The organism is Paraburkholderia nodosa (assembly GCF_001718195.1).
Classification (GTDB): Bacteria; Pseudomonadota; Gammaproteobacteria; order Burkholderiales; family Burkholderiaceae; genus Paraburkholderia; species Paraburkholderia nodosa_A.
This window is the reverse complement of the sequence record NZ_MCNV01000005.1, coordinates 112,660-341,790: the sequence shown is the minus strand read 5'-3', so window position 1 is coordinate 341,790 and position 229,131 is coordinate 112,660. Positions and strand designations below refer to the sequence as shown.

Here is a 229,131-nt window from a genome sequence, read left to right as displayed (position 1 = left end):
CTGGTACATGGCATCGGCCCCCATTTCTCGGCGGGCCACGACATCGTTGCGTTCGGCACGCTGTGGCCGCAAGCCGAGGACGGTGCGGTCAGGCGGTGCATTGTTGCGTTCGCGGAGCAACCGAAGCCGTTGGTGGCCGCAGTCACCGGCGCGGCAGTGGGATTCGGCGCCACGATGCTGCTGCACGCCGACTGGGTTGTCGCAGGCGAGAGCACGATATTCAAATTTCCGTTCGCCGATCTGGGCATTGTTCCCGAAGCCGGCGCAACGGCGTTGCTGGCACGCAGGGTGGGCGATCTTGCTGCGCGGGACTGGCTGATGAGCGGCCGCCCGATACCGGCAGCAGAGGCATTGCGGCACGGCTTTGTTTCGTGCGTGTTGCCGGACGCGGAAGTGCTCGCTGCGGCAAACGACTACGCGGCGCGCCTTGCGGCCAAACCGCCGGAAGCCTTGCACGCCACGCGGCACCTGTTGCAGGAGGCAAGTACGTTGCCGGGCCGCGAAGCAATCGAGAGGGAAGTTGCCCAACTCAATATCTTCATTCCCGCTGCCGCGAAGGCATCGAAGACTCATGGCTAAAGTTCATATCGTCCACGCCCACCCGGAGCCGCGCTCCTTCTGCACGGCGATGGCCCACGAAGCCCGACGCGTGCTAGAGTTGCGCGGCGACGACGTGAGCTTTTCGGACCTCTACGCGCTCAACTTCGATCCCGTTGTTCGCGGCAGCGAATTCGCGGAACGTGCCAACAGCGACTACCTCGTCTACGCACTGGAGCAGCGTCGCGCGCTCGAGTGCAACACGCTTGCGCCCGAGGTCCGGCGGGAGGTCGATGCGCTGCTCGCAAGCGACACGCTGATGCTGGTTTTTCCGCTCTACTGGTTCTCGGTGCCCGCCCTGATCAAAGGCTGGATTGACCGATGCTTCCTGTCGGGTGCGCTATATGGCGGAAAGCGCATCTATGGCCGCGGCGGCATGGTCGGCAAGCGCGCTGTGATCGGCGTGAGCCTCGGGGGTCGGCAGCACATGTTCGGCCCGCAGGCCATTCATGGTGAACTGGCGGGGGGCATGCTGCGCCACCTGCTGCAGGGCACGTTGGGATATGTCGGCTATGACGTGGTCGAGCCGTTCTTTGCCTGGCACATCCCGTATTGCCCGGACGCACAGCGGGCCGACACGCTGGCACGCTGGTGCGAATTCGTCGCCAGTCTCGATAAACAACCCGTTATTCCGATGCCGAGACTCGAGGAATATGATGAGATCTTTCAGCCGCTAGCACGGTCCATCGCATCATGAGAGCCGATACACCGAGTCGTTCAATCAAACTCTGGCGCGCGCCGGACGTCATGGACGCCGTCATGCTCAAGGGCCAGTTCGTCGGCCACCGGTATCCGCCTCACGCACACGAGACACTTTGTCTCGCTGTGATTACGGGCGGAGCGTTCGCAGTCGAGGTTCGGGACCAGCGGCGCATATGCCGCCGCGGCGACGTCATCGTGATCGATGCCGATGTCGTGCATTCCGGTGCAGCGTCCGGCGAAGGTCGGTGGAAAATGCGCGTCGAATACGTGCAGCCCGCTGCCCTGGCTGCCTATTGCGACCAGCTCGGCATTGCCCGGCGTGAGCGATTCGAACCGAAGAGCCCGTTTATCGTCGACGCAGAACTCTCGCAGCACCTCTACGGCGTGAACTGGTGTTCCGAAAAGGACGACGACCGTTTCAAGCGCAGCGAAGCACTGGCGAGCGCTATCGCGGGTCTGTGCGCCCGGCATGCGGGCCATGCCCGCGACCTGCCCGTCGTGCGTAATGAACCAGCACTAGTGAAGGCAGTGAAAAACCGCTTGCGCGACGACCTGCATGCGAAAGTGACGCTGCTCACGCTTGCCGCCGAGTTTCACGTCACCCCGTTTGTACTGCTGCGCGCTTTCGTACGCGAGGCTGGACTGAGTCCACATGCCTTTCAGCAGCAGGAGCGCGTACGGAACGCGATGCTGATGTTGCGTGAAGGCCGGCCCATTGCCGAGGCCAGTGCGCTAACGGGCTTTGCGGACCAGTCGCACTTCACGCGCGTGTTCAAGCAACAAACCGGTGTTACACCGAAGATCTATCAGGCTGCGTTTTTTTGAAGTATCGGACGAACGTTTGATGACTGCGGTCAGGCGTCAAGTGAGAAACTGGCTGACGCCGTATTGCAGCACGTCCCACGATTTGCATCTCGAGAGAAAGGTCGGGATTTGAAGCTTTGAACCCGTAATGGGTTAATCGTTCGAATCGTGCAAGATCTGGCGGTGAGCTGCGAGACCACTAACAGAAAGCCCGCGCAATCTCGCTGTTCTTGTGCAATCGCCGGATTCGTAAACCGTTGACCAATCGGCTCTTTTTTCGAAAGAATGCCACGTTTCGCGCGAGTCGAACGATTACCCCTATGGACCCGCAATGATCAATGCAGGGTGTGGACACTGTTCATCGCATCAACAGCGGCCTCGTCGGACAAGGCTTGATCAAGGATTGCGCACCGGAAGTCGAACTTAACGCGAAGGATCGCTGATTCGATCCGTGCGTTGCCCCGATGCCCCCTCAAGCGAGTATTGATCGCCTCCTCGACGGCAAGAATCGCCTGCTCAACGCTCTCCTGATCATCGCTATCGAATCCGACCTCAACCTCGATGCTCTCCAGCAGGTTCAACGCTGTTGCTGTAGAGCTCACCAATTAATGTCGCTGTTTTCCAACCAATTCTTGTCGTTTTGAGCCGCGAAATCCGCCTCCCACACCCCGTAATGACAGCAAAGACAGGCAACTGCTGTCGCTTTGACACATGACCGCTTAAAAAAGTGTTGATCCAGCCCTTTATTCGCCAACAGCGCTCGCAAATTTAACACTCACGACCACTGCTTTCATAAGCGTAATCGGCCTTGAGGCCAGATCGCCTCGCGACGTCATCTCCGCTTCGATCCAAAATATAGGACTACAAAGCAAAAAGCGATCATTATATTTATGTCTACATGAACGCCCCCGTTTGCCCCAGGTGTTCGAGGTTTTGACGAATGGGATGGGCTGCACGTCTACATCCGGCCTCTCTGTGCAGCTTCAGCTTCGCTGCGGGCCACTATGAAATCCGCGGACTCACGCCTCATTCAAATCGCGAGCTTAAGAAGCTCAAACCTAAATTCAGGCTTTGTGAGTCCCGGGTCCAACCCGATCTGTCATCACACTCGAATGCCGCCGCAACTTTTGACGTTCCACCCCTTTAAAGAGAAGGCAGTAGACACCGTGATCGAATCATGACGGTCTCTTGCACGCGTGATCTGCACGGTATGGCTGTTGATGCGCCAGGACCGCCCAGATTATTCGTGCGAGTTTGTTGGCCATGGCAACGATTACTACATTCAACGGACGCCGTTGCTTCATCTGCGTGACCCATTGCCCGGGCTCTTTGGCCTTATAGATAATGCTGCGCGCTCCATGTACCAGCAAAGTCCTGAGATACGTGTCACCGCGCTTACTGATTCCTCGTAGCCTGACGGTTCCGCCGGAGCCAGTCTGTCCCGGCACGAGACCCAACCATGCGGCAAACTCGCGGCCGGATTTAAATGCTTCAGCGTGCCCCATTGTTGCTACTGCCGCCGTCGAGGTGAGCAACCCCACACCTGGGATTGCCGCGATTGCCTTGTCTGCTTGATCGTTCTTCATCCATTCCCGAAGCCGCCGCTCGATCTGACCAATCTGCTTGTCGATCGCGTCCAGACCTCTCCATTGCTCTGCCAGCGTATCGATCAACATTGCGGGGAGGCGTCCTGACAACCTTTCCCGAATCTCGATTATTGCCTTGTCGAGCGCTGCCCTACCGCATCCCATCACTTCACCATACTCGCTCAACAGCCCGCGAAGACTGTTGATCTGCATCGTGCGGAATTTAACGAGTTGCTGACGCATACGATGCAGGGCAAGCACGGCCTGCTGGGCTTCGGTTTTCACGGCAACTGCCTTGCAGTCCACCTGGGCAGCCATCCAGATCGCACGCGCGTCGGCAGCATCGTTCTTATTGCGGATGTTGAAAGCCTTGACGAACTTCCCCGGCATCAACTTGACCTGATGCCCCATTTCAATCAACCGCCGAGCCCAGTGCTGTGATCCGCCGCAGGATTCCATCCCGACGAGGCACGGCCGCCGATTCGCAAAGTACTGAAGAAACGCCGCCCTCTTGACCGACCGGTTCACGACCTCACCGGTGTCTGGGTCCACCCAGTGGACCTGCATCACGTTTTTTGCAATGTCCACGCCCACAATCGTATGCGCCATGACAGATCCCCTTCGGTTCGCTGAGTGAACCAGTATGATCAGCCTGAATCCCAGATCGACGGCTTTTTGCCGCCAACATCGAGCCGATCACGCGAAGCTTGCGACTAGGTGGGGGCGTTCATATCATTCAAATTGCCAGGCTGTACCACGCCATCAAGTGTCCGCGACATTGACCGACTCTGGCACGTTCTGCGAAGGTTCTTCCTGACGGCCGCACTCGCCGTGGAACCGGACAGGCCAGGACTCGTCGAAGAGCTGCGACAGGTGATATTGCAATTGTCTTCCTAAAGTCAGTTCCAACGCTCGTCGGGACATGCACACCACTCAATCACAATGATTGTGGTTTGCGTTTGGTGAAGATCGCCGAAATTTCTTCCAATTTCTGCGATCTGCGCGTCCAGCGTCAGAAATCGCTTGACACAACCCTACAAATAATAATAATTCTCATTTTCCTGTGCACGCATAAAGCGACGCAGACGACTACGGCCGAGGACCGGACGCGGCGTAGTCACATCGAGCGTCATGAGGTCAGCCATAACAATGATGAGAACAAGGAAGCAACAAAATGGTTAGCAGTGCGTACTGTACTCACGCCGAATTGGTCCGGCATCCCACGCAGCCTCAACCCAGAATCCTCGCGACCGCGGCACGGCTTGTTCTTACGGGGGTGCTCGCTGCGCCTTTCTCGCCGGCTTCCTATGCGGAAGAACTCCCACAGGCTGCGCCCGAGGCGCGGGATTCGCAGCAGACACTCCCCGCAGTTGTCGTGAAGGCTGCCGCGCAACCCGATGAACTCCCGGCACCCTACGCCGGCGGCCAGGTGGCAAAGGGAGCTCGTGTCGGGCTCCTCGGCAACAAGAACGTCATGGACACGCCCTTCAGCGTGACCAGCTATACCTCGAAGCGAATACAGAATCAGGAAGCCGCGACGATTGCCGACGTGCTGAACAAGGATCCGTCGATCCGCTTCACGGGCCAGACGGGCGGCGTGACCGACTCGTTCTTTATTCGCGGATTCCCGATTAACGAAGGCAACATCAGCGAATTCGCGTTCGATGGCGTCTACGGCGTCGTACCGAACTATCACGTCTTTCCCGAATACGTCGAGCGCGTCGAGGTGATCAAGGGACCGGCCGCCCTGCTCTACGGCATGTCGCCGAACAGCGGAGTAGGCGGCGTGGTCAATATCGTGCCGAAGCGGCCGCTCGATCAGGACCTCGCGCGCGCGGGCCTCGACTACACCTCGGATTCGCAGGTCGGCGGACACGTCGACATCAGCCGCCGGTTCGGCAACGAGCGCCAGTTCGGCATCCGTTTCAACGGATTGCACCGTCAAGGCGGCACGCCGCTCGACAACCAGAAATCGCGCGCGGAAGTCGGTGCGCTTTCGCTTGACTATCAGGGGGAACGCTTTCGCGCGACGCTCGATTTCATCGAGCAGTATCAGTGGATCGATGCGCCGACTCGTCCGTTCCTGCTCGCTTCGGGCATCGCGGTGCCGTCTGCGCCCGATGGTGCGCGCAATGTCACGCAGTCTTGGGGATGGTGGAAGTCGCTCGATCAGTCCGTGCTGCTGCATACCGAATACGACGCAACCCGGAGCGTCACGGTATTCGCGGATGCCGGCACCGCAAAAACCGACGTTTCGCGCCTCTCCGACCAGACACCGACCATCCTGAACGCGGCAGGCGACACGCGCTCGACGCCGCAGAACTGGAAATTCCAGGTCAATCGCTGGAGCGCGGACACCGGCGCGCGTGCACATTTCGACACCGGCCCGGTCTCGCACTCGCTCACGCTGATGGCGAGCATATACGGCGATCGCATCGCCAACGGCAGCAATTCAGGCACGGCGATCCTGTCGAACCTCTACTCGCCGATCGCCAGTCCGGAACAGGACATCGCCTCGCCCTCGCGCGTGCCCAAGGTATCGTCCTCGCAGCTCTACGGCGTGGCGCTCGCCGATACGCTGAGCGTCCTCAATGATCGTGTGCAGCTTACGGCGGGCGTGCGGCAGCAGCAGGTCCAGTCCGACAACTTCAACACGACCACCGGCGCGAAGTCGTCTTCGTACGACAAGGGCGCGGTGACGCCGCTCGTGGGCATCGTGTTCAAGCCGGTCGAGCATGTCTCGCTCTACGCGAACTACGTCGAAGGTCTGAGCCGCGGCGACATCGCCCCGACCACGGCCTCGAACGCGGGCCAGGTATTCGCACCGTACAAGGCAAAGCAGGAAGAAGTTGGCGTGAAGCTCGACTATCACAGCCTCATGGCAACGCTCGCGGCTTTCCGTATCACCAAGCCGAGCGGCCAGCTCTATGGCACGGTTTACGCGGTGGACAGCGAGCAACGCAACCAGGGGCTCGAATTGACGTTTGCAGGCGAGCCGGTGAAGGGTATCCGGTTGCTCGGCGGCGTCACCTACATCAATGCTGAACTCACGAAGACCAACAGTGCTTCGACGGTCGGGAACCGCCCCGTCGGCGTGCCCCAATGGATGGCCAACGTGGGTACCGAATGGGATCTTCCGTGGGTAACTGGCCTCACGCTGACCGGCGGCGTCAATTTCACGGGACAGGAATACTTCGATCAGGCGAACACACAGTCGGTGCCGTCGTGGACGACCGTGGATCTCGGCGCGCGCTACACCACGTCGATCCATGGAAAGTCGACGACGTTCCGCGCCGGCCTGCTCAACGCGTTCAATCGCAAGTACTGGGCGGGTGTCGCCTCGTACGGCACGATCTCGCTCGGCGCGCCGCGCGCGGTGTTCGCGTCCGCCACGGTGGATTTTTGACGAAGATGGACGAACAACCGGCAGCCCTACTGGCCCGCCTGCGGTAACGTCGATGGGGCCGCCGCTGATCCGGTTGAGTAGACAAAAGCGGCTCCAGGCACCTCGACACCGCGTCGCGCCACATGTCCCGCAAGCTGACATGGGCGACCGGTTTGGCAGGCGGCTTCCATGGAGTCGCGCGTCCACGGCCCTCACGATGCGAAGGGCCCCGTCGTGGCACACGACCATGCCATAGAGATAAACTGCCTTATCCCGCTGTCCGATTTTGCGCGGCCACCTCTCGGATCGGCGGCTGCGTGTCCCGCGACGGCGGCCAGTTGCAGACGCACGTCGGCGACGCAGCGGCCCATCGGTCCGCTGATCCAGTTCGGCGCCCATCCCAGCAGCCGATGCGCCGACGGCACCAGGCCCAGCGACGCGCGGAAACGCACCACACCGCACAGCGCGGCGGGAATGCGCAGTGAACCGCCGAGGTCCGAACCCGTGGCGAGCGGCAACATGCCCGTCGCGAGCGCCACAGCCGAGCCGCCGGACGAGCCCGCGTTCAGGCGCGGATCGAACGGGTTGCCCGTCGCGCCCCACACCGCGTCGCGTGTGTTGGCGCCCGCGTCCATTTCAGGCGTGTTCGTTTTCGTGGCGACGATCGCGCCAGCAGCACGCAGACGTGCAACGAAAGCGTTGTCTGCGACGGGCACGTGGTCGCGATAGAGCGGCGAGCCGTAGGTGGTCAACAGGCCGGCCGTCTCTTCGAGATCCTTCACGCCGATGGGCAGGCCGTGCTACAGGCCGAGCGGTTCGCGGCGCGCGACGGCTTCCTGTGCACGCAGCGCCTCGTCGCGCGCACGCTCGAACGCGGTGGCGGCGAGCGCGTCGACGGACGGCTCGATGGCTTCGATGCGCGCGAGACACGCGTCGAGCAGATCGACGGGCGAAAGCTCGCCTGCGCCGATCAGGCGCCGTGCCTCGACGGCGGACAGTTCCAGCAGGGCTTCGGACATGCGGATCGTGATTGAGATGCCAGAGACCAGGCGGTCGGTTAGTGCAGCGGCTGGTGATGCAAGAAGCGACGCGAGTCGTGACGCTGCTAGTGGATCACACAGTGAATCACACTGGCAGCGGGCGCGCCGACTGATCGACGCACGCGACAATTGCATCGCGCGTATTGAGCAGATGCACGCGCGTCTGCTCGCGCACCGCGTCCGCGTCGCGCGCACGCCAGGCAGCCAGCAGATGCGCATGCTCTTCGTTATTGCTCGCCATGATATCGGGCTGCACATACATGGATAGCGAGACATAGGGTCTTGCGAGCAGCGACAGCCCGCGCACGACCTCGAACAGCCGCGCGCTGGCTTCGCTTTGCATCAGAGCCTGATGAAACTCCTCGTTGAGCAGTGTCCATTGCTCGGAAGTCGGTGCGACCGCACTCATCGCTTCGTGACACACGTTCGCGGTGTCGAGTTGCTCAGCGCTCGCGTTCAGACAGGCCCGTGCCGCGAGCATCGGTTCGAGCATCATGCGCAACTCGTATATTTCGCTGACGTCGTCCGCCGTCAGGCCGCGCACTTCGACTCCCTTGTTCGGATCGATCGCGACGAGCCCCTCCGCGCGCAGGTCCCGAAACGCCTCGCGAACAGGTGTCGTGCTCACGCCGAGACGCTTCGCGACTTCCTCCTGGCGCAGCCTTGTGCCAGCCGCATAGACGCCTTGCAGGATCTCCACGCGCAGCGTGCCCAGTACGTATTCCTGAATCGTGCGATATGGCTTGCCCATGGCGTCCCCTCTTTGTGGTCTGATCTGCCGGCGTCTGTTTGCGCCCGTCCATGCCCGTGTTTGCGCGTTGGCGCGAAAGGTCAGGCGGCAGATTCGTTGCGTGCATCGAGAGGGAGGTCACGCTTCGCACCGATCGCGGCTTCGACCCACGCTGCCGTGCGCAGTGTCGCCAGATCCTCGCCGAATGCGCCGACGATCTGAAAACCCAGCGGCAAGCTCTGCGCTGTCCAGCCCGACGGCACCGTCACGGCAGGCACGCCGAGCAGGCTCCACGGCGCGCAGAAGACAGGGTCGCCCGTATCGTCGAGACCTTCGGGGGCTGCGCCCGTCGCCGTTACGCTCACGAGCGCGTCGCAGCCCGCGAGCAGCGCCGCCGATTCCGCGCGCAGCGCGGACTGCAAAGCCAGTGCGTCTCGGTAGCGCGCTTCGGGCATCGCTGCGCCTTCGTCGATGAGCGCCTGCATGTGATCGCTGAGTTGCGCGCGGTGATACTCCGACACCGGGCCGATTGCGTGCCACGCCTCCACGCGCAGGATTACCTGCAGCACATCGACGATCCGCGCGAGATCCGCGCCGAATCCGATTTCGACCACCTCAGCGCCTGCTGAGCGCAACTGCGCAAGCGATGCTTCGAAATTGGCCTTTTGCTCGTCCTGCAGGCGCGCATCGAAAGGCGTGCGCACCACGCCGAGACGCGGCGGCACGGCGAGCGGCGCGAACCACGCCTGCCAGCTCTCCACGCTTTCGATCGCCTCCGGGCGTCCGGCCACGAAGAGCGCATGCGCGAGCGCGGCCGTTTCCACCGACTGCGCGAAAAATCCAATGTGATCGAGCGACGCGGCGAGCGGATGCACGCCATCGCGCGTGATGCTGCCATAGCTCGGCTTGTAGCCGACCACGCCGCAATACGCAGCCGGCCGGATCACCGAGCCGACCGTTTGCGTGCCGAGCGCGAGCGGCACGATGCCGGCGCCCACGGCCGCAGCAGAACCGCTCGACGAGCCGCCCGGCGTGTGCGTGTTGCTCCACGGGTTGACGGTCGGGCCGGGCTGCCGCCACGCGAATTCCGTGGTCACGGTCTTGCCGAATACCAGCGCGCCATACTGGCGCAGCTTCGTCACGATGGCGGCATCCGCCTGCGGGCGATGGTCGCGATAGATCGGCGAGCCGTACGCGGTCGGCATGTCGATGGTGTCGATCAGGTCCTTCACGCCAACGGGCAGACCCGCGAGCGGCGTGCACGCATCCGGCTCGACATACGCTTCGGGGCGGTACGCAAAGGCGTGCAGCGTGGGTTCGAGCGCGTCGGCGCGCGCGATGGCCGCGTCGAGGCGGGCGCGGCTCGACGCGGCATTGCCGCGTTGCGCGATCAGCTCCGTCACGAACGACGGGGTGGCTTCGGTCATGTTGTACTTCCATTCGAAGCGTTCGGGCACGGGGGCACGCGAACGCGTGGGTCGATTGCCGGCAATGACTGCGGATGCCTTATTTTGCCAGCGAAGCCGCAAACGAATTGTCGACCGACCCCGCATAGGTTGCGGCGCCCGGCTTGATATTGCCGATCGATTCCTGCAAATCCAGCGCGTTGCGGAACGCCTGTTCGGAAATATCGGGCGTCGGCGCGTAGATGTTCTGGTCGATCAGCCGCCCCACGGCCGCTTCCACGATCTTCGGGTCGAGCGACGGGAACTCGCTCTTCGCGACATCCTTGGCCGTCTGCGGCGACTGATGGATGAGCGCCTCGGCCTCGGCGATCGACTTGACGAACGCTGCCACCATCTTCGGCTTGTCCTTGATGGTCGAGGCGAGCGTGTCGATGGTCGAGAATGCGTAGCCACCCGGATAGGCCTTCGGAAAGCCGTACACGATCCTGTAGCCCTGTGCGATACCGGTGTCGGCCTGCGGTTCGTACACGGCCGCCGCCTGGCTGCGGCCCGCGCTGACGGGCGCGAGCTCCGTACCGAGTTGCACCGTATTGAGCGAGACCTTCTCGATCTTCTGGTCCTTGATGAGACGTTGCAGCAGATAGGTACTGGTCGATGGCGGCAGCGCGACGGCCACGCTCTTGCTCGACATGTCGCCGGGCTGATGCACGCCGGCATCGGGCGGCGCGATCACCCACACGGGCACGCCCGCTACCACGTTCGCCACGCTGATCACGCTCGCGCCCTTGAGATTCGCGAGCACCGCTGTCATCGGGTCCTGCAGCGAGAAGTCCGCATGGCCGCCGATCACGGCCGCCACGCCCGCCGCGCCGCTGCCCGCCGTAACCTTCTGCACGTCGAGGCCGTTCTTCGTGAAGATGCCCTTGTCGATCGCCACGTAGAGCGGCAGATACTGGATGGACTGGAATGCCTGATACACCGTCACCGGCTCTCCCGCCTGCGCGGGCAGTTGCGCTGCGAACCCCGTTACCGCGACAGCCGCCGCGATCGCGTCCATGCGTACGTTCATCCGTTTCATCGTTTTGCCTTCCATGAAATGACCTTTGCTTCCGTGAATTGAACGATCCAGCTCAAGAGCGTCGCCATCAGCGTGAGCACGATGATGCCGAGCCACACGGTGTTCAGATCGAACAGCGATCCCGCGACGAACACTTCGTGTCCCAACCCCGCCTGCGAAGCGATGTACTCGCCCACCACCGCGCCGATCAGCGCGAAGCCGATGTTCACGCGCAGCGTGGAAAACACCCACGGCATCGCGCCCGGCAAAATGAGCTTGGTGAAGATCATCGAAGGCTTCGCGTTGAACGAGCGGAACAGGTTGAGCAGGTCCTTGTCGACTTCGCGCGCGGCGGCACACGAAGAGATCATTGCTACCGCGAAGGTGGAAATGCCGGCGAGCCACACTTTCGACGTCGTGTCCGAGCCGAACCAGATGACGATGAGCGGTCCTAGCGCGATCTTCGGGATACTGTTCAGAATGACTGACAGGCCTTCGGCGACGCCCGAAACACGCGGCACGAACCACAGCAGCAAACCGAGCCCGATGCCGAGCCCGCTGCCCACCGCGAGACCGAGCACGGTTTCGTAGAGCGTGACGAGCGTGTCGCTGACCAACGTGCCGCCGTTGAGCCCCTGCCGCGCGGCCAGCCAGATGCCGGCAGGCGAGCCGAGCAGTTTGCCGTTGATCCAGCCTGCCGAAACGGCCACCTGCCACAGCGCGATGAGCGCGACGACGATCAGCGCAACGGCGCCCGTGGTGCCGAGCGTCGCCGCGTTGCGCTGCTTCTTGCGCTGGCGCACTGGCGTGTTGGATGACATTGCTACGTCGCTCATGCCGTGGCTCCCGAGTGCTGGATGGTATGGCTGCGCAGTCCGTTCCAGACGCGTGAATGGAAGGTGCGGAATTCGGGCGCCTCGCGCGCCGACACGGCAGTGCGCGGGCCGTGCGTGGTGAGGCGCACGTCGATGTCGTCTTCGATGCGCGCTGGGCGGCCGCCCAGCAGGATCACGCGGTCGCTTACAGCGATTGCCTCCTCGATATCGTGTGTGACGAGCACGACGCTCGTGCCGCTTTGATCACGCAGCGCCATCACATCGTCTTCGAGTGCGAGCCGTGTTTCATAGTCGAGCGCTGAAAACGGCTCGTCGAGCAGCACCAGTGTAGGATCGACGAGCAGCGTGCGCGTCAGCGCCACGCGCTGTCGCATGCCGCCGGAAAGTGAATGCGGATAGGCGTCGGCCACGGCTCCCAGGCCGTAACGCGACAGCATCTGGTGCGCGCGTTCGTAATCAGCCGCTTTGACCCTGCGATACAGCTCGATACCGAGCACCGCGTTCTGCAATACCGTGCGCCACGGCATCAGCAGATCCTTTTGCAGCATGTAGGCGATGCGGCCCGCGCTCCCATCTTCTCGCGCACCCACGCTGACATGGCCCGATTGCGGATGGATCAGCCCAGAAACGAGATTGAACAGCGTGCTCTTGCCGGCGCCGCTGCGACCGACGATCGACACGATCTCGCCGCCCTTCACGCTGAAGTCGAGGCGCTCGAAGATCGGCACGTCAACACCATCGGCAGTCCGAAATGCATGACTGAGTTGCTGGACCTTCAGGCGGTCCGTACCCGACGCGCGCGTCGTATCGATTGCACCCACTGCTGGCGCAGAGGCAAACGCAAAGAGACTCATGGACATCCCCATCGGTACGTGGTGTGCGTTTGTATTGTGCACAACGCATAATGCACAATCAAAAAAATGCGGCGCAACTGGAAAAAAATTCGACGCGCAATCGGGAATTTCCGCGCCCGAAGATGGTGCGGAGGATGGGATGAAGATCGAGAGGGTGCAAGCGGGGGGACGTAGATCGCGGCGTCACGGGAAAGTTCGCCGTTCGTCATACACGGGTGTTGCGGGATGAGGATTACATCAATTTGTCGGGACGAGACCTTGCTCCTTTCGATATAGCAGAGCGCGATAGTTTGTTTGCGGCCCGCGTTGTTCCATTCGCGTAGCACATTCGTGCGCCAGCTGTCGGGTAGCTTCGTTGCATGTGTCGGGCCACTGCACCCGTACACCGAGCTCGACCAGATAGTCGAGCTTGCGCAAGAGTTCGCTCATCTGTCGCGTCGAATTGCGCAGCGGCACCGACCACAGCCATTGCTGCAGGCTCGATGCCTCGCCATGGGGCTTCGGCAGCAGCTTGCCCCAACGATCCAGTGTGGCTCGCCAAGGGCCTGCGTAAGGCCGCCCGTGAGCGTGGTTTCGACGTCCCGGATGGCCTGCTCGATCAGTTCCCGCAAGGTGCGATCGCGCGGCAACAGGATCCGGTGTTCCTAGAGCCAGCATTTGAGTTCGTGCAGCAGACCATTACGATCTTGCCGGCCCGAGAGCGCGGCTTTGAGCCAGCGCATCATATAGCGGCGTTGGTGTTCGGTCATGAGGCCGAAGCCGAGCGCCTGGTATGCGCAGGCCTGATGTTCGACCAGCGTGTCGGTATGGCCGTCGTACAGCGACGTCATAGTTCCGAGATCGGGCGATTCAATGCTGAAGCTGTTGCTCCAGGTGCTGCCAGAGATTACGTGGCACGTACCGGCAAGGATCGAGCGTGCGACCGGTCATGCGCACGAAACCAATGTGCAGCGCCAGCGCGAAGCGGTAGACGTGTCGGCGACGGGCATTGATTAACGCGCATTCCTTCGCGGAAAACGTGAAGAACGTGGCGAACTCGAACTCGTTGAGCGTGTGCGGGATGGACCGCATCCCGAGATAGGTCTGCCGCCAGTGTTCCATCGCCGTCCGCTCCGCAGCCGAAAGGGGAACCACTCAGACTATGCCAACAATACCGCCTTGACAATTGGGGGCGAGGCACTGCGGGCCTCCGGGGAAGACAAACAGCAAGCTCTTGATTCTACGGAGACTTTATAAAGGGATAGACCGCAAAACCTTGTCAGGTCTGGAGCCCGCTAACCCGGTCAACGGCATGAAAATCACGGGGACCCCATTCTGGTGTTTGCCGACTGGTTCGAACAATTGCTGGCAAGCCACGTCCGGCCAGACGTTGCGCGCGCGAAGCGTGGAACGCCGCGCGCCGCCACGCGCAAGCGATGAGCGGCATCGGCTTGCGCGAACCGCTCAGAACTTGTGGCGAATGCCAACGGACACCGCGACCTGCGAAGGGCTCGACGAGGGGCCGCCCGAGGACTGGATGTAGGCGAACTTCTGGAGCGTGTTGCCCACAGCGATCGATGCTTCCCCCGCGGCGAGCTGATACTCGGCCGATGCATAGAACTCCGTGCGTTTGCTCATCGCATAGTCCACGCCGAGCGTCAACTGATGCCAGCGCGGCTTCAGATGCTCGCTCGAACCGGCCACGTGGTCGGCAGTGCCAAACGTGAACGTGTAGTCGGCGATCAGGGAAAGTGGCGCGCTCACGCGGTAGCGCAGGTTCGCGTCGAGATTGTTGAGCTTGCGCTGCGCGCCGTCGTTGTAGTCGAGTTGCACGTTGCTGTAGCCAAGGCCGAACTGCGCCGCGCCGACGACATAGCCCACCCCGGTCCCCACCACCTGCTGCCGCGCCACGCCGCCGTCCAGGCCATAGAAAAATGCGGTGCCGTAGTCGTCGCCGTTCGATGACGACGCGCCACCCAGCGCGCCGCTCGTGTTCGACGTCGAATTCGGATGATTCATCAGCATGTAGCCCGCGCCGAACGAGAGCGGCCCGTTTGCATAGCTCGCGGCCGCCGACCATTCGCGGTTGTTGGCGAACGCGCCGGCCTGGTTGCTGAAGCCGTAGATGCTGGAGAACTTGAAGCCGGAAATCGTCTCGGTCGTGAGCTTCACCGAGTTGTTGACGCGGAAGTACCAGTTCATGTCGTCGTTATCGCCGATATGCGTCGCCGGGGTCCAGTAGCCCGAGCCGAAGAACGGCGCGACGATATCCGCGAGCGAGTCGGTCTGGCGGCCGAACGTCACCGTGCCCATGCCCTTCTGGCTCAAGCCGACAATGGCGGTGCGCGCGAACATGCGTCCCGCGCTATTGGTGCCGTTGGTCGCGTTGAAGCCGTTTTCCAGATTGAAGATGGCGCTCAGCCCGTTGCCCAGCGCTTCCTCGCCCTTCAAACCCCAACGGCTTCCGCCCAGCTTGCCGGATTGAAGCTGAACCGCCGACGAGCCCTTCTGGTTGCTCGTGTACGTCAAGCCCTCGTCGATGATGCCGTACAGGATCATGGAGCCTTGTGCGTGCGCCGGCTGCGTGCCGAGTACCGACATGGCGACACCGCCTGCCAATGCGAACTTCTTCAACATCCTTTTACCCCTTCTTCAGTAGTGGTCTGATTAAAAATATTGGTAGTACTAATCAATGAATCTGTGTTTCAAACATGTTCCTGGTCGGCGAAGGCGACGTTGCGCGATGCAAGGGACGAGTGCCACCCGCGCGGTGGTTGTCACCCCGCGCATGGATCAGAACCGATGCTTTGGCCGTCCCTCAGGCGTGCCTTTTTCAGCGTGACCGATGCCGCCGGATTTTCAACGCCTGCAATGCACGTTCACAGAAGCTTCCTCGTTGTTTGGTTCCGTATTTTGGAACCGCGTTCCAGATTGAAATTTATTCTAAGCGCTAGTTGGCGTCGCAAAAAAACGTTTTGATGCAGCTGCCGGGGTCATGTGGTTTGGAGCACAAATTATTTTTGAAACGCTTTCCGGGCTGCCTTTCCTTCGTTACGATATTCGAGCAATTGGAACTCGGTTCCGCAAAATGGAACCATAGTAAAGAGGCAACGATAATGCAGCAGCAAGCGACGAACGAGTGAGGCACGGATGAGCATTCTCGAAACAGCAACGAGCGTTCTGCGCCTGATGGCGCGCGAGCAGCGCGAGATGTCGATGATCGACCTCGTCGATCAGTTAGGCATGCCAAAAAGTTCCGCCTCGCGGGTCCTCAAGCAAATGAGCGAAGCCGGGCTGCTGGAGCGCGACAAGAAATCGCTCGCCTACCGGCCCTCGATGCTCCTGCTCGAACTGAGCCATCTCGTGCGCTCGTCCAGCGCGCTGATCGACATGTGCGCGCTGGCGCTCGAAACGCTCGGCGAGCGTTTTGGGCATACGGGCTACGTTTCGGTGCTCGAAGGCAATGACGTGGTGGTGCTGCGCGTGCGACCGGGTTCCCTCGCCTTTCGCGCGATGACGAACCCCGGCCACCGCTCGGCCTCGTGGGCGACCTCCACGGGCCGCGCGCTGCTTGCCCGCGAAACGGACGAGCAGATCCGCGCGCGTTTCCCGCAAGGCTTGCGCCCGGAGGGCGCGCAGACCGTGAACGCCAACGCCGCGGATATCGGCGCCGATGCGCCTTTCAGCGACTCCCGCGCCCCGGCGCGCGGGCCCGCCACGCTCGACGCCCTGCTCGACGAAGTCGCGCTCACACGCTCGCGCGGCTATGCGCTGGCGCAGAACGAAGCGCTCTACGGCGTGTGCTCCGTGGGCTGCTCGATCGCCGACCCGTCGAGCGGCGAATGCCTGTCGTTTTGCCTGAGCTTCCCCGCGGGCGCGCAGGACGATGCGGCACTCGTGGCGCTCGGCGAAGCCGTTCGGGAGCAGGCGCGCACGATCGGCCGCTCGCTGGGCGACCCGTACTGGAGCGCCTTTCCCACGAATTCCACGCCGAAAAACCGGCGCTGAATGCAGTCAATCAAGGGGCGCCCCCCGCGCGCCCGCTCATTCCAATCCGCAGCATCCGCCACCCGCGTCGAGTCATCGGCGCGTTTTTGACGAGACCACTCATGCATGCTTCGCATTCGCCTGACCATCAGCCACCCGGCGCGGGAGCGCCCGCGAGCTGCGGCGCGCAGCGCGCGCCGCAGGCGCACCCCATGGCCCTCTCGCCCGCCAATTTGCTGCTGCTCGCCGTGCTGAGCGTGCTTGGCGCGATCATCGGCATCGAGCTGCTGGTCAAAGTGGGCGTGACGCCCAACACGGCGATCGTCGGCGCGCTGGCCGCGATGATCTGCGCGCGCGTGCCCTTGCGCTTTTTCGGCGCCTATCGTTCCGTGCACGTGCAGAACCTGGCGCAAAGCGCCATCTCCGCCGCAACGTTCGGCGCGGCCAACAGTCTTTTGCTGCCGATTGCCATTCCCTTCCTGTTCGGCCGCGAAGACCTCGTGCTGCCGATGTTCGCGGGCGTCGCGCTCGGCATGCTGCTCGACGGCTACATGCTGTACCGCATGTTCGGCACCAGCGTGTTCCCGGCAACGGGCACGTGGCCGCAAGGCGTCGCGGCGGCGGAGGCGATCAAGGCCGGCGACGAAGGCGGCAAGCAGGCGCGTCTGCTCGGCGTGGGCGTGGGCGTCGGTCTGATCGGCTCATCACTCGGCATCCCGATGTCGGCGTTCGGCACGGCCTTCATCGGCAATATCTGGGCGCTCGGCATGCTGGGCCTCGGCTTTTTGATTCGCGGCTATTCCGTGCCGCTCTTTCACTTCGCCATCGACAAGGCCTACATTCCGCACGGCATGATGATCGGCGCGGGACTCGTCGCGCTCATTCAGGTCGGCATCCTCGTGCTGCGCGACCAGAAGGGCAACAAGGCGGCGCGCCGCGGTTCGCGTGACGATTCGCAGCTTGCGGCCGTGCCCACCGTGGCGAGTTCGCTGCGCTTCGGGGCGATCGCCTACATCGGTCTTGCCGCGCTGGTCGCGTTCCTGAGCGGCATCTGGGGCGACATGTCGCCGGGCATGCTGGTGGGCTTCATCTTCTACGCGGCGCTCGCGGCCTTCGTGCACGAGCTGATCGTCGGCATCGCGGCCATGCACTCGGGCTGGTTCCCGGCCTTTGCGGTGGCCCTGATCACGCTGCTGATCGGCATGCTGATCGGCTTTCCGACCGTTTCGCTCGTCACGCTGTGCGGCTTTTCCGCCGCCACCGGCCCCGCTTTCGCCGACATGGGTTACGACCTGAAGGCGGGCTTCATTCTGCGCGGGCACGGTGAAGACCCCGAGTTCGAACTGGCCGGCCGCCGTCAGCAGTTGATCGCGGCGATGCTCGCGTTCGTCGTCGCCATTCCGGTCGTGATGCTCGCGCATCACGCATTCTTTGCGAACGGCCAGATTCCGCCCGTGGCGAAAGTCTATGTCTCGACGATTCAGGCGGGCGTGGCCCCCGGCATCCTGCATTCCCTGCTGATCTGGGCCGTGGTGGGCGCCGTGTTGCAGTTCGCGGGCGGCCCGAAGCGCCAGCTCGGCGTGCTGTTCGCCACCGGCCTGCTGATCGCGAGCCCGCTCGCCGGCTGGGCCGTGGTGACGGGTATCGCGATCCGGCTAGTGATCGAACGCCGCAACCCCGCCGCGAAAAGCAGCATGGAGGTGTTCGCCGCGGGCGTGATCGCCGCCGACGCACTCTACAGCTTCTTCGGTTCGCTAATCAAATCGCGCTGAACATTCCGCCCTCCTGCCCCTACGCGGCGCGCTGCGTTCACTCGCGGCGCATGCGCCTTCGGGCAGTGGGCTTCCTCACCCCGCATCATCTTTGCAATCCGAGTTCCATCCTATGAGTCTTGCACAAACCCTACAGGTCTTCGAAGCCTTCGACAGCCGCTACGCCAGCGGCCAAACCGTAGTCGATCTGCTCGCCCCGTTCGCCGACGAAGGCGTGAGCGTCGACGTGACCGAGATCGGGGGCCCGAAGGGTACGACGGATTTCGTCAAGATCGCCATTCCCGGCGACAACGGCAAGCGCCGCGGCGGCACGGCCAAAACGCTGGGCATCGTCGGGCGGCTCGGCGGCATTGGCGCGCGGCCTTCGCGCATCGGTCTCGTGTCAGATGCAGACGGCGCCATCGCCGCCGTGGCGGCCGCGCTCAAGCTCGCGCAAATGCGCCGCAACGGCGACCCGCTTCCCGGCGACGTGTTCCTCACCACGCACGTCTGCCCCACCGCGCCCACGCGCCCGCACGACCCCGTCGACTTCATGGACTCGCCCATCGACACGGAGGACGTCAACGCCCACGAAGTCTGGGACGAGATGGACGCCGTGCTCTCGATCGACACGACCAAGGGCAACCGCATCATCAACCACAGCGGCTACGCGATCTCCCCGACCGTGAAGGATGGCTATATCCTGCGCGTGTCCGAGGATCTCATCCGTATCATGGAGACGACGAGCGGCAAGCCCGCGGTCACCTTCCCCGTGACGACGCAGGACATCACGCCGTACGGCAACGGCGTGCATCACCTGAACAGCATCATGCAGCCGTCCATCGCGACGAGCGCACCCGTGGTGGGCGTGGCGATCACGACCCAAAGCGTGGTGCCGGGCTGCGGCACGGGCGCGAGCCACGAGGGCGACATCGCGCTCGCGGTCAAGTTCGCGGTGGAGGTCGCCAAGGAATTCGGGCGCGGCACCTGCGCGTTCCACGAAGAGAAGGACTATGCGCGCCTGCTCGAACTTTATGGCTCGCTCGCGCATCTGAAGGTGCGTCATCCCGGTCGATGAGGAGGCCCGCATGAGAACACGAAAGCTCGGCACGTTGACGATCGGCCAGGCGCCGCGCGCCGACATCACGCCCATTCTCGACGCCCACTTGCCCGCCGCGCTGCCGCGCGTGCACATGGGCGTGCTCGACGGCCTCACGCGCGAAGCCATTGAAGTGCACTACGCGCCGCAACCGGGCAACGCCACGCTCGTTTCGCGCCTGCTTGACGGCTCGTCCGTCGTCATCGACAAGCCGGTCGTGCGCGCGGTGTTGCAGGAGAAGATCGATGCGCTCGCTGCGCAAGGCTGCGACGTGGTGCTCGTGCTCTGCACCGGCGAGTTCCACGGTCTCGAAGGCCGCGCCGCGTGGCTCATCGAGCCCGACCGGATCGTGCCGCCCGCGGCCGCCGCGCTCGCGGGCGAGCGCCAGGTGGGCATTGTCGTGCCGCTCGTGAGCCAGATCGACAGCGAGTTCCGCAAGTGGGCGGGGCTGCACCGCGCGCCGATCTGCGCCGCCGCCTCGCCGTATCGGAACGCCGACGAGACCGGCGAGTTGATCGCCGCCGCGCGCCAGTTGCGCGACGAAGGCGCCGAACTGCTGATTCTCGATTGCATGGGTTTCGTCGAGCGCCATCGCCAGATCGTGCAGGAAGCGAGCGGCTTGCCCGTGATCCTTTCCAACGCGCTCATCGCGCGACTGACTGCGGAGGTCCTTCAATGAACGCCCTGCTTCTGAGCAACTCGCGCGGCCCCGACGGCGCTTATCTCGTTCACGCGCTCGACGCGATTCGCGAGCTCTCGCCCGGCGGCGGCCGGCAGACCACCGAAGCCCTCTTCGTGCCCTTCGCGGGCGTGACGATGACGTGGGACGAGTACGCGGCCAAGGTCGCCGCCGCGCTTGCGCCTGCGAACGTGTCGTTGCGCTCGGTGCATACGTTCGCGAGCGCTGCCGAAGCGCAGGCGGCGCTTGCGCAGACACAGCTCATCGTCGTGGGCGGCGGCAACACGTTCCAGTTGCTCGCGCAATGCCGCGCGCGCCGCCTGCTCGATCCGATGCGCGAAGCCGTGAAAGGCGGCGTGCGGTACCTCGGCTGGAGTGCGGGCGCGAATCTCGCCTGCCCGACCATCTGCACGACTAACGATATGCCGATCGTCGACCCGAACGGTTTCGCGGCGCTCGATCTGATCGGCTTTCAGATCAATCCGCATTACACGAACGCGCTGCCCTCCGGGCATCAGGGCGAAACGCGCAACCAGCGTATCGAGGAATATCTCGTGGCCAATCCGCATGCGAGCGTGATCGGGCTGCCCGAGGGCGACTGGCTGCGCGTGGAGCAGGACGCCGTCACGCTGCACGGCCCGCGCGACGCGGTGCGCTTCGTGCACGGCGCAGCGCCGCAACCGCTTGCGCCCGGTGCGAGCCTTTCGCGAGTGCAACGATGACGCTCGGCATCATTCGCGTGCTGACGACGCAGGACGACGCGGTGTTGCTGGAGCATGGCCACCTCATCAAGGCGCAGTACGGCATCGAGTCGTTCACGCGCTGTATCGCCGACCAGCCCACCGGCATCTTCGACGCGCACACGGAAGCGCTCGCCGTGCCGAAGATCGTCGCGCTCGGCCGGCAAATGGAAGCGGATGGCGCGCGTGCGCTCTTTCTGAGCTGCGCGGCCGACCCCGGGCTTGCGCTTTTGCGCGAGGCGGTCGGCGTTCCGGTGGTGAGCGCGGGTAGCGCGTCGGCGCGCGTCGCGGCGCTCACCGGGCTGCCGGTCGCGGTGCTGGGCATCGGCGCGCAGGCGCCGCTGCCCTTTCGACGGCTGCTCGGCGAGGATGTCGCGTACGCGCGGCCCGAGGGCGTCACGAAAACCAACGACCTGCTCACGCCCGAGGGCCAGACGGCGGCGCTGAACACCGTGCGCCGGTTGCACGAAGCGGGCGCGCGGGTGATCGCGTTCTCCTGCACGGGCCTTTCGACGATCGGCTTCGCCGCGACAATCCGCGAGCACATCGGCTGCTTCGCCGTGGACGCCGTGTCGGCGGCGGGCATGTTCGCCGCGGAATTGCTCGCGCCCGTCAGGCTCACCGCTTAGCTTCGCGGGTGGTCGAGGTAGCGCCATTCGAAGCCGTGCGCGCCCTTGCGCATCGTACCGGCCGACGTTTCGGGAAAATGCGCGGGAAACACGATCGCACCGGTGTTCGCTGCATGGTCGAGCAACCACTGCCGCGAAGCGCGCTGTCACGTTGCCCATAGCGAGACAAAGTTTCGGCAGGCGGGACCACGACTCAGAAAACAGCGAACGGATTTTGGGTGACTTCCGTGAATTCGCGCCAAGCCGTGAATCGAGCTGCGAGATGTTTGCGAAATAGCGAAGCGCGGAGCAGATGCCGCTTCAGCGCGACGTGCTGCCGGATCGGGCCGAAGCTCGCGAGGAAAGCTTGTTTACGAGCACGGTCGCGAAAGCCCCGCATGCGCCGCTCGCGTTCTCGTGTGGGCTGGTGGCTGTTCTCGGCCCGGTTGTTCACGCCAGCGCTGGCTTTGACGAACACGTGCTTGACGTTCGCCAGTTCCGGGATGTCTGCTTTCGCGGCCGGGTAGCTGCGTAGCTGGTCCGTGACGATCTTGCGCGGCACTGGATTGGAGCGCAGCACGCGCTGGAAAAGGCGTTTGGCCGCTGCCTTGTCGCGCCGCTTCTGCAGCAGGATGTCCATTTCGGCCCCAAGTTCATCGACTGCCCGCCACAGCAGATAGGGTTCACCGCGCAACGTCACAAACATCTCGTCGAGATGCCAGGTGCGGCTTGGCTTGCGCCGCACCGCTTTGACACGACGGGCAAAGCTCGCGCCAAATTTGTCGCACCAGCGACGGACAGTCTAGTAGCTCACGACCACACCGCGCTCGAACAGCAACCCTCGACGTCGCGCAGGCTAAGGTGGAACCGGAAATACCAGCGAACCGCGTGGCCGATGACCGCCGCCGGAAACCGGTGGCCTTGATAAAGCGATTTGGTCTTCTTCATTAACACATCTTGCCCGGCCACTTCGTCAACGTGACAGCGCCCCGTTACCCGGCGCTACGAGGCTCCCAGTAGTCATCGCATTGAGAGATCAGCCTGCCTGCACACCGAGCGCGGCCAATTCTTGTTTCATCGTCTTGTCGACCAGTTGCAGAAACGTCTCGACCACAGGATTGGCTTGCTGAAACTGCGGATTGAGAATAAAGCCACGAAAAAAGATCGACGGTTCGAATGGCCGGAACACAATGCGCTGCACATTGGCTTCCAGTGCGGCCAGTGGATTGACGATACCAATGCCCAATCCGCGCGACACCATCGCGCATATCGTCGCGCCATACGGCGTTTCGATGGCCGGCACCTGGTCCACGCCCGCCGGCCGCAACGCGCGATCCAGAGGCGTGCGCGTATCGTCCGCATACGAAGGCAAGATCAGCCGCTCTCCGCGCAAGTCAGCCGCCTGAATGTGCTCGCGTCCCGCGAGCGGGTGGTGTGCCGGTAACGCGCACAAACCCGGCAGCCTGTATAGTTCGACGCTCGTCACGCCGAATGCGTCAGGTGTCGTCGTCGCGAAGCCCGCGTCGCAGTGGCCCGACGACACCCAACGCTGGATCGTGCTCTCGCTGCGCATTTCCAGCGACACAGGCACGCGCGGATAAGCATCGACGAAGCGCTCGATCACCGCAGGCAGAAACGACAGCGCCAGCACTGGCGCCGCAACGATCCGCAAACGCCCGCTGCCAAGCTGGCGAATTTCGTTCGCCGAATGCTCGAGTTTTTCGAGCCCGACGAAACTGCGATCCACCTCGCGATAGAACGCACTGCCAGCGTCTGTCGCATGGATCCGGCCGCCGTTGCGCACGAATAGCGTCAACCCCGTTGACGCTTCCAGCTCCGCGATCAACCGGCTGATGCTGGGCTGCGAAGAGCCGAGTTCCTCCGCCGCGGCCGTCATCGAGCCACGCAGCATCACGAGCCGAAACGCTTCAATTTGCCTGAGATTCACGCGCTCTCCGATGCAACGCAGCATGATCGAGACGATAGCTTGCCATATCAATATTGAATAGAAGACTTTTTTGGCGCTATTTGACCGCATGATTTCCAGCGGCCTAGACTGACCTCACGTCGAGCTTACAGGTCCTGATACATGCGCCCTGATGCCCTGCTTTTTCATCAAGCATTTCGCTGTGCCCCGTACTGGTGGGACGCCGCGCCGCCCGAAGCGTCGAATGCGCCGTTGCCTGAGAGCGTGGATATCGCGATTGTCGGCAGCGGCTACTGCGGACTATCGGCAGCGGCCGAAGCGGCGCATCGTGGCGCGAGCGTCGCCGTGCTGGATGCGGCGGAGATCGGCGCCGGAGGCAGCACGCGCAGCGGCGGCATGGTGTCGAGCGGACAGAAGCTCGCGTTGACCAATGCTATTCGCGGCGTGCCGGCCGACCGCCTGAAACGGTTGATGCGCGAGTCGGCGGCCAGCTTCGACTATCTCAAACGACTCATTGCGCAAGAAGCGCTCGACGCCGACCTGTCCATCACCGGTCGCTTTTTCGGCGCCTATACGCCTGCGCATTTCAACGCGCTGCGCGACCAGGGACAAGTGCTGCGCGACAAGACCGGCGTGACCGTTCATGTGATCGAGCGGGACGCGCAACGCGCGATCATCGGCTCCGATTACTACTACGGCGGCATTCTCGTCGACGAATATGGAGGACTGCACACCGCGAAATATCATCGTGCACTGCGCGAACTCGCACGGCGGCGCGGCGCGACCTTGCACTCGCATGCGGCGGTGCAGCGGATCGTGCGCGATGGTCCGCAGTTTCGCTTGCACACGCCGCGTGGCACGCTCATGGCGCATCACGTGCTCGTCGCGACCAACGGCTACACGGGTGCGCTGCTGCCGTTCTTCGCGCGGCGGGTACTGCCTGTCGCGAGCTACCAGATTGCCACCGAGGCCTTGCCTCGTGGCCTGATGGACGTGCTGAACCCCGGCCGCCGCATGATTAGCGATTCGAAGCGCAACCTGTTCTATACGCGCCCGTCGCCGGACGGCACGCGCATGATTTTTGGCTCACGGCCTGCAATACGCGAACTGAGCGAGCGCGAAGCAGCGCGGCGGCTTTACTCGAAGCTGGTTCAGCTTTGGCCGGCCTTGCGCGATGTACGCATTACGCATGCGTGGAAAGGCTACGTCGCGATGACGCGCGACAAGCTCGCACACATCGGTACCCACGAAGGCATCCACTACGCACTCGGCTGCAATGGAAACGGCGTCGCGCTGATGAGCTATCTGGGACATCGCATCGCCAGGCATATGCTCGGCGTCGAGTGTGACATGGGTGCTTTTGGCGAAGGCACGTTCCCGCTGAACCGCGCAGGCATGGTGCGCCATGTCGCCGTGCCGCTCGGCACTGCGCTCTACAAGGCCGACGACCTCTTGCGCGGACGCACGCGCAACGCGCTGTCGTAAGCGCTCATGGTATATCGTTGCGTTAGCAACTTTTCATCGAGAGACATGACGATGATCGAAATGCATAAAGTTTCGAAGTGGTACGGCAAGAACCGCGTGCTGGCCGACTGCTCGGTGAGCATTGCGCGCGGTGAAGTCGCGGTGATCTGCGGTCCGTCGGGTTCCGGCAAGTCAACGCTGGTCAAATCCGTCAATGGGCTCGAACCCGTGCAAAGTGGCCAGATCGTCGTGAACGGCGTAGACGTCACTGCCAGATCCGCCAGCCTCACGCAATTGCGCGCGAAAGTCGGCATGGTGTTTCAGCACTTCGAACTGTTTCCGCATCTCACCGTGCGGCGCAACCTGACGCTCGCGCAAATGAACGTGCTCGGCCGCGACCGCGACGAAGCCGCCGACAAATCCCGTGCACTGCTGTGGCGCGTCGGGCTCGGTGAACACGAGGACAAGTTTCCCGCGCAGCTCTCGGGTGGCCAGCAACAGCGTGTCGCGATTGCGCGCGCCCTCTCGATGGATCCGGTTGCGATGCTGTTCGACGAGCCGACATCGGCACTCGACCCCGAAATGGTCAGCGAGGTGCTCGACGTGATGAGCACGCTCGCGCGCGATGGGATGACGATGATGTGCGTGACCCACGAAATGGGCTTTGCGAAGCGTGTGGCCGACCGCGTCGTGTTCATGGACCGCGGCGAGATCGTCGAAGAAGGCCCCCGAGACGCATTTTTTGAAAGACCGCGTTCGGCGCGCGCGAGGGAATTCCTGTCACGCATTCTTCACTAACCGGCGCTATTTCACCTTGCCTGTTTGCCATTCGCCGGTTCACGCCGTGCCTCGCGAGTTTCGTTTACCACCGTTTCCACATGGGGAGTTACAGATGCGATTCTTTCAGTTTGCACGCAACCTCGCCATCGCAACGGCGCTTTGCGTCGTCGCGGCAACGGCGGCCCGCGCAGAAGACGTCGGCACGCTGACGCAGGGCAAGATCGTCGCGGGCGTCGACGCGAACAACAAACCGTATTCGTACGTCGACAATGGCAAGATGACAGGCTTCGACGTCGAACTGATCCGCGCGATTGCCGCGAAGCTCGGGCTGACCGCCGACTTTCGCGCACAGGATTTCGCTGGCCTGCTCCCGAGCGTCGCAAACAGGCAGATCGATCTCGCGGCAGGCTCCATCTCGATCACGAACGAGCGTCTCAAGATGGTCGACTTCTCAGAGGGCTATTTGACGGGCCTGCTCAGTGTCGCAACGCTGCCCGGCAGCACGATCACCAGCGACGTTGCTTCCGTGAAGGACAAGCGCATTGGCGTGGTGCAAGGCACGATCGAAGACACTTACTCGGCCGGCTATCTCCCAGGCGCGCAGATCGTGCGCTTTCCCAACCTGAACGCGGGCTTCCTCGCGCTACGCAACAAATACATTGACGGCTATTTCGTCGACAAGACGCTGGTCGAAGGTCTTCAAGGCAAGTATCCGCAAGCGAATATCGCCGACAAGCTCGACATTTCGGCCGTCAATCTGCCTGCTGGGTTTCCCGTGCGCAAGGGCAACACGAAACTGGAGGCCGCGCTCAATAAAACGCTCGGCGAGCTCGTCGCCGACGGTACATGGATGAAGCTGTACCTGGAGTTCCATCCGGGTTATCCAAAGCCGGCCCAATTGCCGCCGTACGCAATGAAGTCCGGCACCTAAAGCTCGATTCACGCAGCGGGCGCACGTTTCGTCGAGTGCGGTCGTCTTTCATCGCCGGACACCGTTCAGGAAAGCCCATATGGACGCCTTCTTGCAGAACTTCTTCGACTGGCCGCTTCTTCTCGACTCGCTGCCCGGACTGCTAGGCACGGGCCTCGTGAACACGCTGATACTGTCGTTGTTTTCAACGGTGCTCGGCATCGTCGCGGGCATGATGCTGGCGCTGCTGGCCGTGTCCAACACGCGCTGGCTGACATGGCCGGCTCAAGTCTTCATCGACGTGTTTCGCGGACTGCCCGCCGCCCTCGTGATTCTCGTGGTGGGTCAGGGGCTCGCGCCCATCGGGCTCTCGCTGTTCGGGCCGAATCCGTATCCGCTCGCCATCGTCGCGCTCGCGCTCATCTCGTCGGCCTATATTGCGGAGATTTTCCGCTCCGGCATCCAGAGTGTCGGGCGCGGGCAGATGAACGCGTGCCAGGCGCTTGGCATGACGTACTGGAGCGGCATGCGCCACGTGATCGTACCGCAAGGCGTGCGGCGCATTCTGCCGGCGCTCGCGAACCAGTTCATCGCCATCGTCAAGGATTCGAGCCTAGTATATTTCCTTGGACTACTAACTTCGCAGCGCGATCTGTTCACCATTGGACAGAATGCCGCTGTCAACACCGCCAACCTGTCACCGCTGGTCGCGGCGGGCATTGTGTATCTGATGATCACCGTGCCGCTCACGCACGCGATCAATCACATCGACCGCTGGACCAACCGCTTCAGCAATCCCGGCGGCCGCCGCGACAAGCCGTTGGCGCGCGCGCTGCGCGGCGTTCGCCGCGAACAGGCCTTGCAGTCGCAAACGCACGCGGTAGCCGCCGAGCATCGCTCCTGAAACATCACACAGACCAATCAGAACATGGGACCGAAAATCGACATCGTAACCGACGACATCAAGCTGCCGCTACGCGCCGACGTCGTCGTGATAGGCGGCGGCATCATCGGCGTGTCCACTGCGCTTGCGTTGAGCGAAAAGGGGCTTAGTGTGGCGCTGTGCGAGAAAGGCCATATCGCGGGAGAGCAGTCCAGCCGCAACTGGGGCTGGGTCCGCGTGACGCGGCGTGATCCCCGCGAACTCCTGCTGAGCATCGAAAGCCTCAAGGTGTGGCGCACGCTCGATCAGAAGCTCGGCATCGAAACGGGCTTCAACCAGTGTGGCATTCTTTACGTCTCGAACGACGACGCGACGCTCGAACGTCATCGCGACTGGCTAAGACGCGCGCGAGAAGTTGCCGGCAATGCATTCGACACGCGCGAACTGGATTCACGTGAGATATCCGCGTTGCTGCCCGGCGCGACACGTACGTTCAAAGGCGGGATTTTCACGCCGGGCGACGCGCGTGCGGAACCTCAAAAGGCCGCGCCCGCGATAGCAAACGCGCTGCGCGAGCGCGGTGTCAGCATACTCACGCCGTGCGCGGTGCGCGGCGTCGAAACGAGCGGTGGCCGCGTGAGCGCCGTCGTCACCGAGCACGGTACGATACGCTGCGATGCGGCCGTGGTGGCGGGAGGAGCGTGGACGCGCTATTTCTGCGGCAATCTGGGCGTCGACCTGCCACAATTGCTCACGCGCGCGTCGGTGTTGCGTACCGAACCGATCGAGGGCGGCCCGACATGCAGCGCCAACAACGAGGAGTTCGCCTTTCGCAAACGCCTGGACGGCGGCTACACCGTCGCCTACGGGCTGCGCACGCATGCCGACCTCACGCCCGATTCGTTCCGCCTGTTCTTCAAGTACATCGAAGCGCTGAAGAGCCAGTTTGGTGCGTTGCAGATCAGCGTTGGCAAGCGTTTTCTCGACGAGCTGAAACGACCGCGCCGTTGGTCGCTGGATCAGCCGACCGTGTTCGAATCAGTGCGCACGCTCGACCCCGACCCTATCGTGCCTTATGTCGACAAGGGCTTACACGAGTTCGTCGCGGCCTTTCCACAGTTGTCTGCCGCGCGCGTCGCGCAACGCTGGGCTGGCTATATCGACGTTACGCCGGATGCCATCCCGATCATCTCGAACGTCGCGCAGACGCCGGGCCTGTTCATCGGCACGGGCTTCTCCGGGCACGGCTTCGGCATCGGGCCTGGCGCGGGCAAGCTGTTGGCGGATATCGTCCATAACGACGAGCCGCTGGTCGATACCCATGCGTTTCGCCTGAGCCGCTTTAGCGACGGCTCGAAAATCACGATCGATGCAGGGTTTTGACACGGGTGCGCCGGGGAGACCGGCAAGGAGTAGGTGGTGCAAGTCCACTGCGATGAAGGAATAGCGAACCACATCGGCCCCGAGCCGTGCGCAGGCATCCGCGAGGATGTCGGCGAAGCGTCGGTAGGGGTACGTGCAGGCCAGCCTATAAGGACCTCCCCGACCTAGCAAGGTCGGTTTAGTCGTGATCGAATAAGCGCCTTTGTCATAGATCGGGACTTGCGTAGCAGGAACGGCGGCGAGACAGACTGCATGCCTATAAACGGCCTTGCTGGGCGCGCTGGCTTTGCTGCGCCCGGGCCCGGATAGTAACCGCGCAGCAGGACTCCATTCATTGAGCGGAATTTGCGCAGAGTGCATCGCCTTGCTGGCCTTCGAGTTCGCCTGCTGCCGGTCTGACCTGTCGCTATCCTTGCGTGCTACGTCCTCGACCACGAAGTCAAAACAGTGTGGGCATGGGTGCATTCGGGTTCAAGGCTTACGCGCCCGCCGCCCCGCCATGGCGGGCGCAGTCGCGCCATGCGCTTTCGCTCGCGATCAGGTGTGCGCGAATCGTTCCAGAGACGAGAAGTCTCTCGCGAGAGTCATGGTGCTTGCACGCTGTTTATCGTTAAGTCCTGCGCGATCACCCTCCTTCATGGCGCCCTACGACGCGCGCTTTGCGAAGCCGCCGAGGAGTACGTACGACGCACACCGGCCACTGCGCGCCGACGAGGATTTGGACGCCCTGCTCACCTCGCGCGAAGCGCGACGAAGTCGCTGACGGTGCAGTACGACCGCGTGATGTACCTGCTCGACGACACGCCGCAGAACCGCAAGTTGATCGACCGGTATATCGAGGTGTGGGAGTATCCGGACGGCGCATCGAACTGCGGGCGGATGGGCGTATGCTGCCGTGCAGACAGTATGACCGGCTGGCCGAGATCGCTCAGGGTGCGGTTATCGAACACAAACACCTGAGTCATGTGCTGCAGGTGGCCCAGGCGCTGCAGGCGCAACGTGATAACAGTCCGATCGGCAAGGCGCCCCTCGCGGACGCACTGCGGCGACTCGCCCCGAACCCACCGCAACGAACATCAACCGGGCAGGAAGAACCAACGTGAATTTACGCAGGCGGATGTCGAGCAGGCGATCACGGATCTTGCCCAGTACAGACAGGCGCGGCAACAGCCCCCTATACCGGCAGGCGGTCTGCACGTGGCCGTGCAACTGACGCAGACGCCCTTCCCGTTCGGGATCCGTCCTTCGACACTGCGTAGTCTCTAGACGCATGAAAGACGAACCCTGACCCTTTAGCCCCGGACATTTGAACCGTAGAGCCGACCAGGCTACGCTCCGAGCTTAACTGAGACGAACGGCGATTCGCTCAACTGGGACACACCGCACCGAGACCTTTGCTTGTTGCTTTTAGTCGCCATGCATAATTTTTCAAAGACGTCGAGTTTTCAAAACGTAGCCCGTTCCTCAAGTCGTATCTGAAAGAAAGCGAAGCAACCGGTGAGCTTTTGGCGCCATCATCTCTTGAGCACCCCGCCGCACAGTTGCTTCATCATGTAGCTAACCTCTCACTTGGCGGTCACCGTCGCGCGTACCTTGCGAACCTCGCCCGGGTCAACGGCACCCGCGCGATTCGACCAGCCCCCGCGTACGAAGGTCGCGAGCGCGGCCACCTCATCGTCACTCAGGCGCACCGCGAAGCCCGGCATCGGCAGCACCGAAGGTGCCTTCGCAGTCGAAGGCGTCTTGGCGCCCGCCAGGATCACGTGGACCAGGCCATCGGCGTCCGCGGCGTTGACCACACTCGCGCCGTCGAGGCGCGGGAACACACGCGGCGCGCCCTGGCCCGTCACAACGTGGCACGCGCTGCAGTTGTCGAGGTATAGCCGCTCGCCTAAGGTGAGGTGCTGCGCCGCCGTCAAGCGCGCGGCAGTGTCGGTCGTTGCCGCCTTCTGCGCAGGCGCGCCCGGTGTTGTCCCGAGGCTCTGCAGATACGCGGCGATCGCGCCGAGATCGGCGTCGCTCAGATGCGAGGTGCTGTTGAAGACCACCGAGGTCATTTCGCCCGCCACCGATGCCTTAGCGTTGCGGCCCGTCTGCAGATAGTCGACGATGTCTTCGCGTGTCCACTTCGGAATGCCACGCAGCGCGGGCACGCTCCAGCCGTTCAGGGCGCCGCCCGAAAGGAAGCGCGCGTCGCTGCCGTCATAGGCCTTCTCGTTCATCGCGATGCCGCGCGGCGTGTGGCAACTGCCGCAATGGCCGAGTCCCTCGACGAGATACGCGCCGCGCTGCGCCTCGGCGCTCATGCCCGCCGGTATCGCGAACGGCTTGTCCGAGACGAACGCCCAGTTCCACAGCGCCATGCCCCAACGCTGGTTGAACGGGAAGCTCAACTGCGTGACGGGCGCCGCGTCGTCCACGGGCGCGACTCCCTTCATGAAGTACACATAGAGCGCGTGCACGTCGGCGTCGCTGATCTTCGCATACGACGGGTAAGGCATCGCGGGATAGAGGTGCGTGCCGTCGGCGCGCACGCCCTTGCGCAGCGCGTCGGCGAACTGTGCCTCGCTGTAGCCGCCGATACCGCTGCGCCTGCTCGGCGTGATGTTGGTCGACCAGATCGTGCCGAGATTGCTCTCGATCGCGAGGCCGCCCGAGAACGGCTTGCGGCCAGCGGCGCTGTGACAGGCCATGCAGTCGCCGGCGCGCGCCAGATACTCGCCGTGGCGGATCAGCGCCGCGTCCGGGCTGGGCTGCTGCGCGAACGCGCTGGCGCTCATTGCGGCCGCCGTCGCGACGAGCGCGGCGGTAAAGGTCTTGAGGATGTTCATCGTCGTCATGCCTGCACGAGCGGGCCCGGGTTCTTGAGGTAGTGATCCTTGATCGCGCGCGCGGCAAACAGCGTGAGCGCGCCGATCGTGGCGGTCGGATTGGCCTGGAAGTTCTGCGGGAACGCGTTGCCGCCCGGCACGAAGACGTTGTGCACATCCCAGCTCTGCAGGTAGCGGTTCAGCGCGCTCCTGTCCGGCGAGTCGCCCATCACCGCGCCACCCACGTTGTGCGTGGACACGTACTTCGTGATGTCCCAGTGCGAATCGAGCGACAGGAAGCCCTCCGTGTAGCTGTCCGGCTTCATCTCCTTCGTGATGTCGAGCACGATCTTGCGCAGGTATTGCTGCAGCTTCAGCTCGTTCTGCTTCCAGTCGAAGGTGATGCGCAGCAGCGGCTGGCCCCACGGATCCCGGTAGTTCGGGTCGAGATCGACGTAGTGATCGCGATACGACATGCAGCTCGTCGTGATGCTGATCTTCATCGAGTGGCCATACCAGTCCTGCATGCCCTCCTTCCAGCCCTGCCCCCACGCCGGCGTGCCGTGCGGCAGTGAGGTGCCGATCGGCGCGCCCGAGGACTGCGAGCTATGAATTTTCGCGCCGCCGAGAATGCCGAGCGACGGGCCGTCGAAGTTGCCTGGCGAGACGTCGTTGAACATCTGCCCGGTCGCGCCCGCCGTGGCGAACGGATTGAAGTTCTTGTCCTTGAAGAACAGTGTCGCGCCGCCATTGCTCAGGAATGCATAGTTCCTGCCGACGACACCCTTGCCGCTGACCGGATCGTAGGGCTTGCCGATGCCCGACAGGAGCATGAGGCGCACGTTGACGAACTGGAAGCCCGCGAGCACAACGATCTTCGCGGGCTGAAACACTTCATTGCCGTGCTCGTCGGCATAGGTCACGCCCTTTGCCGTCTTGCCGTCGGGGTGGAGATCGACGCGCAGCACGTTCGCTTTCACGCGATACGAGAAGTTCTCCATGCGCTTGAGCGCGTCGAGCACGGCAGTCTGCGGCGAAGCCTTCGAGAAGTTCAGGCACGGATACTTGCTGCAAAAGCCGCAGTAATTGCAGGGCGCGATCTGGCAGCCATACGGATTGGTCCACGCGCGCGAGACGTTCGCCGAGGGATTCGGGAACGGGTGATAGCCCATCTTGCGCGCGGTCGCCGCGAACATCGACGTGTTCAACGTGTCCTTGAGCGCGGGCAGCGGAAAGGGATTCGAGCGCGGACCCTCGAACGGATCGCCGCCTTCCATGACCTTGCCGCGAAGATTGCCGGTGTTACCCGACAGGCCGCAGACCTTTTCGAAGAAGTCGTAGTACGGCTCGATCTCGTCCCATGTGAACGGGAAATCCTGGACCTGCATGCCGGCCTCGAGCTGACCGGGCTTGTATGCCTTCTCGGCGTAGGTCTTGAGCTTGAGGTCGGTCGGGGTCGGGCGGATCAGCACGCCCGTCCAGTGCAGGCCCGATCCGCCCACGCCCGTGCCCGGCACGAAGGCGCCCCACTTGCGCGTGGGCAACGCGGTGTCGTTCGCCGAATGGCGCACCGTCAAGGCACCGTCGCGCGGCGTGACCATGACCTTGTTGCGCACCGCGTACGCGTATTGATCGGCCGGCTTGGGATAGGCGAAATCGCTGTTGCTGCGATCCTCGCCGCGTTCGAGCGCGCGGACCTTCAGGCCCGCCTGCGCAAGTTCCATGCTCATGAGCGACCCCGCCCAGCCGAGTCCGACGACGACGACGTCCACCGCGTCATGGGTGATTTTTGCCACGATATTCCTTGATCTGTTCTGTCCGTTTCGGAATCGATGCGCCCCGCGCTCAGGCGCGCATGCCGGTCAGGCTCACGGGACCGAGAGGATATTTGACGTTGTGCTGCGTAACCCATTCGAGGAAGCTTGCGCGCGCACCGGGAAAGCCGATGGCAATCCACGCTTTCATGCCCTTGTTGCCGCCGTAGATGGGATCGGACAAATAGCCGTTCTTCGAGTCAGAGAGCAGTTCGCCAAAGAATTGGCTCGCCTTGAGCGCGGGCTCGCCGAACTGTGCGAAGTCGATGCCGTTGCCTTGCAGCGCCTTGAGCGCGGCGTCCTGCTTTGCCGCATCGAGCTCGTGGAAACGCTTCGTATATTGACGCTCGCACGCGGCATCGGTGAGCGCGATGCCGCGCCGGTAGATCTGCTGCGGCGTGTACGGAAGCTGATAGCCGAGCGTGGGTGGCGCCTTCGTGTCGAAGGGCCCTTGCAGATAGATCTCGCTGCCGAATTCGCCGTGCATCTGCTGGTCGATGAATACCGGCACGTTGGTCTCCAACGCGCCGGGGCCGCGACCGCCGGCGGGAATCAGGCGATCGCAGGCCGCCAGAATGAAAGCCCATTCGGCGGCGGAAAAGAATCTCGGGCGATATTGATGGAGGTCCGGCGCCGCCATTTCGGCAGCCTGCGCGGCGCTCAGACTGTGCACCGAAATACCGAGCGCGGGCAGAGAAAGCAAGGCGGTGACGAGAAATTTCCGTCGTGTAACCTGGGTGGCCGACATGACAAAGTCGCTCCGTGATTGTGGGGGATAAGTGGAGACATCGAAGATCGCGCACGCGACGATGCCGCGGATGACGCGATCTGAGTACCTGCAGATGAGTGTCCAGACGGGCGGCGCAAGAGAAGCGATGACGCGCTTCGCCCGCCGCCCGACCCGAGTCAGCGCAAGCTGGCGCCGCGCGTGATCAGAACGTTTCCCAGTCGTCGTTGTCGTTTTGCGCGACAACGGGCTCGCGCGCGGGCGTACTGGGCTCGACCTTCTTCAGCTTCTGCGCGCTGGTCGATGCGGACACGCTCTTCGGTCGCGCCGGCAACACGGGACGGCGCAGTGGCTCGACGCGCGCCGCGACTGCGTTCGACACGCCAGTGAGCCGGAACACCGAAACCGCTTCGCGCAAACGCAGCGCCTGATCTTCGAGCGACTTCGCTGCGGCCGCGGCCTCTTCGACGAGCGCCGCATTCTGCTGGGTCACGTTGTCCATCTGGACCACGGCCTGGTTGACTTCGTCGATGCCGGTGCTTTGCTCCTCGGCCGCTGCTGCGATTTCGCCGACAATGCCCGAGACTTGCTGGATCGACTGCCTGATTTGTGACATCGACGCGCTGACCTGCGAAGCCTGTTGCGCGCCGCCTTCGATCGTGGCAACCGATGTGCCGATCAGTTCCTTGATCTCCTTCGCGGCCGCAGCCGAACGCTGTGCGAGGCTGCGCACCTCGCTCGCGACCACCGCGAAGCCGCGACCCTGCTCACCCGCGCGCGCGGCTTCCACGGCCGCGTTGAGCGCGAGAATATTGGTCTGGAAGGCGATGCCCTCGATGATCGTGGTGATCTCCGAGATCTTGCTGGAGCTGTCGCTGATCTGCGACATGGTCGCGACCATGTCCTCGACCGTGGATGCGCCACTTTCCACCACTTGCGTCGCCGTGGTCGTGAGCGCACTTGCCTGGCGTGCGTTGTCGGCGCTCTGGCGCACGGTGGTCGAGATCTGCGTCATGCTCGACGCCGTTTCTTCGAGAGAGGCGGCCTGCTGCTCCGTGCGAGCGGAAAGATCGGTGTTGCCCGCCGCGATTTCGCTCGACGCCGACTTCACGCTTTCGGTCGCGTCGAGAATGCCGCGCACCGTGCTTTCGAGCTGCTCGCGCATCTGCCCGAGCGCAAACACGAGGCTCGAACGATCGCGACCCTGAACCTCGATCGGCACATCGAGTCGGCCTTGCGCGATGTGGCGCGCGACGTCCTGCGCGTAGCCAGGCTCGCCGCCGAGCTGGTTGAGGATGCTGCGCGTGATGAAGACCGCGAGCAAGACCGAAATGACGAGACCCGCAAGCGCGAGGCCGAGCAATGTGCCAAGGCCCGCATTGTAGGTCTCATGAGCGGATGCGGCGTTCCGCTTGTTCTTGTCGACCTCATAGTCGCGGAAACGGCCGATCACGTCCGTCCACGCCTGCAGCGCGGGCGAAGTCTGCTGATTGAGCATATCGGGGGCCGAGGGATTGCCCTGCAGGCCGAGTTCCGCGTTCTTCGTGATGAGCGGCTCGGCCGCACGCCCGAGCTGGGTCGTCTGGTCGAGGAGTTCGCGTTCCTTGTCGTCGGTATCGGGACTTTGCTGCATCAGCGTCGTCAGTTGCGACACCGCGTCGTGATAGCTGGAAAGCTTTTCGTCGACGTTGCGCTTTTGCTCCTGCATGGCGGCGGGGTCGTGCGTCACGACGAGCCGCTGCATCGCAAGCGAGGCGCCCTGCGCCTTGCCGAGCGCGCGGCCAATGAGCCCGATCTCGGCGGTGCCGGTGTCCAGGCCCGAGGCAATCACGGTGTTAAGCGAGTGCAAGACGGTGACCGATGCGCCGACAACGATGGCGAACACCATCAGCAGGACGCCGAAACCGACAGTGAGGCGCGTCCCCACAGTGAATCGCGAAAGCTGCATAAGAGACAATTCCCGAAAAATAATAAGGTTGTCTCTTCCGTTTGCTGTCGCCCTTCTTATAGGTTGGCTTCGGCCGCCGTGTCGCGCATGCAGTTCGTCTTGACAACGACCCTGTGTCGCCAACTCGCGTCTCGCGAACCGGCGCTTCATTTCATGTTGCGATGCAGGTCGCACAAGCCGTCGCATTTCTGTCGAAGCCCATCTAGGGTGGGTTCTGTTGCCGCCTCGACCTGCGGTGTAACGGCACGCCTGAGTGAAACTTTAGACAAATGCAGCAATTCTTTCCATGAATGTGTCGAGGCACGCGGATTGGGCGAGGGTATGATCAGCCTGGATCTCAGAGCGATGGCTTTTTGCTGTCAGCATCGTGCCGATCGCGCGAAGCCTGCGACGAGGCGGGGGTGTTCATATCATTCAAATTTACTGGTCGTGGCGATGCGGCGTCTACGCCGCGACGTACCCGCCGCTTCGCGAACCGAAGCGGGCTGGCTTTGATCAGCATTTCCATTGAGCGCCAAGCTGATTCCTTATGTTCGAAATCGACTCGCCGCCGATCGAAGCGCTTGCGCCTGATCTGCAAGCGAAAGCGCTGCCGCGGTGGTCTCTTCAACCAACGCCGCATTTTGCTGTGTCGTTTCATCCAGTTGGGAAACGGCGTGGTTGACTTGCTCGATGCCGTCCCTTTGCTCTTTCGACGCCGCCGCAACCTCCTCCATGACGTAGCTCACTTTTTCGATCGACTGGACTATCTCCATCATCGTCCGGCCCGCCTGATCAATGAGCCCCGACCCCTCAATAACGCCCGTCACTGCTTCATCGATAAGCGCCTTGATTTCCTTTGCCGCGCTAGCCGAGCGCTGTGCAAGCGTACGCACTTCAGCCGCAACCACCTAGAGGCCGTGCTGGGCGAACTCGGCTTCAATATCCTGAGTACCTTAAAGCTTAACGGCTTTGAAAACCATACACGTATCAACGCTACGTGGTTGCGTGCCTACGGCTCACGTTTCGCTGCGCCCACCGACTGCATAGGCGCAGGCGGCTGGGCCAAAGGTTTCCCGATCGGGGCGCATCGTTTTGAAGTTCCTGATACTGCTGCACTCGAGGCGATCCGGTCGACGCCGGCCCTTGCAATTTGGGGTGACGCTGACCGGACGCTGGCCGCAGAACACTTTTTGCCGCTGTTCAGCGAATTGTTTCCTCTTGCGCCGATTCACCGGCTCACGGGAGTCGGCCACTATTGCCTTGAGGATGCGCCGCAAGAAATCGCCACCCTCATCGCAGCATTCCTGAAAGCCCACTGACTGTAAGCAATGGGAATGAGCCCACCCGTCTGCAACGACGTGGATGCGCCAGAGTGGAAATTCATAAACCACTCGAACTGTAGGAGCGCCGAACATGAAGATTGCAACGATCAGCATCAACCTGGCGGAGAACGTGTGAACCTGTTCCAGGCGCACGGAGCGAACAGGCGCGGCAAGGTTCTACGTCGTGAGCAGCTTGGTCTGCGCGCGCACCGCGACGTTCTTTGGAAACCCGCAGCCGTATGTCAACGGCACAAAGGCACGCTGATGTGCCCTATCGTTGGGCGCACAAAATACAGACGCTCGGACATACGGTTGAGTTGATCGCCCCACAGCTTTGACATGCCGGCAGCAATAGTGCAATAGTGTGCAGGCAAACGCATGGTCTGAGATGCGCCATGAAGGATTTTCCGTCTATCAACAAGGTCGCTTCCAGCACGAAGTTGAAGCCGATGCCTGCGTGCAGCAACGCTATGCGCCTGATCGAGCGCGAACCTTTACTCGGCAGGCAGCACAGTGCTATGACGGATGAATGGCCTGTGGACAGGTGCACCGGGCCTGAGCTTGCCGGACGGCACCTTTCCCGGACCGGGAAATCGCGTTACTGTCTGCCTCGACGGCGACAAGTCCTCGCGATCGATCGCTATACGGTCTGCGCAGCCGCGCCGCCCGCGATGGTCTGGTCGCGCCGCTGGGCTCACGACGACGCAGAATCGCGCAGTGCGATGGTTGCTTCGTGACTGAGCAGAAGATTGGAAATTTCGCGTGTCGGCACGCTGGTCATGAGCATGGCCACTTTTCCGGGAACAAAACTGGCGGCGGCGCAATGTTTCATTGCCCGGTCCGCTAACGCGGTCAGTTCGATGAGCCCTGCCGTGTGCTGCCTCGGCTGCCGACCGTTGGACTACGAATGCCGTGCCTGATTTGCCGGCCGGCATAGACGGCCAGAAAGGCGCCGACAAGCATTGCACCCATCGCGAGCGATTCGTCAAGGGAATCGCCGGGTTCTGATGACTTCACATAAATCCAGATGCCGATCCCGGCCATCATCAGCAACATCCCCAAAATCAACCCCCAAACCGGCCCGGCCAAATCGGACTGCAATCTGTGAGACATTTTCATAGCACTCCTCCGCGCCATACTGGCTGTCTGTTGCGCACTTCATGAGGCTCTCAACCAGATACACCACATCACGCATTCGACCGTTGGGATGTCGCGCCACTGCTGTAGGCTTCTCAATCATCCAGGGCCTCGCGCTCAAGCCGGTCGCGCGAAATATGGCGGACATCCTTGCCCTTGGCAACATAAATGACGAGCTCTGCGAGGTTCTTCGCATGGTCACCGATGCGTTCGATGGCCGACGCAATGGACACGTAGTCGAGCGCAGAAGAGATGATGCGCGGATTCTCCGCCATGAATGTCGGCAGCTTGCGAACAAATGCACGGTACTGCTCATCGATCGCCTCATCTTCACGCATGATCCGGGCTGCCTCAACCGTATCCAGCCGCGCGAATGCCGCGAGCGCGTTGTGGAAGATGGTTCCCGCCATCTGACCGGATAACCGGATCTCCGCGATATTCATGTTCCTGCCGGCAACGTCGTTCGCGATTCTGCGCGTGCGCTTCGCGATCTTGCGCGCTTCATCGCCTGCGCGCTCGAGATTGCTGATCCCCTTGGAGAAGGCCAACAGTCGACGCAGATCGGATGCGATAGGCTGGCGCCGCGCAATGATGTTGCTGCACTCGGCATCGATCTCGACTTCCATCGCATTGAGTCGATGCTCCTCCTCAATCACCTTTTCGACCAGACCCATGTCGAAGCGGCTGAGCGCCTCCATCGCATTGGTCAGTTGGGACTCAACCAGCCCCCCCATCTCAAAAAATCTCGACGAGAAGTGGTCCAGGTCGGCATCGAACTGGCTGGAAATATGTCTGTCTGGCATTGAAAGCTCCTTCTACCGGAAAGACGATAAACTGTTTGTACGGTTTGTCAAACGTGAAAAAACCCATGAAGCCACAGGCTACCAGGAACAAAAGCGCCAAGCGCGCGGATGTATGCCCGGACGACGGCGCCAACGAGGCAGTGGCCGGCAGAAAGTCAGTCCAGAGTGCCCAAACCCGACGTGTGGCGGCCAAGCCACAGACCCGGAAGGCAATGCCCGTTGAAGCGCCTCCTGGGCACGCTGCCCGGCACCGCAAGGAGCATGTCAAACAGGAAAAAGTCGTGCGCGACACCTTCACGATGCCCAGGGAGGACTACGAACAGCTCGCGGTACTGAAGCAGCGGTGCCTCGATGCTGGCCTCGCCGTAAAGAAGAGCGAGCTCGTCCGTGCGGGGCTGCTCCTACTGGCATCGGCGCCGACGGAACGTCTTCTTGGGGCCGTCAAGGCGGTCGAACCGGTCAAGACCGGCCGGCCACCGAAATCGAAGTAAGCCGCGCTCGCGGCAAAGCAGGAGGCCCTTCTGTGCTGGGTCGCGGCCTGCCTGCGAAGGAAGCCAGGCAACCGTCATACCTTGACGGGAGCTGCGCCTGCATTCGCCGTGCGCCCCCACTTGTTGGCGCGTGCGCCGTCAAACGTCGCACAGGCGTTTCAGCTAGCCAGCCGGTGCCCTGCATCCCGAGGCCGATCGCTTGGCGGTTTGATAGCCGCGCCGTGCCTTGGCGCCCGCGGGCGCCGGCGATTGTCCTGCCACAGTCTGCACACCGCGCGGTATGGCGCTTGCTCCGGCGCAGGTAGTCATGCGACCAGCTACCGGAGCCAGCCATGCAATTCATTTTTCAGTCTTGCCTGATCAGCACCAGCGCGAGCATCGAGGACGGACGTATCGTGGCCAATGCGAGAATCTTCGTTCCGGCGTCCGACGGTTCTTTCGAAGACGATGTCCACGACCTGTGCCTGGATGAGAATTTTATCGACGAAAACGAGGCTCTGAGTTTCGCGCGCGAAAGTGCAGTGGAGTGGGTTGAAGAGCATTGTGTCAGCTCAACATAGCCAGCGTGTCGTTGCCGCAGTGGTATCGCCGCGCCTTCGCGTTCACAGCCGTAGGCACGCCGCAGGTCTACCGCGCGGCCAAATGACAATAACACTACAACGAGGTCGCCGGCGTACGCTATCTTGCGGCCGAATCGCCAAACTTCCCGCCACGATCCCCGGAGAAGTTCAGTTGCTCTTCTCCCCGGATTTCCTTGGCGCAGGCTGTATGCATCGCCGGATTCTCCGGATGTCAAAATTTTCCCATGCGCAATCCATCAGCGCTGTGCGCGCCGCACCGGGCAAGGTATGCGGTTGAAACCACGCCAGGGGGTCTCTGGCTATCGATGGAAGTCACCGCGGCAGCGATCAATCCATTCAATTGCCTGCTTTTTCGCGAGCATAGCCATTTCATCGGCAGAACCTCGCACCCGAAGATCGCCGCTGGAGAAGGGAATCCCGAAGGCACCCGGAGAATCGTTGGGTGTGATCGTCCACTGCGCTCCGTACGCAAGACTATCGGTCGGAAATGGCGTGAAGTCGATCGTGAATCCGCCATAGATCAGTGAATAAGGCATCGGACTGCCCACCTGTAGCCCCTTCTACCCGGACGGTTATCTCAACAGCATTGGCAGAAGGTCAGATTACGCGCGCGTCGGATACGCCACGACCCGATGGTCGAGGGACAAAAAAGAAACCCGAACACCAACAACACATCGCGTTCGGCACGCCGACCATCACGCGGGCCTCGTCGATATCGATCAGATCAAGACGGCCATTCTGCAGCCCGACGCCGACTACTACATTTGCGGACCGATTCCGTTCATGCGCATGCAGCACGATGCGCTCAAGAATCTCGGCATTCACGAAACGCGCATTCACTACGAAGTGTTCGGCCCGGATCTGTTCGCGGAGTGAGATCGTCATTGGCAAACTGGCGCGGCCAACAGGCCGCGCCGGTTTCCTGACGAATGGAAAGTTTGCGCCAGGTCCCGATGTACGCTGAGCGATAGACAGTCCAGTCCTTGGACGGCCAACTTCGCCCGCAGGTGCCGTCGCGGCAAAAGACAGCCCTCCGTTCCGCGCCCGATACGCTGGTTTCGCCAAAATCGCATTGAGCGCCGTGTGCGTCTTGACTTCCGCGCCCTGCCCGGTATTGCTCCATGACTCTCTGGAGACTCTGCGAAGCGTGGCAATAACGCAGCGTCACCGCTCTCGCTCCGGTCGCAGGGTTCTGCTTCAACCGACGTCGACCGATCCACCAGGCGTTGGAAGCTCCTGGCCGAACCGCCTCGGGATTTTCAACTAGACGGTTTGCTAGGGATTTGACAAATCGTCCAGTAATTGCCAAACTGCCCAGCATGTCAAAGAAACTACTGGAGCCGACATGCCGAAGAAGACTCCCGAACAGCAGCTACTGCTGGGGCAGATCAAACAGGTCGCTGAAGGGCTGGCACAGACTTTCGCCCCATTTACCGAGGTCGTGGTCCATGATCTCCTTGACCCGGAGCACGCGGTGCTTGCGATCCACAACAATCTGTCAGGTCGAGAAGTCGGGCAGCCTGCGACCGAACTCGGGCTTGCGCGGATCATGGACCCTGCCTACGAGCAGATCATCGCCAACTATCCGAACCAGTTCTCGGATGGCCGCCAGGTGAAGAGCACTTCCATCGGCATCAAGGACTCCAACGGCGACTACATCGCCGCACTGTGCATGAACGTCGACCTCACGCTGTTCCGGGGTTTTCAGAACATGCTGAGCAGGTTCATGGCTGTCGAGGGCACCACACCTGCCAGGGAGTCGCTCGATCCTGCTAGCGCCGACCTCATTCGCGCCCGTATCGACGAATTCGCCGCACGCATGGCGTCGACCCCCCGCGCGCTCAAGGCAGAGGACCGCCGCTCGCTCCTGAAGGAACTCAAGGCGGCCGGGCTGCTCGAGGTCCGTCGCGCGATGGACACCATCGCAGTCCATCTGGGCGTGTCTCGCGCAACGGTGTACAGCGATGCCAAGTGACGCCACGCTCCTTCTCGTCGACAAGCATGTCGTCGAGCAACTGCTCATACCGGACGACGTGATCGCGGCGGTGCGCGAGGCTTTCGAACTGCACGGACAGCGCGCGGGCCGCGTGTTCCCGGTCGTGCGCGAAAAGCTGACTACAGGCGGCATCTTCGGTATCAAATCCGGGGACGTCGGTAGCCAGGACCTGCTGGGGTTCAAGGCGGCCGGCTTCTGGCCAATGAACCGGACACTCGGCGGCGAAGCGCATCAGGCCACCGTGCTGCTGTTCGATCCGGCCACCGGCCGGCCCATGTGCGTGATCGACGGCAACGCCATCACCACGGCGCGCACCGCCGCGGCTGGGGCCCTTGGGCTTTCCCTGCTGGCGCGCCAGGACAGCGCAGTGGCCACGGTCTTCGGCACAGGCATTCAGGCGAAGGCACAGCTCGCGTTTGCGCTCAGAACGCTACCTTCGCTGACGCATGTGAATTACGTCTCGTTGGATCGGGAACCGCAGGCGGAGTTTGAATCTTTGTTTGCGGGCCAATGCATGTTGAGCTGCGCCGCAAATGCGGATGAGGCGGTCGCCCAAAGTGACCTCATCATCACCGCGACGACCGGTAGCGGCCCACTCTTCGATGAAACGGCGCTCCGCGCCGGGACGCATCTGAACTGCGTCGGCGCGGACACCCGAGGCAAGCGCGAGCTTGCCGCGGGCGTGCTCGATCGAGCCCGGATCGTCGTCGACGACCTGGAGCAGGCCCGCGAGCTCGGAGAACTGCAATGGGCGCCGCACACGCCTTCCATCGAGATGGGAGACCTGGTCACGGGCCGTTCCCAATGGCGGCGCGAACCGACAGATATCAGCGTTTTCGACATGACCGGCCTGGCCTTGCAGGACTTGACCGTCGCTCGATTGATCCACCGCCGCGCCACTGACCTGGGCCTCGGAGTCACCGTGGCGTGGCCCTGGTGATCGCTGTCCTGGCCTGAACCCAGAATCCGGACGATCCGCGATGATGACCCGCACCGTGCACGGCGTCGCCTTCATCGCACGTCGCCGTGCGATCACCCCGCGCGCTGTCGATGGCGGGCCCGGTCAATCGCTGACGCCAAGGGCGCCTGACGTTTGGCTCCCCAAGGGCCACCTTTTCATCAACCAATGGCCTTCCCGTAACACCCAACAACGTCACAGCCATCATCGTCTTGCTCTTGCAGCGATCCGGTATGCGCCAAAGAGGAGTCGGAAACTTGAACCCGCACTATGTTGAGCCGCTCAGCGGCACCACTTATCGTTTAGACACGCCCCGGTGGTGTTCGGACGACCGCAGACCGCTCCTGATCTCGCCGCTGGCTGGAATTTCCCGGGATGACATCGACCGACACCTTCGCTCCCAATGGCGCTATCGCGCATCGCTTCCAGTCGAGATTGTCTCCCCCATCTCTATGGGAGAAGGGTGCACCCCGCTGATCCAGAAGATATGGGACGACCACCGGCCGTATTTCAAGCTGGAGTGGTTCAGCCCCACCAGCAGCTTCAAGGATCGCGGCACCACGGTGATGCTCTCGATGTTACGGCAACAAGGTATCGCGTCCGTTCTGGAGGACAGTTCAGGCAACGGCGGAGCTTCGGTGGCGGCTTATGGCGCTGCGGGCACCATGCGCGTGAAGATTCTGGCGCCCGCCTACGCGTCGCCCGCGAAGATCGCCCAGATGCGAGCCTACGGGGCGGAGGTACAACTGGTCGACGGGCCTCGACAGGCGTGCGAGGACGAGGCAGTCCGGCAGTCCGCGAGCATCTTCTACGCCAGTCACAACTGGCAGCCATTTTTCCTCGAAGGGACCAAGTCGGTCGGCTACGAAATCTGGGAGGACCTCAACTTCCAGGCGCCGGACAACATCGTCATGCCTGCAGGCGCGGGCAGCAATGTACTCGGCTGTTACCTGGCGTTCTCGCAATTGATGCGCGCGGGTCAGATTCACAAAATGCCCAGGCTCTTCGTTTGCCAGCCGTTGAACTGCTCTCCCATCGATGCCAGCTTCCAGGCCGGCGTCACGACTCCTGTTTCGCGCGAGATACGAAAGACAGTCTCCGAGGGGACGGCCATCGCCCATCCTCTACGGCTCACGCAGGTGGTCAACGCTGTCAGGGAGACGGGCGGCACGACTGTGGCTGTGGAAGAAGAGGCAATCGTCGAAGCGCTCAGGCGGATTGCGCGACTAGGTCTTCTGCCGGAGCTGACTTCGGCGACTGCGGTTGCAGGATTTGACCGGCTTACCCGGGTTGGGGCGATTCGGGCGCGGGAGGAGACGGTTGTCCTGTTAACAGGCACGGGTATCAAGAACGCCGGAGCCATCGCGGATATGTACTCGCAAACTCTCGACACTCTTGTCTAAAGGCCGACCCTAATGAAAATCGGACTCCTGAATTGTGGCGGAACCATCACGGAAAGCTACCAGGTTGACGGGACGATCAAGCGTCTATTGGCACGCGATCTGATCGCATTGAGCGGTCAGGCAGACTGGATCGGACATGACATCGATCCTGTCGATAGCTGCGATCTGACTTTCGCCTCACTTTGCCGTGCTCGGGATGTCATACGGCAGGATCGGGAGAGCGACGCGTTCGTCATGTGCTGCGGCACCGACGCAATGGAAGATGTCGCCTATGCCGCCGCTCTGCTTTTTGATCGTGACCGGCCTGTCGTTTTGACCGGTGCTGCGATCCCCGGTGGCAATGCCAATGCCGATGGTCCGCGCAATCTGGCGGATTCTGCAAATCTGGCAAGGGCCATGCCGCAGGGCGCGAGCGCCCTCGTTGCCTTTGCGGGACGGATTTTCGACCCGGTCTCGATCGTCAAGGTATGGCCGCAGGCCATTCAGCCCTTCGGACCAGATACGGCGGTCCGCGGCTCCATTGAAGCCGATATCGTCACGCTCGCAGGATCGGGAATCGTTGACGAGAGTTACGCGGAACTCGATGTATCCGATCTCGGCGCCCGCGTTGCGATCGTCACGGAGACCTTCGGGCTACTCGTTGGCTTCCCGGATATCTCCAGACTCGACGGTATCGTCGTGGCAGGCAAGGGCGCAGGTGGCTTCTCAGCGCAGTCAGAGAGACTTCTGAGGGAAGCCGCTGGACATATCCCTGTCGTGCTATCGACACGCTGCGCCCATGGTTTCCGGGTCAATCCAGCCGTCACCAAATATGCCTATGATCGCGCGCACAACCTCGGGCTGACCACGGCAGGTTATGACGGTCTGAACGCATCAAAGGCACGAATTCGGCTCATAGCCGAGCTTGGTCGTGCCAATCGCAGCGAAAAGGCTGGGCGCTGATTAGCGCCTCGTCCACCTGGGCGCTTGTTTGAGCGCTGTACTGCCCTAATGTTCTTGTATCCCAGGCTGACGGTCCATTCAATCAACCCGGTGGGCGGTGGGCGAGCAGTTGTCGTGGCGTATTGCCGCTTCGCTGCCTTGGGCGTCAATCTACAGTAGTCAGACTCCCGACATCTCTTTCAATCAAGGTCGCGACTCACCGCTTGCAGCGCCCTCCTGCTGAGCGCACAAGAGAAACGCCGCCGGGGACGGCGGCCATTCAAGGGTCTCAGCAAAGATCCACCCTGTGCGCTGCGGTGCGGGCGCGGGGGACCAGGAGGCTCCCGCGTCAGCCCTGCTTCGATTACATCTTCTCGACCTCCAGCAGGGTTCGCTTGCCTTTGACGTATTTGTAGAGTGAGATGGAGCTGTCCTTCAGGTCGCCGTGCTCGTCGAACCGGATATTGCCAATCAGGGTGTTGAGACTGGTCGAGGGCATGGCGGACAGGATATCGGCGCGCGTGATCGAGTTGGAGCGTTTCATGGCATCGACGATCACGTAGACGGCGCTGTACGCAACCGGCGAGTAGACCACTGGATCGTGGCCATACGCGGCCTTCAGTTCCTTGCCGAACGCGGCGCTGCCTGCCATCGCGGACAGATCGCCGCCCGCGACTGAGCAAACCAGGTTGTCGGCGGCGTCGCCGGCCAGCCTGGCCAGGTCGGTAGTGCAGACCCCGTCGCCCGCCAGGATCCGGGCGCGAATGGCCAACTGCATGGCCTGCTTGGCGAAGGGACCGCCGGTCGCGTCCTCGCCGCCATACATGATGGCGTCGGGGCGTTCGGCTTTAATCCTGGTCAGGATGGCCTTGAAGTCCGTGGCCTTATCGTTGGTGGCCTCGCGCGATAGCACCTGGATGCCTTCGGCCTTGGCGGTCTTCTCGAACTGGTCCGCAAGGCCCTGGCCGTAGGCCGTGGCGTCGTCGACGATGACGACCGACTTGACCTTCTGGTTTTGGGCGTACTTGGCGAGGGCGGGACCCTGCTGGGCGTCGGTGCCGATCATGCGGAAGGCGGTCTTGTAGCCTTGCAGCGTGTACTGCGGGTTGGTGGAGCCCGGGGTGATCTGCGTGACGCCGTTGTCGCGGTAGATTTTGGACGCGGGGATGGACACGCCGGAGTTCAGGTGGCCGATCACTGCCACGACACCGTCGTCGACCAGCTTCTGCGCGACATTCGTACCGGTCCGGGGATCGGCCTGGTCATCCAGCGAATCGACCTCCAGGACGACCTTCTGGCCGCCGATGACCAGATTGCCGGCCTTGTTGATTTGCTGGACGGCGAGCTTGACGCCATCGGCCGCATCCTGGCCCATGTGGGCGATGTTGCCGGTCAGCGGGGCAGCGCTGCCGATCTTCACGGTCACGTCGGCGAGAGCGGCTTGACCGTAGGCCATGACGATGCACGCGAGAGTCAGCGCAGCGTTGATGGGTTTGAGGTGAGATTTCATAGCTTGAGCCTCTTGTTGAACTGGGTTGCTGTTGAAAAATGCGTACGGCGTCTCCTATCGAAGTTGTCGGCACTGGCGACATTTTTCGAATGTCAGTATTCGGCAGCCCATCAACCGGGCAAGCTGATTAGCACTCCGTAGCGTGGCCATCCCCACACTGGCCGATCGTCAGCGGTCCGTCTGTTCCGCTCGGGCTATTTTCAGAAAGATTATCTAGAATTAAATAAAATGTATTGTAGGTGTAAACACCTAGTATCAGATCCGGCTTCCGCCGATGGGGTGAACTACTGATAGATGAAGAGTAAGCGGCTCGTGGCGGCCGTTATAGACGGTGGCTGAGGGAGACATCAAAGTGATCTCCCTCATTTCCGATCTGATGGGCATCACTTTGACACAGTCCCGCAGAGAAGAAGCCTGGTGTCGCAGCTCGCATTTTCTGGGAGCGGACGAGATCGGGGGAGTCGACCGCAACGGACGTTGGCGGCAACATGCGCCCCGCCAAGGCGCATGGGGTGCGCAGTAGCTGGCGAACGCATACCGCTATTTTGACAGACACGACTAGCTGCCCTGACAGGTGCCACTGGCGCGACGTGACCAGCAAGGTCAAACGCCATCCACGATCGGCGCGGCCGATGAGGTCACGCCGCACGGTGGCTTCCATGCGCTCGCGCTACGGGATTGATATGCCGGCAGCTTCAGAACTGGCACTGCACCGATGCAAAGCATATAGGACTACAAATCAAAACTGACCAAACTTCCATCATTATATTTATGTTAAATTAAATTGTCGCTAGACTGAGTGTGGGGGCCGTCCTCAGGCCCGGACTTCCGTTGGACCTGGCCTTATACAATCCACCTTGCTTCTTCCGCCGCGCCGGTATTGCGGCGCTTGAGAACGCAAGTATCTCCTGGAGATTGGCCTATACCACGGCCAGTCTTCAGAGCCTTTGGTCCGGGGTAGCGGCAGGTTTAGGCATCACATTGAGAACGTCGGCCGGCGTGTCATCGTCGCTGAGAAAACTCGGCGAAAAAGACGGTCTTCCACCGTTGCCGACCGTGGAGCTCTGTCTGCACGCCGGACGTCGCGACACTCCACCGGCCCTGGCGGAACTGAATCGGTCGTGATTGAGAATGCGACTGCAAACCTTAGTTCATGAGCCGCGAAATCTACTGGTTGCCCACAAGAAACGTGAATCGATTTCCGGTAGTATCGCGCGTGAACCCCTTATCTGCCGTGACTCGCTATCTAGTCGAGCGAAAACATCGAGAGCTGATGATCTCTGGAATTTCGCGCGCGAACGTCTCATCCCGACGCGGTGACGGACAGCCACAATTGATGCACGGCAGCGCTTGTGTGTCGTCCACGGTCACTGGCCGGTGCCAGAGATCGGCAAGTGAAGTTGGATAGCAATCGCTCTGCCACTTCGGGCTCTTGACGGGCAATACATCCGCCCGCGGCGGTCGGCAACAGCCGACCCACAAGGCACACAGGCATCGACCCAAAGCGGTTTTTCGTCGACGAGCATGGAACCATCAGGAAGGCTCTGGCCACCTATAGCCGAGCACCGAGGCAACCGGATAAGCTAGCTCGCGAACCTCATCCAACTGGTTTCCACCAAGGAGATAAATGAACGCTTCGTCGTGGCGAAGGTAGAAGCCTACATGTCCCTTCCAGCTTGTCGGATCGTCGCGCATCAACACAGTCACGCAGCCATAGACCGGGCCATCAAGGGCGACGCCCCAATCAAGCCAGGACCGAGCCAAGGCTGATCGCGTCCCCCGAACTCCTGCACCTGCCAGGCACCAGTTAATAAATGAGGAACACCAGGAGATCTTGTCGTCGTAGCCAGCGAGGTTTGTCAGGTTGTTATATTCGACTATCCGTGGATTGGTTTCGCCGACCGGAAAACGTCTGACGCCACATTCGGCAATCGCCAACGGCATCCAGACAGGTTCGGCGGCACTGTCTCTGATTTCCATAATCATTCGCGCTGGACGGATTTTTGCGTTGTCCAGGAGATTGTCACCGATTCGAGCCATTTGGTCGACCGTGCCTTCCAGGCCCGGTGAGCGCCTGCCCCGTGGCTTGTATCTGCGGCCAGGAGTCTCCCCAGCAAAAGCCTTGCTTAACCGCGACGCTCATATACGTGCCCATGACGAACCCGCGCTTTGCGTCGACGATCACTCTATTCAGCCGCGCGCGTCGCCGTCACTGCGTTCCCAGAACACCACGTGGCGCTGCACGGCGCGCACGCACTGCGCGCCGCTCACGCCTATCACGGCCAGCAGCACCACGCCCGCGAACATCGTCGCGACGCTCATGTTTACCGAAGCCGAGCTGATCAGATAGCCGAGCCCGCGCTGCGAAGAGAGAAACTCGCCCACCACCGCGCCAATCAGCGCGAGCGACACGCCGATCTGCAGGCCACTGAAAATCTCGGGCGCGGCGCAAGGCAGCTTCACATGAAAGAACAAAAAGGCGCGCGACGCCGAAAACGCGCGGCAGGCATCGAGCAGGTCGGGATCGGCGCGTTTCAGGCCGTTCACGGTATTCACGAACAGCGGAAAAAAGCAGACCAGCACGACGAGGACCACTTTCGAGGCACTGCCGTAACCGCACCAGACCAGTATGATCGGCCCGAGCGCAACCTTCGGCATGGCCTGCAAACCAGCCAGCAGCGGAAACACGAAGCGCTCGAACACGCGCGATTCCGCCAGCACCGCGCCGGTCACGACGGCGAGCACGCTGCCGATTGCATAGCCGAGCAGGGTCTCGCCCAGCGTCGCGCCGATGTGCGGCCAGAGCGTGCCGTCCGCGAAGCCCGTAGCGAGCGCCTTCCAGACTTCTGCTGGCGCGGGCAGTACATAGTCGGGGATCGACCAGCCCACCACGATGGCCTGCCAGCAGGCCACGGCCGCCGCAAGACTCGCGAGCGGGTAGAACACAGCGGGCAACCCGCCGCGGGTTCGTAGAGCCTTCATTGGAAATGCCTCCGCAAATACGCGCACGCCTCGACGAATGCCGCCGAACTGAGCGTATCCCCATCGCGCGGGCGCGCGAGCGGCACGGCCAGTTCGTCGACGATGCGGCCCGGCCGCGCCGACATGACGAGCACGCGGTCAGCCAGGAAAACCGCTTCGGGAATACTGTGCGTGATGAACAGCACCGACTTGCGCTGCGCGAGCCAGATGCGCTGCAACTCCAGCGTGAGCCGCTCGCGCGTGAGCGCGTCGAGCGCGGCAAACGGTTCATCCATCAGCAGGAGTTCGGGATCGTGTAGCAGCATGCGGGCGATGCCCACGCGCTGCTGCATGCCGCCCGAAAGCTCGGCGGGATAGTTGTGCGCGAAAGCATCGAGGCCGACGAGCTTCAACAGTTCGGCCGCCCTTCCCCGCGCACTCTCCATCGCCAAACCCAGTGTGTGCGCGGGCAACAGCACGTTGTCGAGCACGTTGCGCCACGGCAGCAGGTTCGGCTTCTGGAACGCCACGCCCACCTGGCGGCCCGGCTTCGCCAGCGGCGCGCCGCCCACGCTCGCACGCCCTGACGTCGGCGCGATCAGGGCGGCCGCCACTTTCAGCAGCGTGGACTTGCCACAGCCGGAAGGCCCCAGCAGCGCGACGAACTCGCCCTCCGCTATACGCAGGTCGACATCGAGCAGCGCGTCGATGGCGCCCGTGCGCGTGCGGTAGCGGACCGAGACGCCCTCGGCCTGAAAGGCGCTGGCCGTCATCGCGTGCGCCTCGCTTCGTCGAGAAACTGCAATACGCTCGACCACGATGCCTCGTTTGCGCGGGCATTCGCCGCCGGCGTGCCGCCCGCCGTGATCGGCACGCCCGCAACCGGGTGAACGCGCGCGATCTGCGTGGTCGGCGTATGCGGGAACAGGATCGAATGGCCCGCGCCTTCGTAGCGCAAATGCTCGACAGGGTGCGCGAAGCCGCGTGCGCGCAGGTCCGCGGTAATCGTGTCGGCGTAGCGCGACGATGGCCAGAAGCCGTCGTCGGTGCCCGAAATGAGCAGGATGGGCCCCGCAATGCGCTCCACGGGAATCCGCGCACGCGCCACGGCCGCGGCGTCGCGTAGCGTGGATTCGAAGGCCGGCGCCTGGCGCACCGGTGCGCCAGGCGCGGGAGGATGCCGGAATGCGGACCAGTCCGCCTGCGCGTTGTTTTCCCAGACATGCGCGAGCGGCCGCCCATCGAGCGTCCACGCCACCGCATCCGGCGGCTCGCCCGGCGCGCCCGCGCGCAGCGTGCCGTGCAGCACGGCGCTGGGCACATAGCCGATCACGGCCGAGACACGCTCAGGCCACGTTGCCGCCAGCAGCAAGGCCAGCTCGCCGCCGCGCGACTGCCCCGCCACGGCCACGAAGCGGTTCTCGGGCCGCACGCTTGCGCGCAGCCAGTCGAGCGCGGACGCGAAGTATTCGAGCGGCGTGCGCGAGATCGCGCTGGGCAAACCCGGCGCGTTGAAATAGCCGAGTGCGAGCGCGGCGTACCCGTGGGCGGCATAGAGCGCCGCACGCGGCTCGTTGATACCGCCGCCCGACCCGTTCAGCACGACCACTGCCGGATGCGGCCCAGGCGTTGCCGGCGTGAACAGCGTGCCGACCACGCCCGCCTCGCGAATTTCGCGGCGCGTGACGCCTTCGGCCAGATACTGCTGCACGAAGTCCGCCGTGGCGTTCGCGCCTGCCGTGTCACGCGCCTCGAGCCGGATCGTCAGGGGCTCGATGCTTTCGGGCCGCATCGGCTGGCTCACGCACTGCATCGACCAGACGATGCCCATCGGCTGCACGCCGCTGCCCGCGTAGTCGCCCGACACCGGCGCGGCCTGGCTCACGTCGACGCGGCCATTGCCGTCGGCCGCGAAGCGGTTCGTACTGACCCACTCGCTGCCATCGGGCATGGCGAGCCGCGCGGTCAACTCCACCTGCGCATGCGTGCCGAAGCCCGCGAGCACGATGCGCCGGGCCACGTCGATCCGCGCGACGCGCGGCGTCACCTCGATGCGCGCGCTCATGGCAGTTGCCGGGCGCGTTCGCGCAGTGCGGCCTCGTCGAAGTGGCTGAAGGCGGCCACGAACTGGTTCGTGAACAGTTGATCGAGCGGCACGTTGCCCTGCGCAAACTCGCCCACATGCTGCATCTGCGCGAGGTTCGCGCGCACGGCCGGCAGGTCGTACGCACCGGGCTGGCGCGGCTTGCCGTCGGCGGTGCGCAGCACGCGGTCGAGCCGGCGTTTGAGCAGTTCTTCGGCCACGCGCAGGTTCTGCGCTTCGTCGCCCTGCGGCTTCGATTCGGGATGCTCCTCCCAGAACGCCTTCACGCAGAACGCGGGATTCGCGTCGCAGACGATCTGCGCTTCTGTGTAGGCGCGGCCAAAACGCTCGATCAGGTCCGGCCGCTCGGCGAACGTATCGCGATGGGCGATGAAACCGTTGCCCGCCGTCGCGTCGAACACGGCCGGGTAGCGGATGCGCCGGATCGGCGTGCCCGAGAGTTCGAGCATGTCGTCCCAACTGCTGTTGAAGTTCAGCGCGTCCACAGCGCCCGTCTTCAGCGCGTGAAATCCCGCGCCGAGCGAACCGACGGCAACGTAGTCGACATTCTTGCCCGGCTCGAGCCCCGCCTCGCGCAGCGCCGCGCGGCCGCCCGGAATCGTGCCCCACGTGAGCGCGCCGACACCGATCTTCTTGTCCTTGAGGTCGGCGAGCATCTTTACCGGCGAACTGGCGAGCACCGCGAATTCCATCGTGTTCGCGGGCACGCCGTTGTAGAAGTAGCGCACCGGCGGGGGCGTGCCGCCGTTCAGGTAGCTCGACAGCAACGGCTCGGCAGTCGGGTAGCCGAACGTGACGCGCTTGCTTGCCACCTGCGGAATGAGCGCGCCCGCGCCCTGGAACACGACGAGCTTCACGTCGAGCCCTTCGTTCCTGAAGAGGCCGAGCTTGTCGGCGGCCGCGTAGGGCGCGCCATCGTGGACGGCGGCGGGAATCGCGAGTCCAACGGTGACGGTGTCGAGCGCGTGCGCGTCGCTCGCGGCGAGCGCGAGCAGCGACGTGCCGGCAACGGCAAGCCAGGCGGCAACAATACGTCGTGTTTTCATGAGGTCACTGTTCCGTGTGAGAGGCCGCTACGGCGGCGAGGCGGCGCGCCGCTTCGGCCTTGAGCGCGGCTCGGTCGATCTTGTTCGTCGAGGCAACCGGCACGGTTTCCACGAACCACACCCGGCGCGGATGCTGGAACGCCGGGGCCTGCTCCAGCGCGTGGCGCTTGAGCGTCTCCTCGTCCGCCTGCGCACCGGCCTTGAGCACGACGAACGCCACGGGCTTCTCGCCCTTGATCTCGTCAGGCACCGGCACTACGTAAGCCTGCGCAACGGCGGAATGACGCTCGAGCACACGCTCGACTTCGCCCGGATAGATGTTCTCGCCACCGCACACGAACATGTCGTCACGGCGGCCGACGAAGGTATAAAAGCCTTCGGCGTCGCGCTGGAAGACATCGCCCGTGCGATAGTAGCCGTCGGGCGTGAGCGGCGCGCGCAGCTCCGGGCGGTTGTGGTAGCCGTTCATCAGCGCGGGGCTGCGCAGAAACAATTCGCCGTGGTCAGACTCCGCACCGCTTTCGTCGATGAGCCGCAACGCCACCAGCGGGTGCGCCGCGCCGACCGAGAGCGACGGTGTGGGTAAGCCCTGCGGATGTGGTCCGAACACCACCGGGCCGCCTTCCGTCGTGCCATATGCGTTGATCACGCGCGCGTTCGGCAGCAACGCGCGGATCTGCTCCTGGAGCGCGGCACTCACGGGCGCCGAGCCCATCCGTACATAGCGCACCGAGGAAAGATCGCTTTGCGCCAGCAGTTCGCGCTCTCGCAGCATCATCGCGATCATGGGCGGCACCGCCGTGAGCCACGTGCAACGCCAGCCGGCAATCGCGCGGATGTAGTGCTTCGCGTCGAACTGCGGCAGCATTACCGTCGTCGCACGCGCGGACAGCGCGAGAAACGCCAGCGCGAGCGCGTTCATGTGAAAGAGCGGCGCAGCGATCAGCACGCGCTCGCCCGCGAGCGGCTGTGATTGCAGCCGCGTGCGCACGACCCACAGATGGCTTCGATGTGAAAGCACGACGCCCTTCGGCCGCCCTGTCGAGCCCGAGGTGTAGAGAATGAGTGCGGGCTCGTCCGCTTGCGGAACCACGGCTTCGAAAGGCGTTGTGCGCTCGTTCGCGACGAACGACGAAAACGGCGCGGCGTTGTCCGGCAGGCTTTCCGTCTGGTTCATTGCCCGCGCATCGAAAAAAATGGCAGCGAGCGCGGGCGGCACGTCCGCCACACGCTTCGCGTCGCAGAACACGAGCCGCGCGCCGCTGTCCGCGATCACATCGGCAATGAGCCCGCGCGGAAAACGAAAGTTGACGGGCACGGCGACAAGACCCGCCTGCATGATGCCAAGCACCGTCGCCACGTAATGCGCCGAGTTTGCGGCCAGCACCGCCACGCGTTCGCCGCGCGGGTAGCGGGCCGCGAGCGCAGCCGCCACGCGGTTGGCCAGTGTACCCAGCTCGCCGTAGGTGTAGTGCACTGGCGCCCCGGCCTCGTCGAGTTCGACGAGAGCAAGTTCGCCGGGATCGGCGGCGTGATCGATCAGGTCGCCCAGATTCAGCGGCTCGCTCATGGCACGAACTCCAGCAAGGTATCGAAGCCCGGTAGCGCCACGACGCTACGCGCCGCCTCCACGACGAACGGCAACTGTGCTTTCGTTGCAAGCTCACCTATTGCGCGCCATTGCGGCGAGCGGATCGTGATCGCGCCGTAACGCGACGCGCCCCGTGGCACGTGTGCGGCCAGCGCGTCGAAATACGCGTCGAACGCCGCCCGGCTGTGAAAGACGAGATCGAAACCGGGCGCCGGATCGCCAAGCCGCCCGTAGCCTTCCCTCTGCACGTCGATGAGATGGAGCGACGCAAGCGCGTAGCTGGCGTTCGCATGGCTGCGCCACGCCTCGCGGAACACGAACTCGGGCGTCAGGTGCTGGCAAAAATATATGCGGCCACCCGGCAACTGACCCGGCGCGAGGCGCACGGTCACGAAGCACGCGTCGCCCAGGCCTTCCACCGGCCGCGAGAAACGCTGCGGCGGCGTCGCCTTGAAACCGGCAGCGCACAGATCGTCGAGCGTGCGCTGCGGATCGTCGGTGCGATAGACGAGCCCGTCCGCACCGAGCGCGCTGGCCGCAATTTCCGGGCGCGTGGCCGAGCCGTCGGCGGGCAGGCCGATCAGCTCGAGATAGTGGCCGTCGAACACGATCGCGTGATTGATCGAGCCGAGCGTGTGGTAGCCGCGCGGCGTCAACGTGAAGCCCAGCGCGCGAAACAGCGCTTCGGCCGCATCGGTATCGAAGCGCGTGTTGATGACGAGGTGGTCGAGCGTCAGCATCACGGGCGTGCCGGCTGCGCGGCTGCTGTCGAGTAAGCGCCCCGGCCGCTCGCGACGAGCTTGCCGTCCGCGTCGAACACCTGCGCTTCAGCCGTTGCGACCTGCGAACCGAAGCGGATCACCTTGCCCTTCACGCGCAAATCGCCGGGCAGCGCCGCACGGTGATAATCGACGCGCAAGTCGATGGTCGGCACGCCGCGCCCCGTCTTCGAGACGAGCGCCCAGTCGGCGGCAAGATCGACCAGCGCCGCGAGAATACCGCCATGCGTGTAGCGCTTTTCAGGGTTCACGACCCATTCCTCGCGCCATTGCGCGGTCAGTTCGATCTCGCCTTCGGCAACGGCCACCACCTTCAGCCCGAGCCATTCGTGATAAGGACCGCGGCGCAGACGCGCCTCAACTTCCGCCGCAGCCCGCAAGGCGGACGTGCTTGCTTCCAGACTCATATTTGTTCTCCCATGCCTCGGTTACGGATTTACGACGACCTTGCCCAGCACCTCGCGATCGCGGATCAGCCGCAAGCCCCCGGCGGCCTGATCGAGCGGCAGCACGCGGTCGATGGCGGGCGTGAGTTCGCCGCGCGCAATCTGGTCGAGCAGCGCGCGCAGGTTGTCGTCGTAGAAGCTGTTCGAGCCAATCACCTTCAGCTCAAAGCTCCAGATGTAGCGCAGGTCTTCCTTCGGGTCGTGGCCCGCCGTCGCGCCGCACACGAGCACCGTACCGCCGCGCTTGACGCACTTGAGCGAGGGCACCCATGTGTCGCCGCCCGTGAAGTTCACGAGCACGTCCACGCCGCCTTCCTGGCTGCGCCGTTGCGGCTTGCCGTATTGCCCGATCGCCCACTTCGAGAAGTCGGTCGTGCGATAGTTGACGACATGGTCGGCCCCGAGCGCCTTCAGTTGCGCCGCTTTCTCGTCGCTGCCCGCGCAGGCTATTACCTCCGCGCCAAGCTGTTTCGCAAGCAGCAGTGAAGCCGTGCCCACGCCGCCGCTCGCGCCGAGAATCAGCACGCGGTCGCCCGCCTTCACCGTTTCGTGCGTGATGAGCATGCGGTGCGCCGTGCCGTAGGCAACCGGCAATGCCGAGGCCGCCTCGAAGCTCACGGATTCGGGCAGCGCAATGAGTTGCTCGGCGGCGACCGCGCAATACTGAGCCATGCCGCCGTCGAGCATCTCGCCCATCAGGCCTTTTTCGCGGTTCAGCGGATTGACGAGCACGCGGTCCCCCACCTTCCAGCCGTCGACGCCATCGCCCAGCGCGACGATCTCGCCCGCCATGTCGAGGCCAATCACAACGGGCAGCGGCACCTTGATACCCGGCATGCCCTTCACGGTGAACACGTCGTGATAGTTGAAGGACGAGGCGCGCACGCGAATCACCACGCCACCGGCCGCCGCCTGGGGCACCGGTTTGTTGCTCACCACTTCGAGCTGGTCCAGATCGCCGTGTTCGCGCAGCACGAGCGCTTTCATCGTGGATGGGAGGGAAACTGCCATGTATCGAACTCCGAATGAATTCAGGTAAAGGTGAAGGTTCAGTGAATGGATCGCGACGCGGCGTAAGGCGCGCTATCGAACAGGCCCGCGGGCAACTCGCCCTCGATCACGCCGCCATCCACGAAGATCTTGTGTTCGCGCTGCAAGGTCGCGATGTCCGAAGGCTCGAACGTCACGCGGTTGATCTCCGCCCAGCGCGCCGCGTAGGCGTCCGCGTCGGCGGCGGGCAGGTTGGCGCTCTTTTGCAGGATCGCCGAGACCTCGCTGTGATGCGTCGCGCCCCATTGCAGCGCGTCGCGCAAGCCCGCGATGAGCTTCGCCGCGTCGCCGGGATGCTGTGTGAGCCAGTCGGCGCGCACGGTACTCACGCCGATATACGGCACGGCGTCGCTCTTGGTGAGCTTCTTCCACTCGTCGCCGAACGAGCCGAGCTGGCGCACTTTCAGGTCCTTCAACTGTGCGACCGTGATCGTGCGCAGCGCGGCGGCATCGACCTGCTTCTGCACGAGAAACTGCGCGAGGCGCCCTTCGTTGCCCGGCACGATGGAGAAGTCCGCGCTGCGAATGCCGTAGTTCCCTTGCAGCACGGCCGTCGCGATCGAGGCCACCGAGCTGCCCGGCGGCGACATGCCGACCTTCCTGCCGCGCAGGTCCGCCAGCGCGTGGATCGGCGAGTCGTCGGGCGCAACGAACGCCACGTCGGCAGGCTGGGTCGCGAGCACGATGCGCAGCGGCGCGCCCTGGGCGGCCGAGCTGAACACGGCGGCGGCGGGCGCGGCGAATGCGAAGTCGATGGCGTTCGCGGCCAGCGCCCGGTTCGGCGCGTTCACGTCGGCGAAATGCACGAACTGCACGTCGAGTCCGCGCTGTTGCAGGAACGGCTTTGCTTCGAGCACTGCGCCGAAGCCGAGACTCACGCCGCTCGTCCAGTAGCCGATTCGCACCGGTTCGGCATGCGCTGTCTGCACCGCGCCCACCGTGGCCGCGGCAACCAGGGCCGCCCTGACGGCCCGATTAAGAGTCCTGATCGTTTGCATCATCTATCCCCGTTGGCTGTGGATTCAGGCCGCGCGTTTCCAGCGAAACAGGCGCCTTTCGAGTGGTTTCAGAATGCCCGCTTCGAGCAGCAGCATGAGCACGACGAGCGTGACGGTCCAGGCAAACACCTGATCGGTCTGCACGAGGTCCGCCGCCTGGCGCAGCCGGTAGCCGATCCCGTTGGATGAACCAATCGTCTCGGCCACGAGCGACACGCGCCAGCCGAAACCGAATGCGAGCCTCGCGCCGGCAAAGAAGTGCGGCAGGATGGTCGGCAGATAAATCTTGCGCATGATCTGCGCGGGCGAAAAATGGAAGCTGCGCGCGAGTTCGACGTGCTGCGCCTCGACCGTCAAGGCGCCTTGCCAGACGTTGGTGAGGATCAGCGGCATGGCGGTCATGAAGACCACGAACACGGTCGTCGCGTTCGAGATGCCGAACCAGATGATCGCGAACACGGCCCAGATGGCCGAAGAAACCGTGTTCACGATGGAGAGCAGCGGTTCGAAGAAGCGTGCCGCACGCGGGCTCGCGCCGAGCGCGACGCCAAGCGGCGCGCCAACGACGGCCGCGAGCGCGAAGCCTGCCAGCACGCGGTACAGCGTGGCGCCCAGATCGCTGAAGAACGAAGGCGAGCGCACCAGTGCGACGAGCGCCAGCGCAACCTTCTGCGGGCCCGGCATGACGAAGGCCGGCATGTGCCGCGCGGCCAGCGACCAGACGGCCAGTAGCAGGACCACGAGCGCCGCACGCTGTGCCACGACGGCAACTAAGGAGCGGGAAAGCACGGTGGACATCGTGAAACTGTTACGTTGTGTTCGAAGCATTTCCATAGGGCTCATACCAGCAGGCGCAAGCGGCGGATCGCCTCCGCCACATCGGCATCCGTCGCGCTGCGGGGGCGCGGCAGGCTTACGTTCACGATCTTGCGCACGCGGCCGGGTCGCGGCGCCAGCACGATCACGCGGTCGGCGAGCACGATCGCCTCTTCCACGTCGTGCGTGACGAACAGGATCGTGGTGGGGCGCAGCGTTTTCAGGCGCAGCACTTCGCTGTGCATCTGTGCGCGAGTCTGTGGGTCGAGCTTCGAGAAAGGCTCGTCCATGAGCAGGATGCCCGGTTGCCCGACGAGGCTGCGCGCCAGCGCCGCGCGGCTGCGCATGCCGCCCGAAAGCTGATGCGGATGGTGCTCCGCGAATGCGGCGAGCCCGACCGTTTCAAGCGTCGCGGCCGCGCGTTCGCGCCGCTCGCGCGCCGGCAGGCGTGGCCGCGTCGCTTCGAGCGCGAACTCGATGTTCGCCCGCACGGAGCGCCACGGCAGCAGGCGGTCCTCCTGGAACATGTAGGCGAGCGAGCGCCGCTTGTCGCGCCCTGCCGCGCGCTCGCCATGCAGCCAGAGCTCCCCCGCGTCGGGCGCCGCGAGCCCGGCGACGATATTGAGCAGCGTGCTCTTGCCGCAGCCGGACGCGCCGAGCAGCGCCACGACCTCGCTCTCCCCGACTTCGAAGCCGATGTCGTCCAGCACCTTTAGCATGCCGAAATGCTTGCCGATGCCGCGCACCGAAATGGCCGCCGCGCTCATCGCCGCAGCTCCGCCACCGTGAACACCGGCAGCGAAGCTCCGGAGCTGGAAAGACTCGCGTAGACCTTTTCCATGGTCATGTCGCGGAAGGTCTCGATATGGCGCCGCGCGATGGTTTCCGCACGCCGCTCGTCGTTCTTCTCGAACGCATCGATCATGGCATTGTGATCGTGGCGGATTTCCGGCTTGGTGCCCTGCACGCCAAAGCCAAGCGCAACGAGGCGCGACATCTCGTCCATCAGGTTGGCGAGCGTATGGTGCAGGCGCACGTTGCCGCTGGCCTGCGCAATCGCCAGATGGAATTCCCGGTTCGCGTCCAGAAAGACGTCGATCTGATCCGACAGCTCGCGCTCCGGATACGGCACGCGGCACGCGGCTTCCAGCCGCCGCAACAGCGCGACGTCGACGCGCCCGCACGCAAGGCGCGCGGCAAGCGGCTCCAGTTGCACGCGTAGGGCAAACACTTCCTCCACGTCGCGCAGCGTGATGGGCGCGACACGGTACCCCTGCCGCGGCATCGCGCGGATGAAGCCTTCGTGGACGAGCCGCACGAGCGCGACGCGGCAACTGCTCTTGCCGAGTCCGTAATGCTCCATCAACTGGCTTTCGGTAAGTGTCGCGCCGGGCATGAAGCGGCACGACAGCACATCGCGGCGTATACGCCCGTAGGCGTCCTCGCCGCGCAATGCGGGCGAGCCGCCCGCGTCCTGCTGTCTGCCTGCTTCGCCGGTTTCGTTCATCTCGCACGCGCCTTTCGTGAGCTGCTCACAGATCGTTCTTGAGACATGCATGTGAGCATCGTAGTCGCCACCTTACGCTTTGATAACGAATAAAACTAACGAATCTTGTATGCGATGCAGATATCGTGGGCGGCTCAGAAAGGGGTATCTGACCCGGCGACGAAGCGGATCGAGGCGGAACGGGCGTGATATCAGGCGCGGGGGCTGGGACAGGAAAGGGGCGCCTGGGCCGAAATGGGCAGCTTTCGCGGCCAGCCAAGGTGGCAAGGTGGCTTGCGTGTGACAGTCAGGCGAAAGCCGCGGCAGCAGTTTGTGCCGCGCCGCTTTCGCCTTCGGGACGTTATGCCGCCCGGCGTTGCGTCTGCAAGGTGGGCGCGGAACGCAGCAGCCGTTTCGTGTAGTCGGCCTGGGGCGCCGAAAACACCTCGGCTGTCGCGCCGGTCTCGACCGCGCGGCCGTCCTTGAGCACCAGCACGCGATCGCTCACGTGCTGAACGACGTCGAGGTCGTGCGAGATGAACAACAGCGCGGTACCAAGCCGCGCCTGCAACTCGCCGAGCAGGTCGAGCACCTGCGCCTGCACATAGACGTCGAGCGCGGAAACGGGCTCGTCGCAAACTATCAATGCGGGTTCCGAAGCAATCGCACGAGCGATGACAATGCGCTGACGCTGGCCACCCGAAAGCTCGTGCGCATACTGTGCGGCACGGCGCTCGGGTTCAGGAATGCCCACGTCGCGCATCACCGCATGCACGGCCGCCGCGCGTTGCGCGCGCGATTGCCGCTTCGCGTGGCGTGCGAGCGTCTCGCCGATCTCCCGGCCCACCGTGCGCAGCGGATCGAGCGAAACCAGCGCGTCCTGCATCACGAGCCCCGCGAAGCCGCCGCGCACCGCGCGCCAGTCGCGCTCGCGAAACTCGAGCGCCGCGCGGCCGTCGATCTCGAAGCGCTGCGCGTCGATGCGCGCATGCGTGCCCGCGAGGCCGATCAGGCTGCGCGCAGTGAGGCTCTTGCCCGACCCCGATTCGCCGACGAGCGCGACGCATTCGCCCGCGTGTATCGTCAGATCGACGCCACGCACGAGCGGGCCGCCGCCGTTGACATCCGCGAACCCGATCGACAGGCCCCTTACGTCTACGAGGGTGCGGCCTGTCAAACGCGCGGACGCGGGCGTGGCGGCGGAAGTCAAAATCTCGCTCATCGGGTACGAACTCCATAGATACGCGACAGGTGCTTGCCGATCGTCGTGAACGCGATCACCGTCAGCGTGATCGCCAGGCCCGGAAACACGCTCGGCCACCACGCGACGCGCAGAACGTCGCGCCCTTCGGCGAGCATCACGCCCCACTCCGGCGTCGGTGGCTGCGGGCCGAGCCCGAGAAAGCTGAGTCCCGAAACCGCGATGATGGCGCTGCCGATGTCGATCGTCGCGATCACGGGCACCACTGCCAGCACATTCGGCAGCACGTGGCGCCAGAACACCTCGCGGCGCGACAGGCCGAAGATCACGGCCTGCGTCACGTAGTCGGCGCGGCGCACGACGAGCGTCTGCGCGCGCAGCACGCGCCCAAATTTAGGAATGCTCGCGATACCGACCGCCACGGCGATATTGACGATGCCCTGGCCGAGAAACGAGACCACGAACAGCGAGAGCAGCACGAGAGGAAACGCCGAAAGCACGTCGAACACGCGCGACGCCGACTCGTCGACGAGCCGCCGTCCAAGACCCGCGCACAGGCCGATCACGAGTCCAATCACGAGGCTCACGAGCATGCTCGCGAGGCCGATGAGCAGCGAGTAGCGTGCGCCATAGACCACGCGCGCCAGCACGTCGCGGCCGATGCGGTCGGTGCCGAGCCAGTGCGCCGCGTCGGGCGGCTGCATGGCGTGCGCGACGTCGCTCAGCAACGGGTCATAAGGCGTGATCGCAGTGGGCAGCGTAATGGCGAACGCGAGCAGGGCCAGGAACGCCGCCGCGAGCAGCACGGAAGGCGGCACGCGCGTGAGCCGCGGCAGCCCTGCCTTCGCGCGCGGGCGGCTGGAAGCTTGCTCGGAAGAAACGGAAATATCGCTCATTGGCTGCGCAACCTCGGGTCGATGAACAGATAGGCGATGTCGAGCACGGTCGAGATCACCACATGCACGAAGGCGGCCAGCAGCACGACCGCCAGCACCATGGGCACATCCGGCGACGTCACAGCGTCGAGCGTGATGCTGCCGAGGCCCGGCCGGCCGAACAGCTTCTCGGTGATGACGGCGCCACCGATCAGCCATCCGCCGAGCGTCACGACCGGCAGCAACGCATGGCGCAGCAGATGGCCCACGCGCAGCCGGGCTTCGGAAACGCCGCGTGAACGCACAGTGGTCACGAATGGCCGCTCGAAGGCGGCATCGAGCGCTTCGCGCATGACCTGCGAGAGCATGCCTGCGGTGGGCAGCGCGAGCGTGATGGCCGGCAGCACGAGCGAGCGCCACCCTGCCGCGCCGGAGACCGGAAACAGCCGCCAGTGGAACGAGAACACGATGAGCAGCAACAACCCGCCCCAGAACACCGGCGTGGACGTGAACACGAGTTCTGCCGCCGAGGCGAAGCGCGTGGCCCATGCGCCGCGCGCGGCCGCGCCCGACGTGGCCGTGGCCACGCCGAGTGCGAGCAGGGGTAATCGTGCTTTCCATGCAGAATCTGGCGTTAGCAGGGCGCTGATGTGCCTGCACCCAAGGGTTTTCGGATCTGTGAATGTCGCACAATAAGGGTTTCGCAAACCATTGATTGATATTGTATTTTTTGTGCGAACCGCCAGATTTTGCACGATTCGAACGATTACCCCTTGTTGGCCATGGCAACGATTACGACATTCAATGGACGCCGCTGCTTCATCTGTTCAACCCATTGCCCCGGCTCTTTGGCCCGATAGACAATGCTGCGCGCCCCATGAACCAGTAAAGTCCTGAGATACGTGTCCCCTCTCTTACTGATTCCTCGTAGCCTGATGGTTCCGCCTGAGCCGGTCTGTCCCGGCACGAGACCCAGCCATGCGGCAAACTCGCGGCCGGATTTAAATGCCCCAGCGTGTCCCATCGTTGCCACTGCGGCCGTAGAGGTGAGCAATCCCAGGCCTGGGATTGCCGCGATTGCCGTGGCTGCGTTATCGTCCTTCATCCACTCCCGAAGCCGACGCTCGATCTGCCCGATCTGCCTGTCGATCGCCTCCAGACCTCGCCATTGCTCCCGCAGCGTATCGATCAACATTGCGGGAAGGCGTCCTGACAACCTTTCCAGAATCTCGATTATTGCCTTGTCGAGCGCTGCCCTACCTCCTCCCATCACCTCACCGTACTCGCTCAACAGCCTGCGAAGGCTATTGATCTGCATCGTGCGGATTTTCACGAGCGACCGCCGCATGCGATGCAGGGCAAGCACGGCCTGCTGGGCCTCGGTCTTCACGGCAACTGCCTTGCACTCTACCTGGGTGGCCATCCAGATCGCACGCGCGTCGGCAGCATCGTTCTTATTGCGGATGTTGAAAGCCTTGACGGACTTCGCCGGCTTCAGCTTCACCTGATGCCCCCAATCAACCGCCGGGCCCAATGCTGTGACCCACCGCATGATTCCATCCCAACGAGGCACGTCTGCCGATTCGCAAAGTACTCAAGAAACGCTGCCCTCTTGTTCGACCGGTTCACGACCTCACCGGTGTCCGCGTTCACCCAGTGGACCTGCATCAAGTTTTTTGCAATGTCTACGCCCATAATAGTATGTGCCATGACAGATCCCCTTCGGTTCGACGAGTGTCCAGTATGATCAGCCTGAACGCCAGATTGATGGTTTTGCTCACAGCATCGAGCCGATCGAGCGAAGCATGCGACTAGGTGGGGGCGTTCATTTCATTCAAATAGAATTCAGAAGTTCGCGTCTAACAAAAGCTGAGCGGGATGGAAGTTTGGTCGGTGGCCATTGCGACTGCCTCGATAGTCCCGACCTGACCACACGGCCGAGCTGTCACTGACCCGTTACGTCGCTGGCCGGAATCCGCCGCGCTCCTCGTCATCGAGCTGTGCAAGCAGCCCAAGCTCCCAGGCGAGATATGCTCTGGACGCTTCCTTGTTCCCCGCGTGCCGGTCATGGACGAAGTACAGAAAATCCAGCCGTTCTTCAGGCAAAAGCGTGGTTTCCTCGTTGCCGGCCCCGTTGCTCACCTGATCGCTGACAGCGCCGCCCCACTCGCGCCATGCCGCGAAGCCGCCGTCGAGCACACTGATGTCGTGATCCCCTGCCTCAGGAAGATCGGACACGGCCCACGCGGCGAGATGGGGTTCGTCGGCGACGATCGTCACGGCGCGTCCACAATGCGCAAGCGTGGCCGCAAGTCGAGGTCGGATCGACCAGCGACTGCCGGGCACATGCGCATGCAGCCACGCCGCGCTCGAGCGCAGGTCCACGACCGACACGCTGCGCTCCGCGATTCCGCGGGCGAGCGTAGCCGCGTCCACCAACGGTAGCGGGACGGAATCGGGCACGCCAGGCACAGCGAGCGCCAGCCCGCTGCGCAGCCCGCCCTCCAGCACAAGCGCCTCGTGCCCAAGCTGACGCAGCCAGCTCGCGGTCACGGGCGCGCGAATGCCGTCGCTGTCGAACAGCACGATGATGGCGTGACGCACGCCGATGTATTGATCCGTGGCCTGCTGTAGCTGTCCTCCCGGGGCATGCTGGGCGCCAACCAGGGAGCCGGCGGCGAATTCCTCTGGCGTGCGGACATCGCACAGATAAACGGTGCGCTCAGCCGCTTCGGCCCAGTTGCGCACAGTGTCCGCATCGACCCACTCAACGCCTGTGCGCTCGGCCAGCGCGCGGGCCGCCGCGACACGCGCCGGCGCGGGTGGCACGCCGTCGGCATAGCGACGCCGCTGGCCATGTTCCAACGGCAGATTCGCGAGAAACCACCCCTGTGTGCCATTTTCGAGCGCATAGACAGGATTGCGCAGGCCGAGATGGATCAGCGTCTGCGCACCAACGATGCTGCGCGTACGCCCTGCGCAGTTGATGACGACCGGCGTCTGCTCGTCGGGCACGAACGTACCGATGCGCAACGCGAGTTCGCCGTTCGGGCAGCACGACGCGCCCGGAATGCTCATCGCCGCGAACTCGCCGAGCGGCCGGCCGTCCAGCACGACGGGCGGTGTCGCCGACTGCTGCCACCGCAGCAACGTCCCGGCTGAAATATGCGGCGTCTTCGCAGTCTCTTCGACCAGCTCGCCAAACGCTTTTGACGGCACATTCACGCCCTTGAACAGCACGAAGCCCGCGTCACGCCACGCACGCGCGCCGCCTTCGAGCCGATGCACCGCGGTATAGCCAAGCGCCCCGAGCCGGGCGGCGGCCAAAGCCGCCGGCCCCGCCTGCGCGTCGTCGTCGTCGAACACCACGAGGCGCACACGCGGGTTTGGCGCGAGGCGACCCACGTCGCGTTCCAGCACGCTCCAGGGCAGCGGCACGGCGTAGAACGGATGGCCTTCGCCGTACTGTCCATGTTCGCGCACGTCGAACAGCGCAATTTCGTTGCCGTCATGCAGCCAACGTTTCAGGGTAGCCGCCTGGATTCTGTTGGACATCGCTCACTTCCATCGCTAAGGGCGTCGGCCCTTTTGGGTTATCAGCGTGATAGACACGCCGTGTTGCGCGGCGCAGGCTCACTTTTTCGATGCGACCGGCCAGACGGCCTTCTGCGCGGCGTTGAACTGCGGATCGTATTCCACGGCCACATTGACCTTCTTCCGGATCGCATGGCCGTCGTACAGGATGTCGGCGATCGTCTGCTCCTCGCCAATCAGACCCGCGTCGAATTTCACGAAGCCGCCGCTGCGCACTTCATATTCGAACGCGGCGCGCTCGTCGGAGACTTTCAGCGTGTCCTTGAGCACGCCAATCACGTCGGCACGATGCGCATCGTGCCACGCCCAGTAACCCGACATGCGCGAAAAGAAGTCCTGCAGCGCAGCGACTTTGGCTGGATCCTTCAGGTCGGCGGACGTCGTCGCCCACACGTTGAGCGCGGGAATCTGCGTGTTGTGGTCGGTCAGCAGGATGTGGCCCGCACCCGATCTGATCGTGGGCAAGATCGGCCCGAGCGCCCCGGCGTACACGTCCACTTCATCGGCGTTGAAACCGGCCGCGGAGGTCGCGCCGTCCGCGAACTTGATCGGCTCCACGTCCTTCTCGGTCAGCCCTGCCTTCACCAGCGTGGCGAGATACTGCGAATGGTTATAGCCGCCGTAGTTGTAGCCGACCTTGTGCCCCTTGATTTGCGCCACGCTACTGATTTGCGCGCTTGCGCGCACCGCGGTGACGACCGGAGGGTAGTCCTTCGAATGCGCATTGCGCCAGCCCGCGACGATGCGCAAGGGTGTGGCGTCTTTCGTCCATTGCGTGCGTGCATTCGACTGTTCGATGGTAAGCGAGGTATCGCCCATGTGCCCCAGGTCGATCCGGTTCGCGTAGAGCGCCGACAGGTTCGCCGCCGGCCCGGTCAGCAGCACCCATTCGATCTGGTACGGCGCTGAACTCACCACGCCGGATTTGCGGATCAGCGCGGGAAAAGCGGGGTCCTGATAGGCGATCACGAGCTTCGTCTGCTTCAGGTCGGGCTGACTCTGGGCACTCGCCGTGCCGGAAAGGGTGAGCGTGACAGCGGCGACCGCGAGCGCGACGCCTGCGAAGAGGGATTTAATCAATGACATGGATACCTTTACAGAATAGCCAAGTAATTCAGACAAACGGAACCTTCACGAGACGCTGAGCGAAAACTGCCGCAGCAGATCGCGCTTGAGCGCATTGAATTCCGGCGATGTGACGTCGCGTTCGCGCGCCAGGTCGACGCGTGTTTCGTGGCAGATCCTGCCGCGCGCGAGAATGACGATGCGATCGGCGAGCACGAGGGCTTCGTCGAGATCGTGTGTGACGATGACGAGGCCAAAAGCGTATTTGGCCCACAGCTTCAGCACGAGACTCTGCATGCTGCGACGCGTGAACGCGTCGAGCGCGCTGAACGGCTCGTCCAGCAGCATCAATTCCGGACTGCGATAGAGCGCCCGCGCAACCGCGACGCGTTGCGCCTGGCCGCCGGACAGACTGACGGGCCAGCTTTCCAGCTTGTCGTCGAGCCCCACGTCCTGCAGTGCGGCACGCGCGCGCTGCTGAGCGTCGGGCAAACCGGCGTCGTCAAGCAGCACGTTCTTCCCTACGCGCAGCGCCTGGATAAGCCGCGGCTCCTGAAACACGACCGACGTACTCTGCGACACGTCGGCCCTGCCGCCCGAGGCGGATTCGAGCCCGGCCAGCACGCGCAGCAGCGTGGTCTTTCCCGTGCCAGAAGGCCCGACCAGCGCGACGCACTCGCCCTTGCGCACCGTGAGATCGACATTGTCGAGCACCAGGTTCTCGCCGTAGCGCTTTCTGATGCCGGCCAGTCTCGCGACAACGGGCGACGTATCGATAGCCGGGGCAGCGATGACCTCAGACATGGTTCCCCCTCCAGGCGAGCGCCTTGCGTTCGACGAAACGCAGCAGCGCGTCGACACCAATCCCAAGCACCGCATAGACGAGAATGCCCGCGATGATGATGTCGGTGCGCTGGAACTGGTTCGCGTTGTTAAGGATATAGCCGATGCCCGCACTCGCATTGATCTGCTCCGCCGCGACGAGCGCGAGCAGCGCGATCGCGGCCGAATAGCGCACGCCGACGAGGATGCCTGGCAGCGCCATCGGCAGGATGATGAGGCGGATCTGGTGGCGACGCGACAGCCGGAACGTGCGGCCGAGTTCCAGCAGCTTCGGATCGATGCCGCGGATCGCGTGATAGGTGCTGAGATACATTGGCGAGAGCGCCGCGCCGACGATCAGCGCAATCTTCGACACCTCGCCAATGCCGAACCACACGACGAAAATCGGCACGAGCGCGATGAACGGAATCGTGCGCAGCATCTGCAGCACGCTATCGAGACCGCGCTCGGCGGCTTTGCCCAGACCTGCCGCGACGCCGAGCAGCAGCCCTGCTCCGCCGCCAATCAGAAGCCCCAGCGCTGCGCGCGCCAGCGAGATCTTCAGCGCTTCCTGCAGGTCGCCTGACTGCCACAACTCGCGGTAGGCGGCCAGCACCGATGCCGGCGAAGGCAGCACGAACTCGCTTGCCACGCCAAGCGACGACGCTGCTTGCCACAGCGCGATCAGCACCACCGGCACGATGGCGCGCCATGCCGGCTCCCGCAGGCTCGACAGCCGCGCGGAAAGCCTGCCGGGCGTCGTGGAAGGCACAGCGCTCAGGGTCGATTCTCTGGAAGACATAGGTGTCCTCATTCAAGTGAAACGGGGTGGCGCACGGCAATGAAACCGGGCCATGCATGGCAAAGCAGGATCTCAGCTCACGGCGCTGGCCGCGTCCGCCTCTTGCGCATAGCGGCTCGATGGCCGTGGCAGGCCGTAGTGCTCGCGCAGCGTGGCGCCTTCGTAGTCGCGGCGGAAAATGCCCTTGCGCTGCAGTAGCGGCACGACGTGATCGACGAAGTCCGCGAGGCCGACGGGAACACGTCGGCATTCAGGTTGAAGCCGTCCGCCGCGCGCCCGGTGAACCAGCGTTCGATGTCGTCCGCGATGGTCTCCGGCGTGCCGACGGCCATCCGGTGCGCGCCGGGATTGCGGTCGAGCAGATCGCGCACGGTCAGGTTTTCGCTCCGGGCCAACTGCACCGTGGCGCGGATGAAGCCGCGCGAGACATCCGTGCTGTTGCCCTTGTCGATCAGTTCGTAGGGCAGCGGCGCGTCGAGTTGCAGATCGCTCGCTGTAAGACCAAGCGCTCGCGCGAACTTGTTGAGTTCCGAGCTGCGGTCGAGCAGCGCATCCATCTCCGCCTTGCGTTCGCGTGCCTCGGCCAGCGTGCCGCCAATCACCGGATACAGGCCCGGCAGCACGAGCAGATGGTCCAGGTCACGGCCCTGCGTGACAGCGCGCGCCTTGATGTCCCGATAGAACGCCTGCGCGCCGTCGAACGTGGTCTGCGCGGTGAACACGGCATCCGCGTGACGCGCGGCCAGCGCGACACCGGCTTCTGAGCCGCCCGCCTGCACGAGCACCGGCCGCCCCTGCGGACTGCGCGGAAGATTCAGCGGCCCATCGACCTGGAAGTACGCACCGCGATGCGCGATGGCATGCACGCGCGCCGGGTCCGCATAGCGGCCGCTCGCCCGGTCGGCGATCAGCGCGTCGTCTTCCCAGCTATCCCACAGCTTCAGCACGACATCGACGAATTCCCCCGCGCGTGCATAGCGTGCGTCCTTGTCGAGCGGAAGGTTCATGCTGAAATTCGCGGCCGCGTCCGGGTCGTAGGTCGTCACGGCGTTCCACGCGACCCGCCCGGTGCTCAGGTGATCCACCGACGCGAACCGGCGAGCGAGATTGAACGGGTCGTTGAACGTGGTCGACGCAGTGGCGATCAGGCCGACCTGCTGCGTCACACCCGCGAGCGCAGTCAGCAGCACGGTCGGTTCGAGCGACTGCGCCGGCCCGTGCGCGTGGCCGCGCAGCGCCAGCGCGTCGGACAGAAACACGGCGTCGAGCTTGCCGCGCTCGGCGATCCGGGCAATCTCCGTGAAGAAACCCAGGTCGACGATCGACTTTGGATTGTCGAGCGTGCGCCATCCCGCGGGGTGACGGCCCGTGCCGGTCACGTTGGTGTTCAGATGCAGTCTGCGAGGCACACTCATGGTTGCGTTCCTGTGCAAGTGCAGTCGGGCGGGCTGCTCAGTGAGCGCGGCGCAGCGTCGCGAGCCGCGCTTCGCTGCGCGCCTGGGTTGGCGTGCCGAAGTCGATCACGTCGAACGACGCAATGCGGTCGCGTTCAAGCTGCCCAACGAGTTGCAGCTCCCATGCGAGGTACGCCCGCATCTGCTGCGCGGTCTCGCCTGGCGCGTAGTGATACGGGCTGTACCAGGCATCGTCGTCGCCAGTCAGGTTGCTTTCGTCGCCGCCGGCATGCGGCAGGCCAAGCGCGAGCCAGCGCTGCGTACCGCCCAGCAGCGCCGCAACGCCGTCACGACGGCCGCGCAGTTCGGTGGCGAGCAGCCCCGCGAGCACGCCGTCGCTCGACGTGAGGACGAGCTGGCGCGACGGATCGTCGATCTGCGTAAGCGCCGCTTCGAGCGCGCTCGCCGCCACGAAGCGCGCACCGGTGATATGGGCGCGACGAAACGCGAGGCTGCTATCCACGTCCACAACCTGTGCAGTGCGCGCTTCCAGCGCCGCCGCTAGACGGTCCGCCTCGATCCATTGCGTACGGCCCGGCGCGCGGAAGACGACCCGCGTTTCCGGCCCGCTTTCGAAGTCCGCCGAGGCATCGTCGCCAGTCAGGACGAACACCTGCAGATAGCCGAGTTGCACGAGCCATGACGCCGTCATGCGCGCCCGCACGCCGTCGTCGTCGGCGAGCACGACGCGCGAATGCAGGGTGCCTACGTATTCGTCGGTGGCCTGCACGAGCTGGCCGCCAGGCGCAGACCGCCAGCCGGCGCGGTGACCCGCTTCGTACTCCAGCGGACTGCGCACGTCGAAGCGGTAGAGTGCATGCGTCGCGGCTTCGCGCTCGAAGCCCGCGAGCGTCGTACGGTCGATCTCCACCACACCCGCCCGCTTTGCGGCGCGCTGCGCGAAACGTTGCGCGTCGGCCAGCGTGGCGTCGTCGGGACGCGGAGCGGTGCGGATCTGGCCGCGCTCGAGTTCCAGTCCTTCCAGCAGCCAGGACATCGAACCGCCGGTGAGCGCGGCGACCGGATTAGGGATGCCGGCATTGACGAGCGACTGCGCGCCCAGAATGCTGCGCGTGCGGCCGGCGCAGTTCACCACGATCAGCGTGTCGGGCGAAGGCGCCGCCGCCAGCGCGCGGTACACGAGTTCCGCTCCCGCGCATTCAACGCCGCCCGGAATGTTCATGTTCTGGTATTCGGGAAACGGACGGCTGTCGAGCACCACCAGATCCTCGCCCGCGTCGAGCAGGTGCCGCAGCGTTGCGGCATCGATGTTGGGCGTAGCGAGCCGGTGCTCGATCGCTTCGCCGAATGCCTTGCCAGGCACGTTGGTGCCGCTGAACACTTCGAAGCCAGCCGCTTCCCAGCCGCTCACGCCCCCTTCGAGGATAGCGACGTCCGTGTAGCCGAAGCGCGCGAGCTGTGCCGCGGCGCGCGCCGAATACTCGCCCGCTTCGTCGACGAGCACGATGGGCGTATCGCGGCGCGGCACGAGTTGCCCGACGAGGAGGCCGAGCCTGCCGACCGGCGCGATCGACGAATAGAACAGGCGGCGGCGCGCGGACACCCCCTCTTCGCGCACATCGAGAATGGCGAGTTCGCGTCGTGCGGCGAGCGCATCGCGCAGCGCGGACGGCGAGATCAGCGGAGAAGTCGTTTGAGTCATGGTCGGGCGCAATGATAGGTTGCTAAATAAGGATGGCGAATCAATCCGTCTGTTCAGAAGAACGCGGCCGTCGGCAGCGGCACCCCGTTAATCGCGTGATTGCCCAGCGCGCGCGCCTTGTAGAGTCCCGGGTTGTGCGATGCGATCGTGCGGATGTTGCGCCAGTGGCGGTCGAGCTGTGCGGCCTGCTTCGCGGCGGACGCGCCGCCCACGTCGAAGAGGCGCGTGGCGGCCTCAAGCGCGAGCTGATCCACCACCACCTTCGCTTTTGCACTGCGCAGCGCCGCTTCCACGAAACGCGCGTCGTCGGGCTGGCCGGCAATTGCGCTCTCGAACGCCTCGCCGAGCACGGTCGCCGCGTTGAGCACCGCGGCTTCGGCGACGAACGCCGCGCTCTGCAGTTCGCCCACCGTTTCCTGCAGCAGCGGATCATCGGCGGGACGCGGCGCGACCGCGTGGTAGTAGTTGCGTTCGCGCTGCTGGACGAGGCGCACTGCGTCTTTCGAGATCCGGCGCAGGATGCCGGCGACGATCGTCGTCAGATAGAGCTGCGCGAACGTTGCCTGATGCGCGAGCTTCACGTCGTCCGCGAGAATCAACACGTCTTCCGCCGCGACGTGCGCGTCCTCGAACACGGTTGTGCCGCTCGCGGTCTGGCGCTGCCCGATACCGTCCCAGTCGTCCCGCACGTCAACGCCCGGCTGGCGCACCGACACCCGCGCGCCGACGAACCGCCCGTCCAGCGTCTTCGCATTGACGATGATGTGATCGAAGTACAGATTGCCGGTGCTGTAGTACTTGGTCCCGCTCAGGCGGAACGCGCTGCCGTCCGGGTGAAGCCGCGTGTTGCCGTCGCCATCGCCGATATTCTGCGTGCCCAGTTCGCTCGCACCGAGCCCGAACAGTTCGTTATCCTGCACGAACTTGAGCCACCGCTGGTATTGCGGCAAATGCCGAGCCCGCAGCGCCTTTTCGACGAAGGCGAAGTGATTGCGCAGAATGTGCGGGATATTGGAATCCGCTTCCGCGAGATCGAGCACCAGTTCGTAGAGCTGGGGCAATGTGGCGCCCGCGCCGCCTTCGGCCTTTGGCACCCGGAACACGCCGAGCCGCGCGGCGCGCACCAGTGCGATCGCGTCGAAGGTATCGGCTTCGCCGCGGTCGCGCGCCTGTGCGCCCGCCGCGAGCGCGGCGACGAGTTCGCGCAGCGCCGCCGAACCGGGCTCCGCCGCGCCCGCCGTCAGGTTATCGGCCAGTGTCGAATCGATCGTTCCCATTCGTGCTGTTCCCTGTAGGTCCATTCCAATGCATTCGTGCGTCTGCGTAGCCGCGCTCACGCGCCAGCCGGCACACGCACCCTGAGGCCCGCCTGTTCCATGAGCGGCAGCACCGCCTCACCGAAGTAAGCGAGATCGTGTTCGAAGTCGAAGAAGGTAAGCTGCACGCCGTCGATCCCGGCGGCTTTCAGCCGCAGCAGATCGTCGACCACGCGCTCCGGCGAACCGACGATCTGAATGTTGCCGCCAAGCACGCGCTGTTCGCGCTGATGCCCCTTCCAGGCTTTCGCGTCGCTGCGGCGGCCAGTGAAACCGTCCACCGCGCCGTAATCGGCGTGCGAGAGGATCGCGTCGTAGTGCGCCAGCGCCTCTTTTTCGGTCGGCCGGCACACGATGGTCGGGTTGATCAGCGTGCGCACCGTGCGCCCCGCCGCCGCAGCCGCCGCGCGCACCTGAGCGGTGTGCGCGGGCAGCACGCCGAGCGCCGCATCGATCTGCGCGCCCGCGGAACTCGTGATGAAGATCAGGTCGGAATGCTTCGCCGCGTAATCGATGCCCGCGGGCGAACTCGTCGCGTTCACGAGCACCGGGCGCCCGAAGCGCGGCTTCGGCGAGACGAACGCATTGCGGGTGCGATACCACCTGCCGTCGTAGCTGAGGTTGTCATCGAGCGACCAGAGCTGCTGCATCACGTCGATGAATTCGCTCGCCATCTCGTAGCGCAGATCGTGTTCGAAATGGCCCTCGCGGCCGAACATCTCCGCTTCGTCGACCGAATGCCCGGTCACCATGTTGAGTCCCCAGCGGCCGCCGGAAATGTGGTCGAGCGTGGCGCCGAACTTCGCCAGATGCAGCGGATGCCAGTTGCCGTAGAGAATGTGCAGGGTCGACATGAGCAGGATGCGGCTCGTGATGGCCGCGAGCGAGGCAATCGTGATGAACGAGTCGAGCGATTCGCGCCGGTAGCGCGTCACGCCGCCATGCCCGTCCTTGCCGAGCCATTGCGCAAGTCCGAACACGAGATCGAAGCCGAGGTCTTCGGCCTTGCGCGTCAAGCGGGCGTTGTAGTCGAAGGTCCAGTCGGTCGTGCGCGGCAGCGTCGACATCGACCAGCCGCCGCTCTGGATCGGCAGAAACAGCCCGAGCATCAGCGGCTGCGAGAGTGCCCGTGACAGCGGGCTATCGGGAAATTCGGCGGGTGACAGCGTCGGCATAAGGCACCGTGAGAAGATGAGCGGAATGACGATCAGGCGTTGCGCACCGGCGCGAGCGAGGTATACGCGCCCATCGGCGTGTTGCTGAAACCGTCGAGGCTTGCCGCATGAATCGCGTAGAAGTGCAGTTCGAGCAGGTTGACCGAGGGCACCTGCTCCTGTGCGATCTGCTGAAGCCGATCGATGAAGGGCTTGCGCGCCACCGGATCGCTGACGCTCACGAGGCCTTCGATCGCGCGGTCCATTTCCGGCGTGGAATAGCCGGTCGCGTTGCTCGACGTGGACCCCGGCTTGATCGCTTTGGACCAGTAGCGGCGCGTCACGCCGAGCTGCGGGTCGGCGAAGGCCGCGTACCAGTTGATCGTGGTGTCGAAGTCGTAGTCGGCGTAGACGCGGCGGTTGAACGTCGGGACATCGGTGGGCACGAGTTCGAGTTCGACGCCGATATGCCGCAACTGCTGCTGGATGAACTGCGCCGTCAGCACGTACTGGTTGCCGAACGGCAGCGGCAGATTGTTCACGCGCAGTCGCACACCGCCCTCGCCGCGCCGGAATCCGGCCGCATCGAGCAGCGCCTCCGCCTGTGCCGGGTTGTATGCATACTGCGGCAGGCCGGGCTTGAAGAAGCGCGTCTGATAGCTCGGAATCGGCCCTTCGGCCGGCTTGGCGAGGCCATACCAGACCACTTTCGCTAGGGCGTCGCGGTTGATCGCGTGCGCGAACGCCTGGCGCACGCGCAGATCCTGGAACGGCTTGCGTCGAAGGTTGAAATCGAGAAACGAGATCGGGGCAATACCGTCGAATACGTGACTCGATACGACGAAGCGCGGGTCGCTGCGCAGCCTCGCGAGGTCGGGCAGCGAAACGGCATCGGTCGGCGCATAGCGCAGATCGCCCGATTGCAGCGCGGTCAGCCGCGTGCCTTCGTCCGGGATGATGCGGAACACGATGCGCGCGAAGTGCGGCTGGTTAGCCTTGTCCCAGTAGTCCGGATTGCGCTCGAGCACCACGTAGTTGCCGCGCGCCCACTCCTTGAACACATACGGTCCGTTGCCCACCGGGTGCGCGTTGAGCGGATTCGTGAGCGGCTGGCTGCCCGCATACAGATGCTTCGGCAGAATCTGCGTCTCGTAGCCGCCCAGTGCCGACCACACCGCCGGAACCGGCGACGAGAAGCGGAACACGGCGGTATGGTCGTCGGGGGTATCGACGGCGACGAGGGTCGCGAAGGTCGCGCCGCCGCGCGGGTGAACGCGCTTCGTCACCTCCATCAGCGAATACTGCACATCCGCCGAGGTGAACGGATGGCCGTCGTGCCATTTGACGTCCTTGCGAAGGTGGAACGTGATGGTGCGGTGATCCGCTGACTCTTCCCACGACTGTGCGAGTTGCGGCAGCGGCCGGAACGCATCGTCGTAGGTGATGAGACCGTCGAACAGATTCACGGACACGATCACGGCAGGATTCGAGATATTGAGCCCCGCCACCCAGCCCGCGGGTTCTGGGACGATCACCGCCTGCAGCACGTCCGCCTGCGAACCGGCCGCCGTACCCGGCGCCGCCCCCTGCGCGGCCAGCGACACGCCAGGCACGATCTGGCTGGCCGCAGCAGTCGCGGCAATCTGAAAGAACTGGCGACGCGTGATCAAATCAGGTACTCCTTCTTCGCTTCGGGTTGGCGCTGAGCGTCCGTCGTGACGGCAAGCGGCGCGCGATGAACGGGCAGCGCGACTGGCGCGCCGTCGCGATACAGGTGGCAGGCCACGACATGCGCGCGGCCGACCTCGACCCGCTCTGGCGGCACTTCGCGACAGACCGGCTGGACATGCGGACAACGCTGCTGGAACCGGCAGCCGACGGGCGGCGCATAAGGATTCGGCAGCTCGGCGGACGAAGGCGCCGGCAACGGCGCGCCACGCGTCGGAATCGATTCGATCAGCAGTTGCGTATAGGGATGCGCCGCGTCGCGCCACAGTCGTTCACGCGGCAGCATTTCGACGATCTGGCCGAGATACATGACCGCGATGCGGTCGGCTAGATAGCCCACGGCCGCGAGGTCGTGACTGATGAAGAGGCAGGCAGTCCCGCGCTCGCGCTGCAGATCGGCGAGCAGATTCAGCACCTGTGCCTGCAGCGATACATCGAGTGCGGAGACCGGTTCGTCGCAGATCAGCACGTCGGGATCGAGACTGAGCGCGCGCGCGATGTTCACGCGCTGCCGCTGCCCGCCCGACAGTTCGTGCGGCATACGCTCCGCCAGGGCGGGTGCGAGTCCTACACGATGCAGCAGCGCGTCGACCCGCTCGCGCCGTTGCGCCCGCGTGCCGATGCGATGCACGTCGAGCGGCAGCGTCAACGCGCGGCGCACGGTCTTGCGCGGGTCGAGCGCGCTCAATGGGTCCTGGAACACCATCTGCATGCGCCTGCGCCACGGCAGCCATTGCGCCTGGGTCAAGCCGCCAAGGTCCTCGCCGTCCAGACGCACGGTGCCCGACGCCGGCTCGATCAGTCGCACGATGGCCTTGCCGAGCGAACTCTTGCCGCAGCCGGACTCGCCGACGAGTCCCAGGGTTTCGCCGCGCTCCACGCCGAGCGACAACGCGTCGATCGCGGTCAGCGCGCCGCGCCGCGTGTGATAGCGCACGCTCAGGCCGTCGACCTCAAGCAGCATGGCTCCTCCTGTCGTTCACGTGGTCGCCAACAGCGCGTGTATCCCGCACACAGCGCATGCCGCCTTCGCCGAGCGGCCGCCAGGCAGGCACGGCGTCACGGCAGACGGCATGTGCGAATTCGCAGCGCGGCGCGAAGGCACAACCGCCTGCCACGGCGCCAGGCGCCGGCACCGCGCCCGGAATCTCGGTCAGCCGTTCCCGCGCCGCGCTACGGCGTGGTCTCGCAGCGAGCAGACGCTGCGTGTACGGGTGGCGCGGATCGTCGAAGAGTTCGTGCACCGGCCGCTCTTCGATCTTGCGGCCGGCGTACATCACCGCGACGCGATGCGCGAGTTGTCCGACGATGCCAAGATCATGGGTAATCAGCAGCAGCGCCATGCCCGTCTGCTGCTGCAAGCTGCCGAGGAGCGCGAGAATCTGCGCCTGAATCGTGACATCGAGCGCGGTGGTGGGCTCGTCGGCGATCAGAAGGCGCGGCTGTCCCGCGAGCGCCATCGCGATCAGGACGCGCTGGCGCATACCGCCCGAAAGCCGGTGCGGATAATCATCGATGCGGCGTGCGGGTTCCGGTATGCCGACCTGTCGCAGCAGTTCGAGCGTTTCGCTGCGCGCCGCGCGACCGGTCAGGCCACGATGCAGACTCAGCGCTTCGCCGATCTGACGGCCAACCGTGCGCACCGGATTCAGCGCCGCCAGCGGGTCCTGGAAGATCATGCCGATGCTGCCGCCACGCAGCCGGCGCCACGACGCTTCCGGCAGGCGCGAAAGATCGGTGCCGTCGAAGCTCAGGCGGTTGGCGCTGACCCGCGTACGGCGGGTGTCGAGCAGGCCCATCAGGGCGAGTGCGGTCGTCGATTTGCCGCAACCCGATTCGCCGACCAGCGCGAGCGTTTCGCCCGGACGGATCGTCAACGACAGTTCGTCGACCGCAGGCGCGCCGCCGCTTGCGGCATCGAATGCGATGCTCAGACCGTCGACGTCTAGCAAGGGCGCGCCGCTCATCGCGCCCTTCTGCGATGCGGATTGGCGAGATCGTTCAGTCCATTGCCGATCAGGTTCAGGCTCAGCACCGTCACCAGCACGGCAAAGCCGGGGAGCGCGGTCATGTACCACGCGGTCTGCAGCGCCTCACGGCCCGATCCGATCATGCTGCCCCACGTAATCACGTTAGGATCGCCGAGCCCGAGGAACGACAGCACGGCTTCGGTCAGGATCGCGTTGCCCGCGAGGATCGAGATCATCACGATGGCCGTGGTCGCGACGTTCGGCAGCACATGCGTGACCACGATGCGCGGCCGGCTCATGCCGATCACGATCGCGGCCTGGACGTATTCCGCGCGGCCCACCCGAAGCGCTTCCGCCCGCACGAGGCGCGCGACCTGCGGCCAGTTGGTGAGCGCCACACCAATCACGATGGTCGTGACGCTCGGGTGCAGCACGACCACCATAACGATGGTGAAGAGGAGCGCCGGCATGGTCTGGAACAGTTCGGTGACACGCATGAGCAGATCGTCCACGAGGCCGCCGTAGAAGCCCGCCACCGCGCCGATCACGAGCCCGGCTGCGGCGGCAAGCAGCCCGGCCGCGACGCCGATTTCGAGCGACACGCGCGCTCCGTAGGCGATGCCGCTGAACATGTCGCGTCCCATCATGTCGGTACCGAGCGGAAACGCCGGGTCGGCGCCGGGCCAGGTGAACGGCGTGCCCACCATGTCGAGCGGATCGTTGTGCGTGAAGTACGACGCGCCGGCCGCAAGGACGCAGACCGCGAGCAGCAGCAACGCACCGATCGTCAAGCTGGGCGAATGCGTGACGTGCTGCCAGAGCCGCTGGCTCGTTCGCTGATGGGTCATCGGAACATCGCTCATCGCTCTACCTCGATGCGCGGGTCGAACCATCCGTAGGCAAGATCGACACTCAGATTGACGAGCAGCACCAGGACAGAACTGATGAAGAGAATGCCCAGCAGCAGATTCAGATCGCGCGAAGCGACCGCGTCGAGCGCCAGTTGTCCGAGACCCGGCCAGCTGAACACGGTTTCGATCGCGACCGACCCGCTGAAGAGCGCGCCGAATTGCAGCGCGGTCATCGTGACAATCGGCAGCAGTGCGTTTGGGATCACGTGCGAAACGATGGTCGCGATTCGCGAGGCGCCCTTCGCCCGCGCGGTGCGCACGAAGTCCAGGTGGCTCACTTCGAGCACCGATGCGCGCATCAACCGGGCATAGATGGCGACGTAGTACGCGGCGAGGCAAAACACCGGCAGCACCATATGCGCGGCGAGATCGCGGATATGCGGCCAGCCGGTCGCGGTCACACCCGGCGTGGCGATGCCGCCCGCCGGCAACCAGTGCAGACGCGCGGAGAACAGCACCATCAGCATGAGCCCGAGCCAGAACAGCGGTGTGGCGAAACCGAGCGTGGCGAGCACGGAAACCGCAATGTCGATCCAGCGGCGCCGCGACACGGCCGCCACAGTGCCGGCCGCACAGCCGAACAGTAGCGCGATCACGAGTGCGCCGACCATCAGCAGCGCCGTGGCAGGCAGACGGTCGAGAATCAACCGGAGCACCGATTCGTTGTAGCGGAACGACCACCCCAGATCGAGGTGAGCAATCCGGTTCAGGTACGCGAAAAACTGCATCGCGAGCGGCTGGTCCGTGCCGAACTGGTGGCGCAGCGCGGCCAGGTATTCGGGCGTCGCCGCGCCTGCCTCGCCCGCCATCACGTCGGCGAGATCGCCCGGCGCGAGCCGCAGGCAGAAGAAGTTCAGCACGGCTATGAGTATGACGAGCGGTATCGCCTGAACGAGCCGCCGCAGCGGATACGGCAGCGCGCGGCGCGGCTTGCCGGTCTCGCGCTTCGCGGCGCAGGCGGACAGGTCAGCCATGGGTGGCTGCGCCGACGTTCACGTCGTCGAGCGACGCATACACGCCGATCGGCGTGGTGTTGACGTTTTGCAGGTTGCGCGAATAGATGCGGAAGAACTTGAGTTCGGCGAGCGAGATCGACGGCAGGTCGCGCTGTGCGATCACTTGCAACTGATGGATCGCCTGGGTCCGCCTTTCGGCATCCTGCTCGGTCTGAATCGATTCGATCGTTTTGTCCATCTCCTCGGATGCGTACCCGGAGCCATTGCTCCATGCCGCGCCGCTGATGATGTTCTTCGACCAGAAGCGGCGAATCACGCCGATCTGCGGATCGGCGAACGCCGCATAGAACACGTTCATCGTGTCGAAGTCGTGGTCGGTGTAGATCTTGCGCAGATAGGTCGGCAGATCGTAGTTGACCAGGGTGACTTCGACGCCGATGCGCTTGAGTTGCTGCTGGATGAACTGTCCCGCGCGCTGAAAGTCTTCGCCGTAGGTATGGTTCAGATGGTTAAAGCGCATCCGCACACCGTCCGCGCCTCTTGGAAAGCCGGCGGCGTCCAGCAGCGCTTCAGCTTTTTGCGGGTCGTACGGGTATTGCGGTGTGTCAGCGGTATAGAAGCGCGCCTGGTAACTGGGTACAGGGCCAGTCGCGGGCGTGGCGAAGTCGTAGAAGACGGTTTTCGTCAGCAGCTTCAGGTTGATTGCATGGGCGATCGCCTGGCGCACTCGCACGTCCTGAAAGCGCTTCTGCCGCAGGTTGAAGTCCATGAAAAACATCGGCGCGTTCGAGCGCCAGCCCTTCGTATCGACGACGAGCGACGGATTCTGCTCAAGCCGGCGCGCTTCCACGAGCGATACCGGCGTGAGCGGCGCGTACTGCACGCTGCCATTCTGCAGGGCGATGCTGCGTGCACTCGCATCGGGAATTATGCGGAAGATCAGTTCGTCGACGCGCGGTTTGCCCTTGTCCCAGTAGTCCGGGTTTTTCGCGAGACGGATGTAGTTGCCGCGATTCCATTCCTTGAAGACGAACGCACCCGTGCCGACCGGCTTCGCGTTGTATGGATTGGTCAGCGGATCGGTACCGGCGTACAGATGCTTCGGGAAAATGAACGCGGACGAGGTATCGAGATACGACCAGATCACCGGCGAAGGTTGCGCGAGCCGGAACACGGCTGTGTGAGGATCGGGCGTGTCCACCGCAATGATCTGCGCAAAAGTTGGCCTCGCGATCGGGTGGACTTTCTTCGAGACTTCCATGATCGAGTACTGCACGTCCGCCGACGTGAACGGTGTACCGTCGTGCCATTTGACGTCGTCGCGCAGCCTGAAAGTGATCGTGCGGCGATCCGCCGATTCAGTCCACGAGGTCGCGAGTTGCGGCACGGGCCGGAACTGCTCGTCGTAGGTGATGAGCCCGTCGAACAGGTTGCTCGACACGACATTGGTCGGATTGGCCGGCGTCGAACCCGCGGCAAGACCGGCCGGCTCGGGCAAGGTATTGGCTACCAGCGTCGTGCCCGACGGCGTTGCAGCGACAGCTCCTGAGGCGAAGTCGCCAAACAGGCTGCCACCGATCACCGCACTGGCTCCGATCAGGAATTCTCTGCGTGTGGACATGAAGTTGAGCTCTTATCAAATCGGCCTATTCCATAAATAGGTCAATTTGTGCAATATTTCGGAATTACGATTCCGTTTTATTCTAGGGGTTGCCCCCTGGCCGCTCAACGAAGCAATTCATATATGCAATTCAGGTCACCCAGATTCGCCGCCGCATCCGGTGCCACGCGATGTGCCAGTCTTTCCGTCGAGGTCAGCCTGCGATGACGACCATCGACACCAGCAAATTGAGCCCGGGTGCACTCGCTGCCGAGCGGCGCGAACCAGAATCGGGCGCGCTGGCGCGCGGGCTCACGGTACTTGCGAGGCTCAATGAAGCGGCACGGCCAATGAGCCTTCAGGAGATAGGGGACAGCGTGGGACTCCCGGCCAGCACCTGCCATCGCCTGCTGCAGTCGCTGGATGCGGCCGGCTACGTCTATCGGGAAGGCGCGCTTTACTGCCCCACGCCAAAGGCTGCGTGCCCGCTGCCGCTCGAACATCCGCTGAACCGCCTGCGGCGCGACACGAGTCCGCTCATGCGCGAGCTCCAGGAGCGGCACGGGCCATCGGTGCTGCTCATCGCGTTTTTTGGCGACCGACGGGTCACCGTGGAGTGCGTCGCGGGCAACTACAGCGTGGCGCCCTACTTCGACACGACCGTCTCCGCGCCGCTGCATGTGTCGGTATCGGGAAAGATCCTGCTGAGTGACCGCACGTCCGCACAGCGCGATGCGCTGCTTGGGGCGGCGCCCTATCCGGCGCGCACTGCGGCCAGCATTCGGGATCGGGAGGCGCTATTCGCCGAACTGGATCTGGTTCGGCAGCGGGGATGGGCCATCAACGAGAACGAGAACGTCACCGGCATCAGTGCGATCGGCACGAGACTCGCGGCACCGTCGGGCCGCGCGCTGGGTGCGATCGTCCTCACCGGCCCGAGCCGCTTTTTCGCCAACGGCAACGAGGCGATGCGCGACGATCTGATGCGGGCGTCCGAGCTTCTGAATTCGACATCGCATGCCGTGCGGGCAATGGCGCAGTTCTTGGGGATCTAGTGTCGTGAGTTACAAGTTCGTTGAACAATTTGCTGCCTGTAGCACCGTGTAGCGAATGCCACAACATGAAGAGGCTGCAATGAGCGGCATACCCAAGGCGGAACTCGTGCTGAGCGAAGCGGGACGCGAGCAGCTCATGGCTCTGACGATACGCCGCAACACGGCGCAAGCGTTGGCATCTCGCGCGCGGATCGTGCTGAGCCGCGCCGAGTGCATCGACAACAACACGGTCGCGGCGAAACCGCGGGTCACCCACAGCGGGGAAAACGTCCTTTTGGTTCAGAAAATGGCGCTAGGAGGACGTCGATCCACCTGAGACGAGGCTTTGCGGGCCATCACGTTTGCCGCGACCAAAGCATATTTCAAGTCATTGATTGGTCGAAAGTTTTCTGTTGGAAGCGCCAGTATTGGCACGAGAAGTACGATGACCCCGAGACGCGCTGCGACCGCTAGCCCGTTCGGCGCAACGCGCGAGCTTGCCGGTCGATACGGCATGAGGCTCAGTGAGCGCGAGGGCGTCGATAGCCGCGGCGCCCTCGCCCGCGTTCGCCCAATCAATACATAGGTAACCTGAACAAATGATCGAACGCATCGTTTGATGCATGCCTCGTTGGCACCCTTGCATTAAGTATTCGCAGAAACCGCTCATATTGATCGCACGAAACATTGGTTGTGTCGTGCCTTCAGCAAATCTAGCCTTTTTGTTTTTGGACCGTTTGCCGCGCGATCCGCCAGCGCCGCACGTGCCTTCGACAACCGAGCGATTTCTTCATCCGATGTCCAACCTTCCTCCCGATTCGCCCAGCAACCCGCGCCGCCGTGCGGTCCTCGCCGCCGGTGCCGCCGTTGGCGTCGGCGCCGTCACTTACGGTATCTGGCGTACCACGTCCTCGTCCGGCAAGCCCGCCACGGCGGGCGCGGACGGCGGCACGCTCGTGGTCGGCTCCTACCAGGAACCGACTGTCTACGATCCCAACCACCAGTATTCGTGGGAGACGTACCGGATCGACCGGCACATCTACGAATCGCTGGTCGCCGAGGATCTGTCGAAGCCTGCCTCGGCGGGTCCGCCTCCACTGATTCCGGCGCTCGCGCAAAGCTGGGAGGTCAGTGACGACGCAACGACTTTCACGTTCCACCTGCGCCCCAACGTCAAATTCCACGATGGCACCGATTTCGACGCTCACGCGGTGGAGTTCAACGTGCGCCGCTTCAGCGACCCGGGCTTCGAGTACTACGACGTCAAGGCGAACGCGTTCATGAAGGCGGTGTACGGCGACCTCAAGTCGTTCGAGGTGCTGGACGACCACACGGTGCGCTACACGTTCAAGCATCCGTTTCGCGACTTCCTGCGCATGCTGCCGCAAGGCAACTACGTGTCGGGCATCTTCAGCCCGCAGGCGCTAAAGCAGTACGGTCAGGACGGCCTCGCCGAACATGCGACGGGCACGGGACCGTTCCGGCTCGTAAAGCGCGTGCACGGCGAGAAAACGGAGCTGGCGCGCAACGACCAGTACTGGGGGGCACGCGCGCCGCTCGCGCGTATCGTGTTCCGGCCGATCACGGACGATGCAACGCGGCTCGCGGCATTACAGGCCGGCGAAATCGACATTCTCACGCGCACCCCGGCCGACGCCGTGGAGACGCTGACGCAAAGCGGCTACGCCGTGCCCGAAAGCGCGCAGGCGGGCTTGCTCTATCTGGGCTGGAACTTCCGCAACCGCTTTGCGCAGCAGTTGCCCGTGCGTCAGGCGATCATCCAGGCGATCGATCGTGAGGGGCTCGCGAACACGCTCTTCAAGGGGCACGCGCGTGCCGCCTACAGCATCCTCAATCCGGGCAACACGGCGTTCGACGCGAACCAGCGCGACTACGCCTACAACCCCGAGGCCGCGAGAAAGCTGCTCGCCGATGCGGGCTTCAAGGACGGCGATATCCGCTTCACCATCGCCACCGACGAGGCGAATCAGCCCAGCATCGAATGGATTCAGCGCGACCTTGCCAAGGTCGGCATTCACGTCGACATCCTCTCGCAGGAATGGCTCACGTACACGTCGAACCTGCCGAAGCTCGCGCCGGAAATCGCGCTGATCACCATGGAGTGGGGCTTCGTCACGCCGCTATGGGTGCGCATCGTGTACCAGGGGTACGTCGTCGGGCGCGGCGGCGGTGATCTGGTCGGACCTGAACTGAAAGCGGCCGTCGAAGCCGCCTCGCAGGAAGTGGACGAGGCGAAGGCGATCGTCGCGTGGCAGCACGCGAACGGTCTGCTCCAGCAGCAGGCGGCGACGGTCCCGCTCGTGTCCTTCACGCGCTACTTCGCGACGAGCCCGAAGGTGAAAGGATTCAACGTGCCCGCGCAGAACTGGTACGACCTTGCCCGCGTTTCACTGTCGACATGATCCGCACGATCCTCCTGCGCCTGCTGCTGGCCATTCCGCTCTTCCTCGCGATCTCGGTGCTCGTGTTCGTGTCGGCGCACCTGGCGCCCGGGGACCCCATCTCGAACGCGCTCTCGGGCCAGGTGCCGCAGGCGGCCATTGATGCGCTACGCCACGCCTACGGGCTGGATCGCCCGCTCGCCGAGCAGTACTTCGTGTGGCTGGGCCATTTCCTCTCGGGGCGATGGGGCGATTCGATCATCTTCAAGGTGCCCGTGGCGAGCCTCCTCGCGCCGGCGTTCTACAACACGGCGCTGCTCACGGCCGCCGCCGTCGTGCTGTGCGTGGTGTTCGGCGTGGCGATCGGCGTGTTCGCGGGCTTGAGGCGCGGCACCCGCGCCGACGCCGTTTCCATGTTCGTGATCCAGCTCGGCCATAACGTGCCGATCTTCTGGCTCGGCCTCGCGCTCGTCTGGCTGTTCTCGCTCAAGCTGCACTGGCTGCCTTCGTCGGGCATCGCCGATCTGCGCGGCGACGGCGGCGCGCTCGATACGCTGCGCCACCTGGTGCTGCCCGCATTCTCGGCGGCCGTCATCTCGATGCTGATCCTCGCGCGCCTCGTCCGCTCCAGCGTCATCGAGATCGAGCGGGCGGACTACGTTCGCACCTTCCGCTCGCTGGGCTTTCCGCGCGGCACGCTGCTGCGCCGCCACGTGGGCCGCAACCTGCTTGCGCCCGTCGTCAACATGACGGGTCTGCAAATCGGCTATCTGCTTTCGGGCGTGATTCTCGTCGAGAACGTGTTCGCCTGGCCAGGCCTCGGCTCGCAGCTCTATGTGGCCGCGGCCGGACGCGACTATCCGCTCGAACAGGCGGGCGTCATGCTCGTTGCGGCGTGCTTCGTCGCCTGCAACCTCGCCACCGATATCGCGCTCGACCTGTTGAATCCCCGCCTGCGGGCCTGATGGCCTGAGCCTGGGTGCAACGCGTTTCAAGGATCCTCCCCATGCCGCAAGCCGATCTCTCCGCCGCGCCAATCGACGACACCTACGGCGCCGCCCCGCACGACGCGCTCGCCGAGCCGCCGCGCTGGCGCGATGCGTTGGCGCGCCTCGCCGCCAACCGGCTGGCCCTGGCGGGCATTGTCATCATCGCGCTGGCGGTGCTCGCCTCGCTGGCCGCGCCCTGGCTCGCGCCCTACGACCCGAACTACGCCGAACCCGCCGCGCGCCTCGCCGGCGTCGGCACGCCCGGCCACTGGCTGGGGCTCGACGTACAGGGCCGCGACATGACGAGCCGCCTGCTGTGGGGCGGCCGCACGTCGCTCGCGATCGTCGTCGCGTCGGTGTTCGCGGCCTGCGTGGCGAGCCTCGCGCTCGGGCTCTACGCCGGCTACTCGCGCGGCCTCGCCGCGATCGTCGTGATGCGCGTGACGGACCTGCTGTTCGCGTTCCCGATGATCCTGCTCGCCATCAACCTCGCCACCGTGTTCGGCGCGGGTCCGTTCACGGCGGCCGTGACCGTACTGTTCAGCGCCCTGCCTTATCTGACCCGCGTCGTATTCGCGAACGTGCGCGCCGAGCGCGAGCGCGAGTATGTCGAAGCGGCGCGCGCGCTGGGCGCTTCGACATTCGACATCGTCACGCGCGACATTCTGCCGAACGTGCTGACGCCGCTCGTCGTCTACGGCACGACCCTGTGCGGCGGGATGATCGTGTTTCTCGCGGGGCTCAGCTATCTCGGACTCGGCGTGCAGCCGCCCATGCCCGACTGGGGGCGCATGGTGAGCGAAGGCGCGAAAGTGATGCTGACCGGCGGCGCGCACGTTGCCACGCTGCCCGCCCTCGCGATCGTTGCCGTGTCGGTCGCCTTCAACTGGCTCGGCGACGGCCTGCGCGACGCGCTCGACCCGCAAGGCTGACGACCCGCCCTCCTCTTCGCACATCATGCCTCTGCTCGACATCGAACAACTCGAAGTGGATTTCACCGGCCCGCGCGGCGCCGAACCGGCCGTGCGCGGCGTAAGCCTCTCGCTCGACGCGGGCGAGATCGTCGCGCTGGTCGGCGAATCCGGTTCCGGCAAAAGCGTCACAGCCGCGGCGATCAACGGACTGCTGCCGCGCGGTGTGACGCGCGTGCGCGGCCGCATCGCCTTCGATGGCCAGCCGCTCGTCGGCCTCCCCGAAGCGCAACTCGAACGCTTGCGCGGCACGGGCGTCGCCACGATCTTCCAGAACCCGCTGAGCGCGCTCGATCCCACGCTACGCATCGGCGATCAACTCGCCGTCACGGCGCGCTTGCGCCACCCGCTCTCCCGCGCGCAGGCGCTTGCGCGCGCAACAGAAGCGCTCGCGGACGTCGGCATCGACGACCCGGCGCGCACGCTGCGCGCCTGGCCACACCAGTTGAGCGGCGGCATGCGCCAGCGCGTGATGATCGCGCTCGCCACGCTCAACCACCCGCGCCTGTTGATCGCCGACGAGCCGACCACCGCGCTCGACGCGGTCCTGCAGAAAGAGATACTCGGCCTGCTCAAGCGCCTGAACCGGGAACACGGCGTAGCGATCCTGATCATCACGCATGACTTTGGCGTGGTCGCCGAACTGAGCCAGCGCGTCGCGGTGATGCGCGCGGGCCAGATCGTCGAACAGGGCCGCACCGCGGACGTGCTCGCGGCCCCGAAGCATGCCTACACACGCAGCCTGATCGACGCCGTGCCCGAGATCGGCCTGCGCGCGCGCGATCCGTCGCCTTCGCGGCGGCTCGGTGTTGCCGGCGCGAGGCGCGCTGCGCCGGCACCGAAGCCGGACGCTGCGCCCGTGCTGCTCGAAGCGCGCGGCGTGTGCCGCACGTTCGTCACCGCGAGATCATGGCTGCCCTCGCGCACGCGCCGCTTCGACGCCGTGAGCGATGCCGGCTTCGAGGTAAGGCGCGGCGAGATCTTCGGCCTGATCGGCGCGTCCGGCTCGGGCAAGTCGACGCTTGCGCGCGTGATCGCGCAACTGCTGCCCGCAAGCGAAGGCACCGTGCGTTTCGACGGCGCGGACCTCGCGAAGCTGGACGGCGCCGCGCTCAAGGCATTTCGCCGGCGCTTCCAGTTCGTGTTCCAGGACAGCGCGTCGTCGCTCAATGCGCGCCGCACCTTGCTGGACCAACTGACCGATCCCGCGCTGCGGCTCAGCGTGGCGCACGACCGCGCGCACGCCCGCGAACTCGCCCAGGAAGCCCTCGAACGCGTGGGCCTCGAAGCGCGGCATCTGAGCCGTTATCCGCACGCGTTCTCGGGCGGCCAGCGGCAGCGCATCGGCATTGCGCGCGCGCTGGTCGTCAAGCCGGAATTCATCGTGCTCGACGAGCCGACGTCCGCGCTCGACGTCTCGATCCAGGCGCAGGTTCTGAACCTGCTGCTGGAGCTGCGCGAATCGCTCGGCCTCACTTATCTCTTCATCGGTCACAGCCTGCCCGTGATCGAATTCCTGTGCGACCGCGTAGCCGTGATGGAGCGCGGACGCATCATCGAAACGCTCGACGCGGCCAACTTGCGCGCCAACGCAAGGCACCCGTCGACGCTACGCCTGCTCGACGCGGTGCTGCCCGTGCGAGCGGCCGCACCCGCAGGCCGCGCCCCGCTCACGGAACTGCTTTCATGACCCGCCGCCGACTGATCTTCAACGCCTTCACCCACGTCACGCCCAACCATCATAGCCACGGCTACTGGCGGCACCCGGAAGGACGCGGCCAGCTCGAATACAAGCGTCTGCAACCGTGGATCGAACTCGCGAAGACGGTCGAGCGAGGCCGCTTCGATACGGTTTTTCTCGCCGACGTGGTGGGCGTCTACGACCGCTTTCGCGGCAACGGCGACACCGCGATCCGCACGGCGATGCAGTTCCCGAGCCTCGACCCCGCGAGTCTCGTCTCCGCGCTCGCGGCGGCCACCGAGCATGTGGGCTTCGCGGTAACGAGTTCGGTGATCCAGGACTATCCGTTCGACTTCGCACGCCGTATGTCGACGCTCGATCATCTGTCCGACGGGCGCGTCGCGTGGAATATCGTCACCTCGTATCTCGACAACGCCGCGCGCAATTTCGGCCACGACAAGCTCGAGGAGCACGACGAGCGCTACCGCTGGGCCGAGGAATACGTCGAGGTCGTCTACAAGCTGTGGGAAGCGAGCTGGGACGACGACGCGCGCGTCGCCGACTTCGAGCGCGGCGTATTCGCGGAGCCTTCGAAGGTGCGCAAGATCCTGCATCGCGGCGCACGTTATAGCGTGGAGGGGCCGCACCTCGCCGAGCCCTCGCCGCAGCGCACGCCGCTGCTGTTCCAGGCGGGCGGCTCGGAAGCGGGACGCACCTTCGCGGCGCGCCACGCCGAAGCGACCTTCATTGCGGCGCGCACGCCGGAAAGCGCCGCGAAGCATGTGGCCGATCTGCGTGCGCGGGCGCGCGCGTTCGGCCGCGACGGGGACGAGCTGAAGATCATCGTGTCGCTCGCACCCGTTATCGGCTCGACGGAACAGGAAGCGCAGGCGCGCCGCCGCGAGCTGAAGGAATGGCTGAGCGTCGAAGCGCTCCAGGCGTTCTATAGCGGCAGCCTCGGCGTCGATCTATCCGACATCGATCCGAACCGGCCGCTCTCCGAACTGCTGCTGACCAACCACGTGCGCGGCAACGTGCGGGCCTTCATCGAAGCCGCGCCGGACCGCACGGTTACGTTCGGCGACCTCCTGAAGGAGACCGTGTCGGCACGCTTCGCCGGCACGCCGGAACAGATTGCCGACGAAGTGCAGCGCTACGCCGACGCGGGCGTCGACGGCTTCAACGTCGTGCCGGTCACGACGCTCGGCTGGTGGACCGAGTTTGTCGATCACGTGGTGCCCGTGCTGCAAAAGCGCGGCCTGATGCAAACCGAGTACGCCCCCGGCACGCTGCGCGAAAAGATTCACGGGCGCGGTCCGAACCTGCCCGACCACCATCCGGCGCGCATGCTGCGCGAGGTGGTGCGCGGCGCCCCGCAGACGCTGGTGCACTGAGGGCTCGCGGCTATCCCGGCGACCCGCCTGGGCGAACCGCCCGGCCGATCACCACCGAGCGCTCACGCCGCGCTCGCCGGATCGCGCCAGCGCACGATCAGATCGACGGCCAGCGTGCACACGACGAACACGAAGGCCGCGAAGATCGTCGTGCCGATCACCACCGGAAAGTCGCCGTCGAGCGCCGAAGTCACCGCCAGCCGGCCCACGCCATCGAGCCCGAACATCTGCTCGGTGACGATCGCGCCGCCCATGATCGCGGCGAACTCCAGCGCGCCTAGCGCAAGCACCGGATTGAGCGCCGCCGACCATGCATGGCGCAGCAGCACCTGCCACTCCGGCACGCCCTTGGCGCGTGCGGTCCGCACGTAGTCGGCGCTCAGCACGTTGAGCATCTGCGCGCGCACGACGCGCTGGAAAATCCCCACTTCCGCGATCGACAAGGTCAGCCAGGGCAGCACGAGATGGCGCGCCCACTCGCCGATGCTTTCGCTGGGCGATACGTAGCCGCCTCCGGGAAAGAGGTGGATGCCGCGCAACGAAAGCTGGAAGAACAGGAAATACGAGGCGAGCACGCCGCTCAGGAAGGTAGGCACCGATAGCGCGGTATAAGCAAACGCGGCGAGTGCACGATCGAGCCACGACCCGGCGAAGCGCGCGGCGATCACGCCGAGCGCCACGGAAAACAGCACCGAAATCACCAGCGCGCCAGCCGCGAGGCAGAGCGTGACCGGCACCTTGGCGAGGATCAGTTCGGTGACGGGCGCCTGATGCCGGAACGAGTAGCCCATCGCGGGCGGCCAGTGCGCGAGCCCCATCGGCGCGCCCTGAATGTGGGGCCCGCGATAGACGTAGTAGGCGAGTTGGCGGTACCACGGTTCGTCGAGGCGCAGCGCATGGGCCACCGCATCTATCGTCTGCTGGTTCGCGTTGCGCGGCGCGAGCATGACGGCCGGGTCGCGATAGGCGATGCGCGTGATGAGGAAGGTGGCCAGCAGCACGATCAGCAGCGTCGAGATCGTTCTGAGCACCCGGAGGGAAAGGCTGTGCATACGGCGTACTCCTAACTGCGATTCGGGTCCAGCACTTCGCGCAGTCCCGAGCCCAGCGAGTTGAAGCCCACCACGATCAGAAACAACGTGATGCCGGGCCCGAGCAGGAACCACGGCTGCACCTGATACATGGACGAGCGCTGCGCGTCGGCGATCATGTTGCCAAGACTCGGGCTGGGCGCCTGGACCCCCACGCCGAGAAACGACAGCGTGGCTTCCGCGATGATGTTGGTCGGCAACTGCACGGCCCAGTACACGATCACCGCAGGCGCGATATTCGGCAGGATTTCGCGCCACACCACGCGCAGGCGCCCGGCGCCGGACATCGCGGCCGCCTCGACGAACGGTTGCTGCCGCAACGCCAGCGTGAGGCCGCGCGCGAGTCGCGCGAACGCGGTCCACGAGAAAAGCGCGATCACGATGACGACGAGGAATGCCGGGTCCACCACGCTCTCGCCATCGGCGCCGCGCGCGAACGCCAGCAGGCTCAGCGACGTGACGACGAATGGAAACGACAGCGCCACGTCGATCGCCTGCGAAAGAATGCGGTCCGTCGCGCCGCCCAGAAAACCGGCGGCGAGCCCGATCGCAGTGCCGAACATCATGGCGAGCGTCGTGGCCGGCAGCGCGATCAGCAAGGACAGGCGCGCGCCATAGAGCGTGCGAACGAGCACATCGCGACCGTTGTCGTCGGCGCCAAACGGAAAGGCGCGGCTCGGTCCGACCGGCAAGCCCATGTCGGAGAGCGCGGTGTCGCGGAACTGCTGGGTGGGACCGTGGCCCAGCCACGCAGCCGCGAGCGGCGCGGCCAGCGCCGCGCCCACCACGCACGCCACGATCAGCAGCCCCACCACCACCGCGCGCTCGCGCAGCAGCCGGCGCACGAGCCGCCAGGCGCCGTTCGCGGGGCGCTCACCCTGCCCGGCCGGCGTGATCGCCGGTGAGCTTCTAGACATGATCGACCTCCTCGAGATGCGATGAAAGAATCCGGCCGCGGCCAGGAATCGAAGCGACGAGGCGCTGCGTGTACGGATGCTGCGGGCGCGCGAGCACCTCGGCGGCCGGACCCGTTTCGACGATGCGGCCGCCTTCCAGCACGATCACGCGATCGCACAGTTCGCCCACTACGGCCAGATCGTGCGAGATGAACAGGAACGACACGCGCAGTGTTTCGCGCAACGAGCGCAAAAGCGCGACGATATGGCGTTGCGTCGTGAGATCGAGCGCCGAAACGGGCTCGTCGGCGACCACCACGCGCGGCTGGAGGGCCACTGCCCGCGCGATTGCCACGCGCTGACGCTGCCCGCCCGAAAGCTGCGCCGGATAACGGTCCAGCAAGCCGGCGGCAAGCCCAACGCGTTGTGCGAGCGCAGCTACGGCGTCGCGGATACGCGGCGCGGGCAACTCGCCTTGATTAACAAACGGCTCGGCCAGGATCGTCGCCACGCGCTGGCGCGGATTGAGCGAGCCGTACGGATCCTGGAACACCATCTGGATCGCCCGGCGCGTAGCGGCGTCGAGCCGCGGTGCGCCTCGGCCCGGTTCGGCATAGGTGTGCCCCGCGAGCTGGACACGCCCGCCATCCGGACGGTCGAAGCCAGCCACGATACGTCCGATGGTCGACTTGCCCGAACCCGATTCGCCCACGAGGCCAAGAATTTCGCCATCCTGAAGATCGAACGAGACATCCTGAAGCACGGTGCGGACGTGAGAGCGCCAACCCGCCCGGCTCGTGCGGCGGCGCTCGAGCGCTTCCACGCATAGCAACGGCGTGCCGGAAGCCGCCGCGCCGGTCACTGCGGCAGGCGCACGCGCCGGCTCTGCAACCGGCAGCGCAGCGGCGAGCAATTCGCGCGTGTACGCATGAGCCGGCGCACGGTACACCTCGCGCGCGTCGCCGTGTTCCACCACCGCGCCATGCCGCATCACGACGATGCGGTCAGCAATCTCGGAGACAAGCGCGAGATCGTGGCTCACGAAGACGAGTGCCGTGCCGTGCCGCTCCTGCAACTGCCGCAAGAGACGCACGATCGACGCCTGCACGGTGGCGTCGAGCGCGGTCGTTGGCTCGTCGGCGATCACGAGCGCGGGATCGAGCGCGATCGCCATCGCGATCATCACGCGCTGGCGCATCCCGCCCGAAAGCTGCCACGGGTAGTCGTCCACGCGCCGCTCAGGGTCGCGAATGCCGACTTCCTCCAGCAGCCCGATCGCGCGCTCGCGCAACGCGCGGCCGCGCATGGGCCGATGAACGCGAATCGCCTCGGCGATCTGCTCGCCCACGCGCTTGAGCGGATGCAGGTTGCTGCCGGGGTCTTGGGACACGTAGCCGATGCGCGCCCCACGCAGCGCGCGCAGCTTCGCACCAGGCAGATTCAGGATCTCGCGGCCTTCGAAGCGCACGCTGCCCGTGACCTGGGCGCCCGCCGGCAACAGCCCCAGCGCCGCGAGCAGCGATACGCTCTTGCCCGAACCCGACTCGCCGACCACGGCCAGCGTGCGTCCCGCCTCCGCCGCGAACGAAACGCCGTTGACCACCTGCGCGTGCGCGCCATGCGTGCCCTGCGTGGCGAAACTCACGCGCAGGTCGCTGACTTCGAAGAGCGCCATCGTCGCCGTCCGCCGGGTTCGTTACGGGTGCAGCGCGATGTTGGTCACGTCCGCCTGCACGGCGAGCGAGGACCAGACCCAGTTGGCCACGCGGTCGGACGTGATGGCCACCTTGCGCTTTTCAAAGAGCGGAATCCAGGGCAGGTCCGCCGAAACGAGCCGGTCGGCCTCGGTCCAGATCGGGCCGGGGTTCTCCGAGGGGAATGCCTTCGCGGCCAGCGCGTTCAGTTGCGGGTTGCGATAGCAAATCGCGTAGTTGTTGCCCTTGCCGCACGGCGAGGCGTCAGAGTCGAGCCAACCGCCCAGCAGCATGCGCGTGCTCGGGCCTTGCCAGTCAGGCGCGAACTGGGCGAGCGCGAGATCGTAGCGGCTCTTCGGGTCCTGCAAGTAGGCGAGGAATTGCGTCGGCGGAACGGGCAGCAGATTGATCTTGATGCCCGAGGCGGCCAGGTCTTCCTTGAGCGTGACCGCGATGGCCGAGAACTGCGCGTTCGCACGATAGGCGAGATCGAAGCTGAGACCATCGGGGTAGCCAGCCTGTGCGAGCAGCGCCTTCGCCTTTTTCGGGTCACCGCGGTCCTGCGGCGTCGCATAGGGATCGAACTTCTGGTAGCCGAGCGTGGTGGACGTGATGATCTGTCCGAGCGGCTCGGCGGCAATCGCCCCGCCCTGGGTCTGGACGATGTGCGCCTTGTTCACGCCATACGCGATCGCCTGGCGCACCTCGAGCTTGCGCAGCGCCGTTGCGCCCGGCCCCGCGGCCTCGGGGCGCGCGTTGACGACGATGAAATCCGCCGCGCCGCTATTCGAGGTGTGCAGTTGCGGGCTTTGCTGCAACTGGTAGGTGCGCAGCGTCGCGAGCGGCGGCACGTCAAGATACAGCGAGAGATCGGCAGCGCCCGTCTGGATCTTCTGCACGACCGCGTCCTCGCTATTGGACGTGAAGTCGATCACGATGCGATCGGCGTAGGCGCGCCGCGCCGGGTCGCCCGCGTGGTTGTAGTTCGGTACGCGCGCGAGCACGAGCTGCTGGCCGCTCGTGTACGACTGCACGTAGTACGGCCCGCTCGAGGAGAAATTGCTGCGGAACCCCTGCGAATCGGGGAAATAGCGCGACGCGACCTCTTCGGGCAGCGGCGTCACGAAGTTCATCGCGAGGATATTGAGGAAGTCGTAGTTGCGCGTGTCCGAACGCAGCACCAAGGTCTTGTCGTCCGGCGCGGAAACGCCGTCGATCTCATGCGTGTCGATGAACTTGCGCACCGCCGCCAGATCGCCGGTCGGTACTTGCGAAAATGCTTTGCAGTACTTCTCGAATCCCGAGAACGCGAGATTGAAGTAGTTGACGGCGGCCACCTGGCGGTTCGGATCGCAGAAACGCTTGATGGTGTACACGAAATCCTTCGCCACGATCGGGCGCTGCGTGGGCCCCGCATACGTGATGCCGTCGCGCAGGTGGAACGTGTAGGTCTTGCCGTCGGCGCTTATGTCCCAGGACTTCGCGAGATCGGGCACGATCTTCGTGTCGTCCTTCAGGTTCCCAGCCGCGCCCGGGTAGGTCACGAGCTGGCGCGTGACGGCGCGCAGAATCTCCCACGAATCGATGCTGTAACCGGTTTGTGGATCGAACGCGTCGATGTCGGGTTGCAGCGACGCAATGCGCAGCGTGCCGCCCGACGCCAGGGTGCCCGACGCGGCGGCCTGCGCGGCAGCGGCGTTCAAGCCGAGCGCGGCGAGCGCCGCAATGCCGGTCGCGAGCCGCGCGTAAGTACGAAAGGTTGCTTTCATGGTCGATCGATGATTTTTATGGAAAGGAAAACGAAACATCCGGCGCGGCACGCTCAGAAGCGTGTGCCGCAGAAGGGAGCCGGTTCGCAGGCGAACAGTGCGTCGAGCACGTCGATCACATGCGCGTCGCGTACCTCGACGCGCCCCGCCCGCACCATCTGCCACCAGCGCACGCCGCCGAGGAAAAGCGCCGCGAGCGTATCGACGCCAAGCAGCGCCTGCGCGGGTTCGCTCGCCGGCTCCGCGCCGTGCGCCGATATCCGGAAGCGTCCGCGGTTGCCGTCGAGCAGCGGGTCGACGACTTCGATGACTGCTGCGCCCTCGCCTCCCGCACGGCCGTAACGGCGTGCCTGCAGCGCCGCGCGCGTGTCGAGAATACGCAGCCACGTTTCGTCACTCGTCGCGCACACGCTAGCGTCCCGGCAGTTTTCGAGCAGCCAGCCGAGCGGCTCGTCGACAGGCGCGGCCGGAAACACGATGCGTTGTGCGATGTCGAGCGAGAGCAGATAGCCCAACAGGTCCGCGGAAGTCTGTGCGGACTCCGCCACGAAATCTTCGACAATCAGCGTCCGCTGGCGATCGCTGAACCAGCCGTCGCTTTCTCCCGCCCGGTAGCGCACATAGCCGTCCGGGCCGTCCATGCCCGCATGGGCGGCCACATAAACCGGCGTGGCCGAGCCGCGCTGGCGCAGTTCCGCGTGGGTCCACCAGTAGTCGGGGCGGCTGATCGCCCCCGCGCGCGACGGCGGATGCCGCCGGTAAACGTGCTGCATGGTGTCCCATTCGGCGCCGGGCGGGACGAGTTCCACCGCATCCGGCTGCGCGCGGACTCGCAGGCGTGCCTGACGCGTGTCGATCTCTGTCGTGGCCGAGAATGTCGCGACGCCATAGCCGAAGCGTCCGTACAGCCCGCCCGTCGAGGCACGCAGCGACGCCAGCACGTCGCCGCCCGCACGCGCCTCGCGTAGTTGCCGTTCGAGCAGCGCCTTCGCGACGCCACGGCGGCTCCATGATGGCTTCACGCCGACATGAGTGACCGCCGCGTGCGGCACGCGCGCGCCGCCTGGCACCGTGAGCGTGCCCGCGTAGGACTCGGTGGTGCCGATCAACAGTCCTTCATGGAACGCGCCGTAAGCGCGCCCCGGCTCACCGGTGGCGACAAGCCGCATGGCGTCGTCATCACTGAGTGCAGGCAGGCCAACCATGGCCGAGCGGAACAGCCGCAGCGCCGCGAGCCGTTCTTCGGCCGTGTGCAGCGCGCGCACCTCGATGCTCATCGCACGGGCTCCGCGTGCGCGCCGATGGGCACGAACGCCGACGTGTCGACGCGCTTTGCCGGGTGATCGTCCGCCACGTACGCGCCGCCCTGCGGAAACAGACGCTCGCGCAGCGTCGCGCCGCTGCGCGAACGCAGGCGTCCGCGCTGCCGCAGCACCGGCACGACCCACTCGATGAAATCGGCGAAGCTACCCGGCGTGACCGTATAGATCAGGTTGATGCCGTCGGTGCCGGTTGCTTCGAGCCATTGCTCGAGTTCGTCGGCGACGCGTTGCGGTCCACCCACGAGCGTCTTTGCGCGCCCGAAGCCGCCGCGCGGCGCGAGCGCTTCGCGCAGCGTCCAGCGCCGCCCCGAAGCGGGATCGTCGAACATGCGCAGCAAGGAGCGGTTCGAATTCGTATCGCGATACGCGACGGGCTCGTCGAGCGACTGCGTCGAGAAGTCGACGCCCGTGCTGGCCGAATAGTGCCCAACAGCACCCTCGACATTGAAATACTGGCGATAGTCGTCGGCCTTGCTGCGGGCTTCCTCATCGGTCGCGGCCGTGATCACGTTGACGCCGCTGATGAACTTCAGGGCCGCGGGGTCGCGCCCGCTTGCGGCGGCAGCCGCGCGGATCTGCTCGACATTGCGGCGGATGCCCGCAGCGTCGGCACCTGCCACGAACACCACTTCCGCGTGCCGTCCCGCGAATGCCTGGCCCCGCGGCGAGCCGCCGGCCTGGAACAGCAACGGCACACGCTGGGGGCTCGGCGCGGACACATGCGCGTCGGGCACGTCGAACCAGCGGCCGTGGTGATGAATCGCACGCACCCTCGCCGGGTCGGTGTAGACGCCGCCTTCGAACGCGGGATGAGCGGGCTCGCGCCGCACCGCGTCGTCTGCCCACGAGTGCTGCCAGAGCTTGTAGACGACTTCGAGAAACTCGTCCGCGATCTCGTAGCGGTCGTCATGCGCGATCTGCTGCTTGAGGCCCAGATTGCGCGCGGCGCTTTCGAGCTGCGACGTCACGACATTCCATGCCACGCGCCCTTTCGTCAGATGGTCGAGCGTCGTGAACTTGCGTGCGAGCAGATAGGGGTGCTCGTAGGTGGTCGAGACCGTCACGCCGAAGCCAAGCTGGCGCGTGGCCCCGGCCATGGCCGACACGAGCAGGAGCGGGTCGTTGACCGGCGATTGCGCGCCCGTGCGCAGCGACGCCTCGGCGCTGCCGCCGTAGACGTCGAGCAGGCCCAGGGCATCCGCGATGAACAATGTGTCGAAGCCGCCTTCGTCGAGCAGCTTTGCGAGGTCGGTCCAGTAGTCGACGTCCGTGTAGCGCCAGGTCTGGTCGTCGGGATGTCGCCACAGGCCGTAATTCAGATGCGACACCGTGTTCATCGTGAACGCGTTCAGGATGATCGGCTCTGCCATGATACTTTCCAGTGCTGATGAATCGTGTTGGCGAGCGCCGCGGTCGGCAAGCCTCCGGGCGCGCGGGGAGCGGACTATGCCTGCGCGACGCTCTGCGCCGCTTCGTCCGGGACGGCTTGCGGCGCGTGCGGGAGGCTGAAGCGCTCCTCGGGCGGCGCCGCGTTCAGATGGAAGTTGCCGATTGCGGCTTCGCGCTGCCCCGCCGGATTGTGCGAGGCGATCGTGCGCGCATTGCGCCAATGGCGGTCGAAGCGCCGCGTTTCGCTGGTCGCCGATGCACCGCCGACCTCGAACATCAGCGTGGTCGCCTCGAGCGTCTGCTCGATGACGATCTGCTGCGCCTCATACGCTTCGATGTCGAGCGCGATGTATTCGTCAGCGGTTTTGCCACCTTGTGCCTCACCTTCTGCGCGCCGTTCGTGCAGGCGTTCGAGCCCATGCGCCACCGCATCGACGATGGCTCGCGTCGAGTAGCCGAGGCTGGCGAGCCTGCCGACCACACGATGCACCAGCGGGTTGTCGCGCGGGCTCGATTGTCCGGCCACGCCGAAGGTCCGCGTGCGTCCCTGCACGAACTCGACGCTGTCGCGCAAGACCGCCTGCACGATACCTGCCAGCGTGGCTAGATGCACGGTCTGATAGAACGCGGTGAGCGACGAGTTGCGGCGAGGCTCCGAAGCGCGATAGCGCGAAATGATCGCGTCCGGTGTAACCGGTACACTCTCGAAACGCGTGGTGCCGCTCGCGGTGAGGCGCTGGCCGAAGCCATCCCAGTCGTCAAGCCGGCTCACGCCCGGGCTGTTCGCCGCAATGACGAGCGTGAGATCCGACTCGTCGTCGTGTGCCGCGACGCTCAGCCAGTCGGCATAAAGCGCCCCCGTGCTGTAATACTTCTCGCCATCGAGGCGCAATGCTCCGGTCGAAGCGTCGCGCCGCAGCACCGCCGAGTTATGCGTCTTGTTCGTGCGCTCGGAAGTCGCCGCGCCCAGCGTCTCGCCGGCGGCGATGCGTTCGAACCAGCGCGCGCGCTGGGTTTCATCGCGATCTTCCAGGCGGTATTCGATGAAACCGAAATGCGCGCGCAGGATTTGCGGCAGATTCGAATCGGCGGCGCCCAGCTTGCTCAGCTGGCGAAAGAATTGCGGCAGGGTGACACCGCCTCCGCCATAGCGGCGCGGCACGCGTAGCGCCGTGAAGCCTGTGTCCTTCAACCATTGCACAGGTTCATGGGCGAGCGCGCGTTGCTGTTCACGTTCAATCGCGCCCTGCGCGATGCGTTCATAGATCGGCTCGAAGCGCTCGTCGAGTTGCTCGTCGGTCAGGGGTGGCAGCGTCATTGCATATTCGGTGATGAACGATCCTGACGAGGATACGGTCCCTATCGTTGAGCTAGCAACGAATGAAAGCTGCTTTCTTTATCGCGGCATACGCAATCGTGGTGCATCAGCATACGCTCGCACATTACAGCGTCGCTTCATGCGCAGTAACGATTCACAGAACGTACCGTCGCTAGTTCTCCTCGATCGGCACGACTTGGAGCGATCAGCTAGCGGGATCGTCGCCAGCATCAATACAGAATTGCTGATAAAGCACGGCCATGACAGCAAGCGCCTGCGCACTCGCTACCGTGTAAAAGATGTTCTTGCCATCGCGTCGCGCGCTCACGAGACCTTTCTCACGAAGCACCGCCAACTGCTGCGAAAGCGTTGGCTGACGGATGTTGAGTTGGGTCTCGAGTTCGCCAACGGATAGCTCGCCTTGCGTCAAACGGCACATGACCAGCAAACGGTCGGGATTGGCAAGCACCTTGAGCAGGTCACAGGCGTTCGCCGCAGCGGCTTGCATGCTCGAAAGATCGAGAGTGGGATGCACGGAACTCATTGGGAAGCAATAATTTATCTTTTTATAATCTATCTGAAGCTTATTTGAATAACTTGGTTTGAGACGAATGCCCCTCTGAATAGACTCTGCCCCCGTTACCTAATACAAACACGAAACGGGGGGAAGCACATGAGTCTACAACGGAGCGCTCGCGCATTGATCGTCATGACGGTTGCAGCGCCGTCTTTTGCCTGGGCCACCAACGGCTATTTTTCCAATGGTTATGGCGTTGCATCGCAGGGGATGGCCGGGGTAGGCATTGGCTTGCCGCAGGACGCCCTTGCGGCTGCCGCCAACCCTGCCGGTATCGCATTCGTCGGCAACCGGTTCGACGGTGACGTGAGTCTGTTCATGCCAAAGCGAGGCGCCGAAGTCACAGGTAACGGATACGGGGTAGACGGTAGCTACTCTGGCAACAATCGCTCGATTTTCGCGCTGCCGGAGTTCGGTGTGACGTACCAGTTCCTCCCGAACGCGTACGCCGGCCTCGCACTCTACGCGAACGGTGGCCTGGATACCGGCTATGCACATAATCCGTTTCAATCTTTCGGCGCCACGGGGTCCGCAGGTGTCGACCTGGAGCAGGTGTTTCTGTCGCCAACGATCGCCTACAAACTGTTCGATCGTCACGCGTTCGGTATCGGCCTGAATATCGCTTATCAGCGCTTCACGGCGAGCGGACTGCAACCGTTCACGAGTCTTTCGGCCGCGCCGGGCAACGTGACGAATCAGGGCGCCGACTCGACGGTTGGCGTGGGCGTGCACCTTGGCTACACCGGTCAGATCACGCCGACAGTGACGCTCGGTGTGACATGGGCCTCAAAAATACGCGGTCGTTTCGACAACTACAAAGGTCTCTTCGCCAATGGAGGCTCGTTCGACATTCCGGAGAACTACGGCATCGGGTTATCTTGGAAGGTGACACCGTCCTGGACCGTTGCCGCCGACTTTCAGCGCATTCTGTACGGCAACGTGAATTCGATCGCGAATCCGCTGGCCAACCTGTTTGCCGGTAACGCGCTGGGTTCCTCCGACGGTCCCGGTTTCGGCTGGCGCAATACCAATGTGATCAAGATCGGCACCAGCTACGCAGCGACCTCTCATCTGACACTGCGCGCGGGCTATAGCCACTCGAGCCAGCCGGTGGCCAGCACCGAAACGTTCCTGAATATTCTTGCACCGGGCGTCGTGCAAGATCAGGCGACCGTCGGCGCCACGTGGACGACCGATGCGAAAACGTCGTTCGGTTTCTTCTACGGGCATGGGTTCAAGAAAACCGTGAATGGCACCGATTCGATTCCGGCGGCTTTCGGTGGCGGCAACGCCAACGTGCATCTGTCCGAGGACGTGGTGGGTCTCTCGGTCGGCAAACAATTCTAGAGCGCGGAATGTGAACGCCGATTGGCGCGCCATCGGCTATTCCACGAACGCGCGTTCGATCACGTAGTGACCGGGCGCGTTGTTCTTGCCCTCCACGAGACCCGCCTGCTTCAGCAGTTCGGTCGTGTCCCTCAGCATGGCCGTACTACCGCACAACATCACACGATCACTTTCAGGCGCGAACCGCTTGACGCCAAGGTCGATGAAGAGCTTGCCTGTGGCAATCAGGTCAGTGATGCGACCTTCGTTTTCGAACTCTTCGCGCGTAACCGTGGGATAGTAGACAAGCTTTTCCTTGATCACGTCCCCGAGGTATTCGTGGCCTGGTAGATCGTGCTTGATGTAATCCATATAAGCGAGTTCGCCTTTCAGGCGGCAGGTGTGTGTGAGAACAATCCGCTCGAAACGATCGTAGATGTCCGGATCACGGATGATCGACATGAACGGCGCGAGACCGGTACCTGTCGAGAGCATCCAGAGTGTTTTGCCGGGCAGCAGGTTGTCGGCCACCAGCGTCCCCGTGGGCTTTTTCCCAATCAGGATGTGGTCGCCGACCCGCAAATGCTGTAGCCGGGAAGTGAGCGGGCCGTCCTGCACCTTGATGCTAAAGAACTCGAGATGCTCTTCGTAGTTCGGGCTAACGATGCTATAGGCACGCGCGAGCGGCCTGCCGTCAACTTCGAGGCCGACCATCGTGAATTCGCCGTTGTTGAAACGCAGGCCCGGTTCGCGTGAACATGTGAAGCTGAACAGGGTGTCGGTCCAGTGGTGAACCGATTGGACCGTTGCGATGTGGTATTTGCTCATGTTCTATTGGCCTCGGTATCTCGGGGTCCATGCCGGCCTCGCCAGGAATGGCAGAGCCGTAATCATTCAGTGCACGCGCGCGCCCGTGAACTTGACTATATAAGGTGCGAGCAGCGAATGAAGCGAGCCCTCATGCTTGCCGGACACCTCTCGCTCCACGCACGCAAGCGCAACCGCGACCACGAGCACGGCGGCGAAGGTTCCGCGGCGCGCTCGCGCCGCATCGTCGCCCTGCCCGCCCCACACGCTGCCGCCAGGCCGTCCACGTCTAGCAAGACGATGCATGTTCGCCGCTCCTTGTTGCATTCGATAGTACGCAAGCCGTCATGATTCAGACCAGGTAATAAAGGTCGGACGGCTGCCGTGCGTCGATACGATCCGCGCAGTGCGCGCAGGCATTGCGCGCGCCGAGTTCTGCGTAGGCATGGCGCACGGCCCGCACGGTCGCCGACCACGTCTCGTCTTCTTCCGGGAAAAACCGCTCGGCTGGATACCAGTCCGTAAAACGCAGGCGCTTCAGCACTTCCCGAAACTCCGGTCGCAGGCCGGCAAGCAGTACGACTAGCCCCTCGCGCTGGGCATCACGCAGGAAATGCTCGATCCGCTCGATGCACACCACGTCCGGATTGCGCACGCGCTTGAACCGCAGGACGAGATACTGAATGCCCAGTTTCCGCGCGCTCGCTTTCAGCCTGTCCAGATAGCGATCGAGTTCCGGCGCCGCGCCAAAGAAAAACTCGCCTTCAAAGTCCCACACCGCGACGGCCGAGCATGGCGCATCCGCGGGCAGTTTCTCGCGCACCACGCCTTCCGGGCTCACCACCAGTTCGGACACCTTCAGACGCGAGGCGCGCGGCACGAACAGCACGATCGACAGCGCGACGCCGATGAGGATCGAAAACTCCACGCCGATCAGCAGCGCCGCCAGCACCGTGATGACGACAAGGCCGGCGTCATAGCGCGACGCCCGCAGCGTATAGCGCAGGCGTGCGACATCAACGAGGCGCAACGCCGTCACGAAGAGCAGCCCCGCCAGCGCCGCCTTCGGGATGTAACGGGTGAGCGGCGCAAGGAGCAGCACGGCGACCGCCACCACCGCTGCCATCATGACGCCCGACGCCCGCGTGCGTGCGCCGGCCTGGTAGTTGATCGCCGAGCGCGACAGCGAACCCGAACCCGGCAGGCAGCGAAAGAAGCCGCCCACGAGGTTTGCAGCGCCTTCCGCGAGGCACTGGCGGTTGTAGTCGAGCGGCTGGCGCGTGTGGTGCGCGATGGATTTGGCAATCGACAACGCTTCGAGCAGCCCGAGAAAGGCAATGGCCACCGCGCTCGACGAGAGCTGGCCAATCCAGCCCCACTGGATCACGGGGATGTGCGGCGTCGGCAGCCCCGCCTTCAAGGCGCCGATCACCGCCACGGCGGTATGGCCATCGTCGCCTTGCCGCGACCAACCCAGCGCATAAGCCGCCGCCGAAACGAGTATCAGCGTCACGAACATGTCGAGCTGCGGCAGGCGATAGCGGCGGATGGCCCGCCTGAGCAGCAGCGCCAGCACCACCGCCCCGGCGCTCAGCGCCAACGCATTCAGATTGACCGGATCGCCGTGCACGAGCGTGAGCCAGAGCCTGTAGAGGACGTGCTGATGGCCGTTGCCCTTTTCGCGCACGCCCAGCGCATTGCCGATCTGCCCGATCGCAAGCAGCGCAGCGGCCCCCGCCATGAAGCCGATGATGACCGACTCGGAGATCGATGGCTTCATCGCATTGTCATTTGCCGCGTGATCGGGATGGAACGAATTTGTTCTGCTATCCAAAGGAGCGCCGGTGGCACCCTTTCGGACGATAGAAAACAAAGGGCCCACCAAAAGGTGGGCCCGGAGCGGCTCGGGGTGCGCCTGGCCTTGCTAACGGCGCGTGGCCAGCCGTCTGAGGACTGACATCATCGAGTCCACTTCGTCACAGGTGTTGTAGAACGCCAGCGAGGGCCGCACCGTGGCCTCCAGTCCGTACCGTCGCAGGATAGGCTGGGCGCAGTGATGTCCGGCGCGCACCGCGATGCCCTCTTCGTTGAGCGCCTGACCGACCTCTTCCGGGCTGTAGCCTTTCATCACGAACGACAGCACGCTCGCCTTTTCGGCCGCGGTGCCGATCGGTCTCACCCCGGGAATGCGCGAGAGCGCATGCGTGGCATAGGCGAGCAGATCGTGCTCGTAGCGCGCCACATTCTCGATGCCGAGCCGCGTCAGGTAGTTGAGCGCCGCGCCGAGGCCAACGGCATCCGCGATATTGCCGGTGCCCGCCTCGAAGCGGCCTGGCGGCGGCTGGAACAGCGTGCGTTCGAACGTGACGTCGGAGATCATGTTGCCGCCGCCCTGCCACGGCGGCATGTCCTCGAGAAGCGCGCGTTTGGCATACACGACGCCGATGCCCGTCGGCCCGTAGATCTTGTGGCCCGAGAACACGAAGAAGTCGGCGTCCATTGCCTGCACGTCCACGCGCATGTGCGAAACCGATTGCGCGCCGTCCACCAGCGCCTTCGCGCCCACGCCGTGCGCCATCTCGACGATCTCCTTGACCGGCACTACCGTTCCCAGCGCATTCGACACTTGCGTCACCGCCACGATCTTCGTGCGGTCGCTGAGCAGCTTGCGATATTCCTCCAGTAGCACCTGGCCGGAGTCGTCGACGGGAATCACGCGCAGCGTCGCGCCTTTGTCCGACGCCAGTTGCTGCCACGGCACGATATTCGCGTGATGCTCCAGATGGGACAGCACGATTTCGTCGCCGGCCCCGACGTTCTGCACGCCCCACGACTTCGCGACGAGATTGATGGCCTCGGTCGTGCCCCGCACAAAAATGATCTCCTCGGCCGATGACGCACCGATAAAGCGCCGCACGGTCTCGCGCGCCTCTTCATAGGCATCGGTCGCGCGGCCCGCCAGCGTATGCGCGGCCCGGTGGATATTGGAATTTTCGTGGGCGTAGAACCAGGCAAGCCGGTCGATCACGGCTTGTGGCTTGTGGGTCGTCGCCGCATTGTCGAACCAGATCAGCTGCTTGCCGTTCACGCGCTCCTGCAGGATCGGAAAATCGCGCCGTACCGCGTTCACCTCGAACGGCGGATGCGCGGACGGCGCGAGCGGCGTCGCACCGTACTGCGCGTCCGCCGGGGCGCGTTGCCGTGCGTTCTCGAACACGTAGTGCGTATGCTGCCCGGTGCCCGCTGGCTCGCCTTGCACTTCGGACCCGCATCGCTGCCACGACACGAGGTCGAGCAGATCGCTTTCGGCGGGCAAACCGAACGCACGAGGGTCGGCGAGATCGTGGGGCGGGGCAACGATGCCCGGCGCGTCGCCGTGCCTGGCAAAGGTTGCGGCATCGACGAAGTAGAACGGCGACGCCGCCTGTCCCGCGGCGGGTACGGCCGCAGCGGGCCGCGTGCCGAGCCCGTTCGCCTGCGGCACGCCGAGTACGGCGCCGCCCGCCCGTGGTTCGAGCGCTGGCGCGATAGCCTGCACGTTGTCGGGAATGCCGTCCTGCGCGGCCGCATGCGGCAGCAGGGCGGGCGCTCGGTTGCCGAGCGAGAGCACGTGCGTCGGTGCCCCAGGCAGCAGATTGGCGCCGGGAACATAGCCTTGCGGCGGAGCCAAACCGGGCACGCCCGTGCCGGTACCTCCCGGTCCCGCCAGCGGCGAACCAGCGGGTGCCGGATTGCTCACGGAAGAAAGCAGCGGAGCCGCCGCGGGCAACCCGGAAGCGAGTCCGCCCACCGCACCGCTGCCGGCGGAAACGTCGGGGGCTGCGGCGCTGCCCGGCAGTGCCGAGAAGAACTCGTTCGCGAGGCGCGCGAGCTGCGCCGGATCCGGCAAACCGGCGGGCACGACGGGCACCGGCACGTCGGGCAATGCGCCGGCGCCCGTTGAATCAGCGATAGGTGTCGGCATAGTCGTGGTACTTGCCGATTTCCACTTCATCGAGGACCGCCAGCGCATCCGGCGTATGGACGGCCAGCGAGCAATACAGCGAGATCAGGTAGGACGCGATCGCCTGGTTGTTGATGCCCATGAAGCGCACCGATAGCCCCGGGCCCTGCTCGCCCGCCACGCCCGGCTGGTACAGGCCCACCACGCCCTGGCGCTTGTCGCCCACGCGCAGCAGGAGGATCTTGGTCTTGCCGTCGTCCACCGGCACCTTGTTGGAAGGAATGAGCGGAATGCCACGCCACGTGACGAACTGCGAGCCGAACAGGCTCACGGTCGGCGGCGGCACGCCGCGCCGCGTGCATTCGCGGCCGAACGCGGCGATCGCGAGCGGATGCGAGAGGAAGAACGCCGGCTCCTTCCAGACCTTCGTGAGCAGTTCGTCGAGATCGTCGGGCGTGGGCGAGCCGGTCAACGGAAAGATGCGCTGCTCTTCGTCGACATTGGCCAGCAGGCCATAGTCGGGATTGTTGATGAGCTGGCCTTCCTGCATCTCCTTGATCGTCTCGATCGCGAGGCGCAGTTGCTCCTTGATCTGGTCGTGCGGGCTGCTGTACAGGTCGGAAATACGCGTATGCACGTCGACGATCGTACTCACCGCATTCAGGAAGTACTCCCGCGGCTGCTCCTCATACGGTACGAAGGTTGTCGGCAGAACGCCCTCATCCTCGCGCGCGGTGCACGCCGCATGAACGGCCTCCGGGTCCTTCACGCGGTTCAATCGGTAAATGCCCGCCTCGACCGGCACCCACTGGAGCAGATGAACGAGCCAGCGTGGCGTGATGGTGGACAGTTGGGGAACGGTTTTGGTCGCATTGGCAAGCTGTCTTGCTGCGTTGTCCCCTAGCGCTGTCGGCCCGCCCGTAATCGTCGACATAGATGACTCCCGGTTCTTTAGAACGAATAGAGAAATGCATATGACGAAGGGTCATTATGGGTAGCACATCTGACCAGCGCAACGTGCTATAGACGACAAGCCTCCGGCGTGACCTCTTCATCGCGCGAACCGGGCGCGGTTTGCGGGGCGGCATCGCGCGCAGCTTGTGGCCTTCGCGGCGCGAGCAGTGCCGCCGCCGTCAGGCCGAACGCGCACGCCAGTTTGTCGAGCGTGATAAGCGATGCGATCACGGTGCCCCGCTCGACTTCACTGACGTAAGAGCGGCTCAAGCCCGCGAACTCCGCGAGCTGCTCCTGTGACCATGCATGGGCTTCGCGCAGTTGCCGCACGTACAGGCCGAAGTCTTTGACCAGCGTCCTCATGGGGAAACTCCTGGTGTGGCGACCGCCTCGTTGCGGGACTCGGCCTGCATCACGCGGACACCGGCCGGGACATCCTGCGTGATCCAGACATTGCCGCCGATCACGGCGCCACGGCCTATCGTCACACGCCCGAGTATGGTTGCTCCGGCGTAGATCACCACGTCATCTTCGACGATCGGGTGGCGCGCGCCGCCTTTCTCCAGATGGCCATTCGCGTCTCGCGGGAAGCGCTTCGCGCCGAGCGTCACGGCCTGGTAAATACGCACGCGCTCGCCGATCACCGAGGTCTCGCCGATCACGACGCCCGTGCCGTGGTCGATGAAGAACGACCCGCCGATCTGTGCCCCCGGATGGATGTCGATGCCAGTTTGCGCGTGTGCCAGCTCGGCGATCACGCGCGCCAGGAGCGGCAGCTCGAGCCGGTAAAGCGCATGCGCGAGCCGGTGGTGAATCATGGCCTGGATGCCGGGATAGCAGAGCAGGACCTCATCGACGCTACCCGCCGCCGGATCGCCTTGCCACGCGGCGAGCACATCCGTGTCGAGCTGCGAGCGGATCTCCGGCAGTTGCGCCGCGAAATCCCGCATGACGGCAAGGGCGCGCGCTTCGATGGCGTCGTGATCGCGCGGCCCGTGCCGCGCCTTGTGATGAAATTCCAGCCTCGCCTGCGCAAGAAGCGCGTGGAGCGAGGCATCGAGTGCATGCCCGATGTAGAAGTTCTCGGTTTCCTGACGCAAATTGGGCGGCCCGAGGCGCATCGGGAAGAGCACGCCCTTGAGCGTGCCGACGATATCGGCGAGCGCCTCTCGATCAGGCAGTTCGCGTTCGCCCTGGTCCAGCGAGCGGTGCTGCCCTTCCCTCCAGCGCTGACGCACGGCTTGCAGCGCCTGAACGACGTCCTCGACTCCGAATGCGGTCACGGCGTCCCCCTTATGCGAAAAGCGAAACAGTCTGCGACGCGGTGCGACCCTCACGCCCGCGTCAGTACGGGCCGAAATGGCATCACTCGTCGCGCATGGGGCGACGTAAAAGGTTGGCGGATTTGCGCGTTGGGCGCGGACGAGGCAACGAGATTGCGCGGACTTCTTGCTACGGCTATGTTGCTGCAGTCTTTAGACGACAGAATCGACTATGCGAGAACCTTCGAGAATTCTCAAGCGCTGTCAAAAACATTGCGTCGCGCGGAGCCGACGATGCAGGTTCGCATACGTTCGCGCATCGTGAGTCACGGCGCAAGCTGGTACCGGCGCCGTGAGCCACGCCGCCGCAATACCGCCTGTCCGTGGCGCAGAAGCGTACCTATTTTGGCTGCGCCACCGTGCGCAGCCATGGCTTCAGTGTCTTGAAGCCCTCTGGATATTTTTTCTTTGCATCCTCATCCGAGACGGAAGTCGGAATGATCACATCATCGCCCGGCTTCCAGTTCACCGGGGTGGCGACCGTATGCTTCGCGTTGAGCTGGAGGGCGTCGAGCAGCCGCAAAACCTCGTCGAAGTTGCGCCCGGCGCTCATCGGGTAGGTGAACGTCGCCTTGACCTTCTTGTCCGGTCCAAGGATAAACACGGCGCGGATGGTCGCATTGTCGACCGCGGTGCGCGGGCCGCCGCTCGCGTTGGGATGGATCATGTCGTAGAGCTTTGCAACTGCGAGGTCCGCGTCGCCAATCATCGGATAGTTGACCGCGGTGCCCTGCGTCTCTTCGATATCCTTCGCCCATTTGTGGTGGTCGTCGACCGGATCGATACTGAGCCCGATCACCTTGGTCCCGCGCTTGTCGAACTCGGGCTTGAGCTTGGCCATATAGCCCAGTTCGGTTGTGCATACCGGCGTGAAATCCTTCGGATGAGAAAACAGGATCGCCCACTGGTCTCCGATCCACTCGTGGAAGCGGATCGGTCCTTCGGTCGTCTGTGCGGTGAAATCAGGGGCTTCGTCGCCAATGCGGATGGACATGCTCAATCTCCTGTGGGTGAATGCACACAGCATCCTTCAACGTAGTAGCGTTTCCATCACCGGATTACAAGCATCCGGCGCCAGGAGAACCATCAACCTACCCGTGTGCGGCTTCGGAAGCCGGGTGGCGCCGGCTTCAACCCGAAGCGGTCCGGTCTTAGAAGAAATTGGGAAATGCTTAGGAGAACATTGAATTAGCTTTGGAGTAAGCCACGCAAACAACCCGGCAGCCATTGTGCCGAAAGCTCGACGGCCTGGCTAAGCCGGAACCAGCCCTCTTTCCTTGAGCCAGTCGTGATTGAAAAGACGGGCGCGGTAAAGTTCGCCGCGATCGCACAGAAGGGTGACGATCGTATGGCCCGGGCCCATCTCGCGGGCAAGCGTGACGGCGGCCGCCACATTGATGCCCGTTGAACCGCCCACGTAGAGGCCTTCTTCCCGCAGCAACCGGTAGACCATCGTGACGCATGACTGGTCATCAATCCGGCAGGCGTCGTCGATCGGCGTGCCCTCGAGATTTGCGGTGACGCGGCTGGAGCCGATTCCCTCGGTAATCGAGTTGCCATCCACCCGAATTTCGCCGGTCTTCACGAAGCTGTACAAGCCGCTGCCGTGCGGGTCCGCCAGAACGATCCGCACGGCAGGGTTCTTTTCCTTCAGGAAGCGGGCCACTCCGGCAAGCGTGCCACCCGTACCTGTGGCACAGACGAACGCATCGACAGTGCCGGCGGTATCCCGCTATATTTCCGGCCCCATCGTCTCGTAGTGCGCCTTGCGGTTGGCAAGGTTGTCGAACTGGTTCGCCCAGATCGCGCCGTCGAGTTCCTCTGCGAGCCTTCCAGCGATCTTCTGGTAATTGTTCGGATCTTTGTACGGGGCAGCCGGCACGGCGCGAACCTCGGCTCCCAGCACACGCAAGAGCTCCATTTTCGCGGGGGGACTGCGTGTCGGGAATGATGATCACGCAGCGATAGCCGCGCGCCGCGCAGATATGGGCGAGGCCGATGCCGGTATTGCCCGCCGTGCCCTCCACGACCGTGCCCCCGGGCTGCAGTTCGCCCCGCTGCTCGGCGTCCTCGATGATTGACAGCGCGGGGCGGTCCTTGACCGACCCGCCCGGGTTCATGAACTCGGCCTTGCCGAGAATCTCGCAACCGGTCTTCTCGCTGAGCCGTGCGAGCCTGATGAGCGGCGTGTCGCCGACGCACCCGACAAAACCGTTCCGCACGCGCATGGCTTCTCTCCCTATTTACCGCCGGCCTGACGAGACACCCCTGCCACACAGGAAGGATAGGCGATGACCCCATGTCCTTCCCAAGGCGTTTCGCTTCGCCTGGGTGAGTGAATTCGGGCAGGGCTGTTAGATAGTTGCGGCTAAGGAACGCTCGCTGCTGGATACGGGTCAGCCCTGCACACCCGGCTATGCCTTGGTGAGCGCGCGCCGGCATGAACGCGCCACCTGCGGACTTGGTGGCCTCACTGATCTTCGGTCACCGGTGCTCAACCGGCGCAGCGCTCGTACGCGTGCGCAACCGCCCGCCGGGCAGCCTCAAGATCCACAACAAAACGCAATTGCTCGAGCGCCCGCCCAAACGCCACGACGTTCGAGCGGACCGAATCCGCGTTTGCGTTCATGCCGGTGTGATTGAGCCGCACGATGTGCCTGGCGACGTCGCCGACCCCGGGCCCGAGTTCGGCACCGTAACGCTGAGCTTGCGCGATCAGTTCCCGACCGTCGACGCCCCGCGGCACCGGGGCCGACGTGACAATCGCCGAAGCGGCGTCATCGTGCGCGATCCACGGCAATACGCCGAGCGCCCGCAGTGCCGACCGGGTCGCGCGCGAGGCCTGCTGATGACGCCCGATCACGCGCTCCATCCCCTCGGCTTCGATACGGTCAATCGCCGCTTCCAGAGCCCAGAATTCCATCGCCGAAGGCGTTCCCGGCAACGCGGGCCTTCCACAGTCCAGCCAGTCTCGCTTGAGCGCCGCCAGGGACAGGCTCGAAGGCGCAAAGTCGGGCAGCGCGGCGACGTGGTCCCAGGCGCGCTGACCGAGTACGACCGCCGACACACCAGCGGGACCCGCAAGCGCCTTTTGCGGACCAATTACCGCGATATCGATTCCGAGTCCATCCACGTCGATGACATGCCCACCGATTGACGCGACGGCGTCGACAGCGAAAAGCGCATTGCGCGATTTTGCGAGCGCAGCCAGCTCCGCGAGCGGATTCAATGCGCCGTTGGACGATTCCGCGTGAACAGCGGCTACGATATCGACATGTTCCAGCATCTCGAGACATCTCGCGACGGCGGATGAATCGACGGGTTGTCCCATTGCCGCCACCACATCGTGGACGGTCGCACCGCCCCGCCGCAACCAGTTGCCAAACCATCTGCCATAGGGACTCGTCACGACATTGACGGCTACGAGCCCGTGCCTCGCGATACTCACGGCAACGGCCTCGAGCGCGAGCACCGCCTCAGCCTGAACGAACACGACGTCGGCAGACGTCTCCAGCAAGCGTTTGATGCGGTCGGCCAGCAGCGCATAGCCGTGACCCGGATAACGGGGCACATCGACGAGCCCATGCCGTCGAACGTTCGCATTGCGTGAACTCCGCGCTAAAAGGAAGAAAGTGACCAGGCGGCTGCATGCGGGAAAGGCGAAAAGCTTGGTGCAGCCTTACCCCTTTTTCAAATCCGTTGGCGCCAAGGCTTGCCGACCCCCTGGCGCACGCTGAACAACGGTACGCCGCGCGTGATCAGAAGAACAGCAATGAACGCAGTTCAATACTGTTTGGTGGCCGCGCGTTCGCGGACAGCGTCGCGCTGTCGAACACCGTATGCGCGCTCAACCGGGCGATCCCGTCGCCGGCTGAATCGTAGCCCTTGATTAACAGGCACTCGTCGGGCCGCATCAGGTGAAAGTAGTACCAGCAATGCCGCGGGTTGTGAACGACGGCATACGCCTCGCCAACCGTGTCCGGATAAACGAGATCCGAAGGCACGAGATCGTGTAGATCAATGCTGCGCGAGTCGCATAACGCTAGCGGCGACGACGTGACCTCGCTACGTACCGGCCTCCACAGGTTCACGATCGCGAAGCGCTGCTTCAGCAATGCCGCAGCCTCGTGCATCGGCAGAAGATCGCGCGCGCGACGCGGGCCGGACACGAATGTCTGATCGTTATGAACGTACCTCGACGCCTCGCGCAGGCCCGATTCATGGGATTGCGCACCACCACCGCGCACTACATGGTTAAAAATCACAACGCGCTTCGCGCCAGTCCACTGCTTGAGGATCGCCTCGCACTCCGGGTAGTAGACGCCCCTGATCAGCGTATCGGACGAAAAGTCATTAAGTGAACTTACGTGCCGGCGCAGTTCGAACCCGCAGCGATCGAGGGACGCTCCCCCCGGCGGTGGTTCCAGTCTCGCGTTGTGAACCAGAACCTCGTGCGGGCGGTAGGCGCCCGTTGGCCCTGGTCCGCCTGCCGGCGGGTCATAGGCGTACGTAGTGGGCCGCTCACCATCGGCGACGAAATAATTGAGACTCGCCGGCACCCGTACGGGTTGATCGATGACGATATCGCCCATTCCCCTCTCCGCTTCGCCCAGGCGCTTACGCTGGACGACGGCTGCCTCGGCTCACTCAGGCGGGATTTCCCCTGTCATGTTCAACGTGTCGAGCGTACAGCCCATATGAAAATAGCCGGCCCGTGCATACATGGCGATACGTTCCAGCCGCTCAGCTTCGTTCGGCCTTTCGCGCTGCCCTTCGCTCCCGGACGGCGCCGCATCATCGGGCTGGCCGCTGGCTCGAACCTGCCAGAAAGCCGCGGGCGCTAGCAGCACCCGCACGCAGATTGCCGTAAAACGAGACATGACGCACTCCGCACACCGCGCGATTTATCCAATCTAGTCACCGCGCCTGTGCAAGCCAAACAATCAATTCTGCGTTGCATATCCAACCGTTGCTACGGCGCGGCAATCAACCTTTGCCCACCCGATGAAAACTCGGCGGTACGGTGCCGTTCACGGCAAACGCGCCGACTTGCCGCCCGCGATACACGTGCGGGTTATGTGACGAGATGGTGCGCGCGTTGCGCGAGTAACGGTCGAGCCCTTCGGTGCGAAGCGTGGCCGATGCGCCGAGCGCGTCGAAGAGTTCCGTGCCCGCGTCGAGCACGAGCCGCGTGATCACCGGGACGGACTGGTCCACTTCGACGTGCGCCAGGGTGCGCGCCTCCTGATGCTGCGCTTCGCTCGCTGCCGGATCCCAGCTAACGCCCGCCATGACGGGCGCCGAAGCGACGAACGCCTTGCACCTCATCGCTGACGGCGCCGGAACATTTCACGAGCCGTACAGGCCGATGGCATAGAGATTGCCGACTTTGCTCAATCGAAACCAGTGCTGCTATCCAAGGGTAACAGCCATTATCCGGCATCCTCTCGCTCACCAACTCTATCGGCACGACCATTCCTGGATGCGTCATCATCGACCGCGTGTCGTCGACCGGCGGCAATGTGTGGCTAGCTCACCGTGTTCCGCCAAGGAGCAACGTCACTCAGGCCAGGTTCCGCACTGAGTCATTAAACGACGGAGCAGGAATCTAGTCGCGACCGTGTGATACGGCGCCAGCAAGCTTGACGGTGTCGACTTGATCGCGCGTTTACCACGCGTCGATATGTGCTTTCGGCGCGCCTTGCCTCAAGAAATGCGCGAGCGTCGCTTCGATCTGCGCCTGATCCACCGCCTGAGTGATGAACACCAGCCTCGTGCGCCGATCGTCATCAGGCCAACGCTCGAGACGCACCGGTTCATGCAGCAATTGCTGGACACCGTGGATGACGACCGGCTTGGTCTCGCCGGCGAACGAGCAAATCCCCTTGACCCGCAGGATCTGCTCACCGTAATAGGCGAGCAGTACGGTCAGTGCCATTTCCATGGCCTGCATCGGCAGGGGCTCATCAAAGGTCATCGAAAACGTGTGGATATCGGCATGTGCGTGCTTCTGGGCAGCGTGGTTAGCCAGTGGCTCGAACTGCCCCACGTCCTGTGCTTTCGGCCCAGTTAGCCATCCGTGCGTGAGCTGCGTGGGCGCCGCCCGCAACCAGTCAAATAGCGTGCGCGGAGTCAAAACGTCGAGAAGCTGCTGCGCGTCCAGTTCACCGTGCCGCACATGAATACATGTCACACCCGGATTGAGTTCTTCCAGCCGCGCCTGCAACTCGTCCATTGCGCGGGCGTCCACAAGATCGGGTTTCGTGATCAGCAGCCGATCAGCGGCGGCCACCTGCTGTCGCGCTTCGCTAAGGCGTGCCAGTTGCGCTGTACCGCGTGCTGCATCGACTGTCGCAAGGATACCGTCGAGCCCGATACGCCCTGCCAGCGCCTCATCGCCGAGCAGCTCGGACACGACTGGCCCCGGTCGAGCGAGCCCCGTCGTCTCGATCCACAAACGCTCAAACGGCGGAATCTCTCCTCGCTGACGACGCGCGAGCAGACCATCGACCGTACCCGCCAACTCGCCTCGCACACCGCAGCATAGGCAGCCGTTTTCAAGCAACGCGATCGTCTCGTCCCCGGTCGATTCGATCAGCAGATGATCGAGCCCGATCTCGCCAATCTCGTTGACCACGACCGCACACCGGCTCATTGCCGACTGCCGCAGGAGGCGGTTCAGCAGCGTGGTCTTCCCCGATCCGAGAAAGCCGGTCAGGATTGTGACCGGAATGGGATCAATCGACATTGGCCGCCTCAAATGCGCATCAGATCCTTGCCGACCACGATCTCGCCGTCGAAGTGCTTGCGCACGTCAGCGGCCCAGATTTCGTCAGTGAGCGAAGGATCGCCGCCCGGTACGAAGTGACTCAGCACCAGCGTCTTCACGCCCGCGGCCGCCGCGACTTTGCCGACCTGCCCGGTCGTCGTGTGCGCTTTGAGCAGGTGATCGAGCAGCGTCGGCGCGTTGTCCACGGTCTTCATCAGCTTCTCGAGCGCGGGCAGATACATGACCTCGTGCACCAGCACATCCGCGCCCTTCGCGAAACGCGCGAGGTCTTCGTCGTAGCGCGTGTCGCCTGAAAACACGACGGTACGATTGCGCGTTTCGAACCGGTACGCAAACGCGGGCTTGATCGTGTAGTGATCGACGAGCGTCGCTGTTACGCGCACCTGGTCGTTCTCCAGCACAACGCGAGGTGTATCGAATTCGTGAGTGTGGATCAGCGGCCTGAATGGTGGTCGGCCTTCTTCACGCGCGCGCACCTCGAGGTCGACTGCGTTCATGTCGACGAAATCGTCGACCATCCTCTCGAGGCGCGGTGGACCATATAGGTGGACGGGTGTGTTGAGCCCGCTCGCCCAGGCGAGGAACACGAGGTTGACGAGGTCCGCGTTGTGATCGGAATGATGATGCGTGAGGAAAATGTCGCGAATCGCGGGCAGTTTGATGCCGGCCTTCGTCAACTGTAGCGCGACGCCGTTGCCGCAATCGACAACGTAGGGTTGCCCGTCCACAAGCAGGACGTTGGCGGGCGCGGCCCGCAATGCCGACGGCGTCGGACCGCCTTTGGTGCCGAGGAGGATCAGCTGGGTGCCGCCTGGCGCACTGACCGCCGCATCACCGGAGCTGGCACCAGGCCGGGTGGCGCCAGCGGCACCGTCTGGCGTCTGCGCTTGCCCCAGCCACGGCAGCGATGCCGCGCTCGCAGCCGTCACGGCAACCCGCATGAAATCGCGGCGCGAACGTCCAAAAGGCAGATCACTCATCCACGCGTCTCCTGTCCGAATCGTGTTCAAAGGGGCAACGTAATGCTTCGCGATTGGAACACGACCATCCTTCGGCGGTTGGTTACCGCACCGGCGACATGCTCGCGTCAAACCGTCGATTTGTACCTGAAAAATGCTTCGAAAGCAAAATTGCCGCGTGCCGACGGAACGCGTGACGAGCCGATGGCCTAGGTGGCGAGTCGCGCGCTCAGGTTACGAATACGTCCGGGAGATCTCCGGCAAGCCCGTCGGCCGTCACGGAATGGTCAAGCGTGGGGTAGCCAATTTCGCGTTTCGAATAGCGTGCGAAACGACGTATTCGCCGGCATGACGGCACCCCGCGGTCACTGCATGCCAAGGCAGTGCTTCCATCGCAATGACGTCGACGACCTCTGCATAAATGCACAAATCAGATAACGGTATGAAAAATGGTTGGTTCTGGATCATTTGGCGTTTCCAGAGAATAGCCGCTCGGGGTATCGCTGCCGGACGTACGCGCCACATGGCGCCTGCGCCTCGGCAGAAACTGCTCACCGTCTTTCTACGTTTGGTCATCCGCCATGTTCCATTGCTTTACCCCGAAAGATCGGGTCAGCGGCCTTCTGCGCGCTTTGCTCGGCTCAACTGTGCTCTCTGCACTCACGCTGTTGGGTGCCGGCGCGGCGCACGCCGACAGCACGCTCGACCGCATCCACGAGCGCCACAAGGTCGTAGTCGGCGTGATCCTGTCTGGACCGCCGTTTGGCTCGCTCGATCCTGCCACGCAAAATCCCGTCGGATTCAACATCGACCTGGCGCAGAGCCTCGCCAGCCATCTGGGCGTCGCAATCGAGATGGTGCCGGTGCAGCCTTCGAATCGCGTGCAGTTCCTGCAGCAAGGCAAGGTCGATGCGCTGATCGCCAATATGGAGGTGACAAAGGAACGCGCCGAGATCCTGTCGTATCCGCCCACCCCGTTCGAAGAAATCGGCGGCGCGCTGATCACCCGCAAGGACAGCGGAATCAACTCGTGGAACGACCTGCGCGGCAAACCGGTATGTGTATCCCAAGGGAGTAACTATGCCAGGCCGCTGGCCGACGAGTACGGTGCGCAGGTGAAGGCGTTCCGCGGCCAGCCCGAATCGCTGCTCGCGCTGCGCGGCAACAACTGCGTCGCGGCAGTGCACGTCGCGCCCACGCTGCGTCTGCTCGTGGCGAAGAATCCGGACTGGAAGGACTATACGATTCCGGTGTCCAATGACCTGATTCCGTCACCTTCGGTGATCTGGGTTCGCAAGGGTGAAACCGACGCGCAGAATGCCTTCGAGAAGGTCGTGGAGGACTGGCACCGCAGCGGCTGGCTGATTGAAACCGAACGCAAAAATGGCATGCAGCCGTCACAGTCGGTGCTCGACCTGCACGCCCGCTTCAAGGCGAAGCCTGCATGAGCCCTGCGCCGCTCGAGGCGGCGGTAGCCGCGCTGAACCGCATCGGGCTCCACTACGGCTTCGTGCTTGACCCCGACGATCGGGCATCCTTTCTCCGTGGCATGGTCGTCACAATCGAGCTGGCGGCCGTCACCGCGCTCTTCAGCCTCGTCGCCGGCATTCTGCTCGCCTCGATGCTGGCGTCGCCACGGACCACGCTTGCCCGAATTGCGCGTGCGTTCATCGAACTCACGCGCAATACACCCACCCTCGTGCAGCTTTTCTGCGCTTTCCTCGTGCTCAACATGCTGCTGAGCGAAGCGCTGCGCCAGCTTGGCGGCAATCCGCTTACGCCGTTCATCTGGAGTGTCGTCGTTATCGCCGTGCACAAAGGCGCGTTTCATGCTGATGCCCTGCGCGCCGGCATCGAGGCCGTGCCGCACACAACGCTCGAGGCCGCTCAGGCACTCGGATACAGCCGGCGGCAGCGGTTCTGGCATATACAGCTGCCGCTCGCAGTGCGCTTCGCGCTTCCCACGCTCGTCAACAACACGGTCGATCTTGTGAAGATGACGACGATCGCATCGGCAATTGCCGTCGGCGAAGTCACGTACGCGTCGATCATGATCTGGACGCAGCGCGACAACGTGCTCGAACTGATGATCCTGATCCTGCTGTTCTTTGGCGTGCTGACGTTTGCGGTCAACGCCGCCGGCCGCTGGATCGAGCGTCGTTTAAGGATGCCCGGCTATGGCCACTGATCCGCTTGCCACACCCGAGGGCCCGTCACGCCGTCGGCCAGGGACGCTCGCAGCCCTGATCGCGGTGGCAGCGCTTCTCGCACTGGCCGAACGCGAGCTGGCCGCACATACGCACAACACCGCGCTTGCAGCACTCGTTACCTGGGCGCCGGCGCTCGGCAAGGCGCTGCTCGTCAACATAGGCATCAGCGTGCTTGCCATCGCCATCGGCACACTCACAGGTCTCGTGCTCGGACCCTTGCTGCTTTCCGCCCTAGTGCCCGTTCGCATCGCCGCGCGCGCCTACTTGCAGGTGTTTCGTAACGCGCCGCTGCTCGTGCTCATTTACTTTTCGACCTATGTGTTTCCATTCGAAATTCCGCTCGGCGCACACACGCTTCCCTTTCCCGACTGGTTCAAGGTGACGCTAGGCCTCGCGCTCCCGGCGAGCGCGAATGTGGCGGAAATTTTTCGCGGCGCGATCCAGTCGATTCCGCACGCTCAGTGGGATGCCGCGCGTTCGCTGGCGTTCCGCCGCGCCCAGGTGTACCGCTGGATCATCCTGCCGCAGTGCGTGAAGCGCATGCTGCCGCCCTGGATGAACCTGTATGCCAGTATCACAATGGGTACCGCACTTTCATCGCTCGTAGGCGTTCACGATCTGCTCGACACCGCACAGGTCGCGAGCAATACCGTGGCACGGACGGACTTCACCGTGCTGGTCTACTTCGCCGTGCTGGGTTTGTTCTTCGTTTACTGCTATCCGATCGCACGCTTCACGCGATACCTCGAAAAACATTATGCGTTCAGTTGAGTCCATCACACCAGCCCCGGCGGATTTGTCACGCCCCTCAACGACCGCCGCGACGGTTGACGCCCGTCGGCCACTTGTCAAGCTGCGCAACGTGCATTTGTCGTTCGGCGGCAACGCGGTCCTGAACGGCATCGATCTCGATGTCTTCCAGGGTCAGGCCGTATCGATCATCGGTCCGTCCGGCTCCGGCAAATCGACGATCCTGCGTTGCATCACCGGCCTGCTCAAGCCGCAAAGCGGCACGATCGAGGTGGACGGCACAAGGGTCGACCTGTTGAAGTCGGAGCGGGACGAGATCGCGTTACGCAAGCGTGTCGGGTTCGTGTTCCAGCAGTACAACCTCTTCCCCCATCTGAGTGTGCTCGACAATCTCGTGGCCGCGCCCGTCCGTATCCTCGGCCGCGACAAGGCGAGCGCGGTCCGCGACGCCAATGCACTGCTCGAAAAGGTACGCCTTGCCCACAAGGCGCACGCGTATCCCGGCGAACTCTCTGGCGGCCAGCAGCAGCGTGTGGCGATCGCTCGCGCGCTAGCGATGCGGCCGGACCTGATCCTGTTCGACGAGGTGACCTCTGCGCTCGATCCGGAAATGGTGGGGGAAGTGCTGAACGTGATTCGGGATCTGGTGAAGGACGGCATGACCTGCGTATTGGTGACGCACGAAATGCGCTTTGCCGAAGAGGTCAGCGATGCGGTGTTCTTCACGGAGGCCGGCCTGATCGTCGAACATGGCCGGGCAGAACAACTGTTTCACGAGCCGGCTAGCCCACGCACGCGCGCGTTCCTCACACGTTCGCTGGGCAACGTGCAGGAACGCGTCAGCCGGAACGGCGAGCGCACCCCAGTGCAGTTCGATCTGCACAAGTTCGCGGTTTGATTGCGGGATCCCCCTGCAGCGCAACGATGCGGCGCATGACGCGCCGCTCGCCTCACGTCGCGACGTAGCGGCTCGCCGGACGTGACAGCCCGAGATGGTCACGCAGCGTGGTGCCCGTGTACTCGGTTCGAAACAGGCCACGCCTGCGCAACTCGGGCACGACGAGCTCCGCAAAGTCATCGAGGCCACCCGGAAAGTATGGCGGCATGATGTTGAAACCGTCCGCGCCTTCGCCGACAAACCACTCTTCGAGCGCGTCCGCCACCTGGGTGGGCGTGCCCCACACGATCCGATGACCGCGTGCCCCCGCGACGAGATGATAGAGCTCGCGCAGTGTGAGGTTCTCGCGACGCGCAAGGTCGGTCAGCAGTTTCGCACGACTTTTAAGCTGGTCCGATTCGGGCAGGTCGGGCAAAGGCCCGTCGAGCGGGTACTTCGACACGTCGTGGCCAAGGCGATCTGAAAGCAGTGTCAAGGCGCCGGACGTGTCGGTCCATGCCTGCAACCGCGCATATTTGTCCTTCGCCTCCTGCTCGGTCCGACCGATCACGGGGAACACACCAGGCATCACGTGAAGCTGGTCGCCGTCACGGCCATACTTCGCGAGCCGGCCCTTCAGGTCGCGATAGAACGTGCGTGCTTCCTCCAGCGTCTGCTGCGCCGTGAAGACCACCTCGGCCGTGCGAGCCGCCAGTTCCTGCCCCGGCCCCGACGAACCCGCCTGAATGACCACCGGATGGCCCTGCGGCGGACGCGATGCATTCAATGGTCCCTTCACCGAGAAGAAGCGTCCCTCGTGGGCGAGGGTGTGCACCTTCGCGGGATCGAAGTACACGCCGCTGGTCTTGTCGCGCACGACAGCATCATCGTCCCAGCTGTCCCACAGGCCCTTGACGACATCAACGAACTCACCCGCCATCTCGTAGCGCAGTGCATGATCCGGGTGATTGCCACGCGTAAAGTTGGCCGCTGTGCGATCGTAGGAGGTCGTGACGACGTTCCACGCGGCGCGGCCGTTGCTCAGATGATCGAGCGACGCAAAGGCACGCGCGATGTGATAAGGCTCGCTATAGGTCGTCGACGCCGTCGCGGCAAGCCCTATATGACGGGTGCCCATTGCGAGCGCCGACAACAGGCAGAGCGGCTCGAAGCGCATCGCCATCGAAGGATGCGCGTCTGGGCCGCTCGTCAGCCCATCGGCCAGAAAGACCATGTCGAACTTCGCGCGCTCGGCGGTTTGCGTGATTCGCTGCATCAGCGCGAAATTTTCGCTGCCGGACTCCGCGTCCGGGTGCCGCCAGCCCGCCACATGATGCCCTGCCCCCTGAATGAAGAGGCCGAGGCGCATCTGGCGACGAGGGGAAGTGTGTTGGCTCATGCGTTGATCCGGGAAAAGGCTTGAAAGACGAAGGCGAGATCGTCGGCGCTCTGCATGGCTTCGACCGCAGTGGGCAATGTAAGCAGCGTGCGATCGTGCCGTACGGCATCAGCGAACTTTGCATGCAGGTCGGCAGCACTGACGAGGCGCCTAGTCGTGTGGCTCACGGCCTTGCCGTCCATGAGCGTAATGTCGACCGTCGAAAAACGGGTCGCCGGGTCCGTCGATGCACGGGGTGCCGTTTCATCGTGCCGCCGCACCACGCGCGCCGCAAGCGCGATCACATCCTGGCGCACCGGCTCATCGGCGAATGTCTCGACACCGGCCGCGCCGTCGATCAGTGCGGCGGCCAGCGCGTATTCAACGCTGAAACGAGCCTCGAGGCCGGTCTCGGGCAAGACCGAGGCGAGCGGCGTGTCGCCGCCAGGTGGAAACGTGACGGTAATCCGCTCGATGTTCGCCGCGTTCAAGTTGTACGTGTCGCGCAGTCGGAACGCCGCATCGAGTGCGTGATGCGTTGCGGTACAGCATGGCCATGGCTTGAAATACAGGCCGGGCGAAACGATTTGCCAGGGCGTGCCCCAGGCCTCGAGCACACGCGCGGGCTGTGCAGCGCCACCGCCAAACACCGAAAAGAAGCCCGTGGGACCATCGAGGGCGCCGGGCGCGCCCTGTAGGCCCGCTGCCGCCAGCTGAGCCGCCAGCAGGCCCGCGCGCGCCGCCTGCCCTGCGTGGAGCGGCTTCGCTTCGCTACCGAACTGAAGACGCAGTCCGGATGACTGGGTGGCGGCAAGACCGAGGGCGTTCTCTACGCCCGCCTTGCTCAGGCCCAACATGTGGGCGGCCGCTGCCGCGGCGCCGAGCGTACCGAGCGTCGCCGTGTTATGAAAACCTTGTTCGTAGTGACGGCTGCCGAGCGCGAGACCGAGACGCGCCATTGTCTCGACACCGACCACATATGCGGCCAGCAGTTCACGAGCGCTGCTGCGCCGTGTCTGCGCGAGTGCAAACAGCGCCGGCAGAAGCACGGCGCTCGGGTGACCGCGAACACTGCTGTGAACGTCGTCGTAGTCGAGCGCGTGGCCCGCATAGCCATTGAGGAGCGCTGCATCGAGCGCGGAGACCTCCTGCGCCAGCCCGATCGCTGCCGCTTCGCCACGGCTCGCCGGGGCAATCACTTCAAAAAGTTTGTGATATCCCGTATCGGCCGCACCCGCGAATGCGGCCGCCAGGTAGTCGAGCACACCGCGGCGCGCAGCGGCGATCGCCTCTGCGTCGTCAAACGGCGTCGCGCTGGCCACCCGGTCAGCCAACCCACTCGTAACGGGGTTCGGCGATGAATCAATAGCGAATTCGGATGAGGATGACATGTCACACAATGAATTTCTGAGGGCACGCGTGTGACGGTTGCTGCGCCAGTGCCGCACCGGCGAACTGCTGGGAGCCCCGTGACGGCCAGGCAAGCGCCCTTGACCGGCCCCGCAGCACGCACAATGCGCCACGGATGCTAAAGGAGGCAATGGAACGCCACAAAGAAGATTTCCTGCTTTGAATATCGCACTTTTTCCGATGCAAATATTGCAGCTTTCATCAAGAATCGATACTCAATGGGTCTATACTTTGGCCGCGGGAGCGCGCGGAAGCAAACAGACGATCTATATGACCGAATACTGCATTGCCAACGATTTGGCAAACGCCTAACAAGCCTTCGCCAGCTCGGAATCGATCGCCGCCACCAGCGCGGCATCGTCGGCTGCTACATTGGGCGCGAAGCGCGCCACCACCTTGCCCTCGCGGCTCACCAAAAATTTCTCAAAATTCCATAGCACGTCGGGCGCGGAATTCGGCTCGATGCCGTAACCCTTCAGCCGCTCGCGGAATGGGCCGTCTCCGATGGCCTGCGGCTGTGCTTGCGTCAAGGCTCGATACAGCGGATGCTGGTCCTCACCGACGACTGAAATCTTCGAGAACAGCGGAAACTTCACACCATAGGACACGGAGCAGAAGGATTGAATTTCCTCGTCTGTACCCGGCTCCTGGCCCTTAAAGTTGTTCGCCGGAAATGCAAGCACTTCGAGACCACGCTCGCGCTTACCTTCGTAAAGCGTTTCGAGGCCTTCGTACTGCGGCGTCAGCCCGCACTTCGAAGCCACGTTCACGACCAGCAGCACTTTGCCCTCGAAAGGACGCAGGGTCGTGGCGGCTCCATTGATCGCATTGACAGAAATGTCGTACAGCGTCGTGCTCATGTCGATATCCTCCCCCATTGACGGGTCGATGAAAAGGTCAGCAGCGCGTACGCCGCAGTGTCATCAGGATCCTGGCAGTTCCGTGAGCATTGCGTAGTGCGCAGCCACCGGCCGTCTGGGCAGCCCCGAGAACGGGCTCAGTACGTGGCCATAGGCAACGGTCTTGCCGATCCCATTGACGAGCAGCATGAAGATGATTTGCGAATCCTGCCGCAACACTGCCTCCGTCTCGATCGCATCGGCTAGCAGCGGTACGAGCGCACTGTGGTGAGGCCGTACCAGGCGCTCAATCAAAACGGCGAAACGCGCTCTGATCGCAATAAATATGTCCATGTCGGCGTAATCGTTCGATCCGTGCGAAATCTGGCGGTATCTGCGGGAAAGCATCATTTATTCAATGACTTGAAAAACCGTCGATTTCACAAATACCACGATCTGGAAAGGCCTCGCTACGCGCGGCAATGCACACGGCCACCGCCAAATTCTCCCCGGATCGAACGATTATCCCTATGCGAACTTTTCTTCGTCTTGTTACGCGAAAAACCGGAAGATATCACTCATTCGGAACTCAGTGGAAGCAGTGTTTTTCAGGTCAAAAGCCCGGCGGCGATTTGGCGCACCGTCTGGCCTCGCGTAAGCAGACGGGCACCGCGTCAACACGCAGCCGGCTTGCCGCGCTGGTCGATCCAGAGTCGAGCCCAGCGAGATGCATATGCGATGGCGTGATCGGATTCGAAAAAATAGTCGAGTGCTTCGAAAGAAAACGACAACTCATGCGCGGGTGCCCCGCTCTCAATGGTCAGGTTTGCCGCGTATAACCCGCTTGGCAACGCCTGCGCAGCCGGTTCAACGTTGTATCCCTTGTATCGCACGAAGGTTCCCTTGAAGACGCCCACGGACACGAGCGTCCGCAGCACTTCATCCTAGCGCGCGAATCGCGCGACACCAAAGAATGCTTTGGCGTTAGCAAATTAGGATTGGCATCACTTCGTCATCACGACGCGCTTCGCGACGTGGATCAGATTGTTCACGTTCGAACACCTGATTCATGACGACCGCAAAAGTTTCTCGTCGCGCTGAACCTGCGCAACCACAAGCCAGGGATCGGTGCGCCGAATCAGCTGTTCAGTAAGGACTCCGTCACGTAGCCGCCACTCCGAAATCTTGCAGGATGCCGGCTTCGCCGTTTCCGGTCGACCTCATGCCGCCACATATTTTCGAGATTCGTGATACGGTACGTACCGTTCGCCAAAGAACGCGTTCTCGGGGCGGGGTGCAATTCCCCACCGGCGGTAATGGTGCATCCATGATGGCCTAGCCCGCAAGCGCTCCGCTTCTACAGGCAATATGGCGTGATAGCGGAGGTCAGCAGACCCGGTTAGATTCCGGGGCCGACGGTACAGTCCGGATAAAAGAGAACAGGATAGCCTGCATCTTTCGCTGCGTGCGATGGGCATGGCGCTCCTTCGCCCTGTTCACACAAACAGGTTTAATCCATGAACACCTCTACCTCCATCGAAGCACAAGCAGGCATTGCACCTTCCGGCAAACGTCCGCGCATTGCTTTTGTCCAGGCTTGCTGGCACCGCGATATCGTCGACCAATGCAAGACTGCATTTATTGAGTCGATTCAAAAATATGGATACGTCGCCGAAGACATTGTCCTGTACGAAGTTGCCGGGGCATTCGAAATTCCGTTGCACGCGAAACGGCTTGCGCAAAGCGGCCAGTATTCGGCTGTCGTCGCCGCCGGCCTGATTGTCGACGGCGGTATCTACCGCCACGATTTTGTCGCCACGGCCGTTATCAACGGCCTCATGCAGGTACAACTGGAAACCGGTACGCCTGTGTTTTCCGCCGTGCTCACACCGCATCACTTCCACAGCGGGCAAGAGCACGTTGCTTTCTTTCGCGAGCACTTCTTCGTGAAGGGCGCCGAATCGGCGCATGCCTGCGCCGATACGGTGAACAAGCTTGCAATGTTGCCTGTGAGCTGAATCCGTCTCGGACGTGTTCGTCCCCGGCAACTCGTGCGTCCGGGGGGCGGCAACTGCGTTGCACGCTTCGTCCACACGCACCAGTTTCTGTATAGGGCGCTTGCGCGGCGCCACGAATACCCGTTGGTCAGATAGCCTGATCGTGGTGAACGTACCTCGCCGCGTCACTTCCGGTAGATTCGTCGGATTGCGCGCTACCCCGCATTACGTGGTCGAAGATATGCAGGCAGTCTCCACGTTCAATATCGCAGCAGCGTCGTTGGCCACCACGACATCACAACGTGAACCCGCCTTCTGAGCTGACCCGCCCTGCCCGATGACCCGGCGCTGCCGCCACGTGCCGGGCATCGCACGACGACTGTCCGTCAGGCGCCCGGCACATCAATCGACGAACGCGCGCTCGATCACGTAGTGACCTGGCGCGCTATTCTTGCCTTCAACGAGACCGGCCGCACTCAACAGCGTGGTCGTGTCCTTTAGCATCGCGGTACTGCCGCACAGCATTATGCGGTCGTTCTCCGGCGTGAATGCCGGAACGCCCAGATCCTCGAACAGCTTGCCTGACGCGATCAGATCAGTAATCCGGCCCTCGTTGTCGAACGCTTCGCGCGTGACAGTCGGGTAATAGACAAGCTTTTCCTTGATGATGTCGCCGAGGTATTCGTGACCTGGCAGATCGTGCCTGATGAAGTCCATGTACGCGAGCTCGCCCTTCAGGCGGCATGTATGCGTGAGGATGACGCGCTCGAAGCGCTCGTAAATATCTGGATCTCGTATGATCGACAGGAAGGGCGCAAGCCCCGTACCGGTCGACAACAGCCACAGTGTCTTGCCGGGCAGCAGGTTATCAACGATCAGCGTCCCGGTCGGCTTCCTGCCGATCAGCACGGTGTCTCCCACCTTCAGATGCTGCAGCCGCGACGTCAACGGGCCGTCCTGCACCTTGATGCTGAAGAACTCGAGGTGCTCCTCGTAATTCGGGCTGACAATGCTGTAGGCGCGCGCAAGCGCTTTGCCTTCGACATCAAGGCCAACCATCGTGAACTCCCCGTTGTTGAAACGAAGGCCCGGTTCACGTGTGCAGGTGAAGCTGAAAAGCGTCTCCGTCCAATGGTGGACGGATTGGACAGTGGCAGTATCGTATTTGCTCATCAATCGACTGGATTTCCGTGATGCGTCGCCAAAAATAGGGCAAGGCGCGGGAACGGTAGCCGTCATGCGCGCTGCCGCCCCGCGTTTGCGTTACTGGCGCGGCGCCAGAGCGCGCACGACGGACACCAGCGCATCGACTTCCGCGCAGGTGTTGTAGAACGCAAGCGATGGCCGCACGGTCGCTTCGAGGCCGAAGCGCCGCAGGATCGGCTGGGCGCAGTGATGCCCGGCGCGCACCGCGATGCCTTCGCGGCTCAATGCCTGCCCTACCTCCTCGGTCGTATAGCCCTTCAGCACGAACGAGAGCACGCTCGCCTTGTCGCGCGCCGTACCAATGAGCCGTACGCCCGGCACCGGTGCGAGCACGCTCGTTGCATACGCAAGCAGATCGTGCTCGTACCGCGCGATATTCTCGATGCCGATGCGGTTCACATAGTTGAGCGCCGCACCAAGTCCCACGGCATCGGCAATATTGCCGGTGCCGGCTTCGAAGCGCGCGGGCGCCCCATGAAACACGGTTTTCTCGAACGTGACGTCCTGGATCATGTTGCCACCGCCCTGCCATGGCGGCATGGCTTCGAGCACTTCGCGCTTGCCGTAGACGACGCCGATACCGGTTGGCCCATAGATCTTGTGGCCAGAGAACACGAAGAAGTCGGCGTCGAGCGCCTGCACGTCCACGCGCATGTGCGAGATCGACTGGGCACCGTCGACGAGCGCTCGCGCGCCCGCGCGATGCGCGAGCTCCACGATCTCCCGCACCGGCACCACCGTGCCGAGAGCGTTCGATACCTGCGTGACCGAAACGATCTTCGTGCGGTCGTTGAGCAGCTTGCGATACTCGTCCAGCAGCACCTGGCCCGAGTCGTCGACGGGAATCACGCGCAGCTTTGCACCCTTGAGCGCAGCGAGTTGCTGCCACGGCACGATGTTCGCGTGGTGCTCGAGGTGTGAGACGACGATCTCGTCGCCTTCGCCGACGTTCTGCACGCCCCACGACTTCGCGATCAGATTGATTGCCTCTGTCGTGCCGCGCACGAAAACGATCTCTTCGGGCGACGAAGCGCCGATGAAGCGCTGCACGGTCTTGCGCGCATGCTCGTAGGCGTCGGTTGCGCGCGCGGCCAGTGCATGCGCGGCGCGATGGATGTTCGAGTTCTCATGCGCGTAAAAGTACGCGAGCCGGTCGATGACGGTCTGCGGCTTGTGCGTCGTGGCGGCGTTATCGAACCAGACGAGCGGCTTGCCGTTCACACGCTCCTGCAGGATCGGAAAGTCGCGGCGCACGGCATTGACGTCGAAAGGCGGATGGGCACCGCGCAACCCGTCGGCCGAGGGCGCTGCGTTTTCGCGCCCCGCCAGAAAATAGCGGGCGGCACCATCGTGCGCGCCGTACTCCGGGCGATTAAGCGTGAGCAGCCCGCGCAACGCGTCGTCGCCTGGCAATCCGAATGCCTCGGGCGTTGCGCGGCCCTGCGCAGGTACCACGATCTCCTGTGCCTCGCGCTGCCAGCCGTGCCCAGCCGAATCCGTGAAATAGAACGGCGAGCGCTCGCCCGCGCCGGCTTTGGCCTCGGCGGAAACCGGTTCGGCCGCTGCATACGCTTGCGGCACGCCAAGCAGCGTGCCGCCCACGCGCGGCTCCTGCGCGGGCGCGATCGATACCGCGTTGTCCGGGAGGCCGTTCGTGGCGGCCGCGTGCGGCGCGAGCGCAGGCGCGCGGTTGCCGAGCGCGAGGACGTGCGTAGGCGCGGAAGGCGCGAGATTGGCCCCCGGCACCTTGCCTTGCAGCAGTTCCAGGCCCGGCACGCCAGTGCCCGTGCCGCCGGGCCCCGCGAGCGGCGAGCCAGCTGGCGCGGGATTGCTGAGCGACGCGAGTATCGGCGCGGCAGCCGGCAACGCGGAAGGCACGCCACCCACCGCGCCACTGCCTGCCGCCACGTGAGGTGCGCCCGCGCTGCCCGGCAGCGTACTGAAGAACTCGTTGGCGAGCCGCGCGAGTGTAGCGGGGTCCGGCAGTCCGCCCGGCAGCGGAGCGTGTGCGCCCGCTTGCGGCAGCGACGCCGGATTAGCGGTAGGTGTCAGGGTAGTCATGGTACTTGCCGATTTCCACGTCATCGAGGACGGCCAGCGCATCCGGCGAATGGACCGCGAGCGAGCAATACAGTGAGATCAGATACGACGCGATCGCCTGATTGTTGATCCCCATGAAGCGCACCGAAAGACCCGGCCCCTGCTCGCCCGCCACGCCGGGCTGATAGAGGCCAACCACGCCCTGGCGCTTGTCGCCCACGCGTAGCAGCAGGATCTTGGTCTTGCCGTCGGCGACCGGCACCTTGTCGGACGGAATCAGCGGAATGCCGCGCCACGTGAGGAACTGTAAGCCGAACAGGCTGACCGTCGGCGGCGGCACGCCGCGGCGCGTGCATTCACGGCCGAACGCGGCAATCGCGAGCGGATGGGTAAGGAAGAACGCGGGCTCTTTCCAGACCTTCGTGAGCAGTTCGTCGAGGTCGTCGGGCGTGGGCGCGCCCGTCAGCGGGAAAATGCGCTGCTCTTCCTCGACATTCGCCAGCAGGCCATAGTCGGGATTGTTGATGAGCTGGCTTTCCTGCAACTCCTTGATCGTCTCGATCGTGAGGCGCAGCTGTTCCTTGATCTGGTCGTGCGGGCTGCTGTAGAGGTCGGAAATACGCGTATGAACGTCGAGCACCGTGCTCACCGCGTTGAGGAAATACTCGCGCGGCTGCTCTTCGTACGGCACGAAGGTCGTGGGCAGCGTGCCTTCGTCTTCGCGCGCCGTGCAGGTAGCGCGCACTGCTTCGGGATCCTTAACGCGATTCAGACGATAGATGCCCGCTTCGACCGGCACCCATTGCAGCAAGTGCGTGAGCCAGCGTGGCGTGATCGTGGAAAGCTGCGGGACGGTCTTGGTGGCATTCGCCAGTTGCCGCGCGGCGTTGTCGCCAAGCGCGGTCTGGCTGCTCAGAGTCGTAGACATATAGGAGGGCTCCGGGTCCTTATAACGAAAACTGCATTGCTTATCACGACAGCAGATTATGGGAAGCCCTTATGCGCGGCTCAACCGGCTATAGGCGTCAAAGAACAGCAAAAGGCGCCATCGAACGGCAGCAGGCGGCGGTTGTGCAACGTCGTCCGGCACACGAAAAAACGTATGGAAAGTGCTTACCGATTCAGTTGCCGGCCCGGCAGCGCCACGGCGCTCGCCACGCCTGCCACCCCGCCGACGAGTAGCTCGCCGATGCTCACACCCAGCGCGTGCGAGAGCTTTTCCACGGTGACGATCGAAGCGATGGCCGTGCCGCGTTCGATTTCGCCGACATAGGTGCGGTTGAGCCCGGCATGCTCGGCGAGGCGCTCCTGCGACCATGCGTGCGCCTCGCGCAAACGTCGCACGGTGGCGCCGAAGTCGTGGACGATGGCGCTCATCGCGGCGCGTCCGCTGCTATCGCAAACGATGCGGGAGCGCCGGCCTCGGCGGACACGCTCGCAAGCGGCGCGCGAGTTTCGTGGCGCGAGATCGCCTGGGTGACGTGTGCGCCAGGCGGCACGCTCTCAGTCAGCCAGACGTTGCCGCCAATGACAGCGCCGCGGCCGAGCGTGACGCGCCCGAGAATCGTGGCGCCCGCGTAGATCACGACATCATCCTCGACGATGGGGTGCCGCGCGAGGCCCTTCTCGAGATTGCCAGCCGCGTCACGCGGAAACCGCTTCGCGCCGAGCGTGACGGCCTGGTACACACGAACCCGCTCGCCGATGATCGCCGTTTCTCCGATCACGACGCCCGTGCCATGATCGATGAAGAACGCGCTGCCGATCTGCGCGCCCGGATGGATGTCAATGCCGGTGGCCGCGTGCGCCAGCTCCGAAATGATGCGCGCGAGCAGCGGCAGCCCGAGCAGATACAGTTCGTGCGCAAACCGGTGATGCGTGATGGCGAGCACACCGGGGTAGCAGAGGAGCACCTCGTCCACGCTGCCCGCTGCGGGGTCACCGTTGAACGCGGCAAGCACGTCGGTGTCGAGCAGCGCGCGGATGGCCGGCAAGCGCTGGGCAAATGCGCGCACGGCAGCCAGTGCGCGCGCGTCGATTTCACCGGGGTTGGCCTCGACATGCCGCGCCTTGTAGCGCAGCTCGAGCCGCGCCTGCGCGAGCAGGGCGTGCAGTGCCGCGTCGAGCGCGTGGCCAACGTAGAAGTTCTCACTCTCCTGGCGCAGATCCGGCGGTCCGAGCCGCATGGGAAACAGCACGCCCTTGAGCGTTTCGATGACCTCGGCCAGCGCTTCGCGCGCCGGCAGATCACGCCCGCCCGGCTCCAGCGCGCGCCGCTGCAATTCGCGCCATTGTTGTCGAACGCCCTGCAGCGCGTCGACGATCTCAGCCACATGAAATACTGTCACGCCAGTTCTCTCTTCGTTATCCGTGTGAATGATCCGGCGCGCGGGTGAGCATGCCGTTCTAGTCCTGCACCCACGGCAGGCCATGAAAACGCCAGCCGTTGCTCAGGCCGCGATGCCCCGCCGCGTCCAGCTCGCCTTCGAAGCCTTCGGTTACGTTGAACACATGAAAAAAGCCCGCCCTGGCGGCCGCCTCCGCGGCCTGCGCCGAGCGGTTGCCGCTGCGGCACAGCAGCACGATCGCAGCGCTCTTACCCGTCTTCGCCTCCAGCTCACGCACGAAGCGCGGATTGCGTGTGAGGCTCGTGCCCGTGGCCCAGGCGACATGCAAGGTGCCTGGCGCGTGGCCAACGAACTTGCGCTCCTCGGCGGTGCGCACATCCACGAGCACCACCTCGCCTGCCTGGTGGAGCGCCCATGCCTGCTGCGGCGTCACGCTTCCCGCATAGGGCAGCCCGGCCGCTTGCGCGTTGCCGCGCGCCGCTACGAGATCCGCGTGCAGCGGCTTTTCCTGCAGTTCCACTGTCATCAGTGCCTCCATGTCATGTTGGCGGCACTCATCCGAACCGTTCGTGGGTTGCCGCCTTTAGCCATCAGGATTCGACTATGCGGGCACGGCCGCGCGCTTCCAACCAATTAAAACTGCTATCCAAATGGGAGCGCTCATTGGATGCAATTGCACCACTCTGAAAACGATTGCAGATGAATTCGGATTCGAGAGCCTTCGACCGTCTGGCGGACGGCCGGCGAGGAAAACCGCTGCGCGGGGATTTCCCTGATCTTTGCCTTCGTCGGTCGACGGGTAGTTCTTCGTCTTCGAGAGGATTGTTCGCCCACCTGGCGTACCCTTGAGCGCCGATCCGTGAATTCCTCGCTGGTAGGGGTGCCGTAAAGATTGGGCTTTATCGTACGTTTAGCGGCGATCTCGCCAGGCCACGGTCGTAGTCGCTCAAGACAGAAATAGGGAGCGCTCACAACCCTGCGGCAGGCGGACGGAGTGGCCCGTACCAGCGGAGCTGGAACTGCCTGTCGGGAGGGGGCGGTCGAGTGGCGTGCCGTCCTCGCGACTTCCAGTTAGATTTCCGTGTACACATACCGTTCTCCAAGGGGATGCCCCCTGGAGAACCCTGCCGGCTCCGACCGGTGGAGGCAACGCCGCGCGAGGCGCGGCTTTGCCCGTGCGCGACCAGCGCAACTGCATATCACGTATCGCCAGCGACGGGACGCACAACACTGCTGCTTGGGCGGTTGCGCACGCAACAGGTCAACACGACAATCATTCAGCCGTCCTGTAGTGCCCAGCCAAGGGGGCACAGCGATGAGCGAAACACGGGTTCGGATTTTTCCAGACGTTTCTGCTGTTCAGTGATCTCGAAAACGACGGCGACGCATTTGGCGCGCTCGTGCCGGTTTCTCAAACCATCGGCGCCAGCTGGAGGTGGACGACCCGCTCTGTGCCCGAAGCCGAACGGCCGGCACTGCTGGCCAGACTGCAGGACCCGGCTCGCGCAACGGAAGACGACCGCGAGCGGGCTGAGGCCTTCTCGATCAGGCCGCTGGGCCTCTTCCTCGCGCACGAGGGATCCTTCGTAGTTCTCCAAAGCCGTCGCTCAAGTGTTACGTGCCAGGAACATGGTGTAGAAGTCCGTTCTGCTTCAGGTTCCATACCGCGAGGGGGCCATCTCAAACGCCCGCCCCTTCCACTCGAAATTGCCTTCGCGGAAACGTTGCGCATTGTCGTGTGCAATACGGCGGTAAAGCTTCAACGCTGAACGGTCGTCAATGTCAGTAGTGTCCTCACCGAGATGTTCGCGCAGGAGTTCGCGCCTCAACGCTCGCACCCAATCGTGATCCCAGATAGCGGCGTTAATCTCGGTGTGTCCGGTTAGGGAATTTGAATGAAGGTTGCACGATCCGATCGTTGCCCATTTATCATCGACCAGCATGAGCTTGGCATGAACGTACACTTGGCCGCGACCGCCCCTGGAAATCGGAGCTGTGAGCCCGACGAGAGTGAAATTGTCATATTCGCCCAAGGCCTCGATTCGACTGAAAAATTCTCTGCGCTCGGCGGTTTGACGCCACTGGCGCACGTAGTCTTCAGGTTCGCCTGGAGCGAGGAAAACAACGTGTACCCCGCGTTTTAGTGCCCGCTCGATTTCAAGGGCGAACGCTGGGACTGGCAGGGCCTGATTTTCGATATAAATCGAACTGCGAGCTGCCCGGATTGCATTCAGATATTGATTTGAGATGGACTGCTCGCCGGCGCCAATGTCATAGGAAGTTCCGCCGGGAGTCGCATGACTGTTGTGATACCGGCCAGCGTGAACGTTACGTTGAATCTGTACCACGCTGTTGCCGGCAGATTCGGACGCACGCACGGGGAAAGAAAGCGTGTCTTGGTCGTCATGTGGCCACCTCCCATCGATCAAGTCCCGCTCGCTGGCCTCGTTCCACCTTTGAACGAAGTTGTGATGTACGTCGGTCGCGGAAGGGCCCGTCACTTCCACGTATACATCGTGCCTGCCTCCATCGCCAGTATTGTCCAGGTCAACTATATTGAACGTTGGGTTGATCCCGCCGATAAAGGCTGTCTCGGATCGATGACCAGCATCGATCAACCAAGACTTTTGGTGCTGACAGAATCCCTTGGGCGCGCGGTCCCAGCGGGCGCGAAAACGCGAGCTTCGCGCGCGAAGCATTTGAAAGTCCGCCTCCGTTCCGGCGAATACTTGCCCATACCGAGAACTTTCCAGATTGGGCCGCCAGAAAATGACGCGAACATCTACGCCTCGCGCGACTGCGCGGTCCAAAACGTCCAAGAAGGTACCGTGGCCATCGGGCATGTTGAAGTCGGCCAGAACGAATGCGACAGTCAGCCATACGCTGAGCTGCGCGTTATGCACAGCTTCGCAAATCCTTCTGAACGCCGGGCCGCTTTCGACGAGTGGTCTCAAACGGTTTCCAGCGCGGGCAGGGTATGAGCCGGGATTTACGAGCGGGATGTAGCTGATAATGTTTTCGACGACTGTCGATTTCGACGCTTCCACAGACGCTCCGTCGGATCAATTCGGGCCTTTATTAGCGATTGTCGGCGATTTCGGTTCGTCTATGAGTGACCAAAATTGGCGTTACCTGCACTTGAGCCGCTGACAGGGCGACCGTCCGGATTGGATCCGTCTATCGCCGGTTGCTGCATCCGCAGTCTCGGCGTTCGAATACCGTTTGCATGAGGCACTGATCGGCCAGAACTTGTCATTCGACTTTCGCCCTCAGATCGTAGACAATCGAAGATGAAGTCGGACCGTACAGCGGTAAAGCGCTGTCCGCCAGATCCCGAACTCACAGTTCTCGGAACGAAGTCTCTGTCGTAGTGCCGGTTCTCTTCACGGAAAATTTGAGGTGTTGCTTTGACAACGAGCAGGATCGATCAGCTTGTCCAAAAAATTGCCTCTTTGCAGCAGGAGTTGAATGATGAGCAATTTACGGAGCTTCGGCTGTATCGTCGTGATACTGCGATCTACGAACTGTCGAGTGCCGTCAATCATACACTCGCCTGCTGGTTGAGCGAGAACTATCGACCAATTGACATTCTTGTCGAGCGCGGCAGGAACTTCATACGCGAAACGCCTACCGAGAATCCAATCGCATTGGTGCACTACGCCCTTGCGGAAGAGTTCTTCGAGACTGTGCAGGCGGCCTTGGAAATGATTCCACGCGCGAAGGCATGAACACACCTGTTGTGTGAGTCGCGGGCCGGGGACGAACAGACACGTCAGGTCGTGGGACGCCGTGCGGCTATGAAGAGACGGTCGAGACAATTGCCTAGATTATTGACAATCCTTGAAACCATGAAGAATAACGTCCAATCTGGATAAAATAAAAATCACGCGATTGAGGACAATGCATGAGAATCGAAGTTGCCCCTGCCTCGGGGTATCCAGGTGTCTCGCTTCGGCAGCTCGAACGCTTTGATGTGGACGCCTGGTACGCATATATGGCGCTGCCGCATGTCGTCGAGCATACGAGTTGGAACTTGCATTCGCGAGCGGATCTCTTGCCCATGTTTGACGCATTGGAGTCGACCTCACCTGAGTCCATACGACGGCTCGCCATCGTGAGCAATGTTGATGAGGCGTTGATCGGTACGATCGGGTTCCACACCGTTTCCGCTGTAAACCGCACCGCCGAAATTGCCTACGACCTTTCACCGGAATACTGGGGGAGAGGAATTGCTAGCGCGGTTTGCAATGCCCTCACTACATGGTCCTTTGACACGTACAGTTTTGTTCGCGTCCAAGGCACTGTGTTGAAAAGCAATTCGCGTTCGGCGCAAGTTCTCCAGCGCTGCCAATATCGATATGAAGGTCTTCTTCGCAGTTATCGGATGGTACGTGGGATACCAGGAGACTTCGCTCTTTACTCGAGGCTGGCGGCCGATTGACATGGGCCACTGGTCGACCGCTTTCGGCCAGTCGGCATTGAGCCTGGAAAGTTCGCGAGGCGTGCTGCCGCACGCTCCGTCGCGATCCTGCGACGTTCGACAAACGATGAGATTTTTACTCGGGTTGCTTCAATAAGGGCCGGTGGGGCCGTACGCGGCGAACCGGATTCAAAAGGAGGATGGGGGTCATATTCCATCTGGAGTTGTACCTCCTGCGCCACCTGGTCGCCCGAAAGGTGGGCTAGTAGGGTCAGGGCGAAGTCAATGCCGGATGTCACGCCTGCACCCGTAATACGGTTCCGGTCTCGCACTACGCGCTCGTGCACCGGTTCCGCTCCAAGCAGGCTCAACTGATCAATGGACGACCAATGGCAAGTGGCCCGGAAACCCGTGAGCAGCCCAGCCGCACCCAGCACAAGTGATCCCGTACAGACGGAGGTAATCAGGCTGCAGCCTAGAGCGATCCGCCGAAGGAATTGCAGGGTAACGTCGTCATCCATAAGTTCGACTTGACCAGGACCACCGGGAACGCAGATTACATCCAGCCTTGGGCAATCGTTGAACGTGGTCGTTGGTAAAATGCTGAGACCCCGGTCAGACGGTACAGGATCGAGTGTCTTCCACAGCAAGTGGACTTCGGCACCGGGCATTCGTCCAAACACTTCTGCCGGTCCAGTCAGATCAAGTTGCGTCAGCCTTGGAAAGAGAACAAGGCCGATCCGGGTGTTTTCACTATTCACGAGGGCTTCCAGAGATAAAGGAACGTCATACATCGTGAAGGATGCTAGCCTTCAGCGACATTCACCGCTTGACGTTACACGATATCGTCCCGCCCGCTTTATCAAAAAATCCGGATAGCATTTCGGCGCTGGATATATGAATGGTGCTTATTTTGTCGAGAGCTTCGTCCAGCTAGTCTGGAAGACGGCCAATGAACGGCCGTTGTCCGGAAAGTTGACCGACGGCTTCGGGTCGGTTATGCATGTTGCAAGAGACGTGCGCCGGGCGCGAGCGGCGTGCCCGGTCGTGGGACGCAGTGCGGTGCGGCCACAATGCGACGTTCGATGCACGCACATGGATCGTCGACAATGTTCCAAGACGCCTTGCCGGTATCCGCAAGTGCACAGATTCATTATCAAGGTTAGAGTTATTGCCTCGGCTAAACAACTGATCGAAGGCAAACATGAAGTGGCCATCTGCTTTTAGCGGGTCCAAGATTGCCCTTTTCAAGGGGCGTGAAATCCTTGTCTATCGCCGAGACGATAAGCCGGGGATTCCTTTTCCGGGATTGTGGGATTTGCCCGGGGGGGGCCGAGAAGGAGATGAGACCCCAGAGGAATGCGCCTTTCGTGAGGTCTTCGAAGAATTCGGAATAAGCATAAAAGCTAATCGGATTTACTGGTCGAAATCCTATCCCGCAGCTTCCCCGAATGGACTTCCACAATGTTTTTTTGCTGGATGGCTTACAAATACGGATGTCGCCGCGATACGTTTCGGCGATGAGGGGCAAGCGTGGTCACTCATGGACGTGGGAGCTTACTTGCGGCTCCCGGACGCAATTAGCACGCTCCAACAGCGCGTCTCAGAATACCTTGAGATTCAAGCCGTACGCGCGACGGAATGACCGCTCTGGACCGTTGTAATCGTCCCTTCAGGGTTGTGATGTGAGCCTGCCGCATCGCTCTGAAACGGCCATTGAGAGCCGCCGCTCACGCAAGTAAAGTTGTATCTACCGTTGTGCGGCGCGCAATTTCTCGCTGCGGGGCTCCTGGCAAGGCTGAAGCGGCAGTTTCCATTGCAAGTAAAGTTGTGTCTATCGTCGAGCCGGCCGTCAAGTAAAGTTGTATCGCGTTGCGCGAAATCAACTAATCTTGTGTCGTAAAGGTCGACGCGACGGCGGAGGCTCCGATGACACGGCGTTCGCGACTGGAAATACGGAGCAGCCTGTCCGCGGATGGTGGGGTGCCCTGCGACGGTGAACTCGCCAGTTGGCCGGCGGTTGATGTGCTCGCGCTCTCCCCTGAGCGACAGACGCTGTACCTGCGTCGCGAACGGGCCATCCGTCTCTATCTCGATGGTGCGTCGGATATCCAGATCCGGTCGATCTGCGGCATGGGGCGCGGCCAGGCCTACCGGCTGCTCAGGGAGCGCTGCCTGAGGCAACACCCGGATGGACGCGTCTTCGGCTGGCGCGGCCTGCTGCCCCACTCTCACACCAAGGCCTACGAACGTAAGACTCCCCTGAAACCCGACGTCTGGGGTAGTGGCGCCGTGGGCGCGTTGCAATGGGCCTTCGAGTGTCCTTCCGGCCGCGGACTTGAGGAGCGTCTGCGCGCGCGGATTCTTGGCAAGCGACCAGAGCTTGAGGCATCGCGCAGGCCTCGCATGGCCATCTTCCGGTGGTTCATCGCCGAAATGCGTGAGCGTGGCTTCGAGCGCCGCGGCGAATGGCCCTTCAATGTTGACCGGCGCGGCTACGTGACGATCGGCACCTACATTGATGCAGTCCTCGCAGAGAATCCCTCGCGCGCAAGGCAGGCCGCCGGCGGAGACGAAGCTGTCAGGAAGGCGCGAAGCGGAGACGGTACGCGACGCCCGGAGCTGCTACCGTTCGAACGTGTGGAGTGCGATGCCCACAAGCTTGATGCGCGTATGCTGGTGCTCGTCCCCTCACCGCATGGCGGGACCGAGCCGCGCATGATCCATCGTGTGTGGGTCATCGTGTTGATCGAAGTCGTCTCGCGCGCCGTGCTCGGCTATCACCTTTGTCTGCGTCGCGAATGTTCGGCCGAAGACGTACTGCGCGCGATCCGAACAGCACTTGTTCCCTGGATCCCCCGCGAACTGCAATTCGGTCAGGATGCCTATGTTTCTGGCGCCGGCCTACCCTCCTTCCACATTCCGCAGCTGACCGGTGCCTGCTGGGACGAGTTCAGTGTCGACGGCGCGCTCGCCAACGTCTGCCAACGCGTCGAGGATGTCTTACGCGAGGTCGTGGGTGCGCGGATCGTCAAGCCACAGGACCCCGCAAGTTACAGTTGCCGACGTACCAAGGACGATCGCCCCTACATCGAGTCGTTCTTCGGGCGTCTCGCCAGTGGTGGCTTTCACCAGCTATCGATTACCACCGGCAGTTCCCCTGCCGACAAGCGCGGCCACGACCCCGAGGCCGCAACGTTCGCCACACAGTTCCAGCTCGAATATGCGCAGGAACTGCTGGATACGCTGATCGCGAACTACAACGCGACGCCGCATTCGGGCCTCGGATACCGTAGCCCGCTCGAACAGCTGCAGTTGCTGGTCGCGAATGGTTCGATGGCGTTTCGCACGGCTGATCCAGGCGCGGTGCGACGCATGGTCTGCGCGCGCAGGCTCTGCACGCTGCAGGGAGGCCTCAGGAATGGCCGACGCCCCCACTTCAACTTTGCCAACGCCCGCTACTCCGCGGAGTGGCTAGCGATGCGAACTGATCTTCTCGGACAGTGTTTCTGGCTGCAGCTCGACAACGATGACGACGCGCGCTTTGCAACCGTCTCCAGCCGGCAGGGACACTTTCTCGGTGTCGTTCGCGCCGCGCCGCCGTGGCACCGCACCCCTCATTCCCTCTACGTGCGATCGGCAATCCGCGCTCTCGAGAAGCGGCGCCTTCTGCATCTTTCCGGCAACAGCGACGCCGTCGAGGCATTGATCCGATACGCCGAGGCCTCGCCGCAAGGGAAATTGCCGGTGCATCCCGCCTATCTGGAGGCACGACGCATCCTGCAGCAGCACGCCGAGGCGCTTGCCGGGCAGTCGATGGTCAGTATTCATGCCCGACATGACGATGTTCGCCCCGTGAACGCTCAGGACGCAGCAGTCCCAGCGGCTCCTGTTTCACCTCTCCCACCGATGCGCAAGGCACAGCAATGGTGACGTTCGACAGCACCCCGAAAGAGCCGCTTGTCGCGCCCGGGGTTCCCAAAGATCATCCGGTCGTGACGCGCGACTATTCCCTGTTCACCGTAGCGATTCACGACATGGTCGAACGAATCGGCACCTGGCTCGATGATCAGGTCGACGGCGCGACGATATTTGGCCCCTTCCGCTTCGGCAAGTCGAACGCCGTTGACCACTGGCTTCAAAGGCTGATGTCCGAGCGCCACGGCGGGTACGTGCCCATGGTGATCTGGAGTCACACCGACTCGGGTGGCAGCCAGGCGGTGGGCCGCTTCTATGCCCATCTGCTTGAAGCGAGTGGACACCGGCTGGCCATGGCGCGCCGCAATCCGCTTGAACGACAGGACATGCTCGTTGAGCGCTGGATCGAGCTCGCATCGCAAGGCGGGGGAAGATTTCTCGTGCTCGTGGTGGATGAGGCTCAGGGCATGACGCAGCGCGAGTGGCTATGGCTTGTCGAGCTGCATAGCCTGCTCGAGAAGCAACGCGTCCGCCTTTGCGTGTTCTCGATCGCCTCAATGCAGTTCTTTGATGAACCTGTCGGTATGGCGCTGGCCGGCGGCGCACACGTCGCTGCTCGTTTCATGCTGGCCGCCGAGCCCTTCCATGGCGTGAGAAACGTCGGCGAGCTTGCGTATGTGATGCGCGGCTATGACGAGGGCAGCGAATGGCCATCGGGATCGGGACACTCCTTCACGGCAGGCCTCGCCCCACGGCCGTGGGCCGGTGGCTTCCGCATGGCCGGCTGTGCAGATGAGCTCATGCAGGCGATGTGCGATGCGTTACCTGAGCGCTACGCGGGCCCCATCGACTTCCCGATGAAAACCGTTGCTCAGGCCTGCCGTCACGTTCTGCTGCGCATCGCCAGTGGGGCCGACGTCGAGGCCTCGACCTCGAGCGCAGCCTGGCGCGCGGCCGTCGAAGACTGCGGGCACCGCACGCTGATGGCGCTCGTCTCTGCGACGGCCGGCCTGCGAAACATCGCCCGGCATCAGGCAAGCCATGCCTGAACGCCTTCTGACCTGGCACGCAGGCAGCATCCTGCCGTATGCCTCGCTCTGGCACACGGTGCTGCGCGCGTGCTCGCTCAATGCGCTACACGCACGGGACCTGCGGATCCTGACACACGCGGCCTGCCGGGGTGCCTTCGCGGTTGAACTGATTGAGAACGCGACCCAACCCGTGGACGTTACGGCATTTGCGAATGAACTCGGGGAGCCGCCCGACGCATTGCGCTGGTCCACACTGGGCACGCTGCCGTCATGGTTACGCCTTGCGATCGTGGTGCCTCGCCCGCGCATCTGCCTCGCCTGCCTCGCCGCCGGCTACCACGCAGCGCTCTTGTCCATCAACCTGCTGGACAAGTGCCCGATTCACGGGACGCCGCTCGTTGACTGCTGCCATTGTGGAGCGCCCTTTCAGGCAACGCTGCGCCGCACGGCGGACTTCAGTACCGCGGGCAGCTGTCGATGCGGACGGTTGCACTTCTTCACGCACGAGACATGCCGGCGGCCAACGCTACCCGCAGCGGCAACCCGCGCGTTCGAGCCCGTCGTTGCGTGGATTGAGTCCTGCTGCACACTGGTACGGCCGCGACTGCTGGAAGAAGCCTTGAAGCAGCACGCTGCCGGAAGTCTGTTCTGGCTTGCCACTGCCGCCCGCGCGCTCGGCATGACCTGGCCTTCGTGTTTCCGTCCGTTGAACGACGAGTCTACGCGATGGCTTACCGTTCATCAGTTCGCGAAAGCGGAACGTACCTCGCCGACCGGACGTATCCAGCCTCCCCCGAAAGCGCGACCACCGCCCATCACTGCGTTCTGGGACGATACGCCCGACGTTACGGTCTATCGCGCGCTCGCGCGGCACATTCGCGGGCATATCGCTCCGCACTCAACGCGGATCGTCAGGTCCTTCGTTGCAACAGGCAACCCGTTGGAAATCGGCCAACGGATACAGTCCGACGTGCGAGCGCTCCTTGCCTTCACGGACGTCCTCTGGTCGCGGGCGATTGAACCAGAGGTCGAACGACGCCGCTGGCCGGGTCGAAAGCCACCATGGGACGTTGTCGGTGGGCTGCGCCATCACATCAAGGACGGATGCTGCGTAAAGGGGGCGAATACGCTGAGTCCTGCGCTGGCATGCTGGGCGGAATATCACGCTGCACGCGTCACGCTGGGCGCCGTCTGGCATGAAGCGAAGCAGCGGGCCGCACTGGTGGCTCATACAGGTGTTGCGGATTGGTCTGATACGGAGTCCTATGCACCATGGAATGCCTGCGCGTGGCTAGCCAGAGCGATGCCCGACGGCCTGCAGTTCGTCACCGCCGCTGCTTCTACATGGCCCGCCGCGCCCCACACAGCCAAGTCTGAACGACGCGCCAGGCATACACGTGCGTTGGAGACGCGCCATGATGCGATGCTCGCCGATCATTCCGGCGCGTGTTTGACGTGGGCGCGCGATGCCGGCTGGACCGTCATGGACACGATCGAGCCGGCGGAACTCGACCTTCGACGTCGGCGCCTGTTCGGATTCACGGCCAAGCGCCTGTGGTGCTGGATTTACCGCACCCGGGACAGGCAATTCGCAGCGCGACTAGCTGGAGCCCGGCTGCAGGCGGTCGGCGCCACGCCAGGTGATGCCATCAAAGCGTTGCGCCGCAGCGCCGCTGACTATCAGCGCGTTTGCCACGTTACCCTGCCGCACACCCCGGCTGTACCGCTTGTCAGGCCTGAACCCATGGATCCGATGCTGGCTGACAGCTACCACGCGCTCGTTAGCGATGTCCGGCACTTCGGCGGCTTCTGGCGGGCGGGCCCGGAGCTGGGCGATGCTGCGCGCCGTTACCAGCGAGCCAGAATCGGCGGCGCACGGCACCTCTAATGCATGCTCCACCGCGGTGCGGCCGATCGCGAAACAGCGCTGGACTGATAACCCCCATTTTCAGTCCAGAATCTAAAACATGAGAATGCTGTTACCGCGAAAACGTGCCGGCGTCCTCCTGTGGCGCCGTACTGCGCGCCATGGCCATGACATCGTGAAATCCTCGAAGCTCAATGGCGATAAGCCGCACGCAATCGAGTCTCCCCTCTGGGGCGCATTTGGCCCATCGCATCCGGCAGTAGTCGGCCGAGGCTGTGCCAAAACCCGAACGATCACCTAGACTGAATCAACCTGTTAGAGCGAGAGGCGGAGATGGGGCGATTTGTCGAAGGTGCGAACCGCAATCAGTCAACGTTGCTGCCGGAATGTCTTGAAGACTTTATCGCCGAAGACAACCCTGTCCGGATAGTCGATGCATTCGTAGACGAGCTCGATCTGGCTTCAATGGGATTCGAGGGCACCACGCCCGCGACTACGGGCCGACCGTCTTACCATCCAGCTGTTCTGCTCAAGCTCTATATCTACGGCTATCTCAATCGCGTAGCCTTCATTCACTTTCTCCTTTTTCAGCGTGCAAGGAATCCGAACGGCAGTCTCACAGCTACACAAACGGGACGTTGGACAAACCGGGACTACTTGTACTCAGTGCAACAGTGCTAAAGGCATGATGGCGTGGCACCGATCTCCCCAAGCCTACGTTGCAACACAACTGCCCCGGCTGTCTGCGGGCAATGTATTTTCACTTTCATGTTCTCCGGCCAAACCGCTGCATTGACGAATCAAGGCTTTTACCGCCTACTGCGAAGGGATATATGGCGATACCCAAGCAGCGATACAACGTGCCACGTACTCTGCATCTTTGCTGCCGCTGAGTAGATGGTCAGCCAGATCCAGCGATATGAAACTCTTTGGATGTTTAGCCGCCAGGAAGATCTTTTGTGCCTGGTCGATGCTAACAGTGTCGTCCAAAGGAGAATGGAAGACGAGCAATGCCCTCTTTAGCCTCGCGACTTTCTCTTCCAGCCGGTGTTCATCAACGTCCTCGAGGAATTGACGCTTGATTGTGAAGTCCCTACCGGCAAGCTGAACGGTCAAGGCGCCGAGCTTCTCGATTGATTCGATGCTGCCCTTGAACAAATGCTTGATATGTCGTACGTCGCCAGGAGCCCCGATCGTAACGACCGCTTTTGATTCCGGTATGTCGGAAGCCGAAGCTAAAACTGCCGCGCCACCCAAACTATGACCAATCAGGAGGGTCGGGGCCTGATGTGCTCTTCTGAGGAAATCCGCTGCCGCCAACAGGTCGCTAATGTTGGAGGAAAAGTTACTGTTGGAGAAATCGCCGTCACTGTTACCAAGCCCTGTAAAGTCGAAGCGCAATACGGCAATCGACTGCTCAGTCAGCACCCGTGCGATCTTCGACGCGGACTTCAGGTCCTTACCACATGTAAAGCAATGTGCGAACAGCGCATATGCGACAGGTTTGTCAGGAAGCTCAAGGAGCCCGGCCAGCGATACACCCTGGCCGTTCTCGAAAGCAATCTTCTGCTTTATCATCGCCGTCGCCTCCTTGGTCGCCGCATCCCGGATGACCGAGACGACGCCTGTGGCTGAGGAATAAGCTGCGGCGCACCGCGTCGGCGGCCACCGCACGAATTGTACGAGGAGGCTCAGCTCTTCGCCGCGCCGGCGGCCGGCACAGCCGCGTTATCATCGCCCGCCGGCCCCAGTGAAGGCAGGTACCTGCCGAAGTTCAATTCGAAGTCGCTTGGAACTCCGTAGGCCATCGCCCGGAGCTTGGCGCGGCGGGCCTGCCCACTTGGCGAGGCCAGCGCGGGGAAAAACATGTCGATGCTCGACTGGATCTCGGACCCCGTTGGCACTCCGAATCGATTGATCTGGGCTTTTGCCAGGCCGAGTGTTTCACGGTCGAATGATGTCAGGCGTTTGACAAGCGTATCAACAAAGTCGTCGAGAGTGTCATCGTCCATCGTGCGGTTTACCCAGCCATAGCGCTCGGCGACGTCGGCGTCGAAGTCGTCGGCGCTGAGGACAAACTCAAGTGCCCGCGACCGGCCGACCAGGCGCGGGAGCCATTCCAGCGCTCCGCCACCTGGGACCAGACCAACGCCGACTTCGGGGTTACCGAATATGGCACTCTGTTTGCTGGCGAAGCGCATGTCACAGGCCAGAACGAACTCGTTCCCGATGCCGCGCGTGCGGCCGCGAATCTTTGCAATGCTTACCACTGGCGATGAGGCGAGTCGCAGTACAAAGTCGCGCCAAAGACCCAATACCTCCGGCCGTTCGGCCGCTTTAGCTACATCAAGATGGGCGACGAAAAAATCGGGATTCGCCGACTGGAAGACTACGACCTTCACGGACGGGTCTGAGTCAAGGTCGGCCATTATTGTTCCCAATTCGACGATCGTCGCAGGAACAAACATGTTGATCGGCGGGTTGCTGAAGGTGATCGTCCACCGGCCCGGACAACTGAGGTCGATGTCAAATTGTGAAGAGTCGGGCATGGTGCTTCTCCTGGCGATTGCTAGACCAGTATTAAGTTCAGGGCGCCTGCAGGCCCCAGCAACTTGCACGTCCGTTGACGAGTTCGACGCGCGAGCAGTGCAACGACGAACTTCGTCTACATGACGGTGACATCCCAAACGATGTTCAGTGACGGCGCGTGCCCATGGCGATCATGCTGCGACAATCTTCGTGCTGATTTCATGTTCCCGCGCAGACTTTGACTACGGGCAGGTCTGATTGGCCAAGTTCGCGATCCTCTCGACGACGCCTCTTCCATTGCCGGCACGCGGATATTGAACTTTGAACCGAGGAACCGCGCGGCCCGGCCTGCTCGATGTACACGTGGATGTCCACGGAAGAGGCGAGCGGGCAGTGTGACCTTCCATAGCTGTGCTGCCCTGCCGAGCACGATGGTGTAACAGGTCGACCAGACGCCGGAAACAGCTACTCGGCTCTTGCTACCGACGAACTCGACATTTTCAACGCCAGCCACCGTCACTTAACCTCATATGCACCTAACTCGCCGCGATGGATTCCGCGGCGGCCAGCATGACGCCGCCTGTCTAGCACGCTGCCTCGTCCGTCACCAGAGTGTAGGTCAAATCCGACGCTACGCCGGGTTGATCGAAGCGCGCCGCCGGCATGCTACACGCCCCGCTGGACGGTGGGCTGCAGACGTTTCAACTTCGGGCGAATCGTCAGGAAAGCCGCGCGGCACTTGACGGTATGATTATCATAGTTATATCCTTCGGTCACTGTCTTCACTGCACCAGGCGTCAGGAATCGTCCAACAAAAGCAACCTGGCGCCGACTGTGCAACGCGAATGCTTCATTCGCACACTGATCTAATGGAGTATTGAAATGTCCAACCCTGCATACGACGCGGACCGCACCGGACTGTTGCTGGTCGATCCGTACAACGACTTTCTTTCGGACGGCGGCAAGCTCTTTCCGATGCTGCGCGATATCGCCGCCGAAGTCCGGCTGCTCGACAATCTCCGTGCTGCTGTCGCAAGCGCGCGGAGAGCAGATATCCAGGTTCTCTATGTGCCGCATCGCCGCTGGCAACCTGGTGATTACGAAAACTGGGACCATCCGAACCCAACTCAACGCCTCGTACAGAAGCGCCAAACGTTCGCCAAGGGCACGTGGGGTGGTGAGTGGCATCCTGACTTTGTCCCGCAGGAAGGCGACATCATCATTCACGAGCATTGGGGCCAAAGCGGCTTTGCTAACACCGACCTCGACTTCCAGCTCAAACAGCAAGGCATCACGCACGTGATCGTGGTCGGCCTGCTGGCGAATACATGTATTGAGTCCACGAGCCGCTTTGCAATGGAACTGGGCTATCACGTCACGCTGGTTCGAGACGCTACAGCGGCTTTCACCAAGGAAATGATGCGTGCCGCGCACGAACTGAATGGCCCCACGTTCGCCCATGAAATCCTGACGACGGCAGAGCTGGTTGCTGCACTTCCCGCCTGATCGAAAGGAACACTCATGAAACTCACCGGTAATCTACTAATTGGTGCGCAGGAAGTCGCCGGGACGTCCGGCAGCATGAAAGCACTTAATCCGACATTGAATGTCGAGATTGAACCGACCTTCGCATTCGGCGGAATTGAAGAGGTTGATCGCGCAGCACGACTCGCCGATGAGGCATTCGATAGCTACAGCCACACAAGCCTTACCGAACGCGCCAGGTTCCTTGAGCGCATCGCCGACGGCCTCCACGTCATTACGCCCGAGCTCGCGCGACGCGCGTCGCTCGAAACCGGCTTGCCGGTCGCTCAACTCGAAGGAGAAGCCGTGAAGTCCGCGCTTCAGTTTCGTCAGTTCTCGACCGTCGTCCGCCAGGGGCGCTTCCGCCAGGCAACGATTGATAGCGCTCAGCCGGAACGCCAACCGCGCGCACGAATGGACCACCGGATGCAGAAAATCGCACTCGGTCCGGTCGCAATCTTTGGCGCCAGCAATTTCCCGATTTCCTATTCGGTCGCGGGCGGGGACACTGCGTCGGCACTGGCCGCAGGCTGCACGGTCATCGTGAAGGCCCACAATGGGCACCCAGGCGCGTCTGAAATGATGGGTCGGGTGATCCAGCAAGCCGTGAAGGATTCGGGCTTCCATGAAGGCGTGTTTTCTCTGATCCGCGGCGGCGGGAACGAAATCGGCGAGGCGCTGGTCGACCATCCGCTCATCAAGGGAGTTACCTTCACAGGGTCGGAAGGCGGTGGAATGGCACTGTTCCGGCGCGCCCAGCAGCGTGCAGACCCAATACCGGTCTTTACCGAAATGACGAGTGTGAATCCGACTTTCGTAATGCCAGCTGCGCTCGCTGCCCGGGGTGGCGTCATTGGCGATGGTTTCGCTGAACGCATGCTCGTTACTGTCGGTCAGGCATGCCTGAAGCCTGCCATCCTGCTCGCCATTGACGGGCCGGGTTACCTTGAACTGAAGGCGGCGATGATCTCCCGCGTCGAAGCAATGCAGGCGCGCACGATGTTGACGCCAGGCATTTTCACGGCTTATCGGAAGAACGTCGAACGCCAGGGCAACGCCGGGGCGAGGCGAATCGCCGTGGGCGGCGAACCGCTGGGTGCTTGGGACGGTCAATCGATTCTCTTCGAAATCGACGGCAGCCGGATGTTGGAGAATCCGGCTTTGTCGGAAGAGGTTTTCGGACCCGCTGCACTACTGGTGCGGGTGAGAGACCTCGAGCAACTGACCGGCATCGCGAGGCAGTTTCGAGGCCAGCTCTCGGCAACGATGCACATCGACCCCGCTGATCACACACTCGCCGCCCGCCTGCTGCCCCTTCTCGAACGCCGTACGGGACGGATCGTCGTCAATGCGTTTGCGCATCCACAAGAGGTGTCATATGCGTCGATCCACGGCGGCCCCTTCCCTGCAACGTCGGATAGCCGCTTTACCTCTGTCGGCATGACTGCGATCGAGCGCTTCCTGCGGCCTGTCTGCTACCAGGGATTCCCGGACGAGCTGCTGCCAGAAGCCTTGCGGCACAACAACCCTTGCGGAATATGGCGTCTGACCGACGGCGACTTATCCAAGGCCTGAACCGCGGTCAGCATGAAAGTAGCGTGCCAGCACCACGTAATTCGCGCAAGCTGCGAAGTCACGGGTTCACCGCACATGCATGCGACGCGAACCCGTGCTATCATTGATATGATTATCATACCAACACTTGTTGCGAGGTCTTGGATGGCTGCGTTGTCCAAAAATAGCGATACGCTGTGCCCGGTCGCGCGGTCTCAGGATGTCATCGGCGACCGCTGGACTGTCTTGATCGTGCGTGAGTTGTTCATGGGCAACCGAAAGTTCGACGGCCTGTTGGCGCAGTCGCAGGCAACACCGCAGATGCTCTCGTCCCGCCTCAAACGACTCGAGGCAGATGGCATGATCGAGCGCAAGCGCTACATGAAAAAGCCCCCTCGCTACGAATATGAACTCACGGAGATGGGCCGAGCGTTCTATCCGGTCATCCTTGCGCTCCGCGAATGGGGTGAAACATGGCACAAGTCGCCGGACGAGGACGTCGCGGTCCACTATACGCACCTTAGCTGCGGCCACGATGCCGGGATTGGCACAGTCTGCCAGGCCTGTGGTGAACCACTGCGGCGTGAAGATCTGAAGGCTGAACTGAGTCCTTCCTACGCGCAGGAGCGCGCAGCGCGACAGGACGCAGTGAAGACCGCCAAGTCTGCGTGATTCATACGCACGACTAGTCTGCCCTGACTGCACCCGCTCGATCGCCCGCAAATCCGGGATGTCTTAGTCAAAGAAGTCGGACCCGCGGCTAGAGACCGGGTCAGCTTTCTGGCCAGCTGTTCCTGCATCAGGCCGACTGCACGAATAGAGGAGCGCAGATTAAGCGATAGCCGTGACAGCAGATAGCGCAGCGGTGCCCTCTCAAGCGACGCTGAAAGTCAACCAAATAAGCTTGTCGCCGCTGTTTGCTTTGAAATTTCTCTTTGGTATCGTATCGTATACGATTAATTCGTATACGATACGATATATCAATTCACCGCGACAGAACAGCTTTCAGGAGACTTCGTCACGAAAATAGACTCAGTCTTCGTACTGCTCGTCGCATTCCAGCGCTCCGCTGCTCGTGGCAGTTGCGTGACGAACGAACTCCGCTCAACGACTAACCGCAGCATTGAACTTGTTCCACAACAGATCTAATAACGAGAAAAAGGAACCATTGATGATTGCACAACAACTGAACAGCAAGGACTACAAAGACATCCGTATTCTGCTATTGCTGGATTCGGGACAGGTACCAGGGATCAACGTACAGCACGAGTCGCTCTCGCAAGCGTACAAGCAGACGGAGACGCCATCGCCGTCGCCCGGGAATCGGCTGGTCCAGGCGATCGTTCAGGCGTTTTCTCAACTGGGACTCACTCTCCCATTCGGCCAAACCGGTACGCCTGCAACTGGAGGGGCCTATGGCATCAGCTCCACGTCGCATGCGGGGTCGCTATCCGGAGCAGGTATTGATGCCATTTTTGAGCAGTTTATCGGCCAGATCCTTCAGGTAGCCCCAGGTCTGCAATACGGAACCGCCACCTCCCCGGCATCGCAGGGCAACTCAGGTAATCAGGGGAACGGCGCATCTGCAGCGGCTTACTCGAATCCCCTTGCGGAAGGGCTTGAATCGCTCGCACGGGCCGTTGGCGCGGGAAGCATCCAGACCGGAGAAGCCAGTGGGAACAGTGAGACAGGTTCGACGACGTCATTGAACAACGCGGTGTCGAAGTTGCAGCAGGATTTCAACACCTTGTTTGGCTCAGCTGGCGCGGACAACCGTGCATCGCTTCAGACCTTTCTACAAACGTTCGCCAGCAACGTCACTGAGTTATCGGCCTCCAGATCCGGCGGCACTTTCGTGCAGACATCTGCCTGAGCCGGGCGATGCGGGATCGCAAGGTGGTTGTGATGAAGTAGTAGAGCGGCTTGCGCTACGCCATGAGTGACCCCGCCATACCTATCATCCGGGAATCTCGGGGAACGCAAACATAGACTGAGGAGTACGTCTGCAGACGCCAGGACCGATGGCGTAGTCGACACGCGCGGGGCGAATGCGCCATGACGCCCAGTTTTTTCCCGTCCCATCGTCGCACCCGCGCGGTTTGTCGCGACCGGCATCTTGCAGAGATCGACTAGCTTCGGATGCTTTCTCCCAACGTATCTCGCCTGATCAGATCGTCCCGCATGCCGGGCCAACGCGTCCGTTGAATGTCTGCAACAGGACGCCGCTGCAATACGGCCGGTAAGCGCTTACTCGCCGCTCTGGATCGACTTGATAAGGTTGTTCCGCAACTTCACGACCGCCGACTGAACATGGGCGAACTCGTCGGACGCGAGGCCTGTCTCGACGGGGTCCATCTTAAGCGCTTCTTCGCACAGCCGCCGGCCGCTCTTCGTGAGACTGATCCGCACCTGGCGCTCATCACCAGGATCGCGCTGTCTTTCCAGATAGCCCATCGCCTCTAGCTTCTTCAGCATTGGCGTAAGTGTGTTGGATTCGAGAAACAGCTTTGCTCCAAGACTGCTGACGGTCTGGTTGTCCTCCTCCCACAACGCAACGATCGTGATGTATTGTGGGTAGGTAAGTCCGAGTTCCTCGAGTATCCGCTTGTATGCTTTGCCAAAAGCCAGGTTTGCCGAGTAGACCGCGAAGCACAGGTAGTCGGATAGCAGAAGGCTTTCCGGTGCCAGTTGATCGCTGGATTTCACGTGTGTCCTCCTTGTCTTTTGCTCGTTGTCATCCTCAAGTTCCTTCACCATAGCGGAGCGCTCTCAGTTCCGATAACAAATCATCGACCGCCTGATGCTGTGGCCGGCGCGCAGGAGCAATGAAGATGCGCGACGGCCCAGCGACGGAAAGATGCACGACTTAGTGATGCGCGAAAGAGTTGTCGCGCGGCGCCACACGAAGATTGCTCCCCGCTTCCGACGTTCCGTAAACTGCACCGCCGTACGCCTTTTCCGGGCCGGTTGCATCTTCGCGTTCGGCGGCGACAGTTCGCAGACTCTGACCGCTCTGCGATGCGGGTGCGCCAACCGTGGGCTTATAGAAAGGTGCCGGTCCGTAGCCGCTGGCGAACGCGGGTGCGGCGACGGATGCCGAAACTGCGATGAGCAGTGCAACGATGAGCTTGGTCTTCATGATGGAAACTCCTGAAAGATGTTCAGTAAAGGGCGCGTGCCCTCCGAAGAGAGACACGTGCCCAGGCGCATCACGCCGCGACGATGTTCGTGTTGATCTCGATGTTGCCGCGCACGGACTTCGAGTACGGGCAGATCTGATGGGCCAGGTGCGCGATTTTCTCCACGACTGCCTTTTCCACACCCGGCACGCGGATGTTGAGTTCTGCGCCGAGGAACCAGGCTGCACCGGTTTGCCCGATGTTCACTCGGATGTCCACGGAATAGTCGCGAGGCAGCGTGACCTTCTGCAGTTGGGCCGCCATGCCGAACACGGTGGTGAAACAGGCGGACCAGGCGCCAGCAAACAGCTGCTCGGCTCTCGGGTGTGGCTCAGTGCCGATGTAATCGAGGTTCTCAACGCCGGGGGCAGTCAGCTTGAGGTCATAGACGCCATACTCGCCGCGCTGGGCATCGGGGTCACGATTGACCGTGGCGTGGGAGTTGCCTGCAGCGAGGACTTTTTCGATCTTTTCCATGATGGATTCCTGTATATATAAAGGTAATAAAAACTGTTTAACTCTTGTGCGATGTAGTCGTATGCGATTTATTCGTTACGCAGCGACGACGTTCAGGCCGACCTCGATGTTGCCGTGAACGGCCTTCGAATACGGGCAGATTTCGTGGGCGCGCTTCGCGATTGCCTCGACAACTTCCGTTGCCAGACCCGGCGCTCGGATGGTGAAATCGGCGCCGAGGCAAAATCCGTTACCGACCGTTCCGATACGGACCTGGATGTCCACGGAATAGTCGGCCGGCAGGGTGACCTTCCTGAGCGAGGCAGCAATTTCGAATGCGCTGATGTAACACGCCGACCACGCACCAGAAAACAGCTGCTCGGCTCGTGGGTGCAGCTCGGTGGCAATGAAATCGCGGCCTTCACTGTTGAGTGCCGAAAGCTTGAGGTCGAGTACGCCGTGCTCACCACGCTGGACATCGGGGTCGTGGTTGACCGCGGCGTTGGAGTTGCCCGAGAAGAGGACTTGATCGATCTTGGTCATGATGGGTTCCTGTGTGAATAAGGGGGTAAGCTATTAAATCGCATGCGATGTAATCGCTTGCGTCGAATAATGGAGAAGGACGCGCGCAATGTCAATCGCAAAAGATTTAATCGCATGCGTCAATTTGATAGTTTGACCATGGATCCGGCGGTCGACCAGCATGGTGCCCCCTGCCCAGCAGCCGGTCGCGCGCGGTGTAAGCAAACAAGCCACCGCCTGGCCGACTTGGGCGTCGGCGAATGATGTGAATTGCGGGCGCGTGCTTTCGGGGACAAGCGTGCCCCGCCCGCTTGGCTCGTGGCGCCCCTATCAGGAGGTGACGGCGTGCAGCAAGTTACGGCTGCGGGAAACGCAGCCACGGGGACGCCAGGATAGTCGACCCGTCAATCCGGCACGCGCCGCCGCGGGTCGAACTCCATTGCCACGCACTTGCCGGCTCCACAGGAGATCGTCGGTAAACTCACGCCGCACTTGACGATATGATTTTCATAGTTATATCCTTCGCCATCGTCGTGTCCGTTGCGTAAGAGGTCACGAATCGTCCGACGAAAGCAATCCGGCGCCGGCTGCGCGGCGTGATTAGCTGCCGCGCGGGAAGGCACGGCGCAACGTTTCAGCAAGCGAATGCAACCTTGTTTCCAACCGGATCCCACGCGCACGGCGAGCCGACGCGTATGCGAGTCAACATGCGAAAGGAATGACTATGAAGATCGAAGATGCTGTCGTTTTCGTAACGGGCGCGAACCGCGGGCTTGGCCTCGAGTTCGCAAAACAGGCGCTAGAAAGAGGGGCGTGGAAGGTATACGCAGCTGCGCGCGATCCAGGCAGCGTGACGTTACCGGGAGTCATTCCCGTGAAGCTCGACGTGACCGATCCGGCAGCCGTAGCCGCGGCCGCGGATGCAGCCCGGGATGTCACTCTGCTGATCAACAACGCGGGTATCGCGCGCCTCGGCAGCCTCATGGACGACGGCGCAATCGAGGCGCTGCGCGATCACTTCGAAACCAACGTGGTCGGCATGCTCGCGACGTCGCGAGCGTTTGCAGGGAACCTTGCCGCCAACGGTGGTGGCGCAATCCTGAACGTGCTATCGGTCGCGAGCTGGGTGAACCGGCCAATTCTGTCTGCCTACGGCGTGTCGAAGTCGGCCGCGTGGGCGTTGACGAACGGCCTGCGCCAGTCGCTGCGCGAACACCGCACGCAGGTTGTCGGCCTGCATGCCGGCTTTATCGATACGGATCTGGTGCGCGGACTGGAAGTCCCGAAAGCAACCCCGGCCGACGTCGTGCGCCAGGCGTACGAAGCCATTGAAGCCGGCGCGGAGGAAGTGTCCACCGACGCTATAACCCGGCAAGTAAAGGCCGGGCTGTCGGAGGGCATCTACCTGAAAGACGCGGCGCAACGCTAAACGCCCGAACCGGTCCCGTAGCGTGACGCCCGGGAACCCCACGTCTGGGTTTCGTCGACGCGTGCCAACACCATTCATGGACAGATGCAGGCATGAAAGCTGGACCTCGTTCAGCTCGTGCATCACGCAGGTTTCAATGACGCGGACCTTAGGTCCGTCAGGATAAGCAAACTGTTATGCCGACTCTTTTTGACCCTCTCCAGGTTGGCGACCTCACGTTGCCGAATCGGATCATCATGGCCCCGCTGACCCGCAAACGCGCAGGTGATGAACGCGTGCCTAATGCGCTGATGGCCAAGTATTATGCGGAGCGCGCGTCTGCCGGACTGATCCTCACGGAAGCCACGTCGGTCACGCCGCAAGGTGTCGGCTACGCCGCGACGCCTGGCATCTGGTCGCAGGAGCAGGTTGCAGGTTGGAAGCTCGTTACCGAAGCCGTGCACACCGCTGGGGGCAGGATCTTTCTGCAACTTTGGCATGTCGGGCGCATGTCGGATCCGATCTTCCTGAACAGTGATCTGCCGGTTGCGCCGAGCGCGATCGCACCACAAGGCAACGTGAGCCTCGTGCGTCCGCCGCGATCTTTCGTGACGCCGCGCGCGCTCGACCTCGCCGAAATCCCAGGCATCGCCGATGCCTATCGTACGGGTGCCAGGAATGCCAAGGCCGCGGGTTTCGATGGCATCGAAATGCACGGTGCGAATGGCTATCTGCTCGACCAGTTCCTGCAGGACAGCACAAACCATCGTACGGACGCGTATGGCGGCTCAATCGAAAATCGCGCCCGCCTCCTCCTCGAAGTAACCGACGCGTGTATCGACGTATGGGGCGCTAATCGTGTTGGCATGCACCTCGCGCCGCGCGGCGACGTGGGTACGATGGGCGATTCCGACCCAGCGGCTACGTTCGGCTATGTCGCTCGCGAGCTCGGCAAGCGCAGGATCGCATTCATCGCCGCCCGGGAATCGCTCGGCGAGAACCGTCTTGGTCCCAAACTGAAAGCCGCGTTCGGCGGACCGTACATAGCGAACGAGAAGCTTACACGGGCATCGGCTCAGCAGACGCTCGATGCAGGTGAAGCGGATGCCGTGGCGTGGGGTCAGTTGTTTATAGCTAACCCTGACCTGCCGCGGCGCTTCAAACTCGACGCGCCGCTAAACCAGCCCAATCCTTCCTCTTACTACGCCGAAGGGGAAACCGGTTACACGGACTACCCGGTGCTGCAAATGGCCGATTTATCGCTCGGCGTTGATACTCGAGGCACCCGTCGCCGCGATCATGCAGTGGAAGTTGCCCTATGCGAACCGCGTCACTGAGCGGGCATTGCCAGAGCGAAAGACAACTAGCCACGGTCGCTGCTTCTGCAGACGCTCGTGCTTAGGTTCTCTAAGGTTATGTGGCTCGGTCCAAGTCCATTTGAACCGCTGATAAGTTCACCCGGCATGTGAAACGGGGCCGTCCGCGAGCGTCTTTCTAGATTGGCTACGCCTTCCCCCTCTCCATACCGATCGCATACGATTAGATAGCATGCTATTGACATTGACTAGTCTTTGTCGCATTCTTACGCGCATGCGAGTACATCGCATGCGAACTATAAACCAGGCCCGGAATGACTGGGCAATGCACTGAGGAGATCTCGTCGTGAATGTCATGCTCGTCCACACATCGAATACCAAAATGCAGGTCACTCGCGCCGTCAAATCAGCTGTCACTGCTTTCGCGTTGACGCTCGCCTTTGGTGTACATGCACAAGATGCAACGTCACCATCGGCTTCGACAAATGCTGCGGTGCTGACGTCACCCAAAACTGCAAAGGCCGCAAACCGCGCGCTCGCGAAGAAGGTCCGCCATGTGCTCGCGCGCACCAAGGGATTGAGTCCCGCGAATATCTACGTCACTGCAGTCGACGGTATGGTCACGCTAACCGGCAGTTGCATCAGCGACGATCAGATCACCCTTGCCGGCAATGCGGCCGGGAAAGTAGAGGGCGTGAGCTCTGTGAACAACCGGCTTGGCATCAGGACGCCTCGGTAATTGCCTTCCCGCTGTCATGTCAGGTAGTTTGCATTCCGCCTGACGATCGCGAGTCACGCAGAACTTCGATTGGATGCCAGCGAGGCATCCGTCGACTACGAAAAAGGGATGAAATGACAACGGAAACTGAAACTGCCATTTTGGCTGGTGGGTGCTTTTGGGGAATGGAGGCGCTACTGCGGCGCTTTCCCGGCGTAATCTCAACGCGCGTGGGCTACACCGGTGGCTCCACGCCTAACGCCACCTACCTCGATCATGGCGCACACGCGGAAGCCGTTGAGGTCGTATTCGACAAGCGAACAATTAGTTATCGCCAGCTCCTGGCATTCTTCTTCCAGATTCATGATCCGACGACTGCTGACCGACAAGGCAATGATATCGGGCCGAGTTACCGGTCAGCAATCTTCTACCTCAGCGAAGAGCAAAAAGCGGTAGCCGGTAACACGGTGGCCGAAATCGATGCGTCCGACCTCTGGCCTGGTAGGGTTGTAACCCAGATTGCCCCAGCGCGAGAATTCTGGGAAGCGGAGCCGGAACATCAAGGCTATCTGGAACGCAATCCCGATGGATACACCTGCCATTTCGTTCGACAGGAATGGAAAGTGGATAGGTGAGCCGAGCCGGACGGCCAATTTGGCTGAAAAGTGCAAGATCTAAGCGCCACAGGGCATCCAACTCGCCAAGGCGCTGCTGATATCACTCGAGACGACTACGACCAGCTTTGATCCCAATGGCGCCACGACACCGGTTGCACAGCAGCCTGGAGGCGCATGCAGGTAGCAGTCGTTCGTGATCCCAAGCTATCCAGATCACCATACGAAAGTCTCACAGGAATCCTACGTTTTAAAGATGATGCAGACGAGATCTAAAGACCACCCGTTCGCGAGACCCGTAAGGCTTTCTGAATCGCTCTGTTTCGCGATTTACTCCGCGAATCTTGCCTTCGTCAAAGCCTATCGTCCGGTCCTCGACGAACTGGGGCTCACCTATCCGCAATACGTCACGATCATTGCGCTCTGGGAGCGCTCACCTCAGGCCGTCGGCGAGCTAGGAGCGAAGCTGCTTTTAAAAACCAGCGCGCTAACGCCAATATTAAAACAGCTTCAACTCATGGGCTATCTGGATAGACAGCGCGATCCAAAGGATAAGCGTCGCATACTGATCAGTCTCACAGGAAACGGTCGGAAGCTTCGCGAGAAAGCACTGAGCGCAGATTCCGTCAGGACGATGGGTCTAGTGCTTGGCGAGGTCCTGCATGTACAGGAGGCCATTTCGAAGCTGCGGACCAACCTCGAGCGCCCTCGACAACTGACGTCAGTCATGAGGGACTGAGTCCGTCGCGCTTTTCACATATATCGCGTCAGACTAAATACGGCGCGGCTAACGTCTGCTCAACATCAGCAAAAGCCAGTTCGCGGCAGGCACACGCAGATCCAATCACCATTCAAACAGGAGATTGCCAGTAATGTTCAGTCACATTGCGGTAGGTACCAACGACCTCGAAAAAGCCAAGCGATTTTACGATGCCGTACTGGGCGCACTCGGCTATGACGAAGGCATCAAAGACGACAACGTCCACCGTCGCCGCTACGTGTATCGCAACGACACAGGAATGTTCATAATTACCGAGCCGCTCGATCGGCGACCGGCCACGCACGCCAACGGCGGAACAGTCGGCTTCGAGTGCTCGTCGGCCGCGCAGGTAGATCTCTGGCACGCGGCTGGTCTTGCTAATCACGGTACGTCGATTGAAGCGCCCCCCGGTGTACGTGAAGCACCTGGTGGTAGGCTATATCTCGCTTACCTACGCGATCCGGATGGCAACAAGATATGCGCGTTGTACCGCATTCGCAATTAGCGCCGCTTCCTGAGCCAGTCGCCACGGGCTGGGATCAGCTTAAACGCTCTTCCGAGGGAGCGAGCAGACTTCGGGCCCGCGTCGTCGAAAGTTTGCGCTCGACCGCGCTGGACGACAATGACGCACCGAGTTCGCCCGTTGGCTGAGCGTACTCCGACTGGTGGACATATAAGAGCAAGAACTGATGTTGTCCCTCGCGCCGAAAGTGATATCGCTCTGAGAGAAAACGATCCGTGTCGGCTACGCTGCTTCCAGGGAAAGCGTGTCAGAGTGAGTTGATCAAATTACCGCGCAACGTCACGATCGCCTTCTGCAATTTCTGGAATTCGTCCGGGCTGAGCCCAGTCGCATCGGTAAGGTCGGCAATTTTCAGGCTCTTCTCGCGCAACCGCCGGCCGCTTTTCGTCAAGCTGACGCGCACCTGGCGCTCATCCTCGGGATCACGCTTGCGCTCCACGTAGCCCATCACTTCGAGCTTCTTCAGCAGTGGCGTAAGCGTGTTCGACTCCAGGAACAACTTTTCCCCCAACCCGCTCACCGTCTGGTTGTCTTGCTCCCAGAGCGCTATGATCGTAATGAACTGAGGATACGTGAGGCCAAGTACATCGAGGACGGGCTTGTAAGCCCTGCCGAACGCCAGGTTCGTGGAGTACACAGCAAAGCAAAGATAGTCCGCAAGCGGCACGGGTGCCGGTTCTGGCAATTCAGTTGGTTTCATGTACATCCTCTTCGAACGAAGGTCACTGACTCGCTGTTTAAATATATCGCTTGCGATTATATCGCAACATGGTCTAAACACGTGGGCCGCATTTCACGGAAGTCACATGGCTACCATCACGCGCAGCCAGGGTGGCTCCGCGAAAATCGAAACGCTACCGGACGGGTGCTAAGGAGGGAGCGGCCACGAAAGCCGGATGTGCGATGAGCACTACAGTGAACCGGATCTCCATGATCGAATGCGATGGCTTCAATGACGTCCCACGCTAGCATCGGATATACGAAGCGTCGGCTTGGATGTTGCCAGGCACGCGTTAACGAACGGCCGTTGGACACCCGAGAACGGTCGTCGAGGTGACGTGCCATAGATGACTGAAACGGGTCGTCTACTGCCTTTTGCCGCCGGCAATGCCTGGCATGTCTTCCCCGGCCGACTGTAAAAGAATCGTCCTGCCGTCCGGGCGAAGTCGCATGGTGGGCAGATACGCACTACACTGAACCACCCGCTTTTCATGCCCGCACCGAAGACGCCCGAGGGAGATCGTCATGCAGACGCGCTCGCCCAATATCTCACTCACCCGCTTCCCCAGCGATGCCGAACTTGCGGCTTTGCGAAGCCGGTATGAAGGCGTCGGCGCCCGTGAGGCCGTTTCCCGCTATCTCGACCACCAACGCGTAACGGACGCTTCCGCGCGCAGTGCGCTGGGTCGCGTCCGTCGACGTCTGGCCGCCTATGCGCGGGAGCGCAATCGTCCCGACCTCGCCGCGGCCTTCCTCGAACAACCCGCGCAAGGCGGCTCCCCATCCATCTCGCGCGCCATCGAAACGCTGCGCAGGCTGCCACTCCCCCTGCCAGCGCTCGCCGATCCTGTGAGCATGTGGCTGCCGCCGCGCATTGTTACAGCGCTGATGGCCCATGGACTGCACACGATCGCGGATCTTGTCGTACGCATCCGATTCCGCCACCGCTGGTGGGAACCCGTTCGGGGGCTTGGCGCGGCTGGGGCGAGCCACATCGAGGCCTTCCTCGCCGCGCACTCCGATCTTGGCGAGCGAGCCTACGCAGCACTTGCCGCGTCGCCGCTGGCACCATGGGAAACGCTGCGTGTACCGGAGGCGCTGAACGGTACCCGCGGACAATTCCGTGCCCCCCAGACAGCCTGCCTGCTAAATGCGACCAATGACTACGAGGCGGTGCAGTCGTGGCTTTCGCTGCACGACACGCCCGGGACTCATCGTGCCTACCGCAAGGAAGTGGAACGACTGATGCTTTGGGCGATCATCGAGCGTGGCCGCGCCCTGTCGTCACTGACGACCGACGACGCGATCGCGTTCCGCGGTTTCCTGCGCCGACCGACGCCGCTCGCGCGCTGGACTGGTCCGGCCCGGCCGCGTCACAGCGCCGAGTGGCGCCCCTTCGTCTCGGCACTGTCGCCGCGCTCCACCGCGTACGCGCTGACCGTGTTGTCTGCGATGTATCGCTGGCTGGTCGAACAGCGTTACGTGTTTGCCAACCCGTTCGCGGGGGTCAGGGTGCGCCGCCGCACGCGGGCCGCCGACCTCGACGCGTCCCACAGCTTTACCGCAAGCGAATGGCAGACGGTCCGCATGATCGCTGACGCACTGGAATGGTCATACGGCTGGAGCCTGCCCGCCGCCCAGCGTTTGCGCTTTCTGCTCGACTTTGGCTACGCCACGGGTCTGAGGGCTAGTGAACTCGTCGATGCCCGGCTGGACGACATCTGCACGGATGAGCGCGGAGACCACTGGCTCCATGTGAATGGCAAGGGGGAGAAGGCCGGCAAGGCGGGGCTGCCTCCTCTTGCGCGTCGTGCGCTGACCCACTACCTGCTTCAGCGCGATCTTCCTGTCACGCCCGAGCGATGGACGCCCGGCACGCCCATTGTCGCGGGTCTGGACAACAAAGGAGCACCGATCGCGAGCCTGCGGCTCTGGCGCATCCTGCGCCGCTTCTTCCTGCTGGCCGCGCATGTGGTCGAAGCGGACCGGCCGGCGCTCGCCGGGAAGTTGCGGCAGGCAAGCCCGCACTGGCTGCGGCACACGCACGCCTCGCATGCTCTGGCGCACGGCGCCGAACTGGTGACAGTGCGGGACAACCTGCGCCACGCGTCGATCGCCACCACGTCCATTTACCTGCATGGAGACGACATCCGGCGCGCACGGCAACTGGACGAGGCATTCGGAACGCCCTGAGACGATAGACACAACTTTGCTTGCAATTTAGACACAACTTTACTTGCGTGAGCGGCCGCGAAGCCTCAGTAGTGGTGCGCAAAAACACAACTGGTGTGATAAGTATTCTTATCACAAGGCATTCATTCAATGTGAAAACATTCCATATTGAAAACGCGTCACGCCTCCAGGGGGCCGCGCCGGAGCACCCAGGAATCAATTGAGGCAACCGCCTCCGGCACGCCCTCAACCGCGCACCGGGTCCAAAATATGCGCTGTTTCCATCAAGCGACAGCGCGCAAAACCGGGAGTGGTGTGATGAATCGGGAACGCAGAGCGAAGATCGAGGCGGTGGCGGGCAGGCTCATTCAGGAAGTGATGACGACCGGCCTCACATGGGATGAGGCGGTCGCTGTATTTGGCCTTGCCGCGAAGGCCACGGCACAAGCTGCAGTACGTCTCGGGGCCGGCACGCCCGCGGATTGCCTTACGGTGGCGCGCATTCGGTTCGAGGACGCCTTCGCGCAGGACGTGCGGGTGGTCGTTACGGAATCCGCCACCCAGTAGCGCCCACGTCGACCACGCTCGAGTCAGGGTTTCGTCTCGGCAAACTGGACTCGCAACTCGCGGATGCGATCGAGATCCTGCGCCACATCGCCATATAGCCGCGCCACCACGGCGTTCACATCAGCGGGCAAATTCCTTTCAAGCGCACTGTGAAACCGCTTCTCCGCGGTATCTTCGCCCTTTTCGCAATCTGCAAGGATGGCGTCGTCGGTGCGGGTGCCAACCGCGGATTTCACATTGAGCCAGCCGCGATGCAACGCGCCCGCAACGCTGCCGCCATTTTCCGGCTTGCCGCCAAGCTTCACGACGAGTTCCTGCAACTGGCGCGCGCCACGCGAGCAGTGCACGGCACTTTCGAGCAGCGCTTCGTTCACGCTTGCGTGCTGTGCCCCGTCGGCTGCTTTCGTGAATTCGTGCTCGCCGTCCTTTGAAGTTTCGATCAGCTCGTTCAGCATGGCAATGACAGTGGTCGTCATGGGTTCGCTCCCGTCGAATAAACGCGTGAAAAGCTCCATGTTTCCGCATACGCCATGCCCGAACCGTCCTGCCAGGGGTACGATCGCGCCCGCCGCAACCTATGAGAGTTTCACCGCGTCGTGCCCCCGTACCTTCATCCCATTCGTCCTTAGCGAATCCCGCGCTTGATGAGCGGAATGAGCGAGTCGATCGTTGCGGGTGTCTGCACACCGGCGCCGGTGTTGATGGTCAGTCCCGCGAAGTGATAAGCCGCCGAGAGCACGCACTGCGTAACCGGCAGAAAGCCCTGCAGATAAAGCTGCTGATCGAGCGTCGCGGTGATGAATTTGCTCTGCAGCCCGGAAATCGTGGCAGGCGCCAGATCGATGCCGCCCACGATGATTTGCCCCGGCTTCTTGCCGGCCTGCTGGAGCGCCTGCGGAATGAACCCGGTCACGCCGCCGTGCTGGGTGCCGATGGCCTTCAGATCAGGGTGCGCCTGGATAAAGGCGACCAGGATCGGCACGGCGAGCGATGAATCGGAATCCACCTGAGGGGAGATATTGAGCCGGGTCACCTTCACACCGGCCTTTTCCAGCGTCTCGGCAAGGCCGCGGTCGGACTGGCTGCGCACACTCTCGTTGAAGACGCCATATTCGAGCGCCTCGTCGCCCTTCTTGAGCCCGGCGCTCAGCATGGCCTGAGCGGTAATCTGGCCGCCAACGTAGAGTTCGACGCCAGCGTAGCCGAAGCCCTTCGCGTCGTAGAGCTTCTGGTTATCGGGCAGCGGCGTATTGCCGACGGTCACGATGATGCCCTGGTCGACCGCCTGCTTGATCAGCGGGGCGAAGGCCGGATCGCCCGGGTGGCCCATGATGCCGATACACGTCGGCTTTGCCGCCATCGCCTGGCGAAACTGCGCAAGCATCGTCTCCGGGCTCCAGGCCGAGAACTGCTCGATCACCTTGATGCCGAAGGCGTGTCCCGCATCGGCAGCCCCCGTCTGACGTGGCAATGTCGCGCCGTCGCCGGGGTTTCCGCCCATCTGCATATACATCGTCATACCGGCGCCGAGTTGCCCTGACGTGGTCGGATCGGTCGCGCCGGCGTTCATCGAAAGGCCGAACGCAAGCACGCCCGCCCCCAGGAGGAATCCCGTCATGATCTTGTTCATCTCTCTCTCCTATCTCCTGATTTAACGGCTTTATCACCTCCCAAGCCTGAATCTTTCGCGCAACGCGCGCAGCCTGGCGGGATTCTCGACCAACAGATGCAGGATCACGGCGACGATGAACACCACCCCTTCGATCGCCTGTACCCAGAAGCCGGCGATGCCTGTCGCAACGATTCCGGCCTCCAGCATGCCAATCACGAAGGTGCCGAAGAAAGTCCCCACGATCGTCGCCGTGCCGCCGAACACCGAAGTTCCGCCGATGAACACGCCAGCCAGCGCCGGCAGCAGGTAGCCTTGCCCCTGGGTCGAGAAATAGTTCAGGTTCTCGAGCGTGAGCAGAACCGTGGCGAAACCGGCCAGCACACCCATCAGCGTGAACAGCTTCACCGTCTCACGCAGCACATTGATGCCCACGACCTTCGCTACGTTGCGGTTGTCTCCGATGAACAGCACGTGCTCGCCAAAACGGTGGCGATTGAGGATGAACCACATGAATATTGCGAGCCCGAGCGCCCAGAGCGCTTGCATCGGGAGTACGCCGAACAACGTGCCCGTGAAGACTGCATAGGCTGAACCGCTGGCGAGCTGCTGTAGCGCATAGGAGAGCCCGCCGGAAAGAATCGAAGCAACACCTGCCCAGAGGAACTGCGTGCCGATCGTCACGATGATCGAGGGCATCCCGACCACCGCGACCAGCACCCCATTCACCACGCCGACCAGCGCGCCGCCTGCCAACGCCGCAACAATGGCTAGCCAGGCGGAACCGGTGGTGTTCACGCACCAGGCGAACAGAAAGCCCGAGAATGCCATCACCGAAGGGAAAGACAGATCGATCTCCCCCGCCGCAATCACCAGCGTCAGCCCGATCGCCAGCACCACGAGCGGCGGCACAGTGGTCAGGAAGGAGAAGTAGATTGGCCAGCCCAAAAACACGCGCGGTGCCGTTGCCATGAACAGGCCGACCACCAGCGCGAATACGACCAGGCTCGGCAAGCCCTCCATGCGGGCAAATCCCGGCAGACGCAAACCCACCGGGCGCACCGGCCGTTTTTCCTTGATCGGATCGCTCACGTCTTTGTCCCCGCAACCGGCGCCGGTCCGTGCCCGCTCTGCTGCAGCGAAATCAGATACCGCGTTAGATCCTCGAGGCTCATTTCGCCTGACTTGATATCCGCGACGATGCGGCCGCGATCGAGCACGACCAGCCGATCGGCTAGCTCGTGCACATGGGCGAGGTTATGTTCGATGTAAATGCAGGCGCGCCCGGACTCCTTAATGGAGCGCACGAAGTCGAGAACCTTGCGCACCTCGCTGATGGCAAGTGCCACCGTGGGTTCATCGAGAATGATCAGATCGCTGTCGAAATACATCGCCCGTCCGATTGCGATGCCCTGGCGCTCGCCACCGGAGAGTTTCGCAATCAACGAATCCGCGTCGATCCCCACGCCGCGAAAACCGAGCTGTTGCTTGAGAATATCGTTGGCAATGCGCCGTTCTTCGGCGACATTGATGAAGCCGAGCCGATTGGTGATCTGCCGGCCGACAAAAAAATTACGCCACAGCGGTTGCTTCTCGCCGAGCGATTTCTCCTGATACACCGTCTCGAAGCGCAACCGGTGCGCCTCGCGCACGGAAAAGCGGCTCCAGTCGACCTCTTCGTCGCGGATGAACAGCTTGCCCGTGCTCGGCCGCACGACACCGGTCAACACCTTGATGAGCGTCGATTTACCCGCGCCGTTATCGCCGATCAGGCCGACGATCTCGTTGCGGCCAATGGCGAGGTCGATGCCGGAAAGCGCGCGTATCTTGCCGTAGGACAGGCTGATGCCCTGCGCGCGCACGATATGCCGCCAGTCGCTCGCAGCGGGCGCGGCATCGCTCGCCGTCACGCTGCGCTCCGGCTCGAATGAACCACAGAGATGTTGTGTACGACGATAGCCATAAAACTTTCCCCTTTGCTTATCGCTCGCCGCCTCAACTTACCTGGAAAAGTCTCTGGAATATAGTAAGACTAACAGTCAAAGTCTAGTTCAAGAATCGCCTCGCGAGACCGCTTGTTTCATCGGGAAATTACTAGTCCTGGGCATCCGAATAACGGAATGTAAGGGACTTGGGCACGTCCACGATTGATAGCAAACTTCGCGCGCGTGACCTGACACGGTGGCCCGTGCAGGAGGCACGACAGCACCGTTCGCTACCACGGCGTCGAGGTCGACAACGTGCTTGAGATGGTCAACAATCACCGGGCCCGCCACTGCCAGTTTCGACCGCCACGAATGAATCCACCTGAATTCACACTTCGCGCAGCGACGCCCGCCGACGAGCCATTTCTGTTCGCTTTGCGCAGGGCAACGATGACCGAGCACCTGGAACGTGCTGGCGAATCCACCGACGAGCACGCACATTGGGAGCGTCTTCGCTATCGCTACGACGACGCTTATGTCATCTGTTGCGGGTCGGAAAAACTCGGACTCTTCAAGTTCTTTCGCGACCTCGATGAATGGACCGTCGTACAAATCCAGATCCTGCCCGAACATCAGGGTCGCGGTATCGCGGCCCATCTGCTCGGTGAATTTCTAAGCCACGCAGACGACGCTCGCGTCCCTGTCAAACTCAGTGTTCTGAAGGGCAATCGGGCCATTAGCCTTTACCAGCGCTTTGGGTTTCACGTGGTCGACGCGACTGACACGTCGTTGCTGATGAGGCGGCGGTAACGCCGCCGCTACATGAAATTGCGCGTATGCAGCGCCGCAAGCTGCTTCGCCTGGGCCGGCTCGACGCCAAGGCGCACCAGCCTCGTGTAGCGGCCATCGGCCATTTCGCGCATCAAGGTTTGAACCTGCGCGTAGCCTCGCGCCACGGCCGCCGGCGTCAACTCGCCCGCGGCGATCAGGATCAGCGCGTCGAATACCTCTTCATTGAGACCCGCGGTGCCCTCCAGTGCGTCATGACGTTGCTCGACCGCGTGGGCCAGACGCGAACGCAGGCGCGGCTCGCTGTTGAGCCGGTAAAGCAGATGGGACATGCCCAGGGCGACATGGCGGGCCTCGTCACTGAGCGCCGGCGTCGAAACCCAGCGACTCAATATCGATAAGCGGGCTCGGCGATTCGGCCTTGGTCGTCATAGAAAGCCTCTTCCGTTACCGCACGCTCGAGCAATGCGTAGCCACTGGCGCGGCCGGGCAGCCACGACCTGAGACCCTCCAGTTCGAGCAACGGACGCACCCGCGCGTCGTTCCAGTCCATCGAGAGCAGCAGGTCGCCAAAGCGCTGCGCCGCTTCCTGCGGCACGCCGGGGCTAACCGTCATGTTGCAGTGATCGAATGCGCCCGTCGTGGCGACGATGCGCGACGCGCCCGCCGGCAGCGTCCCTTCGTCGGCAAACGCCCGGAAGTTGCCTGCGATCATCCACGTGGCGTCGATTTCGCCGCGCACGAGGGCGCTTGCCGCATCGCGTTCGCCGCCGACATGGTCGCCGTGCTTGCCGCCCAGCACGTCGAAGTGGCGCGCCTGGTAGTCCTGGCCCGCGACGAGGCCGCCCTCGTGGCGCAGATGATCCAGCGGAATCAGCGTGGCCTGAGGCGAGTCGATCGCACCGAAGCCGATCGTGCCGCCGCGCAGGTCGGCGAGTGTCTGGACGCGACTGTCACGGCGAACCACGAGCACCGAATGCAGGTCGCGGTCCGTGTCGCGCATGGCGAGCGGCAGCACGGTCTCGCCGCGCGCCTGCGCGATGCGGCTCGCGCGTATCCAGGCAAGCGGGGAATTCCACGCGAACGCAATATCGCCTGCGAACTGGGCCTCGACCTGCGTTTCATAGTTCGAGTAAAGCAGATAGTCGATCGCGACTCCGCGTTCGGCAAACCATGCCTTGAAGCCCTCCCAGATCGTGACGACCTTGGGCGCATACGCAACGGCGCCGAGCATCAGGGGGGCATTTCGTGCGCTTGAGGACATGATGGGTGTCTCCTCATCAGGCGAGCGGCAGGCCGCACAGCACGCGGCCAACGAAGTCGTAAAGGACGTCCGAGGTCGGTCCCATGATGGAGGCGGCGCGCGCGTCGCGGAACAGTCGCTCGATGCCCACCTCTTTGCGAAAGGCCGCGCCGCCGCAAATACGCATCGCCGTATCGGTCACGGCGAGCGCGGCTTCCGCGGCTACCGCCTTCACTTCGAGTACGCGCAGCATCGCGTCGGGCCGGCCCGACGCCAGCGCGGCGAGCGTATCGTCGCGCAGCGCGCGCGCCTGATCGACGCGCAGCTGCGCGCGGGCGAGATAGGCGCGGATGGTCGGCAGGTCGGCAAGGGCACTGCCGCTCTCCGCGAAGCGGCTGCCGGTCACGTGAGGAATGGCGCGCGCCAGCGCGCCATCGGCGATGCCGATCGATGTCGACGCAACGAGGTTTGCAAACGCCGGCAATGCTTCGCCATTCATGATGTCGCCGCCGCCCCCGTCAGGGCCGAGCATCGCACTGGCCGGCACACGCAATCCTTCGGCCTGGATCGGCGCGGACGCGTTGCCGCGCAAGCCGAGGCCGTCGAAGGGCTGCGGACAGTGCAGCCCTTGCGCACGGCTGTCCACGAGCCACAGCGTACTGGCGCCATCCGCGGCCAGCGCCGGTCGCGACGACCAGACGTAGGAGTCGGCTTCGACGGCGGACGTCACCATGCTCTTGTTGCCGTTGAGCACGAAATCGTCGCCATCGGGATGCGCGGTGCCGACCGGCGCCCAGAAATGGCTGCGTGAGCCGGTCTCGGACCATGCCAGCGTGGTGAGGTGCCCGCCTTGCGCAATGGCGCGCCTCACTTCGATGGGGCCGTATTTATCGATGAGGATGGCGCCGGCGTAGTGCATGGTGACGACCATCGCGGTGGACGGGCAGTCCCGCGCGATGCGCTCGACCACCTGACACGCCTGCGCGACGCCCTGCCCCATGCCGCCGAGCTCTTCGGCGCTGACGAGTCCGAGCAGACGTGCCTCGCCTAGTGCGTCGAGGGCCGCGCGGGGAAAGCGCGCGAGCTGATCCGTTTGGGGAGCTTCGGGGGCAATAGCGGTGCGAACGAGCGGTTCCAGCACGTCGATCAAGGACATCGGAGTCTCCCGGACAGAGTTGGCGGAGACGGTCGTCCGGGTCTGTTCTGACGCCGCGCACGTGTTGCGCAGCCGAAAATGGAGGACGCGCGTGCGCCGCTCCGGTGCATCTGTCGCATGCAGACCTGCAACAACGACTCTCGCACTTGAAGGAGCCCGCAGCGCATCGCAGCGCCGCAGGCCGGCACATTATTGCATCTGCCGATTTTCTCTGGACGCTGGATGTACCGGCTCGTCCGCAAGGCCTGGGTGCGGGCTGCGCCCAGGCCTCAGACAGCTCAATGCATATCGCCAACGACAACGCGTGCCGACAACGCGTTCGTATCGCGCGACGACGACGCGGCGCGAATCTCGTAGCTTCCGCCATGCACCTGCCACGCGTGCGTCGTGACGTTCCACGTCGCGAGGCGCCGTGCCGGGATGACGACGGTCACCTGCTGCGACTGCCCGGGCCGCAAGGCGACCTTCGTCCATCCCACCAGGCGCTGCGGCGGCTCGCCGAGTCCCGGCGGCAGCGTCGCGTACACCTGGGCGACTTCGGCGCCGGCACGCGAGCCCGTGTTGGCAACGGTGAACGTCGCGATCACATTGCCGCCCTGATCGGTACGCGTCCGGAGCCCCGAGTACGAGTAAGTCGTATAGGAGAGGCCATAGCCAAACGGGAAGAGCGGATCGATGTTTTTCGCATCGAACCAGCGGTACCCCATCAGGACTCCTTCGCTATAGACGACGTTCAGGTTGTTCGGGTCGATGGTCGGCTGCGGCAGATCGGCTTCCTGGCGCGGGAACGTGATCGGCAGCTTGGCGGACGGGTTTACGTCGCCGAACAGGATGTCCGCGATCGCCTGACCGCCTTGCACACCGGGATACCACGCTTCCACTACACCGTGAACGCTGCCGAGCCACGGCATCGTGACGGGGCTGCCATTCTCCAGCACGACGATGATCCGTTTGGCCTTCGCAGCCACCGCGTTGATCAGCGCATTCTGGTCGTAAAGCTGATTGCTCGCGTCCGCCTTGTTGTCCGGCAAGGACAGGTTCGCCAGATCCGTGCCCTCGCTTTCCCACTGCGTGGCGAACACGATCGCGACATCGGCGCTGGCGGCTGCGCTAGCCGCGGCGGAGGCGTTCGTGCCGTCGAAATACGTCACCGTGGCCTGAGGCGCCTTGGCCTTGATCGCGTTGTACGGCGAGGACTTGTACCAGGTCGCGCAACTCGAAAGCAGCGGATTGCCGGACTGGCATCCCGACACCGCATTGCCGTCTGCCGCGGGCACGCCTCCCGACCCGCCTCCGGACATCACACCGACATCGGCATGGCCGCCGATCACGACGATCGAGTGCAGGCCGCCAGCGGCGAGCGGAAGGACCGGCTGGTTACTGCCGGATGCCGATCCATTCTTCAGTAGAACGATCGACTCGTGCGCGACCGCGAGAGCGTCACGGTTGCCTGCCGTCTGGTCGACCGAGCCGCCGGGGGTGGGCGGGTTGTCCATGACGCCGAGGGCGATCATGGTGCGCAGCTTGCGAAAGACCATATCGTTGAGACGGGCGACCGGAACGGTACCGGCCTGGACCGCGGCCTTGAGCGCGCTGCTGAAATAAGACTGAATGCCAAAGCCCGCGCCGGCCGTGCCAAGATCGCCGGGCTGCTCTTCGTCGAGACCGGCCATCGCGGACGCGACAGTGCTATGGTTGGCCGTCCAGTCCGACTGAACCTTGCCCTTGAATCCCCACTCTTTCTTCAGGATGGTCGTGAGGAGTTCCGGGTTCTGGCAGGCATACACGCCATTGATCAGGTTGTACGAGCACATCACGTTGCCGGGATGCCCCTCGCGCACGGCGATCTCGAAGGCGAGCAGCTCCGTTTCCCGCATCGTCCTTTCGTCGACCACGGAATTGCTCGTCATCCGGTTGGTTTCCTGGTCGTTCATCGCGTAGTGCTTCACCGTTGCGATCACGTCCTGAGACTGCGTCCCCATGGTGCGCGCCGCACTCATCGTGCCGGTCAGGACGGGATCTTCGCCCATGTACTCGAACGTGCGGCCGTCGCGCGGTTCACGCGCCAGATTGAGCCCGCCACCCAGCCCTTCCGCGTAGCCGAGCACGCGCAGCTCACGGGCAATACGCGAGCCGTAGGCCCCCGCGAGCGCCACATCCCAGCTCGAGGCGAGCCCGATCGGTGCGGGAAAAGCCGTGGCATGCGCGTTCTGCACGTTCACGCCGCCAGCCGAATCCGCGGTGGCCAGCGGGGGAATGCCCAGGCGACTGATACCGGGGATATAACCGGCGCCCTGCACCCACGATGGAAACGGGCCACCCAGACCGACGGTGGGAATGCCCGTGCCGTGCACCAGCTGGATCTTTTCGTCGAGCGTCAATTGCGATACCAGCACTGCCGCGCGCCTGTCGGCCTGGTCGCCCTTCGCTTTCCAGTCAAAGGCCGGCTGCTGTGACACACCCGAAGCCTGGGAAAAGAACTGCGCCACCATCGAAAATGGGCTGTTTCCCCATGTATTGCCGGTGGCAGCTTGATCCGCGTACGCCACAGAGCCGGCACATAATGCGCCGGCGACGGCAATCGCTATTTTCTTCGTATTCCTCACGGTGTCTCTCCTGTTTTGCCGATTGCATGAGCGATGACCCGCAGGATTGCGGGACCGTAATCGGACTACATTTTTCTTCTAGTTTTATGTTGAATTGCCCTACGTAGCGAGATGACGATAGCACCGGAGAAACGTTGGCGCTTATCGTGCCGTCGCAGAACTTAACTTTGCGTCGCAGTATCAGGGTTTGCCTTAACCCTGCTCCGTTTGCCATTCCGTCGTTACCTTACAGGCAGTTTTCGAGTCTGCGCACCCCGCTCACAGCGCCCGCGCAGTGGTTCATGCGGATTCGATATCTGGCCCCATCGGGCCGTTTGAGGATTGCAGCAAGGATGCTAAAGTCACCAGCTACCAGCGGTTAGCCGAGGCGACGTTTCTCCGTTCCATGGTGTCTCCCATGACGACCGACCAAAAGACCGTTTCAAACGTCCTTGCCCAACTCTCGCTCAAGTCCGCCGTCGAGCACGGCATGTCGCCACACGATTTCACGCGCCTCACCGGCATCACCGAGGCGGAACTCGTCCATCCGGACGGGCGCATCCCCGCACACAAGCACATTGCCATGCTCAATCTGCTGGAGCCGGGCTACCAGGCTTCGGAGCGGCTCGAAATCTTTTCCAGTTATTCGTTTCGCGCCCCCATCAGCACCTTATTGGCCATCGTCACGAACAGCCCGACGTTGACGAAGGCCTTTGACCAGTTTCTGCGCTACCGGGTGTTGATCGGAAATGTCGATACCGTGAAGGTAAAGCGGGCAGCCCAGACATTCGAATTCGAATACGTTCTGGACGGCGCGGGCAGAAGTTCATCGAGCGCTTTCTATAATTTTCTGCTGCTCATTCGACTCGCCGAACAGTACAACGACGACGAGCCCTATCCCACCCAGATCGAGTTGACCGGAGAGGCGTTTGCGCCCGTCTCCCAGCTCTCGCACCTGTGTGGCGCGACGGTGAAATTCAGGCAAAGCCGCAACCGCATGCTGATGAAAACCGGAGCGGCAGACCTGCCGTATTGCAGGTACAACGAGATCACCGAAAACATTCTCTGCGGGCAGGCCGATGCCGATATCAGACGCTTCGTTGTGGGCCATTCGTTTTCTTCGAGAATCGAAGATTTCGTGACGAAGATGATTCGTGAGGCGCATGCCGGTCTGCCATTTGCGAACCCCATGGAAGAAGTCTGCGGCCGCCTTGGCATTTCACGCTCGACGCTGCACCGGCGCCTGCAGGTTGAAGGGACGAACTTCCAGGCTATCCTGTCTCATGCGCGCCTCGAGGAGGCACGGCGGTTGCTGCCCTTGGCCGACTATTCGGTTGCCGCGGTGAGCGATCTTCTCGGCTTTTCTTCTCCCTGCGCGTTCTCGCGTTTCTTTCTCGAGAACAGCGGCAAGTCTCCTTCGCGCTACAAGTTCGAAAACTGCAGGCTCTAGTGAGCCTTCTGGGCAAACCGCGCCTGCGCTGTACACGATCGAATATTCGGGACCAGAAAGAAAGCGAACACGCGCGTCGAAATCACGATGAGGTCGATGAACAGAGCGCACTACGCAATACACGTGGATGATCAGATCGAGGCTGCATGAGCGCTCGACGCGCCGTCACGAAGGCGCAGGTCAGTGCGCCGGTCCGAAGAAGGCCTGCGCACCTTCCGATGGCGTCAGTCCGGCGGCGAAATAGCCTTCGAGGCGCTCGGCCTTGGCGTCGTCGAGCAAAAACGGCGGACGCACGAGCCCTTGCGCAATGGCGTGGTCGTACCACCGGCTCATCCACTCGCGCAGCTTCGTTTCATAGGGTGACGGCAATTCGTCTGGCGCGATCTCTTCCATGCGCAATCTCCGCTCGCGGCCTGACTGCCGCTATATGCTTGTCGCGACACGTGCTGCGCCCATCGAAGGACGCAGGATATCGGGTGGAAACACCTGCCATCCACGGTCGGGATGGCGGAAGAAAAACAGCGCGCGCGGTCCGTCCGCTGTCTGCGCCTCGATGAACACGCTCGCGATCCGCCCGGACGGCGCACGATGCACCGTCACGACCCGCACTGTCTGCCTGCTGGTGGGGTTCAGCCACTTCACGACTGCTGCCCCTAACGACTGCCGCACCGCCATCGCCGCCCCCCACGCTTTAGGTGAAATCATCGTAGACAGCCGTTAAACCGGCCGCCATCGGGACGGGTAGATAGTTCCCTCGGGATTGTCCGGTTCGTTTGTCAGGATTTCCTTCTCGCCGCGCACGACCGCGCGTTACTCGCCCACCAGCCCATGCCGGATCGCATAGCGGATCACCTCCGCGTTATTGCCCAGCCCGAGTTTTTGCATCAGCCGCATCTTGTGGGTGCTGATCGTCTTGGCGCTGAGCGCGCACGCATCGGCGATATCGTTGATGCTCTTGCCCGACGCGAGCATCTGCAACACCTGGAACTCGCGGTCCGAGAGCACTTCGTGCGGGGGCACATCGCCCGAATGCTTCTCGAACACCATGGCGTCGACGAGTTTCGGGTCGATAAAGCGCCCGCCGTCCGCGAGCTTGCGAATCGCGGCCAGTAGCACTTCCGGATCGCTGTCCTTCGTCACGTAGCCTGTCGCGCCGGCCCGCAGCGCGCGCGACGCGACCTGGGCTTCGTTGTGGATGCTGAGCACGAGCACCGGCAACGCAGGTTCCTCGGCGCGCACGCGGCGGATGAGATCGACGCCGCTGATGCCCGGCATCGTCATGTCCAGCAGCAGCAGGTCGACTTCGCAGGTCCGCAGCTTTTCGATCACCTCCGAGCCCTGCCCGGCCTCCGCCGTCACGACCATGTCGGCAGTCGTCGCGAGGATCTGCTTGAGTCCGCCACGCACGATGGCATGGTCATCGGCGATGAGTATTCTGATCATGGGGGTCTTCGAGCGGAACGTGGATCGAAATCGTGGTGCCAGACGCAATGCCGATGGTCAGGTCTTTGCAGGGCTGACTGTCGATGCTCAACGTACCACCAATCAGCCTCGCGCGCTCTGTCATGCCAAGCAGACCGTATGCGTACCTTGCATACGCGGCGGCCACGTCGAAGCCGCGGCCGTCGTCGCGCACACGCAAGTCTAGCGAGCCGGGCCCGGTGCTGAGCGTGAGCTCGACGCGCTGCGCCGCCGCGTGGCGCGCGACGTTCGTCAGCGCCGCCTCGACGATCCGGAAGAGCGCCGTGGCCTGCATGTCCGACAAGGCCGGCTCGCCGCTTGCCATGTGCAGTTCGCACGGGATGGCGTTGTGCCGGCTCCATTGACTGGTGAGCCATTCGAGCGCCGAAACGAGGCCGAAGTTGAGCGCCGCAGGCCGCAGGTGGCTTGCCACGTTGCGGACCATCCAGATCGTGCCTTCGACCAGTTCGCGCATGTCGTCGGCCCGGCCGACGGCCTCCGGATCGTCGGTGAGCCGCATCCGCAGCAGCGAGACGTCCATTTTCAGCGCCGTCAGCAACTGGCCGAGTTCGTCCTGAATCTCCAGCGCGCTGCGCTTGCGCTCGTCTTCGCGCATTCCCTCCAGATAAGCCGACAGGGCCCGCTGCTGCTCGCGCGAGCGCACGAGTTCGTCTTCCACGCGCTTGCGGCCGGAAATGTCGTGCAGGCCGACGTAAATGGCCGGTGCGCCATCGTAGTTCGACAGCCGTGCTGTCGCCATGGCCCAGAACTGCGTCCCGTCCGGCCGACGCAGATTCACCTCCGCGTCGCTGAAGCTGCCTTGGGCCGCGAGACAGCGCACGAGTCTTTCGCGCTCCAGCGGATCGACGTAGAAGTCGACGATATTGACGTTCGCGCGCGCCGCTTCATCGAGGCGCAGCAGTTCGCGAAACCGTGCGTTGGCATAGAGCAGTTGGCCGTCGGGCATCGAGGTGATGCCCATGGCCACCGGGCCCGATTCGACGATCGCGCGAAAGCGCGTTTCGCACGCGTTGAGCCCGCGCTGCTGCATGGCGAGTTGCCGGTGGGCCGACCGCAACGCGATGTGCGTGCGGACCCTGGCCACCAGCTCCTCGACGAGCACGGGCTTGCGCACATGGTCGGCTGCGCCGGCGCTGAGGCCATCGGCGAGACTTCGATGATGGCCTGCCGGCATCATGAGCACCACGGGAATATCGCGCGTGCGCGCATCCGACTTCAGGCTGCGGCAGGTGGCGAGGGCGCCCACACTGGCGGCCTCTGAATCGAGCAGAATCAGTTCGGGCTGGGAGACGTACGAACGCTCCAGCACCTCGAGGCCGCTGTTCGCGGCGAGCACCTCGAAGCCCTCCCATACGAGGTGGTCGGCGATCAAGCGGGTCTCGTTCGGCGTACCGCCCGCGACCAGTATCGTGCAGGGGTTCGTTGTCGTGGCCTGCGAGTCAGTCATCTTGCCCACGGTTGCTCCGGCCCTGGTTACTTTGTTTTTTCCTCGTCGCCAAAGCCATGGCCCTTCGGCAACCCTTTATCACGTATGCAGGTAATACGGATTGCGCGCCCCGTTAGCCCGTTAGCCCTCTATGTTCCAGGTGCCTTACGTAGCGAACGAATGCCTCGCGGAAATTTCCGCACGGTCGATCAGTTCGTCGAGACTGCGTGCGAGTTCGCCAAGCGCCGATAACGCATACAGATCGAGCTTGTCCGCATGGTTGCGGCGCAAGTCTTTCATGCTTTCCTGCAAGCGCCGTATCGTGCCCGCGCGGCTGTCCGGCAGCGGCCAGCAGTGCATCAAATAAGCCAGCGGCATGAGATTGCGGGATTCGCACCACGTATCGAACAGGCGCATGCAGATCGAGTTCACGTCCTGCACGCGCGCCTTACGGTCGCCCCACTCGGAAATCATCGCGCGTCGCCTCTGCCAAGCTTCGAATTTTGCTGACGTCATGATGAGCCCGCCAATGATCGCGTGCAGTCGTCTTCGACTGCAAACGGTAAAGGGGAACCCTGAATCTTGTGTCGGGAAATCCTGAATGGCGGACTTCGAGGCGCAATCGCACCCTTGAATGTCTGCCGGGAATTTCCGTCCTGGCCCGAAGTAAAGCGGATTGTCGGCGAGATTACGTCGCGTTATGCTGCGCGCGACTGACCGTTCGGTTCCACACAATGCCGCGCATGGCATACGCTGATTTCGTATGAACAGAAGACAGATGATCGCGCAATGCGTCGGTATAGGCGCGAGCCTGATAACGATGCGGGCGACCATGGCGTTGCCGGTCAGCCGTGGGCCAGCAAGCGTCGTATTCCTGAATCCGGGCGAAAGCGTGGAACACGATACGGGCCAGCACTGGCAACTCGTCTCGCGCTTCATGGCCGCGACTGCAAAACGCTTTGGCATGCAGCTGGAAGTGCTCTACGCGGAGCGCGATCATCTGCTGATGCTTCGCCAGGCCGAATCCGTAGCGGCACGTACAGCGGCGCCCGACTATGTGGTGATCGTCAACGAAAAGATGGCCGCGCCGCAGATGCTGCAAACGCTGGCACGCTCGAGCGCCAAAGTGCTGTTGATCCACAACGATCTGACCGAAGCCCAGCGTGCCCAGACCGGCAACGAGCGCGAACGGATCGCGAACTGGATCGGCACCGTCACCGCCGATGCCGGACGCGGCAGCTTTCGCCTCATGGATTACCTGATCCGTTCGAACGGCAGCGGCCCCGCCCGCGTGATCGGCATTACCGGCGACCCTGCCACGCCGGTCTCTGCCGAGCGCGCCGCCGGGGTGCAGGCCGCGCTCGCGCGCCGGCCGCAGGACCGCATCGATCAGCTCGTCTATGGGGACTGGAGTTTTTCCGACGGCCGCGACAAGGCGCGCGTGCTGCTCTCGCGCTACCCGGATGCCAATATCCTTTGGGCTGCCAACGATTCGATGACGCTTGGTGCATTGAGTGCGGTGCAGGAGCGGCATCTGTCCACCATCGTCGGCGGGCTCGGTGCGCTGCCCGAAGCCGTGGCTTCGGTCATTCGCGGCGACCTGGCCGCGATCGTTGCAGGCGACCAGTTCATCGGCGCATGCGCGCTGGTCCTCATTCACGACTACCACTACGGCGCGGACTTTGCGCAAGTGGGCGGACCGCGCCAGCGGCTCGACTATCTGAAGGTGCTCGACAGCAGCGACGCCAGGCGTTACGCCGAGATTGCCTTTCAAGGCCGCACGTCTCCCGACTTCAGCCGTTTCTCGCGCGTGCAAAGCCGGCGTGTGGGCGCCTACACGTTCGATCTCGACACCCTGCTCGATTCCGCTTCAAAGGCCGCGTAATGCTGCAAACCCTGTTGCGTGCCCGCTTCCCACGCAGCCTGCATGCGCAGCTCATGCTCTCGCTGCTGGTGCTCTGTACGCTGGTGGCGGGCACGTCGGCGTTCTTCCTGCTCGAGCATGCGCGCGAAGGCCGGATCGCGGAACTCGACGAACGTGCGAACCGCATTGCCGATCTCCTCAGCCAGTCGCTCGCGCAGCCGCTCTGGAATGTCGATCGCGACGCGATCACACGGCAACTGAATGTGCTCAAACCGAATCCGGAGGTGGTGAGCTTCACCGTGACCGCGACCAACTATGGCGTGCTGGCCGACGCGAGCAATGCGCCGATGCCCGACCCGCAGGCGCGCGTGGTTCGCGTGCGGCCGATAGAATTCACGCCACCCGGCAATGCGCCGCCCGAAAAGATCGGCGAGGTCCGCGTGGTCCTGACGCGGGCCGCCGCCGACCGGGGTTTCGAGGCCGCGCGCGCGGCGGTGCTGGGAACGCTCGCGCTCGTGCTCGCCGTGGTGTACGTCACGACCTTTCTGCTCCTCAAACACCTCGTGCGCGAGCCCATCCGGCGCCTGGAAGAAATGGTCGACCGCATCGCGTCAGGCGATCTGGACAGCCGCTGCGCCATCGAATCCAGTGTCGAACTGGGCCGGCTGGCCGCGCGTGTCAACGTGATGGCGGAGCGGCTGCGCGACTCGACGGCATCGCTCAGGGAGAGCGAGCGCAAGTACCGGAGCATCATCGAGAATTCACTCGAAGGATTCTTCGTGCTCGATCGCAATGGCAAACTCTGCGACGCCAATCCCGCGATGGCCCAGTTGCTCGGCTACCGCGACGTTCAAGGCATGATCACGGCGCCACGCGACGACGCGGGCGCAGTTCATGCCAAGCCCCAGCCGTTTTCCAGCGGGAAAACGGCCCAACTCTTCGCGATGCTGCAATTGACCGGCAAGATCGCGGGCCTGGAAATCGAGCTGACTCGCGCCGACGGCACCGCGGTCTGGTGTCAGCTCAATGCCCGCGGCATACGCTACGACGGCGCGGCCCCCCAATGCCTCGAAGGACAGTTGACCGATATCTCGGGCCGCAAGCAGGCGATGGAGATCCTCACGCGCCATCGCGATCAGCTCGAGGAAGAAGTGCGCGAGCGCACGCGAACCGAGCAGCTGCTTCGCCATTCGCGCGAACAGTTGCGCCAGCTTTCGTCCCACCAGGAGTCGATCCGCGAAGAGGAGCGGCGGCAGATCGCCATGACGATCCACGACGAACTGGGCCAGTTGCTCACCGCGATCAAGATCAATGTCTCCTTGCTCAAGCTTGCGCTGAGCCAGGGCGCCGAGTGGCAACAAAAGGTAGGCGACATCGGCGGGCTGGCTGAACGCACCATCGACATCGTGCGCAACGTCGCGAGTCACCTGCGACCGGCCGCGCTGAATTTCGGGCTCCTGTCGGCACTCGAATGGCTCGTTCAGGACTTCACCCGACACAACGCAACGGTCTGCACGTTCCTGCTCGAAGGCCGCGAACCTTCATTGAGCGACGACCGCGCGACGGCGGTGTTCCGCATCGTCCAGGAGGCGCTCACCAATGTCAGCCGCCACGCGCAGGCCTCGCATGCCGAGGTCGTCCTGCGTTGCATCCATAACCACTTCGAACTCGAGGTCCATGACGACGGCAACGGGTTCGACGTGGCGAAGGCGATCCGTGGGGATTCGTATGGACTGCAAGGCATGCAGGAGCGCGCACGGATGATCGGCGCGCAGTTTCATATCGAAAGCCGGGACGGGCCGGGATCGACGGTTCGCATCGTGTTCAACGAGACGACGGAACACGTCAGTCGAGCGCTGCCCGCCGATAACGAACTCCGCTAGTCATGCCTCGTCCGCCTGGCGCTTTTCGCTAGATGCGAAATCCTGATGGTCGTTTCCCTGATTTGCCAACCTGGCCTCATGTCCCGGCGCCCGGCGTCGGCTGTGCGAGCCGCCACGCGAGATTGGCGCGTGCCGCGGCCTCGCAATGCGAATGAAAGTAATCGGTCAGGTAGATGCGCGGGCGCGCGAGCAGCGTCTCCAGCATCCGCCGCTCGTGCATGGCGTAGGCGTGCTCGTCCAGGTCCGGGCGTTCGGCTCTCAGGCGCATGCCGTTGTCCTGAAACTGGCGGCGCGGTGCGCCCAGTGACGCGAGATCGATGTCGCACGCGAAGCGCGCATCCAGTTCATCCGGCGCGCGGGTATGCCGGGTCGCGAGAATCGCTTCGCAAATGCGCTCGCAAGCCGCGATGCGATCGTCTGCGCAGCGCCGCAGCCACTGCGCGCTGCGCTCCTCATTGTCCTGAGCGCCCGGAACATAGATCACGTCGTGGCACCACAGCGCAAGCTCCACGAGATTGCCATGCGCAATCGCCTCGCGCGCCCGGTCGAAATCGCGCAGGCAGCGGTGCACGTGGCGCAGCGTGTGGTAGTGCCGCCCCGCCTCGCCATAACGGCGCGCGAGATCGGCATAGACGGCCTCGGCGCGCGCGCCCCCGCTGCGCGACCACAGTTCGACGAAGCGTCCCTGCGTGCGGTTCACCCCTCCTCCTTTGCGCGCTGCGCAATGCTCGGAGAAAATTCCTCACGAATGTCGATGGTCGCAGATACAGCAGGTAAGGCACGAGGTCCTCGAAACTGCGCATCACGGGCTCATTATGCGCCGCATGCCCTGCGGGAACAGCCCCGATATTCACCTGGCATCACGTTGGCAACATCGATGCAAACGTATACTCCCTGCCAGTATTCGCCTATACTGCCCCACAGTATCTTCAATCGATGCCGTCATGCCCCATTCCCCCGAAGAAAAGAAGCGCGTGCTCACGCGCGTGCGCAAGGTTCGCGGCCAGCTGGACGCGCTCGAGCGCGCGCTGGAGGAAGGCGCCGATTGCGCGCCGGTGCTCCAGCAACTGGCGGCGATTCGCGGCGCGATCAACGGCGTGATGGCCGGTGTGCTCGAAAGCCACCTGCGCGAAGAATTTACCCACCTTGCGGGATCAGCGGAGTCCCCGGGATCGATCGACGATGTCGTGACCCTCGTTCGAACCTATTTACGCTAGCTCACCGCGGGATTTTTCCCGCGCCGATTCGGCCGACCTTCTTTTTTTACAGGACTACTATGAAATCGCGTGCTGCAGTTGCGTTTGGGCCGGGCAAGCCCCTCGAGATCGTCGAGATCGACGTCGAACCGCCCCGCAAGGGCGAGGTGCTGGTCAAGATCACGCATACCGGCGTTTGTCATACCGATGCCTTCACGCTCTCCGGCGACGACCCGGAAGGCCTCTTCCCCGTCGTGCTCGGCCACGAGGGCGCCGGGATCGTCGTGGAAGTGGGTGAGGGCGTGACCAGCGTGAAGCCCGGCGATCACGTCATCCCGCTCTACACCGCCGAATGCGGCGAGTGTCTGTTCTGCAAGAGCGGCAAGACCAATCTGTGCGTGTCCGTGCGCGCGACCCAGGGCAAGGGCGTGATGCCCGATGGCACGAGCCGTTTCAGCTACAACGGCCAGCCGCTCTATCACTACATGGGCTGCTCCACGTTCAGCGAGTACACCGTGGTGGTCGAAGTCTCTCTCGCCAAAATCAACCCGCAAGCCAATCCCGAGCAGGTGTGCCTGCTGGGCTGCGGCGTGACCACGGGTCTGGGCGCGGTGAAGAACACCGCCAAGGTGCAGGAGGGCGATAGCGTCGCCGTGTTCGGCCTGGGCGGCATCGGACTTGCTGTGATCCAGGGCGCGAAGCTCGCCAAGGCCGGCCGCATCATCGCCATCGACACCAATCCGGGCAAGTTCGATCTGGCGCGCGCCTTTGGCGCCACCGACTGCGTAAACCCCAAGGATCACGAGAAGCCCATCCAGCAGGTGATCGTCGACATGACGGGCTGGGGCGTGGATCACAGTTTCGAATGTATCGGCAACGTCAACGTAATGCGCGCGGCGCTCGAATGCGCGCATCGTGGCTGGGGCCAGTCGGTCGTCATCGGCGTGGCCGGCGCGGGTCAGGAAATCTCCACGCGCCCGTTCCAGCTCGTGACCGGCCGCCGCTGGCTCGGCACGGCCTTCGGCGGCGTGAAAGGACGCTCGCAACTGCCGGGCATGGTCGAAGACGCGATGGCGGGCAAGATCCAGCTCGCGCCGTTCGTCACCCACACGAAGCCGCTCTCGGGCATCAACGAAGCGTTCGACTTGATGCACGAGGGCAAATCGATCCGGACCGTCGTGCACTACTGACACGCAAGGAAGGAGACAGACCATGGCCCCGGCCATTCACCCCACGGTTGACCGCGGCATCCAGAAAGGCGCCGAAAGCTTCGCGGGCGGCACGCTGCGCTGCCCGTCGAAAGACGCGGGCTGGGACGGCCCCGGCTTCGCAGCCTTCGTGTCCTCGATCATCGAGAGCGGCACACCGCCTTCGGCCATGGCCGACGTGCGCCAGACGCTGCGCGACAAGGGCCTCGAGCCGTACGGTTGTCTGCGCCCCGCGCTCATGGACATTCTCTCCACTCAGGCTGCGAAAGCCAAAGGCACTTACCGGGAGGCCTGAAACGCTTATGGAGCGCATTGAACGACACGTCAGCCACGGCGGCAGCCAGGAGGTCTGGAAGCACGCCTCTTCCACCGTTGGCGGCGACATGAAGTTTGGCATCTATCTGCCCGAGGCTGCCATACACGGGCAGAAATGTCCCGTGTTGTACTGGCTTTCGGGCCTGACCTGCACGGAACAGAATTTCATCACCAAGGCGGGCGTGCAACGCTACGCGGCGGAGCACGGGATCATCGTCGTCGCGCCGGATACCAGTCCGCGTGGCAGCGATGTGCCCGATTCGCCCGACTACGATCTCGGCCAGGGCGCGGGCTTCTACGTGAACGCCACGCGGGAACCGTGGGCGAAGCATTTCCGCATGTACGACTACGTGGTCTCCGAATTGTCCGCCCTCGTCGAGGCGGGTTTTGCGGCGAGCGAGGCGCGCTCGATCAGCGGGCATTCGATGGGCGGGCACGGCGCGCTGGTGGTTGCACTGCGCAATCCGGGCCGCTATCGCAGCGTATCCGCATTCTCGCCGATCGTCGCGCCGAGCCAGGTGCCGTGGGGCGAAAAAGCGCTCACCGCCTACCTCGGCGATGACCGCGAGGCGTGGAACCAGTATGACGCCGTGGCGTTGGTCGGCAGCGCGCGCGAACGCTTGCCGCTACTCGTCGAACAAGGCGGCGGCGACGAATTCCTCAATGCGCAGCTACGGCCGGAATTGCTGCAGGCTGCCTGCGCAAAGGCGGGACAACCGTTGACGCTCAACGTTCGTGAAGGCTACGACCATAGCTATTACTTCATCGCCAGCTTTATCGGCGAGCATATGGCCTTTCACGCCAAAGCGCTGGCTTGAAACGTGCCGCGCGCCCGTTCGCTGGTTTCGGCGGACGGGCGCGTTCTCTATGGTCATCCAAAGGCAAGGCGCCGAGGCCGCCGCTACGTATAACCCAAAGTCATGCGGCCAGGAAAATAAAGCGCATTGACGCTGTACACCCCATCCTCCAATACTCAAAGGCAACACGCTATCAATGCCAGGCCAGGAGAAAGAGGATGACGAGCGCCCCGCTTTTGGATGCGACACGCAGCACGATCGAACCGACCCGCAAAGACGCGATCTTGCGTGACGTCCGGGCCTGGCGGCTCGCGCGCGTGCAGGAGCAATTACGCAAGCACAACGTGCCCGCCATCCTGCTCTATGACCCGGTGAACATTCGCTACGCGACCGACACTTCCAACATGCAGGTATGGGCCGGCCGCAATCCCGCGCGTTACGTCATGGTCTTCGCAGACGGTCATGTCGTCGCCTGGGAATTTCACAGCAGCGAGCATGTCTGGGACGGGCTGGACCTCGATGTGGAATTGCGCGGCGCGCTCAGCTGGACATTCTTCAACGCGGGCCACGAGGCGGAGCGCCGCGCGCAGGTCTGGGGTGCCGAGATCGTCGACGTATTGCGCCAGCACGCACCCGGCGAACATGTGCTGGCAGTCGACCGGCTCGATCCGTTCGGCGCAGCCTACCTGGAAAAGCACGGCATCTCGCTGCTCGACGGACAAGCCCTGATGGAAACGGCGCGATTGATCAAGTCGTCCAGTGAACTCGTGTTGATCGGCGAATCGTTGCGCACCTGCGAGGCGAGCATCGGGCGCATGAAACGCGAGCTTCGCCCCGGCATGACCGAGAACGACCTGTGGGCGTATCTCCATTACGAAAATATCCGGCACGGCGGCGAGTGGATCGAGACCCGGCTTCTCGCTTCCGGCGACCGCACGAACCCGTGGATGCACGAATGTTCGTCGCGCGTTCTACAGAAAGGCGACCTGCTGGTCTTCGACACGGATATGGTGGGACCGAACGGCTACTGTTCGGACATCTCCCGTACGTGGCTCGTTGGTGACGGCCGTCCTTCTGACGAGCAGCGCAAGCTCTACGAGTATGCGTTTGCACAGGTCCATTTCAATATGGAGCTTCTTCAGCCGGGCATGACGTTTCGAGAGTTCTCGGAAAAGGCGTGGAAGATTCCGGAGCCGTTCGTCAAGAACCGTTACTGCTGCCTTGCCCACGGTATCGGCATGGTCGACGAATATCCTTCGATTGCCCACCAGGTCGATTGGGACAGCGCGGGCTACGACGGTCGCTTCGAAGTGGGCATGACGGTGTGCATCGAGAGCTATATCGGTGCGGAAGGCGGTACGCAGGGCGTCAAGCTCGAGCAGCAAGTCGTGCTCACCGAGAACGGCTGCGCCTCTTTGACCGGTTGCGCCTTCGAGACTGACTGGCTGTGACATGTGGCGTGCGGCGTTCAGGGACGCACTTCGCGCTCGTTACGGCGTGCCCGCTAGCACGCCGTCCGCGATTGCGCGGGTGATTAGAACTTTTGACGGATTGCAGCGCGAATCACGAGCTGATTCGAGTTAGACGAAACGTCCGCGGCACCCGGAACATAAGCGACGTCGAGCACCGTTTGGGTCTTGTCGCCGCCAACGTGCTGATACGCACCCTGCAGATAGAGATCCGTGCGCTTCGACAGATTGTAGTCCGCCATCAGACCGATGGTCTGATAGTTCGGATGCAGCTTGCCGGTGGTCGCATTGAAATCCGCGCGCGTGTAGGTGTACATCGCACCCACGAAGAAGGCCGGGGTGAACTGATATTTCCCGTTCACTTCGAAGTTCTGGAAGCGCAGCGACGACAGATTCGATCCGGCGGGAGGCGTGATCGCGCCAATATAGCCGTTGCTGACCGGTTGGGTGACGTCGGTGTTCGTGTATGCAAAGCCCAGCGTTGCCGAACCGATCGTATCGTTGATCCCCGCGCCGAAGATACGCAGGCGTTGCGCCAGGAAGTTTTCGTCGCCGCCGTTGTTGATCGCGCCAGTGGCCGTCGAAGATGGGTTGTTGGCCTGCAGATATGACGCCGCGATCAAAAGCGAACCGTTCGTGTACTGGGCGCCGACGCTGTACTGTCGGTTGTTGGCAAAATTCGTGTCGTTGCTGAAGCTATACGTGCCGCCGAACTGGAAACCTGCGAGCGACGGGCTCGTATATTTCGCCGTGTTGTTCACGCGAAACGTGTTGTCCGTGTTGTCGTTGTCATACGGGTGCGAAAAGAGATAGCCGGCCCAGTTTCCATTCGCCGTAGTCTGTGCGAGAAAATCGACCAACGAGTCGTACTGGCGCCCCAGGGTGACCGTACCATACGTGTCGCTCGCCACGCCAACAAAGGCCTGCCGGCCAAACATCAAGCCGCCCTGCCCGAGTTTCCCGTTATTGACGTTGAAGCCGTTTTCAAGCTGGAACACGGCTTTCAGACCACCGCCGAGATCCTCCGCGCCCTTCATGCCCCAACGGCTGCCTTGAACATAGCCGCTCTGCAGTTCATACAGCTTGCTGCCGCCTGCATTGTTGGTGAAGTCGAAGCCTTCGTCGATCACGCCATAGAGCGTTACCGAGCTTTGAGCCATCGCGGGAGCGGCAAATGCCGCCAATATCGATGCCGCGATTACACTGCGTCCTTTCATCGAAGTTCTCCAAACCTGGTTGTCATTCGAGAACGAATGATCGTATGTACGTTTTCTGATTGATTAAATATGTAGCTTACCTAAGTATTATTGTCTGTGGTTGTCTCCTTTCATTGTCATCAATCTATGGCACGACGAGGAACCGGTGCGCGGAGTATTGAAGCAACGCCGCAGGCTTTCAACGTGATTTATTTTCCTTTTCGGATGACTTTAAATTAAGTGATCTCTCGGCACTGCTACCGCAATCTATTCGATTCACCTTGCAGTTGCCGAGCCGGTGCCTCGACATATTCCTCAGGCAACGGGGTATCCGGCTCCGGCGTGCCCAGCAGCGCCTCATGAGCGTTCGGCAGCCGCGTCGTGCGATATTCGTTGGGCGACTCGCCAAATTCCTTGCGAAACTCACGGCCGAGATGCGAGGCGTCGGAAAAGCCGCATGACGACGCGATATCCGCAACCGTGCGGTCCGAACTCGTCAACAGCCATGACGCCATGCGTATGCGGATCTGCCTCGCGTACGCGCCCGGCGATTTGCCGGTTTCCGTCGTGAAAAGGCGTTCGAGCTGGCGCACCGAAACATCGAGCCTGTGCGCCAGGTCCGGCAGACTCAGCGGCTGGCCAACGTGTTGCTCCATTAGCAGAATCGCGCGCCTGACCTTGGGATGCGTGGCAGGCGCGAGGCCCGGAGGATGCGGTTGCGGCGCGTTGCCTTTCTGCGCGTCGTCCACGAGCAGAATACGCAGCGCCTTGCGCACGATCGTGGCCTCGACATGGCGCAGCAGAATCGCCGCGGCCACGTCGATCGACGCACGGCCGCCGGAACACGTAATGCGCCTTCTGTCGATCACGAAGAGCCGGTCCGCAACGAGGTCGCGCTCATCGGCTTGCGGAAAACGCTCGACGAAATCCCAGTAGTGGAACCAGCTCACGCAAATTCGATAGCCGTTCATCACGCCGGCCCGGGCGAGTGCGAACGCCCCCGTACAGAGTCCCACGAGCGTGGCCGGCGTTTCGGCCATCGCGCGAATGAAGGAGAGCGTTGCGTCGCTGGCCGGCGGTCCCGAATGCAGCAGCCCGCCTACGATCACGACATAGTCGAACGCCTCGTCCGCATCGAAGGTCGTCCACGGTGTGATCTGGATTCCGCAACTGGCGCGAACCGGAACGAGGTTTTCTCCGACGATGGTCCATGCGCACCGCACCGGCCGGCTCATGTCGCCTTCGTCGCTGGCGAGCCTGAGCAAATCGACGAAGCCGGAGAACGCGGTCAACGTGAAGTTGGGCAATAGCACGATCCCGAAACGCAGCCGCCTCGCCGCCGTGGCTTCGCTGTCAATCGCGTGGTGAACCATGAGGACCGCCTCTGTCAATGCATTCCAGACAATCGATACGGTCGAAATCCGTTGCCCGTTGATTAGCCTGTGATAATTAGCCGGTGACCGCAACACCGGCATCGAGCCAGTCGCGCATCATCGCACCGGCTTCTTCGCTGAGCCAGTTCCGAAACTGCAGATACTCGGTGCGAGGCCGCGCATTCCGGTGCGTAATCAGATAGTGGTAGCGGTCTCTAAAGACAAGCGCATCCGGAACAGGCCGTATCAGGCGTCCCTGCTCGACCTGAAGATGGAGCAGATGATGCCAGCCCAGCAGCGTCCCTTCGCCGGCTTCCGCCTGCGCGACGAGAAGCCGGTAGTCGTTGCTCTCAAGGTTGCGGTTTTCAGCCAGCATGTCCGTGCCGTCGCCCTGCTGGAACCAGTTGCGCCACACTCGCCAATCCACGTGTTCGCACACCTGGGCGCGCCCGAGCAACGAGAGATTCAACGTGGGTTCGGAAAGCAGGTCGAGCGGCTTGAGTTTCTTGCCGCGAAAATACCGGTCGTAAAACGTCGGGCTGCAAACCGGATAAACGACATCATGAAACAGCGGCTCGACCTCATACTCCGGCTCACGCGGCGGATTCTTCGTGATGATGATGTCGGGCTCCATGAGTTCGTCCAGCTCCATGAAGTGCTCGGTGACCATTACGTGCAGCCGGATATCCGGAAAGCGCGCACGAAACGCCGGGAGGCGCTGCGACAACCAGAGGGCCGAAAACGTATGCGAGACGCAAATCGTCAATGCGTGCCGATCCGTGCGCCGCACCGCCTCCGCCGCTTCGGCGATATTCATGATCGAGAGGTACGACGCGTTGTACAGAATTCGTCCTGCGTCGGTCAACGCGATATGCCTCCCGGTGCGCTCGAACAGCGCGACATCGAGCGAGTCTTCGAGCTCCTTGATTTGTCTGCTGATTGCGGCCTGCGTCACGCAGAGGACCTCCGCCGCCTGGGTAAAGCTTTCGTATCTCGCCGCCGTCACGAAGCAACGGAGAGCACGGAGCGACGGCATCTGGGCGAGGAGTCTGTCTGCGAATAGCTGCTTCTTTAACATGGCTTGCGCTCTTTAAACGGGTGCTCGCATGGCGCATTCAAGCTCGCCACGAACGATAAAGGGATCCGGATGAGAATAGTGTGCGAGTCCGTTTGCCCCGTGGCAAGTGAGGCGTTCCATAATATGGGTCTTATAAATGATGCAGCATCGCCCTTCTACTGTGGTGCCGCCAGTTCGCCAGCCGTTTGTTCGCCGCGCGGAGAAAAGTGTGATCCGCTCGAATGACAGGCCCGAGCGCAGCAGCCCGGTCACCACGGCCTTTGTGATTGCACCCGTTCCAACGAATCCGATGCGCATTAGCATGCAAGTCCTGTTCAGCTGTGGCGCAAGCGCGCCACGGAAGGCGAGCGGGGCCTGACGGCCCGCTCGCGCGCGTTACCGCTGCCAGTTCAGGCGAGTTTCAACCAGGTCGTCTTCAGCTCGCAATACTGGTCGTGTGCGTAGACCGACTTGTCGCGGCCGCCGAAGCCCGATTGCTTGAAGCCGCCGAATGGCGTCGAGAGGTCCCCCTCGCCGAAGCAGTTTACCGTGACCGTGCCCGCACGGATCCGCGCCGCAACCTTATGCGCACTGTTCACGTTATCGGTCCACAACGAAGCCGCCAGTCCATAGCAGGTGTCGTTCGCGATGCGAATGGCGTCTTCCACGTCCTCGTATTCGATAAAACACACGACCGGCCCGAACACTTCTTCGCGCGCGATGGCCATATCCGGCGTGACCTGATCGAAGATCGTCGGCTCGACGAACCATCCGCCGGTCTCGGTCAGCACGGCACGTCCGCCGCAAACCACGCGTGCGCCCTGCTCCTTCGCTTTCTCGATGTGCGTCAGCACCTTCTCGTAGTGCTTTTGCTCGATCAGCGCGCCGAGCTTGGTGTCCGGGTCGAGCGGGTCACCCGTCCTCCAGCGCGCGAGAACAGCCTGAACTTTCTCGATCAGTTCCGCCCGATTGCTCGATGGAACGAGAATGCGCGAACCGGCGCTGCAGTTCTCTCCCATATTCCAGAACGCGGCGGCGACGGCCTGTTCGGCGACCGCATCGAGATTCGCGACATCGGGAAAAATCACCTGCGGATTCTTGCCGCCGCATTCGAGCACCACACGCTTGAGGTTGGTATCCGCGGAATAGTGCAAAAAGCGCTTTCCGGTCGCGGTCGAGCCCGTGAACGCGACGAGGTCGACATCGGGATGGCGGCCCAGCGCCTGCCCCGCGCTATCGCCGAAACCCGTGACGACGCTGAACACGCCCGCGGGCACGCCGGCCTCGAGCGCGAGATCCGCGATGCGCAGAGTCGAGAGCGACGTTTGCTCCGCAGGCTTCACGACCACGCTATTGCCAACCGACAAAGCGGGACCGATCTTCCAGGCCAGCATCAGCGCGGGGAAATTCCAGGGCAGGACCGCGCCCACCACGCCAATCGGCTCACGCGTGATCATGCTGACGACATCCGCGCCCGAAGGCGAGAGCGCGTCGTAACGCTTGTCAGTCAATTCGGCATGCCAACGAATGCAGGCTGCCGACTCGGGAATATCCAGCGCGAGGCATTCGCTGATCGGCTTGCCCGCCTCCAGCGCTTCGAGAAGCGCCAGCTCGTCCACATGCTCGTCGATCAGTTGCGCGAGGCGAAGCAGCACCGCCTTGCGATGGGCCGGCGCGGCCCTTGACCATACGCCAGTTTCGAATGCATTGCGGGCAGCGGCGACCGCGTGATCCACATCCTTTTCACCGCATTTCGCCACTTCCGCAAGCACCTTGCCCGATGCCGGATTGAGCGTAGCGAAGGATTCTCCCGCTGCCGAATCACACCGCTCTCCGGCGATGAGTGCCCGGCCGTCGAGTGCCAGCTCCGCGGCTTTCTGCTTCCATTCCTGATGCGTCGTCATCTCGTGTCCTTGGTTGATTAAAGCTCGGCGCCCGCCGACATTTCCTTTGCCCAGATCGTCGCCGACACGGCCATGTCCACGATGGGCCGAACCGGCAGAGAACGCGGGTGGGGTTGATTCAGAAGCTGATGGACAAGCTCGCTGCTTTGGCCAAGCGCGTATTCGGCAATCAGCTTGCCCGACGACGATCCTCGGCTCAGCCCGAGCCCGTTGCAGCCCACCGCTTCGAGAATGCCATCGTCGCGGCGGCCGAACAGCGCGCCGTTGTTCGCGGAGAGACACAGTGGACCGCCCCACGTGTACTCGAGCTCGACGCCCTCGAGCATGGGGAATCGGCGGTCGAACGAGCGCTGATGCAGCGTTTTCGCCTTCGCGAGATCGGCTTCGGACACCTGCAGTCCCGGCCTGAACGCAAAATGGTTACGCACGCAAATACGGTCCGTGGCAAGACGGCGCACGGTCGTGCCCATGGGGTCAGCCGGGATCAGCGCCCACGACCGCGTTCCGCCCAGCTTCTCGACCTCGCCCGCATTCATGACGCGCGTCATCGATGCAAAGGTGTAGACGGGCAGCAAGCCATTGGGGTGGATGCCGAACGTCGCAGCATAAGCGTTCGTGCAGAGAATCACCTGTTTGGCGACGATCTTTCCCTTGGCGAAATGCAGGACTTTCTCGTTGCCGCGATGCTCGATTTCGGTGACTGCGCTCAGCTCGAATACCGTGACGTTCTCCGGCTGCGTGGCCGCGAGGCCGCGCATGAGCGCCGCAGGCTGCACCGTGCTGCAGCCCGGCGTAAATAGCGCCCCCTGATAGAAGTCCGTGCCCGTTACCTTGCGGATGGCTGCCTGATCGAGCCATTCAAAAGCTTCGTCGATGCGCGTCAGACCCCGCGCAAAGTGCAAAAGCGCGTCGAGCCCCTTCTTGTTGACCGAGGCGTGGAATTTCCCCTCGTCGCGCCAATCGCAATCGATATTGTGTTGCCGTACGATCGAGCGCACGTAGTCGATGCCGTGCCGCTGGAACCGCACGTCGGCCTTGTCCTCTGCCACGCTGCGCGAATAGCTTTCACTGCTGATGTCGTGCGGCAAATCGACGAAGAATCCGGAATTACGGCCGGCCGTCGCGCGCCCGATGCGATCGGCCTCGACTAGCGCGATCGATGCATCGGGCGCCAGTTCGGCAAGCCGGCGAGCCGCGCAAAGCCCGGTGATGCCGCCGCCCACAACGACCCAATCGTATCGATGCTCCGACGACACGCTTCTGGCAGGCCCCGCCGGCGGGAGACTCTCCCACCAGCCGTTGACGCCATCTGGCGCAGGAAACCGCGCGAATTCCAGGTTCGAGACCATTTTCGGTTATTACTGGGCGTTGCGAATAAGCGGTTGCACAAGCTGCGCAAACGCGCTGCGCTCCTCTTGCGTGAGCGAGCCGAGCGGTGCACGCGCCACACCAACCGGCAGCCCCACCAGTTCGCAACCGTAGCGCACGTACTGAATGAATTTGCCGCTGCGCTCGAGCAGTTCGAGCACCGGCAGCAATTGCGTCATCAGTTTGCGGCCCAGAACGAAATCGTTCTGTTTGACGCACGCATCGAACAGCGCCGTGTGTGCTTCCGGCAGGAAGTTGGAGGCGCCGCCTACCCAGCTCTTCGCGCCCCACGCGAAAAATTCGAGGGCCTGGTCGTCCATGCCGCAGCTGAGCACCAGCCGGTCCTTGAAGTGCGTGACGAGATGATGCAGATGCGAAATATCGCCGGTGCTCTCCTTCATGGCGATAAAGTTCGGGCGCTCGAGCAGCGTTGCCAGCACGCCATCGCTGATCTCCGTGCCCGTGCGGGCCGGAAAGTTGTACAGCATGATCGGCATGTCGAGCGCGTCGTCGACCTTCAGCATGTGGCTGAGCAGTTCTTCCTGCGTGGGCTGCGCGTAGTACGGCGCGGCCACCAGCAGCGACGACAGACCTGCACGCTTCGCTTCGAGACCCAGTCGAATCACTTCCTTCGTCGTGGTCGCGTTGATGCCCGCGGTCAGATAGGTTTTTCCACCCGCCGCCTCGGCAACGGTGTTGAAGGTCTTGACGCGTTCCTCGAAGCTCAACGCGTAGTATTCGCCGGTGGTGCCGCCGATCCCGAGTCCCGATACGCGGCCTGCGAGATTCGCTGCATGCTTGCCGAGCAACGCATGGTCGATTTCACCGTCTTCCTTGAACGGTGTGACCAGCGGAGTATGTACGCCCTCGAAGCTCATTTCGATTCCTTTGTTCAGTAGTCTTCAAACAGATAAACGGGTCTTCACTGCATTTGCGCGCTGAGTGCCTGGGCTTATGCCAGCGCGTCGGCGTGCGAATAAATCGGATACTGGTTGCACAGATCCCGTACGCGGCTGCGCACGGCGCGCTCGACGTGGTCGTCGCCGCCCGGCTCGCGCTCGACGCCCGCCAGCACTTCGAGAATCATTTCGCCAATCTGCTCGAATTGAGCCGTGCCGAATCCGCGCGTCGTACCGGCCGGCGTGCCAAGCCGGATGCCGGAAGTCACTGTCGGGTTTTCCGTATCAAACGGAATGCCGTTCTTGTTGCAAGTGATGCCCGCGCGCTCGAGGGCTTTTTCAGCCTGCGTGCCCGTAATGCGTTTGGAACGAAGATCGACGAGCAGCAGATGGTTATCGGTGCCGCCCGTGACGAGCGAGAGCCCGCCCGATTGCAGCACGTTGCCGAGCGCCTCGGCATTGCGCAGCACGCGGTCGATATAGCCCGCGAACTCAGGACGCAACGCTTCGCCGAACGCCACCGCCTTGCCCGCGATGACATGCATGAGCGGACCGCCCTGCAAGCCGGGGAACACGGCGGAATTGATCTTCCTGGCGAGGTCGCCGTTGTTGGTCAGGATGAAGCCGCCACGCGGGCCGCGCAGCGTTTTGTGCGTGGTCGACGTCACGACGTCCGCGTACTTGATCGGATTTGCATGGCGGCCGGCCGCGACGATGCCGGCGATATGCGCCATATCGACCATCAGCAGGGCCCCGACGCTATCCGCGATTTCACGGAAAGCCGCAAAGTCGAGCGCGCGCGGATAGGCCGAATAGCCCGCGATAATGAGCTTTGGCCGGTGCTCCTGCGCGAGCCGCCGCACGGCGTCGTAGTCGATGCGACAAGTCTGCGGGCTCACGCCATACTGCACGGCATTGAACCACTTGCCGGAAAGCGCTGGCCGCGCGCCATGCGTGAGGTGGCCGCCGGCGTCCAGCGACATGCCCATCACCGTGTCGCCCGGCTTGACCAGCGCGAGCATGACTGCGCCGTTTGCCTGCGCGCCGGAATGCGGCTGCACGTTGGCATATTCGGCGTCGAACAGGGCCTTCACGCGGTCGATCGCGAGCGCCTCGATGCGGTCCACATGCTCGCAGCCGCCGTAATAGCGCTTCGACGGATAGCCCTCGGCATACTTGTTGGTCAGCACCGTCCCTTGCGCTTCCATCACCGCCGCCGAAACAATGTTCTCGGAAGCGATCAATTCGATCTGCGTTTGTTGCCGGCGCAATTCGAGCGCGATCTCCGATGCGATGACCGGGTCACGGCTCTGGAGCGTTTCAGAAAAGAAGCACGAGTATTCGCTCACAGGTCACTCCAGGAAGTAATCGTGTCAAGCAGGCCCTGCTAGTACATGAACTCGGGGCAGCGGGCCTTTCCTGCCCCCGTGAATACGAACCTGGTGGTTACTGCTGCAGCCAGGCATTCAGCTTGTCCGGGTGCGCGTCGACGAACTTCTTCGCGGCGGTCGCATAGTCGTTCGTGCTGTTGCCTTCGAGTTCGATGGCTTCGACATCAGCCAGCGTCAGCTTGAAATGCTTGAAGAACACGTCGGCGCGGGGAAACCTGGTGGCGAACTGTTTGGATGCGAACGCGTGGACCTGTTCTTCGCCGCCCAGCGTGCCCTTGGGGTCCTTCAGGTAGCGCATCTGCCATTTCTGCCAGAGCCAGTGCGGGCTCCAGACCGTGGCCACGACCCACTGCTTCGTTTGATACGCACGCGACACGGCAGCGAGCATCCCGGCTTCGCTCGACGACTGCAGGTTGTAGCCATTCAGGTCGTAGGCCTGAACCGACTTCTGGGAGGCCTGCATGAGGCCCGAGCCCGGACCAATGCCCTGGATCGTGCCGTCGAGCTTGCTTTTGACGTCCGGCTTGTTCAGGTCCGAAATCGACGACACTTCCGACTCCGGCACGTAGGCGGGCACGGCCCAGCCGTTTCGGCCGCCCGTGTAAATGACGCCGACATCATCCAGATCGTTCTTGTACTTCGCGTAGTACACAGCGTGCGTCACCGGTAGCCAGCCGCCCACCATGATGTCGAGGTCGCCGCGTGCCACGCCCTGGAACTGAATGCCGATGTCCGCATTGACGAACTTGACCGGCTGATTCAGTTTCGCTTCGAGCACGTACTTGGCGACGTTGGCCGTGGCGAGAACGTCGGCCCAGTCGGTGATCGCCAGCTTGATCGGCTCCGCCGCTACCGCAGACCCGACGCCGACACTCATGGCGACGACCGTCGATAGCGCCAGCTTCGTCACGAGTGATTTGAAAGTATCGCTAATCATGTTAGTACTCCGGATTTATATTGAAACTACTCATTCGTCACGGATGACCCGCCTTTGATGTCAGGCAGGCATCCGGCTAGTCAGCTATGCGCCGCTTCGGTGGTGCCAGCTTTGCCCACCTTCGCGACGGGTCTCCTCTTCTTCGATTTCACGCCGAACGTCTCCGTCAGGCGGTCCAGCACGATGGCCAGCAGCACGACGCCGAGGCCACCTTCGAAGCCGATGCCGATGTCAAGCCGCTGGATGCCGCTCAACACATATTCGCCGAGGCCGCCTGCGCCGATCATCGAGGCGATCACGACCATCGAAAGCGACATCATGATGGTCTGGTTCACGCCGGCCATGATGGACGGCAATGCATTCGGCAGCTGGATTTTCCAGAGCAGTTGCGCGTCGGTGCTGCCGAACGAGCGGCCTGCTTCCAGCAATTCCTCGCGAACCTGGCGGATGCCGAGCGTCGTGAGGCGCACCACGGGGGGCATGGCGAACACCACGGTGGCGATCACGGCAGGCACGCGGCCGAGGCCAAACAGGATCACGGCGGGAATCAGATAGACGAACGCCGGCATGGTCTGCATGAAATCGAGCAGCGAGCGCAGAATCAGTTCCACCCGCTTGTTGCGCGCGCCCCAGATGCCGAGCGGCACGCCGACGATGAGGCTGAAAACCGTCGCGGCAACGACAAGGGCCAGCGTAGCGACCGTTTGCGGCCACAGCCCCATGTAGTGAATGAGCAGCAGCGCGATGCCGACGAACACGGCGAAGGCGATCCCACGGCGCCACAACGCGAACGCCACGAGAAAGACGAGCATCGCGACGAAGGGAATCGCCCCAAGGCCGTCTTCGAGCAGCTTGACGACTGCGCCCAACGCCGCGGAAAACGCGTTGAATCCGCCCTGGAAGTGATTGAACAGAAAATTGACGGCGTTCTCTGCGAACTTGCCGATGACTGACGAATTCATGCTGCCCTCCGCTCCATAACCTGTTTGAGTATCGTTCGGCACGACACGACTCCCGCGAGCTTGCCTGCCGCGTCCGTCACCGGCACGTCGTGTTGCTGGCTCAGTGCGATCGCGGAGAGTTCGTGCAGGTCGGTGTCCAGCGAGACCGTGCTCAAGTCCTTGAGCAACGCTTCGCGCAGGGGTTGGGCACCCGCCCTGTGCAGCGAAGCGGGCGTGACGCAGCCCTGGTAGCGGCCGGCTTGATCGCACACGTAACCGCACTCGGCACCGCTATCGATCAGTTGATTGAGGTAACGTTCAGCGGGCGCGCCGACGTCGCCGGTAATCAGTCCGCGCTCGACGCGGGTCATCAGGCTCTCGGCCTTGAGGAAACGCGAAACGTCTACGTGACGGAAGAAGTCCCGTACGTAGTCGTCCGCAGGAGACTGGATCAGTTCGGCGGGCGTGCCGACCTGAATCAGACAGCCGTCTTTCATGATGCCGATACGGCCGCCAATCTTGATGGCCTCTTCGATATCGTGCGAAATGAAGACGATGGTTCGCTGCTCCTCCTTCTGGAGCCGCAGCAGTTCGCTTTGCATTTCGAAGCGGATCAGCGGATCGAGTGCGGAGAAGGCTTCATCCATCAGCAGCACAGCAGGATTGACGGCCAGGGCGCGCGCGAGACCGACCCGCTGCTGCATGCCGCCCGAGAGTTCGCTGGGCAGCAGCTTTTCGTACGAGCCGAGTCCCACGCGCTTGAGCGCGGCGCGTGCGATTTCATAGCGCTCGGACTTCTTCATGCCCGCGACTTCCAGGCCATACGAGATGTTGTCGAGCACTGAGCGGTTCGGCAGCAGCGCAAACGACTGGAACACCATCGCCATCTTCTTGCGGCGCACTTCACGCAGTTCGGGCGTGGACATCGGCGCAATGTCGCGGCCTTCGAGAACGACCTGGCCGGACGTCGGCTCGATCAGGCGATTGAGCAGACGCACGAGCGTCGACTTTCCGGAACCGGAGAGTCCCATGATGACGAAGATCTCGCCGGCCTTCACGTTGAGGCTGACGTCGTTGACCGCCACCATGTTGCCGGTGCGCTTGAAGACCTCATCGCGTCCCAGGCCCTGCTTGACCAGTTGCGCAGCAACCTCGGGCTTCGGGCCGAAGATCTTCGACAGGTTCTTGACCGTCAGGATGTCGGTTCCTGATATGGCAATGGGCCGGGCCACCGAAGGCGTACCCGCTGTGTTGATTGCGCCTGGCGGCAATGTGTCGCCCGGTGCGAACGTCAGATGAGGGGCCATTTGTCATCCCAGCTGGCTGGTTCAGAAAAGTGGCGCTGGTGAACTCCGGTACGGCCTGAAGTTCTAGCGCGGCGATTCAGCTCGCATCGACGCTTATCCGGTTTCGAATTCACTATTTCGGTGAATCCGGCTCGGATGCAGCAACTGATGCAGTGATTGCAGCGTAGCAATCCAAATTGCGCGCTCCAGCTACATTTTTTCGGCCCTTTCCCATACCTTTGGTAATGCATGCAAAGTGCCCGGTGAGTAATGAAACGTTTAGCGAATAAGCGAACGGCGCGCGGACCCAATACAGGTTGGGACTTTGCGGGCAATTGAGTGCCGGGAACGGCTGCCTTTGGCCCAATGATGGCGAAGTAGAGCGCGCCGCATGGAACGAGGGAAAGTCCTGGGGGGTTTTAGTCTGGGGAACTACCAGGAGAATGGGAGAAAAATGCAGGAAACTACGAGGAATTGGGCTGAATATCAGACGACAAAAAAGAATTGCCCTGTCGCGACCGGCACCGCATTGCGGGCCACGACAGGGCGTTGGAGCATTTCAATTCAAGGTGAACGGCTTGCCGAAGCCATTCAGAGCACAGTCGTCCGGCTATAAATCGAGAACGAGGTTTGAAGTTGGGCGGCTGCAGCACATCAAACGCATCCCCTTCTCGATTTCGCGCGGACGGATGCCGCCGTTGTGCTTCATGTCCACGGACCCTTCGAGCACCTTCGTCTTGCAGGTCCCGCATATGCCCTGACTGCATGACGACGGCAAGGGCACACCGGCCTTGCGCGCGGCGACGAGCACCGTCTGCGAGGCGTCCATCGTGAACGAGCGGCCCGAGCGCGCCAGTTGCACCGTAAAGCCGCCCTGCGCAGCCGGCTCGGCGCTGGCCTCAGCGACTGGCGCTTCGGCGCACTCCACGGTCTCCGCGAAGTTGAAGCTTTCCTGATGGTAGCGGGCGGGGTCATGGCCGCCATCCGCGAGCATCTTTCTGCAAGCGTCCATATAACCACCGGGTCCGCAGATGAACGCCTCGCGCTCGCGATAGTCCGGCACATGCTCCTTCAACAGATCCAGGCTGAGGCGCCCCACGGGCCCCGACCAGTCCGGTTCGCTCCCGAGCGCCTCGCAGACATGTACCACACGCAGTTTGTCCGAGAGCGCACACAAGTTCGAAAGCTCGATGCGGAAGATGATGTCTTCCGGCGTTCTTGCGCTATGAATGAACACGATGTCGCGGTTCAGCCCCAGGTCGAGCGCCGCGCGCGTCATCGACATCAACGGCGTCACGCCCGATCCCGCCGAAAGATAGAGACTCTTGGCAGCCGGTCCCGAAGACGGCGTAAACACCCCCGACGGCCCGAAGGCCTTCAACTCGACGCCCTCTCGCATGTTCTCGTGCAGCCAGTTCGACATGACGCCGCCCGGCGTGCGCTTGACCGTAATGGAAAGCGTATAGGGACGCGTGGGCGGCGAGGAGATCGTGTAGCAGCGGCTGACCTCCTTGCCGTCGATTTCGGCGGATACAGTAATAAACTGGCCCGGCTCGAAACTGAAATGGCCCTCCCGCGTGCTGAACACGAAAGTCCGCACGTCGTGCGTCTCGGCACACACGCGCATGCACGTCAGCATGCGCTGCTCGTGACTCGGCCACTGTGCATCAGCGCGTTCCCACGTGCTTGCACTGCAAAAGCGATCAAGCATGTCCTGACCCTGCCCGATGAAACATGAATCCGCGGCTACGTCCATGGCGACATCAAACTCCGTGCGCCTTCAGCTTCGCGTCGTACCAGCGCGAAAACTGGTCGAGCGCTGCCTCAGTGAAGTTCGAGAAAGGACCCGGAATATAGGCCGGATCCTGCGTTCCCGCATGCGTGTTCCCGACGAGCTCCGCGTCCTGCGTCGTGGTTGCGACCCACACTTCAGTGAGCCGCTTCAAGTCGTAGTCCACGCCTTCCACCGCATCTGCATGGACCAGCCAGAGCGTGCGCACGAGCGTCTTGTCCGGCGCGAGGGGCAGGCTATAGGCGATCACGGCATGGTCGCTCATCACGTGAGTCCACGAATGGTGGCCCCACATGTGGACGTCGCCGAGGTCGCGCCGACCGACTCCGCCCAGCAGCTTCGTGCAGGCCACTTTCGTGTCCAGCGTCTGCGATTCGTTTGCACCCGAGATGACGAGGCGCTGAGTGCGGAAGTTGGTATCCACGCTTTCGTCGAGCGCTTCAACCGTGCCGCAGACATAACCGTCTTTTTCCCAGTTCTCCTGGCATGCCGCGTTGCGCTTCAGGTAATCGTCGTAGGCCTGCAGCGACTCTTCGCTCTGGCCGTCCGGACAAAAGCCGAAGTCTTCCGCGAGAAACGAATTCGTCAGCTCCGGATGCGTACCCGCGCAGTGGTAGCACTCGCGGTTGTTTTCCATCACGAGCTTCCAGTTGCCGTTCTCGACGATCTCCATTTCATAGGCGATCTTCGTACGGGCCAGGTCGTACGGCGCGAAGCGCGGCGCCATCACGGCCTCGAGCTTCTCGAAGTCCGCGGGCGGTTCGTCGGCGAGGCACACAAAAATATGCGCGCCCACCGTCTTCACATGGACCGGAATCAGGCTGTGGCAGCTTGCGTCGAAGTCCTTGCCCATATGCGTCGAATGCTTGAGGCTGCCGTCCAGGTCGTACGTCCACTGATGGTACGGACACACGAGCATCCCGACGCTTGCCTTGCCCGCCTTCTTCATGATGCGCGAGCCACGATGACGGCAAACGTTGCGATACGCCCGCACGTTCTCGTCGTCGTCGCGCACGATGATGATCGATGCACGGCCGATATCCACCGTGTGGACATCGCCCGGTTCCGGCACGTCGGCCGTCACACCAACGAGAATCCAGAGCTTGTGAAAAAACACTTCGACATCCGTTTCGAAGACGTCCTGACGCCCGAACAATTCACCTGGCATGCCGTGTCCTTTCTTGCGGCTATCGACGAGTTCGCGGTGCGTTTGAATTTGAACCTCAGACATGGTGAGCCTCTGGATGAGAACGTTGCGTAGCGTTCGGGACACTGATATGGCGTGAAGTATTGGACCTTCAAAACGCACCGTCAACGCGCTTTATAAGCTGCTTCACATTCGTTTAAATCATGCGAAAATGCGCCCGAAATGCGGCGCACGAAATGGGCCTCCCGGGTCGACTAGCAGGGAATTCCAGATCAGGGCTTCCCCGGAAGAGATGGCCGTCAATGCAGGCAACAACCCCCACTCGCCTTACCCGTCGACAGATTGGAAAGCGGATGAAAACCACCAAAGCAACGAAAGGCTATCGTCGGATCGTTCCCTCGCTGACCGCCCTTGTCGAGTTCGAGGCCGTGGCACGCCTTGGGAGTTTCACCTATGCGGCAAGCGAACTGGGTGTCACGCAGTCCGCCGTGAGCCGACAGGTGCGGTTCCTCGAAGAAACGCTCGGCGTGCAACTCTTTCACCGCCTGCACCGGTCGATTGATCTGACGAGTGAAGGCGAAGCGCTTTACCTGGTGGTCGCGGAGTCCATGCAGAAGATCGCCGGCGTCTTCGATCGACTGGTGACCGGAACCGAGCAACGAGAACTGGTGCTGGCTTCGACGGCTGCGTTTTCGCAGTTCCGGCTCTTGCCGCGGCTCGCGAAGCTGAAGAAGCTCGATCCGCCCTTGCAGCTGCGTTTGTCGACCGACATGTTTACGGCGGACCTTCGGCATGTGGAAGTGGATGTCGCCGTGCGCTATGGGGACGGCAACTGGCCGGACGGAACTTCGACCTTGCTGTTCGACGTTGAAGTCTTTCCCGTCTGCTCGCGGGAGTTCCTCGAGGAATACGGCACGCCGCGCTCGCTCGACGACCTCGCGAAGATGGCGCTCGTGGAGTCGGATGCCACGTCCGAAGGATGGATGGGCTGGAACGAATGGTTTCGCGCTGTCGGGTACCGGCCCGCGCGCCTGAACAAGGTGCTACGGTGCAGCCTCTACACCGACGCCATTCAAGCCGTCCGATACGGACAGGGAATAGCACTCGGGTGGAACAGACTGGTCGATGACCTGCTGCAAACAGGCGACCTGGTTCGCATCTGCCTCGCAACTGTCCGCCCCACCGACGCTTATTTCGTCGTGGTGCCTCACGGCCGGGCCATTACCCCCGTCATCACGCAGCTTATCGAGTGGCTGCGAGGGGATCCGGCGCGGCGCTGACTGCAGGAGTCCTATCAACACAATTACCGGAGCCCCCATGTATCAACGACATGAGAACCTCGAGCATTTCATTCGCGTAGCCCGAGCGCTGTTTCAGGCGCCAGCGCTGCCGGAGGCTGGCCGCCAGATGGCCATGAAAGTATTCGAGCGACTCGAACAGCCATCGGACGACGGCAAGCGCAACCTCGCACGCTATCCCGCCTGCGACCTCCTCGATTCGGCACTGAGGCCGTTGCTTGACGAAACAAGCAGTCTCGGCGATACGGCCCGCGCCATCAAAACGCTCGAACCCGCTATCGGCTGGCAGCGGCGAACGTCCGGATCGAACGGAAGCAAGGACTATGTCGAGAAGCACGTGAACGGCATGATTTGCGGTCCCGGCGGCATGGAAAGCCGATACGACGTGCAGCTAGGGTTTTCGCTGCTCGCGCCGAACACGCGATACCCCGATCATCGACATCCCCCTGAGGAAGCCTATGTGCTCCTCAGTGCCGGGGAATTTCGCCAGCGTGACGGCGACTGGTTCGATCCAGGCATCGGCGGTGGCCTCCGCAATCCGCCCAACAGCCTGCACGCCATGCGCTCGGGCGCCACTCCGCTCCTCGCGCTATGGTGTCTGCTGGTATAAGCGTCCCTTTCGACTATCGGCGGCCCAATCAAAGGTTCAGCAGCCCGCGATACAAGCCGTAGCCTGCCACGATCGCGGCAACGAGCACGGCCGCGAATACGAATTTCTCCAGATGCGTAAATACGTTCTCCCCGGCCTCGCGCCGCGCCTTGGCGAACAAGACGACGCTCGGCGCATAAAGCAGCGACGAAAGGAGAAGGTATTTCACGCCGCCCGCATAAAGCAGCCAGACAGCGTAGAGCACGGAAACCGCAGCAATCACCAAATCCCTGCGGCGTTCCGGTTGCGACAACTCGTAAGTCTCGCCGCGAATGGCAAGCAGCAGCGCGTACGTCGCCGACCAGAAGTAAGGCACGAGAATCATCGAGGTGGCGAGATAGATGAGCGAGAGATACGTGCCCTTCGACACCAGCGTGATGAGCAGAAACAGCTGCACCATGCCGTTGGTCAGCCATAACGCGTTGGCCGGCACCTGTCTCGCGTTTTCCTTGCGCAGGAACGCGGGCATCGTGCGGTCGCGCGCGGCCGAGAACAGAATCTCCGCACACAGCATGACCCACGAAAGCAGCGCGCCGGCCAACGAAATGGCCAGCCCCACGCTCACCAGCACCACGCCCCAATGTCCGATAACGTGTTCAAGCACGCCTGCCATCGAGGGATTCTTCAGTCCCGCGAGTTGACGCTGCGTCATGATGCCGAGCGCCAGCACATTGACGAGCACCAGCACGAGAAGCACGACGAAAAATCCGATCACCGTGGCCTTGCCGACGCTCTTGCGATCCGCGGCACGTGCCGAGAAAACGGTCGCCCCCTCGATGCCGACGAACACCCAGACCGTGACGAGCATCATGTTTCGGACCTGATCCAGCACACCGCCCAGCGCCGGATTCGAGCGCGCCCAGATATCGGCCGAGAAGACATCCAGCCGAAACGCGAGGAGGCAGATGAGAATGAACAGGACGAGTGGAACGATCTTCGCAATCGTCGTGAACTGATTGATGAAACTCGCTTCCTTGATGCCCCGCAGCACCAGAAAATGCACGCTCCACAGCAGCACCGAGGAGCAGGCGATTGCGGGTAACGTATTGCCTTCGCCGAATACAGGGAAGAAATACCCGAGCGTACTGAATAACAGCACGTAGTACCCGACGTTGCCGAGCCATGCGCTGATCCAGTAGCCCCAGGCCGAGGCGAAGCCCATGTAATTGCCGAATCCGGCCTTGGCGTATGCGTAGACGCCGCCATCGAGATTCGGCTTGCGGTTGGCGAGTGTCTGAAATACGAGCGCGAGGGCCAGCATGCCGAAGGCCGTAATGACCCAGCCAATCAGTACGGCGCCCACACCCGCGGAAGCGGCCATATTCTGCGGCAACGAAAAGATGCCGCCGCCGATCATCGAGCCCACGACGAGGGCAACGAGCGCACCCAGTCGCAGCCCGTTTGTCTCCCTGTGTTCCCCAGCGGCATCGAACCCGTGGGTGGCGTCGCTCATATCCGCTCCGTCTTCGCAGTGTCAGGTCGGCGTATCCGGCTCCATTGCGAAATCAATGTTGGCAGGTATGCAGGCAAATGCAAGGAAAACGCGGTGCATTCGGAATGCGACAGGAAACGACAGGAAACGTCGGGCAATGCACGGCGCATCGCCGGCATTGCGATATGATCGCGCTTTACTGTGCCGGGATTCCCTACATGCAAGTGCTGGTCGACGCTGACGCCTGCCCCGCCGTCATCAAGGACATGTTGTTTCGGGCCGCGCGGCGTGCCGAAGTCCTGGTGACGCTGGTGGCAAACCAATATCTGCGCACACCGCCGTCGCCCTTTATCAAGTCGATTCAGGTGCCGGCGGGTTTCGACGCGGCTGACGCCCGTATCGTCGAACTGGTCGAGGCGGGCGACCTCGTGATTACCGCCGACATACCGCTTGCCGCAGCGGTGCTCGAAAAGAACGCGCAAGCGCTCGATCCGCGCGGCAACTGGTTTACGCGCGAAAACATTCAGGAACGGCTGACGATGCGCGACGTGATGGATCAACTGCGCAATGCAGGCATCGAAACGGGCGGTCCGGCGCCGTTCAGCGCGCGTGACAGCAAGGCGTTCGCCGGCCAGCTCGATCGATTTCTCGCGCGGCATAGCCCGCCGCCGCGCAAGACTGAGTGAGCGCAGAAGGCGCGAGACGTTTGGGATCGTCGTGGTCCCGCACACGCGAATCGCGCGCGATTAGAGCCGAAATATTTCCTGCGCGCCGCTAACCCCTGCAAAGCGCAGGGTTTTTGTCAGGTGATTTGACGCCAAAAATGAGGAGGCGCGACCGCGAACCCCGCTGCCTCCCGAAACAAGCCGATCCCCCGCCCGCCCCAGCCCAGCCGGACTTTGCCGCGGATCGCCCCTGCCGGGCTCGATGCGTATTGGGCAGACACGATAGTTCGTCATCCTCAACGCTGTGCGTTTCGCTCTTGCCATTGGGCGGCGTCTTTCCTATGATCATCAAACGCGAATCACTCTCATTCTCATCGAAGCGTCACGCGCCGCGTAAACGGTTGCGCGTTGCGCCTCGTTAGCCTTCTCGCCGTCTTGGTCCTTCGATGAGGTAACCCGACATGGTCCTTTCCGCTCCAGGTGAAAGTTCAATCATGAGTACAACTAATGTCAAACCAGGTCCAACCTCGCCCGTGCTCGACTTCGTGGCGATCGGCCTCGGGCCGTTCAATCTGAGTCTCGCCTGCCTCGCCGATCCGATCCGCGATCTGCGCGGCCTCTTCCTCGAACGCAACGAGGACTTCGACTGGCACCCGGGCATGCTGATCGACGACACGACGCTGCAAAACCCATTTCTCGCCGATCTCGTCAGCCTCGCGGATCCCAAAAGCAAGTTCAGCTTCCTCAACTACTGCAAGCAGGAAGGCAAGCTCTATGCGTATTACATTCGCGAGCGCTTTTATCTAAGCCGCGCCGAATATAACCGCTACTGCAAATGGGCTATCAGCCAACTGTCGAGCATCGCGTTCGGCTCGAGCGTGGAGCACGTTGAATACGACGCGCAGCAAGGCCATTACCTGGTGCGCGGGCGGAACGTGCGCACCGGCCAGCCGTTCATGCATCGCGCCGCGCGCCTCGTGATCGGCGTGGGTTCCGTGCCGCAATTGCCGCCGTGCTGCGGCGAGCTGCGCGAGCGCTGCATCCATAGCGCGCATTACGTGGCGTGCAAAGCCGAGCTGCAGCAAAAGCGCTCGATTGCCGTGATCGGCAGCGGCCAGAGTGCAGCCGAGATTTTCTACGACCTGCTCAAGGAAAGCGACGAGCACGACTACACGCTCACGTGGATCACGCGTTCGCCGCGTTTCTTCCAGATGGAAAATACGAAGCTCACGCTGGAAATGATCTCGCCCGACTATATCGACTACTTCTACAACCTGCCGGACGGCGTGCGCGAAAACATCATTGCCAAGCAGGACAGTCTCTACAAAGGCGTGAACGCCTCGCTCATCAACCAGATTTATGACCTGCTCGACGACCGCCGCAGCCGCGGCTGCAACAGCGCGCGCCTCATCACCAATTCCGAGTTGAGCGCCTGTCGTCACGACCGTATCGAAGACCGCTTTCACCTGCGCTTCGTGCAACGCGACGAGGGCGTGCAATACACCCACGTGACGGACGGCGCGATCTTCGCGACCGGCTATGGGCAGAACGTGCCCGGCTTCATCGAGGGCATTCGCGCACGCATCCGCTGGGACGACAAGGGGCGCTACAGGCTCTCGCGCAACTATGCAATCGACGTAAGCGGGCGCGAGATCTTCGTGCAGAACGCAGGGCTCTACAGCCACGGCCTGACCAACCCCGACCTCGGCATGAGCTGCTATCGCAACTCCTGCATTTTGCGCGAGCTGACCGGTGTGGAGCACTACAAGATCGAGCGGCGCATCGCGCTGCAGGACTTCTCGGTGCCGGACACGGAAGCGTTCGTGAAGATGCCGCTGGAGGCGCAATGAAGCTGCGCAGCACGATCATCCTGATGACGACCTTCGCCGTCATCAGCGATGCGATCCTGATTCCCTTCTACCCGCAGTTCTTCGCCGCGCGCTATGGCGTGACGAGCCCCGTGCATGCGGGCGCTTACGTGGCGTTCATCTCCATTGTCGTGATGCTCACGCTGCCGCTCTGGGCGCGCATTGCGAAGCGCCTCGACGCCATGCATCTGCTCGTTTATACGCAGTGCGCCGCGGGCGTGCTTTCGGTTGCGAGCTATTTCGCGGCGACGGTGCCGCTCTTCTGGGTACTCTCGCTCGCGATGTTCATGTGCAAAAGCAGCTATCTGCTGATGTACCCGTACATGATGCGCCTCGAAGCGAAAGAATCGCATCCGCATACCATCGGCGTGCTCTCGGTGGTGGTGCACTTCGGCGCGATTGCGGGCGCGGTGGCGGGCGGCTTCGTCATGCAGGTCTGGGACGCGCATCACTGCATCTTCGCGATGGCCGCCGGCGACTTCGTGCAGATGGCGATCAGCCTTGCGCTGATCCGCACCCACCGCATTGCGCGGCGCTGCCGGTTTGCGGACTCTGCCGACGAAGCACCGGTCAAGGCGGGCCTGGGTGCGCGCATGCCGATCCTGCGTCTCGCACTGCTCATGCTCGCGTTCGACTTCTGCGTGTATCTCATCCGGCCGTTCATGGCGTCGTACTGGCAAGCCGTCACTCATGCGCCCGGCGAACTGGTTCCGGGGCTCGTGTTCGCCATTCCCGGCATGGTCGCGCTCGTCGCGCTGCGCCTGAACAAGCGCCTCGCCACCCAGGGCAAGCGCGTGCCCGACCACATGCTCGCGAACCTGCTGCTGTGCACCGCCGGCATGCTGCTGCAAGGCGTGGAGGCGCCGCTGTGGATCGTCGTGGGCCGCGTGATGTTCGGCTGCGCGCTGTTCCAGATCGTCGTGAAGCTCGACGTGACGATGTTCGCACTGAGCACGCCCGCCTCGTATGCCGCCGACTACAGCGTCATCAACTTCTTCCAGAACCTCGGCGTGCTGCTGGCCTCGTTCGCGGCCGGCGCGATCGTCGACGAAGCCGGCTTGCGTGCGCCGTTCTTCGTGGCGTCCGTGGGCCTCGTTTTCACGGCGCTCGCGAGCGTCTGGCTGCTCGCCCGGCCGCGCGCCCAGGACTCGGCCCTTTCCAACCCGATTGCCGAAACAGGAGTCACCGCCCGTGCGAACTGAAATCGCTGCCGACGAAATCGCGCTGTGTCATGTCCCGGCTGCACGCATGGTCATGCCCGAGGCCTTTCACATCCGCCCGCTCGACGCGCAACGCGACGCGCCCACGCTGCACCGCTGGTTCATCGAAGAACGCGCCGCGTTCTGGAACATGCGCGACAAGAGCGTGACGGAGGTGGCCGCGTTCTATCAGGCTATCGAGGACTCGGGGCACGCGCGCGCCTGGCTCGGTTCGCAGGATGGCGTACCCGCCTTCCTGTTCGAAACCTACGACCCGGCTCACGAAGAGATCGGCGAGCATTACGACGTGTGCGAGGGCGACCTCGGCATGCATCTGTTCGTCGGCCCCGCGGCCCGGCGCATATCGGGCTACACGCGCCACGTATTCGAAACGCTCATGGCGTTCCTGTTCGAGCGCCTGGGCGCGCAGCGCATCGTCGTCGAGCCGGATGCGCGCAACGCACGCATCCACGCCCTGAATCGCGCGATGGGCTTCGTGTATACGAAGGACGTCGCGTTTCGCGAGAAGACCGCCTCGCTCGCTTTCTGCACGCGATCCGCTTTTTACGCCGCCATTACGCAGGATCACTAAATTCCATAAGGACATCGCAACATGAATCACGTCGCAACCCAGGCTTCCATGCAACATGTGCTCCTCACGCCCCATGAGGCTACCGCCCACCTCATACCCAAGGTGTGGCAGCACGCGAACCGCATGTTGGTGCGCAAGGCCATTGCCGAGTATGCTCACGAGCTGATCGTCGAGCCACAGCGTGTGGGCGATGCGCCCGGCGAGCACTACGCGCGCTATGCGCTCGAATCCGACGACGGTACCCGCGTCTACACCTTCGACGCGCGCCTGCTCGCACTGCGCCACTGGAGCATTCGCCCCGAGACCATCGTGTGCTCGCAGGACGGCGCGCCGCAACCGCTCGACGCCCTCGCCTTCATCCTCGACGTGAAAGCGCGGCTTGGCATCAAGGAGGAGATGCTGCCCATCTACCTCGATGAAATCAGCAGCACGCTGTATGGCGCAGCCTACAAAGCGGTGAAAGATGGCCCGGACACAGCCGAACTCCTCGATGCCGATTTCCAGTCGATCGAAACCGCAATGAGCGAGGGCCATCCAGGCTTCGTCGCCAACAACGGCAGGCTCGGCTTCGACGCGGGCGACTATCGCGCGTTCGCGCCCGAGGCAGGCTCGCCGATTCAAATCGTCTGGCTCGCCGTGCACAAGGAGAACGCCGCGTTCCACAGCTCAGCCGACCTCGACTACGAACAGCTCATGGCAGAAGAACTGGGCGTGGAGACCATCGCGCGCTTTCGCTCGATCGTCGAAGCGCGCGGCGTGGACTTCGCCGACTATCGGTTGATGCCGGCGCACCCGTGGCAGTGGTTCAACAAACTCTCGATCGCGTTTGCAAGTTATGTCGCGACCAACCGCATCGTTTGCCTTGGCTTCGGCGCGGACCGTTATCAGGCCCAGCAATCGATCCGCACGTTCTTCAATCTCTCGGACCGTTCGAAACGCTATGTGAAGACGTCGCTCTCGATTCTCAACATGGGCTTCATGCGCGGACTCTCGCCGTACTACATGTCGGGCACGCCCGCCATCAACGACTTCATCAAAGGCCTCGTGGCGAGCGACGCGTATCTGCAAGGCAAAGGGTTCACCATCCTGCGCGAAGTCGCGTCCATCGGCTTTCGCAATCGCTATTACGAAGCGGCCGTCCAGGTGGACAGCCCCTACAAGAAGATGTTTTCGGCGCTCTGGCGCGAGAATCCGCTCAGTCTCGCGGGAGACGGCCAGCGGCTCATGACCATGGCCGCGCTGCTGCATACGGACCGCCATGGCGCAGCGCTGCTGCCGGCGCTGATCGAGGCTTCGGGGCTCACGGCGCAAGCCTGGCTCGAGCGCTACATGGAGGCATATCTCGCGCCCCTCGTCCATTGCTTCTACGCACACGATCTCGTGTTCATGCCGCACGGCGAAAATCTCATCCTCGTGCTTGAAAACCATGTGCCCGTGCGCGCGATCATGAAGGACATTGCGGAAGAATCCGCCATCCTCAACAAGGATGCGCAGCTTCCGGAAAACGTCAAGCGCCTCGCCGTGGACGTGCCCGAGCGCGTCAAGCTGCTCGCGATCTTCATCGACGTGTTCGATGGCTTCTTCCGCTACATGAATCAGGTACTCGTCGAGCACGGCTGCTGCACGGAAGACGTCTTCTGGGACACGGTGGCGCGCTGCGTTGCACGCTATCAGGACGAGCACCCGCAACTCGCGCGCAAATACGCCGAATACGACCTCTTCGCGCCCGAGTTCCTGCACTCGTGCCTGAACCGTCTGCAACTCGGCAACAACCTGCAGATGGTCAATCTCGCCGATCCCGCGGGCAATCTGAAGATGGCGGGCAATCTGCAGAACCCGCTGGCGGGCAGGCGCGGTGCGCCGCGAGACGCCGCGCAAGCGACTGGCATGAGCGCCGAAGCGGTCGCGGCATAAGCATGGCGGCAAACCGCGCGCTCGACGACATGCTGCAGCTCGCCGCGCGGCTCGTACCGGGATTGCGGGGCGTGGTAGCCGCGCGCCCCGCGCAAGGCATCGTGCATACGCGCCCGGCGCCGCCTGGCGGGGACGCCAATCGCGCTGCGCTCGATTCGCTCCTTGCCTTCTGGTCGCGCACCTACCCTGAAGCGGGCGGCCCCTACTGGTCGTCGCGCTGCTGGGGCATCCTGATCTGGCAACCGCTCAACTTGAGCGTGATCGGAGTGCATGCGGCAGGCGTGTCGCTCTCGCTTGCGGACATCGCGCAACCCATTGCCGAGGGCTGGACTCGCGAGGTCCGCATACGCGATCACGAACCAGCACAGGGCGACACGCACGCATTGATCGCGCACGCCGCACGCGAAATCATCTCGTGCTGCGAGCAAATGCACGACGAGTTGATGCCGGTGATTCGCCTGAATGCGGCAGCAGCGCGCGGCACGCAAGCCGACGTAGTGCTCGCCGCACTACTTGCGGCACGCAAGGCGCGTCCCGAATGGAGCGACGCACAGGTCGAGGCGCATGGCCGGCAGTGGCTCGCAGCGCTCGGCCTGCAAGGCTGCTCAGGCTATTTCCCGTTTTCGCGCACGGACGGCGCAAACGCACTCGCGCTGGAGCGGCGCACCTGCTGTTACCACTATCGCCGCCGCGACGGCGAACTCTGCAGCACCTGCCCGCGGCTCGCAAAGCATGAACGCATCGTGCGCCTGAACGCGCAACACGAAACAGGATGAAACCGACCGATGAACGATATCAGTGACCTCGCGCATCTCGCGCTGCCGACCGATACGGAGGAGGTGCATGCGCAATTGCCCGCGAGCGCCTATTTCGACGAGACGCTGTTCGAGCGCGAGATGGCGCGTATCTTCGCGCACTCGGCGCTATACGTGGGCCACGAACAGTCGGTGCCGGAGCGCGGCGACTGGCGGCACCTGCCGCAGGACGAAGGCGGCCGCGTGCTGGTGCGCGGCGAACACGGCGTGCAATTGCTCTCGAACGTCTGCCGTCATCGCCAGTCGCTCATGCTGGGCGGCAAGGTCGGCAACGTCGCTGCGAGCGGCGGCCCGCCTGCGCAAGGCAATCTCGCCGCGAGCGGCGGCAACATCGTATGTCCTTTGCACCGCTGGACGTACACGCCTGGCGGCGAGTTGATCGGCGCGCCCGAGTTCGAGCGCAAGCCGTGCCGCAATCTCGAACGTTTCGAACTGCGAAATTGTCATGGGATGCTCTATGAGGGACCCCGCGAGCCCGCGCGCGACATGGCGCGCGTGTTCATGCGCCCCGAGTTCGACTTCTCCGGGTACGTGCTCGATCACGTCGAAACGCATACCTGCCGGTACAACTGGAAAACCTTTATCGAAGTTTATCTGGAGGATTATCACGTCGCGCCATTCCACCCAGGCCTCGGGCGTTTCGTGACCTGCGAAACGCTCGACTGGGAATTCGCCGAAACGTACAGCATGCAACGCGTGGGCGTGCACGCCGCGCTTGCGCAGCCGGGTTCGGAAATCTATCGCGCGTGGCACGATCGATTGCTCGATTATCGCGGCGGCGAGGCGCCCGAGTTCGGCGCCATCTGGCTCGCGTATTTCCCCACGCAGATGATCGAGCTCTACCCGCACGTGCTCGTGGTCTCGACGCTGTATCCGAAGAGCCCGCAGGAAACGCTCAACGTGGTGGAGTTCTACTACCCCGAAGAAATCGCGGCATTCGAACGCGAATTCATCGAAGCTCAACGCGCGGCGTATCTGGAGACGATGATCGAGGACGACGAGATCGCCGAGCGTATGGATGCGGGACGACTGCGGCTCCACCGGCGCGGCATCAGCGACGCCGGGCCGTATCAGTCGCCGCTCGAAGACGGCATGCGCCATTTCCATGCGTGGTATCGGCGCGCCCTCGCGGGACCGCTCGAAAGAGCCATTGCGTAACCGCGCAAGGCAGGCGGTTTCGCATTGGCGCAGCGAATGCAACGCACGCCCCGCGCCTTCTTGTTACGTCAGGCGTTAGCCACTTCGCTCAAGCTCGGGTAGTCCGTATAGCCTTGCGCGGCGCCCCCAAAGAAGCCGTTGCGATCCGCCGCGTTCATCGCCGCATTGCGCTGCAGGCGGGTGACGAAATCGGGATTCGCCAGCACCATCTGACCGTAGGATTCCAGGTCCGCCAGCCCCGTGGCCACATCTGCGCCAATCTGTTCGCGCGGGCGGCCAGCCCGGTTCACGGTCAACGCGCCCTTCCACAGCTTGCGAATGTCAGCCAGCAGCGCCTCGTCGCCCTGATGCGCGATGTGCAGATAGGCGAGCCCCAGTTTGTCGAGTTCGGCCACCAGATAGTGATAAAGATCGGGGCCTTGGGCGCCTTCGTCGATGCCCCACAGCGTCGTGCCCGGTGAAAGGCGGATAGCCGTGCGGTCGGCGCCGATTTCGCCGGCAATGGCGGCCGCGACTTCGAGCGCAAAGCGTGCGCGGTTTTCGATCGGGCCACCGTATTCGTCCGTGCGCGTATTGGCGCTCGGCGCGAAGAACTGCTGAACCAGATAGGCATTCGCGCCGTGGATTTCGACACCGTGCGCGCCGGCATCAACGGCGTGGCGGGCGGCGGTGCGGAAATCGTCGACGGTGCGGCGGATTTCTTCGATGGTCAAGGCACGCGGCACGGGAATGTCCTGCATGCCGCTGGCCGTGAACATGGCCGTACCCGGCGCAATGGCGGAAGGCGCGACGCCCACGCGGTGGTGCCGCGTATTGTCGGGATGCGACATGCGGCCGGCGTGCATGAGCTGGATGAAGAGGTGGCCGCCTCTCGCATGCACGGCCGAGGTGACTTTTTTCCATCCGGCGACATGCGCGTCGCTATAAATGCCCGGGGTCGTCATGTAGCCCTGGCCCTCATCCGAAGGCTGCGTGCCTTCGGTGACGATCAAGCCAACGCTCGCACGCTGGGCGTAATACTCGGCGGCCAGTTCGCCGGGCGTGCCGTCGGCCAGCGCGCGCGAACGCGTCATGGGCGCCATGACCAGACGGTTTGGCAGCGTGTAACGTCCGACGCGTACGGATTCGAAAAGCTTGCTCATGATGATCACCTCGACTGGTTTGGATGGGTGCATCATCGCCTGCTTCACGATTGGGATAAATATGGTAATTTGGATATCATTGATCCATTGATGGAGCAGTGAAGGTGGAACTATTGAACGACATGGCCTTGTTCGTCGAAGTCGTCAAAGCCAAGGGGTTTCGCAGTGCCGCCGACGCGACAGGCATGCCGAATTCCACCCTTTCACGCCGCATCAGCGGCCTGGAAAAGGCGATCGGACTGCGCCTGCTCCATCGCACGACGCGCAAGATCGAGTTGACCGAAGCGGGTCAGGTCTACTTCGAGCGCTGCAAGCGCATCGTCGATGAAGCCCGCCTCGCGCACGAGCAGCTAGGCGACATGGTCGCGCAGCCCAGCGGTGTGCTGCGGGCCTCGTTTCCGGTCGATTTCGCCGTCACCTACCTCGCGCCCCTGATCGCCGAATTCGCCAGTCTCTACCCAGCCATCTCCTTCGATTTCGAACTGAATCCGCGGCGTGTCGATCTGGTGAGCGATCCGTTCGACGTGGCGATCCGCATGGGCGAGTCCGAAAGCTCGCAACTCATTGCGCGTCCGCTGGCGTCGCTCACACCATATCTTTATGCGTCGCCGGGCTATCTCCGGCGCGCGGGCGAGCCAGGCAAGCCGGCTGACCTGGAACGGCACGAATGCCTGGTCATCCTGAGGGCTGACACGTGGACCTTGCACGACGCAAAGCGCACGAGCATGGTGAAGGTGGGCGGACGCTTTACGCTCAACAGCGTCGGCATGATCCGCCGCCTCGCTACGCTCGACATGGGCATCGTGCTGCTGCCAGCGGAAATCGTGGCCGACGAGGTGGCCAGCGGAGCGTTGCGGCGGATTTTGCCGCAATGGCATGGCACGCCCACGCCGGTCTACGCGATTACGGAAACGCGTCTGCTGCCGGCGAAGACGCAGCGCTTTATCGAGTTTTTGCGGGCGCGGCTGGCGCGGTAGTGCACCGCCGAGGATGTATGGCCGCTGAGATATCCGCGAGCGGCGCTGCGGCCGCTCGCGGATACGGCACTACGACTTAGAAGGCAACGTAGGCCGACGTAGCGACGCCTTGATTGCCATCAGTGCTCGGATCGTAATTGACGTACACAGTGCGGCCATAGAAAAACGGCATGCCGAAATCGAAGGCGACGCCCGTCATGATCCCGCCGACGTTCCCGTACGCGAAGCCACCGTCCTCGAACAAATTCAGCGCGTTGGCGATGCTAAGCCCCGCCGAAACGTTGGTGCCGTTGAACCCTGTGACAGAAGGCGTCCGCGACACCGTCGAAGCGGGGCAGTAGAAGCCGATCGCGAGCTTGCACATCGTCGACGACAACGTGCTGTCAGGGAAGAACAGCCCGTTTGAGCCCGTATCGAAGAATGCCGCCGACACGCTCGTACCGCTCAGTGATGCACTTTGCAAGTTGCCATAATGGTCGGTTGTGAGCTTCTGAATGCCGGAAGTCGGCACTACGTTGTTCGACTGCGTACCGATGCCGAACGTCAGGAACCCGGTTGCGCTCGTCGAACCCGACGACGTCACGGCCGGCATGTTCAGGATCACGCCCGTGTTGTCGGTCGGGAACAACCGGACCGGATTCGTCACTTGCGACGATTCCACTACCGCGAGGTCCGTGCAGCTCGTCGAACTTCCCGACCCCGTGCAGCCGAAATAGACGCCGTTCGGCGTGGTTGCGCAGCCACTGCCGCAGTCGTATTCCGCGGGGCCGATGCCGAGAATGCCGTGCGCCGCGATTGACGACGACGTGTCGTTGAGCGTACCAACTGCGCAGCCGTCGTTAGTGCCGCCAGCCGCCGTTTGCGGCAGATCGCCCATGACATGGATGGGCACGCTCGAAGCCGTTTCACCGCCGATCGTCACATCCGCCGTACGAACGGAGCCCCAGGTGTTGCCGTCGGCAAAACCGAAGCACTCGGCAACGGATTTGCCGCTCACTGTCTCGACCGGCAACGCCGACTGCATGGTGCTGTTCAGCGCATCCAGCGTGAGCCGCAACCCCCACGACCCCGTATCGACCTGGATGTTGTTGATCGTTTGGCACGTGCTCGTGCCGTGAGCGCAAATCGTCACGCTGACCGTCGGAATGTTCGGGGCGTTTTTGACACCCGACGCCACAGTCACGGCAACCTGGTTGCTCGCGAGCGTCGCGGGCAAGCTCGATACCGCGGCGCCGGCAGCGAGGACCGTGCTGTTAGACGTACCGCCCGTGCCGCCGCTGCCTGTCGACGTGCCCGCCGACGAATTGCCCGATCCGCCGCCGCCACCGCAACCCGCGACGAGAGCGACAGCTGCCGCCAAACCGAATGCAGCCAGCATTCGGGCCAGTTTCCCATTGATACTCAACATGGTTCGCCTTGTTTTAGTTTGTTATTGGATGTCGGTGGCGCTCACGCCCGTCGGCAACGACTGCGGCAGATAGGCTTGCCCGGAGAATGCGCCCATATGGCCGCCGGAATGAACCACAAGATTGGGAAGCTCGACGGCCAGCGGACCACGGCCAGGATTAGCGGTGCGCTGCGAGACGCGCGCACTGTCGTATTGCGTGAAGTAGGTGCCGAGCAGTACGGGGAGGTTCGGCATGATCGGCCCACTCCACGCAATGCCGAATACTGTGCCCGCTGCCGTGGCGTACTCACGGACGACCGTGCCGGTGGCGAAAGTCGTTTGCGTCACCGTGTATGAGGCGGCGCTCGCGGTACCCGAGACGCCCGATGCAGCATGGACGACGGCCGCATTGGCCGAACTGGAGACAGCTCCAGCCGGCGCGGGCGTGGGCATGCCGCCGAGCGCAGCCGAGGCAGGTGCCGCCGCACCGAGCGCAGCGCAACTGAACGCCGCGCAAAGCGCGGCGTGCAAGATCTGATTCGACATCAGGAGAGAACCCTTTTTATGGTTGGTTTTATCGCGCACATCGGCGCAGGTTTGCCGTTGCCATCCTTGCGAAAATCAACGGCGAGAATCGAACCCTCACTTCACGCCAGGGTGTCCCGGAGACTACCCGAAATGCCCTGCCGGGTCCGCTGAACGGTGTATCTATTTCTCTAGTCTACCCAGTCGCCCCAATTTGCTCGCAGTTGGTTTCAATCATTGAGCTTTAGTTTGCCGAGGCGATCTCCGCCTCGATTATCCTGGCTGTTATCTTCGATCTGGTACACGCGCGTACGCACCGCGGGAAGCTCGGGCGGCTCCTTGGCGATTCCCCAGGCGCTCAGCAAGCCTTCGAATGACGCACCGGCCGGCGTCGTCCGTGGCTCCGGCAGTGGGACGCCGGTACAACGGTAGCGCGCGGATCCTCGCGCACTCGCGCCCTTATTGATGCGTTCGGCAGCCCCGTTGCGCATGGCGTAGCGCACGACATCCGACGCTTCGCGCGAATTCATCAACCCCGACGCAGTGATTTCGCTGACCGACGCGCTTTCGCGTTGCGCCAACCAGTGCAGCAGCGTAAGCGCACTAGCGTGAACCTTCATTGCAGGCCTCTCCCGTCCTTGTCTTGTCCCTGTCCCCGGCGAAGATCACGCGATGCACTGAACGGATTTCGCGGCGTTTACCATGTCATGTCGACACCCACGAGCCAGAGTCGCGTCCATGCCGTTGCGCTTGATAGCGCCCGCGAACGTCAATCCCGTCGTGAGGACCGCGCTCGTCCGGAGCGTGAATTGCGTGTGCAGGCGTGTGCTGCACGCTGAGATGGGCCATCTGCTTTGCATTCGTTCATTCCCCGCACGCGCATGCGTTGGCGGTAACCCCCGAGCGGCCGGCGTGCCGCGTGTTTGCAATCGTATTAATTCTGTTCTTAAAAGGCTATCGGCAACCTTTAGGCGAATCTTTAGCGCAGACCATTAGTTTATGAACGCTGCATTTACGCAGTCGTAATAAAAATGTAGGGATTTGAAATTGAATTGAATAACTCACCGAAAATCTCAGTGTGCCATCCCACATACTCGTCGCCCACAGCCCGTCACAATCGACGCGGCCGCCCGGCCAGCGGCGAATGATGCAAAACACATAAACGCCCCGCTGGCGCTTCGAGGCAACCGCAAATAAAAACGCACAAGGGATTCGAATGGAGTCGATCATATTGGGTCAGTGCGTGAAGGGCGCATGGCGCGACGGCTGGCGATATTTCCGTCACCACCCCGTATTTGCGGTTTTGCTACTGCCCTACGCGTGGCTTTCGTCGTCCGCCGTGAACACCCTGAGCCCCGACCGCACGCCGCCGTTCCGGCTCCTCACCTACCCGAGCTATTGGCGATATCTTGGCTGCACCTGGGGACTGGCCATCCTCGCGCCGGTGCTCGTCTGCCTGGATACGGGAAGTGTGGACCGATACGCGCGGGCATTGCTGGAGCATCTGGCTCATCCAGGTGTCGCAGGACTACCCACGCTCACGGCCTCGGTCGTCGTCGCCGCACCCGGCCTCGCGACGCGGCACCAGGCTCTCGCTTCGCTCGACACCCACAATCTGCTGGGCACCGCACTCGCTGCTTTCGGCGCGCTCTATCTGGGCGCGCCGTGTTCCGCCTGGCTATATCGGCGCTATGCCAACACCCTGAAGGCGACCCTGGCGCGCTGAAGCCCGCTCACGCTGCCGGCGCGCGGCGCGCGAACAGGCGCCGCGTCAGATCGAACGCTACGAGGTTGCCCGAGACGACCAGCAAAAGCCCGATAACCGCAAGCAAGGACCACCGGTAGCCCTCGTAGACCGTCGAAACGGCCAGCGCGACGATCGGGAACAAGACCGTGCAATACGCCGCGCGCTCGGGCCCGATCCGGCCAACGAGCGTCAGATAGGCCGTAAAGCCGATCACTGACCCTGCTACGACGAGCCAGGCCAGCGCGCCGAGATAGCGCGCATCCATTTCAAGCCTGAACGGCAATCCGGCCGCGGCACTGCCGGCCACGAGCACAGCGGTGCCGATCAGCATGGCCCAGCCGTTCGTGACGAGCGGATTGAGCCCCATCGACTGCATGCGGCTGGATAGCAGATTGCCCGTGGAAAAGCACAGCGTGCCGAGGAAGGCCACGGCGAGGCCGAGCCACGCGGTCTGATCGCCGATATGGCCGGCCATCTGCTGCAGGAAAAGACAAACGATCCCGATCAGGCCCAGTACGGCGCCGCCCACGGCGGAGGGTTGCAGCGGCCGCCCCATGAAAATGCGTCCGTTGATCGAATTCAAGAGCGGCGCGGTCGAAAACACCACGGCCACGAGCCCGCTCGGCACGATGTTCTCGGCATAGTAAAAGCACAGGAAATTGAGGCAGAACAGCGCCAGCCCCTGGGCGACGAGATAGCGCCACGCCGCGCGCGGCGGCCAGACGGGGCGGCGCATCACGCCCAGCAGCGCAAACACCAGAAGTGCCGCGAGCCCGAAACGCCAGGCGATCGAAACGGGCGCGGGCACGACGCCAAGCTGCCACTTGATAGCGATCCAGGTGGTGCCCCAGATCAGGACGGTGAGCACGTAGAGTAAGAGATTCATCGCGGGAAAGGACCTCGAGTCGATGCCACAACTATGGCGCACGGGGCCGGCGCGGACTTGTCCAGGATTGCGCATTTCTTGCCTGCGCCCGGCCACGGCCAGCAACGGCGGGGGCGCGAGCGTATACTTTCAAAAGCCGCTCTGACTACCCGCTTTGTGGACCCCATCACCGCCTTGCAGCACGCCGCCCCGACCATGAACGCCCAGGTGCCGCTTCCCGCACCCGCCCTCGCCAATACGCCCTTTGGGCTGCATTCGGTGTGCCGCACGCTGAGCGAGGCCAATGCGACGCTGGAGCGCTTTGCGTGGCTCGGCGACCAGTTCGCGGCCGCCGTGTGGACGCGCGTCACGCGCGAGGCCGAAACCGTCTATGACCGGCCGGGCCATCACACGCTGTCGTGCTATCTCGACGGCGGCTACCGCACGGAGCGGCAGAAACTGCCTGGCGTGTACGGCGCGCCAAGCCGCCTCTGCGCGCTGCCCGGCGACCATGAATCGCGCTGGTGGGTGCGCGGCCACATGCATTTCATGCACCTGTATTTCCTGCCCGAGCACTTCACGCAGCGCGCGGTGCGCGAACTCGACCAGGAACCGCGCGAACTCACTCTCGCTGACCGCACGTATTTCGAAGACGAACGCATTGCCGTGCTCTGCCAGGCGCTGGCCAACGAGAACTGGGCCGATCCAGATGGACTTTTACGCAGCAACGAAACGGCGCACGACGTGCTGAGCCTGCTGCTGCGCAGCCAGGGCGTGCGGCGCGCGGGCGCGGCCCTCAAGGGCGGCCTCGCCGTATCGACACGGCGGCGGCTGCGCGACTATATCGACGCCCACCTGGGCGAGACGCTGACGCTCGGCGCACTGGCCGATGTCGCGTGCCTTTCCGAGTACCATCTCGCGCGTATGTTTCGCACCTCGTTCGGGCGGCCGCCGCATGCGTGGATCGCCGCCCAGCGTCTGGAGCGCGCCCGCCTGCTGTTGCGCACGACCGCTCTGCCGCTCGCGCAGATTGCCGCAGAGTGCGGGTACGCGAACGCGAGCCACTTCAGCCATCGCTTCCGCGATGCATTCGGCGCCGCGCCGAATGTCTATCGTCAAGCATTCCCGAAGTAGTCGTATGTCCCTCGATCCCGCGGTGCGTGGCTCCATGTTTTGCCGCGCGGCTGGGTCTTGTCGCGACTGCCGGGCCTGCACTATCGTGACGTCATGCCCTCGACGTTCACCGCAAAGAGCCCGTCATGTTCCGAACCATCGTCGAACACACTTCGCGTTTTAGCGCCGTTTTCCCCTTATCGCCCGCTTTGCGCACGACCTTGCGCGGCGGCGCTATTGTGCTTGCGGCAGTCATGGCATTCACGCTTGCGCTCATGTTCGCGCCACCCAGCACCCGCGCTAATCTTGCGCTGTGTGTTGCATCGTACTCCGAATCATTTTCGGAACACGACAGGATAGATGCACACAACGCCCAGTCCCTCGCGATCGAACGCTGCATCGACTAGCCGCGGTACTCCATCAGCAAAAATCAAAAATCCCCCATAACGCCGAGGCTTTGTCACAATGTGCGCTACGCGTCGGCAATGAGACGCCTTGTCAAAGGAGATCGTGATGGCGGAACTTGTGACTTGCCTGTGGTTCGATGAAGGTAGAGCACGCGAAGCGGCGGAGTTCTACGCCGCGACGTTTCCGGACAGCCATGTCGGGGCTGGCCATGTATCCCCGATACCAGGCATCGGTGCGGGGGCGGAACTGGTGGTGGAATTCACGGTGCTCGGCCGGCGCTTCGTGGGCCTGAACGGCGGCCCCAACTTCCAGGCGAACCAGGCCGTGAGCTTCATGGTCGAGACCCACAGCCAGGAAGAGACCGACCGCTACTGGAACGCCATCGTCGGCAACGGCGGCGAGGAATCGGATTGCGGCTGGTGCAAGGATCGCTGGGGTTTTTCGTGGCAGATCACGCCAAAGCGCCTGCTCGAATGCGTCTTCGGCACTGATCGCGAAGCCGGCAAGCGCGCGATGGAAGCGATGATGACTATGCGCAAGATCGACATCGCCGGAATCGAACGCGCCGCCGCAGCGAAGTAGGCGACACGCCGCCGGACACCGCAATCGCCACATAGCTGGCATGCAGATGGCGCTGACATGGCGCGCGTGTCATATCAGGCGCATAAAGCCCCAACCACGCCGCGAGCAGGGAACGATACCTGCGAGATGCCCTCGTACGCACAAGGGCGACGCTCACGATAAGTGAGCCGCCGCCCTGACATTCATCGAGCGGTCGACGCCAGCCTGAGCTGGCGCCGCCGCGATGCTTGCGAGGGCACCATGGAGTCTCGCCAGAGGCGTTCGATCGAAGTCGACTTTTTCCGCGGCGTCGTGCTGATTGTGATCGTGCTCGATCACATACCGGGCAGCGCCTTGGCGCAGCTGACGCTGCACGCTTACGCGCTGTGCGACTCCGCCGAAGTGTTCGTGTTTCTCGGCGGGTACGCGTCGGCCGCGGCCTTTATGGCCGTGCGCGCGCACCGTGGCATGAGCGCCGCGCAAGCGCGCTTCCTGCGCCGCAGCTGGGAGATCTACCGCGCCTATCTGCTGACCGCCCTCCTCACGCTGCTTTCTGGCGCGATGCTCGCGCTCCTGAACCTCAATCCTGCCGCCGCCGACCTGAGCGGCTGGGCGTCGTTTGCCACGCATCCGCTGCGCGAGACCCTCCACGTCGTCTTGCTCGCCCGCCAGCCGTATCTGTCCAGCGTGCTGCCGATGTATGTCATATTTGCGCTGTGCGTGCCCGCAGCCGTCCCCTTCGCCCGCCGCGCGCCGCTCGCCACGCTGATCTGCAGCCTGCTGCTCTGGGCCTTCGCGCCGCTGCTGGCTGCGCTCATCGGCGCGAGCACGCTCGCGAACTGGCCGTTCAACCCATTCGCGTGGCAGTTGATGTTCGTATTCGGCATGCTCTGCCGGCTGCACCCGCTTCCGCCCGGCTTCAAGACCTCGGAAACCGCGCGCTGGCTGGTACGATGCGCGTTCGCCGCGGTGGTGCTGTTCGCGGCGGTTAAATGGTTCCTCCTGATTCAACCCATGCCTGGGGCAATGAAACAGCATCTGGCCTTCGCGCGCGTCGTCAACTTCATCGGCATTGCCATGGTGGCGGCGTATTTCGTCCATCGCGGCACGATCGCGCGGATCGCCGCGCGCGTGCCCGCCGTCGTGACCGTTGGCCGCACGGGGCTCGTGTGTTTCGTCGGCGGCACGCTGATCTCGGTGATCGTCGACACCGCCACGCCACACGCGCTGCACGGCGCGGCGGCGTTCGCGGCAGCGCTGGCTGGCGACATCGTCGCGATCGGCGCGACGCTCATGCTCGCCAGGGCGTGGCGCGGCACCCTCGGGCGCCAGAAGGAGAAGGCCCGGGCGAGCGTCAACGGAGCCGGCTGCGGATGATACGACGGGGCAAGCGCGCACTCGGATCCCTCAAGGCGATCGCCATCGCCACGCTCACGCTCATCGCTAGCGGCCCCGTTTTCGCCCAGCACACGCCTTCGCTGCCGCTGCATTGCACCGACCTTGCCGGCGCGCTGCTGCCGCCCACGAGCATCGGCCTGCCGACCAACGGTGCGCTCGTGCAGAGCGCCGCGATGATCTCCGCGACCGCCACAAGCAATCTCAACGGCGACTTCTGCCGCTTGACCGGCGTGATCCGCGCCCGGAGCGCCGGGACGCCGGACATCCGCTTCGAAGTCAATCTTCCGAGCCGCTGGAACGGCCGTGCGCTGCAATTCGGCGGTGGCGGCTACAGCGGCGTCGTGGTGACGGGAACCGGCCCGATGCCCTTCTCGCCCGACCGCGCGCCGCTCGCGCGCGGCTATGCGACCTTCGGCGACGACTCCGGCCACAATGGCACCTCCTCCGAGGCCAACTTCGGACTGCTCGAAGAAGCCGTGACCAACTTCGGCTACGCGCATTTGAAGAAAGCGCATGACGTTGCGCTCGCACTGATCACGCTCGGCTATGGCAAGCCGCCGGAGCACGTGTATTTCGCGGGCGGCTCGACAGGCGGCCGCGAAGGCTATACCGTGATCCAGCGCTATCCCGATGACTACGACGGCGTGATCGCGAATTCGCCCGCGCTGAACTTCTCGGGCGTGCGCTTGACGGGCGTCGTGGTGGGCCAGCACGAATACCGCACGCCGGGCGGCTATCTGTCGCCGCAACTGCTGGAGCGCGTGTACGAGCGCGTGATGCAGGCATGCGATACGCTCGACGGCGCGGCGGACGGCCTGATCAGCGACGTCGAAGCCTGCCGCGCGAAAGAGCCCGAGATCATCGACTCGCTGCGTTGCTCCTCACAGGATCAGACGGATCGCCAGCACGCCCCCGACGACTGCCTGACGCCACCGCAACTGGCCACGCTGGAAAGCCTGCGAGACGGCCTGCGCCTGCCCTACGCGCTCGCCTGGAATGCGGACACCTATCGCGGCTACAACGTCTTCCAGGGCACGCGCTTCACGAGCATGCTGGGCCTCGCGCATGAGCCACAGCGGCTGACTCAACTGGGGTTCGTCACCAATGGCTACCTGTACGCGCAGGGCGATGCGTACCTCAAATACTTCATCACGCACGACCCGACTTTCGATTCGACGAACTTCGACGTAATGCATCCCGGCCGTCACCGCGAGCGCCTGTTTACGCTGTCGACGACGATCGGCGCGATGAATCCGGACGTGTCGCGCTATATCGCGCGAGGCGGCAAGCTCATCACCTTGCAAGGACTCGCCGATGAGGTCATCAGCCCAAACCAGACCATCGCCTATTATCAGGGGCTGGTGGGGCGCTACGGCGAAGAGCGCGTGGACAGCTTCATGCGGCTCTACATGGTGCCGGGTTACCAGCACGGCAACGGCGTGTTCATTCCATCCGTCGATCTGCTGGGCGCGCTCGACGACTGGGTCACGCATGACAGCGCGCCGGAAACCTTGTTCGCGACCGACATTGCCCAGGCCACGAACGGCCGCACGCGGCCGCTGTGCCGCTACCCGGCGTTTCCGCGCTATCTGGGCAAGGGTAATCTGAATCGCGCGACCAGTTTCACGTGCGTGATGCCGCAATGACCGATGCGCGCTACGCGTCGCGCACCCGGCGAGCGGCACGCTGAGGCAGCACCACGATGCAGCCGACGATGAAGATCATCAGCAGCGCCGATGCATAAAAGCGGCTGAAGTGCAGGCCGCCGTCAGCGACGGGCTTGTCGAGCAGATCGCCCAGCGTCGCGCCGAGCGGACGCGTGAGCACGAACGCGAACCAGAAAAGTGCCGTGCGCGAAACGCGCGGCCACAACCACAGCAGCGCGACGACGACGAGGCCTGCGCCAAAGATCGCAGCGCCATATTCGTAGCCCACGCCAAGGCCGCCGCGGTCTTCGCCCGCCACCCAGTCGCCCAGCGCGGTGCCGAGCGTCTGCGAAAACAGGATCGTAATCCAGTAAAACCACTCGACGCGCGGCGTCGCGACGCTCTCGATCGACACCGTGCCTTCTACGCGGTACCAGATCGCGAGACTGGCCACGAGCAGCAGCAGAATGATCGATACGCCGCCGGGATAGCCTACGCCGAGCGAACGGTCGCAAAAGTCGGCGAGCGTCGTGCCGAGCGTGGTCGTGGCGACGATCGTCGCCCAATAAAGCCACGGGTAGAAGCGTTGTGCGCGGATCTGCGCCCCCACCAGCACGACGAAGCATGCGAGAAAAATGAGGGTGCCAACCAGATAGCCCAGATTCAGTGACATCGTCACCCAGTCACCGCCGGTTTCGCCGAGCGTGGTGCAAGCAATCTTGATGATCCAGAAGCCGAGCGTCACGGCGGGGACCTTGCTGACCGTATCTTCGATGAGACTTCGTGTGGTGGTGGACATGAACACTCCTTGCGCCGCATGACGGGCGGAACGAAACAGCTTGGGACTATATGCCGCCGTTGCTTAACTAAACCTTAACCACGGCCGAATATGCACTAGATGCGCATCGTTGCCCGCGCATAAGCAAACTCTAAGGTTGGCTGCGTAGCCTGTGGACATACGTCGCGCTGATCGGACGTCGCGATGTTGAATGCGCGGTTGCAAAACGGTTTTGCGATCCGTACATTTTTTCAGTAATCCGAAGTAACTTTTTTTACATGGAGTCTGTATCATGAAACTTATACTTGCTACTGCTATTGTCTCGCTTGCCGTCGCGTTGCCCGCCGCCGCCTTCGCACAGGACACTGAACCTGCGGCACAAACCAGGCAGATGCAGATGCAGATGCAGCAACCGGCAAACCCGCAGCGCGCCAGCACGCAACCCACCGACGATTCCGGCTATGGCATGGAAAGCTCGGGCACCTCGAATGCGTCGGTTGCGCAAGTGTCGCGCCACGACGCACTCATGTCACACGAGGGCCGCAACGACCTGTTCGCGCATCATTGATGTGCGAACAGGTCGCGCCGGCTGGCGTGACGATGGCCTGAAGCGCGGCACATGCGCGATCAACGCGTGAGTTCACCCGCCACCGCGCCGCTTGTCGCGCGCCAGTTCACTCGGCGGCATGGCGTCGCTTTCCTGCAGGGGTTCACCGGCAAACCGGCGCTTGCCGGCCTGATCGCTGGCGATGCTCGACGCTTCTCCTTCTGCGTCATATTCGGCGGCAACCTGTTTTTCGGCGCGGCTCCAATATTCGTCCGCCCGACCTTCCGGCGCGCCGTCGTCTTCCCAGAGTTGATAAGCGCGTCGCCGGATGCGCTCTTCCCGTTGCTCATTCATGGTCATTCCTCCGATGGTGCGTGTGTGAGCAGCGCGGCAACCGGCTAGCCGCGACTGCGGATGGCGCACTGCATGTACAGCGAGCAAACACGGTGCCCGATGTGTGCGTCATACTCACGCCACCCCCAATTGAATCCCTGTCGAAGAAGATCGCTCATGACCGACACGAACACGCTACGTCCCTTCGCTTTCGTCCTTGCCGTCCAGGACCTCGAACGCAACGCGGCATACTTTTGCGACGTGCTTGGCTTTCGGGTAGATTGGGCCGATTCGACCGACTGGCGAATCGTCGAGAAGGGCGGCGTGCGGATCATGCTCGGCCATTGCCCCGATGCGTTGTCCCCGGCGGCGACGGGGGATCACAGCTACTTCGGCTATCTGGAAGTCGATGACGTTCAAGCGTTTCACGATGAAATCGCGCAACGAGGTGCAATTGTCCTGCAGCCTCCGCTCGATCGCCCGTACGGCATGCGCGAATGCACCGTGGCCACACCGGATGGCCACCGGTTCGTAGTGGGTCAAAGCATTACGTGACCCACGCCTGGTGTCTCTCTACGATACCCGCCGCACGAGTGACGTTTCCCAACATTCGCACGCCAAAGTCAGTCAGCGCGACACGGCGAAACCGATGCGCGCAGCCCAGCGGTGCTGGTTGTAATCGAGAAGATCTTCGGCGTAGCCGTTGAAGTAGTTGAGGAACAGATACCCGCCCCATGCATTGCCGAATAGCTTGGCAAGCGGGTATGTAAATTGCACATCGACGCTTCCATAGGTCGATCTCGTGCCTTTTCTCAGCGTCGTTGCGAGTTGCCAGCCATCAGGGCTGCCGTATTTGAACAGCAGATCGACATAGCCGCGATAGTGGGCTATATCCCCATTCGTCTCCTGGATGTGCTCATACGCGTAGATTTTCGGCTCGATGGTCAGGTGGTTCGCGTTGAGGTCGCCGAAATCCCAGATCGGCTTCACGTACACGATGTCGACGCCGCGTGAACCCGGACCGGGCGTCCCGTTCGATTCGTGCTCGTAGCCGGTCTCGATACCCATCCGGGTGAACCAGCTGGACCTCCAACCGGTGTCCTCGAGGTAGTAGAAAAGCGCGGGCATGTAGCTCGTATCGTGGAACGGCGACTCGTCCCCGCGGACATCCCAAAGCGAAGTCTGCGTATAAGCAAAATAGAGGTTGTCGAGGAAACCGCGTGAGCGCGGATCGTCCGGCAAGATGAAGCGGAATTTGATACTGATCTGGAATCTTGCGAGATCCGCGTCGCTCGACGACCAGCCGTCCGCGAAATAGTTTGGCTGGTAGAACGAAAGACGGCCCGCGAGGAAAGTGCCAATATCGGGCACCAGCGAATTCGAGGGCTTTACGGTGGAAGGCGGCATTTGCGCCGCAAGTGAAGCATTGCCCGCCATGGGTCCTTCGGCTGGCGCCGTGGCGACCGGTTCCGATGCGGACGCAACCGTTGCCGCTGGCACCAAAGGCGCGGAGGCAGGCGCCGCGGCGTTCGCCGTTGCCGAAGCCGGCATGCGCGTGAGCAGGACCACGGAAGGCGAAACGTCCACGCCCGGCACGTCCACTCTCAAAGCGCCGCGCGCCCACTTGGGCCATGCCGCGCTATAGCTCACGGCCTTCATCTCTCCGGCGGCGAGCCGCAAATGCTCGGGTGCGCCGGGTTCGCGCGCGAGCAGCACGGCCTTCGGCAACGCCTCTCCATTGGTCAGCGTGATGCTCAGATCGCGCGGCACGTCGATCGAAGTGCCGGTCGGCGCATCGCCGGTATACACGATCGTCACGACGAGCGGTTCGTCCGATCTCGCCTCGCGCGGCGGGCGCATGATGGACACGGCGGCGCGGCTCGCAGGCACATAGCCCGCCAAAGTTGCCACGGCCAGCGTGGCGCACGCCAGTCTTCCCCACGCTAACCGGGCGACGGGAGCGGAATGCGAATGGGATGCCCTCTGAAATGCCAATCGAATCGCCACGTTGCCTCCTTGTATCGTCAGAATGCCTCGCTGCCGGGCGAGCCAAGCCGATTTTCTGCGTGAGTGAAGCGTGGTGCTTTGCGGGAATCGTGCCCTATTCCCTCTTTTCCCTGTTATTCGCTGTTACATAGAGGATGCCGAATTTGGTTGCCGCCGCTGCTATGATCAAAATGGTTCGTTCCGACTTGCCGGCCATTGCCGGCGAACGCTTTTCGCGAGGGCTGACAATGAAACCTGTCCTGCTTGCGCTAGCCCTGCTCGGCACTTCCACGTGCTGGGCGCAGGCCAGCGCTCCGGCTGCGTCGTCGCATCAGCATCACGTCGAAACTGTCGACGACCGCGTGAAAGAACTGCATGCCGAACTGAAGATTACTCCCGCCGAAGAGGATCAGTGGGCGAAAGTGGCCGACGTCATGCGCAATAACGCGAAAACGGTGGATGATCTGATCCAGCAGCGGCACGATAATGCCCAACAGCAAACCGCGGTGGAGAACCTTCAATCGTGGAACGAAATCGCCCAGGCGAATGCCGACGGCAGCAAGGCGATGCTCGATGCCTTCTCGGCGCTTTACGCGACCATGCCCGACTCGCAGAAGAAACTTGCGGACGCCGCTTTCCGGCCCGCTGAAGCGCACACGAAATAACCAGCCGCGAGCGTCCGCAACGCGCGCTCGCGACGGAGGATCGGCGATGAAACTCCGTGTGTTGAAGTTTGCATTCCTCTGTATCGCGACGACGCTGTGCGCGATGCAAACCGCACAGGCGCGCGTGAACGTCAATGTCGGCGTGGGCATCGGGATTCCTGGGGCGTTCTACGCGCCGCCGCCGCCCGTATTCTTCATGCATCCCGCCGCGCCGATGTGGCCGCCTCCCGTTGTGTATTCGCGGCACGGCTTTTCTCCGTGGCACCGCCCTCCGCATTTCATGGGTCCGCGACACGTCCGGCATCCCGGCTGGGGACCGCCACCGCCACGCTGGCGCTAGAGGCGCCGTGATCCACTACGTGGTAAACAAAAAAAGCCACGGCTCGCAAAAGCCGCGGCTCATCTCACTCCTCAGCGGTATCAGGCGCCGAGCGCGGGATCGCTATAGCTCGCGTGGCCCGTTTCGACATGCCCCGCAATGCGGCGCACGAACGTCGCATCGCTATCGACCGTGATCGTCAGGTCGTACCAGCCGTACGCGTTGCGCAGGTCGAGATAAAGCTGCTCGGTGTCGCCGCCGGGCACCGTGCGCTGGATCTTCGTGCCCGGGTCGTACGCGTTGACGATCGTGAACTGGCAGCGCGCGCCGCCCTTGTTCTCGAGGCGCAGTTGCAGGTTGCCGTTCGCCACGTCGTAGCCCTCGGCCACTTCGGGGCGCGCCGTTTCGTTGCCGCCGAACCAGTCCGACTTGACCTGCGTGCCCGCGAAACGGCGCAGAAACCCGTTCGGTCCATGCACGCTGAAGTCGTATGCGCCGCTCGCGCCAATCGCGAGCTTGTCCTGCAGATGCTTGCCGGCTTCGACCGTATAGGTGCGCGGCGCATCGGTGCTGCCCGCCGTGTAGACGAGGAACACCGCACCGGCGCGGCCCGAATTGACGAAGCGCGTGGAAACGTCGCCCGAGCTGGCGTTCGAATCGAAGCGCACGAACAGCTCGTACGGCAGCGCCCGCGCGTTGCGCACGCCCGCTTCCTGCTTCGGCACGCTGCCCACGACCGGCGGCACCGGCACGTAGTCGGGGTGACGCAGCTTGTCGGGCGGCGCATAGCCCGTCGTGGAAGGCAGCGCGGGAATCGCCGCGTTAGGCGTGGCGAAGTTGAATGCCGACGTGAGGTCGCCGCACACGGCGCGGCGCCATGGCGTGATGTTCGGCTCGCGCAGGTCGTGATGCAGACCGAAGCGCTTCTCGATGAAGCGGATCACGGAAGTATGGTCGAACGTCTCCGAGCACACCCAACCGCCGCGCGACCACGGCGAGACCACGAGCATCGGCACGCGCGGTCCGAGGCCGTACGGGCCCGCCGCGTACTTGCTGCTGCCCGGGAAAATCTCGTTCGTCGTATCGACGGTCGAGAGGCCGTTCGCGCTCGAAGCCGGCGGGAACGGGGGCGCCAGGTGATCGAAGAAGCCGTCGTTCTCGTCGTAGTTCACGAGCAGCACGGTCTTGCTCCACAGGTCCGGGTTCGACGTGAGGATCTGCAGCACCTGGTCGACGTACCACGCGCCATAGTTGGCGGGCCAGTTCGGATGCTCCGAATACGCCTCGGGCGCGACGATCCACGAGACCTGCGGCAGCGCATTGTTCGCCACGTCCTGCTTGAGCAAGTCGAAATAGCCGCCGCCCGCCAGCACGTTCGTGCCCGTGCGTGCGCGGTCATACAGCGGATTGCCGGGCTGCGCGTTCTGGTATTGATGGAAGTACAGGAGCGAGTTGTCGCCGTAATTGCCGATGTACGGGTTGTCGCCCGTCCAGCCCCACGAGCCCTTGGCATCCAGGCCTTCGCCCGCGTCCTGATAGATCTTCCACGTAATACCCGCGCTCTGCAGGACTTCGGGATACGTGGACCAGCCATAGCCCGCTTCCGCGTTGTCGATCACCGGGCCGCCGCCGCTGCCGTCGTTGCCCACCCAGCCCGTCCACATGTAGTAGCGGTTCGGGTCGGTCGCGGTCATCGTCGAGCAGTGGTACGCGTCGCAAATCGTGAACGCGTCGGCGAGCTGGTAGTGGAACGGAATGTCGTCGCGCGTGAGGTAGGCCATCGTGGTCGTGCCCTTGGCGGGCACCCACTGGTCGTAGCGGCCGCCGTTCCAGGCAGCGTGCGTCGTGGTCCAGTCGTGCGGCAGGTCCTGGATGAACTGCAGGCCCAGGTTGGACGCCGTGGGATGAAACGGCAGCACTTCGCCCGCGCCGGCCGCGAGCGGCTGGTTCCACACCGGCTTGCCGGTAGGCAGCGTGATCGCGCGTGTGTCGCCGAA

207 protein-coding genes, 13 pseudogenes and 1 riboswitch (2 of these 221 cut by a window edge) are annotated in these 229,131 nt (G+C 63.0%); of the genes and pseudogenes, 86 read left to right on the top strand and 134 right to left on the bottom strand.

Annotated elements, in window-relative coordinates; translation table 11 throughout:
• The 3 genes in view from BFD71_RS12670 to BFD71_RS12660 are tightly spaced (at most 50 nt apart) and all read left to right on the top strand, a layout consistent with a single transcriptional unit that may run on beyond the window.
• Positions 1-579, top strand: partial view of an enoyl-CoA hydratase/isomerase family protein gene (locus tag BFD71_RS12670; RefSeq protein WP_069264134.1) — the 3' portion only. 156 nt of this gene lie to the left of the window's left edge; 579 of the gene's 735 nt are visible here — the last part of the coding sequence; its start codon lies beyond the left edge, outside the window; it ends in the stop codon at positions 577-579.
• Entirely contained in the window at positions 572-1,294 is a 723-nt protein-coding gene (locus tag BFD71_RS12665; protein WP_069264132.1) for an NAD(P)H-dependent oxidoreductase, read from the top strand. Before BFD71_RS12670 ends, BFD71_RS12665 begins: the two co-directional genes overlap by 8 nt.
• Before the next feature lie 50 nt (positions 1,295-1,344).
• Positions 1,345-2,124, top strand: a complete 780-nt coding sequence (locus BFD71_RS12660) for an AraC family transcriptional regulator (protein WP_256094649.1) — start codon at positions 1,345-1,347, stop codon at positions 2,122-2,124.
• A 314-nt stretch (positions 2,125-2,438) separates the two neighbouring features.
• Here BFD71_RS12660 and BFD71_RS12655 read toward each other — a convergent pair whose 3' ends face one another.
• Both BFD71_RS12655 and BFD71_RS12650 read right to left on the bottom strand, forming a co-directional pair.
• Positions 2,439-2,684 carry a hypothetical protein gene (locus BFD71_RS12655; protein ID WP_256094648.1) on the bottom strand — a complete coding sequence of 82 codons (246 nt, stop codon included), beginning with the start codon at positions 2,682-2,684 and terminating at the stop codon, positions 2,439-2,441.
• A 594-nt stretch (positions 2,685-3,278) separates the two neighbouring features.
• Positions 3,279-4,298 (bottom strand): IS110 family transposase, encoded by a 1,020-nt coding sequence (locus tag BFD71_RS12650; RefSeq protein ID WP_069264126.1) that lies wholly within the window; start codon positions 4,296-4,298, stop codon positions 3,279-3,281.
• 865 nt (positions 4,299-5,163) lie between these two features.
• Here BFD71_RS12650 and BFD71_RS12645 point away from each other — a divergent pair.
• Entirely contained in the window at positions 5,164-7,095 is a 1,932-nt protein-coding gene (locus tag BFD71_RS12645) for a TonB-dependent receptor (RefSeq protein ID WP_256094647.1), read from the top strand.
• Between the two features lie 281 nt (positions 7,096-7,376).
• On the opposite strand, the pseudogene BFD71_RS12640 reads toward BFD71_RS12645, so the two are convergent.
• The 8 genes and pseudogenes from BFD71_RS12640 to BFD71_RS12600 form a co-directional block, all read right to left on the bottom strand.
• Positions 7,377-8,093, bottom strand: a pseudogene (locus BFD71_RS12640) (amidase); the annotation flags it as partial.
• A 106-nt stretch (positions 8,094-8,199) separates the two neighbouring features.
• Positions 8,200-8,865, bottom strand: coding sequence for a GntR family transcriptional regulator (locus BFD71_RS12635; protein WP_069264122.1), 666 nt, complete (start codon positions 8,863-8,865; stop codon positions 8,200-8,202).
• Positions 8,866-8,945: 80 nt separating this feature from the next.
• Positions 8,946-10,271 (bottom strand): amidase, encoded by a 1,326-nt coding sequence (locus tag BFD71_RS12630; RefSeq protein ID WP_069264206.1) that lies wholly within the window; start codon positions 10,269-10,271, stop codon positions 8,946-8,948.
• Positions 10,272-10,350: 79 nt separating this feature from the next.
• Positions 10,351-11,328, bottom strand: a complete 978-nt coding sequence (locus BFD71_RS12625) for an ABC transporter substrate-binding protein (RefSeq protein ID WP_069264120.1) — start codon at positions 11,326-11,328, stop codon at positions 10,351-10,353.
• Positions 11,325-12,143 (bottom strand): ABC transporter permease, encoded by an 819-nt coding sequence (locus BFD71_RS12620; protein WP_069264118.1) that lies wholly within the window; start codon positions 12,141-12,143, stop codon positions 11,325-11,327. Before BFD71_RS12620 ends, BFD71_RS12625 begins: the two co-directional genes overlap by 4 nt.
• The gene (locus BFD71_RS12615; protein WP_256094646.1) at positions 12,140-12,997 is read right to left on the bottom strand and encodes an ABC transporter ATP-binding protein; all 858 of its coding nucleotides are present in this window, start codon (positions 12,995-12,997) and stop codon (positions 12,140-12,142) included. Before BFD71_RS12615 ends, BFD71_RS12620 begins: the two co-directional genes overlap by 4 nt.
• A 315-nt stretch (positions 12,998-13,312) precedes the next feature.
• Positions 13,313-14,098, bottom strand: a pseudogene (locus BFD71_RS43050) (DUF4158 domain-containing protein); the annotation flags it as partial.
• Between the two features lie 342 nt (positions 14,099-14,440).
• Positions 14,441-15,613 carry a porin gene (locus BFD71_RS12600; protein ID WP_069264109.1) on the bottom strand — a complete coding sequence of 391 codons (1,173 nt, stop codon included), beginning with the start codon at positions 15,611-15,613 and terminating at the stop codon, positions 14,441-14,443.
• A gap of 513 nt (positions 15,614-16,126) precedes the next feature.
• On the opposite strand from BFD71_RS12600, the gene BFD71_RS12595 reads away from it, so the two are divergent.
• From BFD71_RS12595 to BFD71_RS12570, 6 genes are all read left to right on the top strand, one after another.
• The gene (locus BFD71_RS12595; RefSeq protein ID WP_069264107.1) at positions 16,127-16,984 is read left to right on the top strand and encodes an IclR family transcriptional regulator; all 858 of its coding nucleotides are present in this window, start codon (positions 16,127-16,129) and stop codon (positions 16,982-16,984) included.
• Positions 16,985-17,085: 101 nt separating this feature from the next.
• On the top strand, positions 17,086-18,735 hold the full coding sequence (locus BFD71_RS12590; RefSeq protein ID WP_083245217.1) for an OPT/YSL family transporter: 1,650 nt from the start codon (positions 17,086-17,088) through the stop codon (positions 18,733-18,735).
• Between the two features lie 112 nt (positions 18,736-18,847).
• On the top strand, positions 18,848-19,792 hold the full coding sequence (locus tag BFD71_RS12585) for a DUF1177 domain-containing protein (protein WP_069264105.1): 945 nt from the start codon (positions 18,848-18,850) through the stop codon (positions 19,790-19,792).
• Between the two features lie 10 nt (positions 19,793-19,802).
• Complete coding sequence (locus BFD71_RS12580; RefSeq protein WP_069264103.1) at positions 19,803-20,492, top strand: AroM family protein; 690 nt, start codon at positions 19,803-19,805, stop codon at positions 20,490-20,492.
• A complete protein-coding gene (pepE, locus tag BFD71_RS12575; protein WP_069264101.1) occupies positions 20,489-21,214 on the top strand; it encodes a dipeptidase PepE in 726 nt (241 codons plus the stop codon). The genes BFD71_RS12580 and pepE overlap by 4 nt, the downstream gene beginning before the upstream one ends.
• A complete protein-coding gene (locus BFD71_RS12570) occupies positions 21,211-21,861 on the top strand; it encodes an aspartate/glutamate racemase family protein (protein WP_069264099.1) in 651 nt (216 codons plus the stop codon). The genes pepE and BFD71_RS12570 overlap by 4 nt, the downstream gene beginning before the upstream one ends.
• 193 nt (positions 21,862-22,054) lie before the next feature.
• Here BFD71_RS12570 and BFD71_RS12565 read toward each other — a convergent pair.
• Both BFD71_RS12565 and BFD71_RS12560 read right to left on the bottom strand, forming a co-directional pair.
• Positions 22,055-22,788: pseudogene (locus BFD71_RS12565) on the bottom strand (IS6 family transposase).
• An 88-nt stretch (positions 22,789-22,876) separates the two neighbouring features.
• Complete coding sequence (locus tag BFD71_RS12560; protein ID WP_069264202.1) at positions 22,877-23,788, bottom strand: LysR substrate-binding domain-containing protein; 912 nt, start codon at positions 23,786-23,788, stop codon at positions 22,877-22,879.
• Between the two features lie 141 nt (positions 23,789-23,929).
• Between BFD71_RS12560 and BFD71_RS12555 the strand changes: the two genes are divergently transcribed.
• The 6 genes and pseudogenes from BFD71_RS12555 to BFD71_RS39085 form a co-directional block, all read left to right on the top strand.
• Positions 23,930-25,252, top strand: coding sequence for an NAD(P)/FAD-dependent oxidoreductase (locus BFD71_RS12555; protein WP_069264097.1), 1,323 nt, complete (start codon positions 23,930-23,932; stop codon positions 25,250-25,252).
• A 51-nt stretch (positions 25,253-25,303) separates the two neighbouring features.
• Positions 25,304-26,029, top strand: coding sequence for an amino acid ABC transporter ATP-binding protein (locus BFD71_RS12550; RefSeq protein WP_069264200.1), 726 nt, complete (start codon positions 25,304-25,306; stop codon positions 26,027-26,029).
• A 94-nt stretch (positions 26,030-26,123) separates the two neighbouring features.
• Entirely contained in the window at positions 26,124-26,942 is an 819-nt protein-coding gene (locus tag BFD71_RS12545) for a substrate-binding periplasmic protein (protein WP_069264095.1), read from the top strand.
• Positions 26,943-27,021: 79 nt separating this feature from the next.
• Complete coding sequence (locus tag BFD71_RS12540) at positions 27,022-27,825, top strand: amino acid ABC transporter permease (RefSeq protein ID WP_069264093.1); 804 nt, start codon at positions 27,022-27,024, stop codon at positions 27,823-27,825.
• A 24-nt stretch (positions 27,826-27,849) separates the two neighbouring features.
• On the top strand, positions 27,850-29,187 hold the full coding sequence (locus BFD71_RS12535; protein ID WP_069264091.1) for an NAD(P)/FAD-dependent oxidoreductase: 1,338 nt from the start codon (positions 27,850-27,852) through the stop codon (positions 29,185-29,187).
• A gap of 619 nt (positions 29,188-29,806) precedes the next feature.
• Positions 29,807-30,446, top strand: a pseudogene (locus BFD71_RS39085) (ISNCY family transposase); the annotation flags it as partial.
• Between the two features lie 306 nt (positions 30,447-30,752).
• Here the strand turns inward: BFD71_RS39085 and BFD71_RS12525 are convergent.
• The 5 genes and pseudogenes from BFD71_RS12525 to BFD71_RS39080 all read right to left on the bottom strand — a co-directional run.
• Positions 30,753-32,027 carry a c-type cytochrome gene (locus tag BFD71_RS12525; RefSeq protein ID WP_370684272.1) on the bottom strand — a complete coding sequence of 425 codons (1,275 nt, stop codon included), beginning with the start codon at positions 32,025-32,027 and terminating at the stop codon, positions 30,753-30,755.
• Positions 32,024-33,793 carry a GMC family oxidoreductase gene (locus tag BFD71_RS12520; RefSeq protein ID WP_069264085.1) on the bottom strand — a complete coding sequence of 590 codons (1,770 nt, stop codon included), beginning with the start codon at positions 33,791-33,793 and terminating at the stop codon, positions 32,024-32,026. The genes BFD71_RS12525 and BFD71_RS12520 overlap by 4 nt, the downstream gene beginning before the upstream one ends.
• Before the next feature lie 49 nt (positions 33,794-33,842).
• The gene (locus tag BFD71_RS12515; protein WP_069264083.1) at positions 33,843-34,559 is read right to left on the bottom strand and encodes a gluconate 2-dehydrogenase subunit 3 family protein; all 717 of its coding nucleotides are present in this window, start codon (positions 34,557-34,559) and stop codon (positions 33,843-33,845) included.
• Positions 34,560-34,743: 184 nt separating this feature from the next.
• Entirely contained in the window at positions 34,744-36,486 is a 1,743-nt protein-coding gene (locus BFD71_RS42730) for a methyl-accepting chemotaxis protein (RefSeq protein WP_069264081.1), read from the bottom strand.
• Positions 36,487-37,013: 527 nt separating this feature from the next.
• Positions 37,014-37,376: pseudogene (locus BFD71_RS39080) on the bottom strand (methyl-accepting chemotaxis protein); the annotation flags it as partial.
• Here BFD71_RS39080 and BFD71_RS12505 point away from each other — a divergent pair.
• Positions 37,377-37,787, top strand: a pseudogene (locus tag BFD71_RS12505) (alpha/beta fold hydrolase); the annotation flags it as partial.
• Between the two features lie 697 nt (positions 37,788-38,484).
• Here BFD71_RS12505 and BFD71_RS41420 read toward each other — a convergent pair.
• The 3 genes from BFD71_RS41420 to phoU form a co-directional block, all read right to left on the bottom strand.
• The gene (locus tag BFD71_RS41420) at positions 38,485-38,622 is read right to left on the bottom strand and encodes a hypothetical protein (protein ID WP_176732873.1); all 138 of its coding nucleotides are present in this window, start codon (positions 38,620-38,622) and stop codon (positions 38,485-38,487) included.
• Positions 38,623-38,642: 20 nt separating this feature from the next.
• A complete protein-coding gene (locus BFD71_RS12500; protein ID WP_069264079.1) occupies positions 38,643-38,909 on the bottom strand; it encodes a hypothetical protein in 267 nt (88 codons plus the stop codon).
• A gap of 113 nt (positions 38,910-39,022) precedes the next feature.
• Positions 39,023-39,730 carry a phosphate signaling complex protein PhoU gene (phoU, locus tag BFD71_RS12495; protein WP_069264077.1) on the bottom strand — a complete coding sequence of 236 codons (708 nt, stop codon included), beginning with the start codon at positions 39,728-39,730 and terminating at the stop codon, positions 39,023-39,025.
• 53 nt (positions 39,731-39,783) lie between these two features.
• Here phoU and BFD71_RS42140 point away from each other — a divergent pair, with 53 nt between their 5' ends.
• Positions 39,784-40,221, top strand: a complete 438-nt coding sequence (locus BFD71_RS42140; RefSeq protein ID WP_256094645.1) for a hypothetical protein — start codon at positions 39,784-39,786, stop codon at positions 40,219-40,221.
• Positions 40,222-40,553: 332 nt separating this feature from the next.
• Positions 40,554-40,781 carry a hypothetical protein gene (locus tag BFD71_RS12485; protein WP_069264073.1) on the top strand — a complete coding sequence of 76 codons (228 nt, stop codon included), beginning with the start codon at positions 40,554-40,556 and terminating at the stop codon, positions 40,779-40,781.
• Between the two features lie 320 nt (positions 40,782-41,101).
• Here BFD71_RS12485 and BFD71_RS40465 read toward each other — a convergent pair whose 3' ends face one another.
• The gene (locus BFD71_RS40465; RefSeq protein ID WP_141710649.1) at positions 41,102-41,338 is read right to left on the bottom strand and encodes a hypothetical protein; all 237 of its coding nucleotides are present in this window, start codon (positions 41,336-41,338) and stop codon (positions 41,102-41,104) included.
• A gap of 166 nt (positions 41,339-41,504) precedes the next feature.
• Here BFD71_RS40465 and BFD71_RS42135 point away from each other — a divergent pair.
• The 5 genes and pseudogenes from BFD71_RS42135 to BFD71_RS12465 all read left to right on the top strand — a co-directional run.
• A pseudogene (locus tag BFD71_RS42135) lies at positions 41,505-41,678 on the top strand (nitric oxide dioxygenase); the annotation flags it as partial.
• 469 nt (positions 41,679-42,147) lie between these two features.
• Positions 42,148-42,777: a helix-turn-helix transcriptional regulator gene (locus tag BFD71_RS12480; protein WP_069264072.1), complete on the top strand. Its 630-nt coding sequence runs from the start codon at positions 42,148-42,150 to the stop codon at positions 42,775-42,777.
• Entirely contained in the window at positions 42,767-43,738 is a 972-nt protein-coding gene (locus tag BFD71_RS12475; protein ID WP_069264070.1) for an ornithine cyclodeaminase family protein, read from the top strand. The genes BFD71_RS12480 and BFD71_RS12475 overlap by 11 nt, the downstream gene beginning before the upstream one ends.
• A gap of 275 nt (positions 43,739-44,013) precedes the next feature.
• Positions 44,014-45,159 carry a threonine synthase gene (locus tag BFD71_RS12470; protein WP_256094644.1) on the top strand — a complete coding sequence of 382 codons (1,146 nt, stop codon included), beginning with the start codon at positions 44,014-44,016 and terminating at the stop codon, positions 45,157-45,159.
• Positions 45,160-45,171: 12 nt separating this feature from the next.
• Positions 45,172-46,101 (top strand): asparaginase domain-containing protein, encoded by a 930-nt coding sequence (locus BFD71_RS12465; protein WP_069264066.1) that lies wholly within the window; start codon positions 45,172-45,174, stop codon positions 46,099-46,101.
• A gap of 343 nt (positions 46,102-46,444) precedes the next feature.
• Here BFD71_RS12465 and BFD71_RS12460 read toward each other — a convergent pair whose 3' ends face one another.
• Positions 46,445-47,590: a branched-chain amino acid ABC transporter substrate-binding protein gene (locus tag BFD71_RS12460; RefSeq protein WP_069264063.1), complete on the bottom strand. Its 1,146-nt coding sequence runs from the start codon at positions 47,588-47,590 to the stop codon at positions 46,445-46,447.
• A gap of 816 nt (positions 47,591-48,406) precedes the next feature.
• Between BFD71_RS12460 and BFD71_RS39070 the strand changes: the two are divergent.
• Positions 48,407-48,747: pseudogene (locus tag BFD71_RS39070) on the top strand (LysR substrate-binding domain-containing protein); the annotation flags it as partial.
• A 376-nt stretch (positions 48,748-49,123) separates the two neighbouring features.
• Here BFD71_RS39070 and BFD71_RS39065 read toward each other — a convergent pair.
• The 31 genes and pseudogenes from BFD71_RS39065 to BFD71_RS12310 form a co-directional block, all read right to left on the bottom strand.
• The gene (locus tag BFD71_RS39065) at positions 49,124-49,534 is read right to left on the bottom strand and encodes a TIGR02594 family protein (protein ID WP_083245225.1); all 411 of its coding nucleotides are present in this window, start codon (positions 49,532-49,534) and stop codon (positions 49,124-49,126) included.
• A gap of 246 nt (positions 49,535-49,780) precedes the next feature.
• Entirely contained in the window at positions 49,781-50,572 is a 792-nt protein-coding gene (locus tag BFD71_RS12455; protein ID WP_069264061.1) for an ABC transporter permease, read from the bottom strand.
• Complete coding sequence (locus BFD71_RS12450) at positions 50,569-51,324, bottom strand: ABC transporter ATP-binding protein (RefSeq protein WP_069264059.1); 756 nt, start codon at positions 51,322-51,324, stop codon at positions 50,569-50,571. The genes BFD71_RS12455 and BFD71_RS12450 overlap by 4 nt, the downstream gene beginning before the upstream one ends.
• Positions 51,321-52,616 carry an acyl-CoA thioesterase/bile acid-CoA:amino acid N-acyltransferase family protein gene (locus BFD71_RS12445; protein WP_069264057.1) on the bottom strand — a complete coding sequence of 432 codons (1,296 nt, stop codon included), beginning with the start codon at positions 52,614-52,616 and terminating at the stop codon, positions 51,321-51,323. Before BFD71_RS12445 ends, BFD71_RS12450 begins: the two co-directional genes overlap by 4 nt.
• Complete coding sequence (locus BFD71_RS12440; protein ID WP_069264055.1) at positions 52,613-53,701, bottom strand: ABC transporter substrate-binding protein; 1,089 nt, start codon at positions 53,699-53,701, stop codon at positions 52,613-52,615. Before BFD71_RS12440 ends, BFD71_RS12445 begins: the two co-directional genes overlap by 4 nt.
• A 4-nt stretch (positions 53,702-53,705) precedes the next feature.
• Positions 53,706-55,271, bottom strand: coding sequence for a class I adenylate-forming enzyme family protein (locus BFD71_RS12435; RefSeq protein ID WP_069264053.1), 1,566 nt, complete (start codon positions 55,269-55,271; stop codon positions 53,706-53,708).
• On the bottom strand, positions 55,268-56,032 hold the full coding sequence (locus tag BFD71_RS12430; RefSeq protein ID WP_069264051.1) for a VOC family protein: 765 nt from the start codon (positions 56,030-56,032) through the stop codon (positions 55,268-55,270). The genes BFD71_RS12435 and BFD71_RS12430 overlap by 4 nt, the downstream gene beginning before the upstream one ends.
• Positions 56,032-56,478: a PaaI family thioesterase gene (locus BFD71_RS12425; protein WP_069264049.1), complete on the bottom strand. Its 447-nt coding sequence runs from the start codon at positions 56,476-56,478 to the stop codon at positions 56,032-56,034. The genes BFD71_RS12430 and BFD71_RS12425 overlap by 1 nt, the downstream gene beginning before the upstream one ends.
• A gap of 21 nt (positions 56,479-56,499) precedes the next feature.
• The gene (locus BFD71_RS12420; protein WP_176732875.1) at positions 56,500-57,504 is read right to left on the bottom strand and encodes a zinc-binding dehydrogenase; all 1,005 of its coding nucleotides are present in this window, start codon (positions 57,502-57,504) and stop codon (positions 56,500-56,502) included.
• Positions 57,505-57,566: 62 nt separating this feature from the next.
• Positions 57,567-58,496 carry an ABC transporter substrate-binding protein gene (locus BFD71_RS12415; RefSeq protein ID WP_256094643.1) on the bottom strand — a complete coding sequence of 310 codons (930 nt, stop codon included), beginning with the start codon at positions 58,494-58,496 and terminating at the stop codon, positions 57,567-57,569.
• A gap of 93 nt (positions 58,497-58,589) precedes the next feature.
• Positions 58,590-59,354, bottom strand: a complete 765-nt coding sequence (locus BFD71_RS12410; protein ID WP_256094642.1) for an ABC transporter permease — start codon at positions 59,352-59,354, stop codon at positions 58,590-58,592.
• A gap of 50 nt (positions 59,355-59,404) precedes the next feature.
• Entirely contained in the window at positions 59,405-60,148 is a 744-nt protein-coding gene (locus BFD71_RS12405; RefSeq protein WP_069264043.1) for an ABC transporter ATP-binding protein, read from the bottom strand.
• Entirely contained in the window at positions 60,145-60,888 is a 744-nt protein-coding gene (locus BFD71_RS12400; protein WP_069264041.1) for a GntR family transcriptional regulator, read from the bottom strand. The genes BFD71_RS12405 and BFD71_RS12400 overlap by 4 nt, the downstream gene beginning before the upstream one ends.
• A 340-nt stretch (positions 60,889-61,228) precedes the next feature.
• Positions 61,229-62,089 (bottom strand): ABC transporter ATP-binding protein, encoded by an 861-nt coding sequence (locus tag BFD71_RS12395; RefSeq protein WP_069264039.1) that lies wholly within the window; start codon positions 62,087-62,089, stop codon positions 61,229-61,231.
• Positions 62,086-62,964, bottom strand: coding sequence for an ABC transporter permease (locus tag BFD71_RS12390; protein ID WP_069264037.1), 879 nt, complete (start codon positions 62,962-62,964; stop codon positions 62,086-62,088). The genes BFD71_RS12395 and BFD71_RS12390 overlap by 4 nt, the downstream gene beginning before the upstream one ends.
• Positions 62,961-63,530: an ABC transporter permease gene (locus BFD71_RS12385; RefSeq protein WP_256094641.1), complete on the bottom strand. Its 570-nt coding sequence runs from the start codon at positions 63,528-63,530 to the stop codon at positions 62,961-62,963. Before BFD71_RS12385 ends, BFD71_RS12390 begins: the two co-directional genes overlap by 4 nt.
• A 179-nt stretch (positions 63,531-63,709) precedes the next feature.
• Positions 63,710-64,653, bottom strand: a pseudogene (locus BFD71_RS12380) (IS110 family transposase).
• A 246-nt stretch (positions 64,654-64,899) separates the two neighbouring features.
• A complete protein-coding gene (locus BFD71_RS12375) occupies positions 64,900-66,498 on the bottom strand; it encodes a rhodanese-like domain-containing protein (RefSeq protein WP_069264035.1) in 1,599 nt (532 codons plus the stop codon).
• Positions 66,499-66,576: 78 nt separating this feature from the next.
• Positions 66,577-67,623 carry an ABC transporter substrate-binding protein gene (locus BFD71_RS12370; RefSeq protein WP_069264033.1) on the bottom strand — a complete coding sequence of 349 codons (1,047 nt, stop codon included), beginning with the start codon at positions 67,621-67,623 and terminating at the stop codon, positions 66,577-66,579.
• Positions 67,624-67,668: 45 nt separating this feature from the next.
• Positions 67,669-68,406 carry an ABC transporter ATP-binding protein gene (locus tag BFD71_RS12365; protein WP_069264031.1) on the bottom strand — a complete coding sequence of 246 codons (738 nt, stop codon included), beginning with the start codon at positions 68,404-68,406 and terminating at the stop codon, positions 67,669-67,671.
• On the bottom strand, positions 68,399-69,226 hold the full coding sequence (locus BFD71_RS12360) for an ABC transporter permease (RefSeq protein ID WP_069264030.1): 828 nt from the start codon (positions 69,224-69,226) through the stop codon (positions 68,399-68,401). Before BFD71_RS12360 ends, BFD71_RS12365 begins: the two co-directional genes overlap by 8 nt.
• Before the next feature lie 72 nt (positions 69,227-69,298).
• Positions 69,299-70,641: pseudogene (locus BFD71_RS12355) on the bottom strand (LLM class flavin-dependent oxidoreductase).
• Between the two features lie 37 nt (positions 70,642-70,678).
• Entirely contained in the window at positions 70,679-72,343 is a 1,665-nt protein-coding gene (locus BFD71_RS12350; RefSeq protein WP_069264024.1) for a rhodanese-like domain-containing protein, read from the bottom strand.
• Between the two features lie 53 nt (positions 72,344-72,396).
• On the bottom strand, positions 72,397-73,620 hold the full coding sequence (locus BFD71_RS12345) for an acyl-CoA dehydrogenase (protein ID WP_069264021.1): 1,224 nt from the start codon (positions 73,618-73,620) through the stop codon (positions 72,397-72,399).
• A gap of 56 nt (positions 73,621-73,676) precedes the next feature.
• Positions 73,677-74,834 carry an LLM class flavin-dependent oxidoreductase gene (locus BFD71_RS12340; protein ID WP_069264017.1) on the bottom strand — a complete coding sequence of 386 codons (1,158 nt, stop codon included), beginning with the start codon at positions 74,832-74,834 and terminating at the stop codon, positions 73,677-73,679.
• Positions 74,835-74,866: 32 nt separating this feature from the next.
• Positions 74,867-76,483 carry an ABC transporter substrate-binding protein gene (locus tag BFD71_RS12335; protein ID WP_069264015.1) on the bottom strand — a complete coding sequence of 539 codons (1,617 nt, stop codon included), beginning with the start codon at positions 76,481-76,483 and terminating at the stop codon, positions 74,867-74,869.
• Positions 76,480-77,505: an ABC transporter ATP-binding protein gene (locus BFD71_RS12330; RefSeq protein WP_069264013.1), complete on the bottom strand. Its 1,026-nt coding sequence runs from the start codon at positions 77,503-77,505 to the stop codon at positions 76,480-76,482. Before BFD71_RS12330 ends, BFD71_RS12335 begins: the two co-directional genes overlap by 4 nt.
• Entirely contained in the window at positions 77,495-78,508 is a 1,014-nt protein-coding gene (locus BFD71_RS12325; protein ID WP_069264011.1) for an ABC transporter ATP-binding protein, read from the bottom strand. The genes BFD71_RS12330 and BFD71_RS12325 overlap by 11 nt, the downstream gene beginning before the upstream one ends.
• The gene (locus BFD71_RS12320; RefSeq protein WP_370684271.1) at positions 78,505-79,359 is read right to left on the bottom strand and encodes an ABC transporter permease; all 855 of its coding nucleotides are present in this window, start codon (positions 79,357-79,359) and stop codon (positions 78,505-78,507) included. Before BFD71_RS12320 ends, BFD71_RS12325 begins: the two co-directional genes overlap by 4 nt.
• Before the next feature lie 11 nt (positions 79,360-79,370).
• A complete protein-coding gene (locus BFD71_RS12315; RefSeq protein ID WP_083245214.1) occupies positions 79,371-80,396 on the bottom strand; it encodes an ABC transporter permease in 1,026 nt (341 codons plus the stop codon).
• A complete protein-coding gene (locus BFD71_RS12310; protein ID WP_069264007.1) occupies positions 80,389-81,999 on the bottom strand; it encodes an ABC transporter substrate-binding protein in 1,611 nt (536 codons plus the stop codon). Before BFD71_RS12310 ends, BFD71_RS12315 begins: the two co-directional genes overlap by 8 nt.
• A 203-nt stretch (positions 82,000-82,202) precedes the next feature.
• Between BFD71_RS12310 and BFD71_RS12305 the strand changes: the two genes are divergently transcribed.
• The 7 genes from BFD71_RS12305 (at position 82,203) to BFD71_RS12275 (ending at position 90,449) form a co-directional block, all read left to right on the top strand.
• Positions 82,203-83,033, top strand: coding sequence for an IclR family transcriptional regulator (locus BFD71_RS12305; RefSeq protein ID WP_069264005.1), 831 nt, complete (start codon positions 82,203-82,205; stop codon positions 83,031-83,033).
• A gap of 79 nt (positions 83,034-83,112) precedes the next feature.
• Positions 83,113-83,349 carry a hypothetical protein gene (locus BFD71_RS12300; protein WP_069264003.1) on the top strand — a complete coding sequence of 79 codons (237 nt, stop codon included), beginning with the start codon at positions 83,113-83,115 and terminating at the stop codon, positions 83,347-83,349.
• A 460-nt stretch (positions 83,350-83,809) separates the two neighbouring features.
• A complete protein-coding gene (locus BFD71_RS12295) occupies positions 83,810-85,435 on the top strand; it encodes an ABC transporter substrate-binding protein (RefSeq protein ID WP_069264001.1) in 1,626 nt (541 codons plus the stop codon).
• Positions 85,432-86,379 (top strand): ABC transporter permease, encoded by a 948-nt coding sequence (locus BFD71_RS12290; protein ID WP_069263997.1) that lies wholly within the window; start codon positions 85,432-85,434, stop codon positions 86,377-86,379. Before BFD71_RS12295 ends, BFD71_RS12290 begins: the two co-directional genes overlap by 4 nt.
• Positions 86,380-86,420: 41 nt before the next feature.
• The gene (locus tag BFD71_RS12285) at positions 86,421-87,335 is read left to right on the top strand and encodes an ABC transporter permease (RefSeq protein WP_083245213.1); all 915 of its coding nucleotides are present in this window, start codon (positions 86,421-86,423) and stop codon (positions 87,333-87,335) included.
• A 25-nt stretch (positions 87,336-87,360) separates the two neighbouring features.
• Positions 87,361-89,064: a dipeptide ABC transporter ATP-binding protein gene (locus BFD71_RS12280; protein ID WP_069263995.1), complete on the top strand. Its 1,704-nt coding sequence runs from the start codon at positions 87,361-87,363 to the stop codon at positions 89,062-89,064.
• Positions 89,061-90,449: an LLM class flavin-dependent oxidoreductase gene (locus BFD71_RS12275; RefSeq protein WP_069263994.1), complete on the top strand. Its 1,389-nt coding sequence runs from the start codon at positions 89,061-89,063 to the stop codon at positions 90,447-90,449. Before BFD71_RS12280 ends, BFD71_RS12275 begins: the two co-directional genes overlap by 4 nt.
• Positions 90,450-90,511: 62 nt before the next feature.
• Here the strand turns inward: BFD71_RS12275 and BFD71_RS12270 are convergent, their stop codons facing one another.
• The 8 genes from BFD71_RS12270 to BFD71_RS12235 form a co-directional block, all read right to left on the bottom strand.
• On the bottom strand, positions 90,512-91,501 hold the full coding sequence (locus tag BFD71_RS12270) for an ABC transporter permease (protein WP_069263992.1): 990 nt from the start codon (positions 91,499-91,501) through the stop codon (positions 90,512-90,514).
• 11 nt (positions 91,502-91,512) lie between these two features.
• Entirely contained in the window at positions 91,513-92,457 is a 945-nt protein-coding gene (locus tag BFD71_RS12265; RefSeq protein WP_069263990.1) for an ABC transporter permease, read from the bottom strand.
• Entirely contained in the window at positions 92,450-94,111 is a 1,662-nt protein-coding gene (locus BFD71_RS12260; protein ID WP_069263988.1) for a dipeptide ABC transporter ATP-binding protein, read from the bottom strand. The genes BFD71_RS12265 and BFD71_RS12260 overlap by 8 nt, the downstream gene beginning before the upstream one ends.
• Before the next feature lie 21 nt (positions 94,112-94,132).
• Complete coding sequence (locus tag BFD71_RS12255) at positions 94,133-95,899, bottom strand: ABC transporter substrate-binding protein (RefSeq protein ID WP_069263986.1); 1,767 nt, start codon at positions 95,897-95,899, stop codon at positions 94,133-94,135.
• 53 nt (positions 95,900-95,952) lie between these two features.
• The gene (locus tag BFD71_RS12250) at positions 95,953-97,176 is read right to left on the bottom strand and encodes a GNAT family N-acetyltransferase (protein WP_069263984.1); all 1,224 of its coding nucleotides are present in this window, start codon (positions 97,174-97,176) and stop codon (positions 95,953-95,955) included.
• Positions 97,173-98,591, bottom strand: coding sequence for an LLM class flavin-dependent oxidoreductase (locus tag BFD71_RS12245; protein ID WP_069263983.1), 1,419 nt, complete (start codon positions 98,589-98,591; stop codon positions 97,173-97,175). Before BFD71_RS12245 ends, BFD71_RS12250 begins: the two co-directional genes overlap by 4 nt.
• Positions 98,592-98,665: 74 nt before the next feature.
• Positions 98,666-99,928 carry an acyl-CoA dehydrogenase family protein gene (locus tag BFD71_RS12240; protein WP_069263982.1) on the bottom strand — a complete coding sequence of 421 codons (1,263 nt, stop codon included), beginning with the start codon at positions 99,926-99,928 and terminating at the stop codon, positions 98,666-98,668.
• A gap of 205 nt (positions 99,929-100,133) precedes the next feature.
• Positions 100,134-100,472 (bottom strand): ArsR/SmtB family transcription factor, encoded by a 339-nt coding sequence (locus BFD71_RS12235; RefSeq protein ID WP_069263980.1) that lies wholly within the window; start codon positions 100,470-100,472, stop codon positions 100,134-100,136.
• A 129-nt stretch (positions 100,473-100,601) separates the two neighbouring features.
• Here BFD71_RS12235 and BFD71_RS12230 point away from each other — a divergent pair, with 129 nt between their 5' ends.
• Complete coding sequence (locus BFD71_RS12230) at positions 100,602-101,852, top strand: OmpP1/FadL family transporter (protein ID WP_069263978.1); 1,251 nt, start codon at positions 100,602-100,604, stop codon at positions 101,850-101,852.
• Positions 101,853-101,888: 36 nt separating this feature from the next.
• Here BFD71_RS12230 and BFD71_RS12225 read toward each other — a convergent pair whose 3' ends face one another.
• The 16 genes and pseudogenes from BFD71_RS12225 to BFD71_RS40460 form a co-directional block, all read right to left on the bottom strand.
• Positions 101,889-102,659: a ferredoxin--NADP reductase gene (locus BFD71_RS12225; RefSeq protein ID WP_069263975.1), complete on the bottom strand. Its 771-nt coding sequence runs from the start codon at positions 102,657-102,659 to the stop codon at positions 101,889-101,891.
• A 66-nt stretch (positions 102,660-102,725) separates the two neighbouring features.
• Positions 102,726-102,944, bottom strand: a complete 219-nt coding sequence (locus BFD71_RS12220; protein WP_141710648.1) for a hypothetical protein — start codon at positions 102,942-102,944, stop codon at positions 102,726-102,728.
• Positions 102,945-102,990: 46 nt separating this feature from the next.
• Entirely contained in the window at positions 102,991-104,418 is a 1,428-nt protein-coding gene (locus BFD71_RS12215) for a SulP family inorganic anion transporter (protein ID WP_256094640.1), read from the bottom strand.
• A 144-nt stretch (positions 104,419-104,562) separates the two neighbouring features.
• On the bottom strand, positions 104,563-106,602 hold the full coding sequence (locus tag BFD71_RS12210; RefSeq protein ID WP_069263972.1) for a family 2A encapsulin nanocompartment cargo protein cysteine desulfurase: 2,040 nt from the start codon (positions 106,600-106,602) through the stop codon (positions 104,563-104,565).
• A complete protein-coding gene (locus BFD71_RS12205) occupies positions 106,583-107,515 on the bottom strand; it encodes a family 2A encapsulin nanocompartment shell protein (protein ID WP_069263970.1) in 933 nt (310 codons plus the stop codon). The genes BFD71_RS12210 and BFD71_RS12205 overlap by 20 nt, the downstream gene beginning before the upstream one ends.
• A gap of 86 nt (positions 107,516-107,601) precedes the next feature.
• Positions 107,602-107,898: a helix-turn-helix domain-containing protein gene (locus BFD71_RS12200; protein WP_069263966.1), complete on the bottom strand. Its 297-nt coding sequence runs from the start codon at positions 107,896-107,898 to the stop codon at positions 107,602-107,604.
• Positions 107,895-108,818, bottom strand: a complete 924-nt coding sequence (gene epsC, locus BFD71_RS12195) for a serine O-acetyltransferase EpsC (protein ID WP_069263964.1) — start codon at positions 108,816-108,818, stop codon at positions 107,895-107,897. The genes BFD71_RS12200 and epsC (BFD71_RS12195) overlap by 4 nt, the downstream gene beginning before the upstream one ends.
• Positions 108,819-109,197: 379 nt before the next feature.
• Positions 109,198-109,851, bottom strand: a complete 654-nt coding sequence (locus BFD71_RS12190; RefSeq protein ID WP_069263960.1) for a peroxiredoxin — start codon at positions 109,849-109,851, stop codon at positions 109,198-109,200.
• Between the two features lie 258 nt (positions 109,852-110,109).
• Positions 110,110-111,085: pseudogene (locus BFD71_RS12185) on the bottom strand (cysteine synthase A).
• A 266-nt stretch (positions 111,086-111,351) separates the two neighbouring features.
• Positions 111,352-112,428: a pyridoxal-phosphate-dependent aminotransferase family protein gene (locus tag BFD71_RS12180; RefSeq protein WP_441830338.1), complete on the bottom strand. Its 1,077-nt coding sequence runs from the start codon at positions 112,426-112,428 to the stop codon at positions 111,352-111,354.
• Between the two features lie 187 nt (positions 112,429-112,615).
• Complete coding sequence (locus BFD71_RS12175) at positions 112,616-113,449, bottom strand: CmcJ/NvfI family oxidoreductase (RefSeq protein WP_069263957.1); 834 nt, start codon at positions 113,447-113,449, stop codon at positions 112,616-112,618.
• A gap of 51 nt (positions 113,450-113,500) precedes the next feature.
• The gene (locus BFD71_RS12170; RefSeq protein WP_069263954.1) at positions 113,501-113,737 is read right to left on the bottom strand and encodes a hypothetical protein; all 237 of its coding nucleotides are present in this window, start codon (positions 113,735-113,737) and stop codon (positions 113,501-113,503) included.
• Between the two features lie 106 nt (positions 113,738-113,843).
• Entirely contained in the window at positions 113,844-114,149 is a 306-nt protein-coding gene (locus BFD71_RS12165) for a hypothetical protein (protein ID WP_256094638.1), read from the bottom strand.
• Positions 114,150-114,525: 376 nt separating this feature from the next.
• Positions 114,526-115,605 carry a CobW family GTP-binding protein gene (locus tag BFD71_RS12160; protein WP_069263950.1) on the bottom strand — a complete coding sequence of 360 codons (1,080 nt, stop codon included), beginning with the start codon at positions 115,603-115,605 and terminating at the stop codon, positions 114,526-114,528.
• 8 nt (positions 115,606-115,613) lie between these two features.
• Positions 115,614-116,588, bottom strand: coding sequence for an MBL fold metallo-hydrolase (locus BFD71_RS12155; RefSeq protein ID WP_141710656.1), 975 nt, complete (start codon positions 116,586-116,588; stop codon positions 115,614-115,616).
• Positions 116,589-116,882: 294 nt separating this feature from the next.
• Complete coding sequence (locus BFD71_RS40460) at positions 116,883-117,074, bottom strand: hypothetical protein (protein WP_141710647.1); 192 nt, start codon at positions 117,072-117,074, stop codon at positions 116,883-116,885.
• Between the two features lie 113 nt (positions 117,075-117,187).
• Here BFD71_RS40460 and BFD71_RS12150 point away from each other — a divergent pair, with 113 nt between their 5' ends.
• The 4 genes from BFD71_RS12150 to BFD71_RS12135 are packed head-to-tail and all read left to right on the top strand — an operon-like array spanning position 117,188 to position 120,464.
• Positions 117,188-118,054 carry a transporter substrate-binding domain-containing protein gene (locus BFD71_RS12150; protein ID WP_083245211.1) on the top strand — a complete coding sequence of 289 codons (867 nt, stop codon included), beginning with the start codon at positions 117,188-117,190 and terminating at the stop codon, positions 118,052-118,054.
• Positions 118,051-118,794: an amino acid ABC transporter permease gene (locus BFD71_RS12145; RefSeq protein ID WP_069263944.1), complete on the top strand. Its 744-nt coding sequence runs from the start codon at positions 118,051-118,053 to the stop codon at positions 118,792-118,794. Before BFD71_RS12150 ends, BFD71_RS12145 begins: the two co-directional genes overlap by 4 nt.
• Positions 118,784-119,587 (top strand): amino acid ABC transporter permease, encoded by an 804-nt coding sequence (locus BFD71_RS12140; RefSeq protein WP_069263940.1) that lies wholly within the window; start codon positions 118,784-118,786, stop codon positions 119,585-119,587. Before BFD71_RS12145 ends, BFD71_RS12140 begins: the two co-directional genes overlap by 11 nt.
• Entirely contained in the window at positions 119,574-120,464 is an 891-nt protein-coding gene (locus BFD71_RS12135; protein ID WP_083245210.1) for an amino acid ABC transporter ATP-binding protein, read from the top strand. The genes BFD71_RS12140 and BFD71_RS12135 overlap by 14 nt, the downstream gene beginning before the upstream one ends.
• A 52-nt stretch (positions 120,465-120,516) precedes the next feature.
• On the opposite strand, the gene BFD71_RS12130 is transcribed toward BFD71_RS12135, so the two are convergent.
• From BFD71_RS12130 to BFD71_RS12110, 5 genes are all read right to left on the bottom strand, one after another.
• On the bottom strand, positions 120,517-121,842 hold the full coding sequence (locus BFD71_RS12130) for an LLM class flavin-dependent oxidoreductase (protein ID WP_069263936.1): 1,326 nt from the start codon (positions 121,840-121,842) through the stop codon (positions 120,517-120,519).
• Positions 121,839-123,155 (bottom strand): MmgE/PrpD family protein, encoded by a 1,317-nt coding sequence (locus BFD71_RS12125; protein ID WP_256094636.1) that lies wholly within the window; start codon positions 123,153-123,155, stop codon positions 121,839-121,841. Before BFD71_RS12125 ends, BFD71_RS12130 begins: the two co-directional genes overlap by 4 nt.
• Before the next feature lie 384 nt (positions 123,156-123,539).
• Positions 123,540-124,091: a glutathione peroxidase gene (locus BFD71_RS12120; RefSeq protein WP_069264192.1), complete on the bottom strand. Its 552-nt coding sequence runs from the start codon at positions 124,089-124,091 to the stop codon at positions 123,540-123,542.
• Between the two features lie 63 nt (positions 124,092-124,154).
• A complete protein-coding gene (locus tag BFD71_RS12115) occupies positions 124,155-124,481 on the bottom strand; it encodes a hypothetical protein (protein WP_176732871.1) in 327 nt (108 codons plus the stop codon).
• A 263-nt stretch (positions 124,482-124,744) separates the two neighbouring features.
• Positions 124,745-124,987: a hypothetical protein gene (locus tag BFD71_RS12110; protein WP_256094635.1), complete on the bottom strand. Its 243-nt coding sequence runs from the start codon at positions 124,985-124,987 to the stop codon at positions 124,745-124,747.
• A gap of 359 nt (positions 124,988-125,346) precedes the next feature.
• Positions 125,347-125,515: riboswitch (FMN riboswitch) on the top strand.
• A gap of 72 nt (positions 125,516-125,587) precedes the next feature.
• Here BFD71_RS12110 and BFD71_RS12105 point away from each other — a divergent pair.
• Positions 125,588-126,088, top strand: coding sequence for a 6,7-dimethyl-8-ribityllumazine synthase (locus BFD71_RS12105; protein ID WP_069263930.1), 501 nt, complete (start codon positions 125,588-125,590; stop codon positions 126,086-126,088).
• Positions 126,089-126,469: 381 nt separating this feature from the next.
• Here the strand turns inward: BFD71_RS12105 and BFD71_RS12100 are convergent, their stop codons facing one another.
• From BFD71_RS12100 to BFD71_RS12070, 8 genes are all read right to left on the bottom strand, one after another.
• Positions 126,470-127,240, bottom strand: coding sequence for a ferredoxin--NADP reductase (locus BFD71_RS12100; protein WP_069263926.1), 771 nt, complete (start codon positions 127,238-127,240; stop codon positions 126,470-126,472).
• Positions 127,241-127,330: 90 nt separating this feature from the next.
• A complete protein-coding gene (locus BFD71_RS12095) occupies positions 127,331-129,334 on the bottom strand; it encodes a family 2A encapsulin nanocompartment cargo protein cysteine desulfurase (RefSeq protein ID WP_069263925.1) in 2,004 nt (667 codons plus the stop codon).
• The gene (locus tag BFD71_RS12090) at positions 129,309-130,241 is read right to left on the bottom strand and encodes a family 2A encapsulin nanocompartment shell protein (RefSeq protein ID WP_069263923.1); all 933 of its coding nucleotides are present in this window, start codon (positions 130,239-130,241) and stop codon (positions 129,309-129,311) included. The genes BFD71_RS12095 and BFD71_RS12090 overlap by 26 nt, the downstream gene beginning before the upstream one ends.
• Before the next feature lie 185 nt (positions 130,242-130,426).
• The gene (locus tag BFD71_RS12085; protein ID WP_069263922.1) at positions 130,427-130,690 is read right to left on the bottom strand and encodes a helix-turn-helix domain-containing protein; all 264 of its coding nucleotides are present in this window, start codon (positions 130,688-130,690) and stop codon (positions 130,427-130,429) included.
• The gene (gene epsC, locus BFD71_RS12080; RefSeq protein WP_069263920.1) at positions 130,687-131,661 is read right to left on the bottom strand and encodes a serine O-acetyltransferase EpsC; all 975 of its coding nucleotides are present in this window, start codon (positions 131,659-131,661) and stop codon (positions 130,687-130,689) included. The genes BFD71_RS12085 and epsC (BFD71_RS12080) overlap by 4 nt, the downstream gene beginning before the upstream one ends.
• 58 nt (positions 131,662-131,719) lie before the next feature.
• Entirely contained in the window at positions 131,720-132,187 is a 468-nt protein-coding gene (locus tag BFD71_RS12075) for a rhodanese-like domain-containing protein (protein ID WP_069264188.1), read from the bottom strand.
• 751 nt (positions 132,188-132,938) lie between these two features.
• On the bottom strand, positions 132,939-133,259 hold the full coding sequence (locus BFD71_RS40455) for a hypothetical protein (RefSeq protein WP_141710645.1): 321 nt from the start codon (positions 133,257-133,259) through the stop codon (positions 132,939-132,941).
• 54 nt (positions 133,260-133,313) lie between these two features.
• Entirely contained in the window at positions 133,314-134,708 is a 1,395-nt protein-coding gene (locus tag BFD71_RS12070; RefSeq protein WP_141710644.1) for a phospholipase D-like domain-containing protein, read from the bottom strand.
• 360 nt (positions 134,709-135,068) lie between these two features.
• On the opposite strand from BFD71_RS12070, the gene BFD71_RS12065 reads away from it, so the two are divergent.
• Both BFD71_RS12065 and BFD71_RS12060 read left to right on the top strand, forming a co-directional pair.
• Positions 135,069-135,389, top strand: a complete 321-nt coding sequence (locus BFD71_RS12065; RefSeq protein ID WP_083245209.1) for a hypothetical protein — start codon at positions 135,069-135,071, stop codon at positions 135,387-135,389.
• A gap of 176 nt (positions 135,390-135,565) precedes the next feature.
• Positions 135,566-136,102: a GNAT family N-acetyltransferase gene (locus BFD71_RS12060; protein WP_069263913.1), complete on the top strand. Its 537-nt coding sequence runs from the start codon at positions 135,566-135,568 to the stop codon at positions 136,100-136,102.
• Here BFD71_RS12060 and BFD71_RS39060 read toward each other — a convergent pair.
• Positions 136,078-136,875 carry a DJ-1/PfpI family protein gene (locus BFD71_RS39060; RefSeq protein WP_083245208.1) on the bottom strand — a complete coding sequence of 266 codons (798 nt, stop codon included), beginning with the start codon at positions 136,873-136,875 and terminating at the stop codon, positions 136,078-136,080. The genes BFD71_RS12060 and BFD71_RS39060 overlap by 25 nt on opposite strands.
• Positions 136,876-137,285: 410 nt before the next feature.
• Between BFD71_RS39060 and BFD71_RS39055 the strand changes: the two genes are divergently transcribed.
• From BFD71_RS39055 to BFD71_RS41775, 5 genes and pseudogenes are all read left to right on the top strand, one after another.
• Positions 137,286-137,726, top strand: a complete 441-nt coding sequence (locus BFD71_RS39055) for an NUDIX hydrolase (RefSeq protein WP_083245207.1) — start codon at positions 137,286-137,288, stop codon at positions 137,724-137,726.
• 284 nt (positions 137,727-138,010) lie between these two features.
• Positions 138,011-140,014: a hypothetical protein gene (locus BFD71_RS42130; RefSeq protein ID WP_176732870.1), complete on the top strand. Its 2,004-nt coding sequence runs from the start codon at positions 138,011-138,013 to the stop codon at positions 140,012-140,014.
• Positions 140,008-141,048 carry a hypothetical protein gene (locus BFD71_RS12050; protein ID WP_069263909.1) on the top strand — a complete coding sequence of 347 codons (1,041 nt, stop codon included), beginning with the start codon at positions 140,008-140,010 and terminating at the stop codon, positions 141,046-141,048. The genes BFD71_RS42130 and BFD71_RS12050 overlap by 7 nt, the downstream gene beginning before the upstream one ends.
• Positions 141,041-142,918 carry a hypothetical protein gene (locus BFD71_RS12045; RefSeq protein WP_069263907.1) on the top strand — a complete coding sequence of 626 codons (1,878 nt, stop codon included), beginning with the start codon at positions 141,041-141,043 and terminating at the stop codon, positions 142,916-142,918. The genes BFD71_RS12050 and BFD71_RS12045 overlap by 8 nt, the downstream gene beginning before the upstream one ends.
• A gap of 312 nt (positions 142,919-143,230) precedes the next feature.
• Positions 143,231-143,500 (top strand): annotated as a pseudogene (locus BFD71_RS41775) (transposase); the annotation flags it as partial.
• Between the two features lie 213 nt (positions 143,501-143,713).
• Here BFD71_RS41775 and BFD71_RS12040 read toward each other — a convergent pair.
• Positions 143,714-144,475 (bottom strand): alpha/beta hydrolase family protein, encoded by a 762-nt coding sequence (locus tag BFD71_RS12040; RefSeq protein WP_069263905.1) that lies wholly within the window; start codon positions 144,473-144,475, stop codon positions 143,714-143,716.
• Between the two features lie 113 nt (positions 144,476-144,588).
• Positions 144,589-145,446, bottom strand: a complete 858-nt coding sequence (locus BFD71_RS12035) for an enoyl-CoA hydratase/isomerase family protein (protein WP_069263903.1) — start codon at positions 145,444-145,446, stop codon at positions 144,589-144,591.
• An 862-nt stretch (positions 145,447-146,308) separates the two neighbouring features.
• On the opposite strand from BFD71_RS12035, the gene BFD71_RS12030 reads away from it, so the two are divergent.
• The 4 genes from BFD71_RS12030 (at position 146,309) to BFD71_RS12015 (ending at position 150,377) form a co-directional block, all read left to right on the top strand.
• Positions 146,309-146,932 (top strand): isochorismatase family cysteine hydrolase, encoded by a 624-nt coding sequence (locus BFD71_RS12030; protein ID WP_069263897.1) that lies wholly within the window; start codon positions 146,309-146,311, stop codon positions 146,930-146,932.
• A 15-nt stretch (positions 146,933-146,947) separates the two neighbouring features.
• Positions 146,948-148,525 carry an aldehyde dehydrogenase (NADP(+)) gene (locus BFD71_RS12025; protein WP_069263895.1) on the top strand — a complete coding sequence of 526 codons (1,578 nt, stop codon included), beginning with the start codon at positions 146,948-146,950 and terminating at the stop codon, positions 148,523-148,525.
• A gap of 144 nt (positions 148,526-148,669) precedes the next feature.
• Complete coding sequence (locus BFD71_RS12020) at positions 148,670-149,176, top strand: winged helix-turn-helix transcriptional regulator (protein ID WP_069264184.1); 507 nt, start codon at positions 148,670-148,672, stop codon at positions 149,174-149,176.
• 499 nt (positions 149,177-149,675) lie between these two features.
• Positions 149,676-150,377 carry a hypothetical protein gene (locus BFD71_RS12015; protein ID WP_069263893.1) on the top strand — a complete coding sequence of 234 codons (702 nt, stop codon included), beginning with the start codon at positions 149,676-149,678 and terminating at the stop codon, positions 150,375-150,377.
• Between the two features lie 374 nt (positions 150,378-150,751).
• Here BFD71_RS12015 and BFD71_RS12010 read toward each other — a convergent pair whose 3' ends face one another.
• From BFD71_RS12010 to BFD71_RS11995, 4 genes are all read right to left on the bottom strand, one after another.
• Entirely contained in the window at positions 150,752-151,210 is a 459-nt protein-coding gene (locus BFD71_RS12010; RefSeq protein ID WP_069264181.1) for a MarR family winged helix-turn-helix transcriptional regulator, read from the bottom strand.
• Between the two features lie 160 nt (positions 151,211-151,370).
• Positions 151,371-151,643 carry a hypothetical protein gene (locus BFD71_RS12005; protein ID WP_069263890.1) on the bottom strand — a complete coding sequence of 91 codons (273 nt, stop codon included), beginning with the start codon at positions 151,641-151,643 and terminating at the stop codon, positions 151,371-151,373.
• Between the two features lie 70 nt (positions 151,644-151,713).
• On the bottom strand, positions 151,714-152,160 hold the full coding sequence (locus BFD71_RS12000; RefSeq protein WP_069263887.1) for an Ohr family peroxiredoxin: 447 nt from the start codon (positions 152,158-152,160) through the stop codon (positions 151,714-151,716).
• Between the two features lie 75 nt (positions 152,161-152,235).
• Positions 152,236-152,682: an Ohr family peroxiredoxin gene (locus tag BFD71_RS11995; protein ID WP_069263885.1), complete on the bottom strand. Its 447-nt coding sequence runs from the start codon at positions 152,680-152,682 to the stop codon at positions 152,236-152,238.
• 703 nt (positions 152,683-153,385) lie between these two features.
• On the opposite strand from BFD71_RS11995, the gene BFD71_RS11990 reads away from it, so the two are divergent.
• The 6 genes and pseudogenes from BFD71_RS11990 (at position 153,386) to BFD71_RS11965 (ending at position 157,982) form a co-directional block, all read left to right on the top strand.
• Positions 153,386-154,090 carry an SDR family oxidoreductase gene (locus BFD71_RS11990; protein ID WP_069263883.1) on the top strand — a complete coding sequence of 235 codons (705 nt, stop codon included), beginning with the start codon at positions 153,386-153,388 and terminating at the stop codon, positions 154,088-154,090.
• 176 nt (positions 154,091-154,266) lie between these two features.
• Positions 154,267-155,322, top strand: a pseudogene (locus tag BFD71_RS11985) (alkene reductase); the annotation flags it as partial.
• A 418-nt stretch (positions 155,323-155,740) separates the two neighbouring features.
• Positions 155,741-156,124, top strand: coding sequence for a BON domain-containing protein (locus BFD71_RS11980; protein ID WP_083245205.1), 384 nt, complete (start codon positions 155,741-155,743; stop codon positions 156,122-156,124).
• Positions 156,125-156,237: 113 nt separating this feature from the next.
• The gene (msrA, locus tag BFD71_RS11975; RefSeq protein WP_069263879.1) at positions 156,238-156,738 is read left to right on the top strand and encodes a peptide-methionine (S)-S-oxide reductase MsrA; all 501 of its coding nucleotides are present in this window, start codon (positions 156,238-156,240) and stop codon (positions 156,736-156,738) included.
• 238 nt (positions 156,739-156,976) lie between these two features.
• Positions 156,977-157,456: a MarR family winged helix-turn-helix transcriptional regulator gene (locus BFD71_RS11970; protein WP_069264180.1), complete on the top strand. Its 480-nt coding sequence runs from the start codon at positions 156,977-156,979 to the stop codon at positions 157,454-157,456.
• A 133-nt stretch (positions 157,457-157,589) separates the two neighbouring features.
• A complete protein-coding gene (locus BFD71_RS11965) occupies positions 157,590-157,982 on the top strand; it encodes a VOC family protein (RefSeq protein WP_069263877.1) in 393 nt (130 codons plus the stop codon).
• A 265-nt stretch (positions 157,983-158,247) separates the two neighbouring features.
• Here the strand turns inward: BFD71_RS11965 and BFD71_RS11960 are convergent, their stop codons facing one another.
• The gene (locus BFD71_RS11960) at positions 158,248-158,700 is read right to left on the bottom strand and encodes a MarR family winged helix-turn-helix transcriptional regulator (RefSeq protein WP_069264178.1); all 453 of its coding nucleotides are present in this window, start codon (positions 158,698-158,700) and stop codon (positions 158,248-158,250) included.
• A gap of 545 nt (positions 158,701-159,245) precedes the next feature.
• Between BFD71_RS11960 and BFD71_RS11955 the strand changes: the two genes are divergently transcribed.
• Positions 159,246-160,913, top strand: coding sequence for a phage integrase family protein (locus BFD71_RS11955; protein ID WP_069263876.1), 1,668 nt, complete (start codon positions 159,246-159,248; stop codon positions 160,911-160,913).
• Positions 160,914-161,210: 297 nt separating this feature from the next.
• Complete coding sequence (locus BFD71_RS11950; RefSeq protein ID WP_069263874.1) at positions 161,211-161,459, top strand: hypothetical protein; 249 nt, start codon at positions 161,211-161,213, stop codon at positions 161,457-161,459.
• Positions 161,460-161,482: 23 nt separating this feature from the next.
• On the opposite strand, the gene BFD71_RS11945 is transcribed toward BFD71_RS11950, so the two are convergent.
• From BFD71_RS11945 to BFD71_RS11930, 4 genes are all read right to left on the bottom strand, one after another.
• Positions 161,483-161,935, bottom strand: coding sequence for a ferritin-like domain-containing protein (locus tag BFD71_RS11945; protein ID WP_069264176.1), 453 nt, complete (start codon positions 161,933-161,935; stop codon positions 161,483-161,485).
• 149 nt (positions 161,936-162,084) lie between these two features.
• Entirely contained in the window at positions 162,085-163,089 is a 1,005-nt protein-coding gene (locus BFD71_RS11940; protein WP_069263872.1) for a substrate-binding domain-containing protein, read from the bottom strand.
• Between the two features lie 33 nt (positions 163,090-163,122).
• Complete coding sequence (locus tag BFD71_RS11935) at positions 163,123-164,160, bottom strand: ABC transporter permease (protein ID WP_256094633.1); 1,038 nt, start codon at positions 164,158-164,160, stop codon at positions 163,123-163,125.
• A complete protein-coding gene (locus BFD71_RS11930; RefSeq protein WP_256094632.1) occupies positions 164,157-164,930 on the bottom strand; it encodes an ATP-binding cassette domain-containing protein in 774 nt (257 codons plus the stop codon). The genes BFD71_RS11935 and BFD71_RS11930 overlap by 4 nt, the downstream gene beginning before the upstream one ends.
• Positions 164,931-165,365: 435 nt before the next feature.
• On the opposite strand from BFD71_RS11930, the gene BFD71_RS11925 reads away from it, so the two are divergent.
• Positions 165,366-165,803, top strand: a complete 438-nt coding sequence (locus tag BFD71_RS11925) for a GNAT family N-acetyltransferase (protein WP_069263868.1) — start codon at positions 165,366-165,368, stop codon at positions 165,801-165,803.
• 8 nt (positions 165,804-165,811) lie between these two features.
• Here the strand turns inward: BFD71_RS11925 and BFD71_RS11920 are convergent, their stop codons facing one another.
• The 4 genes from BFD71_RS11920 to BFD71_RS11905 form a co-directional block, all read right to left on the bottom strand.
• Positions 165,812-166,114, bottom strand: a complete 303-nt coding sequence (locus tag BFD71_RS11920) for a hypothetical protein (protein ID WP_069263866.1) — start codon at positions 166,112-166,114, stop codon at positions 165,812-165,814.
• A gap of 56 nt (positions 166,115-166,170) precedes the next feature.
• Positions 166,171-167,046: a phosphate/phosphite/phosphonate ABC transporter substrate-binding protein gene (locus tag BFD71_RS11915; RefSeq protein WP_069263864.1), complete on the bottom strand. Its 876-nt coding sequence runs from the start codon at positions 167,044-167,046 to the stop codon at positions 166,171-166,173.
• Positions 167,047-167,062: 16 nt separating this feature from the next.
• Complete coding sequence (locus BFD71_RS11910; RefSeq protein WP_069263862.1) at positions 167,063-168,181, bottom strand: acyl-CoA dehydrogenase family protein; 1,119 nt, start codon at positions 168,179-168,181, stop codon at positions 167,063-167,065.
• 278 nt (positions 168,182-168,459) lie between these two features.
• Positions 168,460-170,787, bottom strand: a complete 2,328-nt coding sequence (locus BFD71_RS11905; RefSeq protein ID WP_370684270.1) for a beta-glucosidase family protein — start codon at positions 170,785-170,787, stop codon at positions 168,460-168,462.
• Positions 170,788-171,184: 397 nt separating this feature from the next.
• Here BFD71_RS11905 and BFD71_RS11900 point away from each other — a divergent pair, with 397 nt between their 5' ends.
• Positions 171,185-172,216: an AraC family transcriptional regulator gene (locus BFD71_RS11900; protein WP_069263860.1), complete on the top strand. Its 1,032-nt coding sequence runs from the start codon at positions 171,185-171,187 to the stop codon at positions 172,214-172,216.
• 180 nt (positions 172,217-172,396) lie between these two features.
• Here BFD71_RS11900 and BFD71_RS11895 read toward each other — a convergent pair whose 3' ends face one another.
• The 5 genes from BFD71_RS11895 to BFD71_RS42820 all read right to left on the bottom strand — a co-directional run bounded on the left by BFD71_RS11895 (position 172,397) and on the right by BFD71_RS42820 (position 175,958).
• Positions 172,397-172,609, bottom strand: a complete 213-nt coding sequence (locus tag BFD71_RS11895; protein ID WP_028203895.1) for a hypothetical protein — start codon at positions 172,607-172,609, stop codon at positions 172,397-172,399.
• 30 nt (positions 172,610-172,639) lie between these two features.
• Complete coding sequence (locus BFD71_RS11890) at positions 172,640-172,858, bottom strand: hypothetical protein (protein ID WP_141710642.1); 219 nt, start codon at positions 172,856-172,858, stop codon at positions 172,640-172,642.
• A gap of 168 nt (positions 172,859-173,026) precedes the next feature.
• Entirely contained in the window at positions 173,027-173,659 is a 633-nt protein-coding gene (locus tag BFD71_RS11885; RefSeq protein ID WP_069263858.1) for a response regulator, read from the bottom strand.
• Positions 173,634-175,145: a histidine kinase gene (locus BFD71_RS11880; protein WP_069264170.1), complete on the bottom strand. Its 1,512-nt coding sequence runs from the start codon at positions 175,143-175,145 to the stop codon at positions 173,634-173,636. The genes BFD71_RS11885 and BFD71_RS11880 overlap by 26 nt, the downstream gene beginning before the upstream one ends.
• A 144-nt stretch (positions 175,146-175,289) precedes the next feature.
• On the bottom strand, positions 175,290-175,958 hold the full coding sequence (locus BFD71_RS42820) for a hypothetical protein (RefSeq protein WP_370684269.1): 669 nt from the start codon (positions 175,956-175,958) through the stop codon (positions 175,290-175,292).
• On the opposite strand from BFD71_RS42820, the gene BFD71_RS11870 reads away from it, so the two are divergent.
• The gene (locus BFD71_RS11870; protein ID WP_256094631.1) at positions 175,957-177,009 is read left to right on the top strand and encodes an ABC transporter substrate-binding protein; all 1,053 of its coding nucleotides are present in this window, start codon (positions 175,957-175,959) and stop codon (positions 177,007-177,009) included. The two genes, BFD71_RS42820 and BFD71_RS11870, sit on opposite strands and share 2 nt — an antisense overlap.
• Positions 177,009-178,871, top strand: a complete 1,863-nt coding sequence (locus tag BFD71_RS11865; RefSeq protein ID WP_069263852.1) for a PAS domain S-box protein — start codon at positions 177,009-177,011, stop codon at positions 178,869-178,871. The genes BFD71_RS11870 and BFD71_RS11865 overlap by 1 nt, the downstream gene beginning before the upstream one ends.
• A 76-nt stretch (positions 178,872-178,947) precedes the next feature.
• Here the strand turns inward: BFD71_RS11865 and BFD71_RS11860 are convergent, their stop codons facing one another.
• Positions 178,948-179,571, bottom strand: coding sequence for an HD domain-containing protein (locus BFD71_RS11860; protein WP_069263848.1), 624 nt, complete (start codon positions 179,569-179,571; stop codon positions 178,948-178,950).
• Positions 179,572-179,815: 244 nt separating this feature from the next.
• Here BFD71_RS11860 and frmR point away from each other — a divergent pair, with 244 nt between their 5' ends.
• The 5 genes from frmR (at position 179,816) to BFD71_RS11835 (ending at position 183,838) form a co-directional block, all read left to right on the top strand.
• On the top strand, positions 179,816-180,088 hold the full coding sequence (gene frmR, locus BFD71_RS11855) for a formaldehyde-responsive transcriptional repressor FrmR (protein WP_028203886.1): 273 nt from the start codon (positions 179,816-179,818) through the stop codon (positions 180,086-180,088).
• 59 nt (positions 180,089-180,147) lie between these two features.
• Positions 180,148-181,257, top strand: a complete 1,110-nt coding sequence (locus tag BFD71_RS11850; protein WP_069263847.1) for an S-(hydroxymethyl)glutathione dehydrogenase/class III alcohol dehydrogenase — start codon at positions 180,148-180,150, stop codon at positions 181,255-181,257.
• A gap of 22 nt (positions 181,258-181,279) precedes the next feature.
• A complete protein-coding gene (locus tag BFD71_RS11845; RefSeq protein ID WP_069263846.1) occupies positions 181,280-181,570 on the top strand; it encodes a hypothetical protein in 291 nt (96 codons plus the stop codon).
• A 7-nt stretch (positions 181,571-181,577) separates the two neighbouring features.
• The gene (gene fghA / locus BFD71_RS11840; RefSeq protein ID WP_069263844.1) at positions 181,578-182,408 is read left to right on the top strand and encodes an S-formylglutathione hydrolase; all 831 of its coding nucleotides are present in this window, start codon (positions 181,578-181,580) and stop codon (positions 182,406-182,408) included.
• A 197-nt stretch (positions 182,409-182,605) separates the two neighbouring features.
• Positions 182,606-183,838: a M24 family metallopeptidase gene (locus BFD71_RS11835; protein ID WP_069263842.1), complete on the top strand. Its 1,233-nt coding sequence runs from the start codon at positions 182,606-182,608 to the stop codon at positions 183,836-183,838.
• A gap of 83 nt (positions 183,839-183,921) precedes the next feature.
• Here the strand turns inward: BFD71_RS11835 and BFD71_RS11830 are convergent, their stop codons facing one another.
• The 12 genes from BFD71_RS11830 to BFD71_RS11775 all read right to left on the bottom strand — a co-directional run bounded on the left by BFD71_RS11830 (position 183,922) and on the right by BFD71_RS11775 (position 199,231).
• The gene (locus tag BFD71_RS11830) at positions 183,922-185,073 is read right to left on the bottom strand and encodes a porin (RefSeq protein WP_069263840.1); all 1,152 of its coding nucleotides are present in this window, start codon (positions 185,071-185,073) and stop codon (positions 183,922-183,924) included.
• A gap of 236 nt (positions 185,074-185,309) precedes the next feature.
• Positions 185,310-186,425: a GlxA family transcriptional regulator gene (locus tag BFD71_RS11825; protein WP_083245201.1), complete on the bottom strand. Its 1,116-nt coding sequence runs from the start codon at positions 186,423-186,425 to the stop codon at positions 185,310-185,312.
• A 76-nt stretch (positions 186,426-186,501) separates the two neighbouring features.
• On the bottom strand, positions 186,502-187,503 hold the full coding sequence (locus tag BFD71_RS11820; RefSeq protein ID WP_069263839.1) for a LysR substrate-binding domain-containing protein: 1,002 nt from the start codon (positions 187,501-187,503) through the stop codon (positions 186,502-186,504).
• Positions 187,504-187,892: 389 nt separating this feature from the next.
• Entirely contained in the window at positions 187,893-189,386 is a 1,494-nt protein-coding gene (locus tag BFD71_RS11815; protein WP_069263837.1) for an aldehyde dehydrogenase, read from the bottom strand.
• 17 nt (positions 189,387-189,403) lie between these two features.
• Positions 189,404-190,735 (bottom strand): NAD(P)/FAD-dependent oxidoreductase, encoded by a 1,332-nt coding sequence (locus BFD71_RS11810; RefSeq protein ID WP_069263835.1) that lies wholly within the window; start codon positions 190,733-190,735, stop codon positions 189,404-189,406.
• A gap of 9 nt (positions 190,736-190,744) precedes the next feature.
• Positions 190,745-191,632: a dihydrodipicolinate synthase family protein gene (locus BFD71_RS11805; RefSeq protein WP_069263831.1), complete on the bottom strand. Its 888-nt coding sequence runs from the start codon at positions 191,630-191,632 to the stop codon at positions 190,745-190,747.
• A 74-nt stretch (positions 191,633-191,706) separates the two neighbouring features.
• Positions 191,707-193,002 (bottom strand): serine hydroxymethyltransferase, encoded by a 1,296-nt coding sequence (glyA, locus tag BFD71_RS11800; RefSeq protein WP_069263829.1) that lies wholly within the window; start codon positions 193,000-193,002, stop codon positions 191,707-191,709.
• Between the two features lie 97 nt (positions 193,003-193,099).
• Positions 193,100-193,981 carry a glycine betaine ABC transporter substrate-binding protein gene (locus BFD71_RS11795; RefSeq protein ID WP_069263827.1) on the bottom strand — a complete coding sequence of 294 codons (882 nt, stop codon included), beginning with the start codon at positions 193,979-193,981 and terminating at the stop codon, positions 193,100-193,102.
• 80 nt (positions 193,982-194,061) lie between these two features.
• Positions 194,062-194,943, bottom strand: coding sequence for an ABC transporter permease (locus BFD71_RS11790; protein ID WP_069263825.1), 882 nt, complete (start codon positions 194,941-194,943; stop codon positions 194,062-194,064).
• A complete protein-coding gene (locus BFD71_RS11785; RefSeq protein ID WP_069263823.1) occupies positions 194,940-196,229 on the bottom strand; it encodes a quaternary amine ABC transporter ATP-binding protein in 1,290 nt (429 codons plus the stop codon). Before BFD71_RS11785 ends, BFD71_RS11790 begins: the two co-directional genes overlap by 4 nt.
• Before the next feature lie 589 nt (positions 196,230-196,818).
• Positions 196,819-197,919 (bottom strand): hybrid-cluster NAD(P)-dependent oxidoreductase, encoded by a 1,101-nt coding sequence (locus BFD71_RS11780; protein ID WP_256094629.1) that lies wholly within the window; start codon positions 197,917-197,919, stop codon positions 196,819-196,821.
• 52 nt (positions 197,920-197,971) lie between these two features.
• On the bottom strand, positions 197,972-199,231 hold the full coding sequence (locus BFD71_RS11775) for an aromatic ring-hydroxylating oxygenase subunit alpha (protein ID WP_069263819.1): 1,260 nt from the start codon (positions 199,229-199,231) through the stop codon (positions 197,972-197,974).
• A gap of 269 nt (positions 199,232-199,500) precedes the next feature.
• Between BFD71_RS11775 and BFD71_RS11770 the strand changes: the two genes are divergently transcribed.
• Together BFD71_RS11770 and BFD71_RS11765 are read left to right on the top strand one after the other, a co-directional pair.
• Entirely contained in the window at positions 199,501-200,427 is a 927-nt protein-coding gene (locus BFD71_RS11770; protein ID WP_069263817.1) for a LysR substrate-binding domain-containing protein, read from the top strand.
• A 37-nt stretch (positions 200,428-200,464) separates the two neighbouring features.
• On the top strand, positions 200,465-201,055 hold the full coding sequence (locus tag BFD71_RS11765; RefSeq protein WP_069263815.1) for a dimethylsulfoniopropionate lyase: 591 nt from the start codon (positions 200,465-200,467) through the stop codon (positions 201,053-201,055).
• 28 nt (positions 201,056-201,083) lie between these two features.
• On the opposite strand, the gene arcD is transcribed toward BFD71_RS11765, so the two are convergent.
• On the bottom strand, positions 201,084-202,547 hold the full coding sequence (gene arcD, locus BFD71_RS11760; protein WP_069263813.1) for an arginine-ornithine antiporter: 1,464 nt from the start codon (positions 202,545-202,547) through the stop codon (positions 201,084-201,086).
• A gap of 197 nt (positions 202,548-202,744) precedes the next feature.
• On the opposite strand from arcD, the gene BFD71_RS11755 reads away from it, so the two are divergent.
• The 7 genes from BFD71_RS11755 to BFD71_RS11725 all read left to right on the top strand — a co-directional run bounded on the left by BFD71_RS11755 (position 202,745) and on the right by BFD71_RS11725 (position 210,737).
• Positions 202,745-203,212: a YaiI/YqxD family protein gene (locus BFD71_RS11755; protein ID WP_069264168.1), complete on the top strand. Its 468-nt coding sequence runs from the start codon at positions 202,745-202,747 to the stop codon at positions 203,210-203,212.
• Between the two features lie 473 nt (positions 203,213-203,685).
• Entirely contained in the window at positions 203,686-205,041 is a 1,356-nt protein-coding gene (locus tag BFD71_RS11750) for a lysine N(6)-hydroxylase/L-ornithine N(5)-oxygenase family protein (protein ID WP_069263810.1), read from the top strand.
• Complete coding sequence (locus BFD71_RS11745) at positions 205,038-206,261, top strand: MFS transporter (protein ID WP_069263808.1); 1,224 nt, start codon at positions 205,038-205,040, stop codon at positions 206,259-206,261. The genes BFD71_RS11750 and BFD71_RS11745 overlap by 4 nt, the downstream gene beginning before the upstream one ends.
• Positions 206,251-206,850: a GNAT family N-acetyltransferase gene (locus BFD71_RS11740; RefSeq protein ID WP_069263805.1), complete on the top strand. Its 600-nt coding sequence runs from the start codon at positions 206,251-206,253 to the stop codon at positions 206,848-206,850. The genes BFD71_RS11745 and BFD71_RS11740 overlap by 11 nt, the downstream gene beginning before the upstream one ends.
• 21 nt (positions 206,851-206,871) lie before the next feature.
• A complete protein-coding gene (locus BFD71_RS11735) occupies positions 206,872-208,764 on the top strand; it encodes an IucA/IucC family protein (protein WP_370684268.1) in 1,893 nt (630 codons plus the stop codon).
• Between the two features lie 2 nt (positions 208,765-208,766).
• Positions 208,767-209,540: a siderophore ferric iron reductase gene (locus BFD71_RS11730; protein WP_069263801.1), complete on the top strand. Its 774-nt coding sequence runs from the start codon at positions 208,767-208,769 to the stop codon at positions 209,538-209,540.
• A 9-nt stretch (positions 209,541-209,549) separates the two neighbouring features.
• Complete coding sequence (locus BFD71_RS11725) at positions 209,550-210,737, top strand: aromatic ring-hydroxylating oxygenase subunit alpha (protein ID WP_069263798.1); 1,188 nt, start codon at positions 209,550-209,552, stop codon at positions 210,735-210,737.
• A gap of 68 nt (positions 210,738-210,805) precedes the next feature.
• On the opposite strand, the gene BFD71_RS11720 is transcribed toward BFD71_RS11725, so the two are convergent.
• Positions 210,806-211,879 (bottom strand): alkene reductase, encoded by a 1,074-nt coding sequence (locus tag BFD71_RS11720; protein WP_069264164.1) that lies wholly within the window; start codon positions 211,877-211,879, stop codon positions 210,806-210,808.
• A gap of 104 nt (positions 211,880-211,983) precedes the next feature.
• On the opposite strand from BFD71_RS11720, the gene BFD71_RS11715 reads away from it, so the two are divergent.
• Positions 211,984-212,856 carry a LysR family transcriptional regulator gene (locus BFD71_RS11715; protein WP_176732869.1) on the top strand — a complete coding sequence of 291 codons (873 nt, stop codon included), beginning with the start codon at positions 211,984-211,986 and terminating at the stop codon, positions 212,854-212,856.
• 76 nt (positions 212,857-212,932) lie between these two features.
• Here the strand turns inward: BFD71_RS11715 and BFD71_RS11710 are convergent, their stop codons facing one another.
• The 3 genes from BFD71_RS11710 to BFD71_RS11700 all read right to left on the bottom strand — a co-directional run bounded on the left by BFD71_RS11710 (position 212,933) and on the right by BFD71_RS11700 (position 215,388).
• Positions 212,933-214,264, bottom strand: coding sequence for a DUF3443 family protein (locus tag BFD71_RS11710; protein WP_069263793.1), 1,332 nt, complete (start codon positions 214,262-214,264; stop codon positions 212,933-212,935).
• A gap of 21 nt (positions 214,265-214,285) precedes the next feature.
• Complete coding sequence (locus tag BFD71_RS11705; RefSeq protein ID WP_083245199.1) at positions 214,286-214,789, bottom strand: DUF2844 domain-containing protein; 504 nt, start codon at positions 214,787-214,789, stop codon at positions 214,286-214,288.
• Between the two features lie 209 nt (positions 214,790-214,998).
• Positions 214,999-215,388 carry a hypothetical protein gene (locus BFD71_RS11700; protein ID WP_069263792.1) on the bottom strand — a complete coding sequence of 130 codons (390 nt, stop codon included), beginning with the start codon at positions 215,386-215,388 and terminating at the stop codon, positions 214,999-215,001.
• Positions 215,389-215,984: 596 nt separating this feature from the next.
• Here BFD71_RS11700 and BFD71_RS11690 point away from each other — a divergent pair.
• A complete protein-coding gene (locus BFD71_RS11690; protein ID WP_069263787.1) occupies positions 215,985-216,494 on the top strand; it encodes a hypothetical protein in 510 nt (169 codons plus the stop codon).
• Positions 216,495-216,501: 7 nt separating this feature from the next.
• Here BFD71_RS11690 and BFD71_RS11685 read toward each other — a convergent pair whose 3' ends face one another.
• The gene (locus BFD71_RS11685; RefSeq protein ID WP_069263782.1) at positions 216,502-217,401 is read right to left on the bottom strand and encodes a DMT family transporter; all 900 of its coding nucleotides are present in this window, start codon (positions 217,399-217,401) and stop codon (positions 216,502-216,504) included.
• Positions 217,402-217,596: 195 nt separating this feature from the next.
• On the opposite strand from BFD71_RS11685, the gene BFD71_RS11680 reads away from it, so the two are divergent.
• The 5 genes from BFD71_RS11680 to BFD71_RS11660 all read left to right on the top strand — a co-directional run bounded on the left by BFD71_RS11680 (position 217,597) and on the right by BFD71_RS11660 (position 222,506).
• Positions 217,597-218,514: a helix-turn-helix domain-containing protein gene (locus BFD71_RS11680; RefSeq protein ID WP_069263781.1), complete on the top strand. Its 918-nt coding sequence runs from the start codon at positions 217,597-217,599 to the stop codon at positions 218,512-218,514.
• Positions 218,515-218,639: 125 nt separating this feature from the next.
• On the top strand, positions 218,640-218,900 hold the full coding sequence (locus BFD71_RS11675) for a hypothetical protein (protein WP_069263779.1): 261 nt from the start codon (positions 218,640-218,642) through the stop codon (positions 218,898-218,900).
• 106 nt (positions 218,901-219,006) lie between these two features.
• Complete coding sequence (locus BFD71_RS11670; RefSeq protein WP_069263777.1) at positions 219,007-219,483, top strand: VOC family protein; 477 nt, start codon at positions 219,007-219,009, stop codon at positions 219,481-219,483.
• 240 nt (positions 219,484-219,723) lie between these two features.
• Complete coding sequence (locus BFD71_RS11665; protein WP_069263775.1) at positions 219,724-220,839, top strand: OpgC domain-containing protein; 1,116 nt, start codon at positions 219,724-219,726, stop codon at positions 220,837-220,839.
• On the top strand, positions 220,836-222,506 hold the full coding sequence (locus BFD71_RS11660) for a tannase/feruloyl esterase family alpha/beta hydrolase (protein WP_069263773.1): 1,671 nt from the start codon (positions 220,836-220,838) through the stop codon (positions 222,504-222,506). Before BFD71_RS11665 ends, BFD71_RS11660 begins: the two co-directional genes overlap by 4 nt.
• 10 nt (positions 222,507-222,516) lie before the next feature.
• Here BFD71_RS11660 and BFD71_RS11655 read toward each other — a convergent pair whose 3' ends face one another.
• On the bottom strand, positions 222,517-223,305 hold the full coding sequence (locus BFD71_RS11655) for a COG4705 family protein (protein WP_069263771.1): 789 nt from the start codon (positions 223,303-223,305) through the stop codon (positions 222,517-222,519).
• A gap of 271 nt (positions 223,306-223,576) precedes the next feature.
• Here BFD71_RS11655 and BFD71_RS40445 point away from each other — a divergent pair, with 271 nt between their 5' ends.
• Positions 223,577-223,852 carry a hypothetical protein gene (locus BFD71_RS40445; RefSeq protein WP_141710641.1) on the top strand — a complete coding sequence of 92 codons (276 nt, stop codon included), beginning with the start codon at positions 223,577-223,579 and terminating at the stop codon, positions 223,850-223,852.
• A 72-nt stretch (positions 223,853-223,924) separates the two neighbouring features.
• On the opposite strand, the gene BFD71_RS11650 is transcribed toward BFD71_RS40445, so the two are convergent.
• Positions 223,925-224,185 carry a DUF2934 domain-containing protein gene (locus BFD71_RS11650; RefSeq protein ID WP_069264161.1) on the bottom strand — a complete coding sequence of 87 codons (261 nt, stop codon included), beginning with the start codon at positions 224,183-224,185 and terminating at the stop codon, positions 223,925-223,927.
• A 156-nt stretch (positions 224,186-224,341) separates the two neighbouring features.
• Between BFD71_RS11650 and BFD71_RS11645 the strand changes: the two genes are divergently transcribed.
• Positions 224,342-224,719, top strand: a complete 378-nt coding sequence (locus BFD71_RS11645) for a VOC family protein (protein ID WP_069263769.1) — start codon at positions 224,342-224,344, stop codon at positions 224,717-224,719.
• 72 nt (positions 224,720-224,791) lie between these two features.
• Here the strand turns inward: BFD71_RS11645 and BFD71_RS11640 are convergent, their stop codons facing one another.
• Positions 224,792-226,075: a phospholipase A gene (locus BFD71_RS11640; protein WP_256094628.1), complete on the bottom strand. Its 1,284-nt coding sequence runs from the start codon at positions 226,073-226,075 to the stop codon at positions 224,792-224,794.
• Positions 226,076-226,314: 239 nt separating this feature from the next.
• Between BFD71_RS11640 and BFD71_RS11635 the strand changes: the two genes are divergently transcribed.
• Both BFD71_RS11635 and BFD71_RS11630 read left to right on the top strand, forming a co-directional pair.
• Positions 226,315-226,815 carry a Spy/CpxP family protein refolding chaperone gene (locus BFD71_RS11635; RefSeq protein ID WP_256094627.1) on the top strand — a complete coding sequence of 167 codons (501 nt, stop codon included), beginning with the start codon at positions 226,315-226,317 and terminating at the stop codon, positions 226,813-226,815.
• Between the two features lie 46 nt (positions 226,816-226,861).
• Positions 226,862-227,155, top strand: coding sequence for a hypothetical protein (locus BFD71_RS11630; RefSeq protein ID WP_035512844.1), 294 nt, complete (start codon positions 226,862-226,864; stop codon positions 227,153-227,155).
• Between the two features lie 80 nt (positions 227,156-227,235).
• On the opposite strand, the gene BFD71_RS11625 is transcribed toward BFD71_RS11630, so the two are convergent.
• Positions 227,236-229,131 carry the 3' portion of a phosphocholine-specific phospholipase C gene (locus BFD71_RS11625; protein ID WP_069263766.1) on the bottom strand. The gene runs 219 nt beyond the window's last position, so only the last 1,896 of its 2,115 coding nucleotides appear in the window; the start codon falls outside the window, past its right edge; the stop codon is at positions 227,236-227,238.

What these genes read in the sequence shown, in the direction of transcription:
- BFD71_RS12665 (WP_069264132.1), top strand. Translation starts at nt 572, where the DNA reads ATGGCTAAAGTTCATATCGTCCACGCCCACCCGGAGCCGCGCTCCTTC.
- BFD71_RS12660 (WP_256094649.1), top strand. Translation starts at nt 1,345, where the DNA reads ATGGACGCCGTCATGCTCAAGGGCCAGTTCGTCGGCCACCGGTATCCG.
- BFD71_RS12650 (WP_069264126.1), bottom strand. Translation starts at nt 4,298, where the DNA reads ATGGCGCATACGATTGTGGGCGTGGACATTGCAAAAAACGTGATGCAG.
- BFD71_RS12645 (WP_256094647.1), top strand. Translation starts at nt 5,164, where the DNA reads ATGGACACGCCCTTCAGCGTGACCAGCTATACCTCGAAGCGAATACAG.
- BFD71_RS12635 (WP_069264122.1), bottom strand. Translation starts at nt 8,865, where the DNA reads ATGGGCAAGCCATATCGCACGATTCAGGAATACGTACTGGGCACGCTG.
- BFD71_RS12630 (WP_069264206.1), bottom strand. Translation starts at nt 10,271, where the DNA reads ATGACCGAAGCCACCCCGTCGTTCGTGACGGAGCTGATCGCGCAACGC.
- BFD71_RS12625 (WP_069264120.1), bottom strand. Translation starts at nt 11,328, where the DNA reads ATGAAACGGATGAACGTACGCATGGACGCGATCGCGGCGGCTGTCGCG.
- BFD71_RS12620 (WP_069264118.1), bottom strand. Translation starts at nt 12,143, where the DNA reads ATGAGCGACGTAGCAATGTCATCCAACACGCCAGTGCGCCAGCGCAAG.
- BFD71_RS12615 (WP_256094646.1), bottom strand. Translation starts at nt 12,997, where the DNA reads ATGAGTCTCTTTGCGTTTGCCTCTGCGCCAGCAGTGGGTGCAATCGAT.
- BFD71_RS12600 (WP_069264109.1), bottom strand. Translation starts at nt 15,613, where the DNA reads ATGTTGAAGAAGTTCGCATTGGCAGGCGGTGTCGCCATGTCGGTACTC.
- BFD71_RS12595 (WP_069264107.1), top strand. Translation starts at nt 16,127, where the DNA reads ATGAGCATTCTCGAAACAGCAACGAGCGTTCTGCGCCTGATGGCGCGC.
- BFD71_RS12590 (WP_083245217.1), top strand. Translation starts at nt 17,086, where the DNA reads ATGCATGCTTCGCATTCGCCTGACCATCAGCCACCCGGCGCGGGAGCG.
- BFD71_RS12585 (WP_069264105.1), top strand. Translation starts at nt 18,848, where the DNA reads ATGAGTCTTGCACAAACCCTACAGGTCTTCGAAGCCTTCGACAGCCGC.
- BFD71_RS12580 (WP_069264103.1), top strand. Translation starts at nt 19,803, where the DNA reads ATGAGAACACGAAAGCTCGGCACGTTGACGATCGGCCAGGCGCCGCGC.
- pepE (WP_069264101.1), top strand. Translation starts at nt 20,489, where the DNA reads ATGAACGCCCTGCTTCTGAGCAACTCGCGCGGCCCCGACGGCGCTTAT.
- BFD71_RS12570 (WP_069264099.1), top strand. Translation starts at nt 21,211, where the DNA reads ATGACGCTCGGCATCATTCGCGTGCTGACGACGCAGGACGACGCGGTG.
- BFD71_RS12555 (WP_069264097.1), top strand. Translation starts at nt 23,930, where the DNA reads ATGCGCCCTGATGCCCTGCTTTTTCATCAAGCATTTCGCTGTGCCCCG.
- BFD71_RS12550 (WP_069264200.1), top strand. Translation starts at nt 25,304, where the DNA reads ATGATCGAAATGCATAAAGTTTCGAAGTGGTACGGCAAGAACCGCGTG.
- BFD71_RS12545 (WP_069264095.1), top strand. Translation starts at nt 26,124, where the DNA reads ATGCGATTCTTTCAGTTTGCACGCAACCTCGCCATCGCAACGGCGCTT.
- BFD71_RS12540 (WP_069264093.1), top strand. Translation starts at nt 27,022, where the DNA reads ATGGACGCCTTCTTGCAGAACTTCTTCGACTGGCCGCTTCTTCTCGAC.
- BFD71_RS12535 (WP_069264091.1), top strand. Translation starts at nt 27,850, where the DNA reads ATGGGACCGAAAATCGACATCGTAACCGACGACATCAAGCTGCCGCTA.
- BFD71_RS12525 (WP_370684272.1), bottom strand. Translation starts at nt 32,027, where the DNA reads ATGACGACGATGAACATCCTCAAGACCTTTACCGCCGCGCTCGTCGCG.
- BFD71_RS12515 (WP_069264083.1), bottom strand. Translation starts at nt 34,559, where the DNA reads ATGTCGGCCACCCAGGTTACACGACGGAAATTTCTCGTCACCGCCTTG.
- BFD71_RS42730 (WP_069264081.1), bottom strand. Translation starts at nt 36,486, where the DNA reads ATGCAGCTTTCGCGATTCACTGTGGGGACGCGCCTCACTGTCGGTTTC.
- BFD71_RS41420 (WP_176732873.1), bottom strand. Translation starts at nt 38,622, where the DNA reads ATGAAACATTGCGCCGCCGCCAGTTTTGTTCCCGGAAAAGTGGCCATG.
- BFD71_RS12500 (WP_069264079.1), bottom strand. Translation starts at nt 38,909, where the DNA reads ATGAAAATGTCTCACAGATTGCAGTCCGATTTGGCCGGGCCGGTTTGG.
- phoU (WP_069264077.1), bottom strand. Translation starts at nt 39,730, where the DNA reads ATGCCAGACAGACATATTTCCAGCCAGTTCGATGCCGACCTGGACCAC.
- BFD71_RS12485 (WP_069264073.1), top strand. Translation starts at nt 40,554, where the DNA reads ATGCAATTCATTTTTCAGTCTTGCCTGATCAGCACCAGCGCGAGCATC.
- BFD71_RS40465 (WP_141710649.1), bottom strand. Translation starts at nt 41,338, where the DNA reads ATGCCTTATTCACTGATCTATGGCGGATTCACGATCGACTTCACGCCA.
- BFD71_RS12480 (WP_069264072.1), top strand. Translation starts at nt 42,148, where the DNA reads ATGCCGAAGAAGACTCCCGAACAGCAGCTACTGCTGGGGCAGATCAAA.
- BFD71_RS12475 (WP_069264070.1), top strand. Translation starts at nt 42,767, where the DNA reads ATGCCAAGTGACGCCACGCTCCTTCTCGTCGACAAGCATGTCGTCGAG.
- BFD71_RS12465 (WP_069264066.1), top strand. Translation starts at nt 45,172, where the DNA reads ATGAAAATCGGACTCCTGAATTGTGGCGGAACCATCACGGAAAGCTAC.
- BFD71_RS12460 (WP_069264063.1), bottom strand. Translation starts at nt 47,590, where the DNA reads ATGAAATCTCACCTCAAACCCATCAACGCTGCGCTGACTCTCGCGTGC.
- BFD71_RS39065 (WP_083245225.1), bottom strand. Translation starts at nt 49,534, where the DNA reads ATGCCGTTGGCGATTGCCGAATGTGGCGTCAGACGTTTTCCGGTCGGC.
- BFD71_RS12455 (WP_069264061.1), bottom strand. Translation starts at nt 50,572, where the DNA reads ATGAAGGCTCTACGAACCCGCGGCGGGTTGCCCGCTGTGTTCTACCCG.
- BFD71_RS12450 (WP_069264059.1), bottom strand. Translation starts at nt 51,324, where the DNA reads ATGACGGCCAGCGCCTTTCAGGCCGAGGGCGTCTCGGTCCGCTACCGC.
- BFD71_RS12445 (WP_069264057.1), bottom strand. Translation starts at nt 52,616, where the DNA reads ATGAGCGCGCGCATCGAGGTGACGCCGCGCGTCGCGCGGATCGACGTG.
- BFD71_RS12440 (WP_069264055.1), bottom strand. Translation starts at nt 53,701, where the DNA reads ATGAAAACACGACGTATTGTTGCCGCCTGGCTTGCCGTTGCCGGCACG.
- BFD71_RS12435 (WP_069264053.1), bottom strand. Translation starts at nt 55,271, where the DNA reads ATGAGCGAGCCGCTGAATCTGGGCGACCTGATCGATCACGCCGCCGAT.
- BFD71_RS12430 (WP_069264051.1), bottom strand. Translation starts at nt 56,032, where the DNA reads ATGCTGACGCTCGACCACCTCGTCATCAACACGCGCTTCGATACCGAT.
- BFD71_RS12425 (WP_069264049.1), bottom strand. Translation starts at nt 56,478, where the DNA reads ATGAGTCTGGAAGCAAGCACGTCCGCCTTGCGGGCTGCGGCGGAAGTT.
- BFD71_RS12420 (WP_176732875.1), bottom strand. Translation starts at nt 57,504, where the DNA reads ATGAAAGCGCTCGTGCTGCGCGAACACGGCGATCTGGACCAGCTCGAA.
- BFD71_RS12405 (WP_069264043.1), bottom strand. Translation starts at nt 60,148, where the DNA reads ATGAGCGCGGCGGCCATTTCGGTGCGCGGCATCGGCAAGCATTTCGGC.
- BFD71_RS12400 (WP_069264041.1), bottom strand. Translation starts at nt 60,888, where the DNA reads ATGAACGAAACCGGCGAAGCAGGCAGACAGCAGGACGCGGGCGGCTCG.
- BFD71_RS12395 (WP_069264039.1), bottom strand. Translation starts at nt 62,089, where the DNA reads ATGAGCGAGATTTTGACTTCCGCCGCCACGCCCGCGTCCGCGCGTTTG.
- BFD71_RS12390 (WP_069264037.1), bottom strand. Translation starts at nt 62,964, where the DNA reads ATGAGCGATATTTCCGTTTCTTCCGAGCAAGCTTCCAGCCGCCCGCGC.
- BFD71_RS12375 (WP_069264035.1), bottom strand. Translation starts at nt 66,498, where the DNA reads ATGTCCAACAGAATCCAGGCGGCTACCCTGAAACGTTGGCTGCATGAC.
- BFD71_RS12370 (WP_069264033.1), bottom strand. Translation starts at nt 67,623, where the DNA reads ATGTCATTGATTAAATCCCTCTTCGCAGGCGTCGCGCTCGCGGTCGCC.
- BFD71_RS12365 (WP_069264031.1), bottom strand. Translation starts at nt 68,406, where the DNA reads ATGTCTGAGGTCATCGCTGCCCCGGCTATCGATACGTCGCCCGTTGTC.
- BFD71_RS12360 (WP_069264030.1), bottom strand. Translation starts at nt 69,226, where the DNA reads ATGTCTTCCAGAGAATCGACCCTGAGCGCTGTGCCTTCCACGACGCCC.
- BFD71_RS12350 (WP_069264024.1), bottom strand. Translation starts at nt 72,343, where the DNA reads ATGACTCAAACGACTTCTCCGCTGATCTCGCCGTCCGCGCTGCGCGAT.
- BFD71_RS12345 (WP_069264021.1), bottom strand. Translation starts at nt 73,620, where the DNA reads ATGGGAACGATCGATTCGACACTGGCCGATAACCTGACGGCGGGCGCG.
- BFD71_RS12340 (WP_069264017.1), bottom strand. Translation starts at nt 74,834, where the DNA reads ATGCCGACGCTGTCACCCGCCGAATTTCCCGATAGCCCGCTGTCACGG.
- BFD71_RS12330 (WP_069264013.1), bottom strand. Translation starts at nt 77,505, where the DNA reads ATGCTGCTTGAGGTCGACGGCCTGAGCGTGCGCTATCACACGCGGCGC.
- BFD71_RS12325 (WP_069264011.1), bottom strand. Translation starts at nt 78,508, where the DNA reads ATGAGCGGCGCGCCCTTGCTAGACGTCGACGGTCTGAGCATCGCATTC.
- BFD71_RS12320 (WP_370684271.1), bottom strand. Translation starts at nt 79,359, where the DNA reads ATGACCCATCAGCGAACGAGCCAGCGGCTCTGGCAGCACGTCACGCAT.
- BFD71_RS12315 (WP_083245214.1), bottom strand. Translation starts at nt 80,396, where the DNA reads ATGGCTGACCTGTCCGCCTGCGCCGCGAAGCGCGAGACCGGCAAGCCG.
- BFD71_RS12310 (WP_069264007.1), bottom strand. Translation starts at nt 81,999, where the DNA reads ATGTCCACACGCAGAGAATTCCTGATCGGAGCCAGTGCGGTGATCGGT.
- BFD71_RS12305 (WP_069264005.1), top strand. Translation starts at nt 82,203, where the DNA reads ATGACGACCATCGACACCAGCAAATTGAGCCCGGGTGCACTCGCTGCC.
- BFD71_RS12300 (WP_069264003.1), top strand. Translation starts at nt 83,113, where the DNA reads ATGAGCGGCATACCCAAGGCGGAACTCGTGCTGAGCGAAGCGGGACGC.
- BFD71_RS12295 (WP_069264001.1), top strand. Translation starts at nt 83,810, where the DNA reads ATGTCCAACCTTCCTCCCGATTCGCCCAGCAACCCGCGCCGCCGTGCG.
- BFD71_RS12290 (WP_069263997.1), top strand. Translation starts at nt 85,432, where the DNA reads ATGATCCGCACGATCCTCCTGCGCCTGCTGCTGGCCATTCCGCTCTTC.
- BFD71_RS12285 (WP_083245213.1), top strand. Translation starts at nt 86,421, where the DNA reads ATGCCGCAAGCCGATCTCTCCGCCGCGCCAATCGACGACACCTACGGC.
- BFD71_RS12280 (WP_069263995.1), top strand. Translation starts at nt 87,361, where the DNA reads ATGCCTCTGCTCGACATCGAACAACTCGAAGTGGATTTCACCGGCCCG.
- BFD71_RS12275 (WP_069263994.1), top strand. Translation starts at nt 89,061, where the DNA reads ATGACCCGCCGCCGACTGATCTTCAACGCCTTCACCCACGTCACGCCC.
- BFD71_RS12270 (WP_069263992.1), bottom strand. Translation starts at nt 91,501, where the DNA reads ATGCACAGCCTTTCCCTCCGGGTGCTCAGAACGATCTCGACGCTGCTG.
- BFD71_RS12265 (WP_069263990.1), bottom strand. Translation starts at nt 92,457, where the DNA reads ATGTCTAGAAGCTCACCGGCGATCACGCCGGCCGGGCAGGGTGAGCGC.
- BFD71_RS12260 (WP_069263988.1), bottom strand. Translation starts at nt 94,111, where the DNA reads ATGGCGCTCTTCGAAGTCAGCGACCTGCGCGTGAGTTTCGCCACGCAG.
- BFD71_RS12255 (WP_069263986.1), bottom strand. Translation starts at nt 95,899, where the DNA reads ATGAAAGCAACCTTTCGTACTTACGCGCGGCTCGCGACCGGCATTGCG.
- BFD71_RS12250 (WP_069263984.1), bottom strand. Translation starts at nt 97,176, where the DNA reads ATGAGCATCGAGGTGCGCGCGCTGCACACGGCCGAAGAACGGCTCGCG.
- BFD71_RS12245 (WP_069263983.1), bottom strand. Translation starts at nt 98,591, where the DNA reads ATGGCAGAGCCGATCATCCTGAACGCGTTCACGATGAACACGGTGTCG.
- BFD71_RS12240 (WP_069263982.1), bottom strand. Translation starts at nt 99,928, where the DNA reads ATGACGCTGCCACCCCTGACCGACGAGCAACTCGACGAGCGCTTCGAG.
- BFD71_RS12235 (WP_069263980.1), bottom strand. Translation starts at nt 100,472, where the DNA reads ATGAGTTCCGTGCATCCCACTCTCGATCTTTCGAGCATGCAAGCCGCT.
- BFD71_RS12230 (WP_069263978.1), top strand. Translation starts at nt 100,602, where the DNA reads ATGAGTCTACAACGGAGCGCTCGCGCATTGATCGTCATGACGGTTGCA.
- BFD71_RS12225 (WP_069263975.1), bottom strand. Translation starts at nt 102,659, where the DNA reads ATGAGCAAATACCACATCGCAACGGTCCAATCGGTTCACCACTGGACC.
- BFD71_RS12220 (WP_141710648.1), bottom strand. Translation starts at nt 102,944, where the DNA reads ATGCATCGTCTTGCTAGACGTGGACGGCCTGGCGGCAGCGTGTGGGGC.
- BFD71_RS12215 (WP_256094640.1), bottom strand. Translation starts at nt 104,418, where the DNA reads ATGAAGCCATCGATCTCCGAGTCGGTCATCATCGGCTTCATGGCGGGG.
- BFD71_RS12210 (WP_069263972.1), bottom strand. Translation starts at nt 106,602, where the DNA reads ATGCCGACACCTATCGCTGATTCAACGGGCGCCGGCGCATTGCCCGAC.
- BFD71_RS12205 (WP_069263970.1), bottom strand. Translation starts at nt 107,515, where the DNA reads ATGTCGACGATTACGGGCGGGCCGACAGCGCTAGGGGACAACGCAGCA.
- BFD71_RS12200 (WP_069263966.1), bottom strand. Translation starts at nt 107,898, where the DNA reads ATGAGGACGCTGGTCAAAGACTTCGGCCTGTACGTGCGGCAACTGCGC.
- BFD71_RS12190 (WP_069263960.1), bottom strand. Translation starts at nt 109,851, where the DNA reads ATGTCCATCCGCATTGGCGACGAAGCCCCTGATTTCACCGCACAGACG.
- BFD71_RS12175 (WP_069263957.1), bottom strand. Translation starts at nt 113,449, where the DNA reads ATGGGCGATATCGTCATCGATCAACCCGTACGGGTGCCGGCGAGTCTC.
- BFD71_RS12170 (WP_069263954.1), bottom strand. Translation starts at nt 113,737, where the DNA reads ATGTCTCGTTTTACGGCAATCTGCGTGCGGGTGCTGCTAGCGCCCGCG.
- BFD71_RS12165 (WP_256094638.1), bottom strand. Translation starts at nt 114,149, where the DNA reads ATGGCGGGCGTTAGCTGGGATCCGGCAGCGAGCGAAGCGCAGCATCAG.
- BFD71_RS12160 (WP_069263950.1), bottom strand. Translation starts at nt 115,605, where the DNA reads ATGTCGATTGATCCCATTCCGGTCACAATCCTGACCGGCTTTCTCGGA.
- BFD71_RS12155 (WP_141710656.1), bottom strand. Translation starts at nt 116,588, where the DNA reads ATGCGGGTTGCCGTGACGGCTGCGAGCGCGGCATCGCTGCCGTGGCTG.
- BFD71_RS40460 (WP_141710647.1), bottom strand. Translation starts at nt 117,074, where the DNA reads ATGATCCAGAACCAACCATTTTTCATACCGTTATCTGATTTGTGCATT.
- BFD71_RS12150 (WP_083245211.1), top strand. Translation starts at nt 117,188, where the DNA reads ATGTTCCATTGCTTTACCCCGAAAGATCGGGTCAGCGGCCTTCTGCGC.
- BFD71_RS12145 (WP_069263944.1), top strand. Translation starts at nt 118,051, where the DNA reads ATGAGCCCTGCGCCGCTCGAGGCGGCGGTAGCCGCGCTGAACCGCATC.
- BFD71_RS12140 (WP_069263940.1), top strand. Translation starts at nt 118,784, where the DNA reads ATGGCCACTGATCCGCTTGCCACACCCGAGGGCCCGTCACGCCGTCGG.
- BFD71_RS12135 (WP_083245210.1), top strand. Translation starts at nt 119,574, where the DNA reads ATGCGTTCAGTTGAGTCCATCACACCAGCCCCGGCGGATTTGTCACGC.
- BFD71_RS12130 (WP_069263936.1), bottom strand. Translation starts at nt 121,842, where the DNA reads ATGAGCCAACACACTTCCCCTCGTCGCCAGATGCGCCTCGGCCTCTTC.
- BFD71_RS12120 (WP_069264192.1), bottom strand. Translation starts at nt 124,091, where the DNA reads ATGAGCACGACGCTGTACGACATTTCTGTCAATGCGATCAATGGAGCC.
- BFD71_RS12115 (WP_176732871.1), bottom strand. Translation starts at nt 124,481, where the DNA reads ATGATGCTTTCCCGCAGATACCGCCAGATTTCGCACGGATCGAACGAT.
- BFD71_RS12105 (WP_069263930.1), top strand. Translation starts at nt 125,588, where the DNA reads ATGAACACCTCTACCTCCATCGAAGCACAAGCAGGCATTGCACCTTCC.
- BFD71_RS12100 (WP_069263926.1), bottom strand. Translation starts at nt 127,240, where the DNA reads ATGAGCAAATACGATACTGCCACTGTCCAATCCGTCCACCATTGGACG.
- BFD71_RS12095 (WP_069263925.1), bottom strand. Translation starts at nt 129,334, where the DNA reads ATGACTACCCTGACACCTACCGCTAATCCGGCGTCGCTGCCGCAAGCG.
- BFD71_RS12090 (WP_069263923.1), bottom strand. Translation starts at nt 130,241, where the DNA reads ATGTCTACGACTCTGAGCAGCCAGACCGCGCTTGGCGACAACGCCGCG.
- BFD71_RS12085 (WP_069263922.1), bottom strand. Translation starts at nt 130,690, where the DNA reads ATGAGCGCCATCGTCCACGACTTCGGCGCCACCGTGCGACGTTTGCGC.
- BFD71_RS12075 (WP_069264188.1), bottom strand. Translation starts at nt 132,187, where the DNA reads ATGACAGTGGAACTGCAGGAAAAGCCGCTGCACGCGGATCTCGTAGCG.
- BFD71_RS12060 (WP_069263913.1), top strand. Translation starts at nt 135,566, where the DNA reads ATGAGAATCGAAGTTGCCCCTGCCTCGGGGTATCCAGGTGTCTCGCTT.
- BFD71_RS39060 (WP_083245208.1), bottom strand. Translation starts at nt 136,875, where the DNA reads ATGTATGACGTTCCTTTATCTCTGGAAGCCCTCGTGAATAGTGAAAAC.
- BFD71_RS39055 (WP_083245207.1), top strand. Translation starts at nt 137,286, where the DNA reads ATGAAGTGGCCATCTGCTTTTAGCGGGTCCAAGATTGCCCTTTTCAAG.
- BFD71_RS42130 (WP_176732870.1), top strand. Translation starts at nt 138,011, where the DNA reads ATGACACGGCGTTCGCGACTGGAAATACGGAGCAGCCTGTCCGCGGAT.
- BFD71_RS12050 (WP_069263909.1), top strand. Translation starts at nt 140,008, where the DNA reads ATGGTGACGTTCGACAGCACCCCGAAAGAGCCGCTTGTCGCGCCCGGG.
- BFD71_RS12045 (WP_069263907.1), top strand. Translation starts at nt 141,041, where the DNA reads ATGCCTGAACGCCTTCTGACCTGGCACGCAGGCAGCATCCTGCCGTAT.
- BFD71_RS12040 (WP_069263905.1), bottom strand. Translation starts at nt 144,475, where the DNA reads ATGATAAAGCAGAAGATTGCTTTCGAGAACGGCCAGGGTGTATCGCTG.
- BFD71_RS12035 (WP_069263903.1), bottom strand. Translation starts at nt 145,446, where the DNA reads ATGCCCGACTCTTCACAATTTGACATCGACCTCAGTTGTCCGGGCCGG.
- BFD71_RS12030 (WP_069263897.1), top strand. Translation starts at nt 146,309, where the DNA reads ATGTCCAACCCTGCATACGACGCGGACCGCACCGGACTGTTGCTGGTC.
- BFD71_RS12025 (WP_069263895.1), top strand. Translation starts at nt 146,948, where the DNA reads ATGAAACTCACCGGTAATCTACTAATTGGTGCGCAGGAAGTCGCCGGG.
- BFD71_RS12020 (WP_069264184.1), top strand. Translation starts at nt 148,670, where the DNA reads ATGGCTGCGTTGTCCAAAAATAGCGATACGCTGTGCCCGGTCGCGCGG.
- BFD71_RS12015 (WP_069263893.1), top strand. Translation starts at nt 149,676, where the DNA reads ATGATTGCACAACAACTGAACAGCAAGGACTACAAAGACATCCGTATT.
- BFD71_RS12005 (WP_069263890.1), bottom strand. Translation starts at nt 151,643, where the DNA reads ATGAAGACCAAGCTCATCGTTGCACTGCTCATCGCAGTTTCGGCATCC.
- BFD71_RS12000 (WP_069263887.1), bottom strand. Translation starts at nt 152,160, where the DNA reads ATGGAAAAGATCGAAAAAGTCCTCGCTGCAGGCAACTCCCACGCCACG.
- BFD71_RS11995 (WP_069263885.1), bottom strand. Translation starts at nt 152,682, where the DNA reads ATGACCAAGATCGATCAAGTCCTCTTCTCGGGCAACTCCAACGCCGCG.
- BFD71_RS11990 (WP_069263883.1), top strand. Translation starts at nt 153,386, where the DNA reads ATGAAGATCGAAGATGCTGTCGTTTTCGTAACGGGCGCGAACCGCGGG.
- BFD71_RS11980 (WP_083245205.1), top strand. Translation starts at nt 155,741, where the DNA reads ATGCTCGTCCACACATCGAATACCAAAATGCAGGTCACTCGCGCCGTC.
- msrA (WP_069263879.1), top strand. Translation starts at nt 156,238, where the DNA reads ATGACAACGGAAACTGAAACTGCCATTTTGGCTGGTGGGTGCTTTTGG.
- BFD71_RS11970 (WP_069264180.1), top strand. Translation starts at nt 156,977, where the DNA reads ATGCAGACGAGATCTAAAGACCACCCGTTCGCGAGACCCGTAAGGCTT.
- BFD71_RS11965 (WP_069263877.1), top strand. Translation starts at nt 157,590, where the DNA reads ATGTTCAGTCACATTGCGGTAGGTACCAACGACCTCGAAAAAGCCAAG.
- BFD71_RS11960 (WP_069264178.1), bottom strand. Translation starts at nt 158,700, where the DNA reads ATGAAACCAACTGAATTGCCAGAACCGGCACCCGTGCCGCTTGCGGAC.
- BFD71_RS11955 (WP_069263876.1), top strand. Translation starts at nt 159,246, where the DNA reads ATGCAGACGCGCTCGCCCAATATCTCACTCACCCGCTTCCCCAGCGAT.
- BFD71_RS11950 (WP_069263874.1), top strand. Translation starts at nt 161,211, where the DNA reads ATGAATCGGGAACGCAGAGCGAAGATCGAGGCGGTGGCGGGCAGGCTC.
- BFD71_RS11945 (WP_069264176.1), bottom strand. Translation starts at nt 161,935, where the DNA reads ATGACGACCACTGTCATTGCCATGCTGAACGAGCTGATCGAAACTTCA.
- BFD71_RS11940 (WP_069263872.1), bottom strand. Translation starts at nt 163,089, where the DNA reads ATGAACAAGATCATGACGGGATTCCTCCTGGGGGCGGGCGTGCTTGCG.
- BFD71_RS11925 (WP_069263868.1), top strand. Translation starts at nt 165,366, where the DNA reads ATGAATCCACCTGAATTCACACTTCGCGCAGCGACGCCCGCCGACGAG.
- BFD71_RS11920 (WP_069263866.1), bottom strand. Translation starts at nt 166,114, where the DNA reads ATGTCCCATCTGCTTTACCGGCTCAACAGCGAGCCGCGCCTGCGTTCG.
- BFD71_RS11915 (WP_069263864.1), bottom strand. Translation starts at nt 167,046, where the DNA reads ATGTCCTCAAGCGCACGAAATGCCCCCCTGATGCTCGGCGCCGTTGCG.
- BFD71_RS11910 (WP_069263862.1), bottom strand. Translation starts at nt 168,181, where the DNA reads ATGTCCTTGATCGACGTGCTGGAACCGCTCGTTCGCACCGCTATTGCC.
- BFD71_RS11900 (WP_069263860.1), top strand. Translation starts at nt 171,185, where the DNA reads ATGACGACCGACCAAAAGACCGTTTCAAACGTCCTTGCCCAACTCTCG.
- BFD71_RS11895 (WP_028203895.1), bottom strand. Translation starts at nt 172,609, where the DNA reads ATGGAAGAGATCGCGCCAGACGAATTGCCGTCACCCTATGAAACGAAG.
- BFD71_RS11885 (WP_069263858.1), bottom strand. Translation starts at nt 173,659, where the DNA reads ATGATCAGAATACTCATCGCCGATGACCATGCCATCGTGCGTGGCGGA.
- BFD71_RS11880 (WP_069264170.1), bottom strand. Translation starts at nt 175,145, where the DNA reads ATGACTGACTCGCAGGCCACGACAACGAACCCCTGCACGATACTGGTC.
- BFD71_RS11870 (WP_256094631.1), top strand. Translation starts at nt 175,957, where the DNA reads ATGGCGTTGCCGGTCAGCCGTGGGCCAGCAAGCGTCGTATTCCTGAAT.
- BFD71_RS42820 (WP_370684269.1), bottom strand. Translation starts at nt 175,958, where the DNA reads ATGGTCGCCCGCATCGTTATCAGGCTCGCGCCTATACCGACGCATTGC.
- BFD71_RS11865 (WP_069263852.1), top strand. Translation starts at nt 177,009, where the DNA reads ATGCTGCAAACCCTGTTGCGTGCCCGCTTCCCACGCAGCCTGCATGCG.
- frmR (WP_028203886.1), top strand. Translation starts at nt 179,816, where the DNA reads ATGCCCCATTCCCCCGAAGAAAAGAAGCGCGTGCTCACGCGCGTGCGC.
- BFD71_RS11850 (WP_069263847.1), top strand. Translation starts at nt 180,148, where the DNA reads ATGAAATCGCGTGCTGCAGTTGCGTTTGGGCCGGGCAAGCCCCTCGAG.
- BFD71_RS11845 (WP_069263846.1), top strand. Translation starts at nt 181,280, where the DNA reads ATGGCCCCGGCCATTCACCCCACGGTTGACCGCGGCATCCAGAAAGGC.
- fghA (WP_069263844.1), top strand. Translation starts at nt 181,578, where the DNA reads ATGGAGCGCATTGAACGACACGTCAGCCACGGCGGCAGCCAGGAGGTC.
- BFD71_RS11835 (WP_069263842.1), top strand. Translation starts at nt 182,606, where the DNA reads ATGACGAGCGCCCCGCTTTTGGATGCGACACGCAGCACGATCGAACCG.
- BFD71_RS11830 (WP_069263840.1), bottom strand. Translation starts at nt 185,073, where the DNA reads ATGAAAGGACGCAGTGTAATCGCGGCATCGATATTGGCGGCATTTGCC.
- BFD71_RS11825 (WP_083245201.1), bottom strand. Translation starts at nt 186,425, where the DNA reads ATGGTTCACCACGCGATTGACAGCGAAGCCACGGCGGCGAGGCGGCTG.
- BFD71_RS11820 (WP_069263839.1), bottom strand. Translation starts at nt 187,503, where the DNA reads ATGTTAAAGAAGCAGCTATTCGCAGACAGACTCCTCGCCCAGATGCCG.
- BFD71_RS11815 (WP_069263837.1), bottom strand. Translation starts at nt 189,386, where the DNA reads ATGACGACGCATCAGGAATGGAAGCAGAAAGCCGCGGAGCTGGCACTC.
- BFD71_RS11810 (WP_069263835.1), bottom strand. Translation starts at nt 190,735, where the DNA reads ATGGTCTCGAACCTGGAATTCGCGCGGTTTCCTGCGCCAGATGGCGTC.
- BFD71_RS11805 (WP_069263831.1), bottom strand. Translation starts at nt 191,632, where the DNA reads ATGAGCTTCGAGGGCGTACATACTCCGCTGGTCACACCGTTCAAGGAA.
- BFD71_RS11795 (WP_069263827.1), bottom strand. Translation starts at nt 193,981, where the DNA reads ATGATTAGCGATACTTTCAAATCACTCGTGACGAAGCTGGCGCTATCG.
- BFD71_RS11790 (WP_069263825.1), bottom strand. Translation starts at nt 194,943, where the DNA reads ATGAATTCGTCAGTCATCGGCAAGTTCGCAGAGAACGCCGTCAATTTT.
- BFD71_RS11785 (WP_069263823.1), bottom strand. Translation starts at nt 196,229, where the DNA reads ATGGCCCCTCATCTGACGTTCGCACCGGGCGACACATTGCCGCCAGGC.
- BFD71_RS11780 (WP_256094629.1), bottom strand. Translation starts at nt 197,919, where the DNA reads ATGCTTGATCGCTTTTGCAGTGCAAGCACGTGGGAACGCGCTGATGCA.
- BFD71_RS11775 (WP_069263819.1), bottom strand. Translation starts at nt 199,231, where the DNA reads ATGTCTGAGGTTCAAATTCAAACGCACCGCGAACTCGTCGATAGCCGC.
- BFD71_RS11770 (WP_069263817.1), top strand. Translation starts at nt 199,501, where the DNA reads ATGAAAACCACCAAAGCAACGAAAGGCTATCGTCGGATCGTTCCCTCG.
- BFD71_RS11765 (WP_069263815.1), top strand. Translation starts at nt 200,465, where the DNA reads ATGTATCAACGACATGAGAACCTCGAGCATTTCATTCGCGTAGCCCGA.
- arcD (WP_069263813.1), bottom strand. Translation starts at nt 202,547, where the DNA reads ATGAGCGACGCCACCCACGGGTTCGATGCCGCTGGGGAACACAGGGAG.
- BFD71_RS11755 (WP_069264168.1), top strand. Translation starts at nt 202,745, where the DNA reads ATGCAAGTGCTGGTCGACGCTGACGCCTGCCCCGCCGTCATCAAGGAC.
- BFD71_RS11750 (WP_069263810.1), top strand. Translation starts at nt 203,686, where the DNA reads ATGAGTACAACTAATGTCAAACCAGGTCCAACCTCGCCCGTGCTCGAC.
- BFD71_RS11745 (WP_069263808.1), top strand. Translation starts at nt 205,038, where the DNA reads ATGAAGCTGCGCAGCACGATCATCCTGATGACGACCTTCGCCGTCATC.
- BFD71_RS11735 (WP_370684268.1), top strand. Translation starts at nt 206,872, where the DNA reads ATGAATCACGTCGCAACCCAGGCTTCCATGCAACATGTGCTCCTCACG.
- BFD71_RS11730 (WP_069263801.1), top strand. Translation starts at nt 208,767, where the DNA reads ATGGCGGCAAACCGCGCGCTCGACGACATGCTGCAGCTCGCCGCGCGG.
- BFD71_RS11725 (WP_069263798.1), top strand. Translation starts at nt 209,550, where the DNA reads ATGAACGATATCAGTGACCTCGCGCATCTCGCGCTGCCGACCGATACG.
- BFD71_RS11720 (WP_069264164.1), bottom strand. Translation starts at nt 211,879, where the DNA reads ATGAGCAAGCTTTTCGAATCCGTACGCGTCGGACGTTACACGCTGCCA.
- BFD71_RS11710 (WP_069263793.1), bottom strand. Translation starts at nt 214,264, where the DNA reads ATGTTGAGTATCAATGGGAAACTGGCCCGAATGCTGGCTGCATTCGGT.
- BFD71_RS11705 (WP_083245199.1), bottom strand. Translation starts at nt 214,789, where the DNA reads ATGTCGAATCAGATCTTGCACGCCGCGCTTTGCGCGGCGTTCAGTTGC.
- BFD71_RS11700 (WP_069263792.1), bottom strand. Translation starts at nt 215,388, where the DNA reads ATGAAGGTTCACGCTAGTGCGCTTACGCTGCTGCACTGGTTGGCGCAA.
- BFD71_RS11690 (WP_069263787.1), top strand. Translation starts at nt 215,985, where the DNA reads ATGGAGTCGATCATATTGGGTCAGTGCGTGAAGGGCGCATGGCGCGAC.
- BFD71_RS11685 (WP_069263782.1), bottom strand. Translation starts at nt 217,401, where the DNA reads ATGAATCTCTTACTCTACGTGCTCACCGTCCTGATCTGGGGCACCACC.
- BFD71_RS11680 (WP_069263781.1), top strand. Translation starts at nt 217,597, where the DNA reads ATGAACGCCCAGGTGCCGCTTCCCGCACCCGCCCTCGCCAATACGCCC.
- BFD71_RS11675 (WP_069263779.1), top strand. Translation starts at nt 218,640, where the DNA reads ATGTTCCGAACCATCGTCGAACACACTTCGCGTTTTAGCGCCGTTTTC.
- BFD71_RS11670 (WP_069263777.1), top strand. Translation starts at nt 219,007, where the DNA reads ATGGCGGAACTTGTGACTTGCCTGTGGTTCGATGAAGGTAGAGCACGC.
- BFD71_RS11665 (WP_069263775.1), top strand. Translation starts at nt 219,724, where the DNA reads ATGGAGTCTCGCCAGAGGCGTTCGATCGAAGTCGACTTTTTCCGCGGC.
- BFD71_RS11660 (WP_069263773.1), top strand. Translation starts at nt 220,836, where the DNA reads ATGATACGACGGGGCAAGCGCGCACTCGGATCCCTCAAGGCGATCGCC.
- BFD71_RS11655 (WP_069263771.1), bottom strand. Translation starts at nt 223,305, where the DNA reads ATGTCCACCACCACACGAAGTCTCATCGAAGATACGGTCAGCAAGGTC.
- BFD71_RS40445 (WP_141710641.1), top strand. Translation starts at nt 223,577, where the DNA reads ATGAAACTTATACTTGCTACTGCTATTGTCTCGCTTGCCGTCGCGTTG.
- BFD71_RS11650 (WP_069264161.1), bottom strand. Translation starts at nt 224,185, where the DNA reads ATGAATGAGCAACGGGAAGAGCGCATCCGGCGACGCGCTTATCAACTC.
- BFD71_RS11645 (WP_069263769.1), top strand. Translation starts at nt 224,342, where the DNA reads ATGACCGACACGAACACGCTACGTCCCTTCGCTTTCGTCCTTGCCGTC.
- BFD71_RS11630 (WP_035512844.1), top strand. Translation starts at nt 226,862, where the DNA reads ATGAAACTCCGTGTGTTGAAGTTTGCATTCCTCTGTATCGCGACGACG.